Genomic DNA, 221,606 nt, shown 5'->3' on the forward strand with positions numbered 1-221,606 from the left:
GGATTCTGGTTGTTGTGAGCGGGGGAAAGGACTCTGCCGTTACCGCTTACGTCCTCAAGAAGCTCGGCTACGACATCGAGTGCCTCCACATCAACCTGGGAATCGGCGAGTACTCCGAGAAGAGCGAGGAGTACGCCAAAAGGCAGTGCGAGGCTTTGGGAGTTCCCCTCCACATCGTCCGCGTTAAGGAGCTGCTCGGAAAGGGCATCGGAGAGGTTAGAACCAGAAGACCGACCTGCTCCTACTGCGGGCTAACGAAGAGGTACATCTTCAACAAGTTCGCCTACGACAACGGCTTTGACGCGGTGGCGACCGGTCACAACCTTGACGACGAGGCCAGCTTCATCTTCGCCAACCTGATGAACTGGAACACGCAGTATTTAGCCAAACAGGGACCGATAACCCCGGCGCAGTTCAACGGGAAGCTCGTGAAGAAGATAAAGCCGCTCTACGAGGTGACAGAGAGGGAGGTAGTCGCCTACGCCCTCGCCAACGGCATAGAGTACCACATCGAGGAATGCCCCCACGCGGTCGGGGCCACTACGATAGAGGTTAAGGGCATACTCAACGAGATGGAGGAGAGGCGGCCGGGAACGAAGATAAACTTCGTGAAGGGCTACCTCAGGAAGAAGGCCCTCTTCGAGAAGGAGCTCCAAGAGGCCGACCTCAGGGAGTGCAGGGTCTGCGGCATGCCCGCCAGCGGCGAGGTCTGTTCATTCTGCAGGTTCTGGCGCAGGGAGGAGCCAGTAAACTTCAAACTCTGATCCCTCCTCATTCCAAAGGACTGCTTTCGAGAGAGAGGGAGTAAGACGAAAGACTATTTAAATCCACTGGAATATTTTTCTACATCATCAGCACCACAAGTAATGAGGTGATAAAAATGAGCGTACCTGACGGCCTCATGATGAACATCTGGGAATCCCTGAGGATGGGCGAGATAGTCCTCATGGAGAGGACGGACAGCGGGGATCAGTACTTCGGCTTCTACCAGGCGGTGAGCTGGGGCAGGAGCAAGGGATACAAGGTTGCGGTCATCGACATCCTGGACTCGCTCCACATCCTGAAGGCCAAGGCGCGGCTCGCGGGCCTGGATGACGGAATCCTGGACAACATGAAGGTCATCAAGATAGGCGGCACGATAGAAACCGGGGAAGTCGTCGGGTGGATAAGGGACATCTCCGAGCCGGTGATTCTGGCAAAGAAGTTCATGGAAACCTACACCGAGCTCCTCGAATCAGAAGGGCCAACCCTCACCGCGGTGGTGGGCCTTGAGAAGCTCTTCGTGGCATCGGAGTTCTCACCGAAGAACGTCCAGGTCATAATCAGCGCCATATCCAAATACGTTGGCGACGAGAGGCGGCTTGCCGTCCAGTTCCTAAAGGCCAACGTCATAGACGGCATGAGGCAACCGGTCGTCAGGCTCCTGGAGGACATCGCAACCACCGTAATTCAGATATCGAGAAAGGACAAGGCGACTGAGTTCAGGGTGCTGAAGTCGGTGGACCCGAAACTTGAGGGAATGACGATAAAGATGTAATCAGACCCCATGCTAGACGATTAAATGTTCATTGAGGTCCACTCTTTTCCAACTTGTTGTTAGTATCGATAACACAAAGCATTGTCGCTTGAAATATACAAACTTCCAAGTTACATATGTCCTCCCAGATAAGTATCATTTTACATAGGTCCAAAGAAAAAAGCTTAAGTATCAAGATTTGCACAATTAGAATCTGGGGAGCACCATGAAAAGAGTTGCTGCAATTATAATTACTATTGCAATTATGACCGCAGCGGTGGGGTTCTGGACAGGATATGGCCAAAGTACAAATCAAAGCCGGCCGATACCCCCCACAGTAACCATAACGCTGGAAGGTAATACGCCATTTGAGATAGTAAACCCCAAAATTGTCAGAGAACAGTATCCATCCATACCTCATGTATCCTCGACAAAAACGGCTTTCTCGTACAAACCAAAAATAGAGAAAGCCGGTATTCCCCCTGCCCCTGCAGCCGTTATCACATCATCAAAGACAACCGCCGGAAAAAGCGATCCCGGGATCAGGGAGAAACTTTCTAGACAACAGGAGACTGCGGCTCTAAGAACCGCTCCACCGGGGGGTGTGGAGGTTCTCATATACCTCGATCCGGGGTACTTTAAAGGCAGGAAGTTCAAAGAGGCATTGAGGGATATTGCAGAGCAGCTGGGAATCGCAGGAATCCGGGTTCTAGACTCAAGTGCAAACCCTATAGTGGCCGTTATACCCAGTGAAAGCGCACTAAAAGCTGCAGAAAACATGCCCGAAATCTCGTACATACGGGAGGCAGGACGCCCATTTGCAGTTCCTGTCGCAGGAAGCGTGACGAGTCAGGGAATATTCAACGTATCCGCAGTATATGCCTGGAGGAAGGGCTACAACGGAAGCGGCGTTAAGGTCGGAGTTCTTGACATTCCTGATGGGGGATTCAGCAACTATCAGACGCTGGTCAGCCAGGGCGAGCTTCCTTCCAGCACCCAGCTCTACACCCCCAACGGGGCAGGCTCGAGTGTTCACGGGAGCGCGTGCGCCGAGATAGTGTACGACGTGGCACCGGGGATAGACGGCCTGTACCTGGCCACGTATGGGGACACCAAGCAGATGTACGATGCGGTGAAATGGTTCATTGACAACGGCGTCAGGGTCGTTTCCCACTCCATAAGCAACTTCGGCTGGGGACCGAGTCAGTTCGACACGGATAATGACGAGACCCCAGAGTTCTGGGATGTGTATCTGATTATAAACTACACCATCCAAAACGACGTCCTGTGGGTGAACGCGGCTGGAAACAACAGGCTCGAACACTGGGAGGGGGATTGGACGGACAACGACGGCGATGGAATACTCGACATTTACGGCACGGCGGTGGACGGTAACAGCGTAGAAGAAGACAGGGAGGGCATACAGGTCACACTTAACAGTGACACCTCAACAACTTTCAGGGCGTGGATAAGGTGGAGCGACTACCCCTACCCGAACGGCGGCCCAACCAACGATTTTGACGCGTACTTTGAATGTCAAAACGGAAATCAGTGGGAACTAATTGCCAAATCAGAAGATTACCAGAACGGGCAATTTGGCCAGGAACCCCTCGAGAGTATAAGCGTGGACTTAAACTCCGCAGGGCTTGCCGACGGTAACAACCACTACTGCCGGCTGTACATTAAGAAATACAACGCCCCAGACTCCGACCAGATGCACTTCGACGTCTGGTGGGATGGGGTAGCCGGATACTGGTACAGTTACGGTGGCGACAGCACCTATAATCCAGTGGTCAAAGAGGGCAGCGTGACACCCCCGGCAGACCACCCGAATGTTCTCGCGGTGGGTGCAGTTAACTGGACCGACACCTCTAAACTGGAGTGGTTCTCCTCAGAGGGGCCGGCGTACAACTCATACCTGAGAAGTGGCCAGTGGCTCAAACCCAATGTCGTTGCGCCTGACTGGGTATCAACGGCCAGCTACGGAGCTTTCTCCGGAACATCTGCAGCAGCACCCCACGCGGCAGGAGTTGCAGCCCTGGTGCTGAGCGCAAAGTCAAGCCTGAGCCAGCGCGACGTATGGGCCATACTTCAGCTCACAGCGAAGGACGTGAACGAAACAGGCATCGACTACAACACCGGCTACGGCCTCGTGAACGCGAGCGATGCAACACCCCAATATCTCTCCTGGAAGTACCCGACTCCAGAGAACGGGGCAAGGATAGATGAGGCCAGCGTTGTAATCAACATCACGTCACTGTTCAAATCCCTTAAGGAGAGCAATCTAACGGTCAACAATAACGATTACACAATGAACCCCATGGATTCCACCAACAAGTCCTGGAGTTTCCAGCTGAACAACCTCCCTAACGGAGAGTACGTCTACAACGCCACCACAAGGGACTCCTTCAGGGTATGGATCGTCAGGACGGGCAGCAGGAAGTTCTACGTGGATTTAGGAGAGAAAACCGCGCAGGAGGGCATAGACGGCGACCCTGCTTCCGGAGGATGGGCGAGCGATCAGATCGTCTCACCCGGAACGAGCACCGTGATAAACGGGGTCTTCGTGTGGAAGGATTCAGACGACGGAGGCTTCACCTCATCGTGTACAGGCAAGACGTACGACATAAAAGGTCTCCAGCTCCGGGCAGATGGAGATTACATCTACGTGATGGTCAATCTATCGGAGATACCGAACTACGGAAAGCCCCCGACACCACTTGTTGGAGTTGGATTCGATGTTAATAATGACGGAAACCTCGACTACTACGCATACGCATTCCTTGACAAGGTTGGTGTCTCTGCTGGAAGTGCCGAGTTCCTGGACATCTACGACACCGATTGGAACAACGTTGCCGCCAATGACCCGGACTCCGTGTTCGTGGCCGGCGGCAACGTCATAGAGATGCAGATCCCGCGCGCCTCTATTGGAAACCCCAACGGACAGATAGGAATATCTGCCCAGGTCTATGAGGGGCTTGGAGCGGGAAGGATATGCTCCGGCAGTGACTACATGACCGACAACGGGAACACGGTAACGACGGTTGACCTAGCGAGCGTTCCCTTTTTCTCCAGCGTAATGATGCTTGCGCTGATAGTCCTGGGACTCTCGATGTACTTCAGAAAACTCTGAAGTTCCCACGATTTTCTTTTTTAGAAATGGAAAATCCGGGAGGGCTTAGAGCTCCCTGAACCTCAGTCTGAACCTCAGCTCCCCATCAACCGGCAGGAGGACGGTGTAGCTGACGCCCTGCTGCACGAAGTCCCAGCCGGCTTCGCTCTGGCTGAGGGTCTTTATCGGATACTTCCACACTCTCGCCTTTTTGTCGAGCTCCACCGCCACCCTTCCGATACCGTATGGGTCGTTCACCTCGAACTTCTCAGCCTCGAACTCAGCCGGCTCCTCCATGACGCTGTGGACGGCAAGGTTGAGCTCGACGCCGAAGAGGGCCTTTGCGTCACTCCTCACGGTGTAGTCCACCACGAAGCCATCCTCAGTCAGGTGGAAGGTCTTCTCCACCCTCGCCGGCCTTCCGGAGACAGTTCCGTCCCTCTCGAGGGTGACGCCGCCCTCAAACAGGCTGTAGTTGTAGGCACCCGTCACGAAGTCCCCAAGCTCGATGTGCCTATTGAGGCGGTACTCCTCGAGTGTCGTCTCCGGGTCAAGGAAGTGGTCCTGCAGGATGGCCCTCAGGTGATCATCGTAGGCAAGCTCGCGCCGTATCTCGTCGGGGATCTTCCTGCCGACCTCGTGTATACTCGCGACACCTTCCCCACCTTCCTCCTCCGGCGTTGCCGCCTCCGGAACCTCGTGGTAGTGCTCCCAGCGCCTCGCGAGCACGTCGTTGTAGTTGACGGCCCTCCTGCGTGAGGAGAGCTCAAAGAGAGAACCACCGTAGGCTGGCTTAAAGACGGCGTAGAAGTTCTCGTCCTCGATGAACACCTCATCGCGGCCGTCAAAGTCTATGTCGCGGACGAAACTGCCCGTGGAGGCGAAGCCGTTGGCCCTTATTATGTTCTCCCAGACCGCCCTGCGGAGGTGCGGGAGGTAAACCCCTCCGAAGACGCCGTGCCAGTAGGCGTCGTTGCACTGGGCCTTGAGGACGAACCTCCTCGCCTGAGGGTTGTCCCTCACCAGCTTGCTCACCATCAGCATCCTCTTGTGCATGTAGTTGCTCTCGGGGTACTTGAAGAAGAAGTTCTTCCATATTCCGCCCCTGACGAAGACGCGGTACTTCTCGAACTGGCCCTGTCCCTTGAGCTTTTCAACGAACTCGACGAAGAGCTTCGCCTGCTTTGCAGGGAGGGACCACTCGCTCATCTCGAAGTAGGAGGCAATGGGCAGGTAGACCAGCCCGCGGGGCTTGAACCTCGCAAGGTACTCGGAGTAAAGCGTTAGATTTATCCTCTCATCGCTCGAAATCCTGTCAAAGAACTCCCTGAGCCAGCCCTTCTCGTAAACCCACTCGTACGTCCCCGGCCAGACACCGAACTTCTCACCGTCGTCGTGGAAGACCGCGACCCTGCTCTCGTCACCGTTGTCGAGGCTGTGGAGGTACTCGACGGTCTTCTCAACGGGGCGGAACGGGATGAGGTAGCGGAGCTTCTCGTCTATCGGGAAAACGGCTATTACTTCCCCGCCGTCCTCGGTGTAGTACGGCCAGTAAAGCTCCTCCTTGCTCAGGCCGGCGCTCATGAAGTGGTAGTCATCGACGATGACGTACTCGATTCCAGCCTCGCGGAGGCTCTTGACGAGTTCGGGCTGCCAGACGCGCTCGGTGAGCCAGACGCCCCTGGCGTCGTAGCCGAGTTTCTTCGCGAAGTCCTTGAGGAGCTTAACCTGCTCAATCCTGTCCTCCTTCGGAATGGCGGCGAGAACTGGCTCGTAGAAGCCTGCAACGACTATCTCCAGCTGCCCCTTCTTCACCAGGGAGCGGAGGAGGTCCATGTACTCGGGCCTGTTGGCATCGAGCCATTCGAGGAGGGGGCCGCTTATGTGAACCGCGGCCTTCATGTTCGGGTACTCCTCCAGAATCTCCATGAAAGGCCGGTAGGACCTATCGTAGGCGCTCTCGAAGACCCAGCCGAAGTTTCCGAGGGGCTGATGGTTATGAATGCCAAAGATAAAGTTCACCATTGCCAACCACCCACCAGATGTGTTATCACTAGCGGTGATATGGGAAGAAAGGCATATAAACCTTTTTCTCCTAATACTCACTACGGGTGATTACCGTACACCCCTGGGGATTCACCCCCGCTGGAGGTGGACAATGTGAAGAAAACGGCGGCAGTTATGTTAACCTTCGTTCTGTTGCTTGGTTTAGTGCCCACGTTTAGCGGCCTCGTCAGCGCGATGTACGGCACTAAAATCATAGACGGCGACCTAAGTGACTGGACCTCCGCAGACATTATCTCAACTGGTCGGGACAATGGACAGGACGGAGCCAACCTCGACAGGCTCTACGTTTCATGGGACGACCAGTACCTCTACATAGCAATCAAGACCAACAACACGGGAAGCTGGGACGTCGCCTACGGAATAGGAATAGACGTGGACCCCGGAACCGGAAACGGCTACGTATCCGGCGGCGATTCGTGGGGAAGGAGCGTCGAGTTCTCGAACGGCTTTGCCCCGGACTACGAGATTTACTTCTGGTGGGGCTGGGACAGCGGAATGGGTACCGACAACTTCAACACTTACACAGGAAGCGGGTGGAACTACAACAGCATCTCCGGCGTCGGCGGAAGCTTCGCCTACACCGGCGACACCTCAACCGGCCTTCAGACGGTCGAGATAAAGATACCGTGGAGTACCCTGGGCGGAAAGCCGGAGAAGATAGCCGTGATGGCGTGGGTCACCGGTAGCGGTGGTTCGGCCGTGGACAGTCTGCCGGTAGACCCGGCGATAGACTACTCCAACATAGGCGGCGAGTGGGGAGACACCGACACCTTCACCAGCATGGCCGTCATCTACGTCGCTCCGAAGACCATAGACGGTGACCTGAGCGACTGGAGCGACGCCGACCTCATGGTGGTCGGAAAGGACAACGGACTTGCCGGGGCCAACATGGATAGGATGTACGTCTCCTGGGACGACCAGTACCTCTACATAGCAATCAAGACCAACAACACGGGGAGCTGGGACATCGCCTACGGAATAGGAATAGACGTGGACCCCGGAACCGGAAACGGCTACGTATCCGGCGGCGATTCGTGGGGCAGGAGTGTTGAGTTCGCCAACGGATTCGCGGTCGATTACGAACTCTACTTCTGGTGGGGCTGGGACAGCGGAATGGGTACCGACAACTTCAACACTTACACAGGAAGCGGGTGGAACTACGGAAGCCTGGCCGACGTCGGGGCCAAGTTTGCCTACACCGGCGACACCTCAACCGGCCTTCAGACCCTCGAGATAGCCATTCCCTGGAGCGCCCTCGGCGGCAAGCGCTCCAGGTTTGCCGTCATGTCGTGGATAACCGGAAGCGGCGGCTCCGCCGTGGACAGTCTGCCGGTAGACCCGGCGATAGACTACTCCAACATAGGCGGCGAGTGGGGAGACACCGACACCTTCACCAGCATGCTCGTCGGCGAGTGGTTCCTCATGGCTGACCTGACCGTCGGCGTGAGCGGACCCGGGGTGGTCGGCCTCAACAGGAACGCCGTCTACAACGTCACCGTCAGGAACGAGGGCTCCCTGCCGGCCCAGAACGCCAGCGTTGAGGTCTACGTGAACGACACCCTCCTCGCCAACCGGACGGTTGACCTTGGAGCCGGCGAGAGCCGGTGGTTCACCTTCACATGGAAGCCGAACGCCACCGGGCTTTACACGATAAGGGCCGTCGTGGACGAGGAGAACGCCATACCCGAGGCCAGCGAGAGCAACAACGAGTTCACCATGAACGTACAGGTCGTCTGGGTGGGCAACATAGACGTGGACGGTAACCCCGACGACTGGATAAGCCCCGAGATAGCTCCGAACTCATACACGGTCCAGGACGGCTACTTCATCTGGAGGGACGCCGAGAACGACCAGAGAACCGATAAGGACCCGTACCTTCCGGGTGGAAGCTCCTCCCACGCCGACATCACCGAGGTGGGCGTCACCAAGGACGACCGCTACGTCTACTTCCTCTTCAAGTTCAAGGACATGAGCAACATCAAGATAGGCGACAACGGAGCTACCTTCATAGCGGTGCCGATAGACTACAAGAATGGCGGGGGCGAGACCTTCGCGGGCAGGATGGACACCAGGACGGTCATAGCCTGGGACATTCAGATGGCCATAAACCTCGGAGGAAAGCAGTACGTCGGCCAGACCAAGGCCACAGCCGCCGCCGGCGATAGCCTGACCTCACTGCTCTACTTCATCGACCCGAGCGGAAATATCATGAAGGTCGACGGCGCGATGGTCGGAATTGACCTCGAGAAGAACGCCGTTGAGGTCAGGGTTCCGGTTGGCGTCTTTGAGGGCGCCAAGGAGTTCAACTTCCAGGTCGCGACCGGCTTCAGCTACGGTGAGGGCGTCTGGAACTTCGGAAACGACTTCGCCGACGACGGAATAAGCGACATCGTCGATACCATAAGCACCGACTCCGCCGTCAAGGAGCTGGCCGACAACGTGCCCGACTACTACGTCCGCGTAAGAATGGACAACATCATCGAGGGCGGAAGCGTCGTCTCCGTCAAGCTCCAGAGGCTCATGGCCTTCCAGAACGCCTTCGTGATGCACAACAGGTACTACGGAGTCAGGCACTTCGAGAGGGACTACGATAGGTACACCGAGCTCGACAACCAGCTCAGGAGCATGCCTCTGCCGGAGGACATGAAGGACAGGCTGGATGAGATAGAGAACGAGATCATGGACCTCCTCAGGCTCTACAACGAGGGCAAGGAGCTCATAGATAGCCCGAACTACGCCTTCGGCGCCTCGCTCAAGATATACCGCGCCTACACCGGCCTCAAGAAGATCGTCAGCGAGATGGAGGCCATGCTCGAGAAGGCCCAGAGCGGTGAGCTGGAGAGGGAGAAGTATATGGAGGAGCTCGCCAAGAACCTCACCAAGACCATAGATGGCAACCTCGACGACTGGAGCGTCGAGCCAGTGGCGGTGGATGAGACCGGCTACGGCCAGGACGGAGCGAACCTCAAGGCCATCTACGTCGACTACGACGACCAGTTCCTCTACATAGCGATAACCACCGAGAACAAGGCCTCCTGGAGGGTCGCCTACGGCATAGCCCTCGACTACAAGGACGGCGGCTACACCACCGGCCAGGACAGCTGGGCCAGGAAGGTGAGCTTCAGCAGGGGCGTCGATGCACAGCTCTACGTCTTCTGGAACGGCGAGTTCTTCGGCGACAAGGGAACCAGCAACATAACCAGCGCCCAGTTCATGCTCTGGAACGACGGAAGCTGGAGGTACGAGGAGCTCAAGTGGGTGGGCTTCTACGCCTACACCGGAGGGGCCGAGAACGGACTGCAGACACTTGAGATAGCGATTCCATGGGAAGCCCTCGGCGTTAAGCCGGGAGAGATAAACGTGGTCGCCTACGTCACGGGACAGGGTGCCGGCGATTCGGCCGTTGACTCACTGCCGCTCCAGGACGCCGTCAGGGACAACGACCCAGGCCAGGAGTGGGGTGACGCCGATACCTTTACCCAGTTCGCGACGGTCACGATAGAGTGACCGCCCGCTTCTTCCCCTTTTCTGGAGTTTATCCCTCAGACTACGAACCCCGCCAGGTAAACGGCCAGTGCCACCACCAGCTGATTGGAGAAGTTGTCGTCGGGCGGGAGGTTGTAGAACTCGGCGACGGTTCCGGCTATGGAGCCTACCAGCGCCAGGGGAAGACCAACGAGGGGCCAGAGTACGGCAACCCCGGAAAGGAAGTACGCCAGGCTTCCCTCCAGGCTCTTGCCGTTGGAGAAGCGGTGCCTTCCGAGGGACTTGCCCACTATGGCCGCCAGGGCATCGCCAACGGTCGCGACGGTGATTGCACCGACCGCCACCTCCATCGGGAAGAAGTACACCACTACGAAGGAGGCCGCGGCGAAGTAGATGTGGGCCGCGACGCGGTAGCGCTCATGGGAGCGGGTTATCTCGTCTATGTGCTTTTCCAGAACCTCCACCCTGCCCATGACGTCCTCATCGACGTATATCCTGAGCCGTTTCTTGATGTTGTCCCTGAGCTCCTCTATTATCCTGAAGGGTTCGAGGACGACAAAGAGGAAAAATGAGATGCCTATGAGCGTGAGGGTAAGCTCCCTGCCGAACAGGTGGTAGGAGAGCGGAACGAGCAGACCCGTCATGTGGAGGGACTTACGCTTCAGCTCGCTTTTCATGCTCACGCCTTATCACCTCCAGGGCTTCGATGAGGTCTTTGACCACGTAGTCCGCGTGTTTGGCGAGCCTTCCGCGGAAGTATCCCCTCTGAACCAGTATCGTCGTCGCCCCAATCTCCCTGCCCCCGCGCATGTCGGTGTCGTCCCTGTCCCCGACCATGTAAACTTCATCATCGGGGAAGAGCCTGCGGGCAAGGCGGAAGTTGTGGGGTTCGAGCTTGCTGTGGCCGGTTTCACCGCTTATTATCAGCGCGTCGAAATAGTCCTTTATCCCGAGGTACTCCAGCTTCTTCCTCTGCCACTTGGTGGAGGAGTCCGTAATGAGAACGAGCCGCGCACCCATGGCTTTGAGACCCCTCAGGAAGGGGATAGCGTCCGGGTAGAGCTTCAGATTGGAAAAGAACACCCTATCGACCAGTTCTGTTATATCATCCAGCTCGTCCGGGCTGATTTTGGCGTAGACCTTGCTCATCACCCTCTCGACGAGCTTATCGAAGTCCAGGGTGTGGAATTCCCTCGACTGTTCCAGCTCCCGGTAGCGGGCCGTGAGAATGTAGAAGAACGCCCTGAACTTCCTCCGTCTGAGCAGATAGGGTATCAGGCGGAGAACGCTGTACCTGCCGGCCTCCCAGGTGTTGCAGAGCGTGTCGTCGAGGTCAACGAGCACAAGCATGTTAAAGAATCCCCACGGGTCGTTTTAATCCTTTGGGTTCGGCGCTAAGTTTTAAAAGGTGGAAGGGAAGCCCATACCGTATGGATGGGAAAACGCTGATACTGAGCGGGATGGCGCTTATATTCATCGGCTTCCTGTTAGTTTTCATTGGGACCCTCGTTTCTGCCCTCGGAGGAGAGGCGGACGTTGAGGGGGGCGGGGTGATAATGATAGGCCCCATTCCGATAATATTCGGGACAAGCAGGGGGGCCGCTGGGCTCGCGGCAGTACTGGCGATAATACTCATGGCGCTCTGGCTGATCACAGCCCTGCTGACGAGGGGGGACTGACGTGGACTTCCTGGCGGCGCTCGCGATTCTTCTCGTTACGGCAAAGAGCATAGAGTGGCTCTTTGAGAGGGTGGAGGTACACCCAATAATAGCCCACGTCCTCACGGGAATACTCCTGGGGCCATTCGTCCTCGGAGTGATCGAACCGACGGATGACCTGAGGGTTCTCGCCGAGTTCGGGCTGATAATGATGATGCTCTACATGGGACTCACCAGCAACTTCTCCGCCATAGCCCAGAACACCAAGAAGGCGGTGGTCGTTGCGGCCCTTGGAGTGGCGTTCTCCTTCGCCCTGGGCTTCCTAACCGTCGAGGTGGCCGGGAAAGGAACCACGGCGGCAATATTCATCGGGGTAACCCTCGGAAACACCGCGATAGAGGTAACCAGCGGCGTCCTTGTGAAGGAACGTGTGAGGAGGGAGGTCTCGTCGATACTCATGGGGGCCGCCTTTGCCGATGACATAATGGCCGTTTACCTCATAGGTATAATCACCGCCCTTGCGGGAGGGGGGCTCGACGCGGCTTCCTTTGGAATACTGACGGTCAAGATATTCGCATTCATAGCCGCGACGCTTCTGGTATCTGAATACATCTTCAAGAGGTCCCGGTGGTTTTACTCCATCGTCAAGAACCTCAACGTGTTCTTCACCTTCACGCTCATCCTGACCTTCACCCTGGCCATAATAGCCCAGTGGGCGGGCCTCAACCAGATAATAGGCGCCTACCTCGCGGGCCTCACCATAAGCCGCCTCCGCGAGAGGAAGGACCCGCTCGTCGTGACGAGGATAAAGCTCAACGAACTCATAAACGACCTCCAGGTCGTTCTCACCGAGTTCTTCATACCCCTGTTCTTCATCTACGTCGGGCTGATGTTCAACCCGCCCCTGGCCGACATAAGCCTGGCCCTCATAGCGGCACTCTACCTCGCGGCGGTGATGGGCAAGCTCATCGGCTGCGGCCTCGGCGCGAGGCTCTTTGGCCTGAACTGGAGGGACTCGATAACGATAGGTATCGGAATGGGCGGCAGGGGAAGCCTAGAGCTGGCCATACTCACGTTCGGCCTCTCGGCGGGCCTCATAGACCAGGTTCTCTTCGCGAGCGTCATAGCGGTCTCCATGCTCACCGCGCTGACAACACCGGTGTTCTTCAAGGGCTACCTGAAGAGGGCAAAGGCTTAAATTCGGGGGATAAAACTAGGCACAGGCTGGTGAGACCATGTTCCCGAAGAAAGGAGCGAGCGAAGAGGAAGTTCTGGCGGAGCTGGAGGAGAAGACGTCGGAGGACCTGACCTTTGATTCAGGCAGGATCCTCGGCTCGATGTGCACAAATCCACATCCCTTCGCCGCCGAGGTGGTGCGGCGTTACATCGATAGGAACCTCGGAGACCCTGGACTGCACGTTGGAAGCCAGAGGGTGGAGAGAGAGGCAATATCAATGCTGTCCAGCCTTCTTGGCCTCGAAAGAGGCTACGGGAACATAGTCTCAGGGGGAACCGAGGCCAACATCCTCGCCGTGAGGGCGTTCCGCAACCTGGCGGATGTGGAGAACCCCGAGCTGATTCTCCCCAGAAGCGCCCATTTCTCGTTCCTAAAAGCGAGCGAGATGCTGAAGGTCCGGCTCGTCTGGGCGGACCTGCGGGAGGACTACTCCGTCGACGTGAGGGATGTTGAGGAAAAGATAACCTCCAACACAATAGGCATCGTTGGAATCGCCGGAACCACCGGCCTGGGAGTTGTGGACGACATTCCGGCCCTGAGCGATCTGGCCCTGGACTACGGGCTTCCCCTCCACGTTGATGCGGCCTTCGGGGGCTTCGTCATTCCCTTCGCCAAGGCCCTGGGATACGATATCCCGGACTTCGATTTCAGGCTGAGGGGCGTCAAGAGCGTAACCATAGACCCCCACAAGATGGGCATGGTCCCCATCCCGGCGGGAGGGATAATATTCCGCGAGAAGCGGTTCCTGGAGGCGATAAGCGTTCCCGCGCCATACCTCGCCGGCGGCAAGGTCTGGCAGGCGACGATAACGGGTACGAGACCAGGAGCACAGGCACTGGCGGTGTGGGCGATGATAAAGCACCTCGGATTCGAGGGCTACACCGAGATCGTCAAGCGGGCCATGGAGCTGAGCAGGTGGTTCGCGGGCGAGCTCAAGAGGATCCCAGGAATCCACCTCATCCGCGAGCCGGTTCTCAACATCGTTTCCTTCGGGGCAAAGAACCTGGAAGAGGTCGAGGAGGAGCTTAAGAAGCGCGGCTGGGGTGTGAGCGCCCACAGGGGGTACATCAGGATCGTCATGATGCCCCACGTTAGAAGGGAGCATCTGGAGGCGTTTTTGATGGACCTGAGGGAGGCAGTCGGGGCACGATAACGCGATCCGTGACGGAGGTCCGAGCTACTCCGTAACCCCCTTTATGTCCACGTGAACGAAGGCGACCTCAACCTCGGGGAGGCTCTCTATAACCCTTTTAACCTCCTCGCTGACGTCGTGGGCCTCTTTGAGGCTCAGCTCAGGGGGCACCTCTATGTGGAGCTCGACGTGAAGCTTGCTGCCGACGTAGTGGGCCCTCAAATCGTGGATGCCGAGAACGTTCGGGACACCCAGAGCGCGCTCCTTTATTTCCTCGCAGACCTCAAAGGGCGGGGCCTGCCCCGTCAGGTAGCGGACGTTCTCAAGGATTATGTCAAGTGAGACCTTTAGGAGGAAGACCGCGACGACGAGGCCCGCAATGGAGTCCCCGTACATAAAACCGAGTTCCTGGGCACCGAGACCGATTAGAACCGCAACGCTGCTCAGTGCATCGCTCCTGTGGTGGTAGGCATCGGCGACGAGTATCTGACTGTCCAGCTTTCTGCCGACGCGGACGGAGTAGCGGAACATGAGCTCCTTGGAGAGTATCGAGAACAGGGCGACGCCGAGCATTACGGAGTTGACCTCTATGGCCCCACCCGCAACTATCCTGTAAACCGCATCGCGGCCTATCTCGTACGCCACTATTATAAGCGCTTCCCCAATCAGGAAGGCCACCAGGGGCTCAAAGCGGGAGTGGCCAAAGGGATGGCTTTTGTCGGGCGGTTTTGAGGATATCCTAATGCCCGCGTAGCCGATGACGCTCGTGATAACGTCGCTTAAGGAGTGGACGCCGTCGGATATCAGGGCGATGCTGGAGTACATGAAGCCCACGGCTAGCTTGAGCAGGGAAAGGAGAACGTTGCCGATGATACTGACCCAGATGGGCTTGTACACCTCCTCCATGGTACCACCGTGATGGGTCCGCAGTCCCATAAAGACCCGGGCGGCGGATTTTATTAGGTTTTCCAATTTTATTAGGTTAATCGAAAAAAGACTGTAAACGGGCGGTCAGTCCGTCACTCCATCATCACGAGCCTCAGGCAAGGCTGAACTCATCATCCCAGAAAAGGTTGGGGATGGGCCTTAAAAGGGTTGCTCAGAGATCACCTTTCCGTCCTCATCAATCGGTTCGCCCATCACTCATCATCGCGTTGTGAAATTGTTGAAGAGCCTTAAAACGATTGTCATCGAGAAACCCTATGAACATTCCCACAAGAAATGGAAATCTTTAAATATTCGAGGCCCCTTTAATTAAATGTCATTAAATATCATTAAGACTGGAGGTGCCGGCTATGGCTGAGGAGAAGAAGTACACCACAGTTTCCATACCAAAGCCCCTCTACGACAAGATTAAGGCCAGGATAGATGGCACAGGCTTCACTTCAGTTTCTGACTACGTCACCTACGTCCTCCGTGAGGTTCTGGCGAGCCTCGAAGAGGAGGAGAAGGAAGAAGTCTTCACCGAAGAGGAGGAAGAGAAGGTCAAGGAGAGGCTTCGCGCCCTCGGCTACCTTGACTGAGGTCTTTCCTTTTTGAGGTGATACCATGGTCTCAAAGCCCCACGGCGGAAGGCTCGTCAGAAGGCTCGTCGCTGAGAGGACCCGCGAGAGGATTCTAAGCGAGCAGAGAGAATACCCCCGCGTTCAGATTGAGCACGGGAGGGCCATAGACCTCGAGAACATTGCCCACGGTGTTTATTCGCCCCTCAAGGGCTTCCTCACGAGCGACGACTTCGAGAGCGTCCTCGACCACATGCGTCTGAGCGACGACACACCATGGACGATTCCGATAGTGCTCGACGTGAAGGAGAGGGCCTTCGACGAGGGCGACGCGATACTACTGTATTACGATGACCTGCCGATAGCCAGGATGCACGTCGAGGAGATTTACACCTACGACAAGAGGGAATTCGCGGTCAATGTCTTCAAGACCGACGACCCGGCCCACCCCGGAGTGGCTCGCGTTATGAACATGGGCGACTACCTCGTCGGCGGCGAGATTGAACTCCTCAACGAGCTCCCGAATCCCTTCGCCAAGTACACCCTCAGGCCAGTTGAAACAAGGGTTCTCTTCAAGGAGCGCGGATGGAAGACGATAGTCGCATTCCAGACGAGGAACGTTCCCCACCTCGGCCACGAGTACGTGCAGAAAGCTGCCCTCACCTTCGTCGATGGCCTTTTCATCAACCCGGTTCTCGGAAGAAAGAAGAAGGGCGACTACCGCGATGAAGTCATAATCAAGGCCTATGAAACGCTCTTCGAGCACTACTATCCCAAGGATGCGGCAACTTTGGCAACCGTCCGCTACGAGATGCGCTATGCCGGACCGAGGGAAGCCGTCCACCACGCGATAATGAGGAAGAACTTCGGTGCGACGCACTTCATCGTGGGAAGGGACCACGCAGGCGTTGGCGACTACTACGGGCCCTACGAAGCATGGGATATGTTCAGCAACTTCCCAGACCTGGGAATAACCCCGATGTTCATCCGCGAGTCCTTCTACTGCAGGAAGTGCGGCGGCATGGTCAACGCGAAGATATGCCCCCACGACAAGGAGTTCCACATCCACATAAGCGGCACCAAGCTCAGGAAGATGATAATGGCCGGCGAGCAGCCGCCGGAGTACATGATGCGGCCGGAGGTCTTCGAGGTCGTGAGGAGCTTCGAGAACCCGTTCGTTGAATGACCTTCACTATTTTTTTCCGGGGTGAGTTAGGTGAATCTAATCGTCCACCACTGGGACACGGATGGGATAGCGTCGGCGGCCCTGCTGGTCAGGGCGCTCTCTCTGGAGGAGTTCACCAACATGACGGCCCAGATAGGTGAGTTCAGCTTCGACGAGAGGATATGGGGGGCCATTGAGAGGGCCGAGAGGCTCTACGTTCTTGACTTCAACGTTCCGGAGGAGGTCGAGAAGGTCAGGGTTCCGACGCTCTTCATCGACCACCACACCCAGCCGAGGATCAAGAATCCGCTCGTGGAGCAGGTGAACCCCTCGCTGGAGGAGGAGTACTGGCCGGCCAACTCCCTCGTCGTCTCGGAGCACTTCGGAATATGGAACGCCTGGAGCGCCCTCGGCGTCGTTGGGGACATAGGCGAGAAGGCCTTTGGGCTGGAGAGGGTCAGAGAACTCCTGGGGAAAGGGGGAATCTCGCGGGAGGAAGCGCTGAGGCTCGTCGAGCTCATAGACTCCAACTACATCGCGGTGGATCGGGAGGCCGTCGAGGAAGCCGTTGGGGTGCTCCTGAGTCATCCCCTTAAGGAGCTCCTTGAGTACGAGCCGTGGGTGAAGAAAGCCGAGGCAATAAGGGACGCCATCGAGGGGGCGGTTTCAAACGCCGGGGAGAGGAACGGCTTTGCCATCGTTCACTTTGAGAGCCCGTTCAACATAATCTCCAAGGTCGCGAGGAAGCTCGTCTGGGAGCTCGGTTACAGGGGCGCGGCCGTGGTCAACGAGAACTTCCACGGGAAGGCGCAGGTGTACTTTAGAATTTCAGGAAAAGAAGCCGAGAGAATAAACATGGCCGAGGTCATCGAGCGCGTTAGGGCTCTCGGAACCAACGCCGGCGGCAAGAGGGAAGTCCTCGGCTGCGTCTGTGAGAGGGATAAAATCGAGGATGTGCTCGCAATAATCGAGGAGTACCTGAGGTGAGGAGAATGGAGTTTGAAAGGAAAGTTAAGGAGGGAATGGAGCGGACGAAGAAGGTGCTCGTCATAGGCCTCGACTCCGCCCCGCCAGAGCTCCTGTTCAACCGCTTCATCGACGACATGCCCAACGTGAAGAGGCTCCTGGAAAAGTCCGTCTACGGCCCGATGCAGACGGGAATCCCCGCGATAACCATCCCGATGTGGATGGTGATGGTCACGGGAAAGACGGCTGGAGAGCTCGGTCTCTACGGCTTCAGGCACAGGACGGGCTATTCCTACACGGACTACTGGATAGCCCACAGCAGGAAGGTGAAGGAGCCGACCCTCTGGGACTATCTCGGCGAGCGTGGAAAGAAGTCGATAATAGTGGGCGTCCCACCGACCTACCCGCCGAAGCCGATCAACGGCCACCTCGTGAGCTGCTTCATAACGCCCGATGCAAGTGTCGACTACACATACCCGAAGGAGCTCAAGGGCGAGATTGAGCGCCTTGTCGGCGAGTACATCTTCGACGTCCCCTTCAGAAGGGAAGCTAAGGACGAGGTCAGGGACGGCATCTGGGAGATGACAGAAAAGCGCTTCGAGGTCATCCGCTACCTCATCCAAGAGAAGGAGTGGGACTACTTCCACTTCGTCGAGATTGGCCTTGACAGGCTCCACCACGCCTTCTGGCGCTATTTTGACCCGAACCACCACCTCTACCCCGGGAAGGGGAACAAGTACGAGAACGTCATCCCCGACTACTACAAGCTCCTTGACAAGGAGATAGGCGAGACGCTCAAGCTCATAGACCTCGACGAGACGGCCGTGTTCATAGTTTCGGACCACGGGATAAAGGCCATGCACGGCAACTTCGCGGTGAACCAGTGGCTGGCCGAGGAGGGCCTGCTGAAGGTCAGGAACCCCGAGGTTCTCCACGACGGAAAGGTCAAGCGCTTCGAGAGCCTCGACGTGGACTGGAAGGAAACCACCGCCTGGGGCTGGGGCGGCTACTACTCGCGCGTCTTCCTCAACGTCCTCGGAAGGGAGAAGGAGGGCAAGATACCCCTCTCCAGGTTCGAGAAGGTGAGGGACGAGGTTGCCGAGCAGATAAAGTCAATACGCGGCCCGAACGGCGAGAAGTGGGACACCAAGGTGTTCTATCCGGAGGACATCTATCCGATAGCGAAGGGAAGCAAGCCGGACATAATGGTCTACTTCGACAACCTCAACTGGCGCGCGGCTGGAACCGTCGGCCACCCGAGCAACTATCTGCCCGAGAACGACACCGGGCCGGACGATGCCAACCACTCCGAGTTCGGAGTGTTCTCGATGTATTTACCTGGCTTCGACGAGAGTAAAGCAACACAGCTCACCATCTATGACTTCGCTCCAACCATGCTCAGACTCTTCGGCATAGAGGAGCCTCTCGCCAGTATGCACGGAAGGAGCATCCTCTGACCTTCAATCTTTCACCTTCCAATCAACGGCTGAAACGAGGTGAGTGTAATGGACGGGCTGAAGAACCTTGAGAAGGGATTCACCATCTGGCTCACGGGGCCGAGCGGTGCCGGAAAGACGACCCTGGCGGTAAAGCTCGCGAGAAAGCTCAGGGAGATGGGCTACCGCGTGGAGATACTCGACGGGGACACGATAAGGAAGACCCTCTATCCAAACCTCGGCTTCTCGAAGGAAGCGAGGGAGATGCACAACCGCGTCGTCATCCACATGGCCAAGCTCCTCAGCAGGAACGGTGTGGTAGCTATAGTCTCTCTGATATCGCCCTACAAAGCGGTCAGGGAGTACGCTAGGAAGGAGATAGGGAACTTCATCGAGGTCTACGTCTACGCCCCGCTGGAGGTCAGGATTCAGCGCGACCCGAAGGGTCTGTACGCCAAGGCTTTGAGGGGCGAGATAAAGGGCCTCACCGGCTACGACGGCGTCTATGAGGAGCCCGAAGACCCGGAGGTGAGGGTGGACAGCTCAAAGATGACGCCGGAGGAGGAAGTCGCGGCTGTAATAGAAAAGGCCCGGGAGCTCGGTTATCTGCCTTGAACGGGGGGTAAAGCCTTGACTCCGCCGACCTTCGTAGGACTGGGCCTCTTCGTTGGATTTCTCGTGGGCCTAACAGGGGTTGGCGGCGGGGCTTTGATGACTCCTTCCCTCATTTTCCTCGGTGTTGAACCGCTAACGGCTGTGGGAACGGACCTGCTCTACGCCACCGTCACTAGGGTCTTCGGCGTTTTCTTCCACGGGAGGAGAGGCAGGATAAGGTACGACATAGCACTTAGGCTCTTCGCAGGGAGCGTCCCCGCGATAGTTCTTGGAGGAGTGCTCCTCCGCTGGATCAACAAGGAGGCTCTCAACGAGTACCTTACTATTCTCCTCGGAGCCGTCCTCGTTGTCAGCGCGGTTCTGAGCCTCCTCAAAGGGGAGATTCACCTTCCGATACGGCCCAGATGGGCCTACGTCTATCTCCTCGGCTTCGTGGTAGGCCTGACCGTTCAGTTCACCTCCGTCGGTGCCGGAGTCATAGTGAGCTTCGCCCTCATGAACGTCGCCAGGCTCGAGCCGAGGGACGTCGTTGGAGTGACGATAACCTACGGCCTGGCCCTGTCGGCGTTCAGCTTCGTAAACTACGCGGGCATGGGCAGTGTGGACTACCGGCTGGCGGGGGCCCTTATCCTGGGGGCCATCCCGGGGGTGTACCTCGGCACCCACGTCAACCGGAGGGCGGACAGGGAGAAGCTTAAAAGGGTCATGAACGTGATAATCCTGCTGATCGGGCTGTTCACACTGCTGGGCGGGTGAAGGGGTTGGGCGATACTGGGAACGCGCTCCATAAGGTTGCCAGGGGCATGGGGATAGTTCTCACAGGGACTGTACTTTCAATGTTCCTCACCTTCCTTAGCAGGGCGATAATAGCGCGGTACTTTGACAGGTACCAGTACGGCTCCTTCACCCTGACGATGACGATACTCAGCATAGCGATGACCGTCGCGCTCCTCGGCCTCCAGAGCGGCCTGCCCAGGGAGATATCCCGCTACCTCAAGGACAGGCGGGAGGAGGTTCCTACCCTCGTTTCCACCGGCCTCACGATGGCCCTGGTCGCCTCAATTGTGATGACGGCCGCTACGGTTCTCCTGGCGCCTTCCATTGCCCCCCTCCTGAACGACAGGTACCTGGATACGACCCTTCCCCTGGCGGCTCCCGCACTCCCGTTCATGGTGCTCACGATGCTCCTCGTCGCCGTTTCGAGGGGGCACGGCAGGGTGAGGGAGAACCTCTATTACAGAAACCTCCTGCCGCCCCTGCTGTTTTTGATAATCCTCACGGCGGGGCTGCTGGCCGGGGCAGGATACACCTTCATCTTCATCGCATACGTGACGGCCCAGGTGCTCTCCTCCGGTGCCCTCATCATGGAGAGCCTTCGCCTCGGCCTGCTCCCGAGGAGGCCCCATCTGAGCAGAAAACTCGCGAGGGAACTGTTCCTGTTCTCCCTCCCACTAATGCTCACGGGCATACTCGACTACGTGATGGGCTGGACGGACTCACTAATGCTCGGCTACTACTTCGACCCAGATGTTGTTGGACTTTACAACGGCGCGGCGCCGATAGCGAGGCTTTTACCTCTCTTCCTCAACTCGATGGGCTTCCTCTACATGCCCATAGCGACGGCCTTCTTCACGAGCGGAGACATAGACGGGCTCAGGAAGCTCTACCGCACGACCACGAGGTGGGTCTTCATTCTCACGTTCCCGGTGTTCCTCTTCGTCTTCGTCTTTCCGGAGAGCGCCATCAACCTCTTCTTCGGCCCCAAATACCTGGAAGCGAGCACCGCCCTGAGGATACTCTCAGCCGGCTTCATGTTCCACGTGATGATGGGCCTCAACGGGATGAGCCTCATAGCCGTCGGCGAACCCTCCGCAAACCTGACCGGCAACCTCTTCGCAGCGGCCGCCAACGTGGCTCTGAACATCGTCCTCATACCCATCTACGGCATAGAGGGAGCGGCCGTGGCCACCGCGGTGTCCTACGTCACCGCCAACCTGTACAGGACCTGGTGGCTCCACAGGAAGACGGGGATACATCCGTTTGGAGGGAATTATCTCAAAACACTCCTTCCAGGCCTTGGATTGGTAGGCGGAACCGCACTCCTGGGGATTGACGGGGGCCTGATTATCGCAGCTGCGGTGACAATCGCCGTTTATGCTGGCTATGTCATCCTAATACTCCTGCTCAGGACGGCCGAAAAGGAGGACATCGAGCTTATAGAGGCCGTTGAGGCCAGAACTGGCGTGAACCTCGGACCTGTTAAGAGACTCCTCTCCCGCTTCCTCTCAGGCGGGTGAGACTTGTCTCGCTCAGAAACCGAACAACCTCCCTTTTCAGGAGCTTTACGTCGTTTTCAGTAACCTCCATCCGGGAGTCGTAGGAGACAATCTCATCAAACTTCCAATCTTGGACGTTGAAAATCCCCTTGAGGTGTCCCCTGTAAACCGCCACACGGTATCGGTCAAAGAACCTGTAAACCTCGAGCTCATCATCGGAGAGAACAGACAGGTCAAACGAGTTGGAAACCCCATAGCTCTCTGCAAAAACCGCGGGAGAGTAGAGACTCGAATCGGTAGTCTCGCCAGACAGCAGGGATGAAATGAAGCGCGGCATCGCCGCCAGGCTGATGTACCCGCCATCCCCATCCGGCTCGACTTCCCATGACTCCGGATACTTCACCATCAGGGGAACCCGGAGCAGTTCATCGTAGAGGAACGTCCCGTGAAGAACCTTGCCGTGCTCCCCGATCAGCTCACCGTGGTCGCTCAGGACAATTATCAAGGACTCGTCGAAGATTCCCTTCCGCTTCAGCACGGCCATAAGCTCGAGGAGCCGCGAGTTGAGGTACCCCGTGGCCTCCCCGTACCTCTTCCTCCAGAGCTCAATCAAACCCCTATCCGGCCCGTCCCCCCTGAAGTTCAGGTAGAAGGAGACGTGCCTGTTGAGAAAGAGGGGCTGGTGAACCTCCATAAGGTTTATGAAAAGGAAAGTCGGGTCACTGAAGTCCATTCTCCCTACCAGGGCCACAACCTTCCGGGAGCCCTTCTCGATGGGCCAGTTCTGGAATCTGCGTTTGTACCATGCATGGGCGCGCTGGAGCGCGATTCCAGGGAAGAACTTGAGGAGCAGTTTGTACTCCCCCGAGGCCGCGAGTTTTCGAACGAATGAAAGCCTCGAACCCCCCGCCTCGCTCCAGTATCTAGACAGGAGGGCCTTCTCCCTCTTATCAAACGGCGAAAACGTCCTGTTCGAGTACACGTCGAGAAAGCCATCGAAGCCGGAGAAGCCGAACCCGGGCCGGACGAACATGTTGGCGCTGATGAGATGGGTCGAGTAGCCCAGTTCATCAAAGACCCTGAGGAGCGAGTTTGGACCCCTGAATCTAACGCCGTAGTTCTTAACCTCCCTTGTTTCGTGGGCACCGTGGACGGCAGGGTAGAGACCGCTGAAGATTGAGGCATGACTGGGAAGAGTCCAAGGGGCGGGAGCCACGGCGTTCTCGTAAACGATGAAGCCCAGCTTGGAGAGGGACTCCTCAACCAGCCTACCGTAGTCTTTCCTGAGGGTGTCGAGGACGACGAAAATCACGTGGGGATTATCCAACGACCACACCCCACGCCGCCAGCGCGTCATAATCCGGCTCGGGTTCGGTGGTGTAGAAGTCCAGCCCGAACCACGAGGCCACCTCCAGTATCTCCTTAACCTGCCTCCCGCTCAGCTTCTCGCGCCACTTGAGGAGCTGTTTGGGGGTCCCTATGTACTCCTTTCCGTAGCTCTTGCCCGTGACCATGCTCGGCCTCCCCACCCGCTCCCAGGCCGCGGCCGGAACCTCCTCACCAACGCGGGCGAAGATGGCCGGGAGTTCCTCCTTCGGCTCGCTCACGAGCCTCTCGTAGACGACCGTGTACCAGGGTTTCTCCCCCGACGCCAGGGGGAGGTAGGTCTCGAAGGCCCACACCGCGGCCAGGCGGCCTATCTCGGTGTTCAATCCTGCAATGCGCCCGGCCAGTTCCTCCAGCCCGGCCCTGCGAACCTCCTCGGCCAGCTGCTCCGTGGTTATCCTCGAGTGGTAGCCCGTCGAAATCTGGGACGCTATGGTGGCGCAGGGGTGGCGGATTATGAAGTAGAACCCCCTCAGCCTGAAGTTCCCTGCCACCCACGGGAGGATCGTGTTGGCCCTCACGAACTTGACGACAAGTCTGGACGCCCTCAGCCTGGAACGCACGGGACGGCGGTAGGGGAACATCGCGTGGACTTTCCCCGAGAAGACCCTCCCCAGGTAGTCGGCCAGCCAGACCAGCTCGCCCTCATCGGGAACGTGGGGGGCGTACGGGAAGCCGTTCCTTCCGAACTCCGGATACCAGCGGGGGTGGAACGGCTCAAAAACGGACTTGTAGCCCGGAATGGACTCGAGGAGCTCCATCAACCACGTTGAGCCCGAGCGGGGGCTTCCAAATATCGCTATGGTGTCAGTGGTTCGGTAATCGTGAACGAGTGAAGCGAATGCATCAACGGAGTGATTGAAGCGGGCGAGCAACTTTTCAGCAACTCCCATATTGCTCCCTCCGGCAACCAAGTTTGTAATTGGGAACCGCGGGTTATATAGCTTGCTGAACCAAAAGACTATTAAAGCGGGCCACTATTCCTACCGCCGGGAGAAAAAATGCTCGAGGTTTCAGTCGTTATATCGACGCTCTACAAGAGGCCGGAGGAGCTGGCGGAGTGCCTCAGGTCGATAGCAGAACAGAGTGTGAAGCCGATTGAGGTCATTCTCATCAACGGCGCGCCCTTGAGGGAGGAAGAGAGAAAAATCGAGAGCGAGATAAAGCTCCTGAGATCCAGGGGAATCGCCGTCAGGAGGCTTCACCTTCCCGGCTCAAGCCTTCCCCACGCCAGGAACGTCGGGGCGAAGGTGGCTAGAGGGGACGTAATCCTCTTCCTGGACGATGACGTGGTTCTCGACGAGAACTACGTTGAAAACCTCATCCGAACCTACGAGGAGCACCCGAACACCATGGGAGTCCAGGGGTTCATAACCAACAGGGTCAGCGAGAACAACCCCCTGGCCAGGTTCGGCCTCCTGAAGTTCATCTGGTGGCTCCTCCAGCGCGGCTACTACGAGGTGGACGAGCACAGACAGCTCGTTTCCCTCTTCGAGGTCCTTCCCTACAGGCTCACGAGGACCATAAACCGTGAGAGCTTCAGCGGCACCAACATGTCCTTCAGGAGGGAGGTCTTCAGGCACCTGGAGTTCGACGAGAGGCTGAGGAAGTACGCGGTCGGGGAGGACAAGGACTTCTCCTACAGGCTCCACAGGCTCTTCCCGGGTTCGCTCTACCAGACCCCAAAGGCCAGGCTGGTGCACCTTGAGGCCCCGGCCGGAAGGCTATCGTCGTGGGAGTTCGAGGTGATGAGGCAGGTTTACCACCTCTACCTGTTCTACAAGCTCTTCGACAACACGCTCCCCCACAGGCTCCGCTACGCCATCGGAAGGGTGGGGGACCTGCTGCTCCACTCGATTCTGTTCGCGACCTCAGGCTTTAAAAGGGAGAACGCCAGTAGGATAATTTACATGATTGAGGGCCTCGCCATAGCGACCCTCAACAGGAACAGGATTAAGAGGGGAGAGATAAACTTCTGGACGGAGCGGATCCCCCATGGGGAGAATAATAATCCTGGGCATAGACGGACTGGAGTACAATCTGGTGAAGGAGTGGAACCTGAAGTACCTCCAGCAAAGGGCATTCACAAAAACCAACCTTTCGGATTTTGAGGTAATCGTGACCCCGCCGATATGGGCCGCGATGCTCACGGGGAGGAAGATACCGGAGATAGAGGAGCCGTTCATAAAGAGGCAGAAGTTCATAGCCAACAAGGGCAACATAACGAAGGTTAAAACCCCCTGGTACGTCAAGCTGGGGGCGAAGGTGCTCCCCCTCTCGATAAGGAGACGGCTGGGAGACGCGATAACCTCCAACCCCTTTGAGGCCACCTACGACTACCTCCTCAGGAACAGGAAGTACAGGACGATGTTCGACTACTTCGAGAAGACCTGGACCAACGGCGTCCCCTCCTACGGCAGGAACGTCTCAAACCCGGAGGTAAGGGAGGCGATGAAGGAGGCCGTAAAGGGCAACCTCCGGCCCCTTATAGAGTACGCGATGAGAACTTACGAGAGGGACAGGAGGGCACTGATGGAGGCTCTTGAAGGAGACTACGAGCTTATCTTCTGGTACACGCCGTTCCTCGACGAGGTGTCCCACTTCCTCATAGGCAAGAAGCTCAAGCTCATGAACCTCTACTTCGACCTCAACAAGCTGGCCAAGCTCGTCTCGGAAAAGATGGACGAGGGTGACGTTCTCTACATAATCTCCGACCACGGAATGGAGCCGGTCCCGGGAGACCCAAGGGGCGGGGACCACTCGGACCACGGCTTCTTCAGCAGCAATACGGGGGAGCTGATAGGGAAGCCCCAGGAGCTGTTCGGCCTGGTGGTTAAGCGGGCGGAGGGGAAGAAGTGAGACCTAGGAGCCAAAAGACCAGTGGATACATAATCGTCACCCCCGCGAAGAACGAAGAGGCTAACCTGCCCCTTCTCGCGAGGAGCGTTGTGAACCAGAGCCTCAGGCCAAGGCTGTGGGTGATAGTGAACGACAACAGCTCCGACGGGACGGGGAAGATAGCCGAGGAGCTGGCGGAGAAGCACGATTGGATAGAGGTTCTCCACCTGAAGGGTGGCGGCGGCTACGACCTGAAGTACCGCTACTCCCACGTGGTCAGGGCAGGCTTCGAGAGGGCACTCTCGCTGGCCGTTGAGCAGGGCATCCCATTCGGCTACATTGGGGTCCTTGACGCGGACTTCATACTGGAGCGCAGGTTCTTCGAGAAGCTCGTTGAGGCCTTCAGAAGTGACCCCAGGCTCGGAATCGTGAGCGGGGGAGGTTACTACATCAGGAACGGCAGGCTCGTCTGGGAGGGAACCGACCCAGAGAGGCCGAAGGGCAGTCCGAGGCTCTTCAGGAGGGAGTGCTTCAGGGAGGTCGGCGGGTACCGCGAGGGTCCAAGCCCCGACACGGTCTCCCACTACCTCGCGAGGTTCCTGGGGTGGAGAACCGGGCAGGTTGTCAATGCCATAGCCGTCCAGCTCAGGGAGACGGAGGGACGCTTCGGCCACCTGAGGGGCTACGAGATGCTGGGCTGGTCCAACTACAAGCTCGGCGCCTCCTTCACCTCGGTCCTCGCCAGGGCGGGTTTTCTGATGCTCCAGAACCCGGTCAAGGGCTACGCCCTCGTTGCCGGATACCTCAAAGCGTTTAAGGGCCGCGAGAGAAGAATAGAGAACGGGGACCTCAGGGAGATGATACGGAGCGACCTGACCCTGGGGAGCAACCTCCGCAAGCTCAGGAGGATAAGGGACGCGAGAAGGCTGGTGCCGGTTCGGGAGAGTGATGTCCGTGGATAGGCCGAACGTGATACTCATCGTCCTCGACACCCTGCGAAAGGACCACTCCGGGGGGATAGAGGAACTCCTCACGGGCGACTTCGGGTTCACGAGCATCGAAAACGCGATAACAACGTCCCCCTGGACGATACCGAGCCACGCCTCGATGTTCACCGGGCTCTACCCCCTCTACCACGGGGTTCACGAGGGCAGGAAGAGGAAGGTACCCGACGTGAGGTTCCGGGAGGACGGGACGTACCTCCACGAGGTTCTGGCATCCCTCGGGTACTCGACATACCTGTTCACCGCCAACTTCTTCATCGGCCCGGACTTCGGCATAAAGTCCTTCGACGAGTTCAGGGACACCCTCAAGCCCCTCATCGAGGACAGGGACAGGGAGGAGCTGAACGAGGTGCTCAGGAAGCACGAGCCCGGCAACGCCCTCGAGCTGACGTGGGCGCTCCTGCGGGAGGGCAAGTTCACCCTGCCCCTCAAGGTGCTCCTGAGAATCCTGGGCAGGTACGGCGAGGGCTGGCCCAGGGACAAGGGCGCGAAGGTTACCACGAAGCTCCTCTCCGAGATGGAGTTCAGGCGGCCCGCTTACATCTTCATCAACCTGATGGAGGTTCACGAGCCGTATTCGCTCTTCGAGGGCTTCACAGACGCCCCCGTCGTCAGCAGACTCCTTGGGGAGGAGCCGGAGTTGGTGGAGAAGTGGAGGAAGGGCTACCCCGGACAGGTGAGGTACCTGGAGAAGAGAATCAGGGACATCATGGAGACCCTCGAGGACAGGAAGCTAACGGAGAACTCGGTCATCATCGTCACGAGCGACCACGGGCAGCTCCTCGGCGAGGACAACAGGCTCGGGCACGGGGTCTTCCTGGACGACGAGCTTGTCAGGGTGCCCCTCCTGATAAGGGCCCCGCGCGAGATTGGCGAGGTGGAGGGCTACGTGAGCCTCGCGAGGGTAAAGCCCTTCGTCATGAGCCAGGTCGAGGGGAAGGACTTCGAGCTGGCCACGGATTACGCCCTGGCAGAGAGCTTCGGAACCCACTACCCCTACCCCAACCTGCCGGAGGAGAAGCTGGAGGCCGTGAAGGAGCTCGAGAAGTACAGAATAAAGCTCTATCACAAAGAAGGCACCGCGGTCTTCAACGTCGACGACTGGAAGCTCGAGGAGGTCGAATCCGGGAACGGGGAGTTCGAGAGGAAGGCGAGGAAGCTGATACTCAGGCACCTCAGCCTTTTCACCGGAGGGAGGGTGACCGGGTGAGGCCGGTTGTTTCGGTCATAATACCCACGTACAACAGGGACGCGCTCTTAAGGAGGGCCATAGAGAGCGTATTAAATCAGAGCTTTGACGACTTCGAGGTTCTCGTGGTGGACGGGGCGGGAAGCGAATCCACGCTGGAACTGGTGCGTTCCTACGGGGACGGGAGGCTGAGGTACGTCCCCCAGAAAGGAAAAGGGATAGCGAACGCCCGGAACCTCGGCGTTTTGAAGGCGAGGGGTGAGTTCATAGCGTTCGTGGATGATGACGACCGCTGGCGGGAGGACAAGCTCGAGCTCCAGGTGGAGGCCTTCAGAGAGCTTCCAGAGGACTACGGGCTGATTTACACCGCCTTCACATACTACTACCTCGAGAGAAACCGGGTCCTCGGGATAAAGCACCCCCGGGCGAGCGGGGACGTTTACAGGCACATGCTGAGGGACAACATAACCGGAACGTCCACGATAATGGTGAGGCGCGAGTGCTTCAGGAGGGCCGGACTGTTCAGGGAGAGCTTCCCGACCTGCGAGGACTGGGACATGTGGCTGAGAATGTCAAAGGTATGCCGCTTCGGAGCGATAGACGAGCCTCTGGTTGACTACTCAATCCACCCCGGCCAGTTCTCCTTCGCCAAGTACCTTGCTGGGAGGTACAGAATGATAGAGGAGCACGGGGACATAAGGCACGACCCCAGGGTTCTGAGCTACCACCTCCTCCAGATAGGGATTCTCAAGCTCTTTGGAGGCGACAGAAGCGGTGCAGCGGAGATCCTGAGGGCGTTCCGCCTCAACCCGACGATGAGGGGGAACATTGTTGACACCATAGGGTCCATCCTCGACGTGAGGACTAAGATATACATCCTCAAATTCATCGGCCGGCTGTGAGCCCGATTACTTTTTAAATCGAGGTCTGAAAGTTCAATAGGTGACCCAAATGAACACCACCCTCATCGCAGTCATCGTTGGAATCGCCGCCTTCTGGGTTATCCTCTACGCCCTCTTCGGCAGAAGGGAAGAGAAGGAGGAGGGCCTAACGGTCGATCTTTTCATCGCCATGTGGAGAACGAAGAGACTGCTCGGGTTCATCGACGGTCTCGCGCGCAGGAGCAGACGCTTCTGGAAGGTCTACGCGGATGTCGGAATCGCCCTCGGCTTTATGGGCATGGTTTACGTCTTCTATGCACTCCTGAGAACTGCACTGAGGACCATCCAGAGCGGGGGGGCGGGCGGAGGTGTACAGCTCGTTATCCCCGGAATAACCATACCCCTCTGGTACGGCCTGATAGCCCTCGCCGTCGTCATGGTGGTCCACGAGCTGAGCCACGGAATAGTGGCGAGGGCCGAGAACCTGCCGCTGAAATCTGTGGGTCTGGTTCTCCTCGCCGTCATACCCGGCGCCTTCGTCGAGCCGGACGAGGAGGAGCTTGAGAGGGCCTCCCTGCGCACCAGGCTGAGGGTTTACGGCGCCGGCTCACTCGCCAACGTTACAACGGCCCTCATAGCTGTTTTGATCCTCAACTTCGCCATCTCACCCGTTCTTCAGCCATCGGGAATCCTCGTGTCCGGCGTGCTGGAGGACGGCCCGGCCTACGGTATCCTTCAGAAGGGGGATGTTATAGTCGCCATGGACGGGGTTCAGATAAGGGACATGGAGAACTTCATAAACTTCATGAACGGGACGAAGCCGGGTCAGATGGTCACGCTCACGATCCTCAGGGGAGGCCAAGAGCTGAACCTCCAGCTGAAGCTCGGGGCGCATCCTGATAACCCGGAGAAGGGTTACATAGGAATCTACCCCGCGCAGAACGTGGTCTCAAAGGTCGGAGCCGACTGGCTGGTGCTGCCGCTGTTCTTCACCTTCTACTGGATATACGTACTCAACATAGGCATCGGGCTTATGAACCTCTTCCCGCTCGTCCCTCTGGACGGCGGGAGGATGCTCGACGACGTGTTCAAACGCTACCTGCCGGAGAACGTCGCGAAGCCGGTCAGGTACTTCACCATAGGGGTGGGCCTCTTCCTGCTGGCGCTCAACATCCTCCCTGCAATAATGAACCTTGCGGGATAGCGCCACCCAAGTGCACCCCATCCCCATCTTCTTCCGGCGGCTTGAAGCCAACCTTTTTAAGAGGCGTTCCCACCCCCCTCCGGTGGGAGGATGAAGTGTTCAAAGTGCGGCCGTGATGCAGTCTATCACGCGCGCTACACGGGCAGGTACTACTGCAGAAAGCACTTCAACGAACTAGTGGAGAGGAAGTTCAAGGAGACCGTCAAAAGGTACCGCCTCATAGAGAAGGGTGAGAGGATAGCCGTGGGCGTGAGCGGTGGAAAGGACAGCGTCGTTCTCATGCACCTCCTGGCGAAGCTGCGTGAGAAGTTCCCGTTCGAGCTGATCGCGATAACGATTGACGAGGGGATAGCAGGATACCGGCCCCCCAGCGTCGAGATAGCCAAAAGGAACGCGGAGAAGCTGGGCATAGAGCACAGGGTCTATTCATTCAAGGAGTACATGGGCTTCACCCTGGACGAGACAGTTGAGATTATGGGGAGCTTTGAAAAGGGAGAGAGAGTCGGGGCGTGCTCCTACTGCGGCGTCTGGAGGCGCTGGCTCCTCAACTACGCGGCGAAGGACGTCGAAGCAGACAAACTGGCGGTCGGCCACAACCTCGACGACGAGGTTCAGATGTTCGTCATGAACATACTGCGCGGCGATGTGGCGCGCCTCGGGAGGACGGGCCCCTACTACGAGGAAATCCACCCGGAGCTCGTTCCGAGAATAAAGCCCCTCCGCGAGATTCCCGAGAAGGAGATAGTCCTCTACGCGGTTCTGAACAACATAGAGGTTGATTTCAGCGAGTGCCCCTACGCGGTCGAGGCCTTCCGGGCGGAGATAAGGGACTGGATAAACGAGATGGAGGAGAGGCACCCGGGGACGAAGTACCAGATACTGAGGAGCTACGACAAGCTGTTCCCCCTCATAGCGAGGACGTACACCAAAAGGACGAGCGAGCTGAACCGCTGCAAAATCTGCGGCCAGCCGACGACGGGAGAGATATGCAAGGCCTGCCAGTTCCGCCTGCAGGTGGAGAAAAAGGCCAGGGAGAAAGGGCTGACCTTCAGAGTTGAGTGAGCTAAACAACCATTTATAAAGGGCCGTTCAGTATACTGAACAACCTTTATAAAGGTTGAGTGAGTAAACGCTACCATGGACGAGAACCTCGCGCGGGTCATTGTTGAGTGGCAGGAGAACTGGACGCCGGAACTAATCGAAAGGGACTTTGACTTCTCCCTGATTCCCGAAAGGCCAAAAAAGATCATCACTTTCGCAGGATGCAGGAGAACGGGCAAGACATACCTGATGTTCCAGCTGATAAACTGGCTTTCCAATAAAATACCCCGGGATGAGATTTTTTACATCAACTTCGAGGACGAGAGGATAGAGAAGAAAACCGAAACGCTCACCGAGCTTATCCCCACAATCGAGGAGCTATTTGGGAAGAAAGAAAGGCTTTACCTGTTTCTCGATGAAATCCAAAATATTCCGGGATGGGACTCATGGGTCAGACGGGTACATGACTCAAGAAAAGACGTGAGGCTCTTCCTGAGTGGTTCTTCTTCAAAGCTATCAAGCAGGGAGATACCCACATCGCTCAGAGGTAGGGCCCTCACATTCGAAGTCTTCCCGCTGAGCTTCCCGGAGTTCCTCCGCTTCAAAAACTTCGAGGTGCCAGAAAGAGTCGAATTCAGCGGGAAGAAAAGCCAGCTCCTAAACCTCCTGAGGGAATATCTTCTCTACGGGGGCTTTCCGGAGGTTGTCCTCTCCGACGATAAAAAAATAAAAGGCATGATAGTCAGGGATTACTTCAACACGATTATTGCGTTGGACATTGTCGAAAGGTACCGGATACGGAACCCAGAGGAGCTGAGGGCGCTTCTCAGGTTGCTTCTCAACTCAGAGTACTTCAGCCTGAGCAAAGCTGAGAAAACTATGAGAAGTCTCGGATATTCGGTCAGCAAGGCAACTCTGGCCAACTACCTCCGCTACCTGAACGAGTGCTACTTCACCTTTCCTGTAGAAGTGTACTCACCCAAGGTCAGGCTGAGAATCCAGCACCCCAAGAAGATATACTTCGTGGACACGGCTTTCCTCACGTTCCTGAGCGTGAAGTTCAGCGACAACATCGGCAGGCTCATGGAGAACGCGGTCTTCATCGAGCTCATGAGGAGGGGTAGGGAGGTTAACTATGCCTTCGGCGAAAACTGGGAGGTGGACTTCGTTCTGCCAGAGGAGGAAACGTTGATTCAGGTGAGCTACGACGTTTCGAGGCCGGAGACACTAGAAAGGGAACTCAAAGCTCTGAGGAAGGCAAAGCGACTCTTCGGGTGGAAAAATGCAAAGCTGATAACGTGGGACGTTGAGAAGGAAACGGACGGAATCGAAATAATACCCCTATGGAGGTTCCTCCTTGATTATCGAGACCGCAATTTCACCGGAGGAACTTGAGGAGATAAGAAGGAAGAGCGGGGCAGAGGTTAAGCTGACGGTTCTCGGGAAAATCGAGAGAAACGGCATACCCCTCAGCAGGGTTCTGATAGAGGGAAACGAAAGGGAAATCGAGCGCTTCATGGAGAGGCTCCGCCTGGCGAGGGCTGGGGGCTAGCTCTGAAATTCAGAGAAAGACCCGGATATAAATAGCAGAACGCCCTATTCTCAACTGGTGATGTGTATGGAGGAAGTTAGGGAACTGAAGACAGTCCTGGAGAGGGTCGAGGGCAAGCTGATAGCGGCGGGGAAGATGTACGGAGCGATGAACTTCGCGGTGTGGCTCGTTATCATGAGCCTCTACTACGTCATAATGGGCATACTGGACCTGCCGTGGCAGTTCAACCTGGTCTACTGGCCGGCGGCGTTTATAGTCGCGATGAAGTTCACGGGCAGCGTGTGGAAGAGGTACGTAAGACTGGCCGGGATAGCGGGGAATTCCTGGAAGGAAGGAGCGGCAATAATGGGAGTTTGGATTGCGGGCGTACTTCTCGGATGGGTCGTGGTGCCGCTGGCCCTCAACAAGCCGGTCGATACAGAGATAGGCGTTGCCCTGCTCACGTTCATCTCGTTCTCCGTGGGGGGTATGTTCGCACTTACGAGGGAGAGGGAAATGATCCCGGCCTTTGGGATACCGGCCATCCTCATACCCTTCGCCTACAGCACCCTCTCCAACGCAACCGTGCTGGCGGCCTTTGGAATCGCCCTGGGCTTCAGCCTCACAACCCTCTGGTACCTCCACTCGGCATTCAGGGCAATAGAGCGGTGATACCATGGAGGCCCTCCGAGAGCTGAGCAGGAACCACACGCTCGGAAACCCGGTTAGATTAGGGGTGATGCTCTACCTGCTCCCCAGGGGGAGGGTGCTCTTCCGGGACCTCCTGGAGGTCCTGGAGGTAACCCCCGGCAATCTTGACTCGCACCTTAAGGCCCTCGAAAAGGCGGGCTACATCGAGATTTACAAAGTGATAGCGGACAGACCGAGGACGGCCGTGAGGATAACGGAGAAGGGAGCGGAGGAAACAGGGGAGTATCTGAGGGCCCTGAAGGAAGCGCTATCACTCATTCCCGCGGAGGACTGAATGGATAGCCCTTCTTCGTGACCATCCAGAGCCCGAAGAGGGCGCCCAGCTGTTCCATCAGGACGTCCCTTATCTTGTTCGGTATCGTCTCCTTCAGTATGCCCTCCGTGAAGTGGCTTCCAAACCACTCGGCTATCTCCCAGCCCACGCCGATTACCAGCAGGAGCGCGAAGGAGTAGATGATCACCTTTCTCCACGGCATCTCACTGAAAAGCTCCCTGAGGATGCTCACGAGGAAGAGCCAGAGGACGAGTCCCCCCAGGGAATGGCTTATCATGTCCACGTTCCGGCAGGCGACGTTGAAGAGGTCCACGTTCGTGAACGGAACGTTTACGAGGGATGCATGGGCCGCGAGGAAAACCGAGGTCATGGCGGTGATGCCCTCGTTGTAGAAGGGGCTGAGAAGGGCCCCGAGGGTCCCATCCGGCCGTTTGTACTTTCGGGGAAGCCACAGAACGGCGAGAAGGTAGGCTATCATCCACGAAGTCCTCAGTATGTGGTCAACCCTTCGGTAATAGAGGCCGGTGAAGAATCCGATGACAAGCACGAATATTGATACCAGAACAACCTTTTCTTCCCGGTTTATACCCACCACCAGTCCTGGACGATTTTCAAACTACTTAAGCCTTTCGATGCTCCGCCTTGGCTTCCTCTTCGGCCTTCCTCTTCAGCTCCTTCTTCCGCTCGAGACGGTACTCCTCAACCAGGCGGAGCATCCGCTCGACCTCCCTCTCCTCGTCCTCCAGCCTCCACTTCTCCAGGAGCCCATCAATGGCCCTCTCCAGGGTCTCGCGCTCCACAACCGCGAACTCATCGACGCGCTTGACGTCAAGCTCCTCCGAGGTGAAGAAGGGCACGTGGGCCTCGCGGAGCACCTCAGCCACCGGCTCCGGAACCGGTTTCTCCGTTATGAGGGCCCTGACGCCCTTCTCGACCAGCTCCTCGGCGATCGCCTTTCCCGCCCCAGCAGGGTTCACCACGAAGAGTATATCCCCCCTCCTGATCCCGACCTCGCGCTCTATCCTCTCAAGCTCGCGCCAGCTCAGAACCTCCATAACCTTGAGGGGGACCGCGCTCCCCCGTATCTCCACAACGTTCATGCGCTTTACCTGCACCAGGTCCCTGCTCAGACGCTCTATGACGGATTTGGCCTCCCTCAGTTGTTTCTCAAGCATCTCTATGCGCTTGACCTTCGCCTCCAGCTCGCGCTCCCTGAGAACCTTCCGCCTGATTTCTTCATCGTAATCGACGAGCTTCCGCTCGAGTCTGCCTATAGTCTTCCTCTGCTCGCGGATAATCCCCTTCAGCTCCTGGTTTTCCCTCTCCAGGAACTCGATCCTCCTCTCAAGCTCGCGGATTCTCCTGAGGTACTGCTCAACGTCCGGGCCCTGCCTCCTGGTCTCCTCCGTATTCTCCTCCGCCTTCGGCCTCTCGCGGAGCGCCACCCTCTGCATGGCCTCCCCGAGGTTGTAGCCCTGTATAACGAGGGCCTTCACCTCGTCGGATTTCTTTATCAGGCCGGCCTCACGCAGTCTGGCAGCCACGTGTTCCAGCTTCGGCTTCAACCGGAGGTAGGCCTTGTAGGCGGCGGCCAGAGCATCGCGCTGGTGGTCATCCTCAACGGTTATCCCGAGGTCCCTCAGCAGTTCGTTCTTGTCCTGAACGCGGAGGCTCTCCCTGGGAACGAACAGGTTGGCCTTGAAGGAGCGTGCTATCTTCTCCACGAAGCCCGGGGCGGGGGAGACGTCGGTGGCCACTATGACCGGGTGGCCGACCTCGCTGATGAAGCGGAAGACCTCCCCAACCGGCATGTTTCTCTGGCTGTGGAGGGCGACTATCCTCCCATTCAGGTCTATGGCCGCTATACCGACCGTTATCCCCGGGTCTATGCCGACTATGATGCTCCTCCTCTCGCGTATCGCCTCCTCGCCCTTCAGGGGGGCGAAGCCGAGCTCAGCCCTTTCAACCGGCTGAATCCTCACCTCAACGTCCCCGCCGCGCGCGGGCCTTATCAGTCCAGCCAGCTCCTCTCTGGCCGCGTAGACCCGGAACTCTCCCCTGGCCAGACCGTAGTCCCGCTCCTCCGTTTCGAGGTCGAAGGGTATATCCGCCCTTCTGAGCCTGTCCTCTATCTCCCTCACCCTATCCCTGACGAGGTTGTGAACGCGCTTTCTGTAGCGGTCCTGGCTCCAGCCCCCCTTGCCGTGGCTCCTTCCCCGGGTGACCTTGATTATAACCTCGTCCTCGAAGGCGAGAACCTCGTAGCCAACCCCCCTGCTCGCGAGGAGTGCGGAGAGCCTGGCCTCCTCGTAGGGGTCGAAGCGGTCGCCGGTCCTTATGCCGTGCTCCTTCGCGAGGCTCTGGAGAGAGCGCTGCTCTCCCGGCCTTCCGGTCACCTGAACGAGCTTCGTTCCGGACGGAAGGGCGCGGAGAAACTTCCTCAGGTCCTCGCCCAGCTCGGTGACGCTGTCAACGGCGACCATCTCCGGCCGCTTCGACTGGATGAACCGAATCAGCCTGTAGAGTGTGAACTCGCCCTTCCTCTCCAGCCTGCCGTTGAACCAGCTCACCACCGCGAACTTCTTCGGGTTCTCACTTATCACATCAATGCCGAGGATTAGAATAGGCCTCACCCTCATGGGCTTTGTAGGGGGTAGGAAAGAGGATTTAAAAAGGTTTCAGACCTCAAGTGAGGTCCTAACGGCGACCTCAAATGCCCGCGTTATGGTTTCCAGGGCCATAGAGGGCCGCGGTTTTTCCAGGGCCTGCTCGTGGATAAAGGGCACGTGGATGAAGCCAGCCTTTGTTTTCATCCCCGCAACGGCTATCGTGTGGAGCGCCGTGAACATGGCGGCGTTGCAGACGTAGGTTCCTGCAGTGTTGGAGACCGCCGCAGGTATGTTCTCCCCCCTGAGGGCAGCAACGATGGACTTTATCGGTAGGGTCGCAAAGTACGCGGCAGGAGCGCCCTCAAAGACCGGCTCGTCCTCGGGGGCAAAGCCCTCGTTGTCCGGCATCTTGCTGTCCATCACGTTTATCGCGACCCTTTCAACGGTCACGTTGGGCCGTCCCCCCGCCTGACCCGTCAGGATGACCACGTCGGGGCGCTCCTCCACGATAAGCCTCGGCAGAATCTCCCTGACGCCCCTGAAGGTCACAGGCAACCTGTGTTTTATCAGCCTCGCCCCGCTTATACTCTCAGGAAGCCGTTCAACCGCCTCCCACGACGGGTTTATCTCCTCTCCCCCAAAGGGCTCAAAACCGGTTATGAGAACCTTCACCCCAATCACCGGGAAGGTTAGGTTTTTAGGGTTTAAAAACTACTTCGGACGAGGGGTGAGGATGAAGTACGATGTTCTCATCATTGGTGGCGGGCCCGCGGGCAACTACCTTGCGAACCTGCTCGCCAGGGACTTCAGCGTTGCCGTAGTCGAGAAGAAGGGTGCGTTTGGAGGTAAAGCCTGCACGGGCATCATCGGGGCGGCGAACTACGAGAGGCTTGGCCTCCCGGAGGAGGCTGTACTAAACGAGCTCCGCGGTGCGGCCTTCTACTCACGGATCCAGAGCTTTGAGATAGAGAGGAAGACCCCCCAGGCATACCTGGTGGACAGGAAAGCCCTGGAGAAGAGCCTGGCCGAAAGAGCCGCCCGGAGGGGCGTGGATTACTACATGGCCACGACTTTCAAGGGGTTCAGGAACGGGAAGGCGGTACTCCAGCACCTGGGGGAGACCCTCGAAGTTGAGGCAAGCTTCTACGTTGGGGCGGACGGCGTTAACAGCTCCGTTGCCAAAGCCATCGGGGCCAGGACGAACGCGGAGTTCCTGAGCGGCTATGAGGTGGAGGTCGTTGGGGAGTTCAGAAAGGACTTCGTTGAGGTCTGGGTGAACAAGGACATGAACGAGGATTTCTTCATGTGGGTTGCGCCGGTGAACGAGGGGCTGGCGAGGGTCGGAACCCTCGGGAGCATCGAGGCCCTCAACCGCTTCCTCAGGGTGAGGATGCTCAAACCAACCTCCATAGTCGAATTCAAGGCGGGTTCGGTTGGCTTCGGCTGGAGAAAGCCGTGGGTGAGGGGCAACGTGGCACTGCTCGGGGACGCGGCGCTGCAGATAAAGCCGACCACCGCTGGGGGAATCGTCTTCGGGATGCTCTGCGCACGCGCCCTCAGGGAAGCCCTGATGGTGGGGAAGCTGGACGAGTACGAGAGGCTCTGCCAGGAAATACGGAATCAGATAAGCTTCGGAATGCGCTTCAGGAAGATTTTCAGGGGAATGAGCCAGGAGAACATCGAGCGCGTCTTTGAGGTTCTCGGAAGCGCGGAGGCGAAGGAGGTCATAGAAGGGCAGGCGGACTTTGACGACCACGTGAAGACCGCGAAGGCGATACTCAGGAGGCCGAAACTCCTCGCAAAGCTCATAAGGATAAGCCCATCGATAGTCCGCTACCTCGTCTGAGGTCCAGGGGTGATGGTATGGCAACGTGGAGGATGGGTCTGCAGGAGGAGTACCTGAAGGCGATAGCCGAGGGAAGGAAGAGGATTGAAGGCAGGCTTTACGACGAGAAGAGGCAGGGGATAAAGCCGGGGGACGAGATAATCTTCGAGAACAAGCTGGTGTGCGTCGTGAAGGACGTGAGGGTTTACTCCTCGTTCAGGGAGATGCTGGAGAAGGAGGGCCTTGAGAACGTCCTCCCTGGAGTGGAGAGCGTCGAGGACGGTGTTAGGGTGTACCGCCGCTTCTACTCGGAGGAAAAGGAGAGGAAGTACGGGGTGGCGGCGATAGAGGTCGAGCCGGTGGCGTGGGTTGGAGAGCCCTTACAATAAGCCACCCAAGACGATCTCTACTCCTCGAACTCCCTTTCAATCTCTCACCGATGGATTGACGTTTGAGGAAATACTTGAAAACTATCCCCCGTTAACAGAAGAGGACCTGAGGATCCTTCTGAAAAGTTAAAAAGAGAGGTCAGAGGTACCTCTCCTTCACCCACTTTACGAAGTAGTCCGGGTTCAGCTCCTCGCCGATGGCCTTCTTCAGGAGTTCCTTCGGCGGGTAGATGCTTCCGTGCCTGTGGATTCTCTCGCGGAGCCAGGCCTTTATCGGCTCGAACTCCGCGTTGGCCACCTTCTCCTCGAAGTCCGGGATGTCGCGCTTCATGTGGTAGTATATCTGCGCCGAGAGGAGCGTTCCTATGCTGTAGGTCGGGAAGTAGCCGACCGTACCGTGCGCCCAGTGGATGTCCTGGAGGATGCCCTCTGCGTAGGTCTTGGGCCTTATGCCGAGGAGGTTCTCCATCTCGTCGTTCCAGAGCTCGGGGAGGTCCCTGGCTTTAACGCCCTCGTTGAGCATCATGCGCTCGAGTTTGAAGCGGAGGAGTATGTGGAAGTTGTAGGTGACGACATCGGCCTCGGTCCTTATGAAGTCCGGCCTAACCAGGTTGAAGTACAGGTAAACGTCCTCCGGAGTGTAGTTCGCCATGAAGGGCAGGTTCTCCTTCAGGACCGGGTAGATGAGTCCCGCGAACTCCCTTGAGCGGCCGATGATGTTCTCCCAGAAGCGGCTCTGGCTCTCGTGGATTCCAAGGCTGACGCCACCGACTATCGGGCTGAACATGAACCTCTCGTCCTGCTGGAGCTCGTAGAGTGCATGACCGAACTCGTGGACGGTGCTCAGAATCGTCCTCCTGAAGTCGTAGCCCTCGTAGCGGGTGGTTATTCTAACATCGCGGATTCCGAACTCCGTCGTGAACGGGTGAGCCGAGACGTCCAAGCGGGAGCGGACGCCGAGCGGGAAGCCGAACTTCTCGAGGATCCAGCGGTTCACCTTCTCCATCTGGGCCTGCTCATAGCGCTCGTTCTCGAGCGGGTGGCTCTGGGGAACCCTGCCCTCCTCCATTATCTTCTCAACGAGCGGTTTCAGCTCCTTCTCAAGCCTGTCGAACATGCGCTCGACGTCCCTTGTCGTGGTACCCTCCTCGAACATGTCCAGAAGCGCGTCGTAGGGCTCGTTCTCATAGCCGAGGTAGTCGGCGGCGCGCTTGGCGAGGTCTATAATCCTGTCCAGCCAGGGCTCGAACTTGGAGTAGTCGTCGCTCTTCTTGGCCTCCTCCCAGGCCTTGGTGGCCTGACTCGTGACCTCGCTCATCTCCCTGAGGAACTCCGGTGGGAAGGAGCGGCTTATCCGTATGTTCCTGTCAAGAACCCTGACGACGCCGCGCTCGTACTCGTTGAGGTCCTCCAGGCCTTTGGCCTTCTCAACGAGCTCGACGAAGTCCGGTTTGAGCAGAAACTCCTGGCTGAGAACGGAAAGCTCGCCCTGGGCGACGGAGCGCTCGAGGATTCCCTCACCGGGCATGTTGACCTCCATGTCCCATCCGAGGACGCTCTGGGCGTGGCCTATCGCCCATATCCTGCGGTACTTGCCGAGAATCTCCTTTACAGTCTCGTTCTGGAAGACGCTCTCCATGGCAATCACCCCGTATCACTTTGAAGAATTTTCGGGGGCAGTTCTTTTAATCTTTTCGATGTCCATCTAAACGTGCGGGTAGAAACCGATTACTACGACCGGAAACCGCTTAAAGGGATGGCCGTAGTCAGTGAAAAAACAAACCCTCGGTGATGAAGATGAAGCTCGACCTGGTTGTCCTGGGACACGTTTCCATTGACCACATCATATTCCCCGGAAGGGATGAGATACTCCTGCCCGGCGGAGCGGCCGCTGCCGTTGCCACCTCCGCGGCCCTGGCCGGCGCTAAAGTCGGTCTCGTCACAAAAGTCGGCGAGGACTTCCCGAGGGAGTGGCTCGAAAAGCTGGCCTCCATCCTCGACGTGCGGGGTGTCCAGGTGTTGCCGGGAAAGACCATCCACATCTACATGATTTATCACGAGGACGGGAGCGTGGATGCCCCCGTGGAGATGGGCGTCGCCAAGAGAATGGGCGAGACCCCGATTCCCGAGGAGTACTTAGACTCAAGCGTGTTCCACATCGCACCCATCCCCCCGGAGGAGCAGCTTAAAGCCCTCAGAAGGCTCGAAGGGAAGAGGATAAGTCTCGACTTTAACCCGACGTACATGGCCGACTACCGGGAGAAAAGGGACCTCATGAGGGAGGTAGTCTCGCGCGCCGAGGTGGTCTTCCCAAACGAGAGAGAAGCGCTCGTCATGACCCGCGCGGAGAGTGTCGAGGAGGCCGCGGCGGCCCTCCACGAATGGGGCGCCGAAATCGTGGCAGTAACCAGGGGCGAGAGGGGGGTTCTCATCTACGACGGGGAGTTCAGGGAGTTTCCGGCGCTTCCAATAAATGAAAACGAAATCGTGGACCCCACGGGCGCCGGAGACGCCTTTGCCGGCGGTTTTCTGGCCGGCTACGCCAGGGGGAAGCCCCTGGAGACCTGCGTAAAACTCGGACTGGAGCGGGCGAGGGAGGTTCTGAAGAAAAAGGGGAGCTGGAGCGTCTAATCCGTCGCCAGCCTGACGAAGACGTAGAGCACAACCAGCAGGAAAGCGGCCAAAGCGGTGACCTCGAGCCTCGGCAGGAGGGGCGACAGGGAAAACATCAGCAGGTACGTGGGGAAGGCGAGGGCTATCGCCGCCAGAAGGATGGCGTAGTGCTCCAGCGGCGCCCGCTCCCTGTCAAGGTGGGCCATCTCTATGACCAGAAGGGCAAGGGCCATAACCGCCAGGCCGTAGAAACCGCCGGTCCGGGTGTAGATTAGGAAGGCCCCCACGGAGATGAAAAAGAGGGAGCCGATGAAGTACCACTGGATGCCCATGATGGCCAGGGGGAGCAGGAGGAGGGTGCGGCGGTCTATCAGGGCCAGCAGGAGGAAGAGCGGAACCAGCGGCGCAAGGGAGTAGAGCCTTCTTTTTATCCTCATACCACAGCCACCTCCGCCACGGCAGCCTTCAGCGGCCTCCTGACGTCCCAGTCTATTATCCTCCCATAGCCCGCCATCTTCCGCAGTATCGCCTTTCTCCGGAGACTCAGGAGCCTCAGCGCCAGCTCCTCCTCGCGGCTCTTTGGCTCAACCGCGGTGTATGGGTCGGGGCTTATGACGACGACGTTGTAGCCGAAGGATGACATTATCCTGAGCGCATCCCTGCTCTCCTCGGTGAGGAGCGGGGAGAAATAAACCAGCTGTGCCCTCGGCGGGAAGTGGGAGCGTATCAGGTGCTCGACCTGGTAGGCTATCATGTTGTTCTTGTCCGGCCTCGCGGTGCTGAGGAAGTCGATGCACTTGAAGAAGTGCCTCTTGCCGTAGTCCGGGCGGACCCAGAGGGGCACCTCCTCCGCCAGGAGCAGGCCGAAGCTGGTTCCGCTGTTGAGGGCGTTGAGCATGAGCGAGGCGGCCGCTCGAATGAGGTTGTCGAAGACCAGCTCCCCGGTGTAGGAGGCATCGACTATGAAGATGACGTCCACCTTGCGCTCGCTCTCGTACTCGTTGGCCATTATCCTGCCGGTCCTGGCGGTGGCCTTCCAGTTGATTATCTTGAGCGGGTCCCCAGGCTGGTACTCCCTGATGGCGTGGAACTCGACGCCCTCACCGACCCTTGGACTGGGCAGGGAGCCGACGGTTATCTTGGTTCCCCTCGTGGAGTAGGGCGTGGGGACGTCCTCGATTATGGGAACGCCTATGAGCTCGGTGTAGAGGTCGAACTTCTTCGTGAAGTGGAAGAAGCCAAAGGGGTCGCGGTAGCTCAGCTCGACCCAGTTGAACTCGTGGATTCCGCGCTTAACCCTGACGCGGTAGCGGAGCTCCCTCAGCTCGCCTTTCCTCAGGGACAGCACCCACTCGGTTCTCCCGTCCACCAGCTCAAGCCCCTCGGGAAGGTCCTCCCTGACCTTTAGGCTCGGAATCCTCTCACCGGCCCGTATCCTGAGCACTATCTCGATCTCAGTCCCCTCAAGGAAGCGGTTGTGGGGGATAACCCTCTCCAGCTCGACGTCCATCTTGGGCTTGAAGAAGAACACCGCAACGAAGACGAGCCACAGGGCCGGAAGGAGGAGGTAAACCAGCTCCCAGCGGAGCAGGAGGAAGGCGATGAGGACAAGAAGCCAGAGGGCCAGGAAAAGCTCCTCGGCCTTCTCCGTTGGGACCATTCTCCCCTCTGGCCCGGCGTCCCCGGCAGGTTCCTTCCCAAGTTCAACGGGTGTTGGGGTTCTTGGAACCGGCTGCACCGTTTCACCTCACTCGAATTTAGGAACCGGAACGCGCTCGAGGAGCTTCCCCATTATGCTCTCCTGGCTCACCTTGGTGTACCACAGCTCGCGCTTGAGGATGAGCCTGTGACTTAGAGCCGGAACCGCCACGGCCTTGACGTCGTCCGGAATCACGTAGTCCCTGCCGTTGAGGGCTGCGTAGGCCCTGGAGAGCTTGAGCAGGGCCAGGCTTCCCCTCGGGGAGGCACCTATCTCTATCTCCCTCTTGTCCTCCCTCGTGGCGGTGACGATGTCGGTTATGTACTCCAGTATGGCGTCGCTGACGTAGACCTCCTCGACCGCCCTCTGCATCTCGACGACCTCCTCCGCGCTCAGGACCGTCTGGACGTCCGGTTCCTCCTTCTTCCTGGCCATTCTCCTGCGGAGTATCTCTATCTCCTCCGCCCTCGAGGGGTAGCCGACGCGGAGGCGGACGAGGAAGCGGTCGAGCTGGGCCTCCGGGAGGGGGTAGGTTCCCTCCTGCTCTATCGGGTTCTGCGTGGCTATTACTATGAAGGGCCTGGGCAGTGAGTAGGTGTTCCCCTCAATCGTGGCCTGCCTCTCCTGCATCGCCTCGAGCAGAGCGGACTGTGTCTTCGGTGGGGCGCGGTTGATCTCGTCCGCCAAGAGAACGTTTGTGAAGACCGGCCCCTTCCTGAACTCGAACTCGAGCGTCTTCTGGTTGAAGACGCTCACTCCAAGTATGTCGCTCGGGAGCAGGTCCGGCGTGAACTGAACGCGGGTGAACTGGACGCCGAGGGCCTTTGCGAAGCTCTTGGCCATAAGGGTCTTGGCAAGCCCAGGCAGGTCCTCCAGCAGGACGTGGCCGTCGGCGAGTATCGTGGTCAGGATAAGCCTCAGCACCTCGTCCTTTCCAACTATCGCCTTCCTTACCTCCCCAAGGACGGCGTTACCTTTCTCGTGTATCTCCTCCACTTTCATCCAAATCAGCCTCCACAATCTTAAGGGCCTTCTCAAGGTTGTCGAGAAAATCCCCCTCCGAGCAGAGGGTTCTTATAGCGTCGTTCGGGTTCGTGATGAGTGAGTGATAGGTTGAGTTGTAGTCATCGGACAGTGTGGCGTAGATTTCCACTATTTTCTCCTCCACCAGTGAGCGGGCGACCCTGCCGGTTCTGGCCTTCCGGAGGAGGGAAACGGTTCTATCCACGTCGGTCTTCCTCTCAACCCTCTGCTCGCGGTCCCGCCTCCGCCTCGCCACGTTCATCTCGACGCCGAACAGAAAGAAAGCCATCACTGCCCCCAGGAATAGAACTGCCAGCCACCTGACCAGGTAGGAGCCGGCCAGTGTGGCCGCGAGCACAAGGACGGAGCCGATGATGAGGAGGACCTTATGAAACCTCATCCACAGCACCCCTCATCTTCCTGTAAAGCTCGAGCGCCTTCTCCGCATCCTCCCACGTGACCTTCTCCGGGGCGTACTTTGCCTTCTCAAAGAGCTCCGTTATGCCCCTGAAGGGCTCCCTGAAAATTTGAACCCTCTCCGCGTGCTCCCAGTGGGTCCAGCTTTCCTTATACGGAACGCCGAGTATCTCGAGCCAGAGGACGGCGTTCTTGTATATCCCGACAACCGCCTCCCTCGGGTCGCTGAACATTTCCAGACCGAGTTCCTCCACCTTCCTGTCGAAAAGCTCGGCCCTGCGCCTCATCTCCTTAAGCTTTCTCTTCCTGAGGGCCTCGCGGTAATAGGTTACGGCGAAGTAGGACAGGCCCGCGAGGAACAGAAGCGCCGCGCCGTAGAGAACGTAGCTCGAGGGAGCACCCGAGGGAGGGGCGGCTGAAACGGTGTCGTTGTGGTAAACCGGGGCGGAGGGAGTGGCAACACCGGCGGTCGTGTTGTTGAGGGAGCTGTTGAACGTGAGGTTGGAAGGAACATCAACCGCACGGGTTCTTTCCAGGTAGTAGAGTATCCCCAGAGTGCCCGCTATCGCGAACGCCCAGGCCATGAGGTAAGACCTGACGTTAACGGGATACTTTTTCTTGCCCGGCGAAAGGTCCCTCCAGCTCAGGAGGACGAGAAAGATGACCAGCAGGGAAACGACAACGATTGCGAGCAGCAGAACGCCGAAGGACGGGGCCTCGCTCCTGTGAAGTCCGGAGTTTTTAACGCTGTAGCCCATCATAAGGGTCATCAATGTGAAGAGCAGGGCGTAGAGTGCCGCGAATTTTACCCTGATGGACATTTTTATCAAGGGTGGTACGAAGGGCAGGTTTAAAAGCTTTTACCCCGAGGTAAACCTTGGGTGGTAGCATGGAGAAGATGCCGAGGCTCTACGTGGAGGCTCCCGCGGAGGAGTGCATCAAAGACGGAAAGGTCACCAGGGACTGTGTGATAATCCAGGGAAGCGTTGAGGTCTGGCTGAGAAAGGATGAAGGGGTTCCCGACTTCGTGGAGGCGGAGAAAGCGAAGTTCCTGGCGAAGGAGGTCTACGACCGCTTTTACATGTACGTGGACGGAACGGAGGGAAGGATGCTCGCCGACGCGGTACTAATCCTCCCCGACGGGAGAACCAGGATATACCTGAAGAAGGGCGACGAGCTGCTCATCCTCCCCGTGGAGGGCTATACAAAGACCATCATAGCCAACGTCGGCAACCGCGTGAGGAGGGGGGACGCCTTCGCGGCGGTGACGACGAAGAAAGGAGAAGTCCACTACCTCAAGCCACCGAAGACGGGAACCGTCGTCTTCATAGACGAGATAACCAACAGGCCGCACTACGTGTACTACATTCTGCCGGAGGAGTGAGGGGCTCACCCCTTCCCCATCCCCGCCATCATGGCCTCTATGCTCGACTTGAGGGCCAGCTTTATGCCATCCAGGGTGTCCATTCCCTTAAGCGTCCGGGTGTTGTGGGCGCTGGTTATGATTATCGACCACTTGTAGAGGTCCTCCTTGACCGGAACGCTCTGGAACATGGCGATGAACTTCTCCCCGCCCACCGAGACCTCGAGTATCTCCACGTCCGTCTCCCCAAGCTTCGTGGAGTAGACTTCCCTGGCCTCGAGGTTTCCATATTCCTTACTCAGCATGTCAGAAAGGTATCCCATGTCAATCACCAACAGTATATAGTGCAATGTCCTTATATACCTGTCGTGCCTTCCGAAAGGAGACACCAAAAGCGTTATAAGGCGCGGGAGTAACCCCCCTTGAAGACAGTTTTGGAGTTGAAGGAAATGAAGATTGAAGCTGGAGATTTTGTGGTGTTCCACTACGTGGGCAGGTTTGAGAACGGTGAAGTTTTTGACACGAGTTACGAGGATATTGCCAGGGAAAACGAGATATACGTCGAGGAGAGGGAGTACGGTCCGCTCGGCGTCAATGTCGGTGTCGGCGAGATAATCCCCGGCCTCGACGAGGCGCTGATTGGGATGGAGATCGGCGAGAAGAAGACCGTCACGATTCCGCCGGAGAAGGCCTACGGCATGCCCAACCCGGAGCTGGTTATAGACGTTCCCCTCACCGAGTTCACCAACATAGGGATGGAGCCGGTCGAGGGCATGTACGTCATGACCGACTCGGGGATAGCAAAGATAGCCAAAGTCGGGGAGGAGAGCGTCAGTCTCGACTTCAACCACCCGCTCGCCGGAAAGACCCTCGTGTTCGAGGTCGAGATAGTGGACATAGAGAAAGCAAAAGAAGAGCCCTCAAACGGCGAGGCCGACGCCTGAGGCTCCCTCGTAGACTATAACTCCCATTATGGCAAGCAGCAGGCTGTATTTCAGCCCTGCTGAGTACTTTCCTTCTCTTATGACCCCTATTCCAAGGCCCGATGCTATGGCCTGGAGAACGACAAACCCGAGGAGTATGTTCTTCACGGTCTCCACGGGGAGGTTTATGTCCCCGACGTTCATTGAAACCATTATCTGAGCGACCACACCGAGGATCAGCGGGCCTATGATGCCGCTCGTGATTATGAAGAACATCACCTGCATTCCGGTCGATGCCTTCCTCTCCTGCTTGATCCTCAGTATCTCCCTGACGTCGTTTCCAACGAAGACCAGAACGTCGCTCATCGGGGCACCCCTCTCAAGGGCCTCGATGATGATCATCATCGAGCGATATATGACCGTGGACTTCCTGTTCCTGATGGCGAAGGATTTGAGGGCGTCAACGGTGGGGCGGCCCTTCTTTATCTCGGCAACGGTTTTTCTGAACTCGTCCGTTAGCGGTCCGAACTTGGCCGTGGTCAGCTCCTCTAGGGCCTCGGAGAAGGATATACCCGCCCTGAGAGAGCTCGCGAGGTAGAAAAAGGCATCGGGCAGCATTCTCTCCATCTCTTCAGTGCGCTTGCTGACCCTCCAGTAGGGATAGCCGAAGGCCATTAACAGGAACACCGCCAGGAACGCCGCCAGAGAGTACATCCACGTGGAGGCCATGTACGCGAGGAGACCAGTTATAACTCCCATCAGAAGGGAGACAACGAGGTACTCTGCCGCCAGGAAGTTTATGTTCGCAGAGTATATGAAGACCTCGTACCGTTTCATCCATTTGGGTGGAATCAGCCTCTCGATGATCGATACCAGCACCGATGAAAGTCCAGCCATCAGAGTCACCTCGGTTCTCCCTTCTTGATCATGTTGATTATTATCATCGATATGGCGGGGAACGCGAACAGCAGGATTACCGCCAGTGTCTCAGGGGGCATTATCAGCTGTCTTGCCATGACAGAGCCGGCGAGGATTCCAACCACGAACATTGTGGGCATGACGATAGTGAGGAACATGTATATGAACGCTATACCGTTGACCCTCTGAACGTACTCCACGAGCTTCATCCTGTACTCGAAGGCGAAGTCCTCGGCCAGTTTGTAGAGTATCTCGGAGAGGTTTCCACCGAATTTGACCGCCCTCAGTATCTGCTTAACGACCCTGCTGACGTTTTCCGAACCCATCTTCTCGTCAAACTTCATGAGGGCATCCTCGAAGGAGGAACCCGTCCTCATGTCCCTCAGCACAAGCTCAAACTCCTCGGAGATAACGCCGTAGTCCGCACGGGCCACGGAGAGCATCGCCTCCGAGATACCAACGCCGGCGCTGAGGAGGGAGGCCATGTGTCGGAGGGCGTAGGGCATGCTTCTCTCAACCTCGGCAACCCTGCGCTTCCACACCATCTTGGGGTACTGCCTCATGTAGAAGAAGCCCCCGATGAACCCCAGAACACCTATCAGGGCGGATGTTTCAACGGGCATGTAGAGGAGGTAGGCGAAGATGAAGCCGAATATTCCCGCGAATATCGCGACGGCCAGTATCAGGGCGACGTACCTGTCGGGGGGAGTAAGTATGCTTGCCCTGTAGAGATCCTGGTCGAGGCCCTTAAACGAGGAGGTCATGGACTCGATCGGGCCCCTGAAGTAGCGCAACATGGTATCGGCGAGCCTGTCAGAGAACGGGCGCTGTATCTCTTTCTTCCTCCATTCGATGATCTCCTCCATCTCCTTCTCCGTCTCGCCCTCCGCCTTCTCCGCCTCGATCTCCTTCTGGAGCTCCTTCAAGGCCCTGAGCCTTTCCTGAACGCTCTTGCCCTGGGGGATCTTTCTCACGGGCTTCTCGGCCACCTCTATGGTCTTCCCACCAAGGCGCTCCAAAAAGTTCGTGATGACTCTAACGATGCCCACGATTACCACCCTTAGATTATATTCTTAATCTGCCTGCTGGTCTCAAGACTGCCCTCCGCGGCTATCTTCTTGAGCAGCGCCTCCTCGTCTATGTAGAACTGTCTGATGTAGTGACCCACCTTCTCGATGCTCCTTATTCCCTGCTCGACCATCCAGTCGAGGATTATCTTCCTCTTTTCCTTCTCCAGCTCCAGCTCGGATACGCTCATACCGGTGTGGTGGGAGAGGGTGTTCAGTGTCCTGCTCGGCACACCCGTGGGGACCAGCTCATCCTTCGCCGGGTCGTACTTGTAGAGCTTGTTGAGCTGGACGCTCTCGGCCTCGATGCCAGATATCTCCGCTATCTCGGTGATGCGCCTTATGGTGCCCTTCTTCCTGCTGTGGAACCTGACCTGCATGATGACGATATCAAGTGCGGGTATCATGATCCTGGGAACGGACATTGGGGGACTCTCGAGACGGACTATCGTCTCGCGGGCGCTGTTGGCGTGGATTGTACCCATACATCCATCGTGACCGGTGTTCATCGCCGTAAACATTGTCCTCGCTTCCGGACCACGGACCTCACCGACGATGATTCTATCGGGACGCATACGGAGGGTGTTCTTAACGAGGTCGTCCATCGTGACCTCTCCCTTGCCCTCGACGTTCGGCGGTCTGGTCTCAAGCCGGATCCAGTGCTCAACCGGCAGCTGAAGCTCCGCGGTGTCCTCTATGGTGATGACGCGCTCGCTCGGCGGGATGAACATTCCGAGTGAGTTGAGGGTGGTGGTCTTACCGGAACCGGTACCTCCAGCGACGAGGACGTTGGCGGGCTTGACACCGAGTCCATCGACAAAGATCCAGAGGAGGGCCGCTATCTCAGTGTTCATGGTACCGTACTTGATGAGGTCTATGATGGTGAGCGGGTCCTTCTTGAACTTACGGATGGTTATGGTCGGCCCGTCAATGCTTATCGGCGGTATGGTGGCGTTCACACGGCTTCCATCGGGAAGACGGGCATCAAGGAGGGGGCTCTGCTGGTCTATCCTCCTGCCGACCTCCCTGGCTATGCGCTCGATGATGTTCAGTATCTCCTTCTCCTCATCGAACACGATGTTGGTCTTGCACATGTTGAAGCGCCTGTGCCAGACGTAAACCGGTCTGTTGTTTCCGATGACCATGACTTCCTCAAGGTTGTCGTCGCGGACGAGGGGGTCCAGCTTGCCGTAGCCTATCATTGACTGGACTATCATCTCGGCGAGTATCTCCACCCTGCCCTCCGAGAAGTGCGGAGCCTCGTCCTTTATCATCCTCCTGACCGCGTTCATGAATACCCTCCTGCGCTCCTCGGCGTTGGGGAACGCGGAGGGGTCTATCTGGAGCTCGGTTATGGCCCTGTCCTTGACCCTCAAAAACAGCTCCTCTTCCTCGCGACTGAGCTTGGGGAGGCGTATCTCGTACAGGGGGACGGGCTCTCCCTTGACCCTCAGGATACGCACGTTGCCGTACGCGTCAAGAACCTCTGCCCTTCCAGCGTAGGCGGTCTCTTCAACGCGCACGGAGGAACCGAGGATATCCTGGAGGGTGGATGGAGGCTTGGGCTTCGGTGCCGGCTTCGGCTTCTCCTTGGGCTCCTCTTCCTTGACCAATATCTCACCCAGGATATCGGCACCGGTGGGTCTGTTCTCCGCCGCCTCCTCGGGGGTCGTGGGGGTGCTCAGGATGTCCTCCAGGTTTACCCCGCCACCACCTTTGACGAAGGGAACACCCTCTTCCTTATCCTCCTTCTCCTTCTTCTCGTCCCCCTTCAGCATGTTCTCAAGCAGGTCATCTTCCCCATTGAGTATCTCATCGATCCATGAGAGGCTTTCTTTCTTCTTTTTCTTCTCATCGAACACAGACTCTCACCGCCCCTCAGCAGTCCACTCCACGCGGTATTTTATGTCAACTCTATTACCCATGAAGATTATCCAGACCGGGAAGTCAAGACCCGCCTCCCTCGGGGGCTCAACCTCCGGGGCACCAACCGTGACCCCCGTCAGGAGGGTGCCCGAGAGCTGGAACATGTTGGACGTGCTCGGGAGCTGCTGGGGTTCCCTCCTCTTCGGCGGCTCCAGTCCCTTGTACCTCCATACGAACTCGTCCATATACTCCCTGTAGGTCATCGTGTAGTTGGGGGTGAAGTTGTACACCCTGGCATCTTTGAAGATAACCGGTATCGCCGCGGCAAAGAACGTGTTGAATACGCCTGCCCTGTTCGGGGCGTTGGTGAGGCGGAAGGTGACGGTTCCCTCGTATTTGAGGATCTTTATGTGCCCGTCGTTCATCGGGAACATGCTCCTCGTTGAGATAACCTTCGGAGTGTTCACCAGCTGGGGATACGCCACCCCACAGCTGAGCATAGAAATGTCGTCCGGCACCTCTATGTGGCCACCGTAGGTCAGATTGCCTCCAACGACGTAATAGGTAACGTTGGTTATTTTACCGGAGTCGCCACAGATGGACTGATAGTCCGAGGTCTGAAGGAGGTATGAGTTGTTGTAGGGTATCCTGAAGTTGACGACCACAGTCTCATAGGGCATAACCCAGAAACCCAGATAGTAGTTCAGGGACGTTCTATCAAGACGGGAGGGAGCGTGATAGGTGGTGTTTCCAATGCGGAAGGAGACCATATACTCATCGCGGGAGAGCCTGAGAACGTGAAAATCGTAACGGGGGTTGACTATCACGAACTTGGGGAAGGGCGCGGTGTTTACAAGGGTAACGTTGAGGTCCACCATGACCTCCCCGAGGATTCCAATGTTGTTGTAGGGCTTCTGGTCAGGGGTCTGGCCGGGGAGGTTGTAGGTCTCCGCACTAACCAGAGAAGAAGCTAACAAAAGAATAAAGAGGGTCGCTACGAGGCGCTTCATGCCGACCACCTCAGGTTGCAATCTTAGCTATGTAGAGGTACTGCTGGTTGGAGAGTATGTCGGGCACGAATATCGAGGGTACCCTGACGACCACGAGGAACTGGGAGTTCGGGTCGAGCACGAGCATTCCCGACTCCTTCTCGAGGTCAACAACCTCCCAGCCGTAGGCCCTGAGCTGCTCCTTGACCTCATCGCTGGCCTGTATCTTGCCAGCGGCGATCGCCTTGAGTATCTCGGTGAGGTCAACGGAGTAGCTGTAGCTCGCCGAAGCGCTCTGGCTGGCGCTCTGACTGTTGGTGTAGGTGTCGCTGGTGGTCTGGCCATCGCTTATGGTGGTGTCGCCGGGGGTGTAGGTGGTGGAGTGGTCCTCACTGTACTGGGTGCTCGAGGACGTACTGGATGAGCTGCTCTGGCTCTGGGCTTCACTGACTGAGATAATGCCAGCATCCGTCGGCAGGAGTACCAGCTGGACGTAGCCCTCGTTGGCTATCTCCTTGAACTGTGCGCTGGTGTCGTTCTTGGCAAAGACCATGATCTTGTCTCCGGGTGAGAGGAAGGCACCGTTTATCCTATCCCTCGAGAGGACAAGGGCTATATCCACGTACTCGACCTTGTAAACCTGGTACTGCATGAGCTCCCTGTAGTCAAGTATCCCGCCCAAGATTGCCTTGGCGTCAGCTTTGCTGACTATCCTCCTGACGGATTCCCTCTCGAGGATGACCTCCTGGCCGGGGATTATATCAATCCTGTGGTAGTAATAGTCCCTCCAAAGCTCGAGGAGGTACGGGGACGGGTCGATGGAATTCACCTGCTCCACGGTCTCCGCGCTCTCAACCTGCGCCTCGAGGCTCTTCATGGAGTCAATAACGTTGGCCCTCACGTCATCGGGAAGCGGCATGGCAAGGAGACCCTGGAACTCGGTCTCTATGTCACGTATCTTCTCCGCCTTGGTCTGGTTGAGAATCCTCTCGTACTTCAGGCGCTCTATCCTCTGGAGGCACGAGTTGTACTCGTTCAGGGCCTGATCGTAGGCTCCCTTAACGTCGATGGCATTGAGCTCATCAACAGACTGGGCCGAGTTGATGGCATTGATGAGGTTCTTTCTTATCTCTATCGGCTTCTGGGTGCAGTTCCTGGACTGGTTGATGATGTCTCCCCTGAAATAGGTATACACCTCTTTGAGCTTCTGGTTCTTCTCATTGGCAAGCTGTTCCGCGGCCCTGTTCTGCATGTAGAAATACGCACCCACGGAGATTATGAGAATGACAATAATGACTATCGCGGCGCCGGTGAGAATTCTTTTCCTTCTCTCCCTCTCCCTAATGCTCCCCACAGGGCGGGGCTTCTTGGGGGGTTTCTTGACAGGGGGGGCAGCGGTTTTTGGAACCTCGGGCTCCGCGCTGGCTTTACCCAGCTCCCTCAAACGGCGAATCTTCGCCTCGATATCCTCGGACACGTTGAGCACCACCATCAATCGTTATCATAACTGGCTTCTTATATCGAATAGTTTTTTGAACTTCAATCTTTATTTAGGTTTCGGTGAGTGTATGGAGCGGTTAGAGATTCGCGTAATAGAAATCCGGGGAAAATGTCCCGTTTTTCACGTTGGAGACAGGATAGTGGTTGAGGGGCCCAGGGTGAACCTGGAAGAAACGGACGCGATATGCACCCATGCATTCGCATCGCTACTGCCGTACATAGTTGCGCTGCGAAAGGGTATTAAGCCGAGCGAACTAGGCCTGGGCAGGGGAGAGAAAGCTTATATCCAATGTCTCGACCCGGGGCCGCCCTACACGGACGGCGGTACAGTAATCTTCGAGATAACGGTGGTGAGAGATGAAGGCGAGAAAGGCGTGGAGAGTTGTGAGGGAGGTAGTTGACGAGGCCGACGTTATCGTCGAGGTCGTCGATGCCCGCGACCCCATAGGAACCAGGAACCGAAAGCTCGAAAGGCTCATCCTGGAGGAGGAAAAACCGCTCCTCATAGTCATGAACAAGGCGGATCTGGTACCAAAGGAATGGGCCGAGGAGTATAAAAGAAAGAGCGAGATACCCGTGGTTTTCATCTCCGCCCGCGAGAGGAAGGGAACCGGCATACTGAGGAGGGAGATTAAAAAGCTCGCGAGGCCCCTCCTCGACGAGAAGGATAGGGTCAAGGTGGCCCTCATCGGCTACCCCAACGTCGGCAAGAGCACGATAATCAACACGCTGAAGGGAAAGAAAGCCGTTGGAACAGCCCCGATTCCTGGCTACACAAAGGGCAAACAGCTGATAAAGCTGAGCAAAAAGCTATGGCTCCTCGACAGCCCCGGCGTCATACCGATAGACGACTTCGACGAGCTGGTCATCAAGGGTGGCTTCCCCGCGGACAAGATAGACGAGCCCGTCAAACCGGCGCTCAAACTCATCGGGCGCATTCTGGATACGAGGAAAGAAGCCTTAACCGAGAAGTTCGGCATCGAGGAGTTCGAGAGCGAGGAAGAGATCCTCCGGAGGATAGGGGAGAAGAGGGGCCTCATAAAGGCCGGCGGCGAGGTCGATCTGGAGGAGACGGCAAGGTGGTTCCTCCGGGAGTGGCAGACAGGTCGCTTCACCCTCTTCGGCAGGGAGAAGAAAGCCGAGGAAGATTTCACGTGGGACTTCGAGGAAATCCTCGACGGGGTTGAACGGGAACTCCTCCTAGACCCGAGGAGGATACTCTGGAAGTACGGCGACGAGCTGAGGGAGAGGCTCGACAACAGAAAGAGGGTCGGGATAAGGGAGATAGAGGGCTTCACCGTCGGCATAGCGACGGGCTTCAAGAAGTGCGACGGCGGAACGAAGCTTCTGGAGCGGCTCACCGGCAAGCACGTCCTGGCGGGCGAGTGCTTCGGAAAGAAGTGGAAGGGAGTTATAGCGATACTGGAGTAGCTAACGCGAGCCGGAGGAGACGAAGGCCAGCCCCGCGCTCAGGACGGCCATGGCGAGGCCTGGAGCCACTATCCACCACCAGTAGCCCCCGTAGAGCGCCCCCTGGTTCATGGCCTCTATCATGAACGACCCCCAGTTCGTGCCCGGAATCAGGCCGAAGAACCCGAAGACGGAAACCAGCGCCACTATCCTGGCCAGGAGTATGGTGGAGTACCTCAGCGAGAACTCCCCGACCGGCGGCAGTATATGTCTCCGCAGGACCCAGAGCGTGCCGGCGCCCATGCTCACCGCGGCCCTTACGTACTCGTTCACCTTCTCCTTTATCGTCATCATTCTGATCGTCTTGGCGAACTTCCCGAGGGTGAGTAGGGCGACGAAGAACATGAAGAGGACGGGGTTTATCCTGACCTGCTGGCCGTAGCCCTGGGTCGAGAAGAGCCACACGAGAACGACCAGAATCGGGAGCATCGGCAGGGCGACGAGCACCTCCAGGAGAAAAGTCATGACCTCCCCCAGCGTTCCGCCAACGTAGCCGGAGACGAGGCCTATCAGAACGCCCAGGACGACTATTATGGCGGTGGTAAAAAACGCGAGGTAGAGGGTGTTGTTCATTCCCTTGACGAAGCCCACCCACATGTCCCTGCCGTAGGAGTCCGTGCCGAGGAGGCCGTAGCAGGTCCCGAGGATTTCCAGGGAGGGGGTGGCGTTTCCAGCCAGGCGAACCTCGAAGACGTACTCTCCGTTGAGGGTCCCCATACTTCCGTCGCGGGAGAACAGAAGCTGGGTGGCGGAGAAGAGGATGTATCCGGTCTCGCTGAGGTTGAGGACGTCTGAGAGGGCCGAGATAACACCGGCGCGCATGTTGGTATTGAGGCTCAGGTTGCTCGACGTTGCTATACCCCTGTAAAGCGGCACCCTTATCCCGTCCGGCCTCAGAACGCTTATCTCGACCTCCTCACCGTAGGGGAGGCCGTAGAACCTGACGTCGCTCGGTTTGTCGCGGTAGGTGTGCTCGTAGGCGAACCTGTAAACCCGCGAACCGTTCTCCTCAACGGCGGAAGGCTCGAGAAAGACGGTGGGGGTTCTGTCGCCGAGGAGGGAGAACCACGAGGGGTAGGCCATTCTCGGGTTGTCCTTCCAGTAGTTAAGGTTCTCCCAGTTGGCCATGTCCTCGTCGCTCACGCCCGCGTTCGAGAGGGCCACGAAGAGCGCGAAGATTACCAGTATCACCACCCCAGCTTTCCTCCCCATTTCAGCTCACCCTCGGGTCGAGCAGTCCCTTGGTCAGCTCAAGCAGAAGGGAGAAGAGGAAGGTTATGGTGGCTATCGACAGCGTTACGACGAAGAAGAGGCGGTAGTCGAAGCGCACGACGACGCCTATGGCCGGGACTATCGTCCTGACGAAGCTGGCCCTGAGGAGCGTTCCGAGGCCGCCGAGGCCGAAGAGGACGTCGATGACAATGTAGTCGGTGAACATCTCCACGAACTTCTGGACCGTGAAGGAGCTTAGGACGATGGAGACGTTCCTGAGGACGTGCTTCCTGTATATCAGCCCCTCCGGCAGGCCCTTGGCCCTCTCCGTCAGGACGTAGGGCTTTCCAAGCTCGCTCCCCACCTCGCGGGCAACGGTGACCACAAACTCCCAGACGTAGACGAAGACCAGCGTGGAGACGGGGAGAACGAGATGCCAGAGGACGTCCAGGAAACCCTCAAAGCCCTCCTTTGGAGGGGTGCTCCTCAGGCCGGCTATCGGGAAAACCTCAAGCTCGACCGCGAAGACCGCTATCAGAACCGCACCTATCCACCAAGAGGGCAGGCCGTTGAAGAAGCGCGCCAGCCCCTCGACCGTGCCGAGGAACCGGCCGCTGGCCAGTTTAAAGCCCAGGAAAAGGCCGAGGAGAACCACAAGAACCATCGCCAGCCCCATGACCGCGAGGGTGATGCCTATGACGTGTGAGAAGTCGTACTTCGGGTTCTCGCGGTAGTAGTCGAAGCTCTTCCGGAGGAGATCCATGCCCATTATGAGCAGGTTATTGGTCCTAATCCCCTTCGCCTTCGTGAGTATCCGGTAGTAGTACTCGTCGACACTCACACCCTCGCGGGTGGCGTTGCGCTCAAGCTCGGCGTAAAAGGCAGGGTTGGACTCGCGGATATGAAGCACGGCCTCGTGGGCGTACTCCCACGTCAGTTTGTTGGAGCTGGCGCCGGCTACCAGAACTATCACGAGGAGAACGCCTAGGTAAACAGCCGCAAGGCGCGCCAGGCTCCTGACCGGGAGTTTCATGGCGGATTATTTTGACCTCGAATTGTATATAAAACTATCGGATAGAGTTAAATACAAAAACTTCAAAAGCACGGAAGGGCGGAGCAGGTTTTTTAAACGGAGCGAACAACGTGACCACATGAGGCTTTTACTAACGACTTCCAAGGGCATGGAGGACCTTGCAAAGGCCGAACTTGAGAACCTGCTCTCAAGCATTGGAGTTCCGTTTCGAGTGGAGGAGAAACCGCTCGGCGTCGAGGGAAGGGTCTTAGCGGAGGTCGATAAAGCGTTTTACACCGACGAGAAAGGACGGAAGAGGGAGCTGAGCGTTTCAACATATCTGAACGAGCGTTCGAGGCTTCTTCACCGCGTAATAGTTGAGATAGCCAGCGAGAGGTTTGAGGGAATCAGCGAGGAAGAACCGGAAAGAGCCCTCAGGCGGATCGAGGACTTCGTGGCTTCCCTTCCGGTGGAGAGGTACATCAAGACCAGCGAGAGCTTCGCCGTGAGGAGCTTCCGGAAGGGCGAACACAAAATTACAAGTATTGATATATCCAAAACCGTCGGCAAGGCGATATTCGAGAGGCTTGAGCGCTTCGGAACGCCGAGGGTGAACCTCGACCATCCTGCCGTCATATTCCGGGCGGAGCTGGTTGGAGATGTTTTCTTCCTCGGGATAGACACGACCGGTGACAGCTCCCTCCACAAGAGGCCGTGGAGGGTTTACGACCACCCCGCCCATCTCAAGGCGAGCATAGCTAACGCACTGATTGAGCTGGCGAAGCCGGACGGCGGTTCGTTCATCGACCCCTTCTGCGGAAGCGGTACGATTCCAATAGAGCTGGCCCTGAGGGGCTACGGTGGAAGGATAATCGGCCTGGAGAAGTACAGAAAACACCTGCGCGGGGCCGAGATGAACGCCCTCTCCGCGGGGGTTCTGGAGCGGATAGAATTCATACTCGGCGACGCCACCAGGCTGAGCGAGTACGTCGAGAGCGTTGACTTCGCGGTAAGCAACCTCCCCTACGGGCTGAAGATAGGAAGGAAGAGCATGATTCCGGGGCTCTACATGGACTTCTTTGCCGAGCTCGCCAAGGTTCTCGAGAAGCGCGGAGTCTTCATAACGACGGAGAAGAGGGCGATAGAGAAAGCCATAGAGGAGAACGGCTTTGATATCAAGCACCACCGCCTCATCGGCCACGGCGGGCTCATGGTGCACACCTACGTGATAGAATAACCAGGGAAGAAAAGAAATGGGCTCAGACCTTCAGCGCCTTGACCGCGCTGAGGGTCTCCTTGAGGTCGTCGTAGCCGTAGCGGAGGTATCTCCTTCCCTCGTTTTCATAGCCGTCCGCGAAGGCGCTCCAGGCCCTGTTGAGGGCTCTCTCGCCCCTGCTGAAGACGCTCATGATGGTTCCGTAGGTCATGAGGCCCTCTATCCTGAGGGGCTGCGCCTTCTCGGCGAACTCGTCGAGCTCCTCGAGGATTCCGGTGAGCTCCTCAACGGCCTTCTCGCGCGGGGCGTCCATTATCTTCTCGATCCTGCCGAGGGCATCGGTGAGGAGCCTCTCGAGCTCCCTGACACCGCCGGTTCCGCTCTGGGCCGCCCTGTGGAGCTCCTCCTTCGCACCCTGGCGCCTGAGGGCTATTCCAGCTCCCATGACGGCCAGGGAAGCGGCCAAGCCGCCCCACATGGGAGGTATCCTGGCGGCGGTTATCGCGCCGGCAACGAGGCCTACCGTGAGCAGGACGTTTCCAACGAGCTTCTTCATTTCCATCACCTCACGGGTGGAGCACTCCCATGACGGTCAGGACCGCGAAGAGGAGGGTCATAGCCGCCTCTCCGACCATCAGTCCGGCCGCGACCGGGAGCACCTTCTCGGTTATGAACTCGTTGCCCTTCTTCCTCTTGGCTATCTCGTGGACGATACAGCCGAGTCCGTAGGGCAGGATGTAGAGCATCGGCAGGTACATCGACAGACCGACGAGGACTCCGAGTCCCGGTATTCCGCTCATGGAGAGGGCGAAGCCGAGGATTCCTCCCGCGATGAACTTGTCCACCGGGACGTTGCCGCCGAGGATAGCATCGACCATGGACTTGAGGGCCATGGCCTGCGGGGCAGGAACCATCTCGTTTCCGATGCCGTAGGCCTTCCAGATGAGGCCAACGACGGTGAGGGCTATTATCGGGCCTATCCAGGCGGTGAGGAGCTCAACCTTCTGCTGCCTGGAGGGAATTCCACCGACGAGGTGGCCGGTCTTGAGGTCCTGCATCATGTCGGCGGCGCCGGAGATGGCGACACCGACGGTGGCTCCGAGGAGTATGGTGAGCGGAACCTGCTTGCCGGTGAGGTAGAGGAGTATCATGACCGACACGAGGGAGAGACCGGAAACCGGGCTCCAGTCGGTCATTCCGGTGGACATGGCGACGAGCAGGGCCGCCACGAATATCCAGGCGACACCGACGAGGGCCGTGAGCAGGCTCCTGCCGATTCCAAGGCCGCCGAGCTGGTAGGTGGTGACCAGCAGCAGGAGGAAGGCGAGGGTTATTCCCGCGTAGAGATACTTTATCGGGAGCTCCTCGTTCCTGCCGGTTCCGAGCTTGCTCGCGTTGGCTATGCTCCTGAGGGCGACTATGATGACGGGCATCGAGAGTATGAGGCCCGCTATCGAACCGCCGAGGAGCATTCCAATACCGAGCGGCCTGGTCATGTTGGCGTAGACGAAGCCGCTGATCGCTCCGCCGGTGACGTCGCTCGGGAGCCAGCCGAGGGTCTTAACTATGGGCGTGATGATGTAGTAGGAAAGTATTCCACCGGCGAGGACTATGAGACCGTTCCTTCCGGTGATGAGGCCCATTCCGAAGACCATCAGCGAGAGGGCCATGGCAAGGCTGACCCACTCGGGAAGGTGGAGTATGGCACCAAGGTCAATGTACTCGGGGATTATCTCCGGAAGGCCGAGCACCGGGAACTGCTGGACGAGGTAGACGGCCGCGCTGACGGCCATGCCGAGGAAGAGCAGCCTGGCCTTCTCGATTCCGCTTCCCGGGGTCTTGAGGACGGTTGCAACGGCAGTTCCGGTCGGGAAGCGAAGCCTGTCAATCTCGATCATCTGCTTCCTCAGCGGGATTATGAAGGTGATTCCGAGTATCGCTCCGGCCGCGGTGGCGAGGAAGAAGTACGTGGTGTTTATCTCCTCGTGTAGGCCCATGATGTAGAGCGCCGGGATGGTGAAGATGACTCCCGAAACGGAGATGTTGACCGCAGAGGCTATGGTCTGGACGATGTTGTTCTCGACGACGGTTCCCTTCTTGAGGATTCCCCTGAGGACTCCCCAGCCGACGATGGCAGCTATGGCCGAGCCGCCGGAGGTGAAGCCCATTATCATTCCCGCGTAGGTGAAACTGGCCGCCATGAAGGCGCCCCAGATGACGCCGAGAATTATAGCGGCGGGCGTCACTTCGCGGTAGGTCTCGTCCGAATCCTTACGCTTCCAGCTCGCTTCTCCAACTTTCCAGTTGGCGTCCGCCATCTCCCAACCTCCTGTACAGTTATGAGCATTCATGTCCACGTTCTTCGGGAATGTGCATTCCTGAGAGGTTGGCCCGTTTGGTAATATAAAGTTTTTCAGCCCTGTAAATGCCAAGAACGCGGATTTAAAACCAAAAAGGAGTCAAAACAGACTTTTATGCCGTTTTTAGTCTCAGCATGAATAAAAATTCATCAGGGAGATGGACAAGTGGACACCAACGCACATTACGACATTAGGGGCTCGAAGGGCGTTTAATGTGCCGTTTAATCCGCCGAACGATGGTTAGTTGAAACTTGAAAATGCTGAAGCGATTTAGGAAAAGTCCAGAGAAAAACGAAGGCTCAGGTCTTCAGGGTCACATCAATGACCGCTGTCTCGTTGCCCGGGTTCCCCACCACGACCTTCCACCTGCCCTTCGGAAGTTCAACGACCTCGTTCACTTCCCTGACGGTTCCAAAATCCCTCAGAACGGTTCCATCGGAGGAGACAACCTTCACCTCAATGGGGACGCTGGAGCTTATCTCAACAGTCAGGTTCGCTGGACCCCGGAAGGGCCACTCCCTGCTCTCCCCGGCCGGAACGCTCTTTCCCCTGGCGTAGACGAAGTTGTTGTCGAGACAGCCCGCGACCAGTATCGAGAGGGCAATGACGGCGACCACCAGCCAACGGACGGGCTTCATGACACCACCGAAGACAGTTAAAGATTAAAAACTTAAAAAAGTTTTTCAGCAGAGTATCGAACCCTCGGCCAGGACGTCGAACTCGACCCTGCCTATGCCCTCTATCCACGCCTCAACCCTGTCCCCGTGCCTGAGCGGGCCTACTCCAGCGGGAGTTCCGGTCGCTATTATGTCCCCGGGTTCAAGGGTCATTATGCTCGAAACATACTCAATTATCTCCGGGATTTTGAACATCATCTCGCTCGTCCGCCCGAGCTGTCTGAGCTGGCCGTTCACCTTCAGGCCGATTTCGAGGTCGTCTATTTTCAGCTCGCGCCTGTCCACAATCCTCGGTCCGACTGGTGCAAAAGTGTCGAAGCCCTTGGCAACCGTCCAGGGAAGGCCCTTCCGCTTAGCCTCCCACTGCAGGTCTCTAGCCGTTATGTCCAGCAGAATCGTGTAGCCCAGCACGTGGTCCATGGCCTTCTCGGCCGGCACGCGCCTGGCCCTCTTCCCGATTATCACCGCCAGCTCTACCTCGTGGTCAACCCGCTTGCTCATCCTCGGCAGTATTATTGGTTCGCCGGGGCCGATGAGCGCTGAAGGAGGCTTGAGGAAGAACACCGGCCTTTCCGGAACGTCGCTCTCCATCTCCTTCGCATGCTCAGCGTAGTTCTTCGCCAAAGCAACTATCTTGCTCGGCCTGATTTCGTAGTACGTGTCACGGAAGGGGAGGCGCACCATGATGCAGCACCGGCATAAATTCGGGGCGGGGGTTATAAACCGCTCGCGGAAGGGTAATAAACAACCCCGCCAAAACACCATCGGTGGACATCATGAAAGTCGTCGTTCTCAGGGACAGGGGGAGCACCCTGGCGGTGGTGTTCATACTAATCTTCATGGCGGCGTTCATGGCGCCCCTGATCTACATGTTCCCGAGCGCTGCCGGGGGAACGCTGTTTCTGGTGTTCTTCATCGCGTTCGCACTCCTGATATTCGGGGGCGGGCTCTACGGCGTAATCCGGGTTCGCTCCGCATCAAAGAAAGCGGAAGCGTTCTTCTCGGCCGCAGAGTTCTCGGACTCGGCGGTTTACCTTCCGGGCGAGATGGACTTCGAGGTTGGCGTTCTGGAGATGAGGGGCTGGTGGAGTGGAGGAAAGAACAGGACCTACCACGTGAGCAGAAAGTTCACGGCCGAGAGGATGTCCAGGGACTCGAGGATTCCGTTCATCGATGGGGAGTTCAAGGCCGCGGTCTACTCGGACGGCACCGGATTCATCAGGGCGCCGGCGGTCAGGGTGCTGAGCGAGCCGTACAGGGACGTGGTGCTCATCTTCATGACCAGCAAAGGGCGTGTGGAAGGCGAGGGCACGGTGACGGTCTCAACGCAGGAGGACTCCGCCCAGGTGAGCTTCAGGGGCGACGGAAAACTCATCAGGGGAAGCGTGTACTCGACCCTCACGAAGGCGAGGCGGGTAAAGGTGGCGCTTACGACGGAGGGCTTCAGCTTCGAAAAGATTCTGGGGGCCGGGACGTCCTTCGAGTTCAGCGCCCCCATGCTGCCCGAAGAGAGCACGGTGGTCGTCGGAAACTACAAAACGGTCAGCCCGAGGAGCCTGGCGGGCCGCCTCGGAGGCGGAACCCTCGTTATGGGGCACGGCGAATTCACACTGCGCGCCATCCTCGACATAAGGCTGAGGCCGGACGTCAAAGCCGAAGAGCCGTTCATCGTTGAGCTGGAGATGGAGGAAGCCGAGAAAAGCGAGGAAAATGAATTCGAGGAGGAGTGGGGGTTTAGAGATTAAACAGCGCCATGTTCTAATCCACCTCCACTTTTATCCCCTCAACCTCGAACTTCCGGTTTATGTTCGCCATCCATTCGCCGGGGTCAATAACTATCATCGTCGGCTTCGCCTCCAGGGTCATGTTGACGCTCCCAAGGCCGTTCTCCACCACAACTGTCGTGTCCACGAATTTTGCATCCTCCGTGACAACCCTAACCTGAACGGGCATTGTGAAGTTGCTCCTGTCCACAAGCCTAAACCTCAGACGGTATCCGTCGCCTTCGTTGGTTACCGTGAGATTCTCGACGGTGTAGTCCGGCAGCAGCGTTGAGTTGAACCACTCGCCGAAGAACCAGTCGAGGTCCTCCCCTGAAACGTCCTCAAAAATCCCCTCAACGTCGGCCAAGCCGCACTCCGCCCCGTGACACCGTACCAAGGCCTCGTGGAGTCCCCTGTAGAACGTTTCGTCTCCGAGGACGAACTGAAGGGAACGGAGGGTGAATGCCCCCTTAGTGTACAGCACAGTGGATACGTTGAGCTTCCTCAGGTCCAGCAGGTTCTCCGACATGGCATCGTGAATCGAGATCGACCTCCCGTATTCGACGATGGACTTCTCATTCAGCTCCAGGTAGGCATTAAAGCGGGCCGGTACGATACGCTTCAGGGCGAGGGACTGCATGTAGGTGGCAAAACCTTCGTTGAAATACTTGAAATCCGCGTAGCCGGCAAACCAGATGTGGGCGAGCTCGTGCGGTATGGAGCCGGTTCTCTTGCGGACGATGAGCTCGATGCCACGCCTTTCACCTATGACGGCCGAGTTGGTGCCGTCGATCATAAAGGAGCCCGTGAAGTCGGGGTTAACGACAAGGTGGATGTCGCTAAAGGGCCTGAGCCCGGTGGTATTGACGTAGGTTTCAACGGACAATTTCACGATCCGCTCCAAGTCCGCCCAGTGGAGCGGATTGTATTGCTTCCGAGGGATATAAACCGTCACGTTGATGCCCGCCGCGGGGACGTTCTTAACGACCACCGGACCGTCGTTTATGAAGGATCCGAAGAGAAGCGGAAGGAGCTTTTCACCGTTCAGCGTCCCGGAACCGTTGAAAGCCCCAAAGCCGGGCACCACGAGGGTATAGCCCTCGGGCAGGGAGTATGTCATGTTGAGGCCCACCGGCTCGGCCCCCATCTCCCACCATGTGAGGGGCGAGCCCGCGTACTGCTCGGGTATGTCGAGGAAGACAGGGTATCTCAGCGAGTACGTTATCTCCCCACGGAGGTTTTTCCTCGATGAGTTGAAGCGTATCTCATAAACCGTCAGATAGCTCCGCGTTATAGGGCGGCCAAGAGCCTCTTCAAAGAAAATCCTGCCCCCGCTGAGACGGGAGAGGTCAACGGGGACGCCCTCAATCGTCAGGTTGAGCCTCAGAACATCGGGATCGTCGGGAACGCCGGTGAGGGCGAGAGAGATGGCGTTCTCCGAGAGGTTTGAGAGAAGGAAGTCGTAGCGGCCCCTGATCCTGCTTCCGTCGTACTCGATGGTGAGGTTCCCCCATTGGACCGCGGTGGGGGAGTAGATGTTCTCCAGGAGCGGGCCGCTTTCATCCACGCTCAGGTTTTCTATGATCGGGTTTTCTGGGTAGATTATGGAAAAATCCTGGGATTCCGTTGGGGTTCCGGTCGTCAATGAACCTGAAGATGCCGTGCTCGTCTGGGAGGTGGCCCCGAGACAGCCGCTCACTAAAATCACGAGGGCAAGCAGGGCGGCGAGAAGTGCATTCCTCACCTTTAACCCACCGGTAAACGTTAACATCGGGAAGTATAAAAAAGTTTTGAGGGAACGAACTAAAAATCCAGTTCAGCCCCTCAGCGATTCCAGAATTTCCTTTTACTCTCCATTACTGTGCCTTCCCCCTCATGAACTTCAACCCCCAGACCATCAGCGCTCCCTGAATCGCCAGAGCGACGAGAAAGCCAGCGATATGTGCACCCAGCGACAGCGGATGACTGGTGGCGAAGTAGTAAACCGTGTAAGCGCCAACGGGTATGTTGAGCAGCGCGCTCGCCACGAGGCCCGGGTTGTAGCCGTGCCTGAAGAACATGCCCACGTGCGAGAGGGCATTTAGGATTGAGAAATAGGCCGTCCATATCCCGAGTGAAATATCAACAAGGCCCGCAAGTATGGCCGAGAGCGGGAACGCGACGAAAATTATTGGAACGTTAATCCAAAGGGCGTGTGTTTTTGTGAGAGGCCAGTCCTCCCGCTTTGAGCCCAGGACTTTCCTGTTGAAGAACTCCACGAAGCCGCCGGGGCAGATGTACTCCTCGAACTGGTGCACCCAGTAGACCGGCGTCTGCAGCCAGATGAGGAAGAGGGCGAAGTTCTCCTTGAGGACGAACAGAACCAGCACAACCGTTAGGTACACTGCGAGAAAGGGCGTCGAGACCGGCCAGTACTCTTCAAGCCACGCCATCACCGAACGTTTTTTCGTGGACTTCACGGCGACCACCTGTTAGGGTAATGTTTCCATGGAATAAAATTCTATGGAATATAACCTTAACGGCGCTTCTTTGGGCCTTTTACATGCGAGGTGTGAGAGATTTAACCATGTAACGCCACTCAGGAATGCCAAAAAGGCGCTGCGTTATGCGGCTCCTCGTCACTTTCTCGGTCTTGAATCCCCTCTTCATATAGAGCCCGATGGCCCTTTCGTTTGATGAAGCTACGTGGAGTGTGAGCCTTTCAAATTTATTGTTGCGGGCGAACTCCTCCCCAAACTCAAGTAGCCTCGTGCCTATGCCCATTCCCTGGAATCCCGGCATTACAGCTATGTGCTCAATGTAGCATTCTCCGGGCTTTGGCTTGTATTCGAGAAGCCAGAGACCGGGGAACAGTTTAAGAACTTTCCTCCAGCCGTATTTGGAGGCAGCCCTTCTTATGGGGTACTCCCCCGGTGGGCGTTTTTGACCTGCCCACTTTAGGGCCAGAACACCCACAACTTCACCACCCACCTCGGCGACTACATAACCCGGGAATGGTGAGCTGTATACCGCACCGGTCTCAGTCAAAAACCGGGGCATCTCCTCGCGCGGCATCGGTGCAAGGCTCTGAAACTTCCCTTCAAAGGCGAGCGCCATTATCTCGGCCACACGCTCTAAGTCGCTGGGCCGGAAGTTCCTTATGTTTATCTCGCTCACCCTTCACCACCTCACATAAGACAAAAAATCCCATCACCAGATGACTCCAAGGGCCGCCAGAACCCCAAGAACAATTAGAACCGCCCCCACGGCCTGGTAGAACCGGTGCACGTTTTCGCCCCAGAGCCCCCTGGAGCGCGCAACCAGGAGCCTGTAAACGATGAAGTTGCTCCTGGTAATGCCAGAAACCAGCATGAAAAGGCCCACCGCGGCCATGATAACTCCCCATATCGGATTCATGTTTTCACCTAATCACTATTGGAGGAGCGAGTTAAGTACTTTTCTTAACAGATACCCTCAAAGCTGGCACAGAAAAGTTTGAGAGTGGAAGAGAAAGAAACGAACGGGAGACGAGAGAGTTACCTGCTGAATTTGTTCAGCCTCTCAACGGCTGAGGATTGTCTCTTACCTCTTGTAATGTCCCCCTGTACCCCCCTGAACTTAACCACGAGGCTAGGCATAAGCTTTAAGCACTAACAAGAACTTAAAGCTTTTTTTCAAAAATTCTTACTACCCATTCCATTTCACTTACAGAAGGAGGATTCTTAGAGAGTTCAACGATAAACCTTGAACTGCCGGACAACTTTTCAGTTTTTGTATATAGATACAGCTTTTTCCGTTCCTCAAATCCAAGAGAATTCAAAAAGTCTCCCATTGCGTGGGATACTGTTCTAACTTGAATAAACCCCACTTCCGGATATTTTTCCTGCAGATATTCAAGCAAAAGTTCAAAGGCCCTCATAACTTCGTTATCATCAGTTCCTTTCAGAAAGGGATTTGGAGAGAAATCAAAGATAACAAGACGTGAATCCCCAATAAAATACCTAACTCCAAAGATGTAATTTGAAAGCGTTCCTGCACTGTCTCCATAGTGAACGCTTAAACAGTGAAAGTCATTCCCTCCATAGAACCTCTCCAAAAGCTTATTTTCAATCTCCATTTTGGCCTTTCTGCGAGCCACATACTCAACCCACCGGGCTTCTTCAAAGAATATGCATGAATTTTTGCCCGAGACAATAAAGAAATTTCCACCGGCGTACCCTTCATTCAGCATTCTGAGTTCTTTATCGTGCCTTAGCGAAAACACCGCCCCGTAGAGAGGAATAGCCTTGTCAAGGAAAGTTTTCCAATCAAACTTCCCAAGAAAGCCCGAGAGTCCCTCAATCCAATCAATTCCGATAAGAACAATGTAAGGGCAAAACTTGTATGACAACTCTGAAAGCTCAGGCTCATTCTCTTTAGAACCAGCAAGATGTTTCAAAAATTTAAGCTTCTGTTGTAAAGAATAAAACTCCTTCCAGCACTCGATAATTGCTTTGGCTTTTTCAGGAGACCAAAGAAGTTTATAGGGCTTCTTTTGTCTTCCCTGCGAGTTTTGCACAAGAATAGGAGCATCCAAAACCTTCAAACGCACAAGTTCATTCAAGACCCTTCGAACAGACTCTTGTCGTTTTCCAAGTTCTTTTGAGAGGTTATACACGGTAAGTTCTTTACCCTCCTGTGCAAGTTCAATTATTCGGTATGCAATCTCAGTGAATTCCTCAGTATCTTTTAACCTCCCCATATAGGCCCCCGTTATGGTTAGTAGGTATTCACAAAAAAGTGTTTCTTTTTGAGAATACCCCCTTATAAAGTAAACTGCGAAATAAGTATTGACAGTTTTCGGAGGTGATACCATGGGCAAGAAGGGTTCCAAACCCATGACATGGGAGGCCGCGAGGAGAATCCAGAGCGCAGTGGACAGCGGAAGGGCCGTCAAGGCGGACGAGGGCTTCAAGGCCAGGGCCATGAGCGCCGCCGCGAGGAACTCGAAGAAGTGATTCCAAACCTTCTTATTTTTACGTTGCAAACTGGGGGGTGACTAGGATGAAGTTTGAGCGCGGGGTTACACACGTTATTTTCTTTGACATTGAATACTACGTTCCCAGAGAACACCGGAACGGGCCCGGATTAAGGGCCAATCCGTACCTGGACGGAAGCTTCGTCATGGGAGGCGTCTTCCAGAGGTACTTCCCAATGGAGGACAAGCTGGAAAAGAAGGAGGAGTTCTGGATATGGGACATGGAAGGTAAGGACGTCGTGGAGCAGGAGAAGAATCTCTTGGAGAAAATATACCTCTACTTCAGGGAGAGCTGGACACGGTGGGAACTGCTGGGCAAAGACCCCGGGCTGACGGAGCCGATGGCAGTAGGCTTCGGGATAACGCGCCTCGATATTCCCGTGCTTTTTGTCAGGAGCCTTGTTCACGGAATAGCCAACCCAAAGAGACTGTATGACACCTACTTCAAATTGAGACACTTCGACCTTAGCGTCGCCTCCGCCCCTGTAATCCCCGAGAGCAGGAACAGAAAAGTGCTCGCCCCCGTGTCCCAGAACTGGGCAGTTAAGAACCTGCTCGGAGACGGAAGAAGAAAACCGAGCGGCACAACCGTGTGGGAACTATACGATGCAGGGGAATACCGGGCCATAATGGAAAGAACCTGCGAGGAGGTGGAACTCGCGAGGAAGGTTTATCAAGAACTTAGAAAATTAAGGAACGGCCTCCACAGCAGGCCCTGACTTTACTTCTTCAGCGGCTCCGGAATGGACTTATCCCACTGCTCCCTCGCCAGTTCACCGGTGTACTTGAATTTCTCGACCTTCTTCTCGGCCTCCTTGCGCTTCTTCTGGTGCTCCTTTAGGAAGGCCTGGACGCGCTCAATGAGTTCACGCTTGCACTGGCCGCAGAGGAGCTCTCCGCTCTTGCATGCGTGGTAGCGCTCCATGAGCTTCTTGTCGTCGGGCTCGAAGAATATCTCGAACCACTTGAAGACGACGCACTTCTCAGGGTTTCCGCCCTTCTCGCGCTGCTCCTTCGCGGTGGCTCTTCCTCCCGTTAAAGCGTACTTCCATATCTTCTTACCTGCCTCCTCAGGGTCATCGGTGAGGTAGATTGCCGTCTCCGGCTTGCTGGCGCTCATCTTACCCTCGAGGCCCATCAAACCGGGCACGAACTTTGAGTGAATCGCCGCCGTCTTGTAGTAGCCGAGACTCTCTGCAAAGTCCCTCTGGAGCCTCCAGTAGGGGTCCTGGTCAATCGCCGCTGGGATTAAACAGCGCTTCTTCTCGAAGAATGTCGGGGCTGCCTGAATCGCCGGGTAGAATATCATCCCAATCTTGCTCTGGTCGGTGAAGCCGAAGACCGCCCTGGCCATTGAGTAGTTTATCTTCTTCGCTATCGGTATCGCCATCTCGTATATCTTCGTGAACTCGCTGTCCTGGAAGATGAAGGTCTTGTCCGGGTCGAAGCCGACGGCTATGATGTCGAGGATGTTGTCGTAGGCCCATCTCTTCGTGTCGTCGAAGGTGAGCTTCTCCTTGAAAAGGAACTTCTCGTCGTCGGTTATCTGGACGTAGAGGTTGACGCCGAACTTCTCCTGGAGCCACTTGGTGGCGAAGAACGGAATGATGTGGCCTATGTGCATCGGACCGCTCGGACCCCTCCCCGTGTAGAGGAAGAAGCCCCTCCCGCTCTCGTAGTCGGCCAGGACTTTATCGTAGTCCCTGTGGGAGAAGAAGAACCTTCTCCTGAAGAATATCGGCAGCTCGCTCTTCGTGAGCCTTGCAGTTTTCTCAAGCAACTCGTCCGTCAGCGGACTGGTTCCGAACTCCTCTATCAGCTTCGCGTAGTCCACCATTCCCTCAACGTCCCATGGGGTGACCTTAAACTCGTCGTCCATTCAAAACACCTCCATTTCCAGTGGAAACAAAACTCAGGGCTAAGCCGGGGCAGAAGAGAAAGGCTTCACCAAGGCCAAAAGCAATCACCGGGCATGGGAAGAGAAAGGGAAGAAGGGGATTTAAAGTTTTTGGAGAAGGACGTCCACCCGAAATTCTTAAAAACTCTAATCACGTTTATATAATCATGTTTAGAGAATTCGTCAATCGCCAGGAAGAGCTTAAAACCCTCGAAGAGCTGTGGAGCGGAGAGGGGTTGACACTGGTTCTCGTTTACGGTAGGCGGAGAGTTGGAAAGACGAGACTTCTTGAAGAGTTCTCACGAGGCAAAAAAAGGATTTTCGTTATCTTTGAGGACAAGCCGAGGGAATACAACTTCAGGCTCCTCTCAAAGCGGGTCTCTGATTTCGTGGGCTTTAACGTCGAAGTTCATGATCTTCCCTCGCTGTTTGCCCTTTTAAAGGGGTTAAGCAGTGAGCGGATACTCTTGATTCTGGACGAGTTCTCTTACCTGATCAAAAAAGATGGGGGAATTCTCAGCGAACTCTCACGGGCCATCGAGGAGAACAGAGACCTAAACGCCCTGGTGATTGTTTCGGGTTCCTACGTTTCACTCCTTGAAAGGGAGTTCTTCAGCTACTCAAGCCCAATCTACGGAAGAAGCGATGCAAACATCAAAGTCCAGCCCCTCCAATTCAAGAACCTCTTCGAGTGGTTCGACGCGAGTACAGAAGACCTCGTGAAAATATACTCGGTGACCGGCGGAACTCCAAAATACCTCGAATTCTTCAGCGGAAGGAACGTCGAGGAGGAGATAAGGGCCAACTTCTTCAACTCGTCCGCTTTCCTCTTCAGGGAGGCGAGGGCCCTTTTAAGTGAGGAGCTTAGGGAGCTATCCACGTATCTGGCAATACTGGAGGCCATAGCAAGGGGGAACACAAAGGTCACACAGATAGCGAACTTCTGCTACATGAAGGAAAACCAAGTCGTGCCGTACCTGAGGGTTCTCGGTGAGCTTGGGATAGTGAGGAAAGTAACGCCCCTGTTCGGAAAGAAGGGAATTTACGAGATAGCCGACAACTACTTCCTCTTCTGGTCGCGCTTTGTTAATCCCTACTACGAAGAGATTGAGGGGAACTTCGTCGAGGCGGCAATCGAGGACTTTGACAGGAACTTCAACACCTTCCTTGGAAAGCCATTCGAAGGGATCGCGAGGGAGTTCATGATCGAAGCGAACAGAAAAAACGTCCTGCCCTTCAGATTCACGAAGATTGGAAGGTGGTGGCACAGGGGAGAGGAAATAGATTTAGTGGCTCTAAATGAGAACTCCAAAAAAGCCCTTTTTGTTGAGGTTAAGTGGAGCGATTTAACGTCAAGAGAGGCCGAGAAGGTTCTGAAACGCCTTGAGAAAAAGGGCGAACTCGTTGGACTTGAAGATTACGAGAAGCATTTCGGAATAATCGCGAAAAGGATTGAGGAAAAAGAAAACCTTGATCTGGCCTTCGACTTAAGGGACTTTGAGAGGATCCTACCCGGTGAAAGGAAAGAAAAAGTTTAGGGACTCAAAAACCATTAGAGCTTCCCGTTCTCCCTCAGCCACTCGCCGTACTTGACGAGGGCGTAGACGGCATCGACACCGTCCTCGACGGTCTCGTATACTGGGATCCCCTTGAGCTCGATGTTCCTGGCCATCTTGTGCGGGTAGTCTCCACCGGGGGCCACGAAGACTATCGGCTTGCCGTACTCCCGCATCCTGGCCATCGCCTCGACGATTCCTTCGTCGAGGGCCGGGCTCTGGAAGAGTGCTATGACGACGAGAACATCGACGTTCGGGTCTTCAAGGGCATAGCGCATCGCAACCTCGTAGCGGCTCGATGGGGCGTCGCCGATGATGTCGATGGGGTTCTTGTAGCTCATGTGCTCCGGAAGCTCACCCCTCTCTATGGCCTCCCGGAACTTCCGGTTGGTCTCCTCGCTCAGCTCGGCGAGCTTCATTCCCTTCTCGAGCAGGCCGTCGCTCATCATGACTCCGGCTCCACCGCCGTTGGTGACTATCGCGACCCTGTTGCCCTTTGCCGGCTTCTGCATGGCCAGAGCTTTGGCGTAGTTGAAGAGCTGGCGCATGCTTTTGGCTTCTAAAACGCCGGTCTGCTCAAAGGCGGCCTGGTATATCCTGTAGGCACCGGCGAGTGAACCGGTGTGGCTCGCGGCGGCCTTTGCCCCGGCCTCGGTCCTTCCAGCCTTGAGGATGATGATGGGCTTCTTGAGCGTGACCTCCTTGGCGGTGTTGAAGAACTTCCTTCCGTCCTTGACGCCTTCTATGTAGCCGGTAATGACGCCTGTCTTCGGGTCGTCGCCGAGGTAGGCCATGAAGTCGCTCTCGTCGAGGTCTGCCATGTTGCCGAGGCTGATGAACTTGCTCATTCCTATCTTATGGCTGGCGGCCCAGTCGAGGATCGCAGCGCCGAAGGCACCGCTCTGGCTCATGAAAGCGACCTTTCCGAAGGGCGGCCTGGCCTGCCTCTCCGGCGGGTTAAAGTTGCAGTCGAAGCCGTTCTCGAGGTTGGTGACGCCGAGGCAGTTCGGACCGACGAGCCTTATTCCCCACTTCCTGGCGCGCTTCACGAGCTCCTCCTCAAGCTCGGCCCTTCCGGCCTCCTTGAAACCGGCGGAGATGACGACGGCGCTCTTAACGCCCTTCTCGCCGCACTCGTCTATAACATTGGGGACGAACTTCGCAGGAACCGCTATGACAGCGACGTCAACATCGTCCGGTATCTCCTTAATGCTCCTGTAAACCGGGAACTTCTTCCCGTTGACCTCGACCTCGCCGCCCTTGACGTTGACGGCGTAGACCTTTCCGTCGAAGTTGAGCGTTATCGAGCGCATTATCGCGTTTCCTATCTTTCCAGGGACGTTTGACGCCCCGATGACCGCGACGCTCTTCGGATAAAACAGGAAATCGAGCCTTGGTGCCTCCATCTTGTCCACCTCCGAAGGTTTTTCGGGAGCCCATATTTAAGCCTTCCTCCCCAGATGGGTACATCCAGGGAAGTGGATATTTTGTCCAGCTATGGTTCTTAATGAACCATGGCCTTTACATATATAAAGCTACCGGGGAAAGCAAAAGGGTTATATGCCATAACGTTAAAAGAAGCATTAGAACGTTTAAATTGGGTGGTGGAAATGGCGAAAGTGAAGGTCATAACCGACCCAGAGGTCATAAAGCTGATGCTCGAGGACACGAGAAGGAAGATACTCGGACTGCTCCGCAACAAGGAGATGACCATCTCCCAGCTCAGCGAGATACTCGGCAAGACTCCCCAGACGATATACCACCATATCGAGAAGCTCAAGGAGGCCGGCCTTGTTGAGGTCAAGAGGACCGAGATGAAGGGCAACCTGGTGGAGAAGTACTACGGAAGGACTGCCGATGCCTTCTACATCAACATGTACCTCGGGGACGAGGAGCTCCGCTACTTCGCCCGCTCAAGGCTCAAGATAAAGCTGGAGATATTCAAGGCCCTTGGCTATGAGTTCGATGACGATGAGCTGCTCAACACGATGGATGAGCTTCTCAAGAAGGAGCATGAGTGCAAGACGGAGATATCCAAGGAGATCGAGGCCAACGAGGAGGCGCTTAAGGACTTCTCCAACGAGGACATAATCCACGCCATCGAGTGGCTGGCCATGGCCAGGATGGGCCGCGACGAGGAGACCCTAGAGCTCCTCAAGAAGCTGGGAGAAATACTTAAAAAATAACTCCCAGAAAGGGGAAGCGATGGGATATGGCAAAGGGGATAAGGTTACTGGTTCTGGACGTGCTTAAACCGCACCAGCCGATGGTGACGGAGCTGGCGCTCGGACTAAGCGAGCTCGAGGGCGTTGATGGCGTCAACATAACCCTCGTTGAGATAGACAAGGAGACGGAGAACGTCAAGATAACGATGGCCGGCGACAACCTCGACTACGACGAGATAGTCAGGACGATAGAGGAGTTCGGCGGCGTGGTGCACAGCATAGACATGGTTGCGGCGGGTAAGAAGATCGTTGAGGAGGGAGAAACCCCCCAGGACAAGCTGGAGGAGTACTGAGTGAGGGAAGTTTTGATAATCACCGAGCCCGAGAAGGTGAAGGTGCTCTCAGAAGAGACGCGCTTCAGGATTCTCCAGCTCCTCAGACAGAGACCCATGACCATAAACGAACTGAGCGACGCCCTGGAAAAGGACAGGACAACGGTCTATCGCCATGTCAAGACCCTGGAGAAAGCGGGACTCGTTGAGGAGCTGGAGACCCAGGGAAACGAGAGGGTCTACTCCAGGGCCGCCAGGCTGTTCCTCATCAAGGCAGACCCAGACGAAAGCATAGAGAAGTTCAGACAGGCGTACCTCCAGGTGGAGGCCGAGAAGCTCGTTCAGATTCTGGAGAAAGCGGGTTTCAGGATAAAGAACAGGGGGGAGCTGGTAAAGCTCGCCAAAGAGGTCCTGAACGAGGTGGAGATCAACTCCCAGCCGGTTCTCAAGAGAATATCCCAGGCGGGCGTGGAACTCACGGAGATAGAGCTCTTCCACCTCCTCAACATGCTCGTCTTCATGCAGAGCTGCGAGCTGTGTGGAAAGGCCCAAGAGGCCCGAGGGATGATCGAAGACGACTGAGCCTTGGTCATCCCACCCCTCTTTTCAACCGACCCCCAAAGGGCCAGACTCACGGAAAGAAAAACTCAGCGTTGAAACGGGATGTTTCATTTCTGACCACCCATCCGGTGTTCTTTTACGTTCCACAATGAACAGCAGTGGCAAAGCTTAAATATTTCACCATCAGTGATATATTCTGACCATCCGGTGGTGATTGCCATGGCCAGGAAGGTGTTGGTGGCACTTCTCGTGCTTCTGGTCTTTCTCAGCGTCTCGGCAGTTCCTGCAAAGGCGGAAACCCTCGAGAACGGCGGCGTCATAATGCAGGCCTTCTACTGGGACGTCCCGGGCGGGGGAATCTGGTGGGACACGATAGCCCAGAAGATACCCGACTGGGCGAGCGCAGGGATTTCGGCGATATGGATTCCCCCTGCGAGCAAGGGCATGAGCGGCGGCTACTCGATGGGATACGACCCCTACGATTATTTTGACCTCGGTGAGTACTATCAGAAGGGAACCGTTGAGACCCGCTTCGGCTCTAAACAGGAGCTCGTGAACATGATAAACACCGCTCACGCCTACGGCATAAAGGTGATAGCCGACATAGTCATCAACCACCGCGCCGGCGGCGACCTGGAGTGGAACCCCTTCGTCGGGGACTACACATGGACGGACTTCTCGAAGGTCGCGTCGGGCAAGTACACCGCCAACTACCTCGACTTCCACCCCAACGAGGTCAAGTGCTGCGACGAGGGTACCTTCGGTGGCTATCCCGACATCGCCCACGAGAAGAGCTGGGACCAGTACTGGCTCTGGGCCAGCCAGGAGAGCTACGCGGCCTACCTCAGGAGCATCGGCATCGACGCCTGGCGCTTCGACTACGTCAAGGGTTACGGAGCGTGGGTCGTCAAGGACTGGCTGAACTGGTGGGGCGGCTGGGCAGTTGGAGAGTACTGGGACACCAACGTCGATGCGCTCCTCAACTGGGCCTACAACAGCAACGCCAAAGTCTTCGACTTCCCGCTCTACTACAAGATGGACGAGGCCTTCGATAACAACAACATTCCGGCCCTCGTCGATGCCCTCAAGAACGGCGGCACCGTCGTCAGCCGCGACCCATTCAAGGCGGTGACCTTCGTCGCCAACCACGACACCGACATAATCTGGAACAAGTACCCGGCCTACGCCTTCATTCTCACCTACGAGGGCCAGCCGACAATATTCTACCGCGACTACGAGGAGTGGCTCAACAAGGACAGGCTCAACAACCTCATCTGGATACACGACCACCTCGCCGGGGGAAGCACCGACATCGTCTACTACGATAACGATGAACTCATCTTCGTCAGGAACGGCTACGGGGACAAGCCGGGGCTTATAACCTACATCAACCTCGGCTCGAGCAAGGCCGGAAGGTGGGTCTACGTTCCGAAGTTCGCAGGCTCGTGCATACACGAGTACACCGGCAACCTCGGCGGCTGGGTGGACAAGTGGGTTTATTCGAGTGGCTGGGTCTACCTCGAGGCCCCGGCCCACGACCCGGCCAACGGCCAGTACGGCTACTCCGTCTGGAGTTACTGTGGGGTGGGCTGAGGTCTCCCACCCCAGTTGTTTCCATTCTTCTCGTTTCTGTTTACGACGACACTTGATTGGCTCCCTTTCTCGCGAATCCCGGTCGGAGGGACTCAAAAATCCCACTGAGAAGCCAGCCATGAGGAACATCACCATCTCTTTCGGGAGGCCATGACAACCCGAACCGCGTTTTCGGAGGCCATTTTTCATCACCCGCACCGCCCTTCGTCCACAGCAACGACCTCGTCGGTGAGGTACGTCCCGTTGATGACCTCCACCGGGCAGATGAGGGTCCCGTTCGTCCCGGTTATCTCCACGAAAATCCCCCACGTTCTTCCAAGGACCTCAACGCTCTCGTTCACGCAGGTCGTCTCGTTTGAAGCTCGGAATAGGAAGTAAACGATGGAGTTCCTTTCAATTTTGTAGCCGAGGTAGGTGCCGTTGATGCAGGAACTCAGGGTTATCCTCCGCCGCAGGGCGTCTTCAAGGGTCGGGAAGCAGTGCCCGTCGTCGAGGACGAAGTGTCCGTCCTCAAAGGTCGCCCTGCAGTAGAGCAGGTCTCCATCGCGTATCTCAGCCACCACGTAATCGACGGGAAGGTCAAAGGCCCTCACGAGCCGAAAGTCCCTCTCACCTCCACCGGAGCGCCTGAACTTGAAGAGCGCCACGTGGGTAACATCGTTGGGATAGCCGGCCATAAGCTCCGCACCCCCAAATTTCATCGGGGAGTCGAAGTGGGCCTCGACCTCCACCCGGTACTTCTCCCCCGAAGAGAGGATAAGAAGGGAAACCAGAACCAGGGAGACAACGGCAATAAAAGGGAAGGCCTTCAAAAAACGCCCCATCGTACCACCTCAGAACTCCATCACCCACCTAACCGCGCGCGGCACTTTCTTCGCAACCTCCAACGCGGTGAAGTTCTCGCCGAACTCTTCCTCCACCATGTCCCCGGCGAGGCCGTTGAGGAACGCCCCAACTGATGCCGCCCTTAACGGTTCGTTGCCGAGCGCGAGGAGTGCACCAACGAGGCCGGCAAGAACATCGCCCGTTCCACCGGTGGTCATTCCCCTGTTCCCGGTTCTGTTGTACTTCCAGGTTTTCCCATCGCTTATGATGTCGTAGGGGCCTTTGAGCAGAATAACGCCCCCAACCTCGCCGGCCTTCTCCGTCACCACCTCAGCCTTCTTTATGAGTGAACCCTCGGGCTTCACGCCAAAGAGAACCCCAAACTCGCCGGCGTGTGGGGTTAGGACGAAGGTCTTCCCATCGAGAACGCTCAAATCCTCGGCAACTGCCTTTAGGCCATCGGCGTCTATGACCATCGGCTTTTCGCAGCGCCTTACGAACTCCCTCACGAACTCCTTCGTCTCCTCGGCGAGGCCGATTCCAGGCCCGATGACGACGGCGTCGGCCTTTTGAGCCATGCTCAGGAGTTCATGGACGTGATCCGGCGAGAAGTTTCTTCCCTCGACCGGTCTGAGTATCAGGTCCGGGTCGTTTATCCGTCTCGCCGGTTCCGAGGGCATCGCGAGGTAGACCAGATCCACGGGATATGAGGCGGCCTTGGAAGCGAGGTAGGGCGCGCCGTAGTAGTCTCCACTGCCACCGATGATGAGCAGTCTGCCGTTCTGACCCTTGTGCTCGCCCTTCTTCCTTAAAGCAAACTTCGCATCGCCGGGACCGACGAGGTGGTAGAGCTCCTTTGGGTAGCCTATCTTGACGATTACCCGCTCGAAGCCCTCGTACTCATCCTTGTCCCACTGGAAGGTCACCGCGAAGTCGGCCTTGATGCGGACGGCACTGGGATAGCCGCTCGGAAGGTCGACGCTGACGATTTTTGCCTTTTCGGAGTACTCGTTGATTTTCTCGATGGCCGAGCGTATCGGTTCGCGCGGCTCGCCCTTTGTACCGGCCCCGAGGAGTGCATCCACTATGACGTCGTAACCACTCAGGTCAAGCCCCTTTATGTAGGCGGAATCCTTGAGAACACGGATTTTCACGAAGTCGAGACCCTTGAGTATCTCCCAGTTGTGCCTGGCTTCCTCGCTCCTAATCTTTGCCTCGTCCCCCACGAGGAAGAGCGTGACCTCGTTTTCGAAGCTGAGATGCCGAGCGGCAACAAAGCCGTCGCCGCCGTTGTTTCCGGTGCCGGAAAAGACCGCAATTTTAAGCCCCGTTCCAAAGCGCTCCTCAACCGTGCGCGCCACTCCGGCACCGGCATTCTCCATGAGCTGGTAAGGGGTTATGCCGAGCCACTTGGCATTGATGTCCCAGATGTAAACGTCCTCGATGCGCATGAGCACCACCGTGAGTGCTTAGGCCCAACCTGTTAAATCGTTTTCAGTCATTGCCCCACTAACCAGCAACACCGAGAGGAGAAGCAGGGGGCAAACTCAAAAAAGAACCAAACGGAATAGGCTCCAAGTTCCACAGACATTCAATTTCACCCTTCCAAATCTGAACGGTCTTCCACAGCGGATGTTTTCTCATCTTCATCCATTTCTTTCTCAGAGGGAGCCCCATCAAAACCGAAGCTCAGGTATAGCATCACAAGTAGAAACAGAGTTCCAACTACAAAAACCGCCACCGCCATGTCCAGCCCGTAAACAAGGCTCATTGAAGCAAAGGGTCCGGAGTAACCGCTGCAATCCGCTTGACGGTTCCTTCACAGGAGGCGGCCACTGTTACCCCCAAGATAAATGATAATTATAACATTTTTGACATCCGATTCAACCCAAAACACTTAACGCAGTCCGGTATGCGTCCCCCGAGTACAGCACCAGATAAACCCTCTCGACGCTCCTCGCTTCCTTCGAGAACTCCTCGACCGTTTCTTTGAACGTCCTCACGACCTCCTCGAGCGGGCAGCCGTAGATGCCCGCGCTTATGGCCGGAAAGGCCATAGTTTTAACGCCCAGTTCATCGGCCTTTCTCAGCGCCCCCATAATTGCTTTTCGGAGCTTCTCCTTCTTGTCATCGTCCCAGACGCCGCCGCAGTAGGGCCCAACCGTGTGAATGACGTACCTGATTCCGTGTTCCTCAAGCCTCATCGCGGGGGTCACGACTACCTCGCCGTGATCGATGGAGTCCTTTCCGAGCTGCTCCCTCATCGCCCCCTTGCTTATCCTGATGTACTCGCGGGCGTTTCCAGCGGCGGCCTTAGCTATCGCGTAGGCAACGCCACCGCCGTGTTCCAGGTACTTGTTGGCGGCGTTCACTATGGCCTCTGCCGGAAAGCGGGTTATGTCCCCGCGGACTATCTCAAAGGACGGCACCCCAATCACCGTTTTACCGATTACTCACGACCGATTTTAACAGTTGCGCGGGTTGTTACTCAATATCTCATTTCACAACATACAACTTAAAACAGTAAAAGTTAAATACGGTGGGACCCCCATGAACAGTGGTGGTGGAATGAGGGCATTCGAGGCACTGACGGAAGCCATTACATCCATTTCGGAGGACAAGAGGCTATGGAGGTATCCCGTTGCGGCGTCGGGGATAGCCGGTGCGCTCATGGCCATCTCCGGACTCGATTCAAATGTGGAGCTGGTGGCATACAGTCCCAATTTCAGCATCGGCATCGCGGTTCTGCTCGCCATTATAGCCATACTCATCAGGCTCACGGTCATCTACTACCCCACCAGGGCATTCTACCACCACAAAAAGGGCATACCCTTCGAGGAGCAGGCCCTCATAAGGGAATCCGTGACAGGGGGGATAATAGTCCTCCTGGTGGGCATCGTTTATGGAATCGTAATCTTCATAGCCGGCGGCCTCATGCTCTTCCCCGCAATACTGGCGTACTACGCCCTCTCCGGAACAACGAAGTATGTGATAGCGGCGCTGCTTGGACTGCCCCCCGCGATCTTCCTGATGGGGATAATCACCATGATGATTCCAGCGTACATATGGAGCAAGGATTTCGGGGAGGGGCTGGGAATCATCGGAACCGCCCTGGACAATGCTAAAGAGGTTTTCGTCTTCGGGGCACTTATGGGGGCCGTTATCGTTGGTATCGGGGCCGCGGCCGGAGGGCTTGTTTTCATGACCTCCCTCGTTGCCAGAGGCTTCACTGGGGCCCTGCTGGCGGGCCTGATCGACGGTCTCACAACCGGCCTCGCGAGCGTTCTCTCAGCCATCGCTGGAGCGGCGATGTACAGGGCGCTCAGGGCATGGAGGGAAAAGAGGGTAAACCTCGACCCGGACTGGCTGGCCAGCCTCTGAGCTAAGCCAGCTTTCCTATCGTTTTTTCAGCCTCGTCAAGGATTTTCTCCTCGTCGAGCGTGAGGACCTCGCGGTCGAGCATGAGGATTTTTCCGTCCACTATCGTTGTCTCAACGTCGTTTCCGCTGGCCGAGTAGACGAGGTGGCTTATTACATTGTTTACGGGGCGGAGGTGAGGCTGGTTAAAGTCGATGATTGCTACATCCGCCAGGTAGCCCTCCTTTATGACGCCGGCGCTGAGGCGAAGGGCTTTGGCACCGTTGATTGTGGCCATCCTGAAGACCGTCTTGGCGTCCGCCACCGTCGGGTCGAGGTTGTGGACCTTGTGGAGCAGAGCGGCCAGCTTCATCTCGTCGAGCATGTCGAGGTTGTTGTTGCTGGCGGCACCATCGGTACCGAGGCCGACGTTTATGCCGGCGTTGATGAGCCTCTGGAGGGGCATAACACCGCTGGCGAGCTTCATGTTGCTCCCAGGGTTGTGGGCGACGGTGACGCCGTTCCTCGCGAGTATCTGTATGTCCCTGCTGTCGAGCCAGACGCCGTGGGCTATGATGACGTCCCTCCCCAGGAAGCCAATCTCATCGAGTAAAACCACCGGGCTCTTTCCGTAGCGCTCGGTTATCTGGCCTATCTCCGCCATCGTCTCGCTGACGTGGATCGTTATCATCTTCCCATGCTCGTTCGCCAGCTTCCTGACCTCCTTAAGCAGGGCTATAGAGCAGGTGTAGGGCGCGTGGGGCCCGAAGACGAAGTGAACCCTGTCGGAGCCGAGCTTATCGATGAACTCCATCGTGCGGAGGGCCTCCTTTATTTCCTTCCCGGTCTTCTCGGGATCGCCGAGGTCTATCATCCCGTAGGAGAGGTAGCCCCTGAGGCCGGACTCAAGAACCACCTCCGCAACGGCGTCCATGAAGAAATACATGTCGAGGAATGCCGTCGTTCCGGTCTTTATCATCTCCAGCGCGCCGAGGTAGGCCCCAACCTTGGTGTACTCCCTCGTGAGCTTCGCTTCTCTCGGCCATATGTGGTTCTGGAGCCAGTCCATGAGGGGCAGATCGTCGGCGAGACCGCGGAAGAGGCCCATCGGGGAGTGGGTGTGCAGGTTCACAAAGCCTGGAGAAACAACCTTTCCTTTTGCGTCTATGACGATATCCGCGGCCTCGGTAATGTTTTTGGCCACCTTAACGATGCGGTTTTCTTCGATGAGAACGTCGGCCTCAACGACCTCAAAGCCCTCCCCGTAGATAACGCGGCCGTTTTTGATGAGAATGCTCATGATCACCACCTCTTTTAAAGGGGTGTGTTTCCGGTGGAAGTTAAAAAGGTGTCGGAGAAGAGAAAAACCTCAAATTGGAACCCAGAGGCTCCAGGAGTACGGGTTGAACTCGTTGTAGTGGTCCCAGATGGATGCGTAGCCGCTCTCGACGAGCCACTCATTGACGTTGAGTGCGTAGCCGTAGTACCAGAAGGGGAGGTAGACGACGGCAACGACCCTGCCGTAATGGTCGGTTTCGTAAACGTCATCAACGTCGAGGTAGACGTAGTAGCCGTACGTGTCAAAGAGCCACTCCAGGGCGGCCTTCGATTCCTTGCCCTCGTCGGTGTATATCTCGGGCGCGTTTATGTCGGCGAAGCGGACCTTGAAGGTTTCCCCAGCCCTGTAGCCGTAGTAGGAGTGGAACCACACGGTGTCGCCATCGACCACCTTGGTGACGTAGCCGTAGGTCTGGAACTCGTAGGCGCTGGCAAGTCCCGGGACGAGAAGCATCGAAACAACCACCAATGCCAAAATCAGGGCAGTCCTCCTCACTGGAGCTCACCGGCGAACATTCGCTCCGGAACTTATAAGTTTTGAGTCCGAAATCATTCGCGTGCGAAAACTGAGAAAAGTTGGAATAAATGATCCAAAGATACAAAATACCAAAAATCTCAGACGAACATACTCTTCAGCACGTCGGCGCAGCCGCACTTCCTATCCTCAGGAATGAGCGGGATGGCCTTCTTGAGCAGTTCCTGGACCTTGTAGTTGTTCTCGGCCATGACCTTGAGGACCTCTTGAGCATCTACCGGCTTGTCGGCCCAGACGTCGTAGTCGGTGACCGTTGCGATGTTCGCGTAGCACATACCCAGCTCCCTGGCGAGGTTTATCTCTGGAACGAGCGTCATGCCGATTATGTGGGCGTACTGCCTGAACATGAAGCTCTCTGCCCTCGTGGAAAAGCGCGGCCCCTCGATGCAGACGTAGGTGCCCTTCTCATGGACAGGGAAGCCGAGCTCCTTGGCGGTCTCGTAGAATATCTTCCTCATCTCAGGGCAGAAGGGGTCGGCCATGGAAACGTGGGCAACCCTCGGCCCGTTGTAGAAGGTGTAGTCCCTCTTCTTCGTGAAGTCTATGAACTGGTCGGTTATGACAATGTCCCCGGGTTTGTACTCCTCGCGGAGCGAGCCGACGGCGGTAACGCCGATAACCCTCCCAACGCCGAGCTCGTGGAGGGCCCAGATGTTGGCCCGGTAGGGCACTTCGTGCGGCGGGAACTCGTGGTGCTTGCCGTGCCTCGGTATAAAAGCAACCTCAACGCCCTCGATTTCGCCGATTTCCACCGGGGCCGAGGGCCTGCCGTAGGGCGTGTGGACCTTTACGGTTTCCTTCGGCTCGAAGACGCCGTAAACCCCGGAACCGCCTATGATGCCTATCCTCGGCATGGTCATCACCGTGTTAAATGCTCGCTTTACTCATATAAGGGTTGCCTTTCCAGTGGAAATGGAACTCCCCACAACGGCACCGACGGTCAACTCCTTTTACCTAAATTCAATCATCGCCAGTATTGGAAAAAAGAAGAGCAGTTACCAGCAGGAGAGACCCGTACCAAAGGGCGACCCATGGAAGGAAGACAAGTGCAGTGTGAAGGTAAACCCCATCAAAGAAAACGCTCGGGAATTCCAAGACGAGAGCAATGACCATGTAGACCGTTAGGAGAGGTTTTAAAGGTAATCGGCCACTGGCAATGATGATTTCCAGGATGACCATGATGGCTATGTAACCTCACCATGCAACGGGTGGAAGTTTTTCAAAAATCCAGAAGTTGTACATAACCGTCAGGAAGAGCGGGTAAGCGAAGGCGAAAACCCTCAGGAAGAGCCTCAAAAAGAGGGAAAGACGGAGAAAACCTTTCAATGTACCCACTCCCCCGAGGCTTTTAAGTCAAAAGCCAAGAGCGCCAGCGCTGAAGCCACCAAACCAAAGAGCTCAAGCCCGTGAAAGCCGAGAACTAAAAGACTAATGACGAAGTAAAGGAGGAGTGGAACTGGGGAATAACGAGGGTATTTCACCCTGAGGGGAATGGAAAGGGCTCCCAAAAGAACCAGAGCACATGCAAAGGGCTTAACAGTGACATCAAGGCAGTTGCCCAACGCAAGGAATAGAAAAGTAGAGAGGGCGAGGCCGAAGAAGAACCGCTCGAGGAACTCTCTAAGGGATGGAAATTTCCTGGGGGAGAGCTGATATATTGTAGCCGCGAGAACCAGCCCTACGAACGAGATTACGGGGACCCAGCGGGCCCAGCAGAGGGAAGCCAGTAGCGTAACTCCAAAGTAGGCAGAGAGGAAAGCCATCGAAACTCGTGTGTACTTTGGAAACCACGCTATCACCGAAGTCAGACCAAAAAGGAACATCCCCACTGAAAAAACGAGACAAGGCAGGTTATAAAAGGTTACGCAGAAGGCGTAGCACGTCCCATCAAGAAAACCGAATAGATAGAAGAACTCGAAGAAGGCCAAGGCTATCAGTGAAAATGCGAGGAGCACCCTTCGAACGGCCCTACGATTTCCGTCTTGTTTCGAATCCATTCCCAACACCACCTTTCAAGCAGAGGAACAACCCCGCGAGGGGTAGGAGCGCCTCGTAGATAAAGGGGTAAAACCCCGGGATTAGGAAATAAAGAAGAACGTACGTTAAGCCTGAAAACGCAAAGAAAGCCTTGCATCCACGATACTTCCACAGGAGGGGAGAGAAGAGAAACAGGATGACGAGCAACCCATCAAGGAATTCCCTCGGGTGGAAATAATGGTCAAAGAAAATCATAAGTGGAACCCACAGGAAAAACAGCATCAGAGAATAAACGTGAGCCCCCAACACCCAGGTGGAGGCCACCTTGAAGTTCCTCCCGGGAGAACCGAAGAGCACGAATAGTACCGACAGGATTAAAGCTATCCCCGCGAGGGTCCTGTCAAAGGTTGTAGCCCCCATGATAAACGGAAAGCCGAAGTACACAACGCCCGTCACAAGGAAGGCCCTCTTGTTCGAAAAAAGCGAAGCCAGAACAACCAGGCCAAGCGACTCCAGAATTGTTGAGAGGACCGTACAGGGAGTGTCATAGACAACGTGCCCCCGCACGTAATAACACTCAGTCGTAAAAGGAAAATACACAAACTCAAAATAGATTATCACAGCTAAAATCGCTAAAAGAGAAAGAAGGGAGAAAATCCGCTTCAGTTCCATGCAGTGTACCCCCAATTTTTGGACATGTCAGGATTGGTGTCAAAGGTCGCCATTAGATGGTCCCATGTATTGCTAACATAGAGTACCACGCCTTGCTTGTATGGTTCGGAGTGAACTAAATGATGCACACGATAAGTAGCGTAGGTCTGGTCGTTGCTCCAATCACTGTGGAATATCAATTTACCGTTTAAAATCTCAATGCTTTCAATGTCCTCACAACCATAAGTTGAATCCCTGTCTGTATAGTTATGACACCGCCACTTGTCGTACGCTTGGTCAACTCCAGGTACTGGGTAGTCCCCATCATAGAAATGAATCTCGTAGATTACGTCGTTACCGCTCCACTTAACAACTATCTTTGAGATATTGTTGTTCCCATCAACATCATAAGAGTTTCCAGCACAATCTTTGCCAGATCCCCCTGTAAGGTCAACTCTAACCTGCACCCACCAGTGGATTGGATATGGGATTGAAGAACTCATTGGAGCATAATAGTAGTCATAAACCTTGCTCCCTGCTTTTACTGAGGCAACTTTAATAGGCTTCACCACGAGAGTTTTTGCGTTCTTAGGGTAAAAACTCTTTTGATAGAGATAAGAGATGTAGTCGCTGACAAGAAGGTACTTCAACTGCTTCCTCTGCTCGGGAGTTAGGTTTCCAGCGTAGGGTGCAATCTCAGCGTCAAGCTCCTTGTCAAACCTCTGAAGAACGAGGTTCGTAAGCTTGTCCACAAAGTACGGGTCTTCTGAGATTCCCTTGGCCTTGCTCATGTCAATCTGGTAGCGGATGAACATGTCAACTGCCATCCATCCACTTACGTCTGGCTGGGGCATAGCACTAACAAACCCAGAAAAAACAAAAACAACCACCAGCACTCCCGCCAAGAGTCTTGCCCATCTCAAGGACATCACCATTAGGCATTAGGCATATAGGCATTAGACCTATATATAGTTTTCTACAGACAGTTGTTAGAAACATAAAATTGGAAATAAAAATATGAACATTTTAAGGGATTTCAAATGTCCCCTCGTAATATCTCTTCCGCTGGTACCGGACAAATCAGCCCAACTGTGCATCCTGTCCAAACCCAGTTACTCCACATTGAATCCCCTTGAAGGATCTAATAGCCTTCCGAAGCAGGTAACATCGACTCTAGTTCCAATAATCTCTCCGGAAATGAAAGAATCCGAAAATTTAATAACCTTTTGGAACTAAATTTCTCCGGGGGTGGTACCGTGGAAAACGGGAGTCCGGTCAAGATAGTGCTCCCGGAGATAAAGAACCCCATCCTGATAGAGGGCTACCCCGGGATAGGCCTGGTCGGCCACATAGCGGCGAACTTCCTGGCTAAGGAGCTTGGAATGGAGATGATAGGCTACGTGGAGAGCCCGTTCATCCCACCCATGGCGCTGATACTCGACGGAAAGCCCAACCCTCCTCTCAGGTTCTACGGGAAGGACAACATAATACTCGCCGTGGCGGACATCTACGTCCCGCCCACCCTGGTGAGCGAGATAGCCCGGGAGCTCGTGAGGTACCTCAAGGACATGAGGGCCGACAAGATCGTATCCCTCGGCGGCATAGGCATAGGCCTCTTCAAGGAGAAGATGGACGTCTGGGGGGTTGGGGCCAAGGAAGAGCTGAACAGGGAGCTCGAGAACCTGGGGGTGAAAATCCTCCAGTACGGCTCGATAATGGGAATGAGCGGGAAGCTCCTCTGGGAGGCGAGCAAGGAAAAACTCGACGCCTATGTGCTGCTGGGAGAGACCTTCGGGGACAGGCCCGACCCGAGGGCCGCTGCGAACGTCATAGAGGTTCTGAAGAAGCTGACGCCGATAGAGGTCTCAACGGAGCCCCTGCTCAAGGAGGCGGAGATGATAGAGGCCCAGCTTAGGAAGATGCACGAGCAGATGGAGCAGGCCAGGAGAAAGGCCGAGAAGCAGTACGAGAGCATCTACCTGTGAGGTGGTAGCATGGAGGCGATAACTCTCGCCGGAATCGCGAGACGGGTTCTCGATGAGCTTTTGAGGAGTCCCTACAAGACCATTGAGGTAAGGGGTGCGAGGAACGTCGTGGCGCTCGAAAGGGCCCGCGAGCTCGGGAGGGTCTTTCTCACCTACGAGACTTTCCAGGATGTTACTGTGGGCACAGAGGGGCTTCTCGCGGAAATACTTCGCCTGGAGAGCATGGAGCAGAGGATTCCATGGGAAGAGAGCGACGAGAGGGAAGTGACCGTGTGCAGGGCGCAGGTGAGGCTCCTCGGCCTCGGCAGAATAGTCGAAGTGAGAAAGAGGAACACGGTGCTGGTTGTCAGGGTTCGCGAGATGCTGCCGCAGGAGATGGACATAGGTTAAAACAGGGTTTTCTGCCGGCCTTTTCCGAGCTTTTCCCTCTTCGGTGGCTGAACCTTTCTGAACTCAAGGCCCTCCTTTTCGAGGAGTTTCTTTGCGCCGGATGTCAGGGACGGTGCGACCAGTATTCCCCTAACACTCTCGTGTTCCCTGCTCAGGGCCTCAACGTAGCGCTTAAGCTGGCTGACGGCATGCAGGTCGGCCTTCCTGCGCTTCAGCTCAAGGACGACGAGGTTACCGTCCCCATCGCGTCCGAGGATGTCCACTATGCCGTGGCCGATCTGCTTTTCCCTGAAGAGGGGCTTGAAGCCCGGCTCGATGAGTTCGGGGTTTCTAAATATCATCTCCGCCATCTCGGCCTCGCTGCCTGTCAAAGCAAGCTCTTCGTAGTCTTCGGCCTTGAACAGGGAGACCAGGTAGACCTCCTCAAGCTCGACCTCTAGTATCTCCTTCGGCTTCCTCCTCACGGAGCGGAGGATGATTATGCCATCGCGCTCCTCAATCGTTACAAAGCTCCCAGGCGGCTGCCAGTTGACGGGTTCCCGCTTCTTGCTCTGATGGATGAGAAAGGCACCGTCAGGCTTGATTATTATAACCCTGTCGCCTGAGCCGAGCTCGCTCTTGGCCCTTCCATCGTAGTGCACCCTGCAGCGGGCGAATATCGTCAGCATTGCCTCGGACGACAGGGCGGAGTCTACTATCCTCAGGATTTCCTCGCGAGGGGGATTCTGAACGGCCTCAACCTTTGACATGAAGTGGAGTAAAGAAGAGGGGTTAAAAAACTAACTCAGTCCTCGGCGCCCTTGTCGGTTATCCTGAAGATCGCCTCACCCTCTGGAAGGTGGGGGCTGTCTATGAGCCTGGCGACGCGCTTGCCGGCCTTGCCCTTCCTCAGGTAGATTCTCAGGGTCGCGCTGTGGGCGAGGATGTGGCCACCGACTGGCCTCGTCGGGTCGCCGAAGAAGGCATCCGGCTTCGCCTGCACCTGGTTGGTGACGAAGACCGCTATATCGTAGAGGTCAGCTATCCTGTGGAGGTCGGCGAGGTGCTTGGCCAGCTTCTGCTGCCTCTCGGCGAGGGTTCCCCTGCCGACGTACTCGCTCCTGAAGTGGGCCATGAGGGAATCAACGACAAGGAGCTTCACCGGCCTGTCCGTCTCGGCCTTCTCCTTGATTATCTCCTCGGCCCTCTCAACGAGGAGCATCTGGTGGTTGCTGTTGAACGCCCTCGCAACGTAGATGTTCTTGAGCGTCTCGTCTGGGTCGAGGCCCCTAGCCTCGGCTATCTGTCTTATTCTCTCCGGCCTGAAGGTGTTCTCGGTGTCTATCCAAACGACAGAGCCGTGGAGGCCTCCCTCCTCCTCTGGGAGCTGAACCATCACCGCGAGGGTGTGCGCCAGCTGGGTCTTTCCGGAACCGAACTCACCGAAGACCTCGGTTATCGCCTGGGTCTCAACACCGCCGCCAACGAGCTTGTCGAGGCTCTTGCTTCCGGTGGAGATCCTGCCGATGGTGCTCCTCCTCTCCATGTACTCGTCGGCGCGCATGAAGGTTCCTATGTTGGCGGCCTCTCTGGCGGCCTGGATTATCTTGAGCGCGGCACCCTCGCTGATTCCCGCTATCTCCTTGAGCTCCATTGGGGAGGCGACGGCTATGGCCTCGATGCTGTCGTAGCCGGCCTCGCGAAGCTTTTCGGCAGTGGCGGGACCAACGCCTGGAAGGTCTTCAAGGGTCTTTATCTCCTTCTCCTTCTTTTTCTTGGTTGAGCTTGACGGGGACTCCTCAACGACATCGAGCTCCTCAAACTCCTCGAGCTCTTTTATTTCATCCTCAGCCTTCTTCTTCCTTGGCATCTCACTCACCCACTACAACTACCTTTCATAGGGGTAAAAAGCCGAAGGGTTATATACTTTTCTTTCCAGTGGAGCGGAGGACAAAGGTGCCGGATATCGGGAGATATTGCAAATCCGCACCCTTGTGGGGCAGTTTTGGCTGGAGTCAAACCCACACCCCGCCGGCAAGGACGGTGGGGCAACACCATCACCTTTTTCCACTGGAAGAGCCGGGCTTTATGACGATCAGTTTGGATCCTTCGGGAATCTTCTCTTCCAGTGCAGGGTTGAGAACGGGCTTTTCCTTGTAGTAACCGAGAAGGAAGTAGCCCTCCTCGTGGAGGCGCTTCATGGCCTCGACGTAGGGGACGCCCCACAGGTCTCCCCGCTCCAGAACGGAGATATCGTAGCCTCCGGAGGCCGTGGTAAGGTCGTCTATGACGTCCACAACCTCTGGCTCGAAAACGGAGCTTGCGAGAAGTCTTCCGGCAAGGCTCCTGCTGAGTATCACCCTGTCGGCCCCGGCCCCCTTGAGCAGCTCCAGGCTCTCCCCGCGGAGGGCCTCGACGAAGACCTTCGCTTTGGACATGCGCTTCACCATGAGGGTCGTGAAGACGGACTTCGAGTCGTCCTCAAGGGCGAGGATGACGTAGGATGCCTCCCTCACGTGGGCGCGCTCAAGGGTCTCTGGATTCGTGGGGTCGCCGATGAGGACCTCCACTTCCTCTGGAAGCTCAACCTTCTTCCGCTCGCTCTCGTCGGGAAAGACCACCACTATAGGCCTCATCTCTATCTCTCCACTGGAAATCGCGGACATGAGCTCACCCACGCAGCTGGGTATGCTGCTCCCGCGGCCGATTATCACGTAGTGTCCAGAATACCTAACGCTGTGCATGCCCATCATCCTCCTCAGAGACGATGAAATGAAGTATTCAGCCAGAATGGAAACAAGGGCAGTAAAAGTCGAGATTCCGGCAACGGCAGCGACCATGGCCACGGCGCGGCCAGCCTCGGTCTGGGGCGTTATATCCCCATAGCCGATTGTGGCCATCGTTATGATCGCCCAGTAAAAAGCCGTGTAGAAGCCCACGTTCTCAAAGTACATGAACAGGAAAGCAAAAATAACCGCCAGCAGGAGTACAAGCGCCGCTATTTGGAGCAGCCTGTTCCTGCTGACCTTGACCTTCATCCTGAGAAGCCTTCGCACGAGCGGTACCGGGATCATGGTATAAGCTAAAGTGGGGGTTTTAAAAAACTATCATCACTGCCCTTGGAAGTCCACGGATGGAGCATTTTTTCCAGTGGAAACAAAGGTCTTTTTCGATGGCCATCTGAAAGACCCCCCAGAGTTTTATTTCCACTGGAACCCAGTTTTGGAGATGGACGGTTTTCCTGGCAGGAATTACGAAAAGATGGGCTTATAAACCACATTACAAATGTGAGATTATCATGTTTTAAACCAATTGGGAGTTGATATGGATTCATGTTCATTACTATTCCATATCTACAGTTTTTTATGAACATTGTTCATGAAAATCTATAAATACCAGAAATTGAAAAGAAGACGGGAGAGTTTTCACCATTTCAAAAAGAAAAACTGGGAGTAGCCAAAACCGGGTTCCACAGGAAACGAAACTCCCTGGGGGTATAATACTGTTAAATTTTTGATATTTGTTAAGCACTATTGTTAACCTGTGTTGTCGTTTTATGCTCGTTGATGTACTGTTTTTTGTGCACATTTATGTGCATTCACCTTTCAGTGGAAGTGCCCATTTGAATGCATCTGGTCGTTTACAAACATAAAATTTTGAAGAACATTGCTGTTCATCCACCTCTTCCGCTTCCTGTGGAGGGCGCTGGTTCCGGTGTAACACGTCCATTTCCACTGTAAGATTAATTAACCTAAGTCGCGTACTATATTTCGGTGATCCCTATGGATGATATAGAGGCCCGGGTTCTCGGGTGGCTGAAAGCTGGTGATGATGCCGCGGAAGACATAGTGGACCTCCCCTGGTCCGTTAAGGAAATTCAGCCCAACACATACGTGGCTGAACACCCAAGGATGCCCTTCTCGCTCCTGGTGGTCTTCTCCGAGGGCTTCATTCATCTCCTGGTTCCGCTGGGGCTGGAGACCTTCTCGATGACAAACGACGATAAGCTCAAGATCTACCACACCCTCCTCCGCCTCAACGACCAGGTGAACATGATGAAGTTCACCCTGTCTGGAATGAACGACGATGTGTACCTCCGCGTTGACTTGGATAAGAAGACCCTCGGAAAGGAGGAGTTCAACGACGCCCTGACCGCACTCCTGATAGGGCTCCTCTCCTCCGTCTCCGCGTTGGGTCTCGAGGAGGCGTTCGCCCAGGAGATATTCGATCGTATAGTGAGCATGGTCGTGGACAGGGTTGATAAGGGTGCCAGCAGGGAGGAGCTGATGAAGTTCTTGACCGTTAAGGTTGGCATGACCGTTGAGGATGCGAAAAACCTCCTTGATGAGGTTTTTGCCGCGAAGCGCTCCCTTGGGGGTCACGAAAAGGACGTTGGGTACTTCTGAGCCGCAGCTTTTCCTTTTTCTTTCGGATCTCGTTCTTTTTTTATGACGTGTGCGAGGGGGTCAGTTCCTTTTTCTGGCTCCACTTACGGCTGCGTCGTAAGGTGTTCGGATGGATTCTCCATGGAATGTATTCATCTGTGCGCTTTTTGAACACAGTGGGTTCGACATCTTTGTTTGAAAGTTCTGGGTAGAAACCCTTATTAACACCTTTAGGTTTAACCTCACTGAGGTGATCTGTTATGGATGATATAGAGGCCCGGGTTCTTGAGTGGCTTAGGTCCGGTAGTGAGGACGCTGAAGATATCGTGGATCTTCCGTGGAACGTCAGCGAGATTGGTGAGGCCACCTACGTGGCGGAACACCCCAAGATGCCGTTTACCCTTGTGGTCGCGTTCTCTGATGAGTTCGTTCATCTCGTGATTCCCACCAGCCTTGAGACGTACGGCATGGACGAGGCTGACAAGCTCTATGTGTACCACACGCTTCTGGAGCTTAACGATAGGATTCACATGATGAAGTTCAGCCTGGGAAGGCCCAACGACGTCGTCAACATCCGCGTTGACTTGGACAAGAAGACCCTTGGAAAGGATGAATTCAACGACGCCCTAACTGCCCTGGCGATAGGACTTCTGTCCGGCGTGGAGGCGCTGGGTCTTGAGGAGGAATTCGTGGAGCGGGTCTTTGACCGCATACTCTACATGCTCCTCGAGAGGATAAAGAAGGGATACACCTACGACCAGCTCCTGGAGTTCATGACGGTTAAAGTTGGACTCGACGAAGCGGGGGCGAAGAAGCTTCTGGATTCCGTTCTTGAGGCCACGCAAGAAAAAACTGGGCCTGAAGGGGCGTGACGCTGGCTTATTTTCTTTGATTATCTCTTCTGTTTTCTCACCTTCTTTTTACATCCCCCTGTTCAACAACGCATATAAACCCTTGACCTCGAATATCTATGCTTTCCTCTGCATCCAGTGCTTCCTCTGGAACGAGTGTCTGATGTTCAAAATATAAATAACACTCTGGGAAAATAGCCAAAATACTGTCTTAAAACTGTCTTATTGGCAAAATCACATAGTTAAGTTCGTACAATAATCCGCAACCGGCCTGGATTTCCATTGGAATAGGTGGTGGGCATGGACGACAATTACCTTGATTCAATCTTCGAGAAGTACCTTCACGCCAAGAAGATATTCAAGAATAAAGAGGTCCTCAGACACAGCTATACCCCCAAGGAGCTCCCCCACAGGCGCGAGCAGATTGAGGAGCTGGCTCATATTCTGGTTCCCGTCCTACGCGGCGAGACGCCCTCGAACGTTTTTGTGTACGGGAAGACGGGAACGGGTAAGACGGTTACCATAAAATTCGTTACCGACGAGCTGAAGAGGATATCCGATAAGTATGAGATTCCCGTGGACGTTATCTACATCAATTGCGAGATAGTGGACACCCAGTACCGCGTTCTGGCGAACATCGTGAACCACTTCAAGAACGAGAGCGGCGTTGAGGTCCCCCTCGTTGGTTGGCCCACCGATGAGGTTTACGCACGGCTTAAGGAGGTAATCGACGCCCGTGAGCGCTTCGTCATAATAGTTCTGGACGAGATTGACAAGCTAATCAAAAAGAGCGGCGATGATATACTCTACTCCCTCACGAGGATAAACACCGAGCTGGGCCTTGCGAAGGTGAGCATCATAGGCATCTCAAACGACCTCAAATTCAAGGAATACCTCGATGCGCGCGTCCTCTCAAGTCTGAGCGAGGAGGAGGTTGTTTTTCCGCCCTACGATGCCAACCAGCTCAGGGATATTCTGATGCAGCGTGCCGGCGACGCGTTCAACGAGGGTGTTCTCGACGACGGCGTCGTGCCCCTGTGTGCCGCCCTGGCCGCGAGGGAGCACGGCGACGCGAGGAGGGCCCTCGATCTGCTCCGCGTTGCTGGGGAGATAGCCGAGCGCGAGGGGGCGAGCAAGGTAACCGAGCGCCATGTCTGGAAGGCCCAGGAGAAGATAGAGCAGGACACCATGGAGGAGGTCATAAAGACCCTTCCGCTCCACTCGAAGGTTCTGCTCTACGCGATAGTCCTCCTGGACGAGAACGGCGAACTGCCCGCGAACACGGGCGACGTTTACTCCGTCTACATGTCCCTCTGCGACCACATCGACCTCGAACCCCTCACCCAGAGGCGCGTGAGCGACCTGATAAACGAGCTCGACATGCTCGGCATCATCAACGCCAAGGTCGTCAGCAAGGGTCGCTACGGCAGGACGAAGGAGATAAGGCTCAACGTAACACCTTATAAGGTCAAGAACATATACAGACACGATTCCCAGCTCCAGACCATGCTGACGGTGAGCATGTCCCGCCAGAGGAGGCTGCTCTGATGGGTTTGATCGAGGATTTAATGGCCAATCGCTATCTAATCACCCCTTCAGCTTACTACCTTCTCGTGGATAGCTACAAGAAGGACTTCACCCTCGCCGAGCTGATAAAGTTCGCCCGCGCCAGGGGCACGTTTGTCATAGACTCCGCCATTGCGAAGGAGTTCCTCAGCATGAAGGCCCCCGCTCCACTGGAACCCACCGCCGGCGAGGGTTCCCCCGAGCGCCGCGAGGTTGCCGAGGAAATCCCTCTCGAATCTGGGGGAACCGGCGAACTGTCGGAGGAATCACCTGATTTTGCCGAAAATACTTCTGACGCGGCTCCTGTTGCCGAATCCGCCGATATGATTAGTCCTCCTGAAGAAGCGTCATCAACCTATATTTCTACTGGAACTCCCATTGACTCCGTGGTGGAAACTGCCTCTTTTGGTGAATCTGAGCAAGAAGAACCCGGCTATTCTGAAGGGGGGAGTTTCATTTCCACTGGAACTCCGTCCCCCGAGGGTGATGGCGGGGCGTCGGTCGAGGAAAACGTGTCCTCCGAGACCCCAGACGGGGAGGCTTCCCCCGAGACGTTTCCTGTGGAGAACGGTGCTGTGTCGCGGTCTGAGCCCGCCGCAGAGGGTCCAGCCCTGCCCAGTGGCTCTGCATTCCCCGAAAACGGAAACGGCTACGCCGACGATGAATCCTACTACTCCGACGAGAACGGGAACGGTGTGAAGCCCAAGATAGTTTACGGTGACTACGGGGTGCCGATAGCCTACGTCGGCGAGGAGGTTCCCGAGGAGAAGAGCTACTCGACGTATGCGGATGTTGTTATAGCGCCCAGGGAGGGCTTCCACTACCGCGCGAGGGAGATAAAAGACGACTGGGAGCTCGTCTTCGACGTCAAGAACGTGAAGTTCGAGGTTCCCAAGGTTAAGAGCGCCGCCAGCAAGGAGGGCGAGATAATCGTCAAGGTGTACTCGGACTACTTCAAGAGCCGGCTGAGGAAGATGCGCAGAATCCTCCGCGAGAACCCCGAGCTCGGCAGCGTCATAGACATAGGGAAGCTGGGCTACGTTGGAGGGGACGAGGAGGTAACAATCATCGGCCTCATCAACAGCAAGCGCGAGACTGCCAAGGGCTACATGTTCGAGGTCGAGGACAGCACCGGGATAATCAAGGTCTTCATAAACCGCAACAACGAGGAGAGCAAGAAGTTCTTCCAGATAATGCCTGACTCCGTTGTAGCCTTCCGCGGCCGCTACTCTGGGAGGGGCATATTCTTCGCCAACAGGATCTACCTCCCGGACGTTCCGAAGTTCAAGCGCGACAAGCCCCCGCTCGAGGAGAAGGTTTACGCCATCCTCCTCAGCGACATCCACGTGGGAAGCAACAAGTTCTGCGAGAAGGCCTTTGAGCGCTTCCTCGAGTGGCTCAACGGTGAGGTGAACAACCGCGCCGAGGAGGAGCTCGTGAGCAGGATAAAGTACATGATAATCGCCGGCGATGTCGTCGATGGAATCGGCATCTACCCCGGCCAGTACAACGAGCTGGAGATTCCGGACATCTTCGACCAGTACGAGGCCCTGGCGAACCTCCTCCGCAACGTGCCCGATCACATAACCATGTTCATAGGCCCGGGCAACCACGACGCCGCCAGAACCGCCCTCCCCCAGCCGGGGTTCTACGATGAGTACGCCAGGCCCCTCAAGAAGCTCAAGAACGCCGTCATGATAAGCAACCCTGCCGTCGTGAGGCTTCACGGACGCGACTTTCTCATTGCCCACGGGCGCGGCATAGAGGACGTCGTCAGCTTCATCCCGAACAGGAGCCACCACAGGCCCGCCGAGGCCATGCTCGACCTGCTCAAACTCCGCCACCTTGCGCCGACCTTCGGGGAAAAGGTGCCAGTCGCACCGGACTCGGAGGATACCCTCGTTATAGAATCCGTTCCCGACCTCTTCCAGGCAGGTCACGTCCACGTTATGGAGTACAAGATGTACAACGGCGTTTTTCTGATAAACACCGGAACCTGGCAGGCCCAGACGGAGTTCCAGAAGATGGTGAACATCATGCCGACACCCGCCAGGGTGCCCATAATAGACGTCGAAACCGCCCGCCTGAGGGCCGTTGTGAGGTTTGACGAGTACTGTGAGGGGGTTTGAAGATGTACTGGCTTTTTGGTTCTGATGAAGATATCCTTACGCTCGTGGGCAGGCGTGGTTCGTTCCTTAGTCGAATTGGGGTTGCTGTTGGTATTAGGGACTCAGATTACCCTATATTTAGGGAGCTGTACTACGAGTTCATGGATCGTTTCAAGTCCATCTATGGCATCAATACTCCACGGAGGGTTTTTGCGTCTGTGGATGTTAGGGGAGCTTTGATTGAAGGGTCTGAGTTGAGAGAGTATATGCTTTTTTTGAGGGATTTTGTTAATGATGTTGTAAACGCCTCAAATCTCTACGTCAACTTTGTTTTTGCATCATTTGGAAAGTCGAGGATATCTCTTCCTGGAAAGGAAAAGCCAGTAAGCGTGAAAACGTTTATTGAGAGCACTCTTAAATCTTATTTTGCATATATTCCCGTGTGGGCTGTCGTCCATCGGACTGGAATTAAAGGTGCTAGGATATATGTGGATGCTTTTTCAACATCCCCTGAAACTCCGGCGTGGAGGGAGTTGTACGGAAACAACGATGTCTATGTAGTTCCAAACGGGGATAAGGTCAATTTGCTTATATCTACTTCAGATTTACTGTTAGGTTACATTGGAACGATAATAAAGCTACGGAACAAAAAACCTGATCTTACTGAGTTGAAATCCTATCTCAAACCATTTGGATTCGACAATGAGAGATTTAGAGTCTATCACATTGGAAGCAGGGATTTGGGTTATATCATTTATGAAGACCCATCAGTTAAATTAAACCCCTTACATCACCGTCCCTCGCCAATAGTATACTTGGTTCCTGAGCTTTCCCCAGTAGGACTGTTATCTGGGAAGGATGAGAAAAAGCTTATTGAGGCATCGCCGGTTTATGAGTATGTCCTCAGATACGTTGAAGAGAGCGAAGGATCCCTCAAGATTCTCTCTTTTACCGAGGATTTCAAGCACCTCTCAGCGGGAGGGGTCATGGTATCCTTGGGTGAACATGGGAAGCGGATAGCTGAATATCTGCGCCTTCTGGGTTTTCCCCTTGAGCATCTTAGCGCCCGAGAACTTATATCTCTTTATGGGGGTGATTCTTCTGATGAATAGCTTTCATTTTCGAAAGGTTTTTATTCAGAGACATATAATATTAAAGTGGAGGTACCGCCAGACTAGGCGGTATCTCCTTGGCCGACTTATGCAGTATGTCACTTTTTATTTCATCATTTTAAACATTGGACTGTTTTATGAGGTGGGTTCTCATGCCTGAGCTCTACTCATCCGAGATGAAATCCTACTTCGAATCGCTCCAGCGCGAGATAGACCGGGCCTATGAGATAGCGAGAAAGGCCCGTGAACAGGGAAAGGATCCCAGCCTTGAGGTTGAGGTTCCCCAGGCGACCGACATGGCCGGCCGTGTTGAGAGCCTCGTCGGTCCGAAGGGCGTGGCCGAGAGGATACGCGTTCTTGTTAAGGAGTACGGTAAAGAGCTGGCCGCCCTAAAGGTCGTTGACGAGATTATAGACGGTAAGTTCGGCGACCTGGGGAGCAAGGAGCGCTACGCCGAGCAGGCCGTTAGAACCGCCCTTGCAATCCTCACTGAGGGTATAGTCTCGGCCCCCCTTGAGGGAATAGCCGACGTCAAGGTCAAGAGGAACGAGTGGGGAGACAATTCCGAATACCTCGCCCTTTACTACGCGGGCCCCATCAGGAGTTCCGGTGGAACCGCACAGGCCCTCAGCGTCCTCGTCGGAGACTACGTCAGGAAGAAGCTCGGCCTTGACCGCTTCAAGCCCAGCGAGAAGCACATAGAGAGGATGGTGGAGGAGATCGACCTCTACCACCGCGCCGTCACGCGCCTGCAGTACCACCCGGAGGCGGATGAAGTAAGGCTCGCCATGAAGAACATCCCCATCGAGATCACCGGCGAAGAGACCGATAAGGTTGAAGTCAGCCACCGCGACGTTCCCGGCGTTGAGACCAACCACCTGCGCGGCGGCGCCATACTCGTCCTCGCCGAGGGTGTCCTCCAGAAGGCGAAGAAGCTCGTCAAGTACATAGACAAGATGGGTGTTGAAGGCTGGGATTGGATAAAGGAGTTCGTAGATGCCAAAGAAAAGGGTAAGAAGGCAGATGATTCCAAATCTTCCGAATCCAAAGCCGAGGATTCCGGCGCCAGAGAGGAAGTTGTCGAGAAAGTTGAGAAGGGCTTTTACTATGAGCTCTACGAGCGCTTTAAGGCCAACATCGCCCCCAACAAGAAGTACACGAAGGAGATAATCGGAGGCAGGCCCCTCTTCGCGGAGCCTTCCGAGAACGGCGGCTTCCGTCTGCGCTACGGCCGCTCCCGCGTCAGCGGATTCGCCACCTGGAGCGTCAACCCCGCCACCATGCTCCTCCTCGACGAGTTCATAGCGATTGGAACACAGATGAAGACGGAAAGGCCCGGCAAGGGCTGTATCGTGACGCCGGCAACGACGGTCGAGGGGCCGATAGTCAAGCTCAAGGACGGGAGCGTCATACGGGTTGATGATTACGAGACCGCCCTCAAGGTCCGCGACAGGCTGGAGGAGATACTCTACGTCGGCGACGCCCTGGTCAACTTCGGGGACTTCGTGGAGAACAACCAGACCCTTCTTCCCGCCAACTACTCGGAGGAATGGTGGATTCAGGAGCTGGTGGGGGCCATAGCCGAGACCTACGAGGTCGAGCTGGAGCCCTTTGCAGAGAACCCGGAGGATGCAGTTGAGGAGGCGGCGGAGTACATCGAGGTTGACTCTGAATTCCTGCGGAGGCTTCTCAGGGATCCGCTCCGTGTTAAACCCGATGTTGAGACCGCGATACACATCTCAAACGTTCTTGACATCCCGCTCCACCCATACTACACCCTCTACTGGAACACGCTCAGGCCTGAGGAAGTTGAAGAACTCCAGCGGGCGCTGCTGGGCGCTCAAATCGAGTGGAACGAGCACATGAAGAACAAGTTCGCGAGGAAGGTGGTTCTGGAGAACGACCCCAAAATCAAACGCTACCTTGAACTCCTCGGCCTCCCGCACAGGCTTGAGCGGACAGAGGAGAGGAAGAAGGTCATAGTCATCGACTACCCATGGAGCGCCGCCCTGCTCACGCCTCTCGGCAACCTCGAATGGGAGTTCAGGGCAAAGCCGTTCCACACCGTCATAGACATCATCAACGAGAACAGCAGGATAAAGCTCCGTGACAGGGGAATAAGCTGGATCGGAGCTCGCATGGGCAGGCCCGAGAAGGCCAAGGAAAGGAAGATGAAGCCGCCGGTGCAGGTTCTCTTCCCCATCGGCCTCGCTGGCGGCTCGAGCAGGGACATCAAGAAAGCCGCCGAGGAAGGGAAGGTAACGAGCGTGGAGATAGCCTTCTTCAAGTGCCCCGAGTGCGGACACACCGGGCCGGAGCACATCTGCCCGCGCTGCGGGACGAGGAAGGAACTCCTCTGGCACTGCGCCAAGTGCAACGTTGATTACTCGCAGAGCGAGGCTGAGAACTTCGACTTCCGCTGTCCAAAGTGCGGCACCGAGCTGAAGCCCTACGCGAGGAGGACCATAAAACCCTCCGAGATTCTCCGCGCCGCCATGGAGAACGTCAAGGTCTACGGCATCGACAAGCTCAAGGGCGTCCAGGGTATGACCTCCGGCTATAAGATGGCCGAGCCCTTGGAGAAGGGTCTCCTGAGGGCTAAAAACGACGTCTACGTCTTTAAAGACGGCACCATTCGTTTCGACGCCACAGATGCCCCGATAACCCACTTCAAGCCAAAGGAGATAGGCACGAGCGTTGAAAAGCTCCGCGAACTCGGCTACACCCACGACTTCGAGGGCAAGCCCCTGGAGCGGGACGACCAGATATTAGAACTCAGGGTTCAAGACGTCATACTGCCCTACGAGGCCGGGAGGTACCTCCTCAAGGTGGCCCGCTTCATAGACGACCTCCTCGAGAAGTTCTACGGTCTGCCGAGGTTCTACAACGCCGAGAAGATGGAAGACCTCGTCGGGCACCTCGTCATCGGCCTTGCTCCCCACACTTCGGCTGGAATCATAGGCAGGATAATAGGCTTCTCCGACGTTCTGGTCGGCTACGCGCACCCGTATTATCACGCAGCGAAGAGGAGGAACTGCTTCCCGGGAGACACGAGAATCCTTGTCCAGATTGATGGTGTGCCCGCCAGGATAACGCTCCGCGAGCTCTACGAGATGTTCGAGGAGGAGAGCTACGAGAACATGGTCTACGTGAGAAGGAAGCCAAAGAGGGACGTTAAGGTCTATTCATTTGACCCCGAGAGCGGTAAGGTTGTCCTCACCGACATCGAGGACGTCATTAAGGCCCCAAGCACTGACAACCTCATACGCTTCGAGCTTGAGCTGGGAAGGAGCTTCGAAACGACCGTTGACCACCCGGTTCTCGTCTACGAGGACGGAAAGTTCGTGGAGAAGAGAGCCTTTGAGGTTAAGGAAGGGGAATTAATTGGAGTTTATGAGAAGGACTCCATAAAACTATTCAAACTTGAACGCATTGAATATATCAAGCCAAAAGATGACTTCGTGTTCTCTTTAAACGCTAAGAAATACCACAATGTTTTGATAAATGAGAATATTGTAACACATCAATGCGACGGAGATGAAGACGCTGTAATGCTCCTCCTCGACGCCCTGCTCAACTTCAGCAAGTACTATCTGCCTGAAAAGCGCGGCGGCAAGATGGACGCCCCGCTGGTCGTTACCACGCGCCTCGACCCGCGCGAGGTTGACAGCGAGGTTCACAACATGGACGTCGTCCGCTACTACCCGCTGAAATTCTACAGCGCCACCTACGAGATGAAGTCTCCGAAGGAGATTAAGTTCATCGAGCGCGTTGAGGACAGGCTCGGCAAACCGGAGATGTATGAAGGCATAAAGTTCACCCACGACACGGACGACATCGGCCTCGGCCCGAAGATGAGCCTGTACAAACAGCTCGGCGACATGGTCGAGAAGGTGGAGCGCCAGCTGGCCCTGGCGGAGCGCATAAGGGCGGTCGATGAGCACCACGTGGCAGAAACGATAATCAACTCCCACCTCGTTCCGGATTTGAGGGGCAACCTGAGGAGCTTCACGAGGCAGGAGTTCCGCTGTGTTAAGTGCAACACCAAATACAGAAGGCCGCCGCTGGCCGGCAAGTGCCCCAAGTGCGGCGGAAAGATCGTTCTGACCGTCAGCAAGGGCGCCATAGAGAAGTATCTTCCAACTGCGAAGATGCTGGTCACGAAGTACAACGTGCTCGACTACACGAGGCAGAGGATATGCCTGACCGAGAAGGACATAAAGACCCTCTTCGAGAACGTCTTCCCGGAGAGGCAGAGGACTCTGATGGGCTTCTCGGCCGACGTCTGCGAGAAGATGATAAAGGCCCGTACCGGCAAATCCAACGGCAAAAATGGCTACCTCGACGAGCTGAAGGCGAACGGAAAGCTCAAGCAGAAGTCCAAGACCGAGAAAAAGAAGGAATCCAAGAAGACCTCCAAGCGCTCCGAGAAGAAGATAAAGCCATCACAAGGATTTGAGAAGGCGGTTAAGAAGGAAAAGGTCGCCATGAAGAAGAAAAAGAAGGGCATAAGCCTCGACGAGTTCTTCGGCTCTTAGTTTTTCCGTTAATCATATATATCATTACGTCGTTCTTTCTTTGATGGGAATGAACTCAGGGTTCAAATTGCTCCCCAGCGTAGCCTACCTGAGGGTTCAGAGGCAGGTGTTCGTGGGCTATTCTATGCCCCTCGCGGGATGGATAGGGGAGTATCTGATCAACTATCGGAAGCTTCCAAGGTCGAACTTCCTTGGACGGGCGATGGGCAAGCTGGGTTTTCACCTAGCCGGCGAAGAGAGGGACGACCGCTACATCACCCAGTTCTTCACGAAGGGGAGCGTCTCTGTAAGCGCCAGTTGGGACGTTGAGAGGGAAAGCCTCTTCCTTCAGGTGATTCCCCTCCGCTCAAGGCTCTCCCGTGGCTTGACGGTTCGCGCCGAGAACATCGAGTTCTACGACCAGTACGTGGTTTCAATCGAACCCACTGGAAAACTGCCGCTGGGAATCCGGGGCATCGGAATAAACGCCCTGATTCTTGAGGATTTTTACCCCATAGAGACACCCTACTGGGGAATGCTCCACGAGGACTGGGAGCTCGAGCTCAACCTGCTCGTCATGAAGGACGAGGTTTACGATAGGCTGAGCCGGGAGGAGTACCGCTGTCCAGTCTGCTTCTCACCCCTGAGCGAGGAGAATGGCGTCCTTAAGTGCACCACGTGCGGCTTCACCTACGCTCCCGAGCACGACTTCGAGAGGGTAATGGAAGAGTTCAGCGTGGAGGAGTTTGCGTTTTGAAGCTTTTGGAAAAAGCTTCACCAAAAGCACGTAGCTCCCCTCTAAGAGGGTCATAATACAGGGATTTTGCACTAAGAAGGCTCGTTTTCTCAAGGAGAACACGTTTAAACAAACCTCAACAAAGGGTTTACTTTCCCTTGACGCCCAAGGGGCGTCGATTTTAAAGTTAAACCCCTGCCAAGGAGCAACTTGAAAAGTTCTCACACTTAAAACAACCGTTTGGGTAGAAAATCACTCAGAATTTAGCCTTTTAAAAGGAGCTACGAACCTTGGTCAAACTCTGCGGGACTGTCATCCCTTGCGTCGAGCAGAGCTCGACGTGCGCAGGCGAAGTTTCTGGGGGTGTGGGGGCGTTAGCTCCCCGGAGGTTTAGAAAAACAGGGCGCGAGGTGGAACCCATCATCGGGGGTTTGAGAATACAGAGCAAGCTTTAGCAAAGCTTGACCAAAAGTTTGTGATTCCTTTACAAGACCCTCCTGAGAAAGGATTTTACTACTTCATTTTAGTCCTTAGAAGAGGAATTCACCACCAATGTTCCTTCTTGTGAGGGTTCTACTTGAACCGCGCTCCGTGGGAGCGCTAAAAGGTTTTGAACCCCGTGGATGTTGCTCTTTTAGAAGTGAATCCTGGCTGGAATTGTGAAGTTTGAGAGAAAATCCTTTTCAAATCGCAATTTTCAGAAAGAATCACAAACCTTGATCAAACTTCGCGCAGGCGAAGTTTGTGTGGTAGCCCCGCCGGGATTCGAACCCGGGTCGCGGGATCCAAAGTCCCGCATGATTGTCCGCTACACCACGGGGCTGTCCGATAGAAAAAGCCGAGTCCGAGCTTATAAATCTTAAGCCCTGTTTGCAGTAGAAAAGTTAGAAAAGGCTCAGAGAATCAGCGACACCAGATCCCTTATCGCCTTCTCCGGGTCTTTGGCCTTTGTAACTCCGCTCGCGAGGAGAACTCCGACGCTTCCGAGCTCCAAAGCCTTCTTGACGTCCTCTCCAGTGGAAATCCCCGCGCCCGTGAGAACCTTAACGTCCGGATTGACCCTCTTAACAAGCTCGACCGTGTCGGTGATGACCTCGGGCTTGGCCTTGCTGACCGGAATACCGGTGCCTATGAGCTCAGGCGGCTCGACGGCAACGTAGTCCGGCCCGAGTGCTGCCACCGCCGCTGAAACCGCCGGATTGTTGGAGCAGACCATCGTCATCAGACCAACTTCCTCGGCGCGCCTTATGCTGGCCTCCAAATCCGCGAGAATCATTCTGTTCTCCGAGTGGTTGAGGAGCGTTCCAACCGCCCCAGCCTCCTTCACGGCCTCCGGCAGAACGTGGCCGGTGTGGCTTCCGGGCTTTATCGGATCGATGTGCTGGGCGAAGACGGGAATCTCGACCTCCTGGGCTATCCTGTAGAGGTCGGCAAGCTGCGGCGCAACAACGATGGTTATGCCCGTCTCCTTCCAGACCTTCTCGGCGGCCTTGGCTATCCTCAGGGCACCCTCGCCCGTGGCCTGGGCGTAGGTCTTGAAGTTGATCGCTATAATCGGCTCCTTCAGCTTCGACATTGGTATCACCGGAAGTGTTACGTTCTTTTCCCTTAAACGTCTTTCCGTCGGGGAGTTTCGTTTCCACTGGAAACCGGCCTCCCGAACGGGTCTATGAGGCCCGCCCTTATGAGGGAGGAGCTGATTTTGGGGCCGAGGGAGCTCCTAACGAGGCCGATGGTTACTATATCAAGCGGTCTCAGCCCGTTTTCCTCACGCGCCCGGTTGACCACCAGGGCGCCCTTGTAGGTCTCCTCACTCACGACTATGGCTTCGAGGCTCTTCATTTCCCCTGCAAATCCTATCGCTGTGTGGATTTTGATGACGCGGTAGCCGGAGTAGCCGTTGACCTCGAAGAACTTGATTAAATCCCTGAGGCGCAGCTCGTATGGGAGTATCTTTTCCGCGTAGGGCTTGTCCATGATCATCTCGTCGGATGTCAGGCCTATGTAAACGTATTCCCCCACCTCGAAGGCCTTCCTCAGCAGGGCCTTGTGGCCGAGGTGAAGCCTGTCGAAGGTTCCGCCGACGACGACCTTTCTGTACCTCTTCCTCATGGGGATACCTTGGGCGACCGAACCAATAAGCTTTTTTATTGCCTGCGGAGATTCTTTCGGAGGTGATGGAATGAGGAAGCTGGCGGTTCTGATTCTCACGGTTCTTCTCATCACTCCTCTCTTCGGCGTGGCTTCCGCCGCGGACGATCCCCAGCCCCTCTTTAACTTGGACTTCGTGATAAAAACCGCTCCGACGACCATAAACGGCTCCCAGGTCTGGATGGCCACCTTCAAGGTTCACGCCGTTCTGAAGGACCCCGTCTACCGGGCCTACTTCGAGAACCTCGCCGCCAACAACAGCACCAAGGCTGAGGAGGAGTTCCGTGACTTTGTCCGTCAGCTGGTGTATGAGAACCTTAAGGACAACTTCGAAAAGCGCTTTGAGGCGGCCAACGTTTCCAGCACGATATACCTCCCGGCGGGCGGCCCTGTTCGCGTCCTTGACAACTGGTCCGCCACGGTCACGTTCGTGATTTCCAACTTTCTCGTAAGCGACGACGGGAAGGTTCTCAGGTGCCCCCTGTCCGGCTCGATGGACTTCGTCTTTAAGGGGCATGTCTTCGCCTACACCTGGGACAAGATGACGCTGATCCTCCCCGAGGACTACGAGGTCAAGAACCTGGCCCCCAAACCGGATGACTTCACCGATGGGGTAGCCATCTGGACGGGGGGAGACTACATACCGCTGATCGAGGTCTGCACGCCCCTCCACACGTTCATGCGTTTCCTCAACGAGACCCACAGAACCATTTCCCTGGTTTACGACCCCCGCGGGGGCTACGTCCAGTTCAACGCCACCTTCAGCGGGGCGGAGGCCAGCAAGAGCACCGTGGAATACATCATCAAGGGCTTCAGGGGCACGATGGATATAGTCAGCATCGACTCCTCCCAGAGAAACGGCAGTCTGGTTGTCATCGGTGTGGCAAAGCCTGAGGTCTCCTACAGGGAGACATCCAAGGAGAAGGTGTGGCAGGCCATCATCAAGCTCCCCGGAAGCTTCGATGAGGTTCATGTGGAGGGTGGAACGTATCAGCTCGCGCCGGACAACACGGTAATCATCACGGTCACAGAGGAGAAAACAAATTACGTTCCCTACCTCTGGGGCGGCCTGGTAGTCCTGGTTGTGCTTGGCATAGTGGTTCTGAAGAGGCGCCGTTCCTCCGGCTCAGATGTTGAGGAAACCGAGGAGCCCCTCGAGGAAGGAGAGGCTTCGGTGGAGGATTCATCAGAGGATGGGGAAGGGTCTGGAGAGATGGATGGAGGTGAGTGAATGGACTTCTTCTTTTATCCCTCTCGCGTTGCGGTGTTCGGTTCATTCAAGGAAGGTGCCATAGCCTACGAAATCCTGAGGAACATCGTCGAGGGCGGCTTTGAGGGTGAAATAATCCCGGTCAACCCGAAGGGGGGAACCGTCGAGGTCGCGGGAAGAACCTTTAAAATCCGTGAGCGGCTCGATGAACCCGTGGACAGCGCCATAATCGCCATCCCCGCGAAGTTCGTGCCGTCCCTCATAGACGAAATCGGCCCGCTGATCAAGGGCGCCGTTGTAATAAGCGCCGGCTTCTCGGAGGTCGGGAACGCTGATCTCGAGCGCGAGCTGGTGGAAAAGGCGAGAGAGCACGGCGTCAGAATCATCGGCCCCAACTGCGCCGGAATCTTCGGCGTCCACGGGAGGTTCTTCGGCTCCTTCGAGGTTCGCGTTAGGCCTGGAGGACTGGCCCTCATCAGCCAGAGCGGTGCCTTCGGCGGCGCGGCTTTGGCGATGGGCAACGACGAGGGGATAGGATTTTCCGCCTTCGTTTCCTATGGAAACGCCTCCGACCTGAACGAGAGCGACTTCCTTGAGTACTTCGCCGACGACGAGAACACGAAGGCAATAGCCCTCTACATCGAGGGTGTTAAGGACGGCAGGCGCTTCATGGAGGCGCTCCGCTATGCGACGGCAAGAAAGCCCGTCATAATCCTCAAGGCCGGCAAGAGCGCCAGCGGTGCTAAAGCGGCCGCTTCCCACACCGGCTCGCTCGCGGGAAGCTATGAGATTTATCGCGCGGCATTCAAGCAGGCTGGGGCGATAGAGGTTGAGGAGATGGAGGAGCTCTTCGACGCGGCGAAGGCCTTCGAGATGTACCCTGGGACTGGAAAGCGCGTGGCGGTCATCACCAACTCCGGCGGCCCGGGCGTTTTGGCTGCGGACAAGCTCGAAAGGCTGGGCCTTGAGATAGCAAAGCTGAGCGAGGAGACCGTCAATGAACTCCGCTCATTCCTTCCGCCCCAGTGCTCGGTGCGGAATCCGATTGACCTGATAGCCGATGCCGACTACGATAGGTACAGGAAAACGATTGAAGTCGTCTGCCGCGACGAAAACGTGGATTCCCTCCTCGTCATCTGCGTGCCGCCGATTTTCATACCGAGCCGGGAGATAGCCAAAGCCATAATCGAGGCCGACTGCGACAAGCCGGTCATCGTCAACTTCATGGCGGGGGAGCTGGTTAGGGACGGGGTCAAGCTGCTTGAGGAACACGGGGTCAAAAACTTCCCAACCCCCGAGCGGGCCGCCAAAGCCCTCGCCTGGCTCGCGAGGCGCTGAGCCTCGCCCTTTTTATAACGTGAAATCGGATTCCTTTCTGAGGAATGATTCATCCCCGGTGTGGGTGGCCCGGCAACTTTTTATACACTTTCCCCCAGCGTATCACGATGATAGCCCTAGGTCTGGAAGGCACCGCCCACACACTCGGCATAGGCATCGTTACCGAGAGGGATGTTCTGGCCAACGTATTTCACACTCTCACGACGGAGAAGGGGGGAATACACCCCAAGGAGGCGGCGGAGCATCATTCCAAACTCCTCAAGCCCCTTCTGCGCAGAGCCCTCGATGAGGCTGGAATAGGCATTGAGGACGTTGACGTTATAGCGTTCTCCCAGGGGCCCGGTCTCGGTCCCTGTCTCCGCGTCGTGGCGACGGCTGCGAGGGCGCTTGCGATAAAGTACCGGAAGCCCATAGTCGGCGTCAACCACTGCATCGCCCACGTGGAGATAACCAAGATGTTCGGCGTTAGGGACCCCGTCGGCCTCTACGTCAGCGGCGGCAACACGCAGGTTCTCGCCCTTGAAGGCGGCCGCTACCGCGTCTTCGGCGAGACCCTTGACATAGGCATAGGGAACGCGATAGACACCTTCGCGAGGGAACTCGGCATAGGCTTCCCAGGTGGGCCGAGGATTGAGAAGCTCGCCCTCAAGGGAGAGCGCTACATAGAGCTCCCCTATGCGGTTAAGGGCATGGATTTGAGCTTCTCCGGGATACTCACTGAGGCCGTTAGGAAGTACAGAACCGGGAAGTACCGCGTTGAGGACTTAGCTTATTCCTTCCAGGAGACGGCCTTCTCGGCGCTCGTTGAGGTCACCGAAAGGGCCGTGGCTCACACGGGCAAGGACGAGGTCGTCCTCGTCGGCGGCGTCGCGGCCAACAACCGCCTCCGCGAGATGCTGAAGGTGATGACCGAGGACAGGGGAATAGACTTCTTCGTTCCTCCCTACGACCTCTGCAGGGACAACGGGGCGATGATAGCCTACACAGGATTGAGAATGTACCGCGGGGGGGTGCGCTTCTCGCTGGAGGACACTGTGGTGCATCAGAAGTTCCGCACCGATGAGGTGGAGGTAGTATGGGGCTGACTGTTCCGCCCGTGGTCCTCGTGGCGGATGTTGTTCTCCTCCTTGTGGTCTGCTACTCAGCGTTCTACGCCATCAGGAGGGTACACCGCTATGGTGAGCCCCTCGACAGGTTCATCGTGATCATAGCGGGTTCCCTGTTTCTGGCCTCCATAGGAAGGGCCCTCGATGTGGTGGATGACCTGGTCGAGGTAGGGGCAGCTTTTGTGTCCACTGAGGGGGCTCTGTATTTCTTCTCCATAATCGGGGTTGCATACGGCCTGCTTAGCTATATGAGCAGCGTTGAGAGGAGGATCCTGCCCACCCCTGTCGGAGGGGAGGGGAGTGACGTTCTTGCCCCCGGCGGCTATATGTACTCCGGAGTGGAGGGCCTCGCCGAGTTTCTGTCCGCGGTGGATGGGCCTGTTCTTGTCATAACCCGGAGTCCCTGGAAGTACCGGGAGTTTGAAAACGTTCAGGCGCTCTGGGTGACCCAGGCTGGGGAGGAAGGGGTAGGCCCGACGAAGCTCCACGTCCTCCTGGAGGCTGCGGTGGACTTCATGAGGGGCGGCGGCAGGCTGGTTGTCATCGATTGCCTGGAGATTCTGGTGCTCTACAACGACTTCGGTTCCGTGTTCAGGTTCCTCTCCACCCTGAAGGACTACGCCGTCGGCATGTGCTCCACCCTTCTGCTGATCGTGGACAGGGAGGCCATCGAAGAAAAGGAATTCAAAGTGCTCTCAAGGGAGTTTCTGCCCATCAAAAGTTTGTGGGATATCCTCAAAACTTCTTCTTGATCCTCATGGTGTACTTTGGATAGACCTCGTCTGTGAAGCGCACGAACTTTGTCCTCCTGGGTGAGAGCTTTATCGTTATCTCTGTCTCCGGTTTCAGGTAGGTGTAGAACTGACCGTCTATGGCGAGTATTATCTCCCTCCCGAGGGCGAGGTTCCTCACGTCTATCGTGCTGTACGATGGGACTATCATCGGTCTGGAGCTCAGCGCTATGGGGGCGAGGGGAGCTATGACGACCACGTCCAGGCGGGGGTCAACGAAGGGACCGCCAGCGCTCATCGAGTAGCCCGTCGAGCCCGTCGGTGTCGAGACTATCAGACCGTCGGCCCGGATCTCGTCCGCCAGGCCGCCGTCGATGTAGTATCTGAGGTGGATTATCTTCCCCGGTATTCCCGTCAGGATGGCCACCTCGTTGAGGGCGTCCGGCACGGTGTTCTCCCCGTCGAGGTAGGTCCTCAGCTTTATGCGTTCGTCTATGTGGTAGTCGCCCTCTATGAGCTTGCTGAGGGCGAAGAAGGCCTCATGGGGCTCGACCTCCGTAAGGAATCCCAGCGTACCCATGTTTATTCCGAGGATCGGTATCTCCCTCTTTGTCCTGTGCTCGACCCGCAGTATGGTTCCATCGCCGCCGATGACGATGATGAAGTCCACGTCGAAGTCCTCGAGCGGGCAGACGTCCTCCTCCTGGAACTCTTGGAGGTGCCTGTGGGTCTCGCTGTCCACGCAGACGTCGTACCCGCTGACCTTGAGGAAGTCGTAAACGCGGTATGCGAGCTTGAGTGCCGCCTTCTTGTCCCGCCTGGCCACTATCCCGAACTTCATGAGTCATCCCTTTCCCCTTCCTTTTCCTCCCCCATTTTCTTCTTCAGGGTTCCCTCATCCGGGGCAGGGAGTGGGAGCTCCTCCTCTGGAACCTCAGCCTCGTAGCCGGCGGTCACGAAGGAGCCTATGACCGTTGGGCCCCAGTAGGATATGAGCCTCTCCAGGAGGACCCCGGTGACCGCGTGTTCAGGGTTTATTCCGAGGGCTATGAAGACCGCTGAGTTAACGGCCTCTATTATTCCCGCCCCTCCGGGCACTATCGCGAACATCCCGACGACCATGGACACTACCAGGACGACGGTTATGTCCATCGGGGCTATCGGGTATTTTATGGCCAGAAAGACGAGGTAGTAGCGGAGTATCGTCAGCCCCCAGTAGACGAAGGAGTGAAAGAGCGCCACGGCGGTCGCCATCTTGTCCTGGGAGAGAATTCTGAAGTCCGACTGGAGCCTCGGGATGGTGACCTCCGCGATGTTCCGGAAGGAGTTCTTGCGTTTCTCGGCCCTTCCCGCGGATATCCTGTGGTAGAGCCTGTAGATCCACCAGACTGCCCCGGGGGCCTTGGTCTCGCTCATGAGGAGCCATATAACGAGGGCGGAGAAGGCTATGAGAACCGCATCGAGGACTATTATGAGGATTGTAAGGCCGGTCTCGCCGAGCCGGTAGACGTGGATGGTCGCGGCGACCATCATCACCGCGATGGGAACGAGGTCAAGAATCCTGTCCATCATAACGCTCGCCGTCATCGGGCCGTAGGGGCTCTTCACTCTCTTCGCGAGGTAGTAAACCCTTATGAACTCGCCCAGCCCCTTGGCGCCGGGACTGATGTTGTTGAAGAACATACCGACGAATATGGCCGAGAAAACCGCCCTGAACGGGGCCTTTATCCCGAGCCCCTTGAGGAGAACCTTCCAGCGCAGCGCCCAGGCAACGAGGGTGAGAACGTAAACGAGGATGGCCAGGAGGAAGTACTCAATGTCCGAATCCCGGAGGATTTCGGCTATTCCCTGGGCTCCCGCCCAGTTGATGAGGGCGCCTATGACTATGAGCGCTCCGATGAAAAAAACTGCTTTTTTCCAGTCCATGATGTACACCGTCAAACCCGTTATTGGGTTTCATCGTTTATATCCTTGTCGTCCTCCGCTTCCAGCCTCTTTTTGTCCTGGCTCACCTTGATGCCGAAGTGGGTCATGACCCCTGCTCCTATCACCGTCGGCGCCCAGTAGGATATCAGCCTCTCCAGCAGCGTCGCGGTCACCGCTATCTCCTTGTTTATCCCCAGGAGAACGTAAACGGCCGAGTTTATGGCCTCTATTATTCCCGCTCCGCCCGGGATTATCATGAACATCCCGACGACGATGCCTATCATCTGGACGACCATGACGTCGAGGAGCTTTATCGGGCTGTTTATGCTGATGAAGATGAAGTAGGAGCGGAGCAGGACGAGGAACCAGAAGGCGAATGAGTAAACCAGCGACAGCGTGAAGGCCACCTTGTGCCTCATCAGGAGCTTGAAGTTCTCCTGGAACTGGGGAACGCTCACCTCGACGGCGTGGACGAACTTCTCCTCGTACTTGGCGGCCTTCTTGGGCATTATCCTCCCGAAGAGGCGGTAGAACCAGTAGAGAATGCCCTTGGTCTTCTTCTCGCTCAGGAGTATTCCAACGGTGGCGAGGGTTATTATGGCGAAGAAGATATCCAGGAGGAGGAGCGTCAGCGTGAGCGAGAACGAACCGAGGTTGTAGACGTAGACCGTCGAGAGGAGGAGCATGACTACGACCGGGATGACGTCCATTATCCTGTCCATCATTATCGTGGCAAAAACGTGGCCGTAGGGCTGCTTCGTGTGTTTGGAGATGTAGTACATCCTAACCGGCTCGCCGCCGCCCCTGGCGCCGGGGGTCACGTTGTTTATGAAGACTCCGACGAAGAGACCGGCCACTATGGTCCTGAAGGGTGCCTCTATGCCGAGGCTCTTTAGCAGGACGCGCCAGCGCAGCGCCCACATGATGACAGCCGCGACGTAGGCCAGAATTGCCAGGACGAAGTACTCCAGCCTCGCGCCCTTCAGTATGTCGATGACATCCTCTAATCCTGCCCACCAGACCAGGAGGATTATTATGAGCAGGCCGAGGCCCAGGAGGGAGTACTTCTTCCAGTCCATGCCTACACCTTCCTGAACCTGGCTATGAAGAAGCCCTGGGTCAGGTGCCTGTTCGGATAGAACCTCTGAACCTCATCTATGCCCATACCGCTCGAACCTATAAAGATGCTCTGTTCTTCGAGCTTTAAACCTTTGCCGAGGATGTACTTCACGTTGGCCTCGTTCTCCTCGTAGCTCAGCGTGCAGGTCGAGTAGACGAGAACGCCGCCCCTCCTTAGGGATTTTATGGCGGCGTTGATGAAGTGCCTCTGGTAGCGCGCGGTGGCCTCGATGTCCTTCGGCGTCCTGCTCTCCCAGAGCTTCGGCCTTATGCCCAGAGCGGTGCACGGTGCGTCGAGGAGTATCCTGTCCGCCTCGATTCCCAGCTCCGGGAGCTTCCGCGAGTCCATGTGGATGGGCTTGACGTTCTTCACGCCGAGCCTCTTCAGTTCCTCCTCCATCTTCTTCAGCCTGTTCTTGGACTTGTCCATCGCTATTATCTCGCCCCTGTTCTGCATGAGCTGGGCTATGTGGCTCGTCTTTCCGCCGGGGGCGGCCGCCATGTCCACTATCAGCTCCTCCTCGCTCGGCTCAAGAACGTGAGCCACAACCATCGAGGGCAGGCTCTGGGCGTAGAAGAGGCCCTCCTTGAAGGACTCCAGCTCGCTCAGACTGGGGAGCTTGAACTTTGGTAAAGTCACCTCAACCGCCAGTCCCCTCGTCGAGACTATCATCTCCTTGGCGCTCATTCTGGCGACGCCTATTCCGACGAGAAGCCCCCTCGGGTCGCGTATCTCGACCTCGTCGCCGGGCTTGATTTTTTTGTCCGCCTGGAGAACGCCGGGAGCGTAGAGCATCGCACCCTGGTAGACGCTCTCGCTCGCGAACTTGTTGGCGCGGACGACCGGGAGGCCGGGCTCGTAGTCATCGGGGAAGTTCGGGCCCTCGCGCTCGAAGTATATGCCCTCCTTTAGGTAGGGGCTTCGCTTCGGCTTGAGGCCCTCCTTCCTGAGTATCGCCATGAGCTTTCCCCTGCTCGTCTTCAGCGTGTTCACGCGGATGTAGTACTTCTCCACCGGCGTTCTGAGGGAAGCCATTATATCCTCCGCTTCCTCCCCAAAAAGGCGGCGGTAGTACTCCCTGAGCTCCTCTGGAAAGGCTTCCTCCGGTTTCATGGCGACACCTCAGAGGTCGAAGATTTCAAAGCGCTTCCCGAGGTCTATCAGTCTCAGAATCCCCTGCTTCAGTGCCCCGACGCTCCCGAAGTTCGCCTCGAACTGGAAGAGGTTTTCATCGCTCCCCTCGATTTTCTCGAGTATCTCGGTCGGGGAGACCCTTCCGTCGCGCCTCCAGTTGTACACGTCGCTGAGGAAGTTCTGGGCGCCGTATATGAAGCTCCTCGGAAATATCTCGATGAACAGGCCCACGAAGTTCTCGTTTACCCTTTCCTTTGGAACGGCGACGACGAAGTAGTAGCTCTCCGGCGTCGCGCCGACCTCTATCTGGGGCTTTACCTCGAAGGCCGGGTGGGGGTACTTCATTAGCCTCCACTCGCCGTCCAGGAAGATGTAGGCACCGAAGGCCTCCTCAACGTTCTCTACCCTGAAGCCCTCCTTCGGGAGCTCGAGCTTAAGCTCCTCGTTGAGGGTGAACATGCTCTCCCACATCTCGTTGAGGAACTCGTGAATCTCTCTCACGTTCATTTTTCTCACCAAAGATGGAAAAAGAAAGGCCCCTTAAAAACTTTCATCCGAGCATATCCCCGAGCATCCTGTTGAGCTCGCCCATTATGTCCGTTTGGACGGTTTCCTCGTAGCTGGCGAGTTTCACACTGTAGTGCTGATCCATGACGTTCAGGTCAAGGAATATATCCGCCCTGACCTTGCTGACCTCGCCGTTTTTGACGTGTATCTCCCAGACCTTCGGCAGGGAGTCCTCCTCGATGTAGGTTTCGACGTCGATGGTCGCGTAGCCCCCGGCCGGTATGAGTACCTGCTTTGTGGTCCTTCCGTAGCCAATCTTGATACCGTTGGCGTAGGCGTCGAAGCTCACGTTGCCCACGGGAATCGGGAACCTGTTGGGGTTGTAGAACTTCATGTGGGCTATGAGGAGGGCCTTTCCGTCATGTTCACCGGCCCAGTCGAAGGTCGTCTCAACCAGCGCCGGGCTCCTGACCAGTCCACCCGCGAGTTCCTTGCTCTCTGCGGTGAAGTTGAGGTACGCCAGCACGTTCTCACTTATCTCCTGCTGGATGTCAGCATCGATGGGTATCACCTTCAGGAGCTTCCCGTGAAGGGTTATGAGAACCGTACCCCGCTGTCCGTTATCGAGGTACCTTGCGAGGGAGCGAACGAGGTTGGGGTTGTCGATCGCCATAACCATGCTCACGTCGCTGCCGGTTGCGCTGTAGTCGAACCTCTCGACCCGTGCGATGGGTATTCCCGTGAACTCTATGGTCATGTTCTCTATCGAGGCGGGGACGAGGAGGGGCCTGTTGAGCTTTGCGTCTATCCATATCTCGGTCGTTTTCTCGTCCACGTAGCCCCACTGGGCGCTGATTGACGGGCTCAGCGTCGAGGCGGCGTAGACGACGTAACCGATCCACACGATGAAGGCCAGTGCCAGTCCGAGGATTATGTATCTGAGTTTCATTTTCCCACCATGTTCTTTCTTTCTTCAAAGGTCGTTTAAAGGTTTCCCGCTCACTTTTTCCGGCTCCTCATGTACGTGTAGAGCACCACCACAACCACAAGGGCCCCGATGGCTATCGCCAGGTTTCTGAGGTTGCTCTCGGTCTTCGTGTTCTCCCCCACGGTCATGACGACGGTTCTCTCGAAGACGTAGACGTTGTCGTCCCCCTGGTTGGGGTCGCCGACGGCCCTTATCCTCAATCCTATGCTGTAGTCCTTGGGTATCGCGTTCTTGTCTACCTTGAGGACTATCACGCCTTCCCCGACCGCCCCCGGGGCAAGGTCGCCGATGTAGTCAGTCCTCTTGTCGAGGCTGAAGGGCTGATCCGCCTTCACGACGCCCTCGATGAGAACGCTCGTGGCCTTCTCGCCGCCGGTGTTCTTCAGCTTGACGTAGACGTTAACGGTCTCCCCCTGGAGGGGCTCTGGGTCGAAGCGCACCTCCGCGACCTCTATGTTGGGCTTCGCCCCTATCATGACGGGAACCCTGAGTGTGAGGTTCTTCTCCATCCCGAGGTCGTTGGTGTAAGTCAGCAGCAGGGGTATCTCGTAGGTTCCCGAACTCGCGTTGTCGGCCACGTTCACCCTGAAGGAGCCCTGGGCAGAGTCGCCCTTTCCCAGGCTTCCGAGACCGAGCATCTGGTCGCCGCTCTCGCTGAAGGTGAAGGGCCACTTGAGCAGGGGCCTGACTATCACGGTCCTCGCCGTCCCTGTGCCAACGTTGTCTATCTTGAAGCTCACTTCCACGTTGTCGGTGCCGGGGAGAACCTTGCTCGGGGACGTGGATGCCTTCGAGAGTATCAGCTTTACTCTTCCCGTTATCTCGATTCCCACGAGCCTCTCATCGGTCACCTCACTCTCGTCCGGCTCGCTCACGTACTTCAGCTCGATCCTCATTGGGTAGATGCCGTTGGCGAGCCTGTCGTTCGCCTTCACTGTGAACTCGAGGGTGACGTTCTCCCCCGGCATCAGCTCCGCCGCGTACTTCACGTTGTCCTCTCCAATGGGCAGGAATGCCTCGATGTTCTCCTTTGCCAGCTGGTGCATCAGTCCGTTGAGGTAGTCCTGGAGGTTCTGGCTCAGACCCTCCGCACCCTGCACCGGAAGCTGAGAGAGGCTTGAGAGGTCGACGTTGCCCACCGCTCCCGGCACGAGCACCTGGTAGGAGCTTATTTTGAGGCTAACGGCCTTGACGGGCTCAGCTCCGGCGTTAACAAGGGTGAAGCGCACACGGAAGGTGTCGCCGGGGCTTATCTCCCTGGGTTCTGTTTCGACGTCCGTTATCTCAACGAATCCCTCCCGCCCCTTCTTGACGGTGAGGGCGATGAAATTGTAGCTCTGAACCATCCTCATGTTCGCCCCCATACCCGTGAAGTACACAACGCCGACGTAGAGCGGGTAGGTTCCAACGTTTGCGTTCGGGTTTATTTTTATCCTGAACGTCAGTGTGACGTTCTCCTTGCCCTCCAGGTATTCAATGTACTGTGCCGCGCTCCCCTCGGGGTAAAAGACGCTCTGGGAGAGGCCGCTCTGACTCAGTGCCATTGACACAGCGCTCGCTATTGAGGAACTGCCGTTGAAGCTCATGGGTGTGGGGGTAACGAAGACGTTGAGGTAGCGTACCTTCTGGGCTCCTTCGTTCTTCAGGTGAACTTTGACGGTGACGGTCTCCCCGGGCTGCACCGTCGGCGGAACCTCCACATTGCTTATGACGAGACCCGGGAGCGTCGCGGCCCTCCACTCTGCGGGCCCGCTCACACTGAGCCTCACGCCGTTTGGATATATCTCGTTTACTGTGATGTACGTTTTCTGTCCGTCCACATCGACCTCCACGGTCTCTCCTTCCCTGACCGGTGTGATGTCGGGGTACGTGACCTCCATCAGGACGTCATCCTCTTTTATCCCGAGCTCCGGGTGCGTCTGAATGGTCCGCACCACGGCGTCCGCCAGCTCCCGTGGGGGGGCAGTGTTGAGCCACTGGTAGAAGCCGTAGGCGTTGGCCAGGAGGCAGGCGTTGAAGGCTGGCGTGTTGTTGATGTACTCCTCACACTCGCTCATGTCGTACCCCTGAGTTTCAGCCAGTGCCACTAGGAACGCGGGATTTAGAAGCAGGAACTGTATCTTCTGGGGGTTGGGCACGAGCATGGTCTTGTACTCGGCGTTCAGTATCTTTCCTTCCTTCATTATAATCAACATGGCGTAGTACTCGCCGTTTCCGTAGTCTTTCTGTGTATCGGTGAGGGTTATCATCAGTGGGCCGAGGAGCACCGCCTCCCCTTTGCTCAGGTATCCCTCGAAGAGGGGACTGCCGGTTTCGGAGGCGGAGACGCTTCCGGCAATCCCTCCGAAGGTTCCCGTGATGAGCAGTATGACAAGCAGGATTCCGTGCTTTTTCATCTGGAATCACCTCCGATTTTTCTACCGTAGAATATCTGAAGCAGCGCGGGCGTGACGAGGTAAGCGGCCATCATAGAGGCGAATATTCCGAAGGCAAGGGTTACCCCGAAGTCGTGTATGGTAGGAAGCTCGCCCGCGAGGAGCGCCAGAAATCCTCCAGCGGTCGTCAGCGCGCCGGCGAGAATGCCCGGCCCGACGCTTCCCACTGCCGTGACTATCGGCCGCGGGTTGCCCTCGTTCATCTCCTCCAGGAAGCGGTGGGTGAGGTGCATGCCGTAATCGACGCCCAGGCCGACTATCATTGATATAACCCCCGCGAGGCTCTGGGTGAATGGAATGCCCGCGAGCCCCATGAAGCCCACGGTCCAGAGCGCCCCGAGGAACATGGGGGTTATCATTGCCAGGGCCACCCGGATTCTCCTGAAGAGGAGCATGACGATGAGGACGACGAAGACCGTTCCGTAGGTGGAGATGCGGTTTATCTCAACGCTGGTGAGCTGGTCGAGGACGTAGTTCAGATACAGATCGCCGGTCAGGGCCAGCCTCACTCCTGGCGGAAACTCCGTCCCCTGGGCCATCGCGGTCTCATCCTCGAAATAGCGCATTATCTTCCTGAACTCGTCCATACTCGCACCGCCGAAGTCCCCCGTGAACTTGATAACCGCCATTGAGTAGTCCGATGAGACCAGCCCGGACCCCTGGTATGAGGCCAGTACCGCCTTTATCTTTTCGCCGTCGTTTGGGATGTATCCGTACTGCCTGTAAACGACGTCGGCCAGGCTCTCGGAGCTGAAAACCCCGTTGTAGTAGGAGTCCGCCTTCACCTGATTCTCGAAGCGGTACATGGCCCTCACGATGGCGGGATTCCTAACGTCGTCCGCCCTCACCAGTACGTACAGCTCGTCCTGGCCCCCAAACTCGGTTCTCACGTCCATGATTGCCTCTATCTCGGGCATTCCGGGGGGAACGAACTTCTCCAGCCTCACCTCTGTTGTAACCTGGGTCACGCCGTAGGCGAAGATTAGGGTGACCATAAAAACCGCCCCGAGAAACGCGTGGGGCTTTGCCTTTATCGCCTTCCCGAGGGAGTGGAAGGCGCTCCCGATGAATCCCGCGCTGGAGCGTACCTCGGGGGGAACGTAGTGTCCCCTCAGCTTCCTCATAACGTCCTCCTCCAGAATTATGACCGCGGGGGTTATCACAACTGCGTTGAGGGCCGCCAGGCTCAGACCGAGGATGAGCGTGGTTGCGAGGTTGTGGAGCATGGGGAGGGTTGAGAGGTACATGGCGGCGAAGCCCGCTATTGTCGTGAGCGCCGCGCCGAGGAGTGCCTTCCCGGTCTCTGCGACCGCCTCCGCCGCGGCCTCTTCGATGTCCCTGCCGCTGCGCCTCTCCTCGTAGTAGCGGTTCGTGACGTGGATGCCGTAGTCTATTCCCATACCGATGAGCATCGCGCCTATCGTGGTCGTCGCCAGGTCAAGGGGAATTCCAGCCAGCCCCATGAACCCGAGCGTCATGGCCACCCCGAAGACGAGGGGAATGAGGGGGATGGCGGCTTTTACAGGGGAGCGGTAGAAGTAGAGCAGGAGCGCGATGACGAGGATGAAGGATATGGCCATGGTCTTGTTGAGGTCGCTCTGGAGGAGCTGGAGGATGCGGTAGGTTACGCCTATGTTCCCGGTCTGGATTATCTCGACGTTCCTTGGAAACTTGACGCTCTCCATGTCCTCCTGGATTCCCTCGTACACCCTCACGAGCGTCTCCGTCTTCTTCTCCCTGCTTATCGTGACGAGTATCATCGTCATCGTGTAGTCCCTGCTGACCAGGGAGTACCTCTGCTCGGGTGGGAGCATGTCGAGGACGAACCTGGCTTCCTCTTCCGTCCGGGGAAGCCTGCCGAGGACCTGCATGTACACGTCGGCTATGCTCATCGTGTCAGTTACGTACTCCCTTTCCCTGAGCCGCTGCTCCAGCTCGTAAACTGCCTCTATAACCCCCGGATCGCGGATGTCGTAAACGCCGCCCGGTTCGATTGAGTCTATCTTCACCACAATTATCGTGCTGTCGCCGCTCTGGAACTCGTTCTGCAGGGCGTTGTAGTCGTCTATGGCCGGGTTGCCCTCGGGGAGCATTGAGCTGAGGTCGCTCTCAAAGCGGAGCTGGCTCATTCCGTAGATGGAGACGACTAGCAGAAACAGTGCTATCAGCGCGAAGGCAACCCTGTACCTGACTATGACCCTCGCCGCCCCCCTGAGCACGTCCATGAGCTTACCTCCAAACTTTCGGAAACTTCCGAAAGTTTTAAATATGTGGAACTTAAAAACCTTTTGTCAGAGGCGACGGATTAAATTGAGGTGTGGGCGATGGGTATCGAGGAGGCCAAGAGGATAGTCATGGAGCACTTTGCCGGGGCCGCGAGACGCTTCGGCTTCAACGAGCTTTACGGGTACATATACGGGGTTCTCTTCCTTGCGAGCGAACCGATGAGCCTGGGTGAAATCGCCGAAACCACCGGGTACTCGCTCTCCCACGTGAGCACCGCCCTCAAGTTCATGGAGCGCATAGGGCTCGTGGTTAGGATAAAGAAGCCCGGCGATAAGAAGGCATACTACAGGGCCACCAAGCTCCTGAAGGAGTGGCGCCAGGCCGCATACTACGGGAAGATAATGGAGGACATCCAGCAGACGAGGGCAAACCTAGAAAGGGCTTTGCGGGAGCTCGAGGGCGAGGAAGGCGAGGAGGCCGAGTCGATACGCCAGAGCATAGCACTTGCAATGGAGAGGAACGCCCTCGCCGGAAGGATTCTTAGGTTCCTCATTGAGCACAAGGACGAGGAGGTTCTTGAGAGGCTCCTCGATTGCCTCGAATCGGGTGAAGAGCGGTAGCTTTAAAACCGGCGGTCTGTACTCCAGACGGGTGGAATAATGGGGTTCGTTTCATCTCTCCTCTGGGCGTTCTGGTACATACTGCCGGCCTACGTTGCCAACGCCTCCCCCGTGCTCGTAGGAGGAGGGCGGCCCATAGACGGCGGCAGACACTGGAGGGACGGCCGAAGGGTGTTCGGGGATGGAAAGACCTGGCGCGGCCTCATCGGTGGGGTTTCCATCGGAACCCTCACGGGACTCGTTCAGTACTTCATCACCCCCGGCTTCTACGGGGCCCTCAAAACCGCCCTCATGCTTGCTTTTCTGCTCTCGTTCGGTGCCCTTCTCGGTGACCTCGTGGGGAGCTTCTTCAAGAGGCGCGCGAACCTCCCGCGCGGGGCCCCGGCCATAGGCCTCGACCAGCTCGGCTTTCTCATAGCCGCCCTGGCCCTCGCGTATCCAGTTAAAACCCTCGACTCGGGCCAGATAATATTCCTCCTCGTCGTCTCGCCGTTCATCCACTGGGGGGCCAACTACTTCGCCTACAGGATGGGCTGGAAGAGCGTGCCGTGGTAGCGGAACCGTCCAGCAACCCTTTTTAACCCCCCGTCCAACTTTTCCCGGTGGTGTGAATGAGGGTCACGGTCAGGTATTTTGCCCGCTACCGCTCCCTCGTCGGGAAGGGCGAGGAGGAGCTTGAGGTTCCCGATGGGATAACGGTTCTCGAACTCATCGAACTGCTGAAGGAGAGGCATCCCGTTCTCAGGAACGAGGTCTTCGCGGAGGAGGACGACCTCGCTGACGTCAACGTCTCCCGCAACGGCCGCTACGTCCGCTTCGATGAGGTGTTGAGGGACGGCGATACCGTGGCGATATTCCCCCCGGTGAGCGGTGGTTGATATGCTGAGCGGAAAGGAGATAGAGCGCTACGACAGGCAGATTATGATCTTCGGGCCTGAGGGTCAGGAGAAGCTGAAGGGTTCGAAGGTGGCCGTAGTCGGTGTCGGCGGCCTCGGAAGCCCCGTTGCCTACTACCTCGCCGCCGCGGGGATAGGGAGACTCCTCCTCATAGACGAGCAGGAGCCCGAGCTCAGCAACCTCAACAGGCAGATACTCCACTGGGAGGAAGACATCGGAAGGAATCCGAAGCCCATCTCGGCGAAGTGGAAGCTGGAGCGCTTCAACTCCGACATCGAGATCGAGACGTTCGTCGGCAGGCTGAGCGAGGAGAACATCGATGGGGTCCTTGAGGGCGTGGATGTGGTAGTTGACTGCCTCGACAACTTTGAGACGCGCTTCCTGCTCGATGACTACGCCCGGCGGAATCGCGTGCCCCTCGTTCACGGTGCAGTGGAGGGTACCTTCGGCCAGGTCACGACAGTGGTGCCCGGCGTCACCAAGAGCCTGCGCGAAATCTTTCCGAGGGTAGTGAAAAAAGAGGGGAAGTTCCCCATCCTGGGGGCAACGGCCGGAGTCGTTGGCTCGATTCAGGCGATGGAGGTCGTGAAGCTCCTCACAGGCATCGGTGAGCCCCTGCTGAACAAACTCCTCATAGTTGACCTCGCCTTCAACACCTTCGACGTCGTTGAGCTCAGGTAGAGGGCTCCCTTACATTCCTCTTCTCGTTTATTGAGTCTATCTCGAACGTCTCATTCCACTTTCCGTCCTGCTTTATCGTCATTTTACCGAGGGTCGGGTCATCAACGTTCGTCTCGGAACTAACGCTGAAGCTCAGCCTGCCCCCGATGAGCCTTCCGTCGCTGAACCAGAGCTCCAGCCGACCGTCCTTCACATATACAACGGTGTCGGGTGACGCCGCGAAGTAAACCGTCGCGAGGGGCTTGAGCCTGTAGTCCGGGATGCGGTAGATCAGCTTCGTGACGGCCCCGGTCTCGACTGAATCCGGCTTCTCCCTCAGGTATTCCCGGGCGAGGCCGACTATGCTGTACCTCCATAGGATATCGCTCGCGTCACTGTCTTCCGTCCTCACCCAGCCGACGATGGTCTGGATGTAGGTGACGTTTTCAACGACGATCCTCGATGTGTTGGTCCTCGCCCCGTCGGGCAGGCTGACGGTCGTCGAGTTTATCCAGGCGCTCCATGACTCAAAGTCCATGTATCCCCTCTCGAGTATGCGGAGGGTCACGTTGTCCCCCTGGGAGGTGCCGTTCCCCTCGATCGTCACGAGCATTTCGAGGCTGGCGTTGCTTGTGTATGTGAACTGCTGAATCCTGGAGACCTCTTGGAGCAGGGCGTTTACATCCGGCCCCGCGGGGGTTTCGGTCGCGGTCTGGCTCGGCGTCGTGGTGGTCTGCTGGGTGGTGGTTGTGGTTGGAGCGGTGCCCTCGCTTTCTGTCGTGGTGCTTGGGGTCACGCCTGAGCCGCCTCCTCCGAGACAGCCCGCCATCGCGCCGGCCAGAAGGATCACGATGAGAAGGAACGCGTACCTCTTCATATCCTCCACCTGGAGGGGCTGGGGTTGGAACCACTTAAACCTTTCCACCGCGCGGTTTTTAATCTCCACGGCCTATACACGAGGGGGATCGATATGAAGGTGAGGCTCACTGAGGAACCCTTCGACCTGAACACGGCATTGAGATACCTGCTCGTTCCCGAGGCAGGTGGCTACGTGTTTTTCCTGGGCAAGGTGCGGAGCGAGAGCCACGGGAGGCGCGTCAGGAAGCTCGTATACGAGGCCTATCCTGAGATGGCGCAGGCTGAGATGGAGCGGATAAGAAACGAGGCCCTCGAGAGGTTCCCCATCCTTGACATGCTTATATGGCACCGCTACGGGGAGCTTGAGGTCGGCCAGGATACGATACTCATCATAGCCAGCGGGAGGCACAGGAAGGAGGCGTTTGAAGCGTGTGAGTGGGCCATAGACGAGGTGAAGAAGCGCGTGCCGGTGTGGAAGAGGGAGGTGACCGACGAGGGTGAGTTCTGGATAGAGGGGGACAGGACGGTTCCCCTGAGGTGACGGGGAAATTTTCCATTTTTTGCAAACTACTTTTAGTAGTGTGCAAAATCGGAATAGAAAAAGTATATATATGATCCTCCCTATTCTCCCATGGTGATGTCCGGTGGAGAAGGTGGCTTACGATACCGCTCATTCCTTTGGTATAGACCTATCCCCGAGGGTAACGTCGATGGCAAAGCCCCCCTGGAGCAACAGGCCCCACAACGGCAGGCTCGAGAGGCTCATACTCCAGCTCGGTGCGGGCAGGGGCAGGTTCTCCGAAGTGACCGGAATCCCCCGCTCGATTGGGTGCATAGGGAACAACTCTTTTATCCTCCGCAGGGACCCCCTGAGCGTTGAGCGCGTCAGGGAGCTTATCAGGGAGTTTCTGGAGGTCGGTGGAAGCGAGCTCTGGCTGACCAACTACGACAGCGTTGGCTACCTCCTTTCAACGGCCGCGTACGCCGTGGATATAGGCGTTCCGGAGGTTTACGCGGTTGTCCTTCTTGATGACCTTGACGAGGTAAAACCAGTGGACGGTGTCCGCTTCATCGCCGAGCTTGAGTACTCCCCCGAGAACATCCAGCGGCTTGAGGCCCACAGCTGGCTCCATGGGGCCCTGATTATGGTCAAGGGATCGGACCTGGATGAGCTTAGGGGCCTCAAGACCACCTTCGCAGGTGAGATATACATAGACGTCCTGTACCCGGGCTCCGCGAGGAGGCTCGACTTCAACGTCATTGAGCTGAAGCGCATACTCAACCCGACCACCGAGAGATACCACGACTGCCTGGCGGGAACCCTCGCGATAACGGCCGACGGCTACGCCCTCCCATGTCCGCTCCTCAGGAACAACGTGGTGGCGGATGTTAGGGAGGTTGGGATCAAGAAGGTGCTCCGGAAGAGGCGCCTCAAGGAGTTCTGGAGGATGACGAAAGATAAGATCGGGGCCTGCAGCACGTGCCCCTTCAAATACATCTGCCACGACTGCAGGGCCCTCGAGTACCAGGCCACCGGTGAGATAGACGGCATAGAGTACTGTCAGATAGTCCTCTGACGTCAGAATTCCAGGATGGAGCGGTATCCGCTCCCGTCTTCTTTAACCATCCTTGAATACCTGTCCCTCAGGTTGCTGTCGTTGAGTTCCTTGAAGATGGGGTCGATGTACTCGATGAGGAGCTTCTCCACGTAGCCGCTGAACTCCAGTATCTTGCTTCCCAGGTCTTCCTTTGACGAGAAGAACCATTCCAGCAGGTATCCGTATCCTGGCAGGACGCCGACGGTTATCTCGTACTCCTTGAACTTCTCGAGGATTACCTCGTCGAAGTCCTTCGCCAGCCCTATAACCGCCCTGTCGTGAACGTTCACGTCCACCAGGGGAACGAACCCCCTGATGATGCCTTCCTCCTGGAGCCTGTTTATCATGTATCTAACCGTCGGGCGGCTCTTTCCAAGCCTTCGGGCTATATCTGTTATTGGGGTTCGGGCGTCCCACTTCAGGATGTCCATGAGAACCGCATAATCGTAGCTCAGGTACCAGTCTCCAAAGTTGTCGTCCCCGCTGTAGGGATACGCCCTCACCTCGTAGTACTCGTAGTCGTCCGAGTACTTCGAGAGCATCTCCCCGATGAGCTTCCTCTGCTTGTCGGGGATGTTGAAAACGATGGAGAATCCGTTCTTGAACCCGAAGGCGGGATTTGCGTAGCTTATGAAGGGATTCTTCATGAGCTTATATGCGACTTCCATGATCTTGTCCGACGGTACGCTCAGAAACGTTATGAAGCTCCTCAATCCAATCTTCTTTATGTTGTAAGAAGCGCTCACGGTCAGGTATTTCCCGTAATACTTGTCGTAGAGCCTCTTGAGCCGATAGTAGTCTATCCCCTCGCTCTCGGCTATCTTTTTCAGACTCTCCGTGGGGTACCTGTCGAGGATTTCAACCAGGAACTCCAGTTCAGACATGACCGGTTCGGTCATTTTACTCACCATTTCATCGGACGAGAAAAGGTTATATCGGTCGGGATATTAAATCCTTCCGGTGGTGACCATGGTAAAGATAGAGGTCGTTGACATCGAAAAGCCGGAGGGCGTCGAGGCCATAATCGGACAGGGCAACTTCTCCATATTCACCGTGGATGACCTCGCCAAGACCCTTCTGACGACGGTTCCGGGCATAAAGTTCGGGATTGCGATGAATGAGGCGAAACCCCAGCTGACGCGCTTCAGCGGCAACGACGAGGAGCTGGAGAAGCTCGCGGCAAAGAACGCCCTCAGGATCGGGGCGGGCCACGTCTTCGTCGTGCTCATGCGCAACGCTTTCCCGATAAACGTTCTCAACGCCGTTAAGAACCACCCCGCGGTGGTTATGGTCTACGGGGCCAGTGAGAACCCGCTCCAGGTCATAGTCGCCGAGACGGACCTGGGACGGAGCGTCCTGGGAGTCGTGGACGGCAAGGCCGCCAACAGGATAGAGGACGAGGAGCTCAAGAGGGAGCGCAGGGAACTCGTGGAGAAGATAGGCTACCGGATCGACTGAAGAACCGGCAACCTTTTTTACCCACCTTCCCCCTTCTCCTTCGGTGATGGTATGAGGCTGGCTTTTATCACTTCTAACCCCGGAAAGGTTGAGGAAGCGAGGAAGTACTTCAGGCCCCTCGGCGTTGAGGTTTACCAGCTCAAATTCGAGTACCCGGAGATACAGGCGGATACGCTCGAGGAGGTTGCTGAGTACGGCCTCAGATGGCTCGCCGAGAGAATAGACGGCCCGTTCTTCCTCGATGATTCCGGACTGTTCATCGACGCCCTCAAGGGCTTCCCCGGTGTGTACTCGGCCTACGTGTATAGAACCCTTGGAATAGACGGCATCCTGAGGCTCATGGCGGGCGTTGAGGACAGAAAAGCGCACTTCAGGAGCGTCATCGCCTACTGGGACGGTGAGGTTCACCTGTTCACGGGCCGCGTCGATGGGGAGATAACCCGGGAGAAGCGTGGGACCGGCGGCTTCGGCTTTGACCCGATATTCATGCCTCAGGGATTCGACAGAACTTTTGCCGAAATGACAACTAAGGAGAAGAACGATATATCACATCGTGGAAGGGCTTTAAAAGCCTTCTCAGAGTGGCTAAAGGAAAACCTTAAATAAGCCTCATGTTCCAAAGTTAACAGTAATAATTGAATGAATGACGAAGGGGGTTGCGATGGTAAACACTCTTGATGCCACCGATTTGAGGCTGTTGAAGGAACTCAAGGAGAACGCGAGGGAGAACATAGCCTCGCTCAGCAAGAAGCTCGGCATACCCCGAACCACCGTCCACTACCGCATCAAGAAGCTGGTGGAGGAGGGCGTGATAGAGAAGTTCACAGTCAAGCCCGACTACAAAAAGCTCGACCTCGGAACCACCGCGTTCATCCTCGCCCGCTACGAACCGGACTCAGGCTTAAGCCAGCGCGAGGTTGCTGAGAGGATAGCGGCTCTTGAGGGAGTTTACGAAGTCCACATAATAGCCGGTGAGTGGGACCTCCTCATAAAGGTCCGCGCTCCAAGCTCCGAGGAGGTCGGAAAGATAGTCGTGGACCGGTTAAGGGAGATAAAAGGGGTTGGCCAGACGGTTACGATGGTGTCATTCGTGACCGTCAAGGAGGAGCTTTAGTCCCATCGGGCGATGATCGGCGTTCTCCTTTCTGATTTATGATGATGCGAGGAACGGTGAGCCCGGCGAGTGCCTTCGTCACATGACGCAGCACTCGTAGATTATCTCGACCTCCCTCACGCTCTTCGCCCATTCGATGACCTTCCTCGGCGGGTTCGTCAGCCTGTCAACGCCGGCTAGAATCGCTCCCCTGTCGAAGTCAACCCGCCACCTGCCCAGCGGCCGCATGCAGCCTATGCTTATCTCACCGTCGAAGCGCTCCCTCGCGTATTTCACGACCTTCAGGCTCTCCTCCACTGACGGCTTTGGAACTTTCTCCATCTCCGTCCCCTTTGTCGGGATCAGAACGTCCAGCACGAGGACTTCTATCGGATACTCCATCAGCAGGTCTATGGCCCGGTACTCCCAGCCAATCCTTCCAAAGTCGAGGCCTATCGTTATGTGAGGCGCCACGCGGATTCTGTTTTCTGTCAGGAGCTCGACTATCCGTAGGTAGTCTTCAACGGTCTTGTCTATTCTGTAAACGCGCCTTATGACGTCGTCATCGCCCACGAAGTCGAGGGAGACGACATCGACGTACCTGACCCACTCCAGGTCGCTCTCGTCTATGAACCCCACGTGGGCGTTGAGCTTGAGGCTCGTTCTTCGCTTTATCTCCCTCAGCTCATTAGCGTACTTGTCAATCGGTACCTTCAGGCGGGAGTCCATACCGCCGCTCAGCAGGCAGCCCAAACCTCCGGAGCGCTCAAGGTTGAGGCAGAAGTCAAGGAGCTCCCTCTTCCTGGGCTTTTTCATCCCCTCGAGGTAGTGCCTCCCGCAGTGGGCGCAGTTCAGCGCGCAGTAGTTACCGGTGAGAGAGATAGAAGGGAATTTGATACCGGGAATGTAGATTTTGAGTTTCTTTCTTTCCACCATTTTAATCACCTTGCAGAACTGGGGATCGTAGGGGGCGAGAGCCCCCTCCGGTGTTTAAAAAAGAAGGAAGGGTCTGGGAAACGTAGTTTCCCGGTTTACGTGGGGCGAAGCCCCACGTTCGGGGGGAGGGGGTTAGCAAGGACGTGGGGGGTGAAACCCCCCGGCCCTGCGAGGGGAATTTTATTCCAGGGATGTAGATTTTGAGCTTTTTTCGTTCTGTCATCTAGCTCACCTTGTCAGGATGTCAATGGAGAAAAGTGAAAATAAGCTAAAACCCTTCCGGGACAAAAATGGGAAAGGGTCACTCCTTCTTGGCCTCTCCCTGGTTCTTGAACAGCGGCCACCAGGCCTTCTCGCCGAAGAGGCTCATGAAGGCGGGGCCTATGAAGTACACCGCCATCGTTGCCGTCAGCAGGACTCCAGCGGCTAGCGCAAATCCCATTTCCCTCGTTCCCCACGTGCTGCTGAACATCAGCGCGCCGTAGGTGCTCGCCAGGACCACGGCAAGGCCTATTACAAGGGTGTCCATTGTTCCGGCCGCCACGACGAGGGCGTCTTTCGGCGAGCGGCGCTCGAACTCATCTCTAGCCTTGACGAGGTAGAAGCTGTTGTAGTCTATGCCGACTCCCATGAGCACGACGAAGACCATGAGCGGCAGGAACCACATGACCTGCTGGTCAAAGACCCTGCCGAAGAGCCACGTTGAGACCCAGATGCTCGTCATGACGCCGAGGAATATGGTCATCATCGTCGAGACGACCGCCGGCATTCCCTTGAGTGTCGGTATCAGCGAGAGGAACATCAGCACGAGGGCCACTGGAATTATCCTGTGCCAGAAGATGTCGTTGATCCTGTCGGTGAGGTCCATTGAGAGCGCCGCTCCCCCGCCGACGAGTCCTTCCTTAATCTTGCCTTCCTTCTCAAGCTCTGCAATGTAGCTTCTCAGCGCCTTGACGAGCTCCTTGGCCCTGTCGTCTGTCGGTTTGTAGACCGGGTCTATCTGAATCATCACCTTGTTGCCGCTGCTTGAGATGAACCTGTCTCCTCCGAGTGCCTTGACCGCTGACAGCGTCAGGTTGCTCACTGGCTCGCCGTAGGGCCTGGTCGGGGAGTATACTGCCTTAACACCTTCCATCGTCGTTATGTGGGAGGTTATCTCGTCTATCACCTTGAGGTCTTCGTCCGTTACGTTGTGGCCGAGGTCGATTATGACGTAGTTCGGGGATGTTATGGCCGCTCCGAGCTTCTCCTGGCTCAGTTGCATGAAGGTGAGGGTCTCGCTTCCCTCCGGCAGGAAGAGGCTCATGTCGTGGGTTCCCTCGAAGTTGAAGAACGTGTACGTTGCCGGAACCGCTATTAGGAGTCCTATGAGCAGGACGACCTTGGCGTGGTTGACGACCCACTCGGCTATTCTGCTCCTCTCGTGGACGTCGAGCGTCTCAACGTGCTTTATGTGCCTCGGCCACCAGAATATCGCCTTGTCGCCTATGAGGGCCGTTATTGCCGGTATGAACGTCAGGCTGGCGAGGAGCACAGCTATGACCGCCAGCGGGATTACCATTCCCATCTGCTGGAATATCGGGAACTCCCAGGCCAGGACGAAGCTCGCGAAGGCTATGATGTCCGTGAATGCGCTCGCCAGGACGGCATCCTTAGCCCTCTTGAGGGCCTCTGCGACGGCCTTCTCGTGCTCATAGCCCTCGGCTATGTACTCCTTGAAGCGGTGGACGTAGTAGGTCGAGTAATCAATTCCAAGACCGAGGGCGGTCGTTATGGTGAGCATCTGGGCCCAGCTTCCGATGTTGAGGATTCCGCCCTTCGTGAGCAGGTACGCTATTCCGAGGGCCGTAAGCGCAGAGGTTGCGACGCCCGTGAAGGGCAGTAACGTCGCCAGGAGGGCCCCTCCCATGAGTATGAACAGCACGACGAGGGCACCTATGATGCTCGCCTGGCTGGTCTTCTGGTTATCACTCCGGCCGTACGCGGTCATCTCGTGCGACTGGACGGGGGTTCCTCCGAGGGCCCCGAAGGCGTCAGGGAAGTACTTTCCGAACTCCTCGAGGGCTATTTCCTTGACCCTGGTGGCGTTCTGGGCGTAGTAGAGGTACGGGTCTGTATCGGGGCCGGGCTCTCCCAGCGGTATGAACGTTATGAGAACCGTGGTGTTGTCCTCGCTCTTGAGCATACTGAGGTAAGTTCCTGCCTTCTCCTTGACAACCGGCCAGAGCTCCTCCGCGAGGGGCTTGACGTCCTCCCTCGTTATCGCGCTGGGGTTGTCTTTGAAGCGGAAGGCTATCTCAGCCAGCAGGGTCTCGTTGAACTTCAGCTCGACTCCGTAGGGGTTGTCCTTCGCGTAGCTCGATATAGTCGAGAGGACTGTCTTCTTCACAAGGCTCTCGATTTCCTCCTCGCTCAGCGGGTAGTTCTCTATGACCTGCTCGATGAGGGCCTCCATTGTTTCTTTGAACTCCTCGGGCATCTCCTGCTCTCCGGACTGCTCTCCTATTCCCTTGAGGAAGAGCTCCTTTGCGAGCTCCTTTGGATCGGCTCCCTCATAGAGGGCCCTGACGAGGCTCTCAGTTTCGTCGGTTTTCTGCGGCACCATGGCAAGGACGACTGAGACCGTGGCGTCCTCAAGCCTCTCCCCGCTTATTATTCCCTGCGGGTCCTTCGCAACCTCCTCAACGAGTGCCTCCGCAACGGCCTCGGGGTTCGGGGCGAGGTTTTCCATCATCTGGGCTATCTGGCCCTTGAGAATGCTCTTGGTGAGGGCGTCTATAACGGCCTCATTACCCTTACTGTCGTACAGCTGGAAGAGAACCTCTTTGGGGAGTTCAAGGCCAGTATTCGCGACCATGCCGTACACGAGTTCGACCGTGGTGTTCCTGAGGAGCTCATCATTCGAGAGGAGCGTACCTTTGCAGTAGGGGTCTGCGGACACAACGGTCTGGGCTATGACGGGGACGATTGCTTTCTGGTTCTCAGGAACCTGGCTCTCAAGGGCGTTCTGAAGGGCCAGGACTTTCTCCTGAGTGGTCATGTTCGGGTTCTGAGCGCATATCTGGAGGTATGCCCCGTCGGCGGCCCTGAGAAGAGTGGCAGTTGAATTGAGCTGAGTGTAGAGGGCCGTCATGTTGGCCTTGAGGGCCAGATACGCCCCCGCGGTTTCAACGAGGCTTCCTCTTACCATTTCGGTTGTGTTCTTCAGAAGGAGCGTCTGGCTCAGAACCATTCCGTAGCCGTCGTTGACGCCCTTAACGGTTTCATAAAGAATGCCCGTGACGTTAGCAGTCATCCTCGTGATGTTCAGCGTGAGGTTGTAGTCCATGTCCCAGAGCATGTCGAGGGCGTCGTAGTAGGAGGTTACGTTCGTGGCGTACCTGCCTTCAACGCGGTCCTTAAACGCGTAGTAGGCCTTCCTCGCGTTCTCGTCGTTGACGCTGATGTTAGTTACTATCAGATACGTCATGTTCTCGTTCTGGGCTCCGGTGAACTCCTCGCTCATGATGTCCTGAACTTTGATGGACTCTATGTTGTGCGACACCATCTGCTCGGTGCTGTAGTCGGTCAGCTCACCGATCTTTCCTGCTAAAGGGGCCAGAACCACGATGAGCACGACCCATATCGCCAGCACCGCCTTGGGGTGCCTTGCTATCCAGTCGTTCCAGGCCATTACCACCACCTCAAACCTTTTAAGGAGGTCAGCATAATATATTCAAAGGAAACATATCGACAAATATGTTTGAGACAAACATATCTTATAAACCTTTTGAGGTGGTGTCATGGCTGCTCCGTCCATGCGGGAGATGTTCCTGGCCCCCATCAGGCACCTCATACTCGTCATAGTGGGGTTCAAGGGCGAGGCGCACGGGTATGAAATTCTCAAGGAGATCGAGAAGATAAGCCAGGGCACGTGGAAGCCGAGCCACGGCAACCTCTACAATATGCTGGGCAAAATGGTTGAGGAGGGCCTCCTCGAGCCGAAGGAGGAGTATCATGGAAGGCGGAAACTCGTCAAGTACACGCTAACCGAAAAGGGGTGGGACTACCTCAGGGAGGCAAATGAGCTTGCCCTCCAGTCATTATATATATCAATTCAGTACCATGAGGCGCTGAGGAAAAAGCTCATCGAGAAGGGCTATCGCAGGGAGATAGCCGTTGAGGTCGTTGAGGAGTACCTGAGCGTCCTGGACGAGATATGCGAGCTCCTCGACGAAAAGAGAAAGCGGCTCCGGAAGAGGCTGGAGGAACTCAACGCTTCTCGGGGCACTCCATCGTGAGGAGGAAATGGATGTAGAATATCTTCCCAACGATGGCCAGTACGGTAAAGGAGCCAAGTATCGGGGCCGCCAGAACTGCCAGAAGCCACGTTACCTCGCCTGCCTTGGCGAGGGCAGGCAGGAATGGTATGGCCGCCATGAGGAACAGCACGATCGAGTTCAGCCTCGACATCCAGAGGCTCATCTTCAGCCCCTTAATCTTCCAGAGCACGCTGTTCCTTATCCCGACCGCGAGGTAGTTGATTCCCGCTCCAACGAGCGCCACCACGGAAGTTATCACGAACTCCGGCGGGCCGAAGGGGAAGATGTTCTTTACCACCGCGGAGTAGGTGTAGAAGGCTGAGGCCAGCATAAGAACCCACGAGAGCGCCCTGAGGAGATACGCTATCGTGAAGCGCTTCACCGCCCACCTTCCGAGCCTTCGGCTCACGAGCTCGGTCATTCCGATGTAGTACAGAACCGTGGAGGCACCGAGGCAGGCTATCGAGGCGTTGTAGGATTTGGAAGCCAGAGCCGCCGCGGACAGGAGGAATAGCTCGGCCAGAATGAGGAACGGCCTGGGCCTTATGAGCTTCTCGGGGTCAAACTCCATCTGCTCCACCAAAATTCCAAAATTAAGGAAAAGGAATCAGAGGAACGGGTTGCGGAACTTCCTGCCCGGATAGACAGCTATGCCCTCAAGCTCCTCCTCTATGCGTATGAGCTGGTTGTACTTGGCGTTCCTGTCGCTCCTCGCTGGGGCGCCCGTCTTTATCTGGCCGGCGTTGAGGGCAACGGCGAGGTCGGCTATGGTTGAATCCTCGGTCTCTCCGGAGCGGTGGGAGACGACAACGCCGTAGCCGGCCCTGAAGGACGTGTAGGCCGCATCGATGGCCTCGCTGAGGGTTCCAATCTGGTTCACCTTGAGGAGAAGCGCGTTGGCGGCGCCCATTTCGATGCCCTTCCTTATCCTCTTCGGGTTGGTGACGAAGAGGTCGTCGCCAACTATCTGTATCTTGTCTCCGAGTTCCCTGGTTATCATGACGAAGCCTTCCCAGTCCTCCTCGTGGAACGGGTCCTCAATGGAGACTATCGGGTAGGCCGAGACCAGCTCGCGGTAGAGCTCGAGAAGCTCGCCCCTGTCGTACTCCTTGCCGCTGACGACGTACTTGTCCTTGTCCGGGTGGAAGAACTCGCTCGATGCCGCATCGAGGGCGAAGGCTATCTCGTCGCCCGGTTTGTAACCTGCCTCCTCGATGGCCTTGATGAGAACCTCGAGCGGCTCGGTGGCTTCCTTCATCGGCGGGGCGAAGCCGCCCTCGTCACCGACGTTGACCGCGTTCTTTCCGTACTTCTCGGCTATGACCTTCTTGAGGACGTGGTAGGTCTCGCTGACCCACATGATGCCCTCCCTGAAGGAGCCGGCCCCAACGGGCATTATCATGAACTCCTGGAAGTCGAGCTCGTTGCCCGCGTGAACGCCGCCGTTGATGACGTTGCTCATCGGGACGGGCATGACGTAGGCGTTGGTTCCGCCGATGTACTGGTAGAGCGGAAGTCCGAGCGCGTTGGCAGCGGCCTTGGCAACGGCCAGAGAAACGCCGAGAATTGCGTTGGCGCCGAGGTTGCTCTTGTTCTCGGTGCCGTCGAGCTCGAGCATGAGGCTGTCAATGTCCCTCTGCCAGGTGACGTCCATGCCGACTATCTCGGGCGCGATTATCTTGTTGACGTTCTCGACGGCCCTTCTAACACCTTTCCCGTGGTAGCGCTTCCCGCCGTCGCGGAGCTCAAGGGCCTCGTGGGTTCCGGTTGAAGCTCCGCTCGGGACGGCCGCTCTTCCCATGCTTATCGGGGTGTAGACCTCGACCTCAACGGTTGGGTTTCCCCTGCTGTCGAGTATTTCCCTGGCGACGACTCCGGTTATCTCAAAGGGGTTCTCCATCTCAATCACCTCGAGTGATATTCCCGGCAGGGCATATAAAGGTTTTAGCTTCAATCCTGGCCGAAGCGATGGATAGGCGTATATATTTTGGCGCCCTAAACCATCCGGTGGGAAAATGAAGAGGCTCGCGGCGCTTATAATCCTCCTCATGTTCACCCTGACACCGGTTGTTAAGGCCTGCATGAGTCCCGCCGACACGTACGCCGTCGAGGTGGTGCTGAACAAGCAGGGGATAGTTTACAAGCCGTATCCACAATTCCATGCCCTTCACAACGCGCTGATTGAGAACGGCACCTTCATCTTCCGCTCCCACTACGATAGGAGGCTCTACGTCATGCTCTGGAACGGGAGCGACGGCCCCCACCTCAGGGTTCAGATACCGGTCGAGTGGAAGGCCGTGGACGTTTCGAGGGCCTCGTTAAACCTCTCCCTTCTCCTCACGGAGGAGACCCTCGAGAGGCTAAGGACCGACGGCTGGAACGTCACGGATAACACGACCTTCGAGAGGAACGGAGTTAGAATAAGCTTGACCCCGGTTACGGGAAAGGAGTGCACCTCCGACGCCGACTGCGCCACAGGCGGTTGTTCAGGCGAGGTCTGCGCCCCGGAGAAGGAGGCCCGGGAGATTGTGACGCCCTGCGTTTACAGGCCGTGGTATGACTGCCTCTCGCTGACGAGTTGCGGCTGTGTGGGCGGCATCTGCACATGGAAGCCGAGCCCTGCCTTTGAGTCCTGCCTTAGGGAGCACGGGGTTGATCCGTCCAAGGTGATCCAGGCGGGGTACTTCGAGCTCGAGGTTGAGGCTGTGAACAGGTCCGATGGCGAGGTGAACGCGGCGGTCAAGGACTTTCTCAGCGCCTTCGGCATCTCCTGCGACGTCCCCCTGACTCTGGTCAAGACCTCCGTAACCCGGCTTTCCCCTTCGCTGGATCCCTCGGAGGTCAGCGCCTCCAAAGCCCTAAAAGCCGAGCTCGATTGGCTGATTGAGACCGGTGCCCTCAGGATGGACGAATCGGACGTTGAGGGCGTTCTCCGGGCTGCGGAGTGGGGGAACGCGGGGCACAACTCCCACATAGGCTGGTACGAGACGGAGAACGGCACCTCTGCATGGGTACCCTACGATGAGAGCCTCAACCCCCTCCTCGTCAGGTGCTTCACCAGAGAGGTTCCCGCGTACGAGCTCCCGAACGGGACGGCCTACGTCGGGCCGACACTAACTAAGCCTCCTTCGGGGGATTCTGCCACAACGTCCGTTTCGGCTGAAGGGGAGGTATGCGGGCCGGGGATAGTGGCCCTGCTGGCGTTGCTGGCTGCCTTCTCGAGGAGGAGATGAGCTTTTAAACCTCCCCTCCAACCTTTCCACATGGACTGGAAGAGACAACTGCGCGAGGACGGTTTCGTCGAGGTCGATGGCTTTCGAATAGAGCTCAGCCTGGACAACACGTTCATGGATCTGGACTACATCCCCAGGGTGCTGTTCTACGACCCTCCAACGGGGAGATGGCACGTTCTCAGGAACCCGATTCCGAAGGGAAAGAGCCTCGAGGAGAGCTGGGACGGAGCGGTGGAGGTTCTATGCAGAATCCTGGAGGGAAAGGAAACGCCGCTGTTCGGCGAGGAGGGTGTTGCGGAGAGGTTTCTCCGTGTGCTTGAGCGGCTGGATGCCCGGTGACATTCCTTTGAGGTTTCTTCAAAAACCTGTATTTCTTCCCGTTCCGTGGAGATGGGGCCGGAGATTGCCGGAATTCCAAAACAAAGTCCGCATATTTTCCGGGGACTTACGCATTTTTGGGGAGAAAAGCTCTAAATACATTGGAGTGGAGTAGTTACCGGGTGATGGGAATGGCTGATCACATCGATATTGCGGGGTATATCGACCATACGAACCTGAAGGCCTATGCTACCGCCGATGACATTAAGAGGCTCTGCGATGAGGCCGTTGAGTACGGTTTCTACGCCGTTTGCGTCAATCCCTACAGGGTCAAGCTGGCCAGGGACTATCTCCGCGAGAAGGGTGCCGATGTAAAGGTCGCGAGCGTAATAGGCTTCCCGCTCGGGGCGACCCCAACGGAGGTCAAGGTCTTCGAGGCGAGGAAAGCGCTGGAAGACGGTGCCGACGAGCTCGACATGGTCATCAACATAGGCGCGCTCAAGGACGGGGACTACGAGTACGTGAAAAACGACATAGCCGAGGTCGTCAAGGTCGCCCACGAGAGGGGCGCGAAGGTTAAGGTCATCATCGAGACCTGCTACCTCACCGAGGAGGAGAAGGTGAAGGCCTGTGAGCTGGCCAAAGAAGCTGGAGCGGACTTTGTGAAGACCTCAACGGGCTTCGGAACCGGTGGGGCCACCGTTGAGGACGTCAGGCTCATGAGAAAGGTGGTCGGCCCGGAGATGGGCGTCAAGGCCGCCGGCGGAATAAGAACCTACGAGCAGGCGCTGGAGATGATAGAGGCCGGCGCGACTAGGATTGGAACGTCGAGCGGAATAAAGATTGTGGAGGGAGCCCCGAAATGAAGGAGGTACGCGACCTCCTGAACAAGGCCATCCGGGAGCTCCGGGAGGAGGGCCTCGAGCCCGACATACTCCTCGTTGGCCCCCACTTCATCGAGTACGCCGTTGAGCAGCTGCGCGAGTGCAGGTTCAAGATATACAAGATAGACGAACTGGGCTACGACGCCGTCGTCGCGGACTCCAGCTACCTCGGCCAGGTGAAGCGCGCCTCAAGGAGGATATCGGTCGAGCCCCTGCTCGTCGAGAACGAGATGTGGGAAGAAATAAGGAAACTGGAGGTTTAGATGAGGTCCTCTATCTCCGGGTATCTCTTCTTTATCGCCTGGGCCAGGAGCGTGCCCACCAGGACGCCTGTGACAGCCTGGACTATGTTTACTGGCACCTCTGTGGCGGCCGCGGGAATACCGTACATGTAGGCCTCGAAGGCAAAGTATCCGGAGACCATTATTATTCCGCCTATCAGGCCGGCTATCACCAGCGTCGAGACGTTGTCGCTCCTTCTGGCGATGTAGCCGATGGCGAGGCCCTCAAGCCCCTTGACAACGAGGGTTATCGGCGCCCATCCCGGATAGCCCGCTATTATGTCTCCGAGAGCCGAACCAACGCCGCCCGCGAAGACGCCGATGACGGGGCCAAAGGCCATTGCCGAGAACATGACCATGGTGTCGCCGAAGTTGAGGTAGCCGCCGGTCGCGGGGGTGGCTATCGTTATGAACGCCGTGGTGACGCCGACCACCGCTGCCATAACGGCCGAGAGGGCGAGGACGCTGGCGCTCCTGAACTTCTTCCTGTTCATAAACAGGTACGCGACGTAGAGCAGGGTGACCGCGGCGAGAACGTACGGTCCGTACGGTTTGAGCATCTCGGTCAGCTCAGTCATGTTCACCACCGGAGGTATCTCAAGTTATAACTTTAAAAACTTGACTTCCGGGATTACCACTCAATCGAACGGATAAGAAAAGGGAGGAAATCACTGGAGAGCGGCCTTGAGGGCCTCCTCGAATATCTCCATAGCGACGTCTATCTCTTCCTTGCTTATGGTCAGCGGCGGTATGAACCTTATGCTGTTGTCGCCGCAGCCGAGGAGGATGAGTCCGCGCTTGACGGCCTCCTTGACGATCCTGTCCCTCAGCTCTGGGTTCTTCTCCTTGGTGTCCTTGCTCTTGACGATCTCGACCGCCTGGGCGAGACCGAGACCTCTGGCGTCTCCGATGACCTCGTACTTCTCGAGAAGCTCCTCGAGGCGCTTGTGGAGGTAGTCACCGACCTCCTGGACGTGCGGGAGGAGCTCCTTGACTATCTCGACGACCTCTATTCCTGCAGCTATCGCAACCGGGTTGCCGCCGAAGGTCGAGGCGTGCCTGCCCGGCTTGTCGAAGGCTATGTCGGCCCTGTGGACGACACCCGCTAAGGGGATTCCGCCGCCTATGGCCTTACCGAACTGGATGGTGTCCGGTGCAACGTCGAAGTGCTCGATGGCCCAGAACTTTCCGGTCCTTCCGACGCCCATCTGAACCTCGTCGTCCGCTAAGAGGATTCCGTAGTTGTCGGCGAGCTTCTTGAGCTCCTTGAAGAAGTTCTTCGGCGGGACGACGTAGCCGCCCTCACCCTGTATCGGCTCGAAGACTATGGCTCCGACCTCGTGGGGCGGGACGTGCCTGAAGACGTACTCCTCGATGAACTCAATAACGCGGTTGACGAGCTCGTCCGGCTCGGCGTAACCGTCTATGTGCCAGGGGTTCCTGTAGGGGTTCGGGTAGGGTATGTGCTCGACTCCAGGCATGGTCGGGAAGAACCTGTCCTGCTGAACCCACTTGCTGGCGGTAAGGCTGAGAACGGCCTGGCTCCTGCCGTGGAAGGCGTGGTAGAAGGCGATGAACCTCTTCCTTCCGGTGCCGTACTTGACGAGCTTCATCATGGCCTCGTTGGCCTCGGCACCGCTGTTCTGGTAAACCACCTTCTTCGGGAAGTCGCCGGGAGCGAGTTCGGCGAGCTTCTGGGCGAGTATGACGGCGTTCTCGTAGAAGAAGTCGTTCAGAGCGAAGTGGGTGAACTTCTCGGCCTGCCTCTTAACGGCCTCGACGACCCTCGGGTGGGCGTGGCCAACGTTGAGAACGCCGACACCGCTTCCGAAGTCGTAGAAGGTGTTTCCATCAACGTCGTAGACGAGGATTCCATCTCCGTGGTCGATGACTATCGGGAGGGTCTCCGGGTCCTGCGTGGTAACTGCGAGGGCCTCAAAGTTCTTCTCAATAACCTCCTTGGCCTTGGGTCCGGGGAGTTCTTTAACGTTCGGTCTAACCACCATGTGCATCACCGGTGAGAGATGGGGGTTCTCCTATATAAGCCTGTGTTCATCGATGAACATTTTTGACCGAAAAATTTTCGGGGGAATCGGAAAATACCTCGATTCCCAAAACGGAAATCCGAAAAACACCGAGAGAAAAGAACGAGGGGTTGTGGAAAATCACTCCACGACCTTTGAGTTCCACTCGTCAATGAGCTCCTTCGCCGAGTTGGCGGCAATGGCGCCCTGGCCGACGGCAACGGCGATCTGCTTGAAGACGTTGGTTATATCGCCCGCCGCGAAGATTCCCTTCATCTTCGTGCGCATGTGCATGTCCACTGGGATGTAGCCGTACTCGTCGGTTATTCCGAGGTGCTTGACGAAGTCGGTCTTGGGCTCGTAGCCGATGAAGATGAAGACTCCATCGACCGCCATCTCGGTCTCCTCGCCCGTGACGCGGTTCTTCAGCTTGACGGCCTCGACCTTGCCGTCGCCCTTGATTTCGGTCACGACGGTGTTGAGTATCGCCGGAATGCCGCTCTCCTTGAACCTGTCCTGGAGTATCTTGTCGGCCCTGAACTCCTCGCGCCTGTGGACGAGCGTGACATCTACGCCTATGCTCTTGAGGTAGAGCGCCTCCTGAAGGGCCGTGTTTCCGCCGCCGACGACGACAACCTTCTTGCCCTTGAAGAGCGGGCCGTCGCAGGTGGCACAGTAGGAAACGCCCCTTCCGGTGAACTCCTCCTCGCCCGGAACGTGGAGCTTCCTCGGCGCGGCGCCAACGGTTATGATTATGGTCTTCGCCTTGTACTCCTTGCCGTTCTTGGTCTTCACCGTGAACTTGCACGGGCCCTCGTAGTAGGCGCACTCCGCCGGGTCAATCCTCTCGACCTCGTCGAAGACGATATCAACGCCGAGCCTCTTGACGTGTTCGTGCATCCTGTTCGTCAGCTCGGAACCGCTGATTCCCTCGGGGAATCCGGGGTAGTTCTCTATCATGTCCGTCAGCGCCATGTTTCCTCCGAGGTCCTTGCTGAGTATCAGCGTCTCAAGGCCGAAGCGCGCCGCGTATATCGCCGCGGTGAATCCTGCAGGTCCTGCGCCTATGATGAGCACGTCCCAGGTCTTGTTCTCGTACTCGCCTCCGCGTGAGAATCCTCCCAGACTGAACATCTCTCTCACCTCCGGGCTTTCCTAACGTGGACTATTTAAAAGCATTATTGCCCAGTGGTGTGTATTCACACCACGACGTTAATTTCCGGACTGCCCTCTGGGAACCCTTCGGCGGGTTCGATCAGCAGCTCCGTCCCCGCGTGTTCGTCCTGCTTCAGGGGGACGTCCATCGTGAGCAGAACCTCGTATTTTCCGTGTCCCTCCAGAATCCTCCGCGCTCCGAAGGCCTCCCGGAGCTTCCGCGGATCGCTGACGTTCCTGTCCATCACCAGTATCAGCGGCTTTTCCCAGAACCTTCTCTCAAAATCCTTCTCCCCGCTTCCCCGGACCTCCACGAGCTTCTCCTTCCCTTTCGATTCGGAGTGGATCAGCTCCACCCTGGCCCCCCTGCACTTCTCGACGCTGGTGTAGAGCCTCCCCGAGAGCATTCCCCTCCCGGTTTCCAGCCGCAGATGGGCGTACTCATCGTTGTGGGACGTTCCAATGGAAGTCTCCCCTGCCTCGATTCGGTACGTAGGCAGCACCGGGGATATCAGGGCGTCCCTGAACTTCCCCTCCACTATGACGTAAACCGGGAGCTCGACCCAGGCGTCGTCGTTTTCACGTATGGAAACAAAGAACCGTTCCGGCTTCAGTTCTATCCTGTCCGAGGTGAACTCCCCTGCCGTCCTGAGTTCCCGCTGCACGGAGTAGTGCCTGTGCTTGGCCCCTATCCATTCACCCCTTATCCGCAGGGTTCCCTTCAGGAGCCGGGTTTTCTCGGGAAGTACGAGGGTTCCCCCTTCGATCCTTACGGATGAGGCGAGTTCCGTGCACTTCCTCCTCGCCTTCGCCTCCCGCTCCATGTCCATCAGTATGATGCCCAGCATGATGAATATGAAAACGATAAACAGGGCCCCACCGCCTTCCATGCAACCACCGGGGTAAATACGAAGGTGGAAAATAAAAGAGTTTCTCTACAGTAGTGATAGCTCTCCGTCGAGGAGCAGGTGGAGGACATAGCCGCTGAATGCAGCGAAGCCGACGTAGAGTCCCTCCCCCGTCGTCATGTTGAGGCCGTACTCCACCAGAACGAACGCCAGGCCCCCGTAGACTGCCGCGAAGAGGAAGGAGTGAACTATCCCCCTGTGCTTCGGCATCATCCACGTGAAGGCGAACCACGCTATCACGGCGGCAAGAACCGCTATGCCCCATTCAATGGTCGTGTTGAGCCAGGGCTCCCCGACGTTTATCGACCCCGCGGTGTTGACGTAGACCGCCCCCCCGACCACCACGCTGACTATCGGCTTCGTCCCGCGGTGGATCAGGGCGTTTGGATGGTCCATGTCCGGCAGGTCGCTCCCCAGGACGTAGAAAGCGTAGCCCAGCACCAGGGCCATCGTTGTGAGGGCGAGGGGAGCGCCGTGGGCGGCCGCGAGTCCCGCCGCTGCGACGATGACCGGATAGCTGACTACCCCGCTGAGCACGTGAACGTCGTAGTTGGGCATGGGGCATCACTCTTCCCCTTTCTCTGCCTGCCCCTCCTCCAGGAACTTCCTCACGTACTCCGGAACCTTGTAGTTGCCCTTGGGGTCTCCGACCAGGAATCCGAGCCTTATGAGCTCGTTGAGCTGGTCGTAAACCTGTATTCCGGGCCTCTTGACTGCCTTGGCCACCTGGATGTAGCTCACCGGTCCGCCGTTGAACTCATAGACTATGGCCTCAACGAGGTCCTTGTACTCCTTTGGAATCCTCGTGAGGTACTCCTCGAGGCTCTTTGGCTCCTCGAGTATGGTGGTCACCACGTAGTCGTCTATGGGGTCGAACTTGTGCTTTGAGGCCTCGCTGAGAACGTAGTGGAGCAGGCGGAGAATCTGCCTGGGATTGCCCTTTCCGAGCTGGTGTATCAGCTTTATGGCCTCCTCCGTGAAGGGGTAGATTGGGTCATCCGTGTCCCTTATCCTAACCCTGTTGAGCCTCTTCTTGACGAGCTCGTAGGCTTCGTCTATACTCATCGGGCGGAGCTTGAACTCGTAGTGGAGGCGCATGAAGAAGGCCGGGAAAATCTTGGTGTACTCCTCGTAGGCCTCCGGTACACAGGCGAATGCGACGATGCAGCCCTGGGGCATGTTGCTGATGAAGTGCCTGAGCATCTCGAAGAACTGTATCTTCTCCCTCTCGCTCGCGCTCCCCATGTTCTCAAGCTCGTCCAGGAGGAGGGCGCAGTAGGGGTATTTCCCCATCTGCTCGGTCAGAAGCTCGGCTATGTCTCTGCTCTTGTACTCGTCCCTGTCGCTCAGCATCTTCTCGAGCCTGTCTATGAAACCGAGCTTCCTTGAGAGGTTCTCGAGGAATATGTTCGTCCTGCTCTTTGGCGGCTTGAGGGCGTAGAAGATGTCGCGCGTGAGCTTGAGGATGTCGTTCGTGTCAACCTTGACGTATATGGCCTTCCCGCGGTTCTCCTCTATGGCCTTGGCTATTGTTTTGAGTCTCTGGGTCTTGCCCATTCCGAGGGGGCCGACGATGCTCATGGCTATCGAGCTCTTGTTTCCGATAACCTCGGAGATTATCATCTGGAGGCGCATGTCTATCTCCTGATAGACGTGAATGCTCTCGACGTCGCTTATTCCCTCGCTTGCGAGCTGCTCGAAGGGGTTCCGAGAAAGGCCGTAAACTTCGTATGACTGGTAGGGATAAAGCTTAAGGCCACCGGCTTCCATTTTAACTCACCGCATAGTTTAGGAACGCGAAATATAAAAACCTGTCCATCGGTGAGCGGAGATGACGATTCTTCTCGTTACGACCCCACAGGGACGTGAGGGCGATGGGATACTTGAACTGGAGTGGGCGCTGGGGAAGGTTCGGGTCCGGGGAACGGACTGGAAGGGCGTTCTCCTGGCCGAAACACCCCTGTCGAAGGGCGAAGCCCTTGAACGGCTGAGGAACTTTGAGACGCAGGCTATACAGAGGGTCGTCCCCCTCGACCTCATTGTTCCGGCCAGGAGGGAGGAGATAGAGAAAGCTGTCATGGAACTCGCCGAGAGAATAGACGGAACCTTCGCGGTGCGCGCCAAGGTTCGGGGGAATAAGGGGCTCTCAGCGAGGGAGCTTGAGATCGGCCTCGGCTCCCTGGTGGTCGAGCGCTTCGGCCTCGGGGTGAACCTGAGCGACCCGGATTACACCCTCGTGGTTGAGGTCCTCGGGAAGAAGGCCGGCATCGGGCTGGTGAGGAGGGGCGAGCTCCTCCGCTTCGAGGTGGTCGAGTGAAGGCTAAAATAGGATGAAGTCGAATTCATAAACATGGACGTCAAGCGAGTTTCGTACCTGGTTATCGCCTTGGTCGTGGTTTCCTCGGTTCTTCTTTTCGTCAAGCCCTACGTTATTTGGAGGGAGGGGGGTGAGAGAATCTCCGGTGAGGTTGTTGTTCTTCCCGAGCCGAGACTGACTGGGGAGATGAGCGTTGAGGCGGCCATAGCAAAGCGGAGGAGCATCCGCTCGTACAGGAACGAGCCCCTAACCCTCGAGCAGCTTTCCCAGCTCCTGTGGGCGGCGCAGGGAATAACGGACCCGAGGAAGTACCGCTCGGCCCCGAGTGCCGGGGCGACCTATCCCTTCGAGGTTTACGTCGTGGTCGGAAACGTTGAAGGGCTCGAAGGGGGAATCTACCGCTACGACCCCTTCAACCACACGCTGATCCTGGTGAGGAAGGGGGACTGGAGGAGGGCCCTCCAGAAGGCCGCGCTGGACCAGTCGTGGGTTGGGAGGGCGGCGGTGGACATCGTCCTGGTGGCGTACTACTCCAGGACGACCTCCTACTACGGTGAACGGGGAGTCAGGTACGTCCACATGGAGGCCGGGCACATAGGCCAGAACATCTACCTCCAGGCGACCGCTCTGAACCTCGGAACCGTAGCTGTTGGGGCATTCTACGATGACCAGGTTGCCGAGATAGTAGGCGCCGGGGGCGTTCCGCTGTACATATTCCCGGTGGGTGTTCCCGGTGATTAGCCTGGACCATTACACGCTGGGTTACGCAGCATTTGCCCTCATGAGCCTGGCCATGCTCAGCGGGGCACTGATATTCCTCTCGAAGCGCAGGGAGACATGGATAAGGGTTCACATTGTCATCAGTGTGATAGCCTACATCATCATGTTCCTAGCGATATGGCTCGTTAGATGAACCTAAAACTTATTAGGCCCCATGTGCTACCCGTACGGGGGGATGGGAATGTACGACGTTCACGAGGTCGTTGAGGGCCTTTCAAGGCTGAGTTACAAGGACGCCCTCGCGTACTGGGTAGAGGGCGAGAAGGAGGAGGCGGAATTCTACCGCGAGCTCGCGAGACGCGCCCGGGACCTGGGTCTCGGGGAGGAGCTGGTGAGGACATTCGAGAAGCTGGCCGAGGACTCGCTGAACCATGCCGCCGAACTTGAGGCCCGGTTCAGGGAGACCTACGGGAACGCCCCGAGGAGCGACCTCCCCCCACTCGAGGTTCTTCCGGTCCTCGAGGAGTTCGAGAGGGCCGACCAGCTGGAGGAGGTTTTGAAGGCTGCCATGGAGAGCGAGCTGATAGCCCACGAATCCTACAAGCTGCTCGCGGAGAGGGTCGACGACGAGCGGCTGAGGGAGCTCTACGCCAAACTGGCCGACGTTGAGCGGGGACACTACGAGATGCTCCTGGAGAGGTACGAAGAATTGAAAAAGAGAAGATGATTCAAGCTTTTTCCTCGACCTGGGCTGTGCCTTCGGCCTCTTTTTTGAGCATCTCTTTCGCCTCCGGCGGCTCCTCTATCAGGTTGTCGCTGTACTTGTCGTAGTCCGCCAGCAGGAACTCCTCGCTCATGCTGAGGGCCTTCACAGCCTTTTCCTCGCCCGGGAACTTCTTTCCCGGACACACGTCAACGCAGAGGGCGCAGAACATGCAGCGCGAGACGTAGTGCCGTATCTTCTTGAGCTCGGGTATCCATTCCATGGCATCCGCCGGGCAGACCATTATGCAGAGCCTGCACCCTATGCACCTCTCCGGGTCGTAGACGAGCTTTCCCCTGAACCCTTCGGGAACCGGGACGGGCGGGTTTATCTGGACCTCTCCCTTCTGGACCTTCTCTATTAAAGCCGTGACGTTCGCTGGCGCGTGCTTGACCGGGAAGGGATTTGTGGCCGGCTTCTTGACGAGCTGCTTGAGGAGGACGAACATCATCTTGTTTACCATGCATCACACCCCCAGCCATACCAGCGCGAGCCCGACGAGGGCGATTATGTTGACGTAGACCCAGAATATTCTCGACGCCTGCTCTATCCTGAACCTTGCGAACGATGTCCTGACGAGGGTTATCGCCAGCAGGTAGATGACCATGACCTTGAAGAGGAACCACAGGGCTTCGACGACGTAGTAGGGCGTTCCCGTTAGGTTCAGGTTGAAGATGCTCGTCAGCGTGAACGGGAAGAACAGCACCACCTCCAGCGCCGCCATGGCGAAGCCCCTGACCGCGTCCGAGAGGTAGAACAGTGCGAGGTTCCTCCCGCTGTACTCCGCGAGCATACCCTCACATATCTCCGTCTCGGCCTCCGCTATATCGAAGGGCAGTTTCGCCAGCTCGGCCGGCGTGACGACGAGCAGGGCCACGAAGAGCAGCAGCACGCCCATGGCCGCGAGCGGACCCGCGACGCCCCACACCGGTGTGCTAGCTATGGTCGTCAGTGAGAAGCTCTTGTAGAGCACGGCGAAGCCGACTATGACCGTCGCCAGCGGCATCTCGTAGCTCATCATGAGCACCATTTCCCTCTGCGCACCCACCGAGGAGAACGGGCTTCCCGATGCAAAGCCGCCTATGGCCATTGCCAGCGACTGGAGGGTCAGCAGGTACAGGATGACGACGAGGTCTCCGTAGCCCTCGAGCGGAGCTTTGAGCACTCCGAAGGGTATGTACAGGAGCAGGGTCATTGAGGCCGCGAATGAGACTATGGGCATCGCGTTGAATATCCACGCTATTGCGTTCTTGGGAACGACGGTCTCCTTCAGGAGCAGCTTGCCAACGTCCCAGAACGGCTGCCTTATGGGCGGCCCTATCCTGGAGGTCAGCCTGGCCGAGACGCGCCTGTCTACACCCTTGTAGACCAGTCCGAGGAAAACTCCCAGTATGGGAAACGTGAGGGCGTACAGCAACGTTTCGGGGGTCATTCTCTCACCCCCTCAGCCCTTGCTTGCGCAAGCGCTGGCGGAACGTTACTAACTCCAAAACTGGCTTTCCCGCTGGTGGGTGCCTCAATACTGCCCGTTGTCCATTTGCTCGCCCTTAAAGTGCGTCCTCCGGACGCGAGATAGATGCGAGCCTTTGGGGTGGTCGCTGTCCCCATGCACCCCTCATGGACGATGCTGCCGTTCATTCTCTCACCCCCAGCTCTGCTCTAAGCTTCCTTGTTTTTTCAACCGCCTTCCTGTGGAGAGTCGCTGGGTCGATTAGCCTGCCGTTCTCGTCCCTTACCACCGCGAGCCTGTCGTTGCAGCACATGCACGGGTCTATGTATGCGACGACTATCGGTATGTCCGCCACCTCGGCTCCAAGGAGGAGCGATCCCCACGTGTTGATGTTGTTGTAGCTCGGTGCTACCACCTTCCAGACGAGCGGGCCGTCACGCTTGTTCCCGTACTTGAAGTAGTGGACGACCTCACCGCGCGGTGCCTCGTGCATGCCGATTCCTTCCCCTTCGCTCCTCCTTATCTTTGCCAGAAGCGCCACGTAGTTCGGAATGGCCATCAACTTGCCCTCTGGCATGTTATCCAGGCAGAACTCGATTATGTCGAGGCTCTGCTCTATCTCGTATATCCTGACGAGGGTTATGTCGTAGGCATCGCCCCTGGCCTCGCCGACTATGTCCTGGGGAACCACCGCCCTGACCCCGATGTCGGCGTAGGCGTCGTACGGGGTGTCCTGCCTGACGTCCATTCTCAGTCCGGCCGCCCTGGCAACGGGCCCGCATACGTTGAGCTTCTTTGCCATGTCTTTTGAGAGCTGTGCCACTCCCCGCGTCCTGGCCTTGTAGACGGGGTCCGCCAGGAAGACGTCCTTCATCTCCTCCGTGAATATCCTGTAGTAGTTTATCATGTCCCTTACGGCCTTCGCCTGGCTTTCCTTTATGTCCCTCCTGACGCCGCCTATCATGAAGACGGAGTAGTTTATCCTGTTCCCCGTCAGGAGCTCGAGGATGTCAAGGACCTTTTCCCTGCCCTTCCAGGTCCAGAACAGGAGGGAGTCGAAGCCCATCTCGTGCGCCACGACACCGAGCCAGAGCAGGTGGCTGTGAATCCTCTCCAGCTCGGCTATTATCGTCCTTATGTACTGGGCCCTCGGCGGGGCCTCTATTCCCAGGGCCTTCTCGCTTCCTATGACGAAGGCATAGGGGTGCGATATCGAGCAGATTCCGCATATTCTCTCAGAGAGGTAGAGGGTCTGTATGGCGTTCCTCTTCATGCCCATGTACTCTATTCCCCTGTGGGCGAAGCCCCTCTTGACGTCCACATCGACTATCCTCTCGCCCTCGACCTTGGCCTCGACCCTTATCGGCTCCTTCAGCGCCGGGTGGATCGGGCCGACCGGGACGTAGTACTGGGTTTTCGCCATCACTCACCCCTCCTTATCTCGTTCACGCTCTTGTGGGTGTGTTTCACCATGTCCTCCACGCCGTACTCGTCCTTCCTCCATGGATACTTGCCCTCCGGCCAGTCGTCGGGCAGGAAGAGGTGCCTCTTCTTCTTCAGGCCCTCGAATTCAACGCCGAGCATCTCCCTAATCTCGCGCTCGTTGGTCTCCGCCCCTGGCATCAGGTCGGTTATCGTCGGCAGGACCAGGTTATCCTTCGGAAGGTTGAAGCGCACGGTGACGCTGAGCTCCCCCCAGGGAACGGCCCAGAACAGGCCGAAGGAGTAGACCATCCTCAGGGAGTCGCCTCCGTCATCCCCCCCGGCTATGAAGTGCAGGTGCGGGTAGCCAAGCTCGAAGATAACTTCGACGGCTCTCTTGAAGGCCTTCGGGTCTATATCTATCCAGAGCTCTTGGTACGTTCTCTTCCTCCTGACGCCCATCGTGTACTCCCTGACCTCGTGGGAGAGCAGGGCCTCCCCGAGCGCCTCCTGGAGCCTCTTGAGGACCTCTTCCGCACTCATTGGTTCGCTCATTCTTTCTTCCCCTCCAGCTCCTTTTCCAGCTTCTCCAGCTTGAGCCAGGCCTTCACAACGCCGTCTATTATCGCCTCGGGCCTCGGGGGGCAGCCGGGAACGTAGACGTCCACCGGGATTATCTCGTCTATCGGACCGACTATGTTGTAGGAGTCGTAGAACACTCCCCCGCTGGTTCCGCAGTTTCCAACCACCACTACCGCCTTCGGGTCGGCCATCTGCTCGTATATGCGCCTCAGCTTGTCAGCGAAGTCCCTTGGAATGGCCCCGGTTACGAGGAGGACATCCGCGTGCCTTGGGCTTCCGACGAGTTTGATTCCAAAGCGCTCCGCGTCGTAGCGCGGTGTTAACGCGGCTATGATCTCGATATCACAGCCGTTACAGCTCCCTCCGGAGGCATGGAAAACCCAGAGGGAGCGTTTAAAGTTGGTCAGCTTCCCCATTCACACACCCCCCACGAGGATGAACAGGATTATGGCACCGAGCCCGAGGTACCAGAGGATATAGTCCCTGAGGTCTCCGCTGTGCATTCTCATGAGCACGTTGTAGTAGCCCTTCAGCGCCTCGATGAAGCCCCAGTATATGTCGCCGGCCCTTACGCGGATTTCTTCCACGTCCTCAACCTCGTTGCCGCTCAGGAAGGGCTTCACCTGGTCGGTGTTCGGCTTGTAGCTCCTGTTTCCGCGGGAGTAGATTACGTAGCCGATGACCGCGAAGACGATGAGGAACGCTAGCCAGACTATCGGGTTCCAGAATCCCGACGGGGAGTTCAGCGTAAGGCTCTCAATCCACGTCATGGTATACCACCCCACGTCTGGTAGCTGCCCAGCTTCAGCAGCGCGTCAACCGCCGGGTAGACCAGCTTGTCCAGCACGACGTTCGGGAACAGACCAAAGAGCAGACACAGCGCCGCCAGGATGAGCATCGCCACTACCATGCTCCTTGGAACCTCCTTTACCTCCTCGTACTTCTCCACCGGCGGTCCGAGGAAGGCCGAGGCAAAGACCTTGACGAACGAAGCCAGCGTCAGTACGCTCGTGACCATTGCGAATATCGCGAATATCGGGCTCAGCTGGTAGGACGTCTCGTAGATGAGGAATTTGCTCGCGAAGCCGTTGAAGGGCGGTATTCCGGATATTGCCGCGGCACCTACTATGAAGGCTATCGTGGTGTAGGGCATCTTCCTCGCCAAGCCGCCCATCTCGTTGAGGTTCCTCGTTCCGGTGACGTAGAAGAGCGCTCCGGCGGTCATGAGGAGAAGGCTCTTGTAGATGATGTGGTTGATGATGTGGAAGATGCCTCCAGCCATCGCGTCCCTTCCGAAGGCTGCCAGCTTTGCCGGGTCGTTGAGAACGGCTAAGCCAACGCCAACGCCGAGGAGCATGTAGCCGGTCTGCGAAATCGCGTGGTAGCTCATGAGCCTCTTGACGTCCTTCTGGACGAGGGCCATCGTAACGCCGATGAACATGGTGAGCACTCCAAGGACGCACATTATCCAGCCGACGCTGCTCATCCCTGAGCTAACCTTTCCGAAGAGGCTGAAGCTCACCCTGAAGAGGGCGTAGAGGCTCGCGTAGGTCGCCACCAGGAGCGTGGGGTTGATGCCGGACGGGACCTCCGTGTACGCGTCTGGAACCCAGTGGTGGGTCGGCACGGAACCGCACTTCATCGCGAAGGACGTGAAGAGTATTCCCAGGGCGATTATGTCAACGGTGTTGAACCCTATCTGGGTGCTCAGGTAGGCTATGTTGAGGTTCCCGTACTCGCCGTAGAGCAGGCCGATTGAGAACAGCACCATCAGCGAAGCGACCGCGCTGACTATGAGGTACTTGATTCCGGCCTCACTTGCCTCACCGCGGTAGTTTCTGAAGCCGACCAGCGCTGAACCGGCTATTCCGGCTATCTCCAGGAACACGAAGAGGTTGAACAGGTCTCCCGTCAGGACCATGCCGAGGATTCCGACCTCTAGGAGGAGGAGCAGTGCGTAGTACTTCTCAAGGCCCGTCTCGTTCCTCACGTGGCTGTACGAATAGAGCGCCCCGATGAAGCTCATGAGCGTTGCGGAGAGCGCCATGAAGGCCCCTATCGCGTCGACCTCGAATATTATCCTTATCGGAACCCTGTACCCTGAGGGCAGAACGAGGGTTGGCTTGTCCGCTCCGAAGACGTACACCATCATCCCCTGGGCGAGCACCTCCCTGACGAGGAGGAGCGCCATTCCCAGCGCCACGCCGGTGATTATCATCGCCCAGACAGCTGGGGCACTGCCCTTCTTCTTGAGCAGGGGAGCCACGAACGCCCCGAAGAGGGGCACGGCTATCATGAGTGCGGGCAGGTGCTCGATCATCCTTTCAGCCTCCTGACCTTTGTAACGTCAAGGGTTCCGTAGTGCTCGTAGATGTTGACGGCGAAGGCCAGCATCAGGGCAGAGACCGCGACGCCTATGACGATGCTCGTCAGAGTGAGTGCCTGGGGCGTCGGCAGAACCATGTTGTTGACGGCCTCCTTCGGTGCCATGGTGTATATCGGGGCGTAGGCGCCTTTGACGTAGCCTAGGGCGATTAAGAACAGGTTGACGGCTCCCTCGAGGATTTCAATGCCTATGACGACCTTGATGAGGTTCCGCTTGAAGCCTATCGTGTAGAACCCCACCGCCAGCAGGAGCGCCACGACTATGAACGGGAGGTTGACTAGAATCACGTTATTCATCCTTCCTCACCCCCAGGAGGAGGTAGAACACCAGGATTATGCTGGTTAATCCGGCCAAAACCTTCGTTCCGACGAATATGTTCATGTACGGCAACGTTCCGCCCGTGTTCAGGTAGCCGGGGTTTATCCCTATCGGGGTCGGGTCTCCGAAGAGAGGGAACCCGCTGTTGGCTATGACGTTCTTGAAGAATGTGTACCCCATGAACCCAAGTGCAGCCGTTCCAAGGAAGCCGAGGGCGCCGATGCTCTCAAAGGCGCTCAGGGGCACCTTCTTGAACCGCTCCCTTATCACCTCGTCCTCGCACGCGACTATGAGGAGTGCCAGACCGCTGGCGAAGACGGCTCCTCCCTGGAAGCCGCCTCCCGGCGTGAGGTGGCCGTGGAGGATGATGTAGGCTCCGAACGTCAGTATGAGCGCCGTCAGGTACCGGGTGGTTGTTTTGATGATGAGGGTCGTCATGCTTTCACCTCCCTCCTTCTGAGGGCCATCAGCACGCCCGCAACGGCGGTGAACAGTACCGTGGCCTCTCCGAGGGTATCGAAACCCCTGTAGTCGAAGACTATGCTGGTGACGACGTTGTTTGACGATGCCTCCTCCTGTGCGTGCCCGATGAAGTAGGAGTCCATCTCTGTGTGAACCGGCTCGCCGAAGGGCCTGAGGCTCACCACTGCCACGAGGAGGAACAGCGTGAAGCCTATGAACGCGAAGAGACCTAATGCGCGCCTCATTCTATCACCTCCTCGTCGGTGGTTTTCTTGATCGCCAGCAGGTACATCGCCGTCGTGAGGCACGCTCCAACTCCCGCCTCCGCTATCGCGACGTCTGGTGCCTGCAGTATGTAGAACTCCAGCGAGAGTATCAGGCTGAACACCGCCATCGCGATGACAGCTGAGACCAGGTTCTTGAACCTCACCGCCGCTATGGCTGCTATCAGAAGCCCCAGCCCCACCATGGCCTGAAGCACCCAGAAGAGCTCTTCAAAGTTCATAGGCGACCCTCCAGCTCGTCTATAACCGCCCCGTGGGGCCGTATGCCTGACTTCCTCGCGGCCCTTCCGATGGCGTGGGCTCCAACGGGGTTGGTGAGGACGAGGAATATGACCACCAGGGCCGAGTGTATCCCTATGGTTATCCAGGATGGGTCCCTCTCCACCCAGAAGTAGCTGTATATCGAGTACGTGACGGCGGCCAGGACTATGAATATCGTGCCGAAGGTCGTGCACTTGGTTGCCGCGTGTATCCTAGTGTAGACGTCGGGGAAGCGGAGGATGCCAACGCTGGCCAGAAGGTTGAAGAACACGCCGATGGCCAGGAGTGCTGCTATCAGCCACTCTATCATACCGCCTCCCCCTCCTCGCACTCGCATGCGATGCCAACCCTCTTCTTGACCAGGTAGCGGGCTATGTAGAGGGTCGCGATGTAGCTCAGAACCGCGTAAACCAGCGCGACATCTATGAAAACCGCCTGTCTGGTCACCACGCCGTAGATGACCATGGCCCCCGCCGTGGTGGTCGTCATGGAGTCCAGGGCGACGGCCCTGTCCGGTATCGTCGGCCCCGCAAGAAGCCTTATGAGCGTCAGCATGGCTGAGAACAGCAGCAGTATCAGCGCCCACATGAATGCCCCATCGACCGTCATTCTCCAATCCTCCTTGCCCATTTTGGAAGGTATCCGCACAGCTCCTCCGGGGTGGGTTTCTCCTTTCCGGGCGGTACGTTTATCCAGTGAACGTAGAAGTTGCCCTCCTCGTCTATCTCCAGCGTGAAGGTTCCAGGGGTCAGTGTTATCGAGTTGGCCAGAAGGGTTCTGCTCTCATCCCTGGTCAGGTCGGGGGATATCCTGACTATCCCGGGCCTTATCTTGCCGGTTATGACGCGGTAGGCTACGTCAATGTTCGCCTTGGCCATGGCGAGGAAGAACGGCCCTATCGCGTAGATGATGAGGAGTAACAATCTCCTCGGGCTGAAGAAGTAGCCCACCTTTTCGTTCATGACGTCCTTCGTGGCGTAGCCGATGATGACGGCTATTACAATCCCCGCAATCAGCTCCCCGGGGCTCCATGCGATGACATTGCCTGAACCCGCCGTGAGGAGCAGATAGACGATAAAGGACCACAGGAACGGTGCGGCAAACCCCATTTTCCCACCTCAACTTTAGGTTTTAAACCCTATTCGGGCCTATTTTCCCGAAATCTCAATTATAAATTGGCTAAATTTTTATAAATGGGTTTCTAAAACAAATGGTTAACAACCAGAAATTTGACAAATATAAATTGAACGACCCTTGACGTACGTCCATAAAACTGTGCGTTGTAGTAGATTAAAGGTGATGAACGTTCAGAAAAGTTCATCACAGAACTGGAATCGTCGGCGGAAAAAACAAGGGAAGAGGGGTTACTTCTTCTGAGATTCGGCCCCTTTCTTTGCCGCCTCTTTGGCCTTCTTCTGCTCCTCCAGCTTCTTTTTGAGCTCCTCTATCTCATCCTCCTTGAACCAGCGGAGGTTGTCGTTGTACTTGTCGTCCGTGGCCAGGAGGAACTCATCGCTCATCTCCAGGGCCTTCACGGGGCAGACGTCCACGCACTGCTGGCAGAAGACGCATCTTCCGAGCCAGAAGGTGACCTTCCTGACCTCCGGAACGTACTCTATAACCCCGGCCGGGCAGACCATCACGCAGAGCCTGCAGCCGACGCACTTGTCGGGATAGTAGACGAGCTTGCCCCTGAAGCCCTCTGGAGTCGGAACCGGATCGCTGGCCGGGAATGGGTTGGTTGCCGGCTTCTTGAACAGGTTGCTCAGCACGGCTGAGAGCGTCGGTGGAACCCTCATGCCACCACCCCCAGGGTGTCTATTGCCAGCAGCAGTGCTCCCACTATCGCGGCCGGAAGCATCCTGGTCCAGAACAGGCTCACCGCCTGGTTTATCCTGAGCCTTCCCGTCACCGCCCTGAAAAGGCTCATGCTCACGAAGAGCACGGCGAAGACCTTGAGGGTGTGGAAGAGTAGGTCTATGGCCACCGCCGGAAGCCCCGTGAGCCCGATGTAGCCCGAGAGTCCCCACGGGAAGAATATCGCCACGACGAGGCTCGCGCTCACGAAGGCCTTTATCGCGTTGGCCAGCTCGAAGAGGGCCAGGTGCCTTCCGCTGTACTCGGCCATCGTTCCCTCGGCGAGCTCGGTCTCGGCCTCGGGGATGTCGAAGTAGCCGACCTCGATTTCGCTGGCGAGCCAGGCGAGGAAGACGAGCAGGAGCACCACGGTTCCTATTACGCTCATCGGCGTCCCGAGCTCCCAGACGTTGTGCTCGTAGAAGGTGCCCATGCTGAAGGGCTTTGTAACGCCGAGGTCGCTGAGGCGCCAGAGTATGGTGAAGAGGGCCAGCATCATCGGCCCCTCCCTGGAGACGAGGATTATCATCTCCCTCTGGGCACCTATCTGAGCGTAGGGGGAGCCCGAGCTAACGGCACCGACGACCCTGAGGAAGCCGATTAGGGTCAGCAGGTAGATGAAGAGTATCACGTCGCCCTTGGTTCCGAAGATGGGTTCAAACCCGAGCGGGGTGTAGGCGAGCAGGGCGATGGAGGTGGCGAGGGCCAGCACGGGGGCCAGCTCGAAGAATTTGTTGGCGTCCCTCGGGATTATGGACTCCTTGCTCACCAGCTTCAGGAAGTCGTAGAACGGCTGGAGCAGCGGGGGGCCCATCCTGCGCTGCATCCTCGCAACCAGTTTCCTGTCTATGCCTCCCCAGAGCAGTGAGGCGAAGGATACGTAAGCGTAAATCCCCAGGAATCCGAGCGTTGCGTAGAGGACGTTCATAGGACACCACCCCTCGGGCAGCCTACTCCAACAACTTCGGGCTTTGCCTTAACGTTCGGGTTCAGCTCCCTCGTTTTCTCGATGGAGAGCTTAAGGAGGTCCCTCTCGGTGAGGACCTTCTTCCTTCCGGTGTTGGCATCCACCACCGCGACCCTGTCGGTACAGCTCAGGCACGGGTCTATTGAGGCTATCGCGACGGGAACGTCCGCCACCTGCTCGCCGACCAGCGCTCTGGCTATCGCGAACAGGTTCGGGAAGGTGGGCTCGCGCATCTTCCACTTCGCCGGAACGTCCTTGCCCTTCTGGCCCATGACGTAGTGGATGAGCTCACCGCGCGGCGCCTCGTACCTGCCTATCCCCTCTCCCTCAGCCTTCTTGAGCTGGAACAGGAGGGTGTTGTCCTTTGGAACGGCCTTTATCTTGCCCTCCGGCATCTGGTCTATGGCCCTCTCTATGAGCTCCATGCTCTGCCAGAGCTCTCCAACGCGGACCACCATCCTGTCGAAAACGTCCCCCTTGACAACGCCGGTGAACTCCTTGGGCGTTATCGGCTTCACGCCGAGGTCGGGGTAGACGCTCAGCTTCTCGTTGTAGCGGACGTCCTTCTTCACGCCGCTTCCCCTTGCGGTCGGTCCCTGGGCGCTGTACTCGATGGCGATTCTCTTTGGAATAACTCCAGCGTCCCTCAGCCTGGCCTCGACCGTCGGATCGTAGAGGAATATCTCCTCTATCTTCGGCATGACCTCGTTCCTGTAGTTCTTTATCATGTCGAGTATGGCCCTGATGTGCTTCTCCTCCAGGTCCCTCCTCACGCCGCCGATGGTGTTGATGGAGTAGTTGACCCTGTTGCCGCCGATGGCCTCCAGAATGTCCATGACGCGCTCGCGGGCGAGCCAGCTGAGGTGGAGGGTGGTGTCGTAGCCTATGGTGTGCCCAACGACCCCGAGGTTGAGCAGGTGGGAGTGGATCCTCTCCAGCTCGCCGGTTATCACGCGGATGTACTCGGCCCTCTCGGGCACCTCTATGCCGGCCATCTCCTCAACGGCCCTGGAGTAGGTGTGGTTGTGGGAGAAGGAGCAGATTCCGCATATCCTCTCGGCGAGGTAGAGTATCTGGATGTAGTTCCTCCTCATGGCTATCCATTCGAGGCCCCTGAGGTTGTAGCCTAGCTTGACGTCAACGTTGACTATCCTCTCTCCATCGAGCGTGATGATGAATTTCTCGGGCTCCTCCAGTGCGGGGTGAATGGGTCCCACGGGAACCTTGACCCAGTACTCAAGCTTTCCGTTCATTTCGAGCCCTCCTTTTTGATTTTGTACGGATGTCCTGCGTTCTTCACCATCTCGGGCTTGATTCCGGTCTCGTCGAGCCTCAGCGGGTAGATTCCCTCCGGGAAGTCGTCGGGCAGGAAGAGCCTCCTTGGGTCGGGGATTCCCTCGAAGAACAGCCCGAGGAACTCCTGGTTCTCCCTCTCGTAGGGCAGCGCGCTCGGGAAGATGTCCGTGACTGTGGGCAACTTGGGGTCGTCCTTGGGAACGCTCGTGCCTATGACGAGCGACAGGCTCTCCCCATCCTCCCAGAACATCTCCATGTGGTACTTGGCGAGCAGTCTGTCGCCGGCGTCTATCCCTATTATGATGGAGAACTGGGCCTTCGGGTCGAGCTCCTTGATGAACTTCATGGCGTCGTGGAACCTCTCCCTGTCTATCTCGACCCAGACGCGCCTCTTCGGGTGGGGCATCTTGTTCTCGCTCACCCTTACCTCGGCCTCGGGGAACCTCTCGCCAAAGGCTTTAACGAACTCGTCAACGTTCATCTCCTACCCCCCTCAATTCTCTCTATCAGCTTCTGCAGACCGAGCACGACTCCGTAGAGTATCGCCTCGGGCCTCGGCGGGCAGCCGGGCACGAAGACGTCCACCGGTATGTGCTTGTCCAGCGGTGCGTTGGTGAACGGGCTCTCGAAGAACACGCTTCCGCCGGTGGGGCAGGCTCCGACGGCTATGACGACTTTGGGGTCCGGCGTCTGCTCGTAGACCAGCTTGACCCTCTCAAGGCTCTGGTCGGTCACCGGTCCGGTTACGAGCAGTATGTCGGCGTGCCTCGGCGTTCCGACGAGCTTCACACCGAAGCGCTCGGCGTCGTACCTCGGTGTTAACGCGGCTATTATTTCAATGTCGCAGCCGTTGCAGCTGCCGCTGTTTACGTGGAACACCCAGGGTGAGCGCCCTATGTACCTGCAGAGCTTTGATATCTCCCTCTCAAGCCTCTCGCGCTCCGAGGAGTTTGAGCTGACATCGGTCTCTGCCCTTGTAACCTTAATCGCCATTCATCTCACCCCCACACTATCAGTGCTCCCACAATTATCGCGGTCGTGACGAGCAGGTAGCTGATGTAGTCGCTCAGCAGGCCGGTGTGCTCCCTGCGGAAGATGAGGAACATCCTGTGGATTCCCCTTATGAGGCCCCACATGACGTGTCTTCCGGTGACGTAGCCCTGGAAGTGCTCGAACTGCGGAATAATCTCGTCCTGGTCCTCACCGCTGAGGAATATCTTCGTTCCATCGCCGGTTCTCCTCGTCCCCGTGCTGGAGCGCTCGGCCCACTTGTAGAGGGCGTACGAGATGAGCAGGCCTATGGCGAAGACGTAGATGAAGTAGAGTGCATCCCAGTAGCCAAACATTTCACGCACCCCCCAGCACCGCCGAAACGTAAGCCCCTATGTTCTCCAGGGTCTTTGCCGCCGGAAGCATGACCTTGTCGCTGATGCCCCATGGGAAGAGTCCCATGATGATTATTGCCACCACCAGTATGAGCATCGGCACGAGCATGGCCTTTCCTGGCTCCTTTGCGTTCATGACTTTCTCACTCGGCCTTCCGAAGAACGTGAAGAGCACCCTGATATAAGCCGCCGTACAGAAGGCCGTGCCTATGACCGCTACCGCCGCGAGGAACGGGTTGAAGAGCGCCGAGCTCTCGTAGATGAGCCACTTGCTCGCGAAGCCGTTGAGCGGCGGAAGGCCGATTATCGCGGCCGCGCCTACCAGGAATGCGAAGCTCGTGACCGGCATCTTTCTGGCTATTCCGCTCAGCTCGTTGAGGTTCTTGGTTCCAAGCTGGTGTATGACCACTCCCGCGACGAGGAACAGGAGGGCCTTCATTATCGCGTGGTTCACTGTGTGGTATATCGCACCAGCCAGAGCAACCTGGCCGACGTCGCTTCCGTACGCGGCAAGGCCGATTCCGATTCCCAGGAGGATGTAGCCGATCTGGCCGACGCTGGAGAATGCGAAGAGCCTCTTCATGTCGGTCTGTATCACCGCCATCGCGTTTCCGACTATGAGGGTCACGCAGGCGAAGAATATGATTATCCAGCCGATAGTTCTGGTGCTGATTCCGGCGCTGAAGACGCTGAAGGCGAGCCTCGCCAGGGCGTAGGTACCGCCTATCTTGATGACGAGACCCGAGAGCATGGCGCTGATCGAGCTCGGTGCCGCCGGGTGAGCATCGGCGAGCCACATGTGCACCGGAACGGCACCGCTCTTGAAGAGCAGTCCGCCCGCGAGGAGGCCGAGGGCCACCTTGGCGGTGAAGGTCGGGTTCTCGGCTATCATCTTGGCCAGATATGCCATAGTCAGCGTTCCGTACTGGCCGTAGAGGAGCACTATGCCGAGGAGGATGAACGAGCTGGCCAGCGAGCCGGCGAACATGTACTTTATGCCCGCCTCGATGCCCTCCCAGGTGTCGTTCCTGAAGGCGACGAGGGCGTAGCTCGCTATGCTCATTATCTCCAGGAAGACGTAGAAGTTGAACAGGTCTCCGGTTATGGCTATGCCGAGCATGCCGACCTCGAGGACGAGGACCAGGGCGTAGTACTTCTCAAGCCCCGTGTCGTGCCTCATGTACTCGCTGGAGTAGAGCACGGCCACGAAGGCTATGAAGGTCACCATCAGGGCGAAGAGAGCACTGAGGAGGTCTACCTCCCAGACTATCCTTATCGGGAACGGCACGCCGTTTCCGAGGGGGCTCCTCGCTCCGAGGGTGTAGACGAGTATCTCGCCGCTCTCCCAGACTTCTTTGAACAGTCCGGCCGCGACGCCGAGGGTGATGCCTGTTATGAGTATCGCCCACAGCTCCTTGGCCTTCCTTCCCGCGAGGCCCACTATGGGCAGTGCGAATGCTCCAAGGAGAGGGACTATGATGAGGTATGGGATCAGCCCGTTCATCCTCTCAACCTCCTGAGCTTGTTAACGTCAAGGCTTCCGTAGTGCCTGTAGGCGTTTATCGTGAGGGCCATCGCCAGCGAGAGAACACATACTCCAATGACTATGCTGGTGAGCGTGAGCGCCTGCGGAATCGGGGCAACCATTGCGCTCTTTACCGTCTCGTAGCCCGTGTAGATTGGCGCCGTCGGTATCTGGCCCGCCTCTATGCGGTATCCGAAGCTTATGAGGAGCAGGTGGATGCCTGCATCAATGATGTTGAGGGCCAGTATGAGCTTGATGAGGTTCCTCTTGTAGAGGAGGGCGTAGATCCCCATGGCTATTAGCAGGAATGCAGTGATGAACTGGAATGGTATCATTCTTTCCACCTCCTGTACGCCGCTATGGCGACCATCGCGCTGACCAGTCCCGCGAAGACCTTCAGTCCAACTGCGAGGTTCATTATCGGCAGGTATCCGGCAGAGAGCAGCGTTCCCGGCTGGCCGTTGAAGACCGGCCCGCCCTGCCACAGCGTGTTGTAGAAGAACGCTACGCCAAGGCCGAGCATGGCCGCTCCGAGGAATACCAGGCCGCCCAGACCTTCGAGGGCCGAGTAGAGGTGGTGGTTGTAGCGCCTCTTCATCTCGCCCAGCCCGAAGGCTATGAGGAACAGTATCCCGGCTCCCGCTATGGTCGCTCCTCCCTGGAAGCCGCCTCCCGGCGTAAGGTGACCGTGTGAGACCACGTAGGCACCAAAGATTCCTATGAGCGGAATGGTGGCCCGCGCGGTGGTCTTAACGATCAGTCCCATGTCACTCTTCATCCTCATCCCTCCTCCAGGGCCTGAGAAGCGCAACCGCTCCTGCTATGGCAGTAAAGAGAACGGTAGCCTCTCCGAGGGTATCGTAGCCACGGTAGTCGAAGACTATGTCCGTAACTATGTTGGTTCCGCCGACCTCCTGCACGCCGTGGTCTATGTAGTACTGGTCGGTGTAGCGGTAGGCCTTCCAGTCCTCACCGCCGAGGCCGAACTTTATTCCGGTTGAGGGGCTCGCAACGACGAGCAGCACTCCGAGGAGGAACAGCAGTGCGAGAGCTCCGAAAGTCCTCTTCATGGTCCCTCACGCTCCCATCTCTCCGTTTTGGCTATCCCGTACACAACCACGGCCGTAACGACGCCGGCTCCGACCGCGGCCTCGGCTATCGCCACATCCGGCGCGTGGAGCATGTAGAACTCCAGGCTGAGGAGCAGGCTCATAGCGGCGGAAGCGATGGCCGCGCTGAGCAGGTCTCTCATCGTTATCGTGATGTAGGCCGCCACCAGCACGCCGAGGAGTATTCCGAACTGTATGACCATGTCCATCGAAAGGGCGTTCATTCGGCACCACCCCTGAGCTTGTCTTCGTACGCGTCAATGACGGCTTTGACCGGCTTGTAGCCGCTCAGATGGGCCGCCTTGGCTATCGCGTGCGCTCCGGTCGGGTTCGTGAGGAGCAACGCGATGAGGGCAACTAGGCTGTGAAGCGCCATCTGGAGGTACTTGGGGTCGCCGGTGAGGTGGAGCTGGTAGGCGGCGTGAACCACCACCGCCAGAACCGCGAATATCGTCCCGAAGGTGGTGCACTTGGTCGCTCCGTGGAGTCTGGTGTAGACGTCCGGGAACCTGTGGAGCGAGAAGCTGCCCAGCAGGTTGAACGTGATGTTTATCGCAAGGAATGCGTAGATGACGTAAGTGACAGCGTTCATTCCAATCCCCCCTGGAGGTACTTGGCTATGGCCAGGGTTCCCACGTAGCTCAGAAGGGCGTAAACGATGGCGATATCGATGTATATCGTCCTGTCGTAGGCCGCTCCGAGGAGAACCATTCCGGCAACGATCAGCGTGTTGAGGGTGTCCACTCCGACCACTCTATCCGGCACGCTCGGTCCGAAGAACACCCTGAGCAGCGCCAGGAATGCTCCGATCATGACTATGACCGCCGCATAGAAGAACTCCGGTGCTATCATCTTCCCAGCCTCCTCGCCCATTTTTCAAATGAACCCGCTATGACCTCGGAGCTCTCCGGCTCCTTCTCGGTCACGTTTATCCAGTGGACGTAGAGGGCCTTCTCCTCGGGGCATGCGTCCACGGTGAGCGTTCCGGGGGTGAGCGTTATCGAGTTGCTGAGGATCGTGTACTGGGCGTCGTTTTCGAGATCGACCGGAACGCGAACGATTCCGGGCTTTATCCTGCCGGTTATGACGCGGTAGGCAACGTCGAGGTTCGCCTTGACCATGCCCCAGAAGAGCGGGCCGATGGAGTAAACCACAAAGCCGACCCACTTCGCCGGGTTGAGGAAGCGGGATGCCTTCTCGCCTATGATGTCCTTCGTCGTGAAGGCGATTATCCCCGAGAACACCACTCCCGCGACGAGCTCTTCGGGGCTCCACAGCATACCCTTGCTGCCCGCTGTCAGCACAAGCCAGAGCACGAATGACCAAATGAATACAGGAATGAAACCCATTGTGCGTCCCCCCACTTTTGGTTTACAACCTTATCTCGGCTTCATTTTCCCGGATTTCCGCTTACCATAGAAAAAATCCTCTTAAAAGGGTTTTTTGAAGCTTAGAATTGAAAACAAAGGTATCTAACCCTTCGTTGTTAACCAAAGGTTAATTACCTGCCCGCGAACATCCGCGCCGAGGTCTTCCTCGATCGGGCGCTGGAGGAATGCGTTCTCTGGAAAATCCTGCATCGGTGCCTTCCTATGGCTTGAAACGGTATTTTAATGACCTTAGGGGCCTAAAATCCACCCAAAGCTTTATATACCCTCGAGATGAGTTCCCAATGGGACTCTTCTCGGAGTCTTTCGAGGGAGCCCTGAAAGTTGAAAGAGTTGGTGTTAGATATGTATGGAGATGGATTTGGCGGTGGCTACGAAGCCCCTGTTAAGGTTGGAGAAAGGTATAGAGTTAGGATTGAGAGCCTTGGAAAGGGTGGCGATGGCATCGCCAAGATAAAGGGCTTCGTTATCTTCGTCCCGAACACTCAGGTCGGCGACGAGGTTGAGATCGTCATTAACTCGGTCAAGAGGAAGTTCGCCTTTGGCGAAGTCATCTGATCCTTTTTTCCTCTTATTCTTACATGCAAATATTGCGAGACGTTTTTAAGGTATTAATTCAAGATTTTCTTGGTGAGTCCATGGATGAGGACTCCATAATGATCGGAGTTGTAATTGGAGTCCTGGTTCTTCTGTCACCCGTCATGCTCTACTGGACGGTGGCGCTCCTCGATACATCGGGTATCGACCGCTACCTCCCCGGTGCGCTTTTCGTAGCCGTCTCGGCATTGATTCCGGTCCTGATCGTTTGCTCCCTTTCCTACCTCGTTATGCGGCACTACAACAGGCCCCGCGAATGGATAAAGAAGAAATTAACGCTCGTGGCCCTTTTTCTCTTCGCCGCCCTCTTCATGCTCCTGAGTATTATGGGTGCGGTTTAATCCCCATTTTTGAACCGCACCCTTTTTAAACCCCTTCCCAGAGCGCCCACCGATGGTCAGGGTTCACGTCGAGACCTACGGGTGCACGAGGAACAGGGCAGACGCCGAGATGATGGAGGCGATTCTGGTTAGTGCGGGCTATGGGCTGGCGGAGACCCCCGAAACTGCCGATTACGTCGTGGTGAACACCTGTGCCGTCAAGGACCCGACGGAGAAGCACATGCGCGAGAGGATAAAGGAGCTCCTCGATGCGGGCAGGAAGGTGATCGTCACCGGCTGCCTCCCTCACGTCAACCCGGATGCAATAGATTCACGCGTTTCCGGGATACTCGGTGTTAAGAGCATAGACAGGATAGCCGAGGCGATAAGCCTAGCGGAGCGCGGCGGGAAGCTGGTGAGCGTCGAGGGCTGGCGCGAGAGGAACATAGACAAGCTCGAACTTCCGAGACTCTGGAAGGGCGGCGTTGCCTTCGTCGTCCCGATAAGCGAGGGTTGCCTCAACGCATGCACCTACTGCGCGACCCGCTTCGCCAGGGGAGTTCTGAGGAGCTACAAACCGGAGCTCGTCGTTAAGTGGGTTAAGGAGGCCCTCGCCAGGGGATACAGGGAGATACAGCTGTCGAGCGAGGACACCGGCTGCTACGGCTTCGACATCGGGACGAACCTGGCCGAACTCCTCGACGAGATAACTGCCATCGAGGGCGACTTCAGGGTCAGGGTTGGAATGATGAACCCGAACCACGTTCTCAGGTTCCTCGACGAGCTCGTCGATGCCTACACCGATGAGAAGGTCTACCGCTTCATCCACCTGCCCGTCCAGAGCGGCGACGATGAGGTTCTGAAGCGGATGGGTAGAACGTACACTGTGGAACAGTTCGAGGAGATAGTTCGAACTTTTCGTAAGAAAGTTCGCGATTTGAACCTCAACACGGACATAATAGTTGGCTTCCCCGGGGAAACTGATGAGGCCTTCAGGAACACCGTGGGGCTGGTGGAGCGCGTCAGGCCCGACAAAATCAACGTTTCGCGCTATTCACCGAGGCCCGGAACGATAGCGGCGAAGTGGAAGCAGATTCCCGGCTGGAAGGCCAAGGAGCGCTCGAGGGAGCTTCACAGGCTCCGCCTTGCCATAGCCTACGAGATAAACCGCGCCTACGTCGGGAGAACCGTTGAGGTTCTCGTCCACGGCGAGGGTAAGAAGGGCGGCGTCGAGGGCAGGACTTTCAACTACAAGGATATAATCCTCGATTCTGGCGAACCCGGCGAATTTCTGCAGGTTCGGGTTGATTGGGCCGGCTCAACGTATCTTAAGGGTACATCCCTCCGCTGAGGTATCTTTCTTGGGGAGTATTCAATGATTATTGTGGGATGTCTAACGGGTTTTGGGTTTCATTGTAGAACTTACAATATCAAAGGGTGAACCAATTAGGTTTGCATTCGAAAACTATTTATACTCTCGTGCAAGCATATAAACAAATCCTTCATGCTGGAGGTGAATCAGGATGAGAAGGAGTAATAAGAAAAGGTTAATTCCGCTGGCACTCGCCCTTGTGCTGGCGATGGTTGGCGCTGCTCTGGCTGTTCCGGCTATTACTGTGAACGTTCAGCAGGTTGGTGGTGGTTCCAATACGGATGCTAAGATAGACACTACTACTGCCGCCATCAACTGGGATATCTCAGGAACCACCATAACTGGTGCTACGATAACCCTTGATCAGGGACCTGGTGTGGATAGTACTTGGGATCTCTACATAACCCTCGACGATGATAATGTTATTCATGTTAATGGCAACATTGGGGCGTCTGATACTACAATTACTGTGTCTTCAGGCATTAACATAGACCTTACTCAAAACTACATCAAGAGTGTGTCCCTTGTTATTGCTGGCAATCAGGTCAATACATGATTGGCACTTGGCATAGGTTGAATGAACGCTACACGCCCCGACCTCCTTTCCTTTTCTGCGTTTTCTGACCCTTATGAGTGCTAAACCATGCCACGCCACCCCATCGACGGTAAACTCAGAATCTTCGGCTTGATTTTCCTACTCGCGTCTTTCCTAGTTCTGGCTCCCGCTTTTTCCGTTCCATCGATTGATTTGACCGTCCAGCCCATCGGCTCCTGCACCGCCGGGAGGTACTACATCGACGTCAACGTTACCAACCTCGAGAACAGGGAGCTCGTGAACTACACCTTCAACATAACCATTCCCTCTGACAGGATACCCGCTTACTCCCGGCTCAAAGCCGGTAACGTCTACGTCGTCGATGAAAACGGCAATCCCCTCTACTACTGGGTTATGAGGCGTACCAGCAGGGTTTTCACGGTCTTTTTCAAAGTCCCCCGGATTCCTGCCCGCGGCCGGGCCCTGGTGAGGATATACTACGGTTCAGACAACCCCTACAGGCGCTATAGGAAGCCTGCTGAGCTCTTTGTCTACTGGGAACCCTTCAACCGCCTCAAGAGCTACCCCTACGTCGATAGTGGCATCTTTTCCAATTCCCAGGCCTTTGGGGGCGGGGAGCTTTACATCAAGAGGGGAAAGCTGGTCGTGAACTCGACTATCTCGACCAACTGGTGGTCTGGGAGCACGGCAAAGGAGGCCGAGCTGGTGAGGCTCAAGGTCGATGACTCCTACGCCGTAGTCTTCAAGTTCAAAAGGGGCTCCGGTAAGCAGGGGGTCGTCAGTTACCCCTTTTACATGTTCATCCATGCTGCCGTTGGCAACGGGGACAGGTACGACTACATAGCGATTAAGGAGAACTTCAACTCCAAGTTCCGCTTCGAGTTCGGCAACGACCGGAGCGGAAGCGACGAAACCAGCAAGTATGCCGGAAAGCAGTACTACCTCGGCGAGATAGTGGTCACCCCGCGGAACAGCACAGGCAGGATCGAGAAGTTCTCGAGTGGGGCTTTGATCGTTTCCCACGTCTTCGAGACCAGCAACCGCTTCAGGAACAGGGAGGTTTCGATAGGGTTCGGCCAAGCGAACGCTGATTGGTGGGGCACCGTCAATCTTTTAGCCTACGTTGACTGGGTTTACATAGTGAGGCACGCTAACTATGGGGCTGAAATAGTGAGGATGGGTGCCGAATGCGGCTTTAATTAGGTGGTGGTTTAATGGTAAAGCGTCGTATCGACGTCCTCTCCCTAATCTCGTACTTCCTCCTGTTCTTCGTGGTCCTAGTCGTGGTTCTTCACTTCGTCTTCGGCTTCCAGTACGTCGTTATCCTGACCGACTCGATGGAGCCGCACATAAACCCCAACGACCTCGTTGTGACGATGCCCTCCTCCCCGGATGGGCTCCACGTGGGGGACGTTATCCTCTACCGCGTGACCATCGGCAACTCGACGTACAAAATAACCCACCGCATAGTTGATGTGAGGACGGATTCTGGCGGAAGGATTTACTACGTCACCAGAGGCGACAACAGGGACTATAGTGATCCCTGGAGGGTTTATCCAGAACAGGTTCTTGGAAGGGTGGTTCTGGTCATCCCAAGGGTGGGGGTTGTCTGGTACTACACCCCGCTGATAGTTTTCGGGATTTTCCTGTTTATAATAGCTTCCCTGGCCTACGACCTGGCCTGGCTCCTGCTCGAGGAAGAACCCCCGCGTTCAAAATCCAGAAAGGCGGACCTCGTCGCTCTGAGAAGGAAGAAAATAAAGGTTCATCACTACAGGCGCTAAGCCCACTCGTCCTCGGGAATGGCCTCCTTTTTGGCCGGGATTATGCAGAGGAACTCCAGCGTTTCTCCGGTTGCCTTGTAGCCGTGGGGCTCGTTGGGCGGGACGTAGAGGAAGTCGCCCTCCCTGACGTGGAACTCTTCCTTTCCGTTCGTTATGATTCCCTCTCCCTTGACGATGAATATCTCGTGCTCCCAGTCGTGGTCGTGGAGAGGTATCTCCGCGCCCTTCTTGAGGACGAAGTATCGCATCGCGTAGTTCTTCGCTCCGAGCTTTGGAGAAACGAGCCACCTTATCGTCACTCCCTCAAAACCGGTGTCCTTCTCGGGGACCTCGGTGTAGTGTCCGACGAACATGGTACCACCGACCCAACTTGGATGAACGGATATTTAAACGATGCGGTGGGTGGAAAAACGAATCAAAAGGGCTTTAAGCATCCCCCTCGAGGGGGTTTCAGGTGAAGATGATGAGAAGGGCTGCTCTTGCCATTTTTCTGGTATTAATCGTGTTTGCCTCTGGCTGCATAAGTTCGAACACGGGCACGCCGAGCGACACGGGCACCACCGGCACCCCCGCCGGCGGAATAGACTTCGGGGCCCGCGGAAAGGGTGAGGTTCTCGCGGACTGGTCGGAGCTTGCGGACGTTTCCAGGGTCTACGTCAGCGAGGGCTACGAGGACCTCGCGAAGCACTACTTCCCGAACGCACAGATACTCCCCGCGAGCCAGTACGACGGGGGCGTTGCGGTGCTGTCCCCCAAGGACGCGAGGGCCGTTCTCAAGGGGAAGCCCATCCTCATAACGGTCAGCGACTACTTTGGCTACGTGGTCTACAAGCTGGGCGTTAAGTTCGTCGGCCCGGACAAGGGTGTCTTCGCCGCCTTCAACGAGGACGGAAAGGCTCACTTCGTTTTCACGGGCACCAGCAAAGCTGGCGCTGGCGCGGCCCTTGAGTACGCCATGAACCTCAAGAACGGGGCAGCCATTAGAACGGAAGACGTTCTGAGGAGCGGCGAGTTCGAGGGGATCATCCTCAAGGTCATAGGCGACAACAACTGGAACGGCCTCCCGGACGACGGCGAGAGCTGGTACCTCGAATCCTTCAAGACGGTGGAGCCCTTCGTGTATTACTGGCGCATCGTTGATGGCGAGAACGTCACCGTGAGGGGCGGCTTCATCCGGCTCGTCAACGGCTCCACGGTTTACATCCATGCCCTCGGCTTCAACGTCAGCGTGGAGGTCAGGGACGGAACCGGGGCCACGCTCACCTACGTTATCGAGAACACCAACCCCTCGGTGCTGAACCTTCCAGAGGGCGCCGAGACCGGCGATACGTGGGTCAGGTTCACGACTTCGGAGCCTTCCTTCAGCGTGGTTCCGCGGGAGGTCGGGAACTACACGGTGATAGCCTTTGGAGACCACAGGCCCGACGGGGGCACCACGCTGCCCGGGGTCTTCCTTAAGATACGGGACATGATAAACGACGAAGGTGACGCCCTCTTCATCATCGACGGCGGCGACCTCGTCTACAGGGGGGCGGTCAACGAGTGGGCGGCCCTGCTCGAGGAGTGGAAATGGAACCGGCCGATATTCCTGGCCCCCGGAAACCACGAGTACCGCGGGGAGGGCGTGAACGTTTACCACATGCTCTTCGGCCCCGACAACTACGCCTTCGACCTCGGGAAATACCGCTACATCTTCATAAACGACGTTGAGAACGACTACGGGCTGGGCGACGAGGTCTTTGCCTGGCTCGAGGGTGAGCTGGAGAAGGCGAAGGAGGCTGGGAAGAGGCCGGTTCTGGTTCTCCACGCCCCGCCGATCGACCCCAGGCCTGAGGGCGACCACGCCATGAATCCCGCGGACGGGAAGAGGCTCCTGGAGCTGATGAAGGAGTACAACGCCTTCGGGATATTCAGCCACATCCACATGTACTGGTACGGCGAGGAGGACGGAGTTCAGATGCTCATAACTGGTGGCGGAGGGGCGCCGCTCTACGTTCCCGCCGACCAGGGCGGCTTCTACCACTACGTCAGGCTTCAGATGGGTGCCGACGGCACGATCTCCGTCGAGCCCGTCAGGGTGGAGCCCTGACTCCTATTTATTCTATTTGCCGCTATATAGATGCGGGTATGTAACTATATTCTACTGCGGCAAGGTATTTATATGCCGCCCTCGAGCCCCTCCCGGTGGTGAGTGTGGACGTATGGCTGCTGATAACCGTGGTGCTAGGATTTTCGATGGCCTGGGCAATAGGTGCCAACGACGCCGCGAACTCCATGAGCACCGCCGTCGGTGCGAAGGCGATAACCCCGAAGCAGGCCGTTATAATAGCCGGCGTCCTTGAGTTCGCGGGCGCGTACTTCTTCGGAAAGAGCGTCACCGAAACGATAAGGAAGGGCATCCTCGACCCGACGATGATAACCGACCCGATGGTCCTCGTATACGGCTCCGTTGCTGCCCTCCTCGCGGCCACGATATGGCTCATCATAGCGACGAAGTTCGGCCTGCCTGTCTCCACCACCCATTCAGTCATAGGTGGCATAGCCGGCTACGGAATAGTCTACGCCGGCACCGCGATAGTCAACTGGGGCAAGATGGGCCAGGTCGTCCTCAGCTGGATTCTCTCGCCTATAATCGGCGCCATAATGGCCTACCTCATCTTCAAGGCCTTCACGAAGAGCATCTTCGAGAGAAAGGACCCCGTCAGGAGCGCCAGGATATGGTCCCCGTTCTGGATTGGGCTGGCGTTCGTCGTCATTGGAACCATGTTCTACATCAAGGTTCTCCACGGAAATGACCTCAAGACTGGATTTTTGATGTACGGCGTCCCGCTGGGCATAATCGTGTTCGCGGTAACGTACCTCCTGATAAAGCTCCGCTTCCCGAGCAGCGACCCCTTCATCGGCGTTGAGGCGATATTCCGGAAGGCGCAGGTGGTTACTTCTGCCTACGTTGCCCTCGCCCACGGCGCCAACGACGTGGCCAACGCCATAGGCCCTGTTGCGGCGGTTTACGCGGTGGCCACTATGGGCCTCGGCGGCATGCAGGTTCCCGTTCCCAAGTGGATACTCGCCATGGGCGGTCTCGGAATCGCGGTCGGTGTCGCCACCTACGGTTACAGGGTCATGGAAACGGTCGGCAAGAAGATAACCGAGCTCACCAACACGCGCGGCTTCACCATCGACTTTTCGGCGGCAACCGTTGTCCTCGCCGCCAGCTGGCTTGGGCTGCCCATCTCGACGACCCACACGGTGGTCGGTGCGGTCATAGGAATAGGCCTCGCAAGGGGAGTAAAGGCAATAAACAAGGACATCGTTAGGGATATAATAATCTCCTGGTTCGTTACCGTTCCGGTCGCTGGACTGATAAGCGCGGCCATATTCAAGGTCCTTATGATCGTGGGGTGATATCATGCAGGTGTGGACGAAGCTCTTCGCGAAGAGCCCCTTCAAACCCCTCATAAAGCACGCGGACGTCGTGCTCAGCACCGTTGAAACGCTCGAGAAGGCGCTTCAGGCATGGTACGCGTGCGACTACGAGGGCATGAGGGAGTTCGCAATCGAGGTGGACAGGCTCGAGGACGTTGCCGACAGGATAAAGGAGGAGATAAGGGATTCCCTCAGCTCGAAGCTCATGATGGCAGTCGCCAGGGAGGACGTTATAATCTACCTCCACATGCAGGACAAGGTGGCGGATGCCGCCGAGGACACCGCCAAGTGGCTGCTCGTCAAGAAGCCCGACTGCGTTCCGACGGAGGTCAAGGATATAATCCTCCAGATGGGCATGGAGAGCATCAAGGCCGCAAAGCTCGTCCACGAGGCCATAGTCCAGATGGACCGCGTTATAGAGAGCGGTTTCACCGAGGGCGAGATAGAGCGGGAGTACGAGATAATCAGGCAGATAGAGAGCGTTGAAAACAAGATAGACGGCCTCGACACGAAGCTCATGCAGCTCGTCTTCGAGAACGCCGACTCGATGAGCTGGGGCGACGGGTTCTACATCCTCAACATCGCCAGGACGCTCAGCAACATCTCGGACAAGGCCAAGGACGCGGCCGAGAGGATAAGGCTCATGATGAACAAGTGAGCCGGTATCTCCGATATTCTTTTAAGTTCTTTCCGCTGACTTCTTCTGGTGGAAATGGAGGACGGTGTTAGAATAGTCCATAACTTTTGTGATAGTCTCATCTTATTGTTCCCCCTGGCTGGCGTTACCAGTGAATTCCCTCATTCTCAGGATGAGTTGGAGGTGGTGTTCGGTGAGGACTAAGCTTCTGCTTCTCCTCGTCTCCCTCTTCCCGGCCGTAGCGGTAGAGATAGACGTTTCCAGATTTACCACCCACTACCCCAATATATCTCCTGAACGGCTCGGCTACCTGATAACCGCTGACCTGCTCGCCAAGTGGCTTCCCAGCTTCCTTAAGTTCCTCCTGATTCTGCTTCTGCTGATCATGCTTCTCTCGCGCTTTGGCTCGGACTTCGAGCGGGGCAACGTTCTCCTGATGCTCTCAAAGCCCCTCACGAGGAGGCATTACTTCCTCGGCTGGGCTCTTGAGGGGCTGAAGCTTGCCCTAATTTCCGCTCTTGGGATTTCACTCTCGGGAGCGCTCGCGATGCTCGCCCACGGTTTCGAGGTTAGGGACTACCTCATCGGCTCCCTCGCCCTTTCGCTCTCACTGATTGGTGTAGTCGGAATCGCCCTGCTCCTCCTTCCTTTGGCGACCTCCCGCGATTCAGGGGTCTTCCTCGGCCTTGGAGCGTTCGTTGTGCTCCTGCTCCTCGGGGAGTTTGATTATTCCTTCATCCCGACGGCTTACCTTAAGAGGGCCGTTTCCATCGGGGAGAGCGTTTCCGTCTCCCATGAGGCCGTTGGAGGACTTTTGGCCCTTTCCGTTGGTCTGTCGCTCGCGGGAATGGAGGCCTTCCGGAGGAGGGAGCTGAGGGGTTCTGGGTCCATCACCGTCCCCGGTTTTTCCTTCTCCCCCCGCGGGCTCTACGGCGTTTTCCTCGGGCTGAGCCTTCAGAGCAAACGCTTCATGGTTTTCGTCGCCCTGACGGCGTTGATGGCCTTCTTAAACAGGGCTACCCTCGACAAGTACCACTCCCTTTACGGCCCTACCGGCATTTTGAACGCCCTAATTTCGACACTGGGTGGCATGTTCTTGCCCCTTGTTGTCCTCCCCCTTGGGGCGGTCTCGATAGGCTCGGCCATCGAGAACGGCACTGTTAGAGTTCTGCTGAGCAAGCCGTTGAGGAGGAGGGACTTTTTCCTCGGGACGTTCCTGAGCGACATCTCTGCCGTCTTCATCGGGGCCACCCTCTATCTGGCCATCCTCGTTGCCTACGCCCTCCACCTGGGTGCCCCCCTGAGTAAAACCCTTGAGCTCGGCCTTGCCTTTGGCTCCCTGCTCTTCCTCTCGCTCGTCCAGTACCTGGCCCTCGGTTACCTGCTTTCATCCTTCATGAGGGGCAGAAAGGCGCTTTTCGTCTCGCTGGTACTGGCCTTCCTGCTGGGCTTTGCAGTTCCAATCGCCGTCATTGCGGCCTCAAACTCGGCGGGAGAGTCGTTAGTTGATGTTCTGGCCAAAAACTCCCTTCCCGTGCCGAGTCCTAACCTGCACTACACCGTGCTTGGGATGGTGGTCTCGCCGAAGAGGAGCCTTCCGCCAAAGTCCGTATCAGAGATTCTGGGCTATCAGGGGAATCTGGCGATGCTGGTCATACCTACGGTGGTTTACCTCGCAATTGCCTGGCTCAAATTCAGAAAAGCCGACCTGAGGTGATAGAATGTGGGGGTTCGAGCTTGAGCTGAAGAAAAGCCTAAGGACGAAGAAGTTCTGGCTGATACTCGTTCTGATTCTGCTAATCTACGCCATGACCTTCAGGGAAGTGCGGGACAACCTTGAAGGCGCCACGAACCCGCAGGAAGTGCTCGTCACGAGCGTCGTGGGTTACATAGCGGTCAGCGCGTTCCTCTTCATCGGCGTCTATGCCCTCATGGCGGGGGCAACTGCCGTGAACTCGGACCTTGAGGACGGGACGGTGAGGGTGGTTCTCAGCAAGCCGCTGGGGAGGGTTTCGTACCTGCTGGGCAAGTTCCTCGGCCAGGCGCTCAGCATAGTCGTGGCCATGGCCTTCGCCACCCTTCTGTCCTTCGCGATAACGAAGTACTACGGCCTCTCCCTCACCGCCGCCCTCGTTGGGGACCTGGTCCTCTCGAACCTGCTAGTCCTCCTCGCCATGCTCCAGCTCCTCGCCCTTGGCCTGCTGATTTCAACCCTTATCCGCTCCTCCAACACCGCCCTGGGACTGGCCCTCGTTATTTTCTTCGTCACCGGCCTCGTCATGCCCCAGGTGGTGGACGGCCTCGCTGAGGACAAGGCGAGGGAGGAGTTCGGGATTCAAAAATGGGGGGACTTCAGTAAGCTTTCGCCTGAGGAGAAAAGGGCTTACCGCGAGCGCCTGGACGAGCTTTACGAGGAGTACCACCTGAGGTACCTCTTCTACGCCCCCCAGGTGATCATGCTCGACGTGTTCACGGACATAGACAGGACCACCTTCAACGACGACGGCACCTACACCGTGGAGTACAGGGGTGTCAAGCGGGCCATAACGGACAATCCAGCCCAGACGGCGCTGATAGCTGGCCTTGCCCCTGTTTACCTCGGGCTGGCCCTCATGAGGTTCAGGAGAATGGACCTGAGGTGATTCCATGGGCAGGGTTACCCGCGCCCTCCTCAACTACCTCCTCCTTATCCTCCTCGTGGCGCTTATCTCTGGCATCGGGATAAAGGATTACCAGTTCTACCGGGCGGACATGGAGTTCAGCCTTCTTCCTTCGGCGGAGAGGGCCGTAATAGAGGCCAACGCGAGTTCCCTGGGAATGGACCCCTACGACTACTACATGAACTTCGTGGCCCCGAAGGACTACCCGACCCTCACGATGAACCCCCTCCACGCCGGGCTTTACGTGCTCCACCACTCCCTATTTGACCCTGACTACGATTACCCTGTACCGAGGAAGCTCATGGTGGCCAGGACGCTGGCGCTGATTCTCCTCGCGGAGGCTATCATAGTCCTCATCGGCTTCCCCCTCGCAAAGCTCGCCCTCAGGAAGAGGCGCCTCCGCTCCACCGTCCGCTTTCTCGCCAGGGTCTTCAACGGTCTTCCCGTCTGGGCCGTGGCGGCGCTCTTCTCGCTCCTCATTATAATGAGCGCGCTCCCCAACTACCTGATAAACGGTCTCGGCACATCCACTTCCCTCGCCAGAAACCTCGCCTACATGGCCTTTCCGCTGGTTTCTATAGTCCTCGTCGCCCTATGGGAGTTCGTCGAGGCCCTGGTGATACTCCTCAGGGACGAGTTCGGTAAGGAGTACGTGCGCGCCAAGAGGGCGATGGGACTGCCGGAGCGCAGGGTCGAGAGGCACGTTCTCCGCGCGGTCATGCCGTCCTTCCTCGGCTTCCTCTTCCAGCACTTCGTCGAGGTCTCGACGCTCGCCCTCGTGGTCGATGCCTTCTTCGGCCTCTTTGGCCTCGGTAAGATGCTCCAGTGGGGCTTCCGCATATCCGGCGACCTCTACACCCTCGATCCGGACGTCTTCTTCTATCCCATAGCGGTCTTCATGGTGGTGAACTTCTTCGTCCTTCTGGCCGTTACGGTTCTGTCGGAACTCCTCGCTCCCGGAGGTGGCGGCGTTGAGGCTTGACGCCAAAGCGAAGGCCGGACTCGCGCTGATAATGCTGGTTATGCTCCTCGCGGTCCTGCCCGTCGGTGTGATAGTGCCCGCTGAGAAGGCCTCCAACTGGAACTACCTGCCCTACTGGAACGACTACCCCCGGAACGCCCGGCCCATCTGGCTTCCCTCCGGCTTCAAAACCCTTGAATCCTCTGGAACGAACTTCTCTATGACCTTCTCAGTCGGCGACACTGTTCCTGGGAACATAATGCTCGAGGGCAACTCGACGGTCAGGCTGGTGATTCGCCGCCCCGACGGGTTCTCCGTTGCCCTCGGCCCGGTGGAGGTGGACGGGAGGACGAGCGTCAACTCCAACCCCACCCTCGCGGCAGACGCCTATGACTTTGCCGAGTCCATCGGCTACGGCCCGGAGAGCAGGCCCCTCTTCACGCCCACCCAGCTACTCTTCATGGGCTACGGCGGTGATGTCCTGAAGGGGGAGTACACGGTCGAGGTCGAGTCCACGGGCCCGGTTGAGGTTACCCTCTTCGGCGACTCCTACGGTCTCCTGGGTACGGACTCCTACGGCCGAGACCTCTGGGTGGGCTTCGTCCTCGCCGGCAGGAGCACCCTGCTCGTGTCGCTCGAGGCGTCCGTTCTCGTGGTCATCATCGGCCTCCTCCTCGGTCTCTTCGCCGGCTACTACAAAAACCGGGCCGCGGTCTTCCTCGAGAGCCTGCTGAACTCTCTCGGAGCGCTCCCGGTCCTCCCCCTCGCGATGCTTATGATATTTTCATTCTCAACGACGGGCATAGCGATGAGCAGGGAGATAGGAACTGGAACCCTGGCCCTCATACTGGCCCTACTGCTCGCGGGCAAGTTCGGGAGCGCGGTTAGGGGTTTCGTGGTTCAGGAGAAGGTTAAGGAGCACGTTGCCGCGGCGAGGGCGCTCGGGGCGGGCGACCTCCACATTCTCCGGAGGCATATCCTGAGGCCGGTAATCCCCTACGCCCTGAGCCACTTCAGCCTGCTGTTCCCCAAGGTCGTCGCGCTGGTGGCGATACTGGGGTTCTTCAACATGATTCCCAGCGACAACTGGGGTTCGTTCATACTGGAGGGCCTCAACCAGAACGCCCTGTACGCGGGCAGATGGTGGTGGTTTTTGGCCCCTGTCGTCACGATGGTGCTCCTGAGCGTGGGCTTTGCCCTGCTCTGGGAGGATGAGGCCTCAGAAGGGGTGTTGACATAATGGAGAACGGAAGAACGAAGAATGAGAGAATCAGATGGCTATCATCGTCGAGGTCATCTGGATTTCGGTCATCTTCCTTATCTTCTCGGTTATGAACTGGTCAAGGTCCTTGAGGGTGTCGGTTTCGACCTTTACGACGAGGTCGTATTCGCCATAGACCACGTAAGCCTCCTTAACCTCCGGCATGGCCAGAAGCTTCTCCATAACTTCCCTTTCCTTTCCAGCGGCCGTCACCATCAAAATAAAAGCCGTCACCATGGCTATCACCAAAAGTATTTTATCTTCGGAGTATTTAAGCTTATCGAGGCATATGTTCGACCACTTGATAAGCGAAGCTCAATTGGGGCGGTTTTACTCCCGCCTGAAATCGCTTGGATTTGAGGAAATTCGTCCCTACGCCAAGGGAACCACGAGTCTCATCTTCTGCGCCCGGTTGGATGAAAAAAACGTCATAATAAAGCTCCAGCGGCCGGACTCCCCGAGGCAGAACTTCGCCAGGGAGGCCGAAATCATCCGCGCGGTGGAGCCATTCGGGATAACCCCGCCGCTAGTGGCTTACGGCGTCTTTGAGGGTCTTGAGTACCTCGTTCGGGAGTTCGCGGAGGGGGAGATAATATTCCACGCGGACATCGAAAAACGGCATATCTTCGAGATAGTTGAGAAAACGGCCCTTCTCGACAGGCTCGGCCTCGACCACGGCCAGATTCAGGGGGGAAAGCATATAATAGTCGGAGAGAGGGTCTGGCTGATAGATTTCGAAAAGTCCGGCTGGAGGAAGCCGAAGAACCTCACCTCCGCTATGGCCATGGTGTTCCTGAACGACAACCACATCTCGCGCAGGGTTCGGGAGAAATTCGGGATGGACCGGGCATTCCTTGAGGAAATAAGGGAGGAAGTGAGGAATTACAAGAGAACCGGGAGGCTCTCAGGCCTTCTGCGCCTTCTTTCTCGCCTTTAGCCTGTCCGCGTAGAGGGCCAGGAGGGGTATCGCCACCGCCATCGCTATCAGCCCCATCCTCGGATCCCAGAGGTAGTCGAAGACCAGTATCACGGCCACGGCTATCGCCATCATCAGGAAGAGGTCCCTGTCGAAGAGCCGGGACTTTGCCAGGATGTTCTGATGCCGGGCGACGTACGCGAGGTATAGGGGTATCCCGACGGCGGCTATTGTTACTCCCGCGTAGGTTCTGAACGCCACGGAGATGAATATCCCCAGGACGAGTATGATTCCAACGCCGTGCTCCTCCCTCATGTTTCCACCTGACCCCTCGCTATCGGTGATGACCTTTTAAACCTTCTCGCGTTTGTTACTGCACACGATAGTTAAGCTTATATACGTTGATGTCCATGATAGGCCGGTGATAGCGTTATGAGCAACATCGAATGGGATGAGAAGACCTTTTCTAGGTTCGCGTACCTGGGCGACCCGCGTATCCGGGGCCGGCTGGTGGCCTACGTTCTTACAAAGGCCAACATGGAGGACAACAAGTACGAGAGCACGGTGGTCGTTGAGGACTTGGAGACCGGGGCGAGGCGCTTCATCGAGAACGCTTCCATGCCGAGGATCTCGCCGGATGGAAAGAAACTCGCTTTCACGCGTCCCAACAGCGAGAAGAAGGCAACGGAGATATGGGTGGCGGACGTACAGACCCTGAGCGCCAAGAGGGTTTTAACCATCAAGAACGTTCGCTCGATACAGTGGAACGACGATTCCAGGAGACTCCTTGTGATCGGCTTCAAGCGCCGCGATGATGAGGACTTCGTCTTCGACGACGACGTTCCCGCCTGGTTCGACAGCATGGGCTTCTTCGACGGGGAGAAAACGACCTTCTGGGTTCTCGACACGGAGAGTGAGGAAATAATCGAGCAGTTCGAGAAGCCGAGGTTTTCGAGTGGTCTCTGGCACGGCGATTCCATAGCCGTCAACGTCCCGCACCGCGAGGGCTCGAAACCAGCGCTCTTCAAGTTCTATGACATCTACCTCTGGAGGGACGGTGAGGAGGAGAGGCTCTTCGAGCGCGTTTCCTTTGAGGCGGTGGATTCCGACGGAAAGGCGCTCCTCCTGAGGGGCAAGAAAGAAAAGCGGTTCATCAGCGAGCACGAGTGGCTCTACGTCTGGGACGGCGAGCTCAAGCCCGTCTACGAGGGTCCGCTCGACGTCTACGGCGCGAAGCTCACCGACGGCAAGGTCTACTTCCTCACTCCAGATGCAGGCAGGGTGAACCTCTGGCTCTGGGACGGACAAGCGGAGAGGGTGGTTGTAGGAAACCACTGGGTTTACGGCTTCGACGTCCACGACGGAAGGGCGGTTCTGCTTATAGCGACCGCCACCCGCGTCCCCGAGCTCTACCTCTACGACGGCGAGCTGAAGCAGATAACCGACTACAACGGGCCGATATTCGCCAGGCTCAAGACCTTCGAGCCGAGGCACTTCCGCTTCAAGAGCAAAGACCTGGAGATAGACGGCTGGTACCTGAGGCCCGAGCTCAAGGAGGACGAAAAAGCTCCTGTTATAGTCTTCGTCCACGGTGGGCCGAAGGGAATGTACGGCCACCGCTTCGTCTACGAGATGCAGCTGATGGCGGCGAAGGGCTATTACATCGTCTTCGTCAACCCGCGCGGGAGCGACGGCTACGACGAGGACTTCGCGCTCCGCGTCCTTGAAAGAACAGGTCTTGAGGATTTTGAGGACATAATGAACGGCATCGAGGAGTTCTTCAAGCTCGAACCGCAGGCCGACAGGGAGCGCGTTGGCATTACCGGCATAAGCTACGGCGGCTTCATGACCAACTGGGCTTTGACTCAGAGCGACCTCTTCAAGGCAGGTATAAGCGAGAACGGCATAAGCTACTGGCTCACCAGCTACGCCTTCTCCGACATCGGCCTCTGGTACGACGTTGAAGTCATCGGCCCGAACCCGCTGGAGAACGAGAACTACCGGAAGCTCAGCCCGCTGTTCTATGCGGAGAACGTGAAGGCCCCGATTCTGCTCATCCACTCCCTTGAGGACTACCGCTGTCCGCTCGACCAGAGCCTCATGTTCTACAACGTTCTCAAGGACATGGGCAAGGAGGCCTACATAGCGGTCTTCAAGAAAGGGCCCCACGGCCACAGCATCCGCGGAAGCCCGAAGCACCGCTCAAAGCGCTACAGGCTCTTCATCGAGTTCTTCGAGCGCAAGCTCAGGAAGTACGAGGAGGGCTTCGACGTCGAGAAGATACTCAAGGAAGGCTGAGGCCCCTTTCTTTGAGCTTTTCTTTCAGCCTCTTTTCGCTTCCCCGGAAGTAGAAGAGGCACCATCCTTCTCTGCAGAACAGCTTCAGCTCGCCCCTGACGTCGTTGATGTCCCCCTTTCCCCGCGTGACCCCCACGAAACAGCCCTTACCCCTCCAGGTTTTCGGCTCTTCCGGCATCCACAGCTTCCGCGAGAGGGCTTCCCTCAGGGCCCAGAACTCGAAGGCGCAGCTGACTATGCCAAAGCGGTGGTTGTGCTCTATGAGCTTCACCAGGAACCTGAGGTAGTCCCCGTCCCTGGGCAGGTGGTCCGGGTCGGGGAGGCTCCTGAGGATCTCTGGCGGTACGGCCTTTCCGTCCGCGTAGAGCCTCGCGGCGGTGTAGAACGGAACCCACCCGTCCCCCGTCTCGATCAGCCTCACCCCCTCCCCCTCCGCCGCGGGCAGGAGTTCATCGAGGCGGTTGAACCCGGCCTGAACGCCGAGCAGAATGCTCTCTCCGAGGTACTTTCCGAAGCAGTCCATGGGCATTCTCACTATCCTTTCGAAGAAGTAGTTCCTCTCGAAGGCCTCCGCAACGGCTTCAAAGGCCCTGAGATTGCCCCGGTGAAGCGCCCTGCTGGCTGAGGCAACGAGCAGGGGGTGGAGCAGGTGCCTCCTCCTGTCCGTGACCATTACCGTCTTCACAGCCCGTCCTTTGAGTGGGGCCTTAAATTATTTTCCCCGGTCGTAACGTTCCACCTTATTCAAACCTGGTTACTCCTGTCCCCTTTTGACACGAAAGCGTTAAAAAGAGCATCCATCAACTGGGTTGCTACGTCAAATAATCCGGAGGTCTGCTCATGTCGGGAAAAAAGGGTGAGAAAAAGCTCTACTACCACGGACTCAAGGAGCAGAAGAAGCTCAACGTATCGAGGCTCAAATACCTCTCGATTCTCCTGTCTGTAATCGGCGTCGCCGTTCTGCTCGTTGCCGCCCAGAGCGCCCAAGCCCCGCTCGTCAGGGTGAGCGACGTCTACGGCAACTACCTGATGAACTACGCCGTCGTCAGGATAAACGGCACCGTAATCACCGTTCCCTACGTCTCCCAGACCGGCGGAAAGCTCGGCCTAACCTTCACGGTGGACGACGGAACCGGGCAGATTGACGTCCGCGTCTACTCCCCGCTCGCCGATGAGATGGTACGGAAGGGTCTAGTCCCCTTCCCCGGCGACGAGGTGACGGCCGAAGTCCAGCTCCGCGTGAGGGAGACCTACACCTACTCGATGCTCCAGTACCTCGACGGCCTGCACTTCCGCTCGAAGCTCCACTCCGCCGACCCGCCGCTCGTCAAGTCCCTCAACGCCAACATGAGCGGCTCCTACGTGGCCGTCGAGGGCATCGTCACAGAGTTCTCCAACGTCAGCTCCGGCTACCTGATGACCGTCGATACCGGCGACTCCCTCGTTTCCGTGCTCGTCCCGAGGGTTCTTCTCGTCTTCAACAACCTCTCCGTCAAGGTCGGCGACACCCTCTACGCCCCGGGAATAGTCTACCTCTACAAGGGCACCTCACCGGAGATAGTCGTCAGGAACCTCACCCAGCTCGCGGTTACGCCGATCGAGGAAGCTCCCGTCGTCCCGATAGGCGAGGCACCCAACTATCCTGAAATGGTCATGGCCGTTGAAGGCTCCATAGCTGGAATAACCTACGAGAACGGCCGCTACGTGCTGACCATCACCGACGGTCAGAACTACCTCGACGCCCTCGTCCCGCGCGAGGTTCTCGCCAACCTCAACCCCTTCAACGCCTCGAGCGAGAGCACGGTCAAGGTCGCGGGAAGAATGGGGAACGACGGCAGGCTCGTTGCGGCCTACCTGGAGGTCGTGAAGCCCGTTAAAACCGAGTTCAAGCCGATCGGCGTCCTAACCCTGGACATGCGCGGCTCGATAGCGGCCGTGAAGGGCAACATCGAGGAGGTCGATAGGGTAGGCTCGAACCTCAAGCTCGTCATCGACGACGGAACCGGAAGGCTGGACGTCTTCATCCCCTCCGCCGCCCTCGCTGAGCTCTCCAACGAGACGATGGCTCAGCTTAAAGTCGGCCTCGGAGTCGAGGTTGCCGGCTACCTCGAGGAGTACCGCGGAAAGCTCGAGGTGGTCGTTTACACTGGAGAGGGAATAAGGGCCCTCGGAGAGCCGCTCCCACCGGAGGAGATAGAGCTTCCGAAGGTCACCGCGGCCCAGCTCGCTGACTACGAGGGTCAGCTCGTCGATTTCGCCGGCTCGATCGAGGGGGTAACCTACGCCAACGGCACCTACTACCTCGCCGTGGACGGCGTTAAGGCCTCTCTCCCGAGGGAAGCCCTGCTCAACCTCAACCCGCTCGAGGCAGGAACCGGCAGTCAGGTCACGGTCAGGGGCCTGGTCGAGAGTCCAAGCCTTGTGAAGGGCGAGAACCTCACCGTCGAAGTTCCGATAGCCCCGATTCCGCTCAAGCCCGACGAGGTCACCGCGGAGATGGAGGGACAGCTCGTCGCCGTTGTCGGCAAGGTCACCGACGTGGCCAACCTCAGCGGCAACCTCAAGATAGTCGTCGGCAACCTCCCGGTCTTCGTGCCGAGGACGACCGCCAACGAGCTGACCTACGTCCCGGCCGAGGGAGACATTGTGCAGATCGGAGGATACGTCGAAATCTACCGCGACGAGCCGGAGGTGGTGCTCTTCAACCCGGCCGCGATTGAGAAGCTCCAGCAGACCGGGCCGCTTGAGGGCACCGTCTCGGACCTGAAGACCGCCACCGAGCCGCTCCTCCTGACGGTCACCTGGGACTCGATTGCCTACCAGAAGCCCGACTACGCGCTGACCTTCCACGACTCCACCGGAAGCGCAACCCTCCTCATCGAGCGCTCCCTCCTGCCCAACCCGCTCAAAGCAGGCACGGGCAGCACGCTGAGGGTGATAGCCGACCCGCTCTCCGGCAGGATAACCGCGCTGAACGTCACCGGGGCCAGGCCCTCCCAGGTCGTCAAGACCGGCTCGGTGAGCCTCTCGATGAAGGGCAGGACCGTGGCGCTGAACGGAACTGTTTCGAGCGTCTTCACCCTCGGAAGCAACCTCAAGCTGATCGTGGACGATGGAAGCGGTGGAATAGCGGTCTTCATACCCGGCGGCGCCAACCTGAGCGTCGAGAAGGGCCGGACGGTGCTCCTTGCTGGCTACGTGGACGAGTACAACGGCGAGGCGGAGATTATCGTCTACGACCTCGATGCGGTTGTGGTGATGGAGAATCCCCCCGGAGGAACCGCGGGAATCGGAGAGGTGAAGGTCTCGGAGCTCTCCGGCGCCACCGGAAGGGTGAACCTCACGGTAACCTGGGACGGGCTGAGCTACGAGGACGGCTACGTCATGAAGGTCCACGACGACACCGGAAGCGCCAAGCTGGCGGTCTCGCGCGACCTCCTCCCGGATCCGAGGGAAGCGGGAACCGGAAGCACGCTCAGGATAACCTACGACGCCGACGCCGGCCAGGTGGTTTCCATAACCGTCGTCGAGGCGGTTCCGGCGGAGGAACTAAGGACGGGCGACGTCACTTTGGACCTCCTCGGGACGACCGTGGTCGTTGAGGGAACCATCAAGGACGTCTACACTGGCAAGAGCTTCGTCAAGCTGACCATCGACGACGGAAGCGGGGAGCTGGTTATCTTCATACCAAAGAGCGTCGCCCAGCCGGATCTCAGCGAGGGCCAGACGGTCAGAGTAGCGGGCTACGTCGCCGAGTACAAGGGAACCGTCGAGGTCATCCCATACAGGGGCGACTGCATCGAGGTGAGGTGATGGCCATGGTTCCCCTTTCAGACCTTTTAATCTGGTCCCTCGCGGGGGTGCTCTTTGGCTCCTTCATCTCCTGGATTCCGGGCTTCCACATATTCAACATAATGGCCCTACTGGTGGCAGTCTTCGGTGTCGGCGAGCTGATGCCCGTCCAGGCCTTCCCCTTCTTCGCCATCGGGGCAATAGTGGCGTACGCCTACGTGAGCGCGATTTCCAGCGTCTACTTCAGCGTCGCCGACGAGAGCGCGGTGTTCCTCCTCTTTCCAACCCAGCGCTACCTCCTCCTCGGCAGGGGACATGAGGCAGTCCTGTTATACCTCATCGGCGCGGTTGCAGGAACACTCGTCCTCGTGCTTGGGGCGCTCTTCATATTCCCGAAGGTGCTGCCGCCGATTTACCAGGCGACCAGCCCCTACATAACCTACTTCCTGGTGGCCATAGTGGTCTTCATGTTCATGAGCGAGTGGCCCAAGGAAGGAGACCGCGGAAAAACGCCTGCCGAAAGGCTCTGGTTGGCCTGGAGGCAGATACTCGGCGGAATCCTGGTGTTCTTCCTCTCGGGAATACTGGGCTTCATCGTTATGAACACCAATCTCCTGCCGACGACGAGCGCCTACACGAGGCTCACGCCGATGTTCATCGGCTTCTTCGGAATGTCGTGGGTGATACTCAACATACTCTCCAACCCGCCGATGCTCGAGCAGGTTCCCGACGACAGGGTTGAGAGTAGCCTCTACAACACCCTCAAGGCCAGCTTCGGCGGAGCGCTGGGAGGAACGATAGCGGCAGTTTACCCCATAATCACCGGCGGAATGGGTGCTCTCGTTGCGGGTCACATGACCAGTCAGCGCGGTGACGATGCCTTCATCATAAGCCAGGGTGTGAACAGGGTCATCTACTACGTCGGGGCCTTCACGCTCCTATTCCTGCCCCAGCTGAGGCTCACGAGGGGAGCGGCGGCGTGGCTCGTCAGCTCAATCTACACCCCCAAGAGCTACGCGGAGTATCTGGCCGCGATAGGTGTCATCCTGCTCAGCGCGGGGATAAGCTTCATCTTCACCTACTACCTCTCCAGGTTCCTAGCCAACAGCTTCAACGTCGTCCACATCAAGAAGCTCTCCTACGTGGTTGCAGTGACGCTGGTGGCCATAAGCTACCTCCTCACCGGCCCGATGGGGCTGGCGGTGCTCTTCGTCTCGACGGCGATAGGAATGATGGCAGCAGCGTTCAACACCAGGAGGAGCTACTGTCTCGGCGGACTTATACTGCCCGTGCTCATCAGCATGACGGGCCACACGGGCTACTTCATGCACCTGCTCGGACTGGGGTGATGGAAGATGAGAGGGTTCACCCACTACATCTCGGGCCTCGCGGCGGCGACCTTCTTCGCCGCCCTCGTCGGTGATCTAAGGCTCGGCATACTCATTCCGGTCATAGCGGCTGCCGCCGCCTACTTCCCCGACTTCGTGGACTTCAAGTTCGGGAAGTTCCTGGCGAGAAGGGACTACGAGATAGACCCCGCCCCCTGGGACGAGAAGAAGCACTACGCGCCCAAGCTCGTTAAAATCAGCGAGCTGAGCGGGGAGAACCGCTACCAGTTCTTTGCCATCGAGGGGAAGGTCGAGGAGATACTGGCGAGGGGTTCAGGGAAGGTCTCCTACAGGGTTCTCCGCGAGGACGGAAGCGAGGAGACCGTCACGGAGAGCTACAACAGCATAGTCTTCACGCTCAACGACGGAACCGGGAAGATAACCGTCGAGGCCTTTGGAGATGACTACGAGTTCTTCGAGGAGGAGTTCGGGAAGATCGAGGAAGGCAGGGAGATGCTCGTCTTTGGCTACGTTGATGTGGAGGAGGACGGTTCGCTCAAGCTCGTCGTCAGCGACGCCCCGCACCCGCAGGGCATAGCTGACACCATAGCGAAGGCGATAGAGGAGGCCTACCGCGAGGGCGAGAGGATAGTCAAGATACACAACATTCGCCTCCCTGGAGACGTTTACAGGCGCTTCTGGGTTCACCTCGACCCGCCCAGGAGGGAGGTCAGGGTCGAGATGGGGCCGATAGTGACGCCAGGTGGCGTTGCAATAGGCGGCGACGTTCCCGAGTACAGGAAGTACGGGATAGCGAAGGTTAGCGTTCCCTTCATCAAGACCTATCCAAAGCCGACGAGGATTGATTCATTCTCCGGCCCGGAGATAGCCTTCAGAAGGGCTGAGTTCAAGGGCAAGACCGTCGTCAAGGACAGGTTCCTGCCCTGGCACCACGGCTTCAGCCACTCGCTCACGATGGGCATTATAATAGGCCTCGTCGTCTTCGCTTTCTTCAAGCTGATTGGCTACGAGCACGCGACAGAGTTGGCACTCGCTTCGATGATAGGTCAGTGGCTCCACGTCTTCGAGGACCAGCTCGGCTTCATGGGAAGCAACCTGCTCCCGCCGATAACCAAGGACGTCGTTCCGGGCTTCAAGCTCGGCGAGAGCGGCAGCGGGCTTACCAATTTCTCAACGGCATGGCTGATGATAGCCTTCATGATATGGAACTTCAACCGCTTCACCGACCCGAGGCCGATACCGATCAGCGACGCAAAGCTACTGCTCCTCCTGGCCTGGCCGTCGATAATAGGCTTTGGAATAGCGATAGTCAGGAGCTTCAGGCTCAGAAAGGAAATCTCGGAGCTCATGGACTACTACACCAATCTGGAAGCCTTCGAGGAGATGGAGGAGGTCGGGGGGATTTAATCCTTCTCTCTTCCCTTTTCGGGTTTTCTCCCCACAACTCCCAGCGCTTCCTCGACGCGCTTAACTCCAACGAAGCCTGCCCTCCTCAGGCGCTCCATGACCCCCTTCTGGAGGTCCTTTCTGCGGTATTTCTTCCCGGGGTTGCCGACGTAGTGGAAGAGTCTTCCGCCGGGTTTGAGAACCCTGAACAGCTCGCGGTAGAACTCCTCGGAGTATAGCTGGCCCGCCAAAGAGAAGCGCGGCGGGTCGTGGATTACGACGTCGAAGCTCTCCGGCTTGAACCTCTTCACGACCTCGAAGGCATCGCCCTGAATCACCTGCACCTTTCCGCCGGTGAACAGCTCCCTGCTCCAGGGGTTTATCCTGGCGAGCTCGAGCACGTTGGGGTCCTTCTCGATGGTTATGACGTAAGCCCCGCGCTTCGAGGCTTCTATCGCCGTGTAGCCGAGCCCCATGCAGGTGTCAAGAACCGTTTCCCCCTCCTTTGGCTTCACCGCGTTCACCTTGTTCCTCGTGTCCTGGAGGGGGTTTACCTCCTTCGTGCGGTGCATTCTAATGCCGTTTATCTCAATCGTCGGCGGAATCGTCGGGACGAGCTTGTAGTAGCCCTCACCGGCTATTGCCGCCTTGTAGACGCCGCCGCTTTTGACGAAGTAAACGCTGCCCTCGTCCCTCGCGATCCTCTCGATCACTCCCTTCTTGACCCTCGTCCTGTCGGGGAAGACGAACTCATCGCCCTCTCGCCTTATCCCCCATGTCCTGTTGGTTTTCCTCAGGTCAAGGTTGAGCTTAACGGTTCCCCCTGAAAGGAGCAGTCTCCTGGCTTCCCTCACGGTTAGAAAATACAGGGTCTCCATGGTATCACCCGAGGGTGCGTTCTATTTCTTTGATGGATTTCTCCCGCACCAGGATGGAGTCTATGCCCAATTCTCTGGCTCTGAGATGCATTCCTTTGTCATCAGTTATCAGCGGAAGGCTCAGAAGACGTGCGGTGGCTATAAAATACGCATCAAATCCAGAAGCCCCGGTAAGAGTGGCGACCTCTCTGGCTTTTTCTAGGATCTCTGCATCATAGTGAAGTATGAAGTTGTTCTCGATGGTGTCACTGGCAATCGATGCCCTGTATTCGTCTCCGGTGATCCTTCTGATGACCCCGGCTACTTCAACAACGATTACGGCTGGTGAGTGAGTTTCAATCCTTTCCTCCTCTATCCTCTCCAGTACGAACCGGCACTTCTCGTGGGTTTCAAGCTCCCTTTTGAGTATCTCCCCCTTGAGATTTCTGGGAGGAGGTAGGAGCGCCTTGAGGACAACCGATGAATCTAGAACTACTCCCATAATTTCCTCTCCCTGGCCTCTTTGAGGGCGCTCTCCACGTCTCCCCTAACGTCCACTCCTTCGAAGAGCTTCATGAGTCCTTTTAAGGATGGCAGGATTACCAGCTCAACCTCCGTACCGGCTGGAAGATCAAGCCTGTTCTTGGGCCTCAAAACGCCGTTCTCATAAACAGCGATTATCTTTGTTCCCATTCTCGCTCCCCATAGGAGAGTTTGAAGAAATCGTTAAAAACCTAACCCACGACCCGCTCAAAAACGCGCTCGAAGTTTTCGAAGGTCACCGCCTCGACTTCTTTCTCGCTGAGGGTCTCCGAGAGCCTCTCTATCAGGTTTGGTATCCTCGATTCGTCCTCGAAGCCTTCAACGCTCCTCCCGCTCCAGCCGCGGAGGTAGTAAACGAAATCGAAGCCGAGCCCAACGTGGCGGTAGCCTGCCAGATCGACCATGTACGTTATGTGCTCCACGTACCTCTCCAGCGTCGGCTGCTCTCTGTGGATAAAGCTCGGGATGGCGACTGCACCTATAATGCCGTCCCTCTCCGCTATCGCCTTTATCTGCTCGTCCGTTAGGTTTCTTGGATGGTCGCACAGCCTCCTCGCGTTGGAGTGCGACGCTATGACCGGAAACGCCGTCACGTCGAGGGTGTCCCAGAAGCCGGCCTCGTTTATGTGACTCAGATCGATGACTATCCCCAGCTCCTCGGCCTTTCCGACGACTTCAACGCCGAAATTCGTCAGTCCGCCGCCGGTTCTCTCAAAGACCCCGTCAGCTATGGCGTTCCTCAGACTCCAGGTGAGCGTCAGAACCCTCAGGCCGAGGCGGTGGAAGAGCTCCAGCAGATCAAGGCTCTCTCCTATCGGCTCCCCGCCCTCAAGGCCGAGCCACAGGGCGACCTTTCCGTCCCCGATCGCCTTTTTCATTCCATCGACGGTTGTGACCAGCTCAAAGCGCTCGCTCTCCCCGATGTCCTTCAGCAGGGAGTTCAGAACCTCAAAACCGTAGGCCGTTGCGTCTCCCCTTCTCTCCGGCCGCGTCCAGATGGCCATAACCCTGGCCCTAACCCGGGGACCGAAGAACCTCTCGAAGTTCCTCTCCAGCACGAGGCTCCTTCCGTTCAGCCTCTCGTCGTGGATGAGCGTCGGAAGGTCCGAGTGAGCGTCGAATATCATGGCGACACCTCAGGTGCTCTCTTCCATCGTCACTATCTCGGTGAGCGCCTCCGCCTTCACCCCGGGATCGGGGATGCTCTCGACCAGCCTCCTCGCATCTTCAAACTCATGCCTCTTGGCCAGTTCCACGGCGATGGCCTTAAGCGCCTCGCTCCTCTTGTGGATATCCTTTATCTCCCTCGCGAACTCCAGGGCCCTCTTCAGGCTTCCGAGTTCGGTCAGGAGCCTCGCTATCCTCTGAACGTTAGCTTCGGTTAATATGGGGTTTTCACACCTCTTGAAGGCGCCGTCCACGACGTCCATGTACTCAAGGTTGTTCATGCGCTTCATCCAGAGCGCGACCTCGAGTTCACCGATGAGCCTTGCAACCCCGCTGTACTTCTTCTCTATGAGTGCGAGTGCGTAGTGGTACCTTCCTTCCAGCAGGGACTCCCTGACCTCCGGAAGCCCCACCTCGTGGACCGTGTTCACCAGCTCTATCTTCTTCTCAACGACCGCCGCCCTCTGGTTGACGTGGAGTTTGTCGAATATGTCGAACGCCATCCTGTAGAACTCCAGGGCCTTGCCGGATGGGAGCGCGTCTCCCGCCTTCTCCATTAGCTCTCCTATCCTTATTATCCCGTCCACCTTGTGGGGGTAGCTCATCTCAGCTCCAATTATTGTATCAAAGGCGACGTTGAAAACGTCGAGGGCGCTCTCGGGATAGCCGCCGATGGCCAGATGATACGCGAGGGTTGAGAGGACGGTGCCCTTCTCTATTGGATTCTTTATGCTGTCGGTCGCATCCAGCGCCCTGCCGAAGAAATCCGCCGCGTCCTCCTCGTAGCCGATTATCCCGAGGGCGGAAGCGATGATGGAGTACGCCACGGCCTTCTGGGCCGGATCCTTCAGTTTCTTGGCTATGTACATGGCGTCCTCTATGGTTCCTGGTATCCATTCCTCCGGCCCACCGCGGCGGTGGATGGCTATGGCCAGGTCCGTGAGAAGTTCCACCTTGTCTATGGGGTCGCTTAACTCCCCGATCTTCGAGAGGGCCTCATCGTAGTACCCCCTCTGAATGAGCATTTCTATTTCTTCTCGCGTCGCCATACTAACTTTTTAATTCGTTCTAAATCCTTATAAAGGTTTGTTGGTTACATCGCCCATGGCAATGCTGACGATAGCCCTGTACAACACCTACGACCCCAAGAGGCTCCACGAGGCCCACCTGCGCGCCATAGCTCGAGCGGGGCCTATAGCTTATGCCTACGGCTTTCATCTGGCCCTGGTGGGCTTTCCCTTCGAGGGCAGGCCTATCGATGTGGCGGAGGAGATAAGCGGCCACACTACGATAGGCGAGGGCGGCAGGTACCTCATGGAACTGGCGGAGGGGAACCGCTTCCACCTTCTGGACTTTCCCAGGCGGGGTTTTCCGCCGCAGTTCGGAACACCCGTTGCCACCACCAGGAAGCCAAGTGATGGGAAAGAACTAACGCCCATTGAGCTCGCCGAACGTGCTCTCCGCGGTGAGAGCTTTCTTCTCCTGGTGGGCCTCGGGCGGCACGGCCTCCCCAAGGAAATCTTTAAGACCGCCCGCTACCACATGGACATAACTGGAAAAAGGGTGAGCCTCGAAACGTGCACCGCCATCGGTGCCATTCCCGCGAGGATAAGCACCCTCATGGAGGCTCTGAGATGGAGGACGGGTGGAAAAAGGATCTAGCATGGGTGCTGATAGCTGTCATAGTTGTCTTCATCTTTCAGTTCGGCCTTAAGGTTGCGCTCCACACCGACTCCCCCCTCGTTATAGTCGTCAGCGGCTCGATGGAGCCCGTCTTCTACCGCGGGGACGTCGTCCTGCTGGAGGGCATAAGCGAGGAGAACATCGACGATGTCCACATCAACGACGTCATCGTCTACAAGCGTCCCGGCTATGAGTATCCCATCATCCACCGCGTCAGGGGGATAAGCGAGGTGAACCTCGGCGGTAAGACCGAGAAGTGCTTCCTCACCTGGGGCGACAACAACTGGGCCCCCGACCCCGAATACCCGACCCCCTACGGTATGGTGCCGTGCGTCCCGGCCTACGCCGTCGAGGACAAGGCCCTGCTGGTGCTCCCGAAGATAGGCCTCATTCCCCTTGAAATCAGGGAGAACCTGGGCCTGGGATGATGTGAGGGTAGGTGGCCGAGCGGTGCGATGAGGAACTAATCGGCCCCTGACCAACAGCCCTTGCTTGCGCAAGCGCTGGCGGAAAGATGGCGTGCAACTAGACTCTCCTTCTCTTTTCTTGGGATTACTTTTAACTGGCACTCTTGCAGTGTTTCACTCTTCTCAAGGCGTCCGAAGGACGCCAGAATACATGTGAAACTGTTCAAGAGCTGGTTTTGTTGTTAAATCCCCTCTTCAATGGGGAGTTTTAGAGTGCACGCTTTAGCCTTCCTCTTCAATTTAATAGAAAGGGACTCTTTTGGTGAAGCTTTTTCCAAAAGCTTCCTGTACTCTCAAACCCCCGGAGTGGGGCTTCGCCCCACAACCCCGTTTTTCTCTAAAAATCTGGGAAACTACGTTCCCCACCTTCCTTACTCCTTAATCCTCCGGGGGGCTACGCCCCCACACCCCCAGAACTTTGCTGGCGCAAAGTTTGATCAAAGTTCGTAGCTCCTTTTTACCTTCTTCTTTGGGGTGTTGATTTCCAATATCTGGCTGTTTTTCTCCTGAGCCTTCTGAAAAATGGCCTCTTTGATTGGGGTTGCCTAAATAGACGCACGAAGGGCGTCCGAAAGAAAACCCCTTGGTGGTATTGAAAGTTTGTAATGGGCTCCCATTTTAGCTTCTGTGACTAGCGAAATCCACTGCATACGGAGCCTTGAAAGGATCTACGAACTTTTGGTGAAGCTTATCTGCTTCTCTTGTGGGGGTCGTGATTCGTATTGAGTTTGTCTGGTTAATTTTGGGGTTTACTTGACTTGGGGGCTTTTTTGGGAACTGCTTCATAATTGGCCTGTTGAGGGGGTTTTCTATTCCCAGCGCCCGAAGGGTGCTTGTCCAAAAAGCAAACCCCTATCAAAAACGAGCGTTGGTAGAGGTTCCACAAATTAAACAAACAGAAAAAAGAAACCCTTCTCAAGAGATCTTCATGAAGGAATCACGAACTTTGATGAAACTTTGCGAAGGCAAAGTTTCTATCCGCTCAGTGGTGACCGCTCTCCTCATCGTCCCCTCGGAAGGGCTTGGGCGTCATCATCGCTGGGCTTAAAAACACTCCGAACTTTTTAACTCTGGTGGTGCCATGAGGTTCATCCCGCTCATCGTCGCAAGACCCGAGGTTCAGATGGCCATAGATGAGGCTATAATGAGGGCCAGGATCGAGGGGAAGGTTCCCGACACGGTCAGGCTGTACGCCTTCTCGCCGAGCTCGGTAACCATAGGCCGCTTCCAGAGCGTTGTCCACGACGTCAACCTCGACGAGGCACGGAAGCTCGGAATCCCCGTCGTCCGCAGGATTACCGGCGGCGGCTCGGTGTTCCACGACGAATACGGTGAGGTAACCTACTCCGTTGTTGTCGGCGAGGACTACCACCCAATGCTCAGGAACGTTGAGAGCAGCTACCGCTATTTAGCCGGCCCGCTGGTTGATGCGCTGAAAGAGCTCGGCCTTGAGGCTGGCTTTTCGGGCCTGAACGACATCGTTGCCAACGGGAAAAAAATCAGTGGCTCCGCACAGACGAGGCGGAAGGGGGTCATCCTGCAGCACGGCACGTTCATGTATTCCACGCGCGTTGAGGTGCTCGGAAGGGTTCTCAGGGTCTCCAAGGCCAAGCTCGCCGACAAGGGCGTTTCGAGCATCTGGGAGAGGGTAACCACCCTGGAGCGCGAGGGCATAAATCTGAGCCGCTGGGAGGCCTACGAGCTGCTCAAGGAGAGCTTCTTCAGTGCCTTTGAGCCTGAGGAGGGTGGGCTCACCGACTATGAGCTCGAGCTCGCCGAGAGGCTGGTGGAGGAGAAATATGGAAACCCGGAGTGGAACGAGATGAGGTAAGACAAAGTTATTAAACGGGGCTCCCAATTTCTTCCACTCTTGTTTCGAGAATCGCTTGCCGTAAGGGGCGCTCTGGAATCTGGTAAACGCCTCGCTTTGGTTTTATCAAAAATCCGCCATCAACGAGGTTCTTGAGAACTTCCTTTGCCCTTCTCTCAGAGATTCCCACGACGGATGTTATCTCAGTAACGATTTCCTCGGTCGTCACACCATACGAGGGCCCCTTGGCAACCCTTTTCAGAGCAATTATATACGCGGGAGACCGGTATATCCTGATGAAGTCTCTTAAATCCTTCTTCCAAAGCTTGACCGCGTGATGAAGGGCAGTTGTTAGCGCTGCCCCGTGAGAATTTCCCTTGATTCTCAGCTTGCCGTAATACGCCAAGAAGCCCGGAACGTTTGAAAGCTCCCTGGCGGCTTCGTAAAGCTCCTCCTCTGGGGCATCTGAAAGGCCCTTTCTCAGGTATTCAACGCTTTCCTCAACCGTCCACCGGGAGATGTGAATCTTCTCAACGTATCTCGCGAAGAAGGGCTTTTCTCCGGAGGGGTTTATTATCCTCTCCAGCAGGCCTGGCATCGAGCCAGAAAGAATCACTGTCACGTTCTCGAAGCCGTCCGAAATCGTTTGGAGCATGCCGAGCATGTTCAGCGGTGCAAACCTTGGGAGAACTTGGGCCTCGTCAAACACAATCACAGTTTTCTTTCCCGACCTGTTCAGGTGCCTGAGGAGGTTCAGAAACGCATTCTGAAACTCGGCAATTCCCTTCGGTTTAACGTCCATTTTCACAATCCCGAGATTTAGCGTGGCGGAGTATTCAAGCTCTTCTGGTATGTTTGTCGAAACGGGGACGAGTTCTGTGTAACTTATTGCCTCACGCCCCATCCCAAAGGCCAGGTCATAATAAAGGTAGTTATATTTCGAGCGGTGCTTGTTGAGGAAGACGTTGATGACGCTGGTTTTTCCAACTCTCCTTGAACCCAGAATTGCCACAAAGTCGCCTTCATCAACGACTTTTTCGAGTTCCATAACTGCTTTCCTGTGAGCTCTCCCATGAAGGTTTCTTTCATCCCTTATCGGGCGCGTGCTGAACAAAGTGAACACCCCATCACTAGTGACGGGCCATCACTTTTAAAGGTTTCCAACACCAAACTCCCTCGCCAGCTCGTAGAACAGTTCGTCCTCGCCGAGCTCCTCCCGCAGTGCCCTGAATTTCTCCTCGAGCCGGGGAAGCCGCCCTTTGCTCCGTCTCAGCATGTTGTTGCCGAGGTCGACTGCGAAACGGAGGTACTCATCGTCCACGAGTATCCTTCCATCCCTGCCGAGCGGTGCCGTCAGGTACTCCGTGGCGTTTATCTCCACTAGATAGCGCTTCGAGACGACCTTGAAGGTGGTGTACTTGAAGCCCGAGGCCAAACCGAGCTCGTGGAGCTTCTTTGCCCTCTCCACGTCCTCGGCGACGACGTGGAATATGGGCGGCTGGCTCTTGAGGAATATGATACCCTTTTCTGCGTTTCTCAGGGCCTCCCTTGCCTCCTCGAACTCCATCGGCCTGTGGACCTTTATCAACCACCTCGCGAGGGGTTTGGCCCCGAGGTCGGGTTCCTCCATTATGCCAATTCTGCCGGAGCAGGAGGAGGTCGTGTAGATTCCCTTTATCGAGTTGATGAGCAGGAGCAGCTCTATTATATCCTCGTCCACCTTTCCTTCCCTCATAGCCGTGAAGAGGCTCACAAGGGCTTCGCGTTTGGCTTTCATGTCGAAACCTCCGGACGATTCTTAATTCCCGCGAAAGCGTCGTTAAGCGGGGGTTGGGGTAAGTAAAAGGTCTCAGCTTCCTCTTTCAGCCCCTTCTGTCGAAAACTTTATAAAGCTAACCCAAAAGGTTTAGCTGGAAATGGCCAGGGTGGTGTAGCCTGGTTAGCACAGGGGACTGTGGATCCCCTAGCCCGGGTTCAAATCCCGGCCCTGGCCCCATAAGAAACTTTGCCTGCGCAAAGTTTGATCCGATTTCGTGATTCTTATCCAGGGGGTTCTTTTGTAGTAACAATCTCTGAATTCAATGGTCGTTTTTTGGTTGGATGCACTCTTAATGGCAACTTTAAGGGGGGACTTTCTCGGGGTTCAACTTTGAGGGAAAGATGGCGTGTAATTCTGACGTGCTTGATTCTTAGGTGGGTTTACTTCCCAATTGGTCACTCTATAGCGTTTCGCTCTCTCAAGGCGCCCTCCAAACGCCAGAATAAGTGTGAAACAGTTCAAAAGACTGATTGTACTCGCGCATGTTCAAATTTAAAGAGAGCTACGAACTTTTGGTGAATCTTTCTTAGATGTGGATGTCGAACTTAATCATGTGCTATTTGTTTCGATATTAAACCATATTGCCCGGCTAGTGGAGGAGGATCATGTTAATTTGTGTTATGGTAATAAATTTTTATTCTGCTAAGACAATAAACTTACACGAAAAATTTATAAATTTAGAAATCTCCACTCTCTTCTGCCCGTCAGCTTAATACCCTGGATAAAATGTAGTACCTGGATTTAACGGGGCAGATGGGGGTGTATTAAATGATTGAGGCCAGGTTAGTGTTTAATGGGTCTTTCGATGAGGCCGAGGCCAAGGTGAAGGAGGCCCTCCCGCAGGCCGGTTTCGCCGTTGTTTGGGAGCAGGACTTCACTGCTGTCGTGAAGAACAAGCTCGGCATTGACATGCCGAAGTACAAGACACTCGGCCTCTGCAACGCTAAAATCTTCTATGAGCTCTGGAAGAGGAACGAGGAGATCGGCATGGTCGCCCCATGCCACCTGCTCCTGTACGAGGATAGGGGCAAGGTTCACGCCAAGATGGCCGTTCCCGACGAGTTCTGGGACGAGGAGGTTCTCGCCGAGCCCTTCAACAGGGTCGTGGAGCTCCTCAAGCAGATTGGGTTCAATTGAGTTCTTTCTTTAACTTTTAAGCGGGGCTCGGTTAATTCTCTAAAAAAGAACAAGGATAATCAAAATTTGGGCTGTTTGCTGGATGATGGGATCAAAGCAGGCCTTCGATGAGCCTGTAGTCCTCCTCGGGAATTTCTCTCATCGCCTTGCCCATCAAGTGGCCGCTCCACTTTTTCTTATTCGTAATGAAGTTGAGTTTTGGAATGAGAGGCTTGAACTCAACCTCACCGAACTTTACGGGCTTAATCTTGATTCTCAGGGGGTATGTCTCATTGAGGTGTGGCGGGCTCTTGAATATCTTGCTTGAGTCGGTGTATGGCTTGCTCACAACTTCAAAGATACCGACGATTTTCGGCTCAAGAACTTCCTTGTCCTTCCGCTCCTGTTTTACGTAAAAGACGAGCTTATCTCCGAGCTCAACTTGGCGATGGTGTTTTTGTGCCTCCTCGCCACACCCCAGACGTTCCTCTTTTTGACAACCTCCCAGTTGTCGCGGTTGGTGATGCAGAGCCAGTGAGTCATCTTCATCACCATTGTAAATTTGTTTCTGAGGATATTAGCCTTTTGTTGTGTGGTTCATGTTTATAATCTCCAAAACTCAAAGATTGGTTGGTGATGTTATGGAAGAGTTTGGGGAATGGTTCGGAGGCTCTTCCAGATCCCCTGAGGTCGTTCTCCTCTTTAAAGATGGTGGGGAGATGAAATTTCAGCCTGCTGAAGTCTCCGTATACGAATACGTCACTTTCATGACGTATAAAGATACGACGCTAGAGCTTCATCACTCCGAGAACATCAACCCACAAGAGATTATTGATGCAACGGACCCTTCGCGGGTGGAACGGATTATAATGAGGGTTGAAGGCAGGGGTAAACGGCTCGTTCTCCTTTCACTGCTCATTGAACCTAGAGAAGTACGCCCTGTGAATTCTCCTTTGGTGGAGGGCCCCGGGGCAACCCTTGTCCTGCCGACACCGCTGGGGCTTCTTGAGGTCTATAGTGACTCCTGCGATGAACTTGAGATATACATTGATGGCAGGTTTCTAAAAGCTGAGGAGGTGAGGAGGGTACTAAATACATTACGGGATGAGTACGACATTGATGTCTGTCGAATTTTGGAGGAAATATCAAGGGCAGGTTTGTCTTTTCTCTTTGGTGGCTAATGGAGAGTGACTATCACAACCCTTGAATGAAGGGGTAATCTTAAAGGAAAATGTGTATATCAGAGAGTGGAGAAGGTATTGAAAGAAAGATTAAAGTGGGCCCTGAAATCGCCGGATAGCACTAAAAACCGTTCTCAATTCTCTTCACCCATTCGTGGGATTTTATTTTCTCGATCCAACTCACTATTTCCTTGTCCTCTTTGAGACGCTTGTAGACCTTTTCAATTGTTTTCATATTCTCTTTTTCTAACTCCATAAGTTCTTTTTCTTCGCTAACTGTCAGTTGTCCCTCGATTTGCTTTTTCCAGTAAAGTTCGGCCCACCGATCATAGTTTATTGCTTTTAGATGCTTTGAGACTGCTTGTAGAAGATACTCTTCTGGTTGAGGGTATAAGCCGTCTTGGTAGAATTTTTCCTTGAAGTAGAGTTCGTAGATTAGAGAATCGCACAATTTCTTCAATAAGGTTCCTTCTACCGGAACTGTTTGTTGTGGTTTCTTATATGATACTTGGAAATAGAAATTTAGATATGTAGCCAATATTGTGAAAACACCACTATCCTTTGGATGTCTAATTGGGATGCGTGATATTGTCGAGTCTCTTATTGTTATATCTCGGATACTATAATTCAATATGTATCTCTTGACAACATAATTACACAACTTGGAATTAAGCAGGATCTGATAATAGAAGAAGTATTCGGCCTTTAATGGGATCAATAGTATAGCAGTTCCGTCCGTAATAAACCCAGTAGGTTTAATCGCAACTTCGAGGACGTTCTTCTTTAATGACTCTAAATCCGTTCCAAAGAAATATGGGGTTATAAGCAGTTGCTTTTCGTATTCGGAATCGATATAATTGAAAGTTGGGCTTACAATTCTGTGAGTGTCTTTATCTAGTTTCAAAAGGTATGGGTCTATCACTTTTGCTGAAATGCATCTTATGCCTTGCCCTTGTATGTAATCAGCCTTACGTGGACGCCCTTGTATGGCCTTAATACCCCCAAATTGAATATCACTGAGTGATAATATGTAATCATATACCTCATCATAATATAGGGGGAAATATCCTAATTCTTGTGCTTTATACTTTTCAAAAATCCACTCTCCGTTTATTTTGCGACTTATGCACCTCACGGGATAATTTCTGTTTAGTTTTTGCTTCACGTAGAAGATTGTGGCCATCTCCAAATTAGCACCACTAAACGGAAATCCTTCATCTACAATTTCATATACTCGCACTTCATTAAGTAGAGCACTTCTTATTTTGGCAAATTCTGGAATTCTCTCTATGGAATTTGGTAGAATCATACCAAACCGTCCGTTTTCGCGTATAAGACTATAAGACCTTTCTACAAATATAGTGGCTGCATTTTTTGATCCTTTGCGGGCCTTATCTCTCTTAAATGTTTTCCACCTGTATCCTGGATCGAAACTGATAATTTTTAGCTCTATATCATCTAAGATATTCCCATATGGCGGGTTTCCAATCACCACATCAAACCCGGGACTTTCCCTCAAGAACACCTCTGGGAACTCCCAAGGCCAGTGGAAGGAGCCTACCTTTGAGAGGTCGTCCAAGAGCTCCTTAAGCTGATCGCTTGTTATCTTGCTCTTCTTGCCTCCTTTTTCTCTCAAAATTTTAACTAGACTTTCCGCAAACTCATGGTTGAGGTTATCGTTTACTGCACCTGTCATCTCCTCAAGCAGTCTGATTATTTCCTGTGCATACTTGGTGTCCAGTGATACGAGTAGTATTTCAGCTAACCTGCTCTTTAGCCTTAGGAAGCGTCTCATGAGATCCTCGGTAAGCTGGGTGTTCAAATTTACCTTCAGTTTTTTCAGTTCGTCGTCTATACTCCGGTCCTGTGTTGGGTTGAGTTTCTCCTCGATAGATTCTATGTACTCTTTTGTATCTGCACTCAGAGATAGGTTGACCCTGGAAGGGCCCTTCCCAGAGGAACGTTTGTTGAAAGTAAGCCATCTATCCAGTTTGTTCTTCTCCTCCTTTGTTAGGAGGGTCTGGAGTTCCTCAATCGTGGTGAATCCTATCAAACTGTTTCCGGGCCGTATATTGAAGTGAACATTGGGGAACCTGATGTAGACGCCGCTTGGATCGAAGCTCTCTGCCAGCGTCAGGAAGAGCCTTGCCCTCGCTAGGCTGACGGCTCTTGGATCAATGTCGACTCCATAGATGTTACGGGAGATTATCACATAAAACATAATCTTCAAGTTGAATTCGTCGCCTGCTCTAAGTTTTGTTATGGGAATATTAACGAGCCCTCCTTTTTTATCGGCTGTAGTTATGGTGAACTTCGACTCGTCAAAGCTATAGTCAAGGACCGCATTTCGTATCTGTTTGTATATGTCAACTAGTACTTCAATGGCGCTCTCAAGAAAATGGCCGCTGCCAACCGCTGGGTCCAGTATCTTTAGATTCCTCAGTTCGTTGAAGAGGAACTCATACTGCTTTTCTTTTAAGTCTCTGTTAGTTTTTTCTAGTTCCTCATTGAAGAACTCATCCAGTGTCTGGTACTCCGTCTTGAACTCATGGTTTAGTTTATCCACTAGGTAGGGTTTTATGGTGTTCTCTGCAATGTACTTGGTTATCTCTTCGGGCGTGTAATACGCCCCCTGGCCCTTTCTGGCTTCAGGATCAAGGAGCTTCTCGAATATTGCTCCAATAACGTATCTATCGATCTCTCCCTCGACACCTTCTACAGTCCAATCCCTACTTTCAAAAATAGCCAGAACGGGTACACCTCCCTCGTTTAGCTCCTCCTGGAGCATACTCTCCAGGAGATTTTTGTTTCCCCTACTCCTCATGGGATTGACCGTTATCAGATAATTCAGTCCCTGTTTTATGCCGTCTTCCGTGAAAAAGTAAAAGACTTTGTTTGGTATCCTAACCTGTTCGATTTTTTCAAGGGAGGTCAGGAAGGGCGCTGGGCCGGTTATGAAAACTCTTCCGAGGTCAGGACACTCTGCGAACGCTCCATCATCTCCTAATTTGCAGTCTTCAACGTTGCCCATCATGACATTAAACAGCCTCTTGAGGAATTCGAAGTAGGAATACTCCCCTTGGTCTTTCACTTCGAGGAACTTTTTAATGAGGTATGGCTGTTCATTCCCTTCAGGAAGGAATCCCTTTGACTGGAGATACCAGACGATCAAGAGTTGGAGCATGAGCTCGTCGACAAATTGACGTTTTTCTGTATCGTCGGTTATTCCTTGGAGTTCTCGGTACATATAATCCCGTGCAAGCTTAAAGAGCTGGAAGAACTCCTCTATGATATCCCTTCTATCGAATATCTCTTGCCACACCTTGGGGAAGTAATTCTTTGCCACAGACTTGTCAGCTAGCTTATCTATCGAGACGACAACGTACTTCTCTGGTCTGCTAAGTGAACGGGCCAAATTCTTGAGTTTCTCCTGAAATGCCTTTGAGATTTTGTCCGGAGATTTTACGAGGGTGTCAATGGTCTGTGTGGCGGAGGGCCCTATGAATGTTAGTCCCCTCTCTGAAAAAACGATGGCGTACTGAGGCCGTCCCGGCAAGCTAGTTCTTCTTAGCTCTTCCTTAGAAAGTAGTCTAATACTTTCTATAAGCTCCCTGTAGTCCTCATCTGGATCAACAAGCCCTATGGTTTCACGATTTAAGATGGTCTTAAGGTAACTCACACAGTCTCTGTAACTGTCTTCACAATTCTTTATGATAAGTATTCTATCCCTGTCTTCAACTGGGTCTATATCCAGAGACCTCAGTCGGAACCACACTTCATCTCCGGGGGGTATGTCCTTCTCGCTATATTTTCTGTACCACGTCTGCCAGACTATTTTAACATTATCAAGTTCTGGATACCCCAAGTCATTGAGTTTCTCTTTGAGAGTCTTGTAGTTGAGGAAGTCTTTCCATACAATTTCATGGTTCCTTCTCATCATGTCCACCACCCAATTAACTTGTATGAAACATTTTTGTCAGTAATATTTGAGTGGAAACGGTCAAAATACTCTATGATTCCATTCACAAGTTTGGGAAAATCCGCCAGGACGAGTTTTTTGCCCCTTGTTTTGAGCCCCCCAGTTCTTAGCAGGTGCTCCTTTAGTTCTTTAATCTCTGATGTGGACAGTTCGGCCATTGAAAGATACGTTTTGGCTAGCTTAATTCTCTCAGGAGTCACATCTTTTGTCAATATTGCTTGGACGGTGTGTTGTTCAAGGGTTCTGTAAATCTCCGCGATAAATCCTTTGAGTGGGGATCCTTTTGAATGCCTGGCGAGTAGGGTGTTCTTAGAGTATCTATGGAGTGCGTTCAACTGCTCTTCAAGGGTTAACAAGTTAGGGGGTTTAAGGGTGCCGGGTTCATGCCACAATTGTTTTAGTGCAGTACACCCCATTTCTGACACTCCCTTTTCATCTACGACTAGAACTTTTTTCCCGGTTACCCTTTTCCCTTGATGTATCTCAACAACCCCGAACAGTTTCTTGGTATTCAAAAATGTATACAATGGACGATTGAAGTGAAGAAGGTCTTTTATTTCCTCGAAATCCTTTTTAGTAAGCCCCAATTCGTTCTGAATGTAATCCAGCAGTTCAAACTCCTCAACTACATCCTTGGGCATGCCTCCTTTTATCAACTTGAATTCCTCTGACTGAGACGTCTCTTCCAGTTGACTCAGGCTAAGTTCGGCTAAGCTCTTCAATTTCTCTCCAAAAGTTTCTAGGCTTACATCTTCATCCGAGCTTAATATCTGGAACTCTTTTCCCACAAGTATCGTTATGTCCTTTATCTTTTCCTTCAACTTGGAAAGGACGCCGAGGGTTATCTCTATCTCCTCAGCAGGGAAGAAGTTTTTCACTATGACTTCTTTTTCATTGCCAATGCGACTGACTCTTCCTACTCTTTGAACGATTATCATTGGATTCCATGGGAGGTCATAGTTAATGACAGCATCAGCGTCTTGTAGGTTTACCCCCTCGCTGAGGGAATCAGTGGAGATCAGGATTTCTATCTCCCCATATTTTTCAGCAACATCCCTGCTATTGTTTGCAATTGGGGCGAAGCGTTTTATTATGTGCTCCTTCTGCTCGACATCTAGTTCCCCGGTGACTAAACCGATTTTTAGTTTGTTACCTTCTTGTATCAGGTACTGTAAAACTGCCTGATGGGGTATCCATTGTTTTAGGGCGGCGTGAAGATACTTTGCAGTGTCCTTGTACTGGGTGAAGATTATGTACTTCCTTCTCAGGAATTCGGTCTTAATTATTTCTTTAAGGCGTTCAAGTTTTGGATCGTAATAACTGTATATTGGGACCTTCTCTGTTTCGTCAGTTAGATATCCTAATTCCTCTGGCTCGTTTGAACTAGCCTTTCTTACCTTAACCTCCTCGAGCTTTGAGAGGATATCCCCCATCACAGTTATATCTGACTTTATCTTAGTGGATACCGTGGTTATCCCCATAATAAGGGCCTGTTCTAAATGCTTTTTGTGAATGTAATGAAGAAGTTCCTCAGTGGTTTTGAACTCTGGAAGCTGAATTTGGACACCCTTTTCTATAAATTTTGATAGTATCATGAGTTTTGTGTTGTATGTTTCGGCCTCTCCTCCAAGCTCCCCTAGTAGAGATGACTCCACATCTTTCTTTCCGAGCACACTGAGGAGTTCTTCACCAAGGGATAGAACGTACCTATCAAACTCTACACGATTAGTTTTGGCGACCTTTAATTTGGGAATATATCTTTTGAGAGTAGTGTAAATAGAGCGATTCTTGTCATACATCTTGTTCAGAGTTCTCTCAAAAGCGAAAATGCTGCTCTCTATTCTTTTTGCCAGCAAGAGCTTTAATATTGATGATAGGGATACCTTGATGAACTCCTCCTCTGCTTGTGCAGGGGTAGTTTCCTCAGGAGTGCTCCCAAGGACTATGTATCCGCTGGTATAAAGATTGACGTACTCGAATTCAAGTTTCTCAAAATATTCTGGGAGCACTCTAATGAATTCCCAATACCTCTTGTACGGACCACCTGATATCTCTTTGTATGTTACTCTCTCTGGTTTTGGATCTTGGAAAATCAGCTTTCTCTCACCGATTTTTATCTTTCCATCTTTTCCAAACGTCTGTAGAATGTATTTCCTTGTCCTAAGGATCATTGTGTTGTCTAGGACTTCTTCTTTTATCTTTTGGGCAATTCTTTGTAATTGAGCTTCATATTTCAGTGGGTCTTCTTTCCATTTTTTCTTGGCTTCACGGAATTCCATGAATAGCTGCGTAATATCGATTCCTTTCGATTTGAATGCTGAGAAAAAGTCGTCAGAAAACACTTTTATTAGGTTATATATGTCCCAGATTGTATTGTTTAATGGTGTCGCAGTGAGCAGTATGAACTTGTTTTGATATGGGATAGACTTGTCTTTAAATCGCAACATCCGAGCGTTTTTCCAGCGCTTGGTGGCACGGTTTCTCAACCGATGGGCTTCATCTATCAGGATAAGATCATAGTCGTAGTTGAGCCCCATGCTTATAATCTCTTCTTGAGAATACGTGCTGAATTTGTCCATTGACAGAAAGGCTATTTCTCCCAATTCTCCCTTCGTTTTGTGAAATATAATATACCTCTGAAATCTGGCTGAATCAGAGGGTATGTGCTTTAGATAAAATCCCTCGCTTCTAGAGAAAAAGTATTCTCCACTAGTAAAGAGATACTCCCACTGGGGGATGAGGGAGGGTGGTAATATCAACAAGGCTTTTCTTTCCTTTTTAATTCCAAAGCGGTTTGGATCCCAATTGGGAAGTTTGCCTCTCAGATATTCTTCGATGATAGTTGCTCCAATAAAGCTTTTTCCCAAACCTACAGAATCGGCTATTATGACTCCATTAAATTCGGAAATAATCCTGATGGCGTTTATTACACCTATTAGTTGGAATTCAGCTAAGACTTCCTTTTTCTCCACGGGTTCTATCATGCCATCAAACCATTTCCATACAAGAATCTTGAATAGCTGTTTGGGGGTCACGAACTTTCCAAAGTTTAGACCTATCCGCCTTCCTGCTTCTATTAATTCCAGGATTTCTTCTTGTATATCCTCGCTTTCCTCCCAGAGTTCCTCGAACCATCTGTCAAGTTCTTTTATGGTCTCAACGTCTCGAAGCATGAGGTTTAATTCTTTGTTTTTAGACAACCCTGCGCTTGTTAGGTTGGACGAACCCACTATAGCTGCGGGTCCATCGTCTTCATTGAAGAGATATAGCTTGGAATGGAGCCTTCCTCGAGTATAGGCTCGGATTTTTATAATCTCTTCTTTTAGCAGATTATAAAGGTTCTCGACAGTGTCTGAACGTGAGTGCCTAGAAATCTCCTCTAAGAATTTTAATTTAAATTCATCTTTTGAAATGATAGTGTCCACATCAAGGGAATTACCAATCACCAACTTTAAAAAATCCTGCTGGGCTGTTGGGGGTATTCCCTCATCAATAAGATCCCATCCACTAAGATAAAAGTAGCCAACAGCGAATTTAGCGTTTTGACTTTTCAGTAGTTCTTTCTCAATGTACTCGGATAATGGTTTTTTTGTATTGTCTATAACTTCTATTTTACCGGTAATATTTCCTCACCACCGAATACTTCTATGGCCATTACGTATTTATATTCTTTTGGTTGTTGAAAATATTGCTCTATTCATCAGGGAGGTGGTTGTAGTGATTAGGATCAATGATACGATGGTTACAAAATTGTTGGCTGGAGACTGTGAGAATATATCTGGAGTTATGGTGGAAGGTGGGGAACTTAAAGTATCTGGTGAGTTTGAAGAATCATTTGATATCAGATTGTCTGATCCACATCTTGATATTCGTGAAATATTTATTGAAGCCAACATTGATGAAGATAAAGATTCAATTGTTAGCATGTCACATATTTCACTGAAGAAATTTTCTGTAACTAAATTGCACTATGGCTCTACAGAGAAGAGATTTAGGGTTAACATAACGAACATTAGCACTCTTAATAGTGTGAGTTTGTATAATATCAATGTTCCCATAGTTTTCAATGTTGAGAATGCGGATATCGGTAAATTTTCTTTAGAACAGATGATATTAGATTATATCAAGATGGACAACTTTAATGTGAGTTCCATTATCTTAGAGCACATAACAGGAGTTGGAACTGAACGGAGAATTGAACTACTAGGGGTGAGGACTGTACTTAATAAAGGGGATCGAACAACAAAAATAGAGTTTAAAGATCTTAAGAACATCTCAGCTATTGTTTTAAAAGGTAGGAAAACACACGGACGGAATATCACTCCGGCATTTGAAACCCTGAATATTATTGATGTGGACGCAAAAAGCATTACTGTTAGTGGTTTTCATATTAAGGAATTCCATATAGAATGTAATGAGTCCCCGATAGACAAACTAATTTTGACTGACGTAGAAGTGGATACATTGTACATAACTAAAAATGCCGTAAAAACTCTTGTTATAGAGAACAGCAGAATTGGCAAGTTATTTATTAACTCCGAGGAGATTGAGAGCATCTCCCTTAGGAACATCGATATTGCGTTAGGAAATAGTAACAGTAGAAATGACAAAAATATCCTTTTGGATCTAAAGGACGCATATGTTGAACTAAAACCTTATCAAAATGAAATGAGAATTGGTATGTTTAGCATGGATTCAAAGTTAGAAATCGATTCCCTCCAATGCAAAGGGGATTTGATATTTCGACCTAGAAAGAACTTTAGTGAGGTTGTTTTGACTAACTTGCGGGCACATAATATCCGACTCTCTAGGCCTGAAGATGCCGTTGACACCCCATATATCAGACGGCTTAAAATACAAGGAGATTTGTACTCTGGAAATACTACTGAGATACTGGGAGACATGGAAGTAGAAAATCTGAATATTGGGGAGTTGGTTATTTTCAATGTTGAGGTAGGGAATCTACGGTTTGTTGGATCTAACCACAATTCAATTTTTGAAAAGTTTCTAATGAAAAAGGTGAATATACGGGACAACTTTGAGATTATAAACTATGACATCTGCCCGAAAAATAACTCCAATAAAGGGTTTGAAGCATCGAAAGTATACGCCGGTGGGGATATAGTATTGAAAACAAAGAACAAGATTGGTTTATCGGATACCACTCCTGCATGGATACGAACGAGTATATATGGGCTGGCTAGACGTAACTATGATGCAAATGGGAATCCTGAAAAGGCCGACAAATATTTTGTTTTGGAAATGCGATCTAGACGAGAGAACAACAGAAAAAAGTCCAGGAACTCAGATTCTATTTGGAAGAAAATAACCGGGGAATTGGCATACTGGGGAGAGAGAATTTTCATTGACACATTCTCTGAATATGGAACAAACTGGAAACGTACTTTTGCCCTTTGGTTTGTGATGTGGCTCCTAGGATCCATCATATATGCGGTATATGATCTCTTAGGACTTCTTTCTAGTGTACCCGTGCACAGTATACTTGGGTATATGTATATTAGCATCTCAGCGTTGGTAACTTCGGATCCGTATGTGGAGTTTTCCAGTGCCCTTGCTACTTGGACATATGCCCTTGAGATGGGCCTTGGCATCTACATCTGGACTCAGCTACTTGCTTTGTTCTCTCGTCAATTTATGAGGGGTACCTAATTTGGCTCCTTTGTTTTTGTTTATTTTTAGTGCATCCAATGTCGGTCCAACACCCTTTAAAACCCCTGGCAATTATATCCACCTCGGTGAACCCACATGCCCTGGAAAGACAAGCTCGGTCTTGTTCACATCTACACCGGCAACGGGAAGGGAAAGACAACTGCCGCCTTCGGCCTGGCCGTTAGGATGCTCGGCTCCGGCGGGAGGGTGATAATCCTCCAGTTCATGAAGGCGCCGGACGTTTACGGCGAGCAGAAGAAGATAGCGGAGTGCGGCGCGGTCATAGAGTCCTTCGGCCTGCCCAAGTTCGTCCACGGGGAGCCCGAGCCCGACGACATAGAAGCTGCAAAGAGAGCGCTGGAGCGCGCGAAGGAGGTCGTCTCGAGCGGTGAATGGGACCTTGTAATCCTCGACGAAATCTGCGTTGCCCTCGGCTTCAAAATGCTCGACGTTGAGGAGGTCAAGGCGCTCATCAGGAGCAAAGCCCCGCACACCGAACTCGTCCTGACCGGCCGTTACTGCCCGGAGGAGCTTTTCGAGCTGGCCGACTACGTAACGGAGATGAGGGAGGTTAAGCATCCCTACCAGAGGGGGATTCTCGCGAGGAGGGGCGTTGAGTTCTGAGTCGGCCCTTTCTCCTCCCCCGATTTCGACGTTGACCGAAAAGCTTTTTAGTTAGGAAAGCTTAAGATAATCCGGGAAGGTTTTAGTAACAATTCTTTAGAAAAGGGGGTGATAGAATGAGCGAGCTCATCGGCCAGATCGTGCAGGTTCTCAAGGAGCAGGTCGTTCAGGATACCGTTGTTCCCCGGAACATAAGGCGCGCCGCCGAGCAGGCCATCGAGGCCCTCCTGGACGAGAGCAAGGAGCCGGCCGTTAGGGCCGCCGATGCCATAGCGATCCTCGAGGAGATAAGCGAGGACCCGAACATGCCGATGCACACGAGGACGATCATCTGGGAAGTCCTCGGTGCCCTTGAGCAGGTCAAGTGAGCGTTTTTCTTTTCCCGCTCATTTCCCTGCGTTTTCTGGAGGAATAAAGGACCTGGGGGCTCACACTTTTCTGCCCATGTACCAGAGCTTCGCGCTCTCCTCAACGAGTTCGGCCTTGTAGAACGCCTCCCTTAGGGTCTTCCCCACGGTCACTATGCCGTGCCTGGCCATTATCGCCGCGTCCGAGTCCTGGAGGGCCTCCGAGGTGACCTCCGCCAGCTCTTCCGTCCCGGCGGGCCTGAAAGGTGCTATCGGGATTCTCTTCAGGTAAATCTCGGCCTCGGGGGTTATTATCGGCAGCTCACCCTCCACCAGCGTCGAGGCGGCGATGGAGTACGGCGGGTGCAGATGGGCTATTGCTCTGACGTCGGGCCTCGTTCTGTAAACAGCGAGGTGGAGCCTGTACTCCGACGACGGCCTCACCCCGGAGACCTGCCTTCCGCTCATGTCGATTACGGCGACCTGCTCTGCTGTCATGTCGTCCATGACGGCTCCGGTGGCCTTGATGAACACGAGGTTTCCCCTCCTGATGCTCAGGTTTCCGCCGAAGGCGGCCGTGAGTCCCCTCTCGTGGGCCAGCCTGGAGTACTTCACCAGCTGGGTTTTGATTGTCCGGCTCATGGTTTCACCTCAAAGCTTTTTGAGAATTTCAATCAATTCCTCACGGGGAATTCCGTTCCAGAGAGAAACTTTGTTGAGGATGTCGTTGAGGGTTCCCTTGGCTATTTCCTCATGATACGGAACCGTTATCTTATGTGTTCCCAGCGGAGTTCTTTTCTCAAGTCTGACGTGGCTTCCACGCTGTCTTACAACGGTATATCCAAGCCTTTTGAGAAGTTTTATCAACTTCTCTCCGCTAACCACTGGCAGTTTGCTCAACTCTGGACACCTCAAACTCCGAGAGTGTCATGACAATTATCTTCTCCCCTCTCTCGATATCCTCCTCGAAATGAAGCTCTACAGCCTCCTGGAGGTTCTCCATCAGCTCATCTAGGGTTTTCCCCTGAGTGAAAATGTCCTCGTTAATCCCCTTGGCACACCAGTACTCCCCATCGAAATACACGTCAAACTTTACTATCATCGCACTTCCCCTGGGAATGGTTCTTCTTCTCTTGGTACTTAACCTTTTACCCTCACTCCGTAGCCGCAGTCCCGGCAGTAGGCTTTCTCCCCCTTCCAGGCGAGCTCTCCGCCGCATATCGGGCAGGTGTGGGGGTCGCCCTCGCTCTTCCAGCGCTCGTAGGTCTCGCGGTCTATGACGAGGAAGAGCCCCTCCTTATCCTCCTCGAAGTGACCGAGAACGGGGTTGCTCTCCGGCTCGAGGGTCTTCTCGTCTATGATTATCGGTTCTATCCCGATGTTGCCCTCGTACTCGAGGTCGTTGGCGGGCAGTATCTCCACGACGAAGGCACCCAGCTCCCTGTCCCTGTACGCTATGACCTCGAGGGCGTCGCTCAGCTCCCCACTGGATGATATGACATCGATGACGACGTTCTCTCCGCGCGGGAACGCGAGGGTGACCAGGAACTTTGTCCTGTATACAGCCATCCCCCTGTCGAGGCAGCTCTCCTCGAGGCCGAACTCCCTCATGACCTCCCTGATTTCGTCTCCCTCTGGAAGACGGCCCTTCTCCAGTATAAGCTCGCCGATCCTCTTCGCGAGGGGCATCGCGAGCGTGACCGGTTCGTACAGCTTCATGCTCCCACCCCCACTAAATCAGGAGAAAAATTTATAAACCTACCCGGGGCACTATGGAACGGGCAGAGGTCCCGCGGTAGCCTAGCCTGGGAGCGGCGGCGGACTGTAGATCCGCAGGTCCCCGGTTCAAATCCGGGCCGCGGGACCACCAGAAACCTTCCTCTGTTCTGAAAGTTCTGAACTGCGACGTTCTCCCGGTTGCATGATTCTGAGGGGTAGTCTTTGGCGTATTCAACGTATCCTGTGCGAGGGGGCATCGAGAAAAACTTTTAACCTTTGGCGTGTTGTTAAACTCTGGTGTTTAAAATGGGGAAGGGGAGCTTTCTAACCGAGCAGCAGATTAAAATTCTCAGGCTCCGCGCCAGGGGCCTCAAACAGAGCGAGATAGCCGAGATGCTCGGAACGAGCCGGGCCAACATAAGCATCCTTGAGAGGCGCGCCCTTGACAAGATCGAGAAGGCCAGAAACACCCTCCTGATCTGGGAGCAGATAAACTCCAAGATAAGCGTCGACGTGAGGAAGGGGGAGGACATCTTCAACGTCCCGGAGAGGCTCTTCCTGAAGGCCGACGAGCTGAAGGTAAAGGTGCCGTACAGCACGGCGGAGATAATCGCCTTCCTCGTGGAGCACGCCCCGATAAGCGACAGGATAGCGAAGCGCGACTTCCCGCTCTTCCTTGACGCCAAGGACAGGCTCAGGATAAGCGAGTGCCTACTTGAGGACTTCGATAAGGTAGGGAAGCAGGAGTGACGTGAAGACGCCGTTCAGGGCCATTGCCAAACCGCTCACCGCCCCCGCGAGCTCATCGTCCAGTATTATCCTCGCGGTTCCGAGGCCGTGGGAGCTCACACCCGTCGCCAAACCTCTGGCTATTCTGTCCCTAACCTTGATAAGGCCGAGCAGCTCCGGGGCGAAGGCGTTGCCGAGGAGCCCCGTGAGTATCACGAGAACCGCGGTTAAGGCTGGAATGCCGCCTATCTTCTCGCTTATGCCGATCGCTATGGCGGTGGTAACGCTCTTCGGGGCTATGCTCAGGAGAACTTCCTCGCTACCGCCCAGGAGTTTGGCGATGTAGAACGCGCTCAGGATTGCAACCGTCCCACCGACGGCTACTCCGAGCGCTATCTCCCTCGCGTAGGCCTTTATGGTCTCCCTGCCCTTGTAAACCGGAACGGCCAGGCTCACCACCGCCGGCCCGAGAATGAACTTGAGTATAACCGCGCTATCCATGTAGCTCCCGTAGGGGATTCCGAACCACTTGAGAACCGCCGCTATCGTGATTATGGATAGGAGAACCGGGTTCGTGTAGAAAGCTCTCTTTCTGGAGTGGAGCTCCGAGAACAGGTAGAAGATAACGAGGGTGAGAGTTATCCCGAGCGGGTTCATTCCTCACCCCTCCTGAGGAACTCGACGGTCTTCGCCGTTACGACAAGCGTAATCAGGAAGCTCAGAACCAGGGCGACGAATATCGGTATCACCTGGCTCTTTATCAGGCCGAGGTAGGTCACTATCCCGACGCCGGGAGGGATGAACATGACGCTCATGTTCCTGACGAACAGCTCGGCCTCGCCCTCCACCCACTCCAGTTTGATGAGGCCCGCGAGCAGGGAACCCAGGAGAAAGAGCATTCCCAGAACGCTCCCCGGAATCGTCAGGTTGAGGGCAAAGCTCGTGAATTCACCCAGCGCGTAGAAGCCGAATATTATCGCCAGTCCGCGGTAGGGCCTCATGCTTCATTCTAGGATGTATCCATATAAAAGCGTCCCGGGTGATGCGAAAGGCCAATAAGCCCCTATCGCGTAACACCATCGGTGATATCATGCTCATGAGGAACTACCGTTTTCCGGGTCGCTACGGTCCAGAGTGGGGCAGCGGGGGAATATTCGGGCTGAAATACCACAACGGGACGCTCTACTTCACCCTCGCCTTTGAGGCTGAGGCGCACTTCATCGACGTGAAGGGCGGCGAGGAAAAGGTTTATGACTTCACCCTCCTCGGAGACGCCCCGACGAGCGGCGGCGACACCTACAACGCGGTCGAGACCGTTGACGAGTTCATCTACTTCGGCGGCTGGGTTCATGCCCCGGCCGTTTACAGGGAGGAGGGGAGGATACTCTTCCACAACAAGTACTCCCACGTCCACGTCTACGACACCGAGGAGGGAACGGTAAAGCTCCTCTGGAAGGATTCGATTCACCATGAAACGGACTGGGCCGGAGAGGTGAGCGATATACTCTACGACCCGTACGGCGACAGGCTTCTCCTCGCCAGGGAGGACGGGCACGCAAACCTTGGCGTCTACGCCCTCGACAGGAGAACCGGGAAGGCCGAGGCGCTGATTCACGAGCCGGCCCCCAAGGGAACCACGGTTCACGATGCCGCCTTTTTTGGCGTTGGGAACAACTTCACCGGCGGTCTGAGGGAGTTCAGGGCCCTCGACCTTGTGGAGGGGAGATGGGAGACCTTCAAGCCCGGCGGAAGCACCGACGGGCGGCCGTACATAAGGCCCGAGCTCGGGGCCATGGCCTCGGCGTACAACAGGGCCTTCGCCTTCGTCAGGGGCGGTGTTCTGGCAGGAAATCCCTTCATGGGGGAGGAGTTCAGGTTCTTCAGGCTCTTCGACTTCTACACCTTCTACGCTCCATTCAGGGTGAACGCGATAAACGTCGGTGGTGGCATTCTGACGGCATTCAACGCGCACCACGACGCGGTTTACAGGCCGGGCTCCCAGGATGCCGGAATCGAGTGGGCCGCCACCAACACCGTCGTCGGGCCGAGCGTTCTTCTCTACATCGCCCCGCCGATGGTCAGGATAGTCGGGGCATTCGGCGCCAGGGTTACGAGCATCGAGAAGATGAACGGGAAGCTCCTCGTTGCCACCAACACCGCCCCCAACACGGGCGCGACCGAGGCGACGCCCTTCGACACGGGGACCCGGGACATTGTGGTTCTCGACGAGAGGATAATTCAGGAGAGGCCGCCGGCGGTGAGCTTTTCCCTCCCGCTCGCGCTTCCGAGTGCCGCAAAGGGCCTTGGCGCGGGAACCTTCGGCGGAATCCCCCTGGATGGCTACCGCGAGCCGAGGGTGGTTCTCTACCTGAGCAACGACAACAGGCTGACGGTCTACGAGTACGACCTCTCGCTCCCCGGGGGAGAGGCCGTTGCCGAAACCTTCGACGTCAGGGCCGGCAAGAACATCCTTGACCTGAGTTCGTTCAGCGGCATCGTGGGCTTCGAGCTGGAGAAAGGGGATATGAAAGGAAGGGCCAGGATAGAACTGATCTGAGTTCCACCTCTTTTTTTAAAATTAGAATAGAGGGCTTCATGCCCTCCCCATCACGTTGTTCCATGAGTAGCTGGACTCGACGAGCTCCTCCACGGTGAGCCTCTTGATGGCGGTTATCTCTGGCTCGAAGTCCCTCAGCTTTTCAAGCACTTCGTCCTTTGAGATGGTCTCCTCGTCGAAGACCACGAAGCCGCTCCGGGCGTAGCCGTTGATGAAGGCCCTCCATACCCGTCCGTCCTTGAGGAGCTCGTACTGCCTGGCGCGGGCCTCGTCGGGGGTTATCCTGCCGAACCTGAGGTCGATCCGGGTGAGGTTCTTGTTGTAAATCCTCCCGCTCATCTCCACCACCTCACTTCCTGCTTTCCGTGACTCCGAAGTAGTCCTCTATGTCGATGTAGGTCTTCCTGTAAAGCTCGCTGTTCTTCATCTGCTCAACGAACTCCTTCGTCCTGATGTATTTGTCCTTCATGTAGTCCCAGTCGGGGTGCATTGCCTTCCACTCCTCCCAGGTGTAGCTGAACTGGGCCTGCACCTTGTCCCTGTAGAGCTCCGGAATCACGTTGAATGTACAGAAGGGCACTATCCTTCCGTCCGGCATGGCGTAGTGGATGACGCAGCGCTCAACCCTCTCGACGTCGTAGTTGTACTCGTCCATGAAGTGCATCATTCCGAGGAAGAGCGCGTTCTGGTGGAACTTTCCGAGGGCATCGTAGTTGCCGTACATGAATGCGTTCTTTATGAGTTCAAGAACCTTAAGATCCTTCGGGGCATACTTCTCGTCGTAGAACGAGCGGAACTTCATGAATATTTCAGCACCAAGCTTGAGCTTCTTGAGCCTTCCAAGCGTCTTCCACTGCTCTATCTCCTCGGCCTTCTCCTCGAGGTACTCGACGAAGCCCTCAACGTCGATGAAGCGCGGAATCGGAACGACACGCTTGTTGGTCCTGTCAAGGAAGACGTAAGTTGCCGCACCGCAGGCGAAGTGGCTGGTCATGTAATAGCGTGAACCCGTGAATGCTTCGAAGAAGCGTGCTATGTGCCCCGCTATGGGTATCGGGTACCAGTCGTCTTTGGCAATGACTCCGTTGGTCTGCTCCTCTATGCGCTTTATCGCTCCCGGAATCGTTATCCTAAAGCGCTGGCGCTCCTTCTTGGGAACCCTGCCGACCTGTGAGATGGGCTGGAAGTTCACACCGCGAACGATGTCGAGGTGGTTGAGACCAAAGTTTATAATCGCGCCGAGCTCGTGGTCGTTGACGTTCCTTATCGTGGTCGGCACGAGGACTATGCCCGGACCGCCGGCCTTCCTGACGTTCTCGAAGATGAGCGGAATCTCCCAGTGGTTCTTCCAGTTGCTCTGGGGAGTCATGCCGTCGTAGCTCAGGTAGAGGGTGTTGGTTCCGGCCTCGCGGATTTTCTCCACGAGTTCAGGTTCAAAGGCGAGCTTTATTCCGTCGGTGTTGAGCTGGACGTGGTCGTAGCCCTCTTCCTTCGCGATTTTGATAATCTCAATCAGGTCGTCGCGGAGGGTCGGCTCACCGCCCGTGAACTGGACGGCGTTGGTTCCAATCGGGTACTCCTTCTTGGCGTTGCGGAGCATCATGCGTATCTGCTCTAAGGTTGGCTCGTAAATCGGCTGGCCCTCCTTGGCGTAGAAGAAGCAGTACCAGCAGCTCAGGTTGCAGCGGTTGGTCAGGACGATGTTGAGTAGATTCGTATGCGAGCGGTGTCTGGAACACATTCCACAGTCAAGGGGGCAGTTGACACCGGTGTTCTCGACGTTCGTGCTCATAAGCTTGAAATCGTACTTCCACCTCTGGAAGCGGTAGTACTGATCAACGCTCTCGTAATAAACGTCGGTTATCATACCTTCGGGACAGCGCTTGGTTATCCAAACCTTCCCATCGTTCTCCCAAACGAGGGCTGGAACGACACGCCTCGTCTCTGGGCAGAGGGAATACGTCCTGTGGGGCAACGGGCCACCATAAACCCTGCTTGCCTTCTTGAGCATGCGCTCAAACTCTTCCTCATTTATCTCGGGGAATTCGATGATATCCCTTATTCTGCGGGTTGATTCGGCGAACTCTTTTTCGCCGCTTGGGACTTCACCAACACTTTCAGCCATGGGTTTCACCCCTGTGTTTGACTTTGCTATGTCTGCTTATTCATCCAATCGGAGGGTATAAAAGCTTTTGCGTAAATATGCAAATTTTCCTGCATAGGTATGGGACATATATGGGTAGCCCGCGGAACCGCCCGATCCTTGGAAAACCGTTAAAAGCCGGCAGTGCTATCCTTGGAGAGGTGGTAGAATGCCTGCGAGAGAGATGAGGATGGAGATGTTCCTGAGGGCCCTGCTGAAGAGGGACTTTTCCCGGGCCAAGGCGCACCTGGAGAAGCTCCAGAAGATGGCCGGCTCCGACGAGTGGGGCAGGGGCTACGGCAAGGCCATAAACGGCTTCATGAGCGCCATAAAGGACAACGACCCCAACGCCCTCATAGTCCAGCTCATCAGCGAGCACGACAGGGAGAAGGCGGAGAAGCTCCTCGAGCACTTCCAGGGGATACTCGAGCACGAGTTCAGGGACGAGTACGAGAAGGGCTACTACACCGCCTGGGTCGAGTTCCTCAAGGCCTACCTCTCCCAGAAGACGCTCTCATGAGGTGCTCCCATGGGGAAGGAAGAACTCATGAGGAAGCTTGAGGAGCGCATAAGGAACTGCCAGAAATGCCCGCTTGGAGGCCTTAGAACCAACGCCGTTCCCGGTTCCGGGAGCTACGACGCCAAAGTGATGTTCGTCGGGGAAGCGCCGGGCTACTGGGAGGACCAGAAGGGGCTGCCATTCGTCGGGAGGGCCGGAAAGGTACTCGACGAGCTCCTGGCCGAGATAGGCCTCACCAGGGAAGAGGTCTACATAACCAACATAGTCAAGTGCCGCCCGCCCGAGAACCGCGACCCGCTGGAGGACGAGATAAAGGCCTGCTCCCCCTACCTCGACAGGCAGATAGACATAATCAGGCCGAAGGTCATAGTTCCCCTGGGAAGGCACTCCATGAGGTACATCCTGGAGAAGTTTGGCTTTGACCCCGAGCCCATAAGCAAGATACACGGAAAAACCTTCGAGGCGCACACGCTCTTCGGGAAGATAATCATAATGCCGATGTATCACCCGGCCGCCGCACTCTACCGGCCGCCCATAAAAGAGGAGCTTAGACAGGACTTCCTCAGGCTCAGGGAGCTCATCGGCTCCTCATTATGAACCTTTCTTCACCTTTCAATTACTATTCCGAGTGAACCGGAAACATCTGGCTTTTGTTAAGGTCCCTGCGGATTTCCATGAAGCATTTTCTGGGAAAGGTTTTTATGGTGGTGGTGCGCATTAATGTACTTGAAAGTATCTCCTAATGCAGGGCAACAGGAATGTTAACTGAAGTGATCATACAATATCACGGATATGCATGGCAGTTCAGCAGTATTTTCGGAGAGCTGACGATATGCCAAAAATATTCCAGGAAAATTTATATATCTCCGATATTTATGGGTTTGAAACCCGTTGGAGGTGAAACTGTGTCGGACTTTGGGATACTGTCTCTGCTGCCGCCCCTGGTGGCTATTATCCTGGCGATATGGACGAAGAGGGTCGTCTTGGCGCTGTTCGCAGGTGTTTGGATTGGTGGCTTGATGATTGCAGGCTGGAATCCTGTGACCGGAACGACCCAGACCCTGGAGTGGATAGTGGGCAGCGTCACCGATGACTGGAACGCGAGGATACTCATCTTCGACTTCCTCATCGGTGCGGGCGTCGGTTTGATATACAAGTCGGGCGGAGTCCATGCCCTGGCGAGGGCGCTTTCAAAGAGGGTGAAGACAAGCAGGGGTGCATCGGTTCTGGGATGGTTAATGGGCGTCCTTGTGTTCTTCGATGACTACACCAACACCATCATAGTCGGAAACACCATGAGGCCAATCACCGACAGGACCCGCGTTTCCCGTGAGATGCTGGCCTACATAGACGACTCAACCGCTGCCCCTGTGGCAGGTCTGGCCTTAATCTCAACGTGGATAGGCTATGAGTTGGCCATGATCGGCTCGGGATTCGAAAACTTTGGGATCACTTACAACTCCTACGACGCTTGGCTCTCCAGCGTTCCCTTCAGGTTCTACTCGATACTCGCGATAATTCTGGTCCTGATAGTTGCATACACCCACAGGCACTACGGAACCATGCTCAAGGCTGAGATGCGCGCTAGGACTGAGGGCAAAGTTCTCCGCGACGGCGCCAAGCCGCTCATGACCACGGAGGTCGACCTCGGCACGCCCAAAGAGGGAGGCAACCTCTGGGACTTCGTGATACCGATCCTCGTCTTGGTCTTCGTTTCAATGATAGGCCTGTGGTACACGGGTGCGGCGAACCTTGAAGCCTACAGCCAGGACCTCGGATGGTGGACCGAGCTTGAGAACCCATTCAGCGTCAACTTCCTCAACTACAGCTTCATCGAGTCCTTCCGTGAGGCCGACGCTGCGACCGCCCTGCTGTGGGGAAGCTTTACAATGGTCCTCGTCGCCAGCATAATGCTCCTCGGCAGGAAGAAGATGGGCATCGAGGAGTGGGAGGACACCGTCGTCAGGGGAATGAAGCAGATGCTCTTCGCCAACACCATCCTTGTCCTCGCCTGGAGCCTCGGTACCGCCGCAGATGCAGTTGGAACCGGTACCTACATAATCGACCTTGCCACCGGCTCTGGAGCCAACCTCGGTCCCTGGATGCCGCTCATAATGTTCCTTGCTGCGATGTTCGTGGCCTTCACCACCGGAACCAGCTGGGGAACCTTCGCCATCATGGTCCCGCTCGGTGTCCAGCTCAGCCTCGCCTTCACCAACGGCCAGGTCAATGAGATAGTCTTCGCCACAATCGGAGCCACCTTCACCGGCTCGATCTTCGGTGACCACTGCTCCCCGATCAGCGATACGACCATCATGAGTTCGATGTTCAGCGGTTCTGACCACATAGATCACGTTACCACGCAGATACCCTACGCATTCACCGTCGCGTCGATAGGTGCGGTGCTCTATGTCCTCTTTGGCCTCGGTATCAGGAGCTGGGCGATACTCCTTCCGCTTGGCCTAGTGCTCTTGGTTGTTGCTTGGTACGTCCTCAGCGAGTGGTACGGCAAGAAGTACGGCATACCCCACGGCAAGGTGCCGATCTACGTGGTTGAAGAATGAGCTTTCCTTCTTTCCCTTTTCTCGCCAGTTTTAAAAGGCAAAAGACGCACTCTTCTAGGAGGTGAGAACATGCTGGTGAGGGCTTTCGTTCCCGCTCACATAACGGCTTTCTTCGTCCCGCGCTTTCACGATGATTCTCTCAGGGCAGGCTCCCTTGGTGCGGGGGTCAACCTCAGCAAGGGTGTCAACGTCTTCGCGAGCATAGAAACCAGCACCCTGGAGAGGCACATACACGTCGCCTTCAACGGCGAACCAGTTGGGAGGGAAAAGGCAATCATAAGCTACTCCGTTGCGGATGAGATAATTCCGGACGACTTCTTGGGTGAGGTTGAAATCTGGCAGTACTTCGACTTCCCGAACGGCCACGGCTTCGGCAACAGTGCCGGCGGTGCCCTGGGGACGGCGTTGGCCCTGAGCTACGCCTTCGGTGGAACGTGGCTTAAAGCTGCCCAGATAGCGCACAAACACGAGGTCCTCAACAGGGGCGGCCTTGGGGACGTTGTGGGCCAGCTGGCCGGCGGGATAGAGGTTCGCGTTAAGGCAGGCGGCCCGGGAATCGGGGTTGTCGACAACCTGTTCTTCGAGGACTACCGCGTTCTCGTCGTCCCCCTGGGCAGGCTCTCAACCCGGGAAGTTCTGGACGGAGACGTCGTGAAGGCCATAGAGCGCGAGGGGAGGGAGGCACTTGAGAAGCTCCTCCAGGAACCGAGTCCGGAAAGGATGATGGTTCTAGCGAGGGAATTCGCGGAGAAGACCGGCCTCCTTAGCGGTGAACTCCTTGAGCTGGCGAGGGAACTGGACAAGGTTATTTCCACCCCCAGCTCCATGATAATGCTTGGAAGGGGTCTCTTCGCCCTTCTCAGGGAGGACGAGGTGGAGAACACCATAAACCTCCTCTCCGACCTCAACCTGCCCTACGACGTGACCGGAATCCACGAGGGCAGGCCGAAGGTTGGCAGGTGGGTTGGTTAGTAAACCCTTATTCCCTCGTTTAGAACGGTGCGGTGGAACGAGGTTTCTCTCCACCGCTCAAACTCCTCCCGTTTTTCCACGATAACGTTGAGAACTACTCCGTGTTTCATCAATACTTCAAAGATCCCATCTATCAGCTCATCCAGGGACACGTCTCCGACTACGAGCAGGTCAACGTCGCTCTCTTCGGTGTAGTCCCCCCTCGCATAGGAGCCGAAAAGGTAGACTCCCTCAATGCGTCCTTCAAAGTTTTCCCTTAGGAAACCCAGAAATTCCTCTAACGCTCTTCTCCTCGAATCCATCCTGACACCAGCTCCTGGGCTTTTTCAAGGAACTCTAGAGCTAAATCGAGGATTTCTTCGGCTTCCTCTCTGGACGGGGTGTACATAACGTTGTAGTCGGCTTGACTTCTCATCTGAAACGCCTTTGTGAGAGCCTTTCCATAGTATTCGTCCAGTAGTCCTTCCTTGATGTAGCTCATCCCAAGCATCGAGAGGGTTCCTGAGTGCTTCTTTGGGGTTATACCCTTAATTAACAGGAGGGCTCTCGCGGAGTGGAACATTGAGTAGTATGCCCTGCTTATGGCGTCCCGGTACTTTCCGTGCTCATAGAGAATTTGGGCTGATGAAAGCTCCTCCTCAGCGACTGCTAGCTCTCTTGTTATCTCCTCTCCCTTCATGGTTCGTCATACGCTTTTTAGATATTTAACACTAACCCAATACCCTTTTATCTCCCTTCTTCCTAACCTGTCCAGGTGGTGAAGATGAAATACGCCGAACTGGCCGACCTTTACAGACGCCTGGAAAAAACGACCCTCAAAACCCTGAAGACCAAATTCGTCTCCGATTTTCTCAAGAAGGCACCCGATGAACTCCTCGACATAATCCCCTATCTCATTCTGGGAAAGGTCTTTCCTGACTGGGACGAGAGAGAGCTTGGAGTCGGTGAGAAGCTCCTCATAAAGGCCGTTTCCATGGCCACCGGCGTTCCCGAGCGGGAGATAGAGAACTCCGTGAGGGACACCGGCGACCTCGGTGAGAGCGTTGCCCTGGCCCTGAAGAAGAAAAAACAGAAGAGCTTCTTCTCCCAGCCGCTGACCATAAAGCGCGTTTACGACACCTTCATGAAGATAGCCGAGGCCAGCGGGCAGGGAAGCCAGGACAGGAAGCTGAAGTACCTCGCCAACCTCTTCATGGACGCCCAGCCGGAGGAGGGCAAGTATCTCGCCAGGACGGTTCTCGGAACCATGCGCACCGGTGTTGCGGAGGGACTCATGAGGGACGCCATAGCGAGCGCATTCGGCGTCAAGGCCGAGCTCGTCGAGAGGGCCTACATGCTCACGAGCGACTTCGGCTACGTCGCGAGGGTGGCCAAGCTCGAGGGCAACGAGGGCCTCTCAAAGGTCAGAATCCAGGTGGGCAAGCCCATAAGGCCGATGCTCGCCCAGAACGCGGCCAACGTGAAGGAAGCTTTGGTAGAGATGGGCGGAAAGGCCGCGTTTGAGGTAAAGTACGATGGAGCGCGCGTTCAGGTTCACAAAGACGGCGATAGGGTTGTTATATACTCCCGCAGGCTGGAGAACGTGACGAGGTCCATCCCGGAGGTCGTTGATGCCGTCCTGGAGAGCGTAAAGCCCGAGAAGGCCATCGTGGAGGGTGAACTCGTTGCCGTCGGCGAGGGTGGGAAGCCCAGGCCCTTCCAGTACGTGCTGAGGCGCTTCAGGAGGAAGTACAACATCGAGGAGATGGTGGAGAAGATCCCCCTTGAGCTGAACCTCTTCGACGTCCTCTACGTTGACGGCGATGGGATGATAGACACGCCCTTCTCCGAGCGCAGGAAGAAGCTGGAAGAGATAATCTCCCAGAATGAGCGGATAAGGCTGGCTGAACAGCTGGTAACCACCAGCGCCGACGAGGCTGAGGAGTTCTACCAGCGCGCCCTTGAGCTCGGCCACGAGGGGCTGATGGCGAAGCGCCTGGATTCGGTTTACGAGCCCGGAAACAGGGGCAAGAAGTGGCTCAAGATAAAGCCCACGATGGAGGACCTCGACCTCGTCATAATCGGCGCCGAATGGGGCGAGGGAAGGCGTGCACACCTCCTCGGCTCCTTCCTGGTCGCGGCCTTCGACCCGCACAGCGGCGAGTTCGTCCCGGTCGGAAAGGTCGGGAGCGGCTTCACCGATGAAGACCTTGCCGAGTTCACCAGGATGCTCAAGCCCCTCATAGTCCGCGAGGAGGGCAAGTACGTCGAGATAGAGCCGAAGGTCGTTATTCAGGTCACCTACCAGGAGATACAGAAGAGCCCGAAGTACGAGAGCGGCTTTGCGCTGAGGTTCCCACGCTACGTGGCCCTGAGGGAGGACAAGAGTCCCGAGGAGGCGGACACGATCGAGCGCATAGCCCAGCTCTACGAGTTCCAGGAGAGGTTCAAGGCGAAGAGGTGACCTCGTTTTCCTCCGTTTCTTCAAACGTTTTCCCGCACTTCGTCCGACTCTTCACCCTCCTTCGGAACCAGTCTTCCGGCCAGCTCGGCGGCCTTCTTTGCCATTAGCGGTGTCACGAGAAGGAAGCCCGTTGAGAGTCCTGCTAGATACGCCACAACGGTTCCGGAGTAGCCGTCCACCACCGCCAGGGAGGGGAGGTCGTAGAGGGCATGCGCTATCATCGAGAACGCCAGTCCAGCAAAGCGCTTCCATCCCCTCTCGCCGAGCAGGAAGCCGGCTGAAATGGCCGCCCAGATGGTGTGCAGTCCCATAAGAACCACTCTAACGGCCACCAGATAGGGCTCTTGGTTCAGGGCGAAGATTCCCGCGGTGTACATTATTCCCTCTACAATCCCGAGGAAGAGGCCAGCGCCTATGACGAGCTTCCACTTCTCCCATTCCGGCGAACGCTCGAAGAACTTCATGGGCAGGAGCTTCACCGACTCCTCGATTATCCCCGCCGCGAAGGCTAGGGCAATCCACGTCTTGAGGAACAGGAGGGGCGCCTCAAGGACGGAGGCTATGATGAGGCCAAGGATGCCGAGGGCGAATCCCGGAACCTTCCAGCCGCTCTCCGGGAAGGAGCGCCACCTCTGGAGGGTGTACTTGATCGCCAGCAGAACGGACAGGCCCCCGACTACGGTTATGATTCCGAAGTAGTACTCGATGACCTTCTCCGGTGTGAACATGGTACTTTCTTCACTATTCCACCTTATTAATGTTGGCCCCAACTTTTTTAAATTCGATGTGGATTCACCTCTGAAACTGCCAAGAAATTTACACGAAGGTGTTCAAAATGGAGGACGCGAAAGCCCGGCTCATAGACATGTTCTTCACCGAGGAGGCCATCCTCTTCGGTCGCTTCGTTCTCACCTCCGGCAGGGAGAGCGACTACTACATCAACGTCAAGAAGCTCTCTACTAATCCAGGGGCGTTGAGGATAATCGCGAGGCTGATGGCGGAGAGGGCCAAGGCCCTTGGCATCGAGTTCGACCGCGTCGCCGGCCCGGAGCTTGGAGCTGTGCCGATAGCGACGGCCCTGTCTCTGGAAACCGAAAAGCCCCTCGTAATCGTCAGGAAAAAGCCCAAGGGACACGGCACCGGAAGCCAGATCGAGGGGGAGGTGAAGCCCGGCGAGAGGATTTTCCTGGTCGAGGACGTGACGACCACCGGCGGGAGCGTCCTGCGCGCGGCCGAGGTTCTGGAGAAGGCCGGGGCAGAGATAGTCGCCATAAGCGTGGTGGTCGACAGGGAGGAAGGAGCCGGCGAGAGAATCGGGGAGAGGTACAGGTTCATACCCCTGGTCACGGTTTCAGAGCTTTTTGCCCGCAGGAACTCGACCGGAGCGGAGGAATGAAATTATCGCCTCGTAGAGCCTGTGGAGCATACCTTCATTTTTCTCCCTTCCGAATATCCAGTCGTTCAGAATGCTGCCGCTCTCGGCTATCGCCCGCGATGCCTTGGTGTGGGGCGCGTAGTCGATGACCGGCCTCCCGTAGTTCGTCGCCTTCGGAACCCTGTGATCGAAGGGTATGACGCCGACCACGGGCACGTCCACGCTGTACTCGAGGAAGTCGATTATATCGTCCACGCTCTGGGACGATTCCCGCACCTTGTTGAGTATCACGCCGACCTTGAGGCCGTACGCGTCCCCCAGCGATTTAAGCTTCACGACCTCGTTCTCGATCATCCTGTGGACTGAGTGTATCGGGCAGCGCTCTATCTCCACTATTATAAGCTGGTACTGGGCGAGCCGGAAGGTCGAGATGGTGTCGAAGGGTATGCCGACGGGGGAGTCTATTACGGTAACCCGGTATCTGGTTCCAATCTCCCGGACTATCTCTCTCAGTCTTTTCTGATCCAGGTCGATGACATCGTAAAGCTTCGAGCTGCCGGGGAGTATGTCAACACCCGTTCTGGGGTCGTGGTACACCGCCTGAACAACCCTCATGTCGGGATTCTTCAGAAGGGTGTGGATGTTGTACTGGGGGTTGTATATCCCGAAGTGAAAGGCGAGCTTTGGGAGGTACAGGTCGCCGTCCACGACGAGCGAGCGGTAGCCCCTCCGCGAGAAGTACGTGCTCAGGTTTGCGCTCATCGTTGTTTTCCCCGCCCCTCCCCTCCCGGTGATGACTATTGATACCATTAACTAGGCCTCCCTCTGCATTAATTCCAAGAAAATTATTGAAAGGGGCTCAGATGTA

At 56.0% G+C, this 221,606-nt stretch carries 232 protein-coding genes, 3 tRNA genes and 1 pseudogene (2 of these 236 running past the window's edge); 110 read left to right on the forward strand and 126 right to left on the reverse strand.

Translation table 11 applies throughout. The features are described 5' to 3' along the window. The 3 genes from GQS_RS06730 to GQS_RS06740 form a co-directional block, all read left to right on the forward strand. Window positions 1–764 carry the 3' portion of a TIGR00269 family protein gene (locus GQS_RS06730; protein ID WP_014012924.1) on the forward strand. The gene continues 145 nt to the left of window position 1, outside the view, so 764 of the gene's 909 nt are visible here — the last part of the coding sequence; the start codon falls outside the window, past its left edge; its stop codon occupies window positions 762–764. A gap of 116 nt (window positions 765–880) precedes the next feature. Beyond that, a complete protein-coding gene (locus GQS_RS06735; RefSeq protein ID WP_014012925.1) occupies window positions 881–1,537 on the forward strand; it encodes a DUF257 family protein in 657 nt (218 codons plus the stop codon). A 583-nt stretch (window positions 1,538–2,120) separates the two neighbouring features. After that, window positions 2,121–4,649 carry a S8 family serine peptidase gene (locus GQS_RS06740; RefSeq protein ID WP_014012926.1) on the forward strand — a complete coding sequence of 843 codons (2,529 nt, stop codon included), beginning with the start codon at window positions 2,121–2,123 and terminating at the stop codon, window positions 4,647–4,649. A gap of 45 nt (window positions 4,650–4,694) precedes the next feature. Here the strand turns inward: GQS_RS06740 and GQS_RS06745 are convergent, their stop codons facing one another. Continuing rightward, on the reverse strand, window positions 4,695–6,659 hold the full coding sequence (locus GQS_RS06745; RefSeq protein WP_193386144.1) for an alpha-amylase/4-alpha-glucanotransferase domain-containing protein: 1,965 nt from the start codon (window positions 6,657–6,659) through the stop codon (window positions 4,695–4,697). Window positions 6,660–6,809: 150 nt separating this feature from the next. Between GQS_RS06745 and GQS_RS06750 the strand changes: the two genes are divergently transcribed. Further along, window positions 6,810–10,202 carry a CARDB domain-containing protein gene (locus GQS_RS06750; RefSeq protein ID WP_148236421.1) on the forward strand — a complete coding sequence of 1,131 codons (3,393 nt, stop codon included), beginning with the start codon at window positions 6,810–6,812 and terminating at the stop codon, window positions 10,200–10,202. Window positions 10,203–10,237: 35 nt separating this feature from the next. On the opposite strand, the gene GQS_RS06755 is transcribed toward GQS_RS06750, so the two are convergent. Both GQS_RS06755 and GQS_RS06760 read right to left on the reverse strand, forming a co-directional pair. Continuing rightward, a complete protein-coding gene (locus GQS_RS06755) occupies window positions 10,238–10,864 on the reverse strand; it encodes a diacylglycerol/polyprenol kinase family protein (RefSeq protein WP_014012929.1) in 627 nt (208 codons plus the stop codon). Further along, window positions 10,836–11,531 carry an HAD family hydrolase gene (locus GQS_RS06760; protein ID WP_014012930.1) on the reverse strand — a complete coding sequence of 232 codons (696 nt, stop codon included), beginning with the start codon at window positions 11,529–11,531 and terminating at the stop codon, window positions 10,836–10,838. Before GQS_RS06760 ends, GQS_RS06755 begins: the two co-directional genes overlap by 29 nt. 80 nt (window positions 11,532–11,611) lie before the next feature. Here GQS_RS06760 and GQS_RS06765 point away from each other — a divergent pair, with 80 nt between their 5' ends. From GQS_RS06765 to mfnA, 3 genes are read left to right on the forward strand one after another with little or no spacing between them, the layout of a single operon-like run. Beyond that, the gene (locus GQS_RS06765) at window positions 11,612–11,860 is read left to right on the forward strand and encodes a DUF131 domain-containing protein (RefSeq protein ID WP_014012931.1); all 249 of its coding nucleotides are present in this window, start codon (window positions 11,612–11,614) and stop codon (window positions 11,858–11,860) included. A 1-nt stretch (window position 11,861) separates the two neighbouring features. Beyond that, entirely contained in the window at window positions 11,862–13,037 is a 1,176-nt protein-coding gene (locus GQS_RS06770) for a cation:proton antiporter (RefSeq protein WP_014012932.1), read from the forward strand. Between the two features lie 37 nt (window positions 13,038–13,074). Further along, complete coding sequence (gene mfnA, locus GQS_RS06775) at window positions 13,075–14,229, forward strand: tyrosine decarboxylase MfnA (RefSeq protein WP_014012933.1); 1,155 nt, start codon at window positions 13,075–13,077, stop codon at window positions 14,227–14,229. A 24-nt stretch (window positions 14,230–14,253) separates the two neighbouring features. Here the strand turns inward: mfnA and GQS_RS06780 are convergent, their stop codons facing one another. Continuing rightward, window positions 14,254–15,114, reverse strand: a complete 861-nt coding sequence (locus GQS_RS06780; protein WP_014012934.1) for a cation diffusion facilitator family transporter — start codon at window positions 15,112–15,114, stop codon at window positions 14,254–14,256. Window positions 15,115–15,503: 389 nt separating this feature from the next. Between GQS_RS06780 and GQS_RS06785 the strand changes: the two genes are divergently transcribed. Genes GQS_RS06785 through GQS_RS06815 form a run of 7 tightly spaced genes read left to right on the forward strand, consistent with a single transcriptional unit; the run spans window position 15,504 to window position 22,189 of the window. Next, window positions 15,504–15,731, forward strand: a complete 228-nt coding sequence (locus GQS_RS06785) for a ribbon-helix-helix domain-containing protein (protein WP_014012935.1) — start codon at window positions 15,504–15,506, stop codon at window positions 15,729–15,731. 25 nt (window positions 15,732–15,756) lie between these two features. Next, complete coding sequence (sat, locus tag GQS_RS06790; RefSeq protein ID WP_014012936.1) at window positions 15,757–16,896, forward strand: sulfate adenylyltransferase; 1,140 nt, start codon at window positions 15,757–15,759, stop codon at window positions 16,894–16,896. Between the two features lie 30 nt (window positions 16,897–16,926). Beyond that, window positions 16,927–17,862, forward strand: a complete 936-nt coding sequence (locus GQS_RS06795) for a DHH family phosphoesterase (RefSeq protein ID WP_014012937.1) — start codon at window positions 16,927–16,929, stop codon at window positions 17,860–17,862. A gap of 5 nt (window positions 17,863–17,867) precedes the next feature. After that, entirely contained in the window at window positions 17,868–19,298 is a 1,431-nt protein-coding gene (locus GQS_RS06800) for an alkaline phosphatase family protein (RefSeq protein ID WP_014012938.1), read from the forward strand. Between the two features lie 48 nt (window positions 19,299–19,346). Beyond that, entirely contained in the window at window positions 19,347–19,892 is a 546-nt protein-coding gene (gene cysC, locus GQS_RS06805; protein ID WP_014012939.1) for an adenylyl-sulfate kinase, read from the forward strand. A 15-nt stretch (window positions 19,893–19,907) separates the two neighbouring features. Beyond that, on the forward strand, window positions 19,908–20,648 hold the full coding sequence (locus GQS_RS06810) for a sulfite exporter TauE/SafE family protein (protein ID WP_014012940.1): 741 nt from the start codon (window positions 19,908–19,910) through the stop codon (window positions 20,646–20,648). Beyond that, complete coding sequence (locus tag GQS_RS06815; RefSeq protein ID WP_238515727.1) at window positions 20,645–22,189, forward strand: flippase; 1,545 nt, start codon at window positions 20,645–20,647, stop codon at window positions 22,187–22,189. Before GQS_RS06810 ends, GQS_RS06815 begins: the two co-directional genes overlap by 4 nt. On the opposite strand, the gene GQS_RS06820 is transcribed toward GQS_RS06815, so the two are convergent. Further along, window positions 22,152–23,495 (reverse strand): sulfatase-like hydrolase/transferase, encoded by a 1,344-nt coding sequence (locus tag GQS_RS06820; RefSeq protein ID WP_014012942.1) that lies wholly within the window; start codon window positions 23,493–23,495, stop codon window positions 22,152–22,154. The two genes, GQS_RS06815 and GQS_RS06820, sit on opposite strands and share 38 nt — an antisense overlap. After that, window positions 23,488–24,447, reverse strand: a complete 960-nt coding sequence (locus GQS_RS06825; RefSeq protein WP_014012943.1) for a sulfotransferase — start codon at window positions 24,445–24,447, stop codon at window positions 23,488–23,490. Before GQS_RS06825 ends, GQS_RS06820 begins: the two co-directional genes overlap by 8 nt. Before the next feature lie 108 nt (window positions 24,448–24,555). Between GQS_RS06825 and GQS_RS06830 the strand changes: the two genes are divergently transcribed. The 11 genes from GQS_RS06830 to GQS_RS06880 all read left to right on the forward strand — a co-directional run bounded on the left by GQS_RS06830 (window position 24,556) and on the right by GQS_RS06880 (window position 34,227). Next, entirely contained in the window at window positions 24,556–25,665 is a 1,110-nt protein-coding gene (locus GQS_RS06830) for a glycosyltransferase family 2 protein (RefSeq protein WP_014012944.1), read from the forward strand. Beyond that, window positions 25,550–26,413 (forward strand): alkaline phosphatase family protein, encoded by an 864-nt coding sequence (locus GQS_RS06835; RefSeq protein WP_148236379.1) that lies wholly within the window; start codon window positions 25,550–25,552, stop codon window positions 26,411–26,413. Before GQS_RS06830 ends, GQS_RS06835 begins: the two co-directional genes overlap by 116 nt. Then, complete coding sequence (locus GQS_RS06840) at window positions 26,410–27,354, forward strand: glycosyltransferase (RefSeq protein ID WP_014012946.1); 945 nt, start codon at window positions 26,410–26,412, stop codon at window positions 27,352–27,354. Before GQS_RS06835 ends, GQS_RS06840 begins: the two co-directional genes overlap by 4 nt. Beyond that, window positions 27,341–28,606, forward strand: a complete 1,266-nt coding sequence (locus tag GQS_RS06845) for a sulfatase-like hydrolase/transferase (protein ID WP_014012947.1) — start codon at window positions 27,341–27,343, stop codon at window positions 28,604–28,606. Before GQS_RS06840 ends, GQS_RS06845 begins: the two co-directional genes overlap by 14 nt. Continuing rightward, on the forward strand, window positions 28,603–29,487 hold the full coding sequence (locus GQS_RS06850; protein ID WP_014012948.1) for a glycosyltransferase: 885 nt from the start codon (window positions 28,603–28,605) through the stop codon (window positions 29,485–29,487). Before GQS_RS06845 ends, GQS_RS06850 begins: the two co-directional genes overlap by 4 nt. 49 nt (window positions 29,488–29,536) lie before the next feature. Continuing rightward, the gene (locus tag GQS_RS06855) at window positions 29,537–30,670 is read left to right on the forward strand and encodes a site-2 protease family protein (RefSeq protein ID WP_014012949.1); all 1,134 of its coding nucleotides are present in this window, start codon (window positions 29,537–29,539) and stop codon (window positions 30,668–30,670) included. Between the two features lie 90 nt (window positions 30,671–30,760). Beyond that, window positions 30,761–31,732 carry a TIGR00269 family protein gene (locus GQS_RS06860; RefSeq protein ID WP_014012950.1) on the forward strand — a complete coding sequence of 324 codons (972 nt, stop codon included), beginning with the start codon at window positions 30,761–30,763 and terminating at the stop codon, window positions 31,730–31,732. Window positions 31,733–31,807: 75 nt separating this feature from the next. Continuing rightward, window positions 31,808–33,106, forward strand: coding sequence for an ATP-binding protein (locus tag GQS_RS06865; RefSeq protein ID WP_014012951.1), 1,299 nt, complete (start codon window positions 31,808–31,810; stop codon window positions 33,104–33,106). Beyond that, window positions 33,069–33,263 carry a TIGR04140 family protein gene (locus tag GQS_RS06870; RefSeq protein WP_014012952.1) on the forward strand — a complete coding sequence of 65 codons (195 nt, stop codon included), beginning with the start codon at window positions 33,069–33,071 and terminating at the stop codon, window positions 33,261–33,263. The genes GQS_RS06865 and GQS_RS06870 overlap by 38 nt, the downstream gene beginning before the upstream one ends. Before the next feature lie 66 nt (window positions 33,264–33,329). Then, the gene (locus tag GQS_RS06875) at window positions 33,330–33,914 is read left to right on the forward strand and encodes a hypothetical protein (protein ID WP_014012953.1); all 585 of its coding nucleotides are present in this window, start codon (window positions 33,330–33,332) and stop codon (window positions 33,912–33,914) included. A gap of 4 nt (window positions 33,915–33,918) precedes the next feature. After that, the gene (locus tag GQS_RS06880) at window positions 33,919–34,227 is read left to right on the forward strand and encodes a transcriptional regulator (RefSeq protein WP_014012954.1); all 309 of its coding nucleotides are present in this window, start codon (window positions 33,919–33,921) and stop codon (window positions 34,225–34,227) included. On the opposite strand, the gene GQS_RS06885 is transcribed toward GQS_RS06880, so the two are convergent. Genes GQS_RS06885 through pcp form a run of 3 tightly spaced genes read right to left on the reverse strand, consistent with a single transcriptional unit; the run spans window position 34,208 to window position 37,508 of the window. Continuing rightward, window positions 34,208–34,822: a hypothetical protein gene (locus tag GQS_RS06885; RefSeq protein WP_014012955.1), complete on the reverse strand. Its 615-nt coding sequence runs from the start codon at window positions 34,820–34,822 to the stop codon at window positions 34,208–34,210. The genes GQS_RS06880 and GQS_RS06885 overlap by 20 nt on opposite strands. A gap of 25 nt (window positions 34,823–34,847) precedes the next feature. Continuing rightward, window positions 34,848–36,866, reverse strand: coding sequence for a DUF460 domain-containing protein (locus tag GQS_RS06890; RefSeq protein WP_048056546.1), 2,019 nt, complete (start codon window positions 36,864–36,866; stop codon window positions 34,848–34,850). 39 nt (window positions 36,867–36,905) lie between these two features. After that, complete coding sequence (gene pcp / locus GQS_RS06895; RefSeq protein ID WP_014012957.1) at window positions 36,906–37,508, reverse strand: pyroglutamyl-peptidase I; 603 nt, start codon at window positions 37,506–37,508, stop codon at window positions 36,906–36,908. A gap of 61 nt (window positions 37,509–37,569) precedes the next feature. On the opposite strand from pcp, the gene GQS_RS06900 reads away from it, so the two are divergent. The 3 genes from GQS_RS06900 to GQS_RS11145 are packed head-to-tail and all read left to right on the forward strand — an operon-like array spanning window position 37,570 to window position 39,180. Beyond that, window positions 37,570–38,682 (forward strand): NAD(P)/FAD-dependent oxidoreductase, encoded by a 1,113-nt coding sequence (locus GQS_RS06900; RefSeq protein WP_014012958.1) that lies wholly within the window; start codon window positions 37,570–37,572, stop codon window positions 38,680–38,682. Between the two features lie 17 nt (window positions 38,683–38,699). Beyond that, window positions 38,700–39,050 carry an ASCH domain-containing protein gene (locus GQS_RS06905; protein WP_014012959.1) on the forward strand — a complete coding sequence of 117 codons (351 nt, stop codon included), beginning with the start codon at window positions 38,700–38,702 and terminating at the stop codon, window positions 39,048–39,050. 55 nt (window positions 39,051–39,105) lie between these two features. Next, window positions 39,106–39,180 (forward strand): hypothetical protein, encoded by a 75-nt coding sequence (locus GQS_RS11145; protein WP_369782829.1) that lies wholly within the window; start codon window positions 39,106–39,108, stop codon window positions 39,178–39,180. A 9-nt stretch (window positions 39,181–39,189) separates the two neighbouring features. Here the strand turns inward: GQS_RS11145 and GQS_RS06910 are convergent, their stop codons facing one another. Further along, on the reverse strand, window positions 39,190–40,689 hold the full coding sequence (locus tag GQS_RS06910) for a carboxypeptidase M32 (protein ID WP_014012960.1): 1,500 nt from the start codon (window positions 40,687–40,689) through the stop codon (window positions 39,190–39,192). A 158-nt stretch (window positions 40,690–40,847) separates the two neighbouring features. Between GQS_RS06910 and GQS_RS06915 the strand changes: the two genes are divergently transcribed. Beyond that, window positions 40,848–41,681: a carbohydrate kinase family protein gene (locus tag GQS_RS06915; RefSeq protein ID WP_014012961.1), complete on the forward strand. Its 834-nt coding sequence runs from the start codon at window positions 40,848–40,850 to the stop codon at window positions 41,679–41,681. Here GQS_RS06915 and GQS_RS06920 read toward each other — a convergent pair. The 5 genes from GQS_RS06920 to GQS_RS06940 are packed head-to-tail and all read right to left on the reverse strand — an operon-like array spanning window position 41,678 to window position 45,623. Beyond that, window positions 41,678–42,100: a hypothetical protein gene (locus GQS_RS06920; RefSeq protein ID WP_014012962.1), complete on the reverse strand. Its 423-nt coding sequence runs from the start codon at window positions 42,098–42,100 to the stop codon at window positions 41,678–41,680. The genes GQS_RS06915 and GQS_RS06920 overlap by 4 nt on opposite strands. Next, window positions 42,097–43,401, reverse strand: a complete 1,305-nt coding sequence (locus GQS_RS06925; RefSeq protein WP_014012963.1) for a DUF58 domain-containing protein — start codon at window positions 43,399–43,401, stop codon at window positions 42,097–42,099. The genes GQS_RS06920 and GQS_RS06925 overlap by 4 nt, the downstream gene beginning before the upstream one ends. A 9-nt stretch (window positions 43,402–43,410) precedes the next feature. Beyond that, window positions 43,411–44,364 (reverse strand): MoxR family ATPase, encoded by a 954-nt coding sequence (locus tag GQS_RS06930; RefSeq protein ID WP_014012964.1) that lies wholly within the window; start codon window positions 44,362–44,364, stop codon window positions 43,411–43,413. Further along, window positions 44,333–44,785, reverse strand: coding sequence for a hypothetical protein (locus tag GQS_RS06935; protein ID WP_014012965.1), 453 nt, complete (start codon window positions 44,783–44,785; stop codon window positions 44,333–44,335). Before GQS_RS06935 ends, GQS_RS06930 begins: the two co-directional genes overlap by 32 nt. Beyond that, window positions 44,772–45,623 carry a DUF4129 domain-containing protein gene (locus GQS_RS06940; RefSeq protein ID WP_014012966.1) on the reverse strand — a complete coding sequence of 284 codons (852 nt, stop codon included), beginning with the start codon at window positions 45,621–45,623 and terminating at the stop codon, window positions 44,772–44,774. Before GQS_RS06940 ends, GQS_RS06935 begins: the two co-directional genes overlap by 14 nt. Window positions 45,624–45,691: 68 nt before the next feature. Between GQS_RS06940 and GQS_RS06945 the strand changes: the two genes are divergently transcribed. Further along, window positions 45,692–46,186: a DUF2118 family protein gene (locus GQS_RS06945; RefSeq protein WP_014012967.1), complete on the forward strand. Its 495-nt coding sequence runs from the start codon at window positions 45,692–45,694 to the stop codon at window positions 46,184–46,186. 5 nt (window positions 46,187–46,191) lie between these two features. On the opposite strand, the gene GQS_RS06950 is transcribed toward GQS_RS06945, so the two are convergent. After that, window positions 46,192–46,488, reverse strand: coding sequence for a hypothetical protein (locus GQS_RS06950; RefSeq protein ID WP_014012968.1), 297 nt, complete (start codon window positions 46,486–46,488; stop codon window positions 46,192–46,194). Between the two features lie 126 nt (window positions 46,489–46,614). Here GQS_RS06950 and GQS_RS06955 point away from each other — a divergent pair, with 126 nt between their 5' ends. Then, complete coding sequence (locus GQS_RS06955; RefSeq protein ID WP_014012969.1) at window positions 46,615–47,109, forward strand: peptidylprolyl isomerase; 495 nt, start codon at window positions 46,615–46,617, stop codon at window positions 47,107–47,109. Here the strand turns inward: GQS_RS06955 and GQS_RS06960 are convergent. The 5 genes from GQS_RS06960 to GQS_RS06980 are packed head-to-tail and all read right to left on the reverse strand — an operon-like array spanning window position 47,086 to window position 53,420. Continuing rightward, a complete protein-coding gene (locus tag GQS_RS06960; protein ID WP_014012970.1) occupies window positions 47,086–47,985 on the reverse strand; it encodes a type II secretion system F family protein in 900 nt (299 codons plus the stop codon). The genes GQS_RS06955 and GQS_RS06960 overlap by 24 nt on opposite strands. A gap of 5 nt (window positions 47,986–47,990) precedes the next feature. After that, entirely contained in the window at window positions 47,991–49,055 is a 1,065-nt protein-coding gene (locus GQS_RS06965) for a type II secretion system F family protein (protein WP_014012971.1), read from the reverse strand. Between the two features lie 11 nt (window positions 49,056–49,066). Then, window positions 49,067–50,935: a CpaF family protein gene (locus GQS_RS06970; protein ID WP_014012972.1), complete on the reverse strand. Its 1,869-nt coding sequence runs from the start codon at window positions 50,933–50,935 to the stop codon at window positions 49,067–49,069. Between the two features lie 6 nt (window positions 50,936–50,941). Then, window positions 50,942–51,949: a hypothetical protein gene (locus tag GQS_RS06975; protein ID WP_014012973.1), complete on the reverse strand. Its 1,008-nt coding sequence runs from the start codon at window positions 51,947–51,949 to the stop codon at window positions 50,942–50,944. 10 nt (window positions 51,950–51,959) lie between these two features. After that, on the reverse strand, window positions 51,960–53,420 hold the full coding sequence (locus GQS_RS06980) for a DUF515 domain-containing protein (RefSeq protein ID WP_083818281.1): 1,461 nt from the start codon (window positions 53,418–53,420) through the stop codon (window positions 51,960–51,962). 76 nt (window positions 53,421–53,496) lie between these two features. On the opposite strand from GQS_RS06980, the gene GQS_RS06985 reads away from it, so the two are divergent. Then, window positions 53,497–53,829, forward strand: a complete 333-nt coding sequence (locus GQS_RS06985; protein WP_014012975.1) for a TIGR04076 family protein — start codon at window positions 53,497–53,499, stop codon at window positions 53,827–53,829. Next, window positions 53,786–54,859 carry a GTPase gene (locus tag GQS_RS06990; RefSeq protein ID WP_014012976.1) on the forward strand — a complete coding sequence of 358 codons (1,074 nt, stop codon included), beginning with the start codon at window positions 53,786–53,788 and terminating at the stop codon, window positions 54,857–54,859. The genes GQS_RS06985 and GQS_RS06990 overlap by 44 nt, the downstream gene beginning before the upstream one ends. On the opposite strand, the gene GQS_RS06995 is transcribed toward GQS_RS06990, so the two are convergent. Together GQS_RS06995 and GQS_RS07000 are read right to left on the reverse strand one after the other, a co-directional pair. After that, window positions 54,860–56,110, reverse strand: coding sequence for an ABC transporter permease (locus GQS_RS06995; protein WP_014012977.1), 1,251 nt, complete (start codon window positions 56,108–56,110; stop codon window positions 54,860–54,862). A 1-nt stretch (window position 56,111) separates the two neighbouring features. Continuing rightward, complete coding sequence (locus tag GQS_RS07000; RefSeq protein ID WP_014012978.1) at window positions 56,112–57,143, reverse strand: ABC transporter permease; 1,032 nt, start codon at window positions 57,141–57,143, stop codon at window positions 56,112–56,114. A gap of 118 nt (window positions 57,144–57,261) precedes the next feature. Between GQS_RS07000 and trm14 the strand changes: the two genes are divergently transcribed. Then, the gene (trm14, locus tag GQS_RS07005; protein WP_014012979.1) at window positions 57,262–58,359 is read left to right on the forward strand and encodes a tRNA (guanine(6)-N2)-methyltransferase; all 1,098 of its coding nucleotides are present in this window, start codon (window positions 57,262–57,264) and stop codon (window positions 58,357–58,359) included. Between the two features lie 22 nt (window positions 58,360–58,381). Here trm14 and GQS_RS07010 read toward each other — a convergent pair whose 3' ends face one another. The 4 genes from GQS_RS07010 to GQS_RS07025 all read right to left on the reverse strand — a co-directional run bounded on the left by GQS_RS07010 (window position 58,382) and on the right by GQS_RS07025 (window position 62,059). Then, the gene (locus GQS_RS07010) at window positions 58,382–58,900 is read right to left on the reverse strand and encodes a cell division protein (protein WP_238515729.1); all 519 of its coding nucleotides are present in this window, start codon (window positions 58,898–58,900) and stop codon (window positions 58,382–58,384) included. Between the two features lie 4 nt (window positions 58,901–58,904). Continuing rightward, window positions 58,905–60,656, reverse strand: coding sequence for an OPT family oligopeptide transporter (locus GQS_RS07015; protein ID WP_014012981.1), 1,752 nt, complete (start codon window positions 60,654–60,656; stop codon window positions 58,905–58,907). Window positions 60,657–60,997: 341 nt separating this feature from the next. Beyond that, window positions 60,998–61,336 (reverse strand): hypothetical protein, encoded by a 339-nt coding sequence (locus tag GQS_RS07020; RefSeq protein WP_014012982.1) that lies wholly within the window; start codon window positions 61,334–61,336, stop codon window positions 60,998–61,000. A gap of 45 nt (window positions 61,337–61,381) precedes the next feature. Next, window positions 61,382–62,059 (reverse strand): fumarylacetoacetate hydrolase family protein, encoded by a 678-nt coding sequence (locus tag GQS_RS07025; RefSeq protein WP_014012983.1) that lies wholly within the window; start codon window positions 62,057–62,059, stop codon window positions 61,382–61,384. A 92-nt stretch (window positions 62,060–62,151) separates the two neighbouring features. On the opposite strand from GQS_RS07025, the gene GQS_RS07030 reads away from it, so the two are divergent. Then, window positions 62,152–63,120, forward strand: coding sequence for a hypothetical protein (locus GQS_RS07030; RefSeq protein WP_014012984.1), 969 nt, complete (start codon window positions 62,152–62,154; stop codon window positions 63,118–63,120). A gap of 13 nt (window positions 63,121–63,133) precedes the next feature. Here the strand turns inward: GQS_RS07030 and GQS_RS07035 are convergent, their stop codons facing one another. From GQS_RS07035 to GQS_RS07055, 5 genes are all read right to left on the reverse strand, one after another. After that, on the reverse strand, window positions 63,134–64,882 hold the full coding sequence (locus tag GQS_RS07035; protein WP_014012985.1) for a M1 family aminopeptidase: 1,749 nt from the start codon (window positions 64,880–64,882) through the stop codon (window positions 63,134–63,136). A gap of 112 nt (window positions 64,883–64,994) precedes the next feature. Then, window positions 64,995–65,570 carry an HXXEE domain-containing protein gene (locus tag GQS_RS07040; protein ID WP_048056547.1) on the reverse strand — a complete coding sequence of 192 codons (576 nt, stop codon included), beginning with the start codon at window positions 65,568–65,570 and terminating at the stop codon, window positions 64,995–64,997. Between the two features lie 106 nt (window positions 65,571–65,676). Next, a complete protein-coding gene (locus GQS_RS10770; protein WP_014012987.1) occupies window positions 65,677–66,294 on the reverse strand; it encodes a GNAT family N-acetyltransferase in 618 nt (205 codons plus the stop codon). 33 nt (window positions 66,295–66,327) lie between these two features. Further along, window positions 66,328–66,534: a hypothetical protein gene (locus GQS_RS07050; protein WP_014012988.1), complete on the reverse strand. Its 207-nt coding sequence runs from the start codon at window positions 66,532–66,534 to the stop codon at window positions 66,328–66,330. A gap of 244 nt (window positions 66,535–66,778) precedes the next feature. Then, the gene (locus GQS_RS07055) at window positions 66,779–67,858 is read right to left on the reverse strand and encodes a hypothetical protein (RefSeq protein ID WP_014012989.1); all 1,080 of its coding nucleotides are present in this window, start codon (window positions 67,856–67,858) and stop codon (window positions 66,779–66,781) included. Between the two features lie 112 nt (window positions 67,859–67,970). Between GQS_RS07055 and GQS_RS11015 the strand changes: the two genes are divergently transcribed. Continuing rightward, on the forward strand, window positions 67,971–68,114 hold the full coding sequence (locus tag GQS_RS11015; protein ID WP_014012990.1) for a hypothetical protein: 144 nt from the start codon (window positions 67,971–67,973) through the stop codon (window positions 68,112–68,114). A 46-nt stretch (window positions 68,115–68,160) separates the two neighbouring features. After that, complete coding sequence (locus tag GQS_RS07060) at window positions 68,161–68,853, forward strand: hypothetical protein (protein WP_014012991.1); 693 nt, start codon at window positions 68,161–68,163, stop codon at window positions 68,851–68,853. 2 nt (window positions 68,854–68,855) lie between these two features. Here GQS_RS07060 and GQS_RS07065 read toward each other — a convergent pair whose 3' ends face one another. Further along, window positions 68,856–70,013 (reverse strand): tryptophan--tRNA ligase, encoded by a 1,158-nt coding sequence (locus GQS_RS07065; RefSeq protein WP_014012992.1) that lies wholly within the window; start codon window positions 70,011–70,013, stop codon window positions 68,856–68,858. Window positions 70,014–70,198: 185 nt separating this feature from the next. Here GQS_RS07065 and GQS_RS07070 point away from each other — a divergent pair, with 185 nt between their 5' ends. After that, window positions 70,199–71,569 (forward strand): ATP-binding protein, encoded by a 1,371-nt coding sequence (locus GQS_RS07070; RefSeq protein WP_014012993.1) that lies wholly within the window; start codon window positions 70,199–70,201, stop codon window positions 71,567–71,569. A gap of 14 nt (window positions 71,570–71,583) precedes the next feature. Here GQS_RS07070 and GQS_RS07075 read toward each other — a convergent pair whose 3' ends face one another. Beyond that, the gene (locus GQS_RS07075) at window positions 71,584–72,993 is read right to left on the reverse strand and encodes an acetate--CoA ligase family protein (protein WP_014012994.1); all 1,410 of its coding nucleotides are present in this window, start codon (window positions 72,991–72,993) and stop codon (window positions 71,584–71,586) included. Between the two features lie 204 nt (window positions 72,994–73,197). Here GQS_RS07075 and GQS_RS07080 point away from each other — a divergent pair, with 204 nt between their 5' ends. The 4 genes from GQS_RS07080 (at window position 73,198) to GQS_RS07095 (ending at window position 76,238) form a co-directional block, all read left to right on the forward strand. Continuing rightward, entirely contained in the window at window positions 73,198–73,773 is a 576-nt protein-coding gene (locus GQS_RS07080) for an ArsR family transcriptional regulator (protein WP_014012995.1), read from the forward strand. A gap of 26 nt (window positions 73,774–73,799) precedes the next feature. Next, window positions 73,800–74,105, forward strand: a complete 306-nt coding sequence (locus tag GQS_RS07085; protein WP_014012996.1) for a DUF211 domain-containing protein — start codon at window positions 73,800–73,802, stop codon at window positions 74,103–74,105. After that, window positions 74,106–74,666: a transcriptional regulator gene (locus tag GQS_RS07090; RefSeq protein ID WP_014012997.1), complete on the forward strand. Its 561-nt coding sequence runs from the start codon at window positions 74,106–74,108 to the stop codon at window positions 74,664–74,666. Between the two features lie 198 nt (window positions 74,667–74,864). Beyond that, on the forward strand, window positions 74,865–76,238 hold the full coding sequence (locus GQS_RS07095; protein WP_014012998.1) for an alpha-amylase: 1,374 nt from the start codon (window positions 74,865–74,867) through the stop codon (window positions 76,236–76,238). A gap of 188 nt (window positions 76,239–76,426) precedes the next feature. Here the strand turns inward: GQS_RS07095 and GQS_RS07100 are convergent, their stop codons facing one another. From GQS_RS07100 to GQS_RS07110, 4 genes are all read right to left on the reverse strand, one after another. Next, entirely contained in the window at window positions 76,427–77,062 is a 636-nt protein-coding gene (locus tag GQS_RS07100) for a hypothetical protein (protein ID WP_048056548.1), read from the reverse strand. Window positions 77,063–77,071: 9 nt separating this feature from the next. Continuing rightward, a complete protein-coding gene (locus GQS_RS07105) occupies window positions 77,072–78,514 on the reverse strand; it encodes a bifunctional ADP-dependent NAD(P)H-hydrate dehydratase/NAD(P)H-hydrate epimerase (RefSeq protein ID WP_014013000.1) in 1,443 nt (480 codons plus the stop codon). Between the two features lie 146 nt (window positions 78,515–78,660). Further along, on the reverse strand, window positions 78,661–78,810 hold the full coding sequence (locus GQS_RS10955) for a hypothetical protein (RefSeq protein WP_158306492.1): 150 nt from the start codon (window positions 78,808–78,810) through the stop codon (window positions 78,661–78,663). Window positions 78,811–78,946: 136 nt separating this feature from the next. Continuing rightward, window positions 78,947–79,492, reverse strand: a complete 546-nt coding sequence (locus GQS_RS07110) for a [protein ADP-ribosylglutamate] hydrolase (RefSeq protein ID WP_014013002.1) — start codon at window positions 79,490–79,492, stop codon at window positions 78,947–78,949. A 139-nt stretch (window positions 79,493–79,631) separates the two neighbouring features. Here GQS_RS07110 and GQS_RS07115 point away from each other — a divergent pair, with 139 nt between their 5' ends. Then, window positions 79,632–80,444 carry a hypothetical protein gene (locus GQS_RS07115; RefSeq protein WP_148236380.1) on the forward strand — a complete coding sequence of 271 codons (813 nt, stop codon included), beginning with the start codon at window positions 79,632–79,634 and terminating at the stop codon, window positions 80,442–80,444. A 1-nt stretch (window position 80,445) separates the two neighbouring features. Here the strand turns inward: GQS_RS07115 and GQS_RS07120 are convergent, their stop codons facing one another. The 7 genes from GQS_RS07120 to GQS_RS07150 form a co-directional block, all read right to left on the reverse strand. Next, window positions 80,446–81,720: an amidohydrolase family protein gene (locus tag GQS_RS07120; protein WP_014013004.1), complete on the reverse strand. Its 1,275-nt coding sequence runs from the start codon at window positions 81,718–81,720 to the stop codon at window positions 80,446–80,448. A 69-nt stretch (window positions 81,721–81,789) separates the two neighbouring features. Next, a complete protein-coding gene (locus GQS_RS07125; RefSeq protein WP_238515731.1) occupies window positions 81,790–82,254 on the reverse strand; it encodes a thermonuclease family protein in 465 nt (154 codons plus the stop codon). Between the two features lie 119 nt (window positions 82,255–82,373). After that, complete coding sequence (locus GQS_RS07130; protein WP_014013006.1) at window positions 82,374–83,147, reverse strand: S-methyl-5'-thioadenosine phosphorylase; 774 nt, start codon at window positions 83,145–83,147, stop codon at window positions 82,374–82,376. A 106-nt stretch (window positions 83,148–83,253) separates the two neighbouring features. Then, the gene (locus GQS_RS07135; RefSeq protein WP_014013007.1) at window positions 83,254–83,472 is read right to left on the reverse strand and encodes a hypothetical protein; all 219 of its coding nucleotides are present in this window, start codon (window positions 83,470–83,472) and stop codon (window positions 83,254–83,256) included. A 143-nt stretch (window positions 83,473–83,615) separates the two neighbouring features. Then, on the reverse strand, window positions 83,616–84,290 hold the full coding sequence (locus GQS_RS07140) for a hypothetical protein (protein WP_014013009.1): 675 nt from the start codon (window positions 84,288–84,290) through the stop codon (window positions 83,616–83,618). Further along, window positions 84,262–84,942, reverse strand: coding sequence for a hypothetical protein (locus tag GQS_RS07145; RefSeq protein ID WP_014013010.1), 681 nt, complete (start codon window positions 84,940–84,942; stop codon window positions 84,262–84,264). Before GQS_RS07145 ends, GQS_RS07140 begins: the two co-directional genes overlap by 29 nt. Then, window positions 84,933–85,850, reverse strand: a complete 918-nt coding sequence (locus GQS_RS07150) for a hypothetical protein (protein WP_158306493.1) — start codon at window positions 85,848–85,850, stop codon at window positions 84,933–84,935. The genes GQS_RS07145 and GQS_RS07150 overlap by 10 nt, the downstream gene beginning before the upstream one ends. 327 nt (window positions 85,851–86,177) lie before the next feature. Between GQS_RS07150 and GQS_RS07155 the strand changes: the two genes are divergently transcribed. Together GQS_RS07155 and GQS_RS07160 are read left to right on the forward strand one after the other, a co-directional pair. Further along, window positions 86,178–86,906, forward strand: a complete 729-nt coding sequence (locus GQS_RS07155; RefSeq protein ID WP_014013012.1) for a proteasome assembly chaperone family protein — start codon at window positions 86,178–86,180, stop codon at window positions 86,904–86,906. A gap of 9 nt (window positions 86,907–86,915) precedes the next feature. After that, window positions 86,916–87,296, forward strand: coding sequence for a DUF473 domain-containing protein (locus tag GQS_RS07160; protein ID WP_014013013.1), 381 nt, complete (start codon window positions 86,916–86,918; stop codon window positions 87,294–87,296). On the opposite strand, the gene nucS is transcribed toward GQS_RS07160, so the two are convergent. The 3 genes from nucS to GQS_RS07175 all read right to left on the reverse strand — a co-directional run bounded on the left by nucS (window position 87,293) and on the right by GQS_RS07175 (window position 90,349). After that, window positions 87,293–88,045, reverse strand: a complete 753-nt coding sequence (gene nucS / locus GQS_RS07165) for an endonuclease NucS (protein WP_083818282.1) — start codon at window positions 88,043–88,045, stop codon at window positions 87,293–87,295. The two genes, GQS_RS07160 and nucS, sit on opposite strands and share 4 nt — an antisense overlap. Before the next feature lie 35 nt (window positions 88,046–88,080). Then, on the reverse strand, window positions 88,081–89,145 hold the full coding sequence (gene radA / locus GQS_RS07170) for a DNA repair and recombination protein RadA (protein ID WP_014013015.1): 1,065 nt from the start codon (window positions 89,143–89,145) through the stop codon (window positions 88,081–88,083). Between the two features lie 187 nt (window positions 89,146–89,332). Then, window positions 89,333–90,349 (reverse strand): TrkA family potassium uptake protein, encoded by a 1,017-nt coding sequence (locus GQS_RS07175; protein WP_014013016.1) that lies wholly within the window; start codon window positions 90,347–90,349, stop codon window positions 89,333–89,335. A gap of 708 nt (window positions 90,350–91,057) precedes the next feature. Here GQS_RS07175 and GQS_RS07180 point away from each other — a divergent pair. From GQS_RS07180 to GQS_RS07210, 7 genes are all read left to right on the forward strand, one after another. After that, entirely contained in the window at window positions 91,058–91,681 is a 624-nt protein-coding gene (locus tag GQS_RS07180) for a hypothetical protein (RefSeq protein WP_014013017.1), read from the forward strand. Between the two features lie 239 nt (window positions 91,682–91,920). Beyond that, on the forward strand, window positions 91,921–92,532 hold the full coding sequence (locus tag GQS_RS07185) for a hypothetical protein (protein ID WP_014013018.1): 612 nt from the start codon (window positions 91,921–91,923) through the stop codon (window positions 92,530–92,532). Between the two features lie 279 nt (window positions 92,533–92,811). After that, window positions 92,812–94,059 (forward strand): ORC1-type DNA replication protein, encoded by a 1,248-nt coding sequence (locus GQS_RS07190; RefSeq protein ID WP_014013019.1) that lies wholly within the window; start codon window positions 92,812–92,814, stop codon window positions 94,057–94,059. After that, a complete protein-coding gene (locus GQS_RS07195) occupies window positions 94,059–96,206 on the forward strand; it encodes a DNA-directed DNA polymerase II small subunit (RefSeq protein WP_014013020.1) in 2,148 nt (715 codons plus the stop codon). The genes GQS_RS07190 and GQS_RS07195 overlap by 1 nt, the downstream gene beginning before the upstream one ends. After that, entirely contained in the window at window positions 96,203–97,297 is a 1,095-nt protein-coding gene (locus tag GQS_RS07200; protein WP_158306494.1) for a hypothetical protein, read from the forward strand. The genes GQS_RS07195 and GQS_RS07200 overlap by 4 nt, the downstream gene beginning before the upstream one ends. Window positions 97,298–97,449: 152 nt before the next feature. Then, window positions 97,450–101,835 (forward strand): DNA-directed DNA polymerase II large subunit, encoded by a 4,386-nt coding sequence (locus GQS_RS07205; RefSeq protein ID WP_014013023.1) that lies wholly within the window; start codon window positions 97,450–97,452, stop codon window positions 101,833–101,835. Between the two features lie 49 nt (window positions 101,836–101,884). Next, entirely contained in the window at window positions 101,885–102,571 is a 687-nt protein-coding gene (locus tag GQS_RS07210; protein ID WP_014013024.1) for a hypothetical protein, read from the forward strand. Between the two features lie 726 nt (window positions 102,572–103,297). Here the strand turns inward: GQS_RS07210 and GQS_RS07215 are convergent. The 3 genes from GQS_RS07215 to coaD form a co-directional block, all read right to left on the reverse strand. Then, a tRNA-Gln gene (locus tag GQS_RS07215) sits at window positions 103,298–103,373 on the reverse strand. A gap of 72 nt (window positions 103,374–103,445) precedes the next feature. Beyond that, window positions 103,446–104,126, reverse strand: coding sequence for a triose-phosphate isomerase (gene tpiA / locus GQS_RS07220; RefSeq protein ID WP_014013025.1), 681 nt, complete (start codon window positions 104,124–104,126; stop codon window positions 103,446–103,448). A 32-nt stretch (window positions 104,127–104,158) separates the two neighbouring features. Continuing rightward, window positions 104,159–104,662, reverse strand: coding sequence for a phosphopantetheine adenylyltransferase (gene coaD / locus GQS_RS07225; RefSeq protein WP_014013026.1), 504 nt, complete (start codon window positions 104,660–104,662; stop codon window positions 104,159–104,161). A 70-nt stretch (window positions 104,663–104,732) separates the two neighbouring features. Here coaD and GQS_RS07230 point away from each other — a divergent pair, with 70 nt between their 5' ends. The 4 genes from GQS_RS07230 to GQS_RS07245 all read left to right on the forward strand — a co-directional run bounded on the left by GQS_RS07230 (window position 104,733) and on the right by GQS_RS07245 (window position 109,107). After that, the gene (locus GQS_RS07230; RefSeq protein ID WP_014013027.1) at window positions 104,733–105,932 is read left to right on the forward strand and encodes a hypothetical protein; all 1,200 of its coding nucleotides are present in this window, start codon (window positions 104,733–104,735) and stop codon (window positions 105,930–105,932) included. Further along, window positions 105,933–107,249 carry an acetate--CoA ligase family protein gene (locus tag GQS_RS07235; protein ID WP_014013028.1) on the forward strand — a complete coding sequence of 439 codons (1,317 nt, stop codon included), beginning with the start codon at window positions 105,933–105,935 and terminating at the stop codon, window positions 107,247–107,249. A 107-nt stretch (window positions 107,250–107,356) separates the two neighbouring features. After that, window positions 107,357–108,334: a bifunctional N(6)-L-threonylcarbamoyladenine synthase/serine/threonine protein kinase gene (locus tag GQS_RS07240; RefSeq protein WP_014013029.1), complete on the forward strand. Its 978-nt coding sequence runs from the start codon at window positions 107,357–107,359 to the stop codon at window positions 108,332–108,334. Beyond that, entirely contained in the window at window positions 108,325–109,107 is a 783-nt protein-coding gene (locus GQS_RS07245; RefSeq protein ID WP_014013030.1) for a DUF835 domain-containing protein, read from the forward strand. Before GQS_RS07240 ends, GQS_RS07245 begins: the two co-directional genes overlap by 10 nt. On the opposite strand, the gene GQS_RS07250 is transcribed toward GQS_RS07245, so the two are convergent. From GQS_RS07250 to GQS_RS07285, 8 genes are read right to left on the reverse strand one after another with little or no spacing between them, the layout of a single operon-like run. Then, window positions 109,091–109,927, reverse strand: a complete 837-nt coding sequence (locus GQS_RS07250; protein ID WP_014013031.1) for an NAD(+) kinase — start codon at window positions 109,925–109,927, stop codon at window positions 109,091–109,093. The genes GQS_RS07245 and GQS_RS07250 overlap by 17 nt on opposite strands. Then, window positions 109,924–111,012, reverse strand: a complete 1,089-nt coding sequence (locus GQS_RS07255; RefSeq protein ID WP_014013032.1) for a lysylphosphatidylglycerol synthase transmembrane domain-containing protein — start codon at window positions 111,010–111,012, stop codon at window positions 109,924–109,926. The genes GQS_RS07250 and GQS_RS07255 overlap by 4 nt, the downstream gene beginning before the upstream one ends. A gap of 20 nt (window positions 111,013–111,032) precedes the next feature. After that, window positions 111,033–112,091, reverse strand: a complete 1,059-nt coding sequence (locus GQS_RS07260; RefSeq protein WP_014013033.1) for a lysylphosphatidylglycerol synthase transmembrane domain-containing protein — start codon at window positions 112,089–112,091, stop codon at window positions 111,033–111,035. A gap of 2 nt (window positions 112,092–112,093) precedes the next feature. After that, window positions 112,094–113,245, reverse strand: a complete 1,152-nt coding sequence (locus GQS_RS07265) for an RsmB/NOP family class I SAM-dependent RNA methyltransferase (protein ID WP_014013034.1) — start codon at window positions 113,243–113,245, stop codon at window positions 112,094–112,096. Between the two features lie 9 nt (window positions 113,246–113,254). Continuing rightward, window positions 113,255–113,773, reverse strand: coding sequence for a DUF3201 domain-containing protein (locus GQS_RS07270; protein ID WP_014013035.1), 519 nt, complete (start codon window positions 113,771–113,773; stop codon window positions 113,255–113,257). A 43-nt stretch (window positions 113,774–113,816) separates the two neighbouring features. Continuing rightward, window positions 113,817–114,722 (reverse strand): LEA type 2 family protein, encoded by a 906-nt coding sequence (locus GQS_RS07275; RefSeq protein ID WP_014013036.1) that lies wholly within the window; start codon window positions 114,720–114,722, stop codon window positions 113,817–113,819. Window positions 114,723–114,772: 50 nt separating this feature from the next. After that, a complete protein-coding gene (locus GQS_RS07280; protein WP_014013037.1) occupies window positions 114,773–117,157 on the reverse strand; it encodes a COG1361 S-layer family protein in 2,385 nt (794 codons plus the stop codon). Continuing rightward, window positions 117,154–119,421 (reverse strand): hydrophobe/amphiphile efflux-3 (HAE3) family transporter, encoded by a 2,268-nt coding sequence (locus GQS_RS07285; protein ID WP_014013038.1) that lies wholly within the window; start codon window positions 119,419–119,421, stop codon window positions 117,154–117,156. Before GQS_RS07285 ends, GQS_RS07280 begins: the two co-directional genes overlap by 4 nt. 99 nt (window positions 119,422–119,520) lie before the next feature. Here GQS_RS07285 and GQS_RS07290 point away from each other — a divergent pair, with 99 nt between their 5' ends. Genes GQS_RS07290 through GQS_RS07305 form a run of 4 tightly spaced genes read left to right on the forward strand, consistent with a single transcriptional unit; the run spans window position 119,521 to window position 121,620 of the window. Beyond that, a complete protein-coding gene (locus tag GQS_RS07290; RefSeq protein WP_014013039.1) occupies window positions 119,521–120,042 on the forward strand; it encodes a GbsR/MarR family transcriptional regulator in 522 nt (173 codons plus the stop codon). 39 nt (window positions 120,043–120,081) lie between these two features. Further along, window positions 120,082–120,597: a CDP-2,3-bis-(O-geranylgeranyl)-sn-glycerol synthase gene (locus GQS_RS07295; RefSeq protein ID WP_014013040.1), complete on the forward strand. Its 516-nt coding sequence runs from the start codon at window positions 120,082–120,084 to the stop codon at window positions 120,595–120,597. Between the two features lie 56 nt (window positions 120,598–120,653). Further along, the gene (locus GQS_RS07300) at window positions 120,654–120,920 is read left to right on the forward strand and encodes a ubiquitin-like small modifier protein 1 (RefSeq protein ID WP_014013041.1); all 267 of its coding nucleotides are present in this window, start codon (window positions 120,654–120,656) and stop codon (window positions 120,918–120,920) included. 1 nt (window position 120,921) lies between these two features. Continuing rightward, window positions 120,922–121,620 (forward strand): ThiF family adenylyltransferase, encoded by a 699-nt coding sequence (locus GQS_RS07305; protein ID WP_014013042.1) that lies wholly within the window; start codon window positions 120,922–120,924, stop codon window positions 121,618–121,620. On the opposite strand, the gene GQS_RS07310 is transcribed toward GQS_RS07305, so the two are convergent. Continuing rightward, the gene (locus tag GQS_RS07310; RefSeq protein WP_014013043.1) at window positions 121,613–122,476 is read right to left on the reverse strand and encodes a hypothetical protein; all 864 of its coding nucleotides are present in this window, start codon (window positions 122,474–122,476) and stop codon (window positions 121,613–121,615) included. The genes GQS_RS07305 and GQS_RS07310 overlap by 8 nt on opposite strands. A 93-nt stretch (window positions 122,477–122,569) precedes the next feature. Between GQS_RS07310 and GQS_RS07315 the strand changes: the two genes are divergently transcribed. Further along, window positions 122,570–122,998, forward strand: coding sequence for a molybdenum cofactor biosynthesis protein MoaE (locus tag GQS_RS07315; RefSeq protein ID WP_014013044.1), 429 nt, complete (start codon window positions 122,570–122,572; stop codon window positions 122,996–122,998). 103 nt (window positions 122,999–123,101) lie between these two features. After that, on the forward strand, window positions 123,102–124,034 hold the full coding sequence (locus tag GQS_RS07320) for an SPASM domain-containing protein (RefSeq protein ID WP_014013045.1): 933 nt from the start codon (window positions 123,102–123,104) through the stop codon (window positions 124,032–124,034). Between the two features lie 2 nt (window positions 124,035–124,036). On the opposite strand, the gene GQS_RS07325 is transcribed toward GQS_RS07320, so the two are convergent. Next, complete coding sequence (locus GQS_RS07325) at window positions 124,037–124,954, reverse strand: Lrp/AsnC family transcriptional regulator (protein WP_014013046.1); 918 nt, start codon at window positions 124,952–124,954, stop codon at window positions 124,037–124,039. 70 nt (window positions 124,955–125,024) lie between these two features. Here GQS_RS07325 and GQS_RS07330 point away from each other — a divergent pair, with 70 nt between their 5' ends. The 3 genes from GQS_RS07330 to GQS_RS07340 are packed head-to-tail and all read left to right on the forward strand — an operon-like array spanning window position 125,025 to window position 126,627. Further along, complete coding sequence (locus GQS_RS07330) at window positions 125,025–125,513, forward strand: adenosine-specific kinase (protein WP_014013047.1); 489 nt, start codon at window positions 125,025–125,027, stop codon at window positions 125,511–125,513. Window positions 125,514–125,564: 51 nt separating this feature from the next. After that, window positions 125,565–126,119, forward strand: a complete 555-nt coding sequence (locus GQS_RS07335) for an XTP/dITP diphosphatase (protein WP_014013048.1) — start codon at window positions 125,565–125,567, stop codon at window positions 126,117–126,119. 55 nt (window positions 126,120–126,174) lie between these two features. After that, the gene (locus tag GQS_RS07340; RefSeq protein WP_014013049.1) at window positions 126,175–126,627 is read left to right on the forward strand and encodes an Lrp/AsnC family transcriptional regulator; all 453 of its coding nucleotides are present in this window, start codon (window positions 126,175–126,177) and stop codon (window positions 126,625–126,627) included. Between the two features lie 78 nt (window positions 126,628–126,705). Here GQS_RS07340 and GQS_RS07345 read toward each other — a convergent pair whose 3' ends face one another. Further along, window positions 126,706–127,542, reverse strand: coding sequence for a radical SAM protein (locus GQS_RS07345; protein ID WP_014013050.1), 837 nt, complete (start codon window positions 127,540–127,542; stop codon window positions 126,706–126,708). 301 nt (window positions 127,543–127,843) lie between these two features. After that, on the reverse strand, window positions 127,844–131,215 hold the full coding sequence (locus tag GQS_RS07350; RefSeq protein WP_014013051.1) for an efflux RND transporter permease subunit: 3,372 nt from the start codon (window positions 131,213–131,215) through the stop codon (window positions 127,844–127,846). Window positions 131,216–131,324: 109 nt separating this feature from the next. On the opposite strand from GQS_RS07350, the gene GQS_RS07355 reads away from it, so the two are divergent. After that, a complete protein-coding gene (locus tag GQS_RS07355; protein ID WP_048056549.1) occupies window positions 131,325–131,822 on the forward strand; it encodes a PadR family transcriptional regulator in 498 nt (165 codons plus the stop codon). Here the strand turns inward: GQS_RS07355 and GQS_RS07360 are convergent. Both GQS_RS07360 and eno read right to left on the reverse strand, forming a co-directional pair. Further along, a complete protein-coding gene (locus GQS_RS07360; RefSeq protein WP_014013053.1) occupies window positions 131,794–132,414 on the reverse strand; it encodes a hypothetical protein in 621 nt (206 codons plus the stop codon). The genes GQS_RS07355 and GQS_RS07360 overlap by 29 nt on opposite strands. 36 nt (window positions 132,415–132,450) lie before the next feature. Then, a complete protein-coding gene (eno, locus tag GQS_RS07365; protein WP_014013054.1) occupies window positions 132,451–133,743 on the reverse strand; it encodes a phosphopyruvate hydratase in 1,293 nt (430 codons plus the stop codon). A 115-nt stretch (window positions 133,744–133,858) separates the two neighbouring features. Here eno and GQS_RS07370 point away from each other — a divergent pair, with 115 nt between their 5' ends. From GQS_RS07370 to GQS_RS07385, 4 genes are all read left to right on the forward strand, one after another. Continuing rightward, window positions 133,859–135,076: a CGP-CTERM-anchored Cys-rich protein gene (locus tag GQS_RS07370; protein ID WP_014013055.1), complete on the forward strand. Its 1,218-nt coding sequence runs from the start codon at window positions 133,859–133,861 to the stop codon at window positions 135,074–135,076. 30 nt (window positions 135,077–135,106) lie between these two features. Further along, window positions 135,107–135,415 carry a hypothetical protein gene (locus GQS_RS07375; protein ID WP_014013056.1) on the forward strand — a complete coding sequence of 103 codons (309 nt, stop codon included), beginning with the start codon at window positions 135,107–135,109 and terminating at the stop codon, window positions 135,413–135,415. Window positions 135,416–135,585: 170 nt separating this feature from the next. Continuing rightward, complete coding sequence (deoC, locus tag GQS_RS07380; protein ID WP_014013057.1) at window positions 135,586–136,260, forward strand: deoxyribose-phosphate aldolase; 675 nt, start codon at window positions 135,586–135,588, stop codon at window positions 136,258–136,260. Further along, on the forward strand, window positions 136,257–136,541 hold the full coding sequence (locus tag GQS_RS07385) for a family 4B encapsulin nanocompartment shell protein (protein ID WP_014013058.1): 285 nt from the start codon (window positions 136,257–136,259) through the stop codon (window positions 136,539–136,541). Before deoC ends, GQS_RS07385 begins: the two co-directional genes overlap by 4 nt. Here the strand turns inward: GQS_RS07385 and GQS_RS07390 are convergent. From GQS_RS07390 to GQS_RS07415, 6 genes are all read right to left on the reverse strand, one after another. Further along, entirely contained in the window at window positions 136,538–137,137 is a 600-nt protein-coding gene (locus tag GQS_RS07390) for an ECF transporter S component (protein WP_014013059.1), read from the reverse strand. The genes GQS_RS07385 and GQS_RS07390 overlap by 4 nt on opposite strands. Window positions 137,138–137,227: 90 nt before the next feature. Then, window positions 137,228–138,565, reverse strand: a complete 1,338-nt coding sequence (locus tag GQS_RS07395; RefSeq protein WP_014013060.1) for an ornithine aminotransferase — start codon at window positions 138,563–138,565, stop codon at window positions 137,228–137,230. Window positions 138,566–138,724: 159 nt separating this feature from the next. Then, window positions 138,725–139,717 carry a thioredoxin-disulfide reductase gene (gene trxB / locus GQS_RS07400; RefSeq protein ID WP_014013061.1) on the reverse strand — a complete coding sequence of 331 codons (993 nt, stop codon included), beginning with the start codon at window positions 139,715–139,717 and terminating at the stop codon, window positions 138,725–138,727. A 65-nt stretch (window positions 139,718–139,782) separates the two neighbouring features. Beyond that, the gene (locus GQS_RS07405) at window positions 139,783–140,628 is read right to left on the reverse strand and encodes a hypothetical protein (RefSeq protein ID WP_014013062.1); all 846 of its coding nucleotides are present in this window, start codon (window positions 140,626–140,628) and stop codon (window positions 139,783–139,785) included. Window positions 140,629–140,673: 45 nt separating this feature from the next. Then, complete coding sequence (locus GQS_RS07410; protein WP_014013063.1) at window positions 140,674–141,204, reverse strand: metal-dependent hydrolase; 531 nt, start codon at window positions 141,202–141,204, stop codon at window positions 140,674–140,676. 6 nt (window positions 141,205–141,210) lie between these two features. Then, complete coding sequence (locus GQS_RS07415; RefSeq protein WP_014013064.1) at window positions 141,211–142,416, reverse strand: AAA family ATPase; 1,206 nt, start codon at window positions 142,414–142,416, stop codon at window positions 141,211–141,213. Window positions 142,417–142,477: 61 nt separating this feature from the next. On the opposite strand from GQS_RS07415, the gene GQS_RS07420 reads away from it, so the two are divergent. From GQS_RS07420 to GQS_RS07435, 4 genes are read left to right on the forward strand one after another with little or no spacing between them, the layout of a single operon-like run. After that, a complete protein-coding gene (locus GQS_RS07420) occupies window positions 142,478–142,963 on the forward strand; it encodes a THUMP domain-containing protein (protein WP_014013065.1) in 486 nt (161 codons plus the stop codon). Window positions 142,964–142,996: 33 nt separating this feature from the next. Beyond that, window positions 142,997–143,704 carry a SagB/ThcOx family dehydrogenase gene (locus GQS_RS07425; protein ID WP_048056550.1) on the forward strand — a complete coding sequence of 236 codons (708 nt, stop codon included), beginning with the start codon at window positions 142,997–142,999 and terminating at the stop codon, window positions 143,702–143,704. Beyond that, a complete protein-coding gene (locus GQS_RS07430; protein WP_014013067.1) occupies window positions 143,697–143,876 on the forward strand; it encodes a hypothetical protein in 180 nt (59 codons plus the stop codon). Before GQS_RS07425 ends, GQS_RS07430 begins: the two co-directional genes overlap by 8 nt. Window positions 143,877–143,918: 42 nt before the next feature. Continuing rightward, entirely contained in the window at window positions 143,919–144,410 is a 492-nt protein-coding gene (locus GQS_RS07435; protein ID WP_369782825.1) for a ferritin family protein, read from the forward strand. A 1-nt stretch (window position 144,411) separates the two neighbouring features. Here the strand turns inward: GQS_RS07435 and GQS_RS07440 are convergent, their stop codons facing one another. From GQS_RS07440 to GQS_RS07580, 28 genes are all read right to left on the reverse strand, one after another. Continuing rightward, window positions 144,412–144,909: a 4Fe-4S dicluster domain-containing protein gene (locus GQS_RS07440; protein WP_014013069.1), complete on the reverse strand. Its 498-nt coding sequence runs from the start codon at window positions 144,907–144,909 to the stop codon at window positions 144,412–144,414. A gap of 3 nt (window positions 144,910–144,912) precedes the next feature. After that, the gene (locus GQS_RS07445; protein WP_014013070.1) at window positions 144,913–145,878 is read right to left on the reverse strand and encodes a respiratory chain complex I subunit 1 family protein; all 966 of its coding nucleotides are present in this window, start codon (window positions 145,876–145,878) and stop codon (window positions 144,913–144,915) included. Window positions 145,879–146,080: 202 nt separating this feature from the next. Then, on the reverse strand, window positions 146,081–147,319 hold the full coding sequence (locus GQS_RS07455; protein ID WP_014013072.1) for a nickel-dependent hydrogenase large subunit: 1,239 nt from the start codon (window positions 147,317–147,319) through the stop codon (window positions 146,081–146,083). Next, on the reverse strand, window positions 147,319–147,873 hold the full coding sequence (locus tag GQS_RS07460; protein ID WP_014013073.1) for an NADH-quinone oxidoreductase subunit C: 555 nt from the start codon (window positions 147,871–147,873) through the stop codon (window positions 147,319–147,321). Before GQS_RS07460 ends, GQS_RS07455 begins: the two co-directional genes overlap by 1 nt. Beyond that, on the reverse strand, window positions 147,870–148,316 hold the full coding sequence (locus tag GQS_RS07465; RefSeq protein ID WP_014013074.1) for an NADH-quinone oxidoreductase subunit B family protein: 447 nt from the start codon (window positions 148,314–148,316) through the stop codon (window positions 147,870–147,872). The genes GQS_RS07460 and GQS_RS07465 overlap by 4 nt, the downstream gene beginning before the upstream one ends. After that, a complete protein-coding gene (locus GQS_RS07470) occupies window positions 148,317–148,670 on the reverse strand; it encodes a hypothetical protein (protein ID WP_014013075.1) in 354 nt (117 codons plus the stop codon). Continuing rightward, complete coding sequence (locus GQS_RS07475) at window positions 148,667–150,220, reverse strand: proton-conducting transporter membrane subunit (protein ID WP_014013076.1); 1,554 nt, start codon at window positions 150,218–150,220, stop codon at window positions 148,667–148,669. Before GQS_RS07475 ends, GQS_RS07470 begins: the two co-directional genes overlap by 4 nt. Further along, window positions 150,217–150,582: a sodium:proton antiporter gene (locus GQS_RS07480; protein ID WP_014013077.1), complete on the reverse strand. Its 366-nt coding sequence runs from the start codon at window positions 150,580–150,582 to the stop codon at window positions 150,217–150,219. Before GQS_RS07480 ends, GQS_RS07475 begins: the two co-directional genes overlap by 4 nt. Beyond that, entirely contained in the window at window positions 150,575–151,042 is a 468-nt protein-coding gene (locus GQS_RS07485) for an MnhB domain-containing protein (protein ID WP_014013078.1), read from the reverse strand. Before GQS_RS07485 ends, GQS_RS07480 begins: the two co-directional genes overlap by 8 nt. After that, complete coding sequence (mbhE, locus tag GQS_RS07490; protein ID WP_014013079.1) at window positions 151,039–151,311, reverse strand: hydrogen gas-evolving membrane-bound hydrogenase subunit E; 273 nt, start codon at window positions 151,309–151,311, stop codon at window positions 151,039–151,041. The genes GQS_RS07485 and mbhE (GQS_RS07490) overlap by 4 nt, the downstream gene beginning before the upstream one ends. Continuing rightward, window positions 151,308–151,571 carry a hydrogenase subunit MbhD domain-containing protein gene (locus GQS_RS07495; RefSeq protein WP_014013080.1) on the reverse strand — a complete coding sequence of 88 codons (264 nt, stop codon included), beginning with the start codon at window positions 151,569–151,571 and terminating at the stop codon, window positions 151,308–151,310. Before GQS_RS07495 ends, mbhE (GQS_RS07490) begins: the two co-directional genes overlap by 4 nt. Next, the gene (gene mnhG, locus GQS_RS07500) at window positions 151,568–151,921 is read right to left on the reverse strand and encodes a monovalent cation/H(+) antiporter subunit G (RefSeq protein WP_014013081.1); all 354 of its coding nucleotides are present in this window, start codon (window positions 151,919–151,921) and stop codon (window positions 151,568–151,570) included. Before mnhG (GQS_RS07500) ends, GQS_RS07495 begins: the two co-directional genes overlap by 4 nt. Next, complete coding sequence (locus GQS_RS07505) at window positions 151,918–152,220, reverse strand: cation:proton antiporter (protein WP_014013082.1); 303 nt, start codon at window positions 152,218–152,220, stop codon at window positions 151,918–151,920. Before GQS_RS07505 ends, mnhG (GQS_RS07500) begins: the two co-directional genes overlap by 4 nt. Then, window positions 152,217–152,720, reverse strand: coding sequence for a Na+/H+ antiporter subunit E (locus GQS_RS07510; protein ID WP_014013083.1), 504 nt, complete (start codon window positions 152,718–152,720; stop codon window positions 152,217–152,219). The genes GQS_RS07505 and GQS_RS07510 overlap by 4 nt, the downstream gene beginning before the upstream one ends. Before the next feature lie 255 nt (window positions 152,721–152,975). After that, window positions 152,976–153,410 carry a 4Fe-4S binding protein gene (locus tag GQS_RS07515; RefSeq protein ID WP_014013084.1) on the reverse strand — a complete coding sequence of 145 codons (435 nt, stop codon included), beginning with the start codon at window positions 153,408–153,410 and terminating at the stop codon, window positions 152,976–152,978. Next, on the reverse strand, window positions 153,407–154,396 hold the full coding sequence (locus tag GQS_RS07520) for a respiratory chain complex I subunit 1 family protein (RefSeq protein ID WP_014013085.1): 990 nt from the start codon (window positions 154,394–154,396) through the stop codon (window positions 153,407–153,409). The genes GQS_RS07515 and GQS_RS07520 overlap by 4 nt, the downstream gene beginning before the upstream one ends. Next, the gene (locus GQS_RS07525) at window positions 154,393–155,688 is read right to left on the reverse strand and encodes a nickel-dependent hydrogenase large subunit (protein WP_014013086.1); all 1,296 of its coding nucleotides are present in this window, start codon (window positions 155,686–155,688) and stop codon (window positions 154,393–154,395) included. Before GQS_RS07525 ends, GQS_RS07520 begins: the two co-directional genes overlap by 4 nt. Beyond that, window positions 155,685–156,212: an NADH-quinone oxidoreductase subunit C gene (locus tag GQS_RS07530; protein WP_014013087.1), complete on the reverse strand. Its 528-nt coding sequence runs from the start codon at window positions 156,210–156,212 to the stop codon at window positions 155,685–155,687. Before GQS_RS07530 ends, GQS_RS07525 begins: the two co-directional genes overlap by 4 nt. After that, window positions 156,209–156,724 (reverse strand): NADH-quinone oxidoreductase subunit B family protein, encoded by a 516-nt coding sequence (locus GQS_RS07535; protein ID WP_014013088.1) that lies wholly within the window; start codon window positions 156,722–156,724, stop codon window positions 156,209–156,211. The genes GQS_RS07530 and GQS_RS07535 overlap by 4 nt, the downstream gene beginning before the upstream one ends. A 5-nt stretch (window positions 156,725–156,729) precedes the next feature. Further along, window positions 156,730–157,077, reverse strand: a complete 348-nt coding sequence (locus GQS_RS07540) for a hypothetical protein (RefSeq protein WP_014013089.1) — start codon at window positions 157,075–157,077, stop codon at window positions 156,730–156,732. Window position 157,078: 1 nt separating this feature from the next. Further along, window positions 157,079–158,620 carry a proton-conducting transporter membrane subunit gene (locus tag GQS_RS07545; RefSeq protein WP_014013090.1) on the reverse strand — a complete coding sequence of 514 codons (1,542 nt, stop codon included), beginning with the start codon at window positions 158,618–158,620 and terminating at the stop codon, window positions 157,079–157,081. Beyond that, complete coding sequence (locus GQS_RS07550; RefSeq protein WP_014013091.1) at window positions 158,617–158,976, reverse strand: NADH-quinone oxidoreductase subunit K; 360 nt, start codon at window positions 158,974–158,976, stop codon at window positions 158,617–158,619. The genes GQS_RS07545 and GQS_RS07550 overlap by 4 nt, the downstream gene beginning before the upstream one ends. Next, window positions 158,973–159,419: a Na(+)/H(+) antiporter subunit B gene (locus GQS_RS07555; RefSeq protein ID WP_014013092.1), complete on the reverse strand. Its 447-nt coding sequence runs from the start codon at window positions 159,417–159,419 to the stop codon at window positions 158,973–158,975. Before GQS_RS07555 ends, GQS_RS07550 begins: the two co-directional genes overlap by 4 nt. Beyond that, the gene (gene mbhE, locus GQS_RS07560; protein WP_014013093.1) at window positions 159,409–159,711 is read right to left on the reverse strand and encodes a hydrogen gas-evolving membrane-bound hydrogenase subunit E; all 303 of its coding nucleotides are present in this window, start codon (window positions 159,709–159,711) and stop codon (window positions 159,409–159,411) included. Before mbhE (GQS_RS07560) ends, GQS_RS07555 begins: the two co-directional genes overlap by 11 nt. Then, entirely contained in the window at window positions 159,708–159,974 is a 267-nt protein-coding gene (locus GQS_RS07565) for a DUF4040 domain-containing protein (protein WP_014013094.1), read from the reverse strand. Before GQS_RS07565 ends, mbhE (GQS_RS07560) begins: the two co-directional genes overlap by 4 nt. Further along, a complete protein-coding gene (gene mnhG / locus GQS_RS07570; RefSeq protein WP_014013095.1) occupies window positions 159,971–160,342 on the reverse strand; it encodes a monovalent cation/H(+) antiporter subunit G in 372 nt (123 codons plus the stop codon). Before mnhG (GQS_RS07570) ends, GQS_RS07565 begins: the two co-directional genes overlap by 4 nt. After that, entirely contained in the window at window positions 160,339–160,602 is a 264-nt protein-coding gene (locus GQS_RS07575) for a cation:proton antiporter (RefSeq protein ID WP_048056655.1), read from the reverse strand. Before GQS_RS07575 ends, mnhG (GQS_RS07570) begins: the two co-directional genes overlap by 4 nt. Next, complete coding sequence (locus tag GQS_RS07580; protein ID WP_048056551.1) at window positions 160,599–161,099, reverse strand: monovalent cation/H+ antiporter subunit E; 501 nt, start codon at window positions 161,097–161,099, stop codon at window positions 160,599–160,601. Before GQS_RS07580 ends, GQS_RS07575 begins: the two co-directional genes overlap by 4 nt. A 384-nt stretch (window positions 161,100–161,483) precedes the next feature. Here GQS_RS07580 and GQS_RS07585 point away from each other — a divergent pair, with 384 nt between their 5' ends. From GQS_RS07585 to GQS_RS07610, 6 genes are all read left to right on the forward strand, one after another. Beyond that, window positions 161,484–161,696: a TRAM domain-containing protein gene (locus tag GQS_RS07585; RefSeq protein ID WP_014013099.1), complete on the forward strand. Its 213-nt coding sequence runs from the start codon at window positions 161,484–161,486 to the stop codon at window positions 161,694–161,696. Window positions 161,697–161,776: 80 nt separating this feature from the next. After that, window positions 161,777–162,076 (forward strand): hypothetical protein, encoded by a 300-nt coding sequence (locus GQS_RS07590; protein ID WP_014013100.1) that lies wholly within the window; start codon window positions 161,777–161,779, stop codon window positions 162,074–162,076. A gap of 52 nt (window positions 162,077–162,128) precedes the next feature. Continuing rightward, window positions 162,129–163,406 carry a tRNA (N(6)-L-threonylcarbamoyladenosine(37)-C(2))-methylthiotransferase gene (locus GQS_RS07595; RefSeq protein WP_014013101.1) on the forward strand — a complete coding sequence of 426 codons (1,278 nt, stop codon included), beginning with the start codon at window positions 162,129–162,131 and terminating at the stop codon, window positions 163,404–163,406. 172 nt (window positions 163,407–163,578) lie between these two features. Next, window positions 163,579–163,983, forward strand: coding sequence for a hypothetical protein (locus GQS_RS07600; protein WP_014013102.1), 405 nt, complete (start codon window positions 163,579–163,581; stop codon window positions 163,981–163,983). Window positions 163,984–164,070: 87 nt separating this feature from the next. Next, window positions 164,071–165,186: a DUF2341 domain-containing protein gene (locus tag GQS_RS07605; RefSeq protein WP_014013103.1), complete on the forward strand. Its 1,116-nt coding sequence runs from the start codon at window positions 164,071–164,073 to the stop codon at window positions 165,184–165,186. Window positions 165,187–165,197: 11 nt separating this feature from the next. After that, window positions 165,198–165,767 (forward strand): signal peptidase I, encoded by a 570-nt coding sequence (locus tag GQS_RS07610; protein ID WP_014013104.1) that lies wholly within the window; start codon window positions 165,198–165,200, stop codon window positions 165,765–165,767. Here the strand turns inward: GQS_RS07610 and GQS_RS07615 are convergent. Beyond that, on the reverse strand, window positions 165,764–166,120 hold the full coding sequence (locus GQS_RS07615) for a cupin domain-containing protein (RefSeq protein ID WP_014013105.1): 357 nt from the start codon (window positions 166,118–166,120) through the stop codon (window positions 165,764–165,766). The two genes, GQS_RS07610 and GQS_RS07615, sit on opposite strands and share 4 nt — an antisense overlap. Window positions 166,121–166,230: 110 nt before the next feature. On the opposite strand from GQS_RS07615, the gene GQS_RS07620 reads away from it, so the two are divergent. The 7 genes from GQS_RS07620 (at window position 166,231) to GQS_RS07650 (ending at window position 174,691) form a co-directional block, all read left to right on the forward strand. After that, window positions 166,231–167,856 (forward strand): metallophosphoesterase, encoded by a 1,626-nt coding sequence (locus GQS_RS07620; protein ID WP_014013106.1) that lies wholly within the window; start codon window positions 166,231–166,233, stop codon window positions 167,854–167,856. A 146-nt stretch (window positions 167,857–168,002) separates the two neighbouring features. After that, window positions 168,003–169,172: an inorganic phosphate transporter gene (locus tag GQS_RS07625; protein ID WP_048056656.1), complete on the forward strand. Its 1,170-nt coding sequence runs from the start codon at window positions 168,003–168,005 to the stop codon at window positions 169,170–169,172. Between the two features lie 4 nt (window positions 169,173–169,176). Further along, entirely contained in the window at window positions 169,177–169,851 is a 675-nt protein-coding gene (locus tag GQS_RS07630; RefSeq protein ID WP_014013108.1) for a TIGR00153 family protein, read from the forward strand. 172 nt (window positions 169,852–170,023) lie between these two features. Then, window positions 170,024–171,547, forward strand: a complete 1,524-nt coding sequence (locus GQS_RS07635; protein ID WP_014013110.1) for an ABC transporter permease subunit — start codon at window positions 170,024–170,026, stop codon at window positions 171,545–171,547. Window positions 171,548–171,551: 4 nt separating this feature from the next. Then, window positions 171,552–172,472 carry an ABC transporter permease subunit gene (locus tag GQS_RS07640; protein ID WP_014013111.1) on the forward strand — a complete coding sequence of 307 codons (921 nt, stop codon included), beginning with the start codon at window positions 171,552–171,554 and terminating at the stop codon, window positions 172,470–172,472. A gap of 4 nt (window positions 172,473–172,476) precedes the next feature. Then, entirely contained in the window at window positions 172,477–173,472 is a 996-nt protein-coding gene (locus tag GQS_RS07645) for an ABC transporter permease subunit (RefSeq protein ID WP_014013112.1), read from the forward strand. Then, window positions 173,453–174,691 (forward strand): ABC transporter permease, encoded by a 1,239-nt coding sequence (locus GQS_RS07650; protein WP_369782826.1) that lies wholly within the window; start codon window positions 173,453–173,455, stop codon window positions 174,689–174,691. The genes GQS_RS07645 and GQS_RS07650 overlap by 20 nt, the downstream gene beginning before the upstream one ends. A gap of 30 nt (window positions 174,692–174,721) precedes the next feature. Here the strand turns inward: GQS_RS07650 and GQS_RS07655 are convergent, their stop codons facing one another. Then, complete coding sequence (locus tag GQS_RS07655; RefSeq protein ID WP_014013114.1) at window positions 174,722–174,949, reverse strand: Lrp/AsnC family transcriptional regulator; 228 nt, start codon at window positions 174,947–174,949, stop codon at window positions 174,722–174,724. A 52-nt stretch (window positions 174,950–175,001) separates the two neighbouring features. Here GQS_RS07655 and GQS_RS07660 point away from each other — a divergent pair, with 52 nt between their 5' ends. After that, complete coding sequence (locus GQS_RS07660) at window positions 175,002–175,649, forward strand: serine/threonine protein kinase (protein ID WP_014013115.1); 648 nt, start codon at window positions 175,002–175,004, stop codon at window positions 175,647–175,649. Here GQS_RS07660 and GQS_RS07665 read toward each other — a convergent pair. Then, window positions 175,617–175,943, reverse strand: coding sequence for a hypothetical protein (locus GQS_RS07665; RefSeq protein WP_014013116.1), 327 nt, complete (start codon window positions 175,941–175,943; stop codon window positions 175,617–175,619). The two genes, GQS_RS07660 and GQS_RS07665, sit on opposite strands and share 33 nt — an antisense overlap. A gap of 117 nt (window positions 175,944–176,060) precedes the next feature. On the opposite strand from GQS_RS07665, the gene GQS_RS07670 reads away from it, so the two are divergent. Next, the gene (locus GQS_RS07670) at window positions 176,061–177,926 is read left to right on the forward strand and encodes a S9 family peptidase (protein WP_014013117.1); all 1,866 of its coding nucleotides are present in this window, start codon (window positions 176,061–176,063) and stop codon (window positions 177,924–177,926) included. Here the strand turns inward: GQS_RS07670 and GQS_RS07675 are convergent. Continuing rightward, window positions 177,913–178,611 (reverse strand): hypothetical protein, encoded by a 699-nt coding sequence (locus tag GQS_RS07675; RefSeq protein WP_148236383.1) that lies wholly within the window; start codon window positions 178,609–178,611, stop codon window positions 177,913–177,915. The genes GQS_RS07670 and GQS_RS07675 overlap by 14 nt on opposite strands. Window positions 178,612–178,766: 155 nt before the next feature. On the opposite strand from GQS_RS07675, the gene GQS_RS07680 reads away from it, so the two are divergent. Genes GQS_RS07680 through GQS_RS07690 form a run of 3 tightly spaced genes read left to right on the forward strand, consistent with a single transcriptional unit; the run spans window position 178,767 to window position 184,474 of the window. After that, window positions 178,767–181,739: an OB-fold nucleic acid binding domain-containing protein gene (locus GQS_RS07680; RefSeq protein WP_014013119.1), complete on the forward strand. Its 2,973-nt coding sequence runs from the start codon at window positions 178,767–178,769 to the stop codon at window positions 181,737–181,739. A 5-nt stretch (window positions 181,740–181,744) separates the two neighbouring features. Then, entirely contained in the window at window positions 181,745–183,067 is a 1,323-nt protein-coding gene (locus GQS_RS07685; protein WP_014013120.1) for a tripartite tricarboxylate transporter permease, read from the forward strand. A gap of 6 nt (window positions 183,068–183,073) precedes the next feature. Next, window positions 183,074–184,474 (forward strand): metal-dependent hydrolase, encoded by a 1,401-nt coding sequence (locus GQS_RS07690; protein ID WP_014013121.1) that lies wholly within the window; start codon window positions 183,074–183,076, stop codon window positions 184,472–184,474. On the opposite strand, the gene GQS_RS07695 is transcribed toward GQS_RS07690, so the two are convergent. From GQS_RS07695 to GQS_RS07715, 5 genes are read right to left on the reverse strand one after another with little or no spacing between them, the layout of a single operon-like run. Beyond that, entirely contained in the window at window positions 184,471–185,331 is an 861-nt protein-coding gene (locus tag GQS_RS07695) for a methyltransferase domain-containing protein (protein WP_014013122.1), read from the reverse strand. The two genes, GQS_RS07690 and GQS_RS07695, sit on opposite strands and share 4 nt — an antisense overlap. A 4-nt stretch (window positions 185,332–185,335) precedes the next feature. Then, window positions 185,336–185,812: a type II toxin-antitoxin system VapC family toxin gene (locus GQS_RS07700; protein WP_014013123.1), complete on the reverse strand. Its 477-nt coding sequence runs from the start codon at window positions 185,810–185,812 to the stop codon at window positions 185,336–185,338. Further along, a complete protein-coding gene (locus GQS_RS07705; RefSeq protein ID WP_014013124.1) occupies window positions 185,803–186,003 on the reverse strand; it encodes an antitoxin family protein in 201 nt (66 codons plus the stop codon). The genes GQS_RS07700 and GQS_RS07705 overlap by 10 nt, the downstream gene beginning before the upstream one ends. A gap of 41 nt (window positions 186,004–186,044) precedes the next feature. Then, complete coding sequence (locus tag GQS_RS07710; RefSeq protein ID WP_014013125.1) at window positions 186,045–186,980, reverse strand: dipeptidase; 936 nt, start codon at window positions 186,978–186,980, stop codon at window positions 186,045–186,047. A gap of 9 nt (window positions 186,981–186,989) precedes the next feature. Further along, complete coding sequence (locus GQS_RS07715) at window positions 186,990–188,069, reverse strand: hypothetical protein (protein ID WP_238515736.1); 1,080 nt, start codon at window positions 188,067–188,069, stop codon at window positions 186,990–186,992. A 61-nt stretch (window positions 188,070–188,130) separates the two neighbouring features. Here GQS_RS07715 and GQS_RS07720 point away from each other — a divergent pair, with 61 nt between their 5' ends. The 3 genes from GQS_RS07720 (at window position 188,131) to GQS_RS07730 (ending at window position 191,001) form a co-directional block, all read left to right on the forward strand. Beyond that, entirely contained in the window at window positions 188,131–188,682 is a 552-nt protein-coding gene (locus GQS_RS07720; RefSeq protein WP_048056657.1) for a DUF531 domain-containing protein, read from the forward strand. Then, window positions 188,655–189,131 (forward strand): signal peptidase I, encoded by a 477-nt coding sequence (locus GQS_RS07725; protein ID WP_014013128.1) that lies wholly within the window; start codon window positions 188,655–188,657, stop codon window positions 189,129–189,131. Before GQS_RS07720 ends, GQS_RS07725 begins: the two co-directional genes overlap by 28 nt. A gap of 1,120 nt (window positions 189,132–190,251) precedes the next feature. Beyond that, the gene (locus GQS_RS07730; RefSeq protein ID WP_014013129.1) at window positions 190,252–191,001 is read left to right on the forward strand and encodes a biotin/lipoate A/B protein ligase family protein; all 750 of its coding nucleotides are present in this window, start codon (window positions 190,252–190,254) and stop codon (window positions 190,999–191,001) included. 10 nt (window positions 191,002–191,011) lie between these two features. Here GQS_RS07730 and GQS_RS07735 read toward each other — a convergent pair whose 3' ends face one another. Together GQS_RS07735 and GQS_RS07740 are read right to left on the reverse strand one after the other, a co-directional pair. After that, window positions 191,012–192,094 carry an ATP-binding protein gene (locus tag GQS_RS07735; protein WP_014013130.1) on the reverse strand — a complete coding sequence of 361 codons (1,083 nt, stop codon included), beginning with the start codon at window positions 192,092–192,094 and terminating at the stop codon, window positions 191,012–191,014. 36 nt (window positions 192,095–192,130) lie between these two features. Further along, on the reverse strand, window positions 192,131–192,757 hold the full coding sequence (locus GQS_RS07740; protein WP_014013131.1) for a hypothetical protein: 627 nt from the start codon (window positions 192,755–192,757) through the stop codon (window positions 192,131–192,133). A gap of 142 nt (window positions 192,758–192,899) precedes the next feature. Here GQS_RS07740 and GQS_RS07745 point away from each other — a divergent pair. Both GQS_RS07745 and GQS_RS07750 read left to right on the forward strand, forming a co-directional pair. Beyond that, window positions 192,900–192,976, forward strand: a tRNA-His gene (locus tag GQS_RS07745). A 591-nt stretch (window positions 192,977–193,567) separates the two neighbouring features. After that, window positions 193,568–193,936 carry a DUF302 domain-containing protein gene (locus GQS_RS07750; RefSeq protein WP_014013132.1) on the forward strand — a complete coding sequence of 123 codons (369 nt, stop codon included), beginning with the start codon at window positions 193,568–193,570 and terminating at the stop codon, window positions 193,934–193,936. Between the two features lie 91 nt (window positions 193,937–194,027). Here GQS_RS07750 and GQS_RS07755 read toward each other — a convergent pair. After that, window positions 194,028–194,458: pseudogene (locus GQS_RS07755) on the reverse strand (EVE domain-containing protein). Window positions 194,459–194,556: 98 nt separating this feature from the next. Between GQS_RS07755 and GQS_RS07760 the strand changes: the two are divergent. Continuing rightward, the gene (locus GQS_RS07760) at window positions 194,557–195,096 is read left to right on the forward strand and encodes a hypothetical protein (protein WP_014013133.1); all 540 of its coding nucleotides are present in this window, start codon (window positions 194,557–194,559) and stop codon (window positions 195,094–195,096) included. Window positions 195,097–195,217: 121 nt separating this feature from the next. On the opposite strand, the gene GQS_RS07765 is transcribed toward GQS_RS07760, so the two are convergent. Further along, entirely contained in the window at window positions 195,218–199,036 is a 3,819-nt protein-coding gene (locus GQS_RS07765) for an Eco57I restriction-modification methylase domain-containing protein (protein ID WP_014013134.1), read from the reverse strand. Continuing rightward, window positions 199,033–202,500 (reverse strand): helicase-related protein, encoded by a 3,468-nt coding sequence (locus GQS_RS07770; protein WP_014013135.1) that lies wholly within the window; start codon window positions 202,498–202,500, stop codon window positions 199,033–199,035. Before GQS_RS07770 ends, GQS_RS07765 begins: the two co-directional genes overlap by 4 nt. A gap of 292 nt (window positions 202,501–202,792) precedes the next feature. On the opposite strand from GQS_RS07770, the gene GQS_RS07775 reads away from it, so the two are divergent. The 3 genes from GQS_RS07775 to GQS_RS07785 all read left to right on the forward strand — a co-directional run bounded on the left by GQS_RS07775 (window position 202,793) and on the right by GQS_RS07785 (window position 205,737). Then, window positions 202,793–204,745 carry a hypothetical protein gene (locus GQS_RS07775; protein WP_014013136.1) on the forward strand — a complete coding sequence of 651 codons (1,953 nt, stop codon included), beginning with the start codon at window positions 202,793–202,795 and terminating at the stop codon, window positions 204,743–204,745. A 96-nt stretch (window positions 204,746–204,841) separates the two neighbouring features. Continuing rightward, window positions 204,842–205,369, forward strand: coding sequence for a cob(I)yrinic acid a,c-diamide adenosyltransferase (gene cobO / locus GQS_RS07780; protein WP_014013137.1), 528 nt, complete (start codon window positions 204,842–204,844; stop codon window positions 205,367–205,369). A 116-nt stretch (window positions 205,370–205,485) separates the two neighbouring features. Next, on the forward strand, window positions 205,486–205,737 hold the full coding sequence (locus GQS_RS07785) for a UPF0147 family protein (protein ID WP_014013138.1): 252 nt from the start codon (window positions 205,486–205,488) through the stop codon (window positions 205,735–205,737). A gap of 60 nt (window positions 205,738–205,797) precedes the next feature. Here the strand turns inward: GQS_RS07785 and GQS_RS07790 are convergent, their stop codons facing one another. Genes GQS_RS07790 through GQS_RS07805 form a run of 4 tightly spaced genes read right to left on the reverse strand, consistent with a single transcriptional unit; the run spans window position 205,798 to window position 207,435 of the window. Continuing rightward, on the reverse strand, window positions 205,798–206,358 hold the full coding sequence (locus GQS_RS07790) for an aldolase (RefSeq protein ID WP_014013139.1): 561 nt from the start codon (window positions 206,356–206,358) through the stop codon (window positions 205,798–205,800). Between the two features lie 9 nt (window positions 206,359–206,367). After that, window positions 206,368–206,616 carry a type II toxin-antitoxin system HicA family toxin gene (locus GQS_RS07795; protein WP_048056552.1) on the reverse strand — a complete coding sequence of 83 codons (249 nt, stop codon included), beginning with the start codon at window positions 206,614–206,616 and terminating at the stop codon, window positions 206,368–206,370. Next, entirely contained in the window at window positions 206,594–206,818 is a 225-nt protein-coding gene (locus GQS_RS11070; RefSeq protein ID WP_014013141.1) for a HicB family protein, read from the reverse strand. Before GQS_RS11070 ends, GQS_RS07795 begins: the two co-directional genes overlap by 23 nt. Before the next feature lie 38 nt (window positions 206,819–206,856). Further along, entirely contained in the window at window positions 206,857–207,435 is a 579-nt protein-coding gene (locus GQS_RS07805; protein ID WP_014013142.1) for a membrane protein, read from the reverse strand. 70 nt (window positions 207,436–207,505) lie between these two features. Here GQS_RS07805 and GQS_RS07810 point away from each other — a divergent pair. Both GQS_RS07810 and GQS_RS07815 read left to right on the forward strand, forming a co-directional pair. Continuing rightward, window positions 207,506–207,583 (forward strand) — tRNA-Tyr (locus GQS_RS07810). Window positions 207,584–207,741: 158 nt separating this feature from the next. Then, window positions 207,742–208,185, forward strand: a complete 444-nt coding sequence (locus GQS_RS07815) for a Tfx family DNA-binding protein (RefSeq protein ID WP_014013143.1) — start codon at window positions 207,742–207,744, stop codon at window positions 208,183–208,185. Here GQS_RS07815 and GQS_RS07820 read toward each other — a convergent pair. Then, on the reverse strand, window positions 208,147–208,821 hold the full coding sequence (locus GQS_RS07820) for a CidB/LrgB family autolysis modulator (protein WP_014013144.1): 675 nt from the start codon (window positions 208,819–208,821) through the stop codon (window positions 208,147–208,149). The genes GQS_RS07815 and GQS_RS07820 overlap by 39 nt on opposite strands. Continuing rightward, window positions 208,818–209,165 (reverse strand): CidA/LrgA family protein, encoded by a 348-nt coding sequence (locus tag GQS_RS07825; protein WP_014013145.1) that lies wholly within the window; start codon window positions 209,163–209,165, stop codon window positions 208,818–208,820. Before GQS_RS07825 ends, GQS_RS07820 begins: the two co-directional genes overlap by 4 nt. 89 nt (window positions 209,166–209,254) lie before the next feature. Here GQS_RS07825 and GQS_RS07830 point away from each other — a divergent pair, with 89 nt between their 5' ends. Next, on the forward strand, window positions 209,255–210,721 hold the full coding sequence (locus GQS_RS07830) for a DUF2139 domain-containing protein (RefSeq protein ID WP_014013146.1): 1,467 nt from the start codon (window positions 209,255–209,257) through the stop codon (window positions 210,719–210,721). Between the two features lie 36 nt (window positions 210,722–210,757). Here GQS_RS07830 and GQS_RS07835 read toward each other — a convergent pair whose 3' ends face one another. Both GQS_RS07835 and tes read right to left on the reverse strand, forming a co-directional pair. After that, window positions 210,758–211,060, reverse strand: coding sequence for a DUF3213 domain-containing protein (locus tag GQS_RS07835; RefSeq protein WP_014013147.1), 303 nt, complete (start codon window positions 211,058–211,060; stop codon window positions 210,758–210,760). 10 nt (window positions 211,061–211,070) lie between these two features. Next, window positions 211,071–212,846: a tetraether lipid synthase Tes gene (gene tes, locus GQS_RS07840; RefSeq protein ID WP_014013148.1), complete on the reverse strand. Its 1,776-nt coding sequence runs from the start codon at window positions 212,844–212,846 to the stop codon at window positions 211,071–211,073. 187 nt (window positions 212,847–213,033) lie between these two features. Between tes and GQS_RS07845 the strand changes: the two genes are divergently transcribed. From GQS_RS07845 to GQS_RS07860, 4 genes are all read left to right on the forward strand, one after another. Beyond that, window positions 213,034–213,384, forward strand: coding sequence for a hypothetical protein (locus tag GQS_RS07845; RefSeq protein WP_014013149.1), 351 nt, complete (start codon window positions 213,034–213,036; stop codon window positions 213,382–213,384). A gap of 9 nt (window positions 213,385–213,393) precedes the next feature. Then, on the forward strand, window positions 213,394–213,981 hold the full coding sequence (gene udg / locus GQS_RS07850) for a type-4 uracil-DNA glycosylase (RefSeq protein WP_014013150.1): 588 nt from the start codon (window positions 213,394–213,396) through the stop codon (window positions 213,979–213,981). 308 nt (window positions 213,982–214,289) lie between these two features. Continuing rightward, entirely contained in the window at window positions 214,290–215,948 is a 1,659-nt protein-coding gene (locus GQS_RS07855; RefSeq protein WP_048056553.1) for a Na+/H+ antiporter NhaC family protein, read from the forward strand. A 69-nt stretch (window positions 215,949–216,017) separates the two neighbouring features. Further along, window positions 216,018–216,920: a pantoate kinase gene (locus tag GQS_RS07860; protein ID WP_014013153.1), complete on the forward strand. Its 903-nt coding sequence runs from the start codon at window positions 216,018–216,020 to the stop codon at window positions 216,918–216,920. On the opposite strand, the gene GQS_RS07865 is transcribed toward GQS_RS07860, so the two are convergent. Together GQS_RS07865 and GQS_RS07870 are read right to left on the reverse strand one after the other, a co-directional pair. Then, window positions 216,917–217,222, reverse strand: coding sequence for a nucleotidyltransferase domain-containing protein (locus tag GQS_RS07865; protein ID WP_014013154.1), 306 nt, complete (start codon window positions 217,220–217,222; stop codon window positions 216,917–216,919). The two genes, GQS_RS07860 and GQS_RS07865, sit on opposite strands and share 4 nt — an antisense overlap. Continuing rightward, window positions 217,198–217,599 (reverse strand): HEPN domain-containing protein, encoded by a 402-nt coding sequence (locus tag GQS_RS07870; RefSeq protein WP_014013155.1) that lies wholly within the window; start codon window positions 217,597–217,599, stop codon window positions 217,198–217,200. The genes GQS_RS07865 and GQS_RS07870 overlap by 25 nt, the downstream gene beginning before the upstream one ends. Window positions 217,600–217,683: 84 nt before the next feature. Between GQS_RS07870 and GQS_RS07875 the strand changes: the two genes are divergently transcribed. Continuing rightward, on the forward strand, window positions 217,684–219,363 hold the full coding sequence (locus tag GQS_RS07875) for an ATP-dependent DNA ligase (protein ID WP_014013156.1): 1,680 nt from the start codon (window positions 217,684–217,686) through the stop codon (window positions 219,361–219,363). 20 nt (window positions 219,364–219,383) lie between these two features. On the opposite strand, the gene GQS_RS07880 is transcribed toward GQS_RS07875, so the two are convergent. Next, window positions 219,384–220,091, reverse strand: a complete 708-nt coding sequence (locus tag GQS_RS07880) for a protease PrsW (RefSeq protein WP_014013157.1) — start codon at window positions 220,089–220,091, stop codon at window positions 219,384–219,386. A 107-nt stretch (window positions 220,092–220,198) separates the two neighbouring features. Between GQS_RS07880 and pyrE the strand changes: the two genes are divergently transcribed. Next, window positions 220,199–220,759 carry an orotate phosphoribosyltransferase gene (gene pyrE / locus GQS_RS07885; RefSeq protein ID WP_014013158.1) on the forward strand — a complete coding sequence of 187 codons (561 nt, stop codon included), beginning with the start codon at window positions 220,199–220,201 and terminating at the stop codon, window positions 220,757–220,759. Here the strand turns inward: pyrE and GQS_RS07890 are convergent. Continuing rightward, window positions 220,715–221,548 carry a MinD/ParA family protein gene (locus GQS_RS07890; protein ID WP_014013159.1) on the reverse strand — a complete coding sequence of 278 codons (834 nt, stop codon included), beginning with the start codon at window positions 221,546–221,548 and terminating at the stop codon, window positions 220,715–220,717. The genes pyrE and GQS_RS07890 overlap by 45 nt on opposite strands. 49 nt (window positions 221,549–221,597) lie before the next feature. Beyond that, window positions 221,598–221,606 carry the 3' portion of a helix-turn-helix domain-containing protein gene (locus GQS_RS07895; RefSeq protein WP_014013160.1) on the reverse strand. 207 nt of this gene lie beyond the right edge of the window, so the window shows 9 of its 216 coding nt (coding positions 208–216); its start codon lies beyond the right edge, outside the window — the gene reads right to left on this strand; it ends in the stop codon at window positions 221,598–221,600.

It is taken from the genome of Thermococcus sp. 4557 (genome assembly GCF_000221185.1).
Lineage (GTDB): Archaea > Methanobacteriota_B > Thermococci > Thermococcales > Thermococcaceae > Thermococcus.

What these genes read in the sequence shown, in the direction of transcription:
- GQS_RS06880 (WP_014012954.1), top strand. Translation starts at nt 33,919, where the DNA reads ATGGAGGCCCTCCGAGAGCTGAGCAGGAACCACACGCTCGGAAACCCG.
- GQS_RS07475 (WP_014013076.1), bottom strand. Translation starts at nt 150,220, where the DNA reads ATGATCGAGCACCTGCCCGCACTCATGATAGCCGTGCCCCTCTTCGGG.
- GQS_RS07350 (WP_014013051.1), bottom strand. Translation starts at nt 131,215, where the DNA reads ATGGCCTGGAACGACTGGATAGCAAGGCACCCCAAGGCGGTGCTGGCG.
- GQS_RS07390 (WP_014013059.1), bottom strand. Translation starts at nt 137,137, where the DNA reads ATGACTGAGCTGACCGAGATGCTCAAACCGTACGGACCGTACGTTCTC.
- GQS_RS07040 (WP_048056547.1), bottom strand. Translation starts at nt 65,570, where the DNA reads ATGGCGTGGCTTGAAGAGTACTGGCCGGTCTCGACGCCCTTTCTCGCA.
- GQS_RS07255 (WP_014013032.1), bottom strand. Translation starts at nt 111,012, where the DNA reads ATGGACTGGAAAAAAGCAGTTTTTTTCATCGGAGCGCTCATAGTCATA.
- GQS_RS06830 (WP_014012944.1), top strand. Translation starts at nt 24,556, where the DNA reads ATGCTCGAGGTTTCAGTCGTTATATCGACGCTCTACAAGAGGCCGGAG.
- GQS_RS07000 (WP_014012978.1), bottom strand. Translation starts at nt 57,143, where the DNA reads ATGAAACTCCCGGTCAGGAGCCTGGCGCGCCTTGCGGCTGTTTACCTA.
- GQS_RS07160 (WP_014013013.1), top strand. Translation starts at nt 86,916, where the DNA reads ATGGAGGCGATAACTCTCGCCGGAATCGCGAGACGGGTTCTCGATGAG.
- eno (WP_014013054.1), bottom strand. Translation starts at nt 133,743, where the DNA reads ATGGAGAACCCCTTTGAGATAACCGGAGTCGTCGCCAGGGAAATACTC.
- GQS_RS07020 (WP_014012982.1), bottom strand. Translation starts at nt 61,336, where the DNA reads ATGAAGCCCGTCCGTTGGCTGGTGGTCGCCGTCATTGCCCTCTCGATA.
- cobO (WP_014013137.1), top strand. Translation starts at nt 204,842, where the DNA reads ATGCCCTGGAAAGACAAGCTCGGTCTTGTTCACATCTACACCGGCAAC.
- GQS_RS06955 (WP_014012969.1), top strand. Translation starts at nt 46,615, where the DNA reads ATGAAGATTGAAGCTGGAGATTTTGTGGTGTTCCACTACGTGGGCAGG.
- GQS_RS07290 (WP_014013039.1), top strand. Translation starts at nt 119,521, where the DNA reads ATGGGTATCGAGGAGGCCAAGAGGATAGTCATGGAGCACTTTGCCGGG.
- GQS_RS07230 (WP_014013027.1), top strand. Translation starts at nt 104,733, where the DNA reads ATGAGGAAGCTGGCGGTTCTGATTCTCACGGTTCTTCTCATCACTCCT.
- GQS_RS07415 (WP_014013064.1), bottom strand. Translation starts at nt 142,416, where the DNA reads ATGGAAGCCGGTGGCCTTAAGCTTTATCCCTACCAGTCATACGAAGTT.
- GQS_RS07880 (WP_014013157.1), bottom strand. Translation starts at nt 220,091, where the DNA reads ATGTTCACACCGGAGAAGGTCATCGAGTACTACTTCGGAATCATAACC.
- GQS_RS06835 (WP_148236379.1), top strand. Translation starts at nt 25,550, where the DNA reads ATGGGGAGAATAATAATCCTGGGCATAGACGGACTGGAGTACAATCTG.
- trm14 (WP_014012979.1), top strand. Translation starts at nt 57,262, where the DNA reads ATGAGGCTTTTACTAACGACTTCCAAGGGCATGGAGGACCTTGCAAAG.
- GQS_RS07050 (WP_014012988.1), bottom strand. Translation starts at nt 66,534, where the DNA reads ATGAATCCGATATGGGGAGTTATCATGGCCGCGGTGGGCCTTTTCATG.
- GQS_RS07565 (WP_014013094.1), bottom strand. Translation starts at nt 159,974, where the DNA reads ATGAACGCCCTTTCGATGGACATGGTCATACAGTTCGGAATACTCCTC.
- GQS_RS07010 (WP_238515729.1), bottom strand. Translation starts at nt 58,900, where the DNA reads ATGGAAATGAAGAAGCTCGTTGGAAACGTCCTGCTCACGGTAGGCCTC.
- GQS_RS11015 (WP_014012990.1), top strand. Translation starts at nt 67,971, where the DNA reads ATGGGCAAGAAGGGTTCCAAACCCATGACATGGGAGGCCGCGAGGAGA.
- GQS_RS06910 (WP_014012960.1), bottom strand. Translation starts at nt 40,689, where the DNA reads ATGGAGAGCGTCTTCCAGAACGAGACTGTAAAGGAGATTCTCGGCAAG.
- GQS_RS06905 (WP_014012959.1), top strand. Translation starts at nt 38,700, where the DNA reads ATGGCAACGTGGAGGATGGGTCTGCAGGAGGAGTACCTGAAGGCGATA.
- GQS_RS07130 (WP_014013006.1), bottom strand. Translation starts at nt 83,147, where the DNA reads ATGCCGAGGATAGGCATCATAGGCGGTTCCGGGGTTTACGGCGTCTTC.
- GQS_RS07425 (WP_048056550.1), top strand. Translation starts at nt 142,997, where the DNA reads ATGGACGTCAAGCGAGTTTCGTACCTGGTTATCGCCTTGGTCGTGGTT.
- GQS_RS07355 (WP_048056549.1), top strand. Translation starts at nt 131,325, where the DNA reads ATGGCTGCTCCGTCCATGCGGGAGATGTTCCTGGCCCCCATCAGGCAC.
- GQS_RS07630 (WP_014013108.1), top strand. Translation starts at nt 169,177, where the DNA reads ATGCAGGTGTGGACGAAGCTCTTCGCGAAGAGCCCCTTCAAACCCCTC.
- GQS_RS10955 (WP_158306492.1), bottom strand. Translation starts at nt 78,810, where the DNA reads ATGGCGGTGGCGGTTTTTGTAGTTGGAACTCTGTTTCTACTTGTGATG.
- GQS_RS06875 (WP_014012953.1), top strand. Translation starts at nt 33,330, where the DNA reads ATGGAGGAAGTTAGGGAACTGAAGACAGTCCTGGAGAGGGTCGAGGGC.
- GQS_RS07620 (WP_014013106.1), top strand. Translation starts at nt 166,231, where the DNA reads ATGAGAAGGGCTGCTCTTGCCATTTTTCTGGTATTAATCGTGTTTGCC.
- GQS_RS07135 (WP_014013007.1), bottom strand. Translation starts at nt 83,472, where the DNA reads ATGGTCATCCTGGAAATCATCATTGCCAGTGGCCGATTACCTTTAAAA.
- GQS_RS07275 (WP_014013036.1), bottom strand. Translation starts at nt 114,722, where the DNA reads ATGAAACTCAGATACATAATCCTCGGACTGGCACTGGCCTTCATCGTG.
- GQS_RS07335 (WP_014013048.1), top strand. Translation starts at nt 125,565, where the DNA reads ATGAGGCTGGCTTTTATCACTTCTAACCCCGGAAAGGTTGAGGAAGCG.
- GQS_RS07185 (WP_014013018.1), top strand. Translation starts at nt 91,921, where the DNA reads ATGGATGATATAGAGGCCCGGGTTCTTGAGTGGCTTAGGTCCGGTAGT.
- GQS_RS07645 (WP_014013112.1), top strand. Translation starts at nt 172,477, where the DNA reads ATGGGCAGGGTTACCCGCGCCCTCCTCAACTACCTCCTCCTTATCCTC.
- GQS_RS07085 (WP_014012996.1), top strand. Translation starts at nt 73,800, where the DNA reads ATGGCAAAGGGGATAAGGTTACTGGTTCTGGACGTGCTTAAACCGCAC.
- GQS_RS07785 (WP_014013138.1), top strand. Translation starts at nt 205,486, where the DNA reads ATGAGCGAGCTCATCGGCCAGATCGTGCAGGTTCTCAAGGAGCAGGTC.
- GQS_RS07485 (WP_014013078.1), bottom strand. Translation starts at nt 151,042, where the DNA reads ATGACGACCCTCATCATCAAAACAACCACCCGGTACCTGACGGCGCTC.
- GQS_RS07530 (WP_014013087.1), bottom strand. Translation starts at nt 156,212, where the DNA reads ATGAACGTTGACGAGTTCGTTAAAGCCTTTGGCGAGAGGTTCCCCGAG.
- tpiA (WP_014013025.1), bottom strand. Translation starts at nt 104,126, where the DNA reads ATGTCGAAGCTGAAGGAGCCGATTATAGCGATCAACTTCAAGACCTAC.
- GQS_RS07300 (WP_014013041.1), top strand. Translation starts at nt 120,654, where the DNA reads ATGAGGGTCACGGTCAGGTATTTTGCCCGCTACCGCTCCCTCGTCGGG.
- GQS_RS07305 (WP_014013042.1), top strand. Translation starts at nt 120,922, where the DNA reads ATGCTGAGCGGAAAGGAGATAGAGCGCTACGACAGGCAGATTATGATC.
- GQS_RS07115 (WP_148236380.1), top strand. Translation starts at nt 79,632, where the DNA reads ATGAGGGCATTCGAGGCACTGACGGAAGCCATTACATCCATTTCGGAG.
- mfnA (WP_014012933.1), top strand. Translation starts at nt 13,075, where the DNA reads ATGTTCCCGAAGAAAGGAGCGAGCGAAGAGGAAGTTCTGGCGGAGCTG.
- GQS_RS06845 (WP_014012947.1), top strand. Translation starts at nt 27,341, where the DNA reads ATGTCCGTGGATAGGCCGAACGTGATACTCATCGTCCTCGACACCCTG.
- GQS_RS07435 (WP_369782825.1), top strand. Translation starts at nt 143,919, where the DNA reads ATGGGAATGTACGACGTTCACGAGGTCGTTGAGGGCCTTTCAAGGCTG.
- GQS_RS07245 (WP_014013030.1), top strand. Translation starts at nt 108,325, where the DNA reads ATGGGGCTGACTGTTCCGCCCGTGGTCCTCGTGGCGGATGTTGTTCTC.
- GQS_RS07730 (WP_014013129.1), top strand. Translation starts at nt 190,252, where the DNA reads ATGAGGTTCATCCCGCTCATCGTCGCAAGACCCGAGGTTCAGATGGCC.
- GQS_RS07175 (WP_014013016.1), bottom strand. Translation starts at nt 90,349, where the DNA reads ATGATCCCGGTACCGCTCGTGCGAAGGCTTCTCAGGATGAAGGTCAAG.
- GQS_RS07280 (WP_014013037.1), bottom strand. Translation starts at nt 117,157, where the DNA reads ATGAAAAAGCACGGAATCCTGCTTGTCATACTGCTCATCACGGGAACC.
- GQS_RS07195 (WP_014013020.1), top strand. Translation starts at nt 94,059, where the DNA reads ATGGGTTTGATCGAGGATTTAATGGCCAATCGCTATCTAATCACCCCT.
- GQS_RS07760 (WP_014013133.1), top strand. Translation starts at nt 194,557, where the DNA reads ATGGAAGAGTTTGGGGAATGGTTCGGAGGCTCTTCCAGATCCCCTGAG.
- GQS_RS06780 (WP_014012934.1), bottom strand. Translation starts at nt 15,114, where the DNA reads ATGGAGGAGGTGTACAAGCCCATCTGGGTCAGTATCATCGGCAACGTT.
- GQS_RS07805 (WP_014013142.1), bottom strand. Translation starts at nt 207,435, where the DNA reads ATGAAGCTGTACGAACCGGTCACGCTCGCGATGCCCCTCGCGAAGAGG.
- GQS_RS07580 (WP_048056551.1), bottom strand. Translation starts at nt 161,099, where the DNA reads ATGGGTTTCATTCCTGTATTCATTTGGTCATTCGTGCTCTGGCTTGTG.
- GQS_RS07545 (WP_014013090.1), bottom strand. Translation starts at nt 158,620, where the DNA reads ATGAACGGGCTGATCCCATACCTCATCATAGTCCCTCTCCTTGGAGCA.
- GQS_RS07455 (WP_014013072.1), bottom strand. Translation starts at nt 147,319, where the DNA reads ATGGCGAAAACCCAGTACTACGTCCCGGTCGGCCCGATCCACCCGGCG.
- sat (WP_014012936.1), top strand. Translation starts at nt 15,757, where the DNA reads ATGGTCTCAAAGCCCCACGGCGGAAGGCTCGTCAGAAGGCTCGTCGCT.
- radA (WP_014013015.1), bottom strand. Translation starts at nt 89,145, where the DNA reads ATGCCAAGGAAGAAGAAGGCTGAGGATGAAATAAAAGAGCTCGAGGAG.
- GQS_RS07690 (WP_014013121.1), top strand. Translation starts at nt 183,074, where the DNA reads ATGAGAGGGTTCACCCACTACATCTCGGGCCTCGCGGCGGCGACCTTC.
- GQS_RS07835 (WP_014013147.1), bottom strand. Translation starts at nt 211,060, where the DNA reads ATGAGCGGGAGGATTTACAACAAGAACCTCACCCGGATCGACCTCAGG.
- GQS_RS07505 (WP_014013082.1), bottom strand. Translation starts at nt 152,220, where the DNA reads ATGACGGTCGATGGGGCATTCATGTGGGCGCTGATACTGCTGCTGTTC.
- GQS_RS07860 (WP_014013153.1), top strand. Translation starts at nt 216,018, where the DNA reads ATGCTGGTGAGGGCTTTCGTTCCCGCTCACATAACGGCTTTCTTCGTC.
- GQS_RS07440 (WP_014013069.1), bottom strand. Translation starts at nt 144,909, where the DNA reads ATGGTAAACAAGATGATGTTCGTCCTCCTCAAGCAGCTCGTCAAGAAG.
- GQS_RS06865 (WP_014012951.1), top strand. Translation starts at nt 31,808, where the DNA reads ATGGACGAGAACCTCGCGCGGGTCATTGTTGAGTGGCAGGAGAACTGG.
- GQS_RS06750 (WP_148236421.1), top strand. Translation starts at nt 6,810, where the DNA reads ATGTTAACCTTCGTTCTGTTGCTTGGTTTAGTGCCCACGTTTAGCGGC.
- GQS_RS07465 (WP_014013074.1), bottom strand. Translation starts at nt 148,316, where the DNA reads ATGGGGAAGCTGACCAACTTTAAACGCTCCCTCTGGGTTTTCCATGCC.
- GQS_RS07555 (WP_014013092.1), bottom strand. Translation starts at nt 159,419, where the DNA reads ATGAAGAGTGACATGGGACTGATCGTTAAGACCACCGCGCGGGCCACC.
- GQS_RS07120 (WP_014013004.1), bottom strand. Translation starts at nt 81,720, where the DNA reads ATGAGCATTCTCATCAAAAACGGCCGCGTTATCTACGGGGAGGGCTTT.
- tes (WP_014013148.1), bottom strand. Translation starts at nt 212,846, where the DNA reads ATGGCTGAAAGTGTTGGTGAAGTCCCAAGCGGCGAAAAAGAGTTCGCC.
- GQS_RS06930 (WP_014012964.1), bottom strand. Translation starts at nt 44,364, where the DNA reads ATGAAAGTGGAGGAGATACACGAGAAAGGTAACGCCGTCCTTGGGGAG.
- GQS_RS07250 (WP_014013031.1), bottom strand. Translation starts at nt 109,927, where the DNA reads ATGAAGTTCGGGATAGTGGCCAGGCGGGACAAGAAGGCGGCACTCAAG.
- GQS_RS06900 (WP_014012958.1), top strand. Translation starts at nt 37,570, where the DNA reads ATGAAGTACGATGTTCTCATCATTGGTGGCGGGCCCGCGGGCAACTAC.
- GQS_RS07330 (WP_014013047.1), top strand. Translation starts at nt 125,025, where the DNA reads ATGGTAAAGATAGAGGTCGTTGACATCGAAAAGCCGGAGGGCGTCGAG.
- GQS_RS07665 (WP_014013116.1), bottom strand. Translation starts at nt 175,943, where the DNA reads ATGAGGGAGGAGCACGGCGTTGGAATCATACTCGTCCTGGGGATATTC.
- GQS_RS06985 (WP_014012975.1), top strand. Translation starts at nt 53,497, where the DNA reads ATGGAGCGGTTAGAGATTCGCGTAATAGAAATCCGGGGAAAATGTCCC.
- GQS_RS07285 (WP_014013038.1), bottom strand. Translation starts at nt 119,421, where the DNA reads ATGGACGTGCTCAGGGGGGCGGCGAGGGTCATAGTCAGGTACAGGGTT.
- GQS_RS07105 (WP_014013000.1), bottom strand. Translation starts at nt 78,514, where the DNA reads ATGCGCATCGAGGACGTTTACATCTGGGACATCAATGCCAAGTGGCTC.
- GQS_RS07575 (WP_048056655.1), bottom strand. Translation starts at nt 160,602, where the DNA reads ATGATAGCACCGGAGTTCTTCTATGCGGCGGTCATAGTCATGATCGGA.
- GQS_RS06760 (WP_014012930.1), bottom strand. Translation starts at nt 11,531, where the DNA reads ATGCTTGTGCTCGTTGACCTCGACGACACGCTCTGCAACACCTGGGAG.
- GQS_RS07025 (WP_014012983.1), bottom strand. Translation starts at nt 62,059, where the DNA reads ATGGTGCGCCTCCCCTTCCGTGACACGTACTACGAAATCAGGCCGAGC.
- GQS_RS07740 (WP_014013131.1), bottom strand. Translation starts at nt 192,757, where the DNA reads ATGAAAGCCAAACGCGAAGCCCTTGTGAGCCTCTTCACGGCTATGAGG.
- GQS_RS07140 (WP_014013009.1), bottom strand. Translation starts at nt 84,290, where the DNA reads ATGGATTCGAAACAAGACGGAAATCGTAGGGCCGTTCGAAGGGTGCTC.
- GQS_RS07360 (WP_014013053.1), bottom strand. Translation starts at nt 132,414, where the DNA reads ATGGAGTTTGACCCCGAGAAGCTCATAAGGCCCAGGCCGTTCCTCATT.
- GQS_RS07670 (WP_014013117.1), top strand. Translation starts at nt 176,061, where the DNA reads ATGAGCAACATCGAATGGGATGAGAAGACCTTTTCTAGGTTCGCGTAC.
- GQS_RS06990 (WP_014012976.1), top strand. Translation starts at nt 53,786, where the DNA reads ATGAAGGCGAGAAAGGCGTGGAGAGTTGTGAGGGAGGTAGTTGACGAG.
- GQS_RS07310 (WP_014013043.1), bottom strand. Translation starts at nt 122,476, where the DNA reads ATGAAGAGGTACGCGTTCCTTCTCATCGTGATCCTTCTGGCCGGCGCG.
- GQS_RS07340 (WP_014013049.1), top strand. Translation starts at nt 126,175, where the DNA reads ATGGTAAACACTCTTGATGCCACCGATTTGAGGCTGTTGAAGGAACTC.
- GQS_RS07260 (WP_014013033.1), bottom strand. Translation starts at nt 112,091, where the DNA reads ATGGACTGGAAGAAGTACTCCCTCCTGGGCCTCGGCCTGCTCATAATA.
- GQS_RS07685 (WP_014013120.1), top strand. Translation starts at nt 181,745, where the DNA reads ATGGTTCCCCTTTCAGACCTTTTAATCTGGTCCCTCGCGGGGGTGCTC.
- GQS_RS07875 (WP_014013156.1), top strand. Translation starts at nt 217,684, where the DNA reads ATGAAATACGCCGAACTGGCCGACCTTTACAGACGCCTGGAAAAAACG.
- GQS_RS07660 (WP_014013115.1), top strand. Translation starts at nt 175,002, where the DNA reads ATGTTCGACCACTTGATAAGCGAAGCTCAATTGGGGCGGTTTTACTCC.
- GQS_RS06940 (WP_014012966.1), bottom strand. Translation starts at nt 45,623, where the DNA reads ATGTCCATCAGGGTAAAATTCGCGGCACTCTACGCCCTGCTCTTCACA.
- GQS_RS07150 (WP_158306493.1), bottom strand. Translation starts at nt 85,850, where the DNA reads ATGTCCTTGAGATGGGCAAGACTCTTGGCGGGAGTGCTGGTGGTTGTT.
- GQS_RS07705 (WP_014013124.1), bottom strand. Translation starts at nt 186,003, where the DNA reads ATGGGAACAAAGATAATCGCTGTTTATGAGAACGGCGTTTTGAGGCCC.
- GQS_RS07070 (WP_014012993.1), top strand. Translation starts at nt 70,199, where the DNA reads ATGTTTAGAGAATTCGTCAATCGCCAGGAAGAGCTTAAAACCCTCGAA.
- GQS_RS07445 (WP_014013070.1), bottom strand. Translation starts at nt 145,878, where the DNA reads ATGACCCCCGAAACGTTGCTGTACGCCCTCACGTTTCCCATACTGGGA.
- GQS_RS07765 (WP_014013134.1), bottom strand. Translation starts at nt 199,036, where the DNA reads ATGATGAGAAGGAACCATGAAATTGTATGGAAAGACTTCCTCAACTAC.
- GQS_RS07540 (WP_014013089.1), bottom strand. Translation starts at nt 157,077, where the DNA reads ATGTTTGGCTACTGGGATGCACTCTACTTCATCTACGTCTTCGCCATA.
- GQS_RS07615 (WP_014013105.1), bottom strand. Translation starts at nt 166,120, where the DNA reads ATGTTCGTCGGACACTACACCGAGGTCCCCGAGAAGGACACCGGTTTT.
- GQS_RS07725 (WP_014013128.1), top strand. Translation starts at nt 188,655, where the DNA reads ATGGAGGACGGGTGGAAAAAGGATCTAGCATGGGTGCTGATAGCTGTC.
- GQS_RS07845 (WP_014013149.1), top strand. Translation starts at nt 213,034, where the DNA reads ATGCCTGCGAGAGAGATGAGGATGGAGATGTTCCTGAGGGCCCTGCTG.
- mnhG (WP_014013095.1), bottom strand. Translation starts at nt 160,342, where the DNA reads ATGAACGCTGTCACTTACGTCATCTACGCATTCCTTGCGATAAACATC.
- pyrE (WP_014013158.1), top strand. Translation starts at nt 220,199, where the DNA reads ATGGAGGACGCGAAAGCCCGGCTCATAGACATGTTCTTCACCGAGGAG.
- GQS_RS06995 (WP_014012977.1), bottom strand. Translation starts at nt 56,110, where the DNA reads ATGGGGAGGAAAGCTGGGGTGGTGATACTGGTAATCTTCGCGCTCTTC.
- GQS_RS07015 (WP_014012981.1), bottom strand. Translation starts at nt 60,656, where the DNA reads ATGGCGGACGCCAACTGGAAAGTTGGAGAAGCGAGCTGGAAGCGTAAG.
- GQS_RS07600 (WP_014013102.1), top strand. Translation starts at nt 163,579, where the DNA reads ATGAGAAGGAGTAATAAGAAAAGGTTAATTCCGCTGGCACTCGCCCTT.
- GQS_RS07470 (WP_014013075.1), bottom strand. Translation starts at nt 148,670, where the DNA reads ATGACGTGGATTGAGAGCCTTACGCTGAACTCCCCGTCGGGATTCTGG.
- GQS_RS07190 (WP_014013019.1), top strand. Translation starts at nt 92,812, where the DNA reads ATGGACGACAATTACCTTGATTCAATCTTCGAGAAGTACCTTCACGCC.
- GQS_RS07235 (WP_014013028.1), top strand. Translation starts at nt 105,933, where the DNA reads ATGGACTTCTTCTTTTATCCCTCTCGCGTTGCGGTGTTCGGTTCATTC.
- mbhE (WP_014013079.1), bottom strand. Translation starts at nt 151,311, where the DNA reads ATGAGGCGCGCATTAGGTCTCTTCGCGTTCATAGGCTTCACGCTGTTC.
- GQS_RS06890 (WP_048056546.1), bottom strand. Translation starts at nt 36,866, where the DNA reads ATGAGGGTGAGGCCTATTCTAATCCTCGGCATTGATGTGATAAGTGAG.
- GQS_RS07345 (WP_014013050.1), bottom strand. Translation starts at nt 127,542, where the DNA reads ATGGTGGAAAGAAAGAAACTCAAAATCTACATTCCCGGTATCAAATTC.
- GQS_RS07460 (WP_014013073.1), bottom strand. Translation starts at nt 147,873, where the DNA reads ATGAGCGAACCAATGAGTGCGGAAGAGGTCCTCAAGAGGCTCCAGGAG.
- GQS_RS07870 (WP_014013155.1), bottom strand. Translation starts at nt 217,599, where the DNA reads ATGAAGGGAGAGGAGATAACAAGAGAGCTAGCAGTCGCTGAGGAGGAG.
- GQS_RS06945 (WP_014012967.1), top strand. Translation starts at nt 45,692, where the DNA reads ATGGAGAAGATGCCGAGGCTCTACGTGGAGGCTCCCGCGGAGGAGTGC.
- GQS_RS07410 (WP_014013063.1), bottom strand. Translation starts at nt 141,204, where the DNA reads ATGCCCAACTACGACGTTCACGTGCTCAGCGGGGTAGTCAGCTATCCG.
- GQS_RS07480 (WP_014013077.1), bottom strand. Translation starts at nt 150,582, where the DNA reads ATGAATAACGTGATTCTAGTCAACCTCCCGTTCATAGTCGTGGCGCTC.
- GQS_RS06980 (WP_083818281.1), bottom strand. Translation starts at nt 53,420, where the DNA reads ATGGTGGTGCTCAACGTGTCCGAGGATATCGAGGCGAAGATTCGCCGT.
- GQS_RS07265 (WP_014013034.1), bottom strand. Translation starts at nt 113,245, where the DNA reads ATGAAACCGGAGGAAGCCTTTCCAGAGGAGCTCAGGGAGTACTACCGC.
- GQS_RS07395 (WP_014013060.1), bottom strand. Translation starts at nt 138,565, where the DNA reads ATGGTGGTTAGACCGAACGTTAAAGAACTCCCCGGACCCAAGGCCAAG.
- GQS_RS07710 (WP_014013125.1), bottom strand. Translation starts at nt 186,980, where the DNA reads ATGATATTCGACGCTCACTCGGACCTTCCGACGCTCATCCACGACGAG.
- GQS_RS07510 (WP_014013083.1), bottom strand. Translation starts at nt 152,720, where the DNA reads ATGGGGTTTGCCGCACCGTTCCTGTGGTCCTTTATCGTCTATCTGCTC.
- GQS_RS07625 (WP_048056656.1), top strand. Translation starts at nt 168,003, where the DNA reads ATGGCCTGGGCAATAGGTGCCAACGACGCCGCGAACTCCATGAGCACC.
- GQS_RS07055 (WP_014012989.1), bottom strand. Translation starts at nt 67,858, where the DNA reads ATGGGGAGGTTAAAAGATACTGAGGAATTCACTGAGATTGCATACCGA.
- GQS_RS07205 (WP_014013023.1), top strand. Translation starts at nt 97,450, where the DNA reads ATGCCTGAGCTCTACTCATCCGAGATGAAATCCTACTTCGAATCGCTC.
- GQS_RS07405 (WP_014013062.1), bottom strand. Translation starts at nt 140,628, where the DNA reads ATGGAAGGCGGTGGGGCCCTGTTTATCGTTTTCATATTCATCATGCTG.
- coaD (WP_014013026.1), bottom strand. Translation starts at nt 104,662, where the DNA reads ATGAGGAAGAGGTACAGAAAGGTCGTCGTCGGCGGAACCTTCGACAGG.
- nucS (WP_083818282.1), bottom strand. Translation starts at nt 88,045, where the DNA reads ATGTCAAAGGTTGAGGCCGTTCAGAATCCCCCTCGCGAGGAAATCCTG.
- GQS_RS06975 (WP_014012973.1), bottom strand. Translation starts at nt 51,949, where the DNA reads ATGAAGCGCCTCGTAGCGACCCTCTTTATTCTTTTGTTAGCTTCTTCT.
- GQS_RS07180 (WP_014013017.1), top strand. Translation starts at nt 91,058, where the DNA reads ATGGATGATATAGAGGCCCGGGTTCTCGGGTGGCTGAAAGCTGGTGAT.
- GQS_RS07095 (WP_014012998.1), top strand. Translation starts at nt 74,865, where the DNA reads ATGGCCAGGAAGGTGTTGGTGGCACTTCTCGTGCTTCTGGTCTTTCTC.
- GQS_RS07585 (WP_014013099.1), top strand. Translation starts at nt 161,484, where the DNA reads ATGTATGGAGATGGATTTGGCGGTGGCTACGAAGCCCCTGTTAAGGTT.
- GQS_RS07520 (WP_014013085.1), bottom strand. Translation starts at nt 154,396, where the DNA reads ATGAACGTCCTCTACGCAACGCTCGGATTCCTGGGGATTTACGCTTAC.
- GQS_RS07610 (WP_014013104.1), top strand. Translation starts at nt 165,198, where the DNA reads ATGGTAAAGCGTCGTATCGACGTCCTCTCCCTAATCTCGTACTTCCTC.
- GQS_RS07830 (WP_014013146.1), top strand. Translation starts at nt 209,255, where the DNA reads ATGCTCATGAGGAACTACCGTTTTCCGGGTCGCTACGGTCCAGAGTGG.
- GQS_RS07790 (WP_014013139.1), bottom strand. Translation starts at nt 206,358, where the DNA reads ATGAGCCGGACAATCAAAACCCAGCTGGTGAAGTACTCCAGGCTGGCC.
- GQS_RS07315 (WP_014013044.1), top strand. Translation starts at nt 122,570, where the DNA reads ATGAAGGTGAGGCTCACTGAGGAACCCTTCGACCTGAACACGGCATTG.
- GQS_RS06915 (WP_014012961.1), top strand. Translation starts at nt 40,848, where the DNA reads ATGAAGCTCGACCTGGTTGTCCTGGGACACGTTTCCATTGACCACATC.
- GQS_RS07595 (WP_014013101.1), top strand. Translation starts at nt 162,129, where the DNA reads ATGGTCAGGGTTCACGTCGAGACCTACGGGTGCACGAGGAACAGGGCA.
- GQS_RS07750 (WP_014013132.1), top strand. Translation starts at nt 193,568, where the DNA reads ATGATTGAGGCCAGGTTAGTGTTTAATGGGTCTTTCGATGAGGCCGAG.
- GQS_RS07495 (WP_014013080.1), bottom strand. Translation starts at nt 151,571, where the DNA reads ATGAACTTTGAAGAGCTCTTCTGGGTGCTTCAGGCCATGGTGGGGCTG.
- GQS_RS07075 (WP_014012994.1), bottom strand. Translation starts at nt 72,993, where the DNA reads ATGGAGGCACCAAGGCTCGATTTCCTGTTTTATCCGAAGAGCGTCGCG.
- mbhE (WP_014013093.1), bottom strand. Translation starts at nt 159,711, where the DNA reads ATGAAGAGGACTTTCGGAGCTCTCGCACTGCTGTTCCTCCTCGGAGTG.
- GQS_RS07550 (WP_014013091.1), bottom strand. Translation starts at nt 158,976, where the DNA reads ATGATACCATTCCAGTTCATCACTGCATTCCTGCTAATAGCCATGGGG.
- GQS_RS07060 (WP_014012991.1), top strand. Translation starts at nt 68,161, where the DNA reads ATGAAGTTTGAGCGCGGGGTTACACACGTTATTTTCTTTGACATTGAA.
- GQS_RS07080 (WP_014012995.1), top strand. Translation starts at nt 73,198, where the DNA reads ATGGCGAAAGTGAAGGTCATAACCGACCCAGAGGTCATAAAGCTGATG.
- GQS_RS07325 (WP_014013046.1), bottom strand. Translation starts at nt 124,954, where the DNA reads ATGACCGAACCGGTCATGTCTGAACTGGAGTTCCTGGTTGAAATCCTC.
- GQS_RS07210 (WP_014013024.1), top strand. Translation starts at nt 101,885, where the DNA reads ATGAACTCAGGGTTCAAATTGCTCCCCAGCGTAGCCTACCTGAGGGTT.
- GQS_RS07825 (WP_014013145.1), bottom strand. Translation starts at nt 209,165, where the DNA reads ATGAGGCCCTACCGCGGACTGGCGATAATATTCGGCTTCTACGCGCTG.
- GQS_RS06860 (WP_014012950.1), top strand. Translation starts at nt 30,761, where the DNA reads ATGAAGTGTTCAAAGTGCGGCCGTGATGCAGTCTATCACGCGCGCTAC.
- GQS_RS07030 (WP_014012984.1), top strand. Translation starts at nt 62,152, where the DNA reads ATGAAAGTCGTCGTTCTCAGGGACAGGGGGAGCACCCTGGCGGTGGTG.
- GQS_RS06735 (WP_014012925.1), top strand. Translation starts at nt 881, where the DNA reads ATGAGCGTACCTGACGGCCTCATGATGAACATCTGGGAATCCCTGAGG.
- GQS_RS07145 (WP_014013010.1), bottom strand. Translation starts at nt 84,942, where the DNA reads ATGGAACTGAAGCGGATTTTCTCCCTTCTTTCTCTTTTAGCGATTTTA.
- GQS_RS07865 (WP_014013154.1), bottom strand. Translation starts at nt 217,222, where the DNA reads ATGGATTCGAGGAGAAGAGCGTTAGAGGAATTTCTGGGTTTCCTAAGG.
- GQS_RS07700 (WP_014013123.1), bottom strand. Translation starts at nt 185,812, where the DNA reads ATGGGAGTAGTTCTAGATTCATCGGTTGTCCTCAAGGCGCTCCTACCT.
- GQS_RS07820 (WP_014013144.1), bottom strand. Translation starts at nt 208,821, where the DNA reads ATGAACCCGCTCGGGATAACTCTCACCCTCGTTATCTTCTACCTGTTC.
- GQS_RS06935 (WP_014012965.1), bottom strand. Translation starts at nt 44,785, where the DNA reads ATGAGGTTTCATAAGGTCCTCCTCATCATCGGCTCCGTCCTTGTGCTC.
- GQS_RS07420 (WP_014013065.1), top strand. Translation starts at nt 142,478, where the DNA reads ATGACGATTCTTCTCGTTACGACCCCACAGGGACGTGAGGGCGATGGG.
- GQS_RS06765 (WP_014012931.1), top strand. Translation starts at nt 11,612, where the DNA reads ATGGATGGGAAAACGCTGATACTGAGCGGGATGGCGCTTATATTCATC.
- GQS_RS06800 (WP_014012938.1), top strand. Translation starts at nt 17,868, where the DNA reads ATGGAGTTTGAAAGGAAAGTTAAGGAGGGAATGGAGCGGACGAAGAAG.
- trxB (WP_014013061.1), bottom strand. Translation starts at nt 139,717, where the DNA reads ATGTTCAGTCTGGGAGGATTCTCACGCGGAGGCGAGTACGAGAACAAG.
- GQS_RS11070 (WP_014013141.1), bottom strand. Translation starts at nt 206,818, where the DNA reads ATGATAGTAAAGTTTGACGTGTATTTCGATGGGGAGTACTGGTGTGCC.
- GQS_RS07815 (WP_014013143.1), top strand. Translation starts at nt 207,742, where the DNA reads ATGGGGAAGGGGAGCTTTCTAACCGAGCAGCAGATTAAAATTCTCAGG.
- GQS_RS07655 (WP_014013114.1), bottom strand. Translation starts at nt 174,949, where the DNA reads ATGGTGACGGCTTTTATTTTGATGGTGACGGCCGCTGGAAAGGAAAGG.
- mnhG (WP_014013081.1), bottom strand. Translation starts at nt 151,921, where the DNA reads ATGATAGAGTGGCTGATAGCAGCACTCCTGGCCATCGGCGTGTTCTTC.
- GQS_RS07535 (WP_014013088.1), bottom strand. Translation starts at nt 156,724, where the DNA reads ATGGCGATTAAGGTTACAAGGGCAGAGACCGATGTCAGCTCAAACTCC.
- GQS_RS07375 (WP_014013056.1), top strand. Translation starts at nt 135,107, where the DNA reads ATGGACTGGAAGAGACAACTGCGCGAGGACGGTTTCGTCGAGGTCGAT.
- GQS_RS07715 (WP_238515736.1), bottom strand. Translation starts at nt 188,069, where the DNA reads ATGGCGACGCGAGAAGAAATAGAAATGCTCATTCAGAGGGGGTACTAC.
- GQS_RS06920 (WP_014012962.1), bottom strand. Translation starts at nt 42,100, where the DNA reads ATGAGGATAAAAAGAAGGCTCTACTCCCTTGCGCCGCTGGTTCCGCTC.
- GQS_RS07515 (WP_014013084.1), bottom strand. Translation starts at nt 153,410, where the DNA reads ATGAGGGTTCCACCGACGCTCTCAGCCGTGCTGAGCAACCTGTTCAAG.
- GQS_RS07295 (WP_014013040.1), top strand. Translation starts at nt 120,082, where the DNA reads ATGGGGTTCGTTTCATCTCTCCTCTGGGCGTTCTGGTACATACTGCCG.
- GQS_RS06855 (WP_014012949.1), top strand. Translation starts at nt 29,537, where the DNA reads ATGAACACCACCCTCATCGCAGTCATCGTTGGAATCGCCGCCTTCTGG.
- GQS_RS06785 (WP_014012935.1), top strand. Translation starts at nt 15,504, where the DNA reads ATGGCTGAGGAGAAGAAGTACACCACAGTTTCCATACCAAAGCCCCTC.
- udg (WP_014013150.1), top strand. Translation starts at nt 213,394, where the DNA reads ATGGGGAAGGAAGAACTCATGAGGAAGCTTGAGGAGCGCATAAGGAAC.
- GQS_RS07370 (WP_014013055.1), top strand. Translation starts at nt 133,859, where the DNA reads ATGAAGAGGCTCGCGGCGCTTATAATCCTCCTCATGTTCACCCTGACA.
- GQS_RS07065 (WP_014012992.1), bottom strand. Translation starts at nt 70,013, where the DNA reads ATGGACGACGAGTTTAAGGTCACCCCATGGGACGTTGAGGGAATGGTG.
- GQS_RS07695 (WP_014013122.1), bottom strand. Translation starts at nt 185,331, where the DNA reads ATGGAGACCCTGTATTTTCTAACCGTGAGGGAAGCCAGGAGACTGCTC.
- GQS_RS07720 (WP_048056657.1), top strand. Translation starts at nt 188,131, where the DNA reads ATGCTGACGATAGCCCTGTACAACACCTACGACCCCAAGAGGCTCCAC.
- GQS_RS06950 (WP_014012968.1), bottom strand. Translation starts at nt 46,488, where the DNA reads ATGGGATACCTTTCTGACATGCTGAGTAAGGAATATGGAAACCTCGAG.
- GQS_RS07100 (WP_048056548.1), bottom strand. Translation starts at nt 77,062, where the DNA reads ATGGGGCGTTTTTTGAAGGCCTTCCCTTTTATTGCCGTTGTCTCCCTG.
- GQS_RS07525 (WP_014013086.1), bottom strand. Translation starts at nt 155,688, where the DNA reads ATGAACGGAAAGCTTGAGTACTGGGTCAAGGTTCCCGTGGGACCCATT.
- GQS_RS07680 (WP_014013119.1), top strand. Translation starts at nt 178,767, where the DNA reads ATGTCGGGAAAAAAGGGTGAGAAAAAGCTCTACTACCACGGACTCAAG.
- GQS_RS07270 (WP_014013035.1), bottom strand. Translation starts at nt 113,773, where the DNA reads ATGAACGTGAGAGAGATTCACGAGTTCCTCAACGAGATGTGGGAGAGC.
- GQS_RS07640 (WP_014013111.1), top strand. Translation starts at nt 171,552, where the DNA reads ATGTGGGGGTTCGAGCTTGAGCTGAAGAAAAGCCTAAGGACGAAGAAG.
- GQS_RS07385 (WP_014013058.1), top strand. Translation starts at nt 136,257, where the DNA reads ATGAAGGAGGTACGCGACCTCCTGAACAAGGCCATCCGGGAGCTCCGG.
- GQS_RS07890 (WP_014013159.1), bottom strand. Translation starts at nt 221,548, where the DNA reads ATGGTATCAATAGTCATCACCGGGAGGGGAGGGGCGGGGAAAACAACG.
- GQS_RS07590 (WP_014013100.1), top strand. Translation starts at nt 161,777, where the DNA reads ATGGATGAGGACTCCATAATGATCGGAGTTGTAATTGGAGTCCTGGTT.
- GQS_RS07605 (WP_014013103.1), top strand. Translation starts at nt 164,071, where the DNA reads ATGCCACGCCACCCCATCGACGGTAAACTCAGAATCTTCGGCTTGATT.
- deoC (WP_014013057.1), top strand. Translation starts at nt 135,586, where the DNA reads ATGGCTGATCACATCGATATTGCGGGGTATATCGACCATACGAACCTG.
- GQS_RS06825 (WP_014012943.1), bottom strand. Translation starts at nt 24,447, where the DNA reads ATGGGAGTTGCTGAAAAGTTGCTCGCCCGCTTCAATCACTCCGTTGAT.
- GQS_RS06960 (WP_014012970.1), bottom strand. Translation starts at nt 47,985, where the DNA reads ATGGCTGGACTTTCATCGGTGCTGGTATCGATCATCGAGAGGCTGATT.
- cysC (WP_014012939.1), top strand. Translation starts at nt 19,347, where the DNA reads ATGGACGGGCTGAAGAACCTTGAGAAGGGATTCACCATCTGGCTCACG.
- GQS_RS07240 (WP_014013029.1), top strand. Translation starts at nt 107,357, where the DNA reads ATGATAGCCCTAGGTCTGGAAGGCACCGCCCACACACTCGGCATAGGC.